At 60.5% G+C, this 187,895-nt stretch carries 148 protein-coding genes, 2 rRNA genes, 1 pseudogene and 1 riboswitch; of the genes and pseudogenes, 39 read left to right on the top strand and 112 right to left on the bottom strand.

Annotation, left to right across the window (positions count from 1 at the left end; translation table 11 throughout):
* Positions 1-620 (top strand): IS91 family transposase (locus tag E6C55_RS11695; protein ID WP_211093566.1); only part of this gene is annotated, 620 nt, incomplete at its 5' end.
* Positions 621-1,156: 536 nt separating this feature from the next.
* Here the strand turns inward: E6C55_RS11695 and E6C55_RS35070 are convergent.
* From E6C55_RS35070 to E6C55_RS11680, 3 genes are read right to left on the bottom strand one after another with little or no spacing between them, the layout of a single operon-like run.
* Positions 1,157-4,441: an AAA family ATPase gene (locus E6C55_RS35070; RefSeq protein ID WP_136369966.1), complete on the bottom strand. Its 3,285-nt coding sequence runs from the start codon at positions 4,439-4,441 to the stop codon at positions 1,157-1,159.
* A complete protein-coding gene (locus E6C55_RS11685; RefSeq protein WP_136369965.1) occupies positions 4,398-5,600 on the bottom strand; it encodes an exonuclease SbcCD subunit D in 1,203 nt (400 codons plus the stop codon). The genes E6C55_RS35070 and E6C55_RS11685 overlap by 44 nt, the downstream gene beginning before the upstream one ends.
* A 19-nt stretch (positions 5,601-5,619) precedes the next feature.
* Positions 5,620-6,393 (bottom strand): RQC-minor-1 family DNA-binding protein, encoded by a 774-nt coding sequence (locus tag E6C55_RS11680; protein ID WP_211093565.1) that lies wholly within the window; start codon positions 6,391-6,393, stop codon positions 5,620-5,622.
* A 240-nt stretch (positions 6,394-6,633) separates the two neighbouring features.
* On the opposite strand from E6C55_RS11680, the gene E6C55_RS11675 reads away from it, so the two are divergent.
* The 3 genes from E6C55_RS11675 (at position 6,634) to E6C55_RS11665 (ending at position 9,986) form a co-directional block, all read left to right on the top strand.
* A complete protein-coding gene (locus E6C55_RS11675; protein ID WP_136369963.1) occupies positions 6,634-7,368 on the top strand; it encodes a response regulator transcription factor in 735 nt (244 codons plus the stop codon).
* Positions 7,349-8,797, top strand: a complete 1,449-nt coding sequence (locus E6C55_RS11670) for a HAMP domain-containing sensor histidine kinase (RefSeq protein WP_136369962.1) — start codon at positions 7,349-7,351, stop codon at positions 8,795-8,797. Before E6C55_RS11675 ends, E6C55_RS11670 begins: the two co-directional genes overlap by 20 nt.
* Before the next feature lie 463 nt (positions 8,798-9,260).
* On the top strand, positions 9,261-9,986 hold the full coding sequence (locus tag E6C55_RS11665) for a hypothetical protein (RefSeq protein WP_136369961.1): 726 nt from the start codon (positions 9,261-9,263) through the stop codon (positions 9,984-9,986).
* A 77-nt stretch (positions 9,987-10,063) separates the two neighbouring features.
* On the opposite strand, the gene E6C55_RS11660 is transcribed toward E6C55_RS11665, so the two are convergent.
* The 4 genes from E6C55_RS11660 to E6C55_RS11650 form a co-directional block, all read right to left on the bottom strand.
* Positions 10,064-10,411, bottom strand: a complete 348-nt coding sequence (locus E6C55_RS11660) for a hypothetical protein (protein ID WP_136369960.1) — start codon at positions 10,409-10,411, stop codon at positions 10,064-10,066.
* A gap of 62 nt (positions 10,412-10,473) precedes the next feature.
* Positions 10,474-11,442: a glycosyltransferase gene (locus E6C55_RS11655; protein ID WP_168735592.1), complete on the bottom strand. Its 969-nt coding sequence runs from the start codon at positions 11,440-11,442 to the stop codon at positions 10,474-10,476.
* Positions 11,439-12,458: a hypothetical protein gene (locus E6C55_RS33785; protein WP_168735591.1), complete on the bottom strand. Its 1,020-nt coding sequence runs from the start codon at positions 12,456-12,458 to the stop codon at positions 11,439-11,441. Before E6C55_RS33785 ends, E6C55_RS11655 begins: the two co-directional genes overlap by 4 nt.
* Positions 12,455-13,879: a glycosyltransferase family protein gene (locus E6C55_RS11650; protein ID WP_136369958.1), complete on the bottom strand. Its 1,425-nt coding sequence runs from the start codon at positions 13,877-13,879 to the stop codon at positions 12,455-12,457. The genes E6C55_RS33785 and E6C55_RS11650 overlap by 4 nt, the downstream gene beginning before the upstream one ends.
* A 410-nt stretch (positions 13,880-14,289) precedes the next feature.
* Between E6C55_RS11650 and tyrS the strand changes: the two genes are divergently transcribed.
* The 3 genes from tyrS (at position 14,290) to ilvD (ending at position 18,234) form a co-directional block, all read left to right on the top strand.
* A complete protein-coding gene (gene tyrS / locus E6C55_RS11645; RefSeq protein ID WP_136369957.1) occupies positions 14,290-15,552 on the top strand; it encodes a tyrosine--tRNA ligase in 1,263 nt (420 codons plus the stop codon).
* Between the two features lie 166 nt (positions 15,553-15,718).
* Entirely contained in the window at positions 15,719-16,393 is a 675-nt protein-coding gene (locus E6C55_RS11640; protein ID WP_136369956.1) for a 3'-5' exonuclease, read from the top strand.
* A 152-nt stretch (positions 16,394-16,545) separates the two neighbouring features.
* Complete coding sequence (gene ilvD / locus E6C55_RS11635; protein ID WP_136369955.1) at positions 16,546-18,234, top strand: dihydroxy-acid dehydratase; 1,689 nt, start codon at positions 16,546-16,548, stop codon at positions 18,232-18,234.
* Between the two features lie 65 nt (positions 18,235-18,299).
* Here ilvD and E6C55_RS11630 read toward each other — a convergent pair whose 3' ends face one another.
* Positions 18,300-19,682, bottom strand: coding sequence for a polysaccharide deacetylase family protein (locus tag E6C55_RS11630; protein WP_136369954.1), 1,383 nt, complete (start codon positions 19,680-19,682; stop codon positions 18,300-18,302).
* A 150-nt stretch (positions 19,683-19,832) separates the two neighbouring features.
* Between E6C55_RS11630 and ytvI the strand changes: the two genes are divergently transcribed.
* Entirely contained in the window at positions 19,833-21,041 is a 1,209-nt protein-coding gene (gene ytvI, locus E6C55_RS11625; RefSeq protein ID WP_136369953.1) for a sporulation integral membrane protein YtvI, read from the top strand.
* Between the two features lie 113 nt (positions 21,042-21,154).
* On the opposite strand, the gene E6C55_RS11620 is transcribed toward ytvI, so the two are convergent.
* The 21 genes from E6C55_RS11620 to cymR all read right to left on the bottom strand — a co-directional run bounded on the left by E6C55_RS11620 (position 21,155) and on the right by cymR (position 49,657).
* The gene (locus E6C55_RS11620) at positions 21,155-22,966 is read right to left on the bottom strand and encodes a peptidoglycan D,D-transpeptidase FtsI family protein (RefSeq protein ID WP_136369952.1); all 1,812 of its coding nucleotides are present in this window, start codon (positions 22,964-22,966) and stop codon (positions 21,155-21,157) included.
* Between the two features lie 113 nt (positions 22,967-23,079).
* Positions 23,080-27,804: an S-layer homology domain-containing protein gene (locus E6C55_RS11615; RefSeq protein ID WP_136369951.1), complete on the bottom strand. Its 4,725-nt coding sequence runs from the start codon at positions 27,802-27,804 to the stop codon at positions 23,080-23,082.
* A 496-nt stretch (positions 27,805-28,300) separates the two neighbouring features.
* A complete protein-coding gene (locus E6C55_RS11610; protein WP_136369950.1) occupies positions 28,301-29,359 on the bottom strand; it encodes a LacI family DNA-binding transcriptional regulator in 1,059 nt (352 codons plus the stop codon).
* Between the two features lie 241 nt (positions 29,360-29,600).
* Positions 29,601-30,977 (bottom strand): ABC transporter substrate-binding protein, encoded by a 1,377-nt coding sequence (locus tag E6C55_RS11605; protein ID WP_136369949.1) that lies wholly within the window; start codon positions 30,975-30,977, stop codon positions 29,601-29,603.
* A 62-nt stretch (positions 30,978-31,039) separates the two neighbouring features.
* The gene (locus tag E6C55_RS11600; protein ID WP_136369948.1) at positions 31,040-31,879 is read right to left on the bottom strand and encodes a carbohydrate ABC transporter permease; all 840 of its coding nucleotides are present in this window, start codon (positions 31,877-31,879) and stop codon (positions 31,040-31,042) included.
* Between the two features lie 13 nt (positions 31,880-31,892).
* On the bottom strand, positions 31,893-32,786 hold the full coding sequence (locus tag E6C55_RS11595; protein WP_136369947.1) for a carbohydrate ABC transporter permease: 894 nt from the start codon (positions 32,784-32,786) through the stop codon (positions 31,893-31,895).
* Between the two features lie 19 nt (positions 32,787-32,805).
* On the bottom strand, positions 32,806-33,930 hold the full coding sequence (locus E6C55_RS11590; RefSeq protein ID WP_136369946.1) for a Gfo/Idh/MocA family protein: 1,125 nt from the start codon (positions 33,928-33,930) through the stop codon (positions 32,806-32,808).
* Between the two features lie 425 nt (positions 33,931-34,355).
* A complete protein-coding gene (locus E6C55_RS11585; RefSeq protein WP_230986656.1) occupies positions 34,356-36,491 on the bottom strand; it encodes a methyl-accepting chemotaxis protein in 2,136 nt (711 codons plus the stop codon).
* 212 nt (positions 36,492-36,703) lie between these two features.
* Complete coding sequence (locus tag E6C55_RS11580; protein ID WP_136369945.1) at positions 36,704-37,963, bottom strand: peptidase U32 family protein; 1,260 nt, start codon at positions 37,961-37,963, stop codon at positions 36,704-36,706.
* 45 nt (positions 37,964-38,008) lie between these two features.
* A complete protein-coding gene (locus tag E6C55_RS11575) occupies positions 38,009-38,935 on the bottom strand; it encodes a peptidase U32 family protein (RefSeq protein ID WP_330999620.1) in 927 nt (308 codons plus the stop codon).
* 108 nt (positions 38,936-39,043) lie between these two features.
* Positions 39,044-40,486, bottom strand: a complete 1,443-nt coding sequence (gene mltG, locus E6C55_RS11570; protein WP_136369943.1) for an endolytic transglycosylase MltG — start codon at positions 40,484-40,486, stop codon at positions 39,044-39,046.
* Between the two features lie 139 nt (positions 40,487-40,625).
* On the bottom strand, positions 40,626-40,937 hold the full coding sequence (locus E6C55_RS11565; protein ID WP_136369942.1) for a DUF1292 domain-containing protein: 312 nt from the start codon (positions 40,935-40,937) through the stop codon (positions 40,626-40,628).
* A gap of 39 nt (positions 40,938-40,976) precedes the next feature.
* On the bottom strand, positions 40,977-41,282 hold the full coding sequence (locus E6C55_RS11560) for a DUF1292 domain-containing protein (protein WP_136369941.1): 306 nt from the start codon (positions 41,280-41,282) through the stop codon (positions 40,977-40,979).
* Positions 41,283-41,289: 7 nt separating this feature from the next.
* A complete protein-coding gene (ruvX, locus tag E6C55_RS11555; RefSeq protein WP_136369940.1) occupies positions 41,290-41,706 on the bottom strand; it encodes a Holliday junction resolvase RuvX in 417 nt (138 codons plus the stop codon).
* Positions 41,706-41,981 (bottom strand): IreB family regulatory phosphoprotein, encoded by a 276-nt coding sequence (locus E6C55_RS11550; RefSeq protein WP_211093564.1) that lies wholly within the window; start codon positions 41,979-41,981, stop codon positions 41,706-41,708. Before E6C55_RS11550 ends, ruvX begins: the two co-directional genes overlap by 1 nt.
* A 971-nt stretch (positions 41,982-42,952) precedes the next feature.
* Positions 42,953-45,586, bottom strand: coding sequence for an alanine--tRNA ligase (alaS, locus tag E6C55_RS11545; RefSeq protein ID WP_136369980.1), 2,634 nt, complete (start codon positions 45,584-45,586; stop codon positions 42,953-42,955).
* 418 nt (positions 45,587-46,004) lie between these two features.
* A complete protein-coding gene (locus tag E6C55_RS11540) occupies positions 46,005-47,075 on the bottom strand; it encodes an AI-2E family transporter (protein WP_136369939.1) in 1,071 nt (356 codons plus the stop codon).
* A gap of 198 nt (positions 47,076-47,273) precedes the next feature.
* Entirely contained in the window at positions 47,274-47,486 is a 213-nt protein-coding gene (locus E6C55_RS11535) for a hypothetical protein (RefSeq protein ID WP_136369938.1), read from the bottom strand.
* A 24-nt stretch (positions 47,487-47,510) separates the two neighbouring features.
* Complete coding sequence (locus E6C55_RS11530; protein WP_230986655.1) at positions 47,511-48,017, bottom strand: PRC-barrel domain-containing protein; 507 nt, start codon at positions 48,015-48,017, stop codon at positions 47,511-47,513.
* A gap of 39 nt (positions 48,018-48,056) precedes the next feature.
* Positions 48,057-49,217: a cysteine desulfurase family protein gene (locus E6C55_RS11525; RefSeq protein WP_136369936.1), complete on the bottom strand. Its 1,161-nt coding sequence runs from the start codon at positions 49,215-49,217 to the stop codon at positions 48,057-48,059.
* Positions 49,218-49,237: 20 nt separating this feature from the next.
* A complete protein-coding gene (gene cymR, locus E6C55_RS11520) occupies positions 49,238-49,657 on the bottom strand; it encodes a cysteine metabolism transcriptional regulator CymR (protein WP_136369935.1) in 420 nt (139 codons plus the stop codon).
* Between the two features lie 354 nt (positions 49,658-50,011).
* On the opposite strand from cymR, the gene mnmA reads away from it, so the two are divergent.
* Positions 50,012-51,157, top strand: a complete 1,146-nt coding sequence (gene mnmA, locus E6C55_RS11515) for a tRNA 2-thiouridine(34) synthase MnmA (RefSeq protein WP_136369934.1) — start codon at positions 50,012-50,014, stop codon at positions 51,155-51,157.
* A gap of 204 nt (positions 51,158-51,361) precedes the next feature.
* Positions 51,362-51,625, top strand: a complete 264-nt coding sequence (locus E6C55_RS11510; RefSeq protein ID WP_136369933.1) for a hypothetical protein — start codon at positions 51,362-51,364, stop codon at positions 51,623-51,625.
* A gap of 20 nt (positions 51,626-51,645) precedes the next feature.
* Here E6C55_RS11510 and E6C55_RS11505 read toward each other — a convergent pair whose 3' ends face one another.
* Positions 51,646-51,843, bottom strand: coding sequence for a cold shock domain-containing protein (locus tag E6C55_RS11505; RefSeq protein ID WP_136369932.1), 198 nt, complete (start codon positions 51,841-51,843; stop codon positions 51,646-51,648).
* Between the two features lie 352 nt (positions 51,844-52,195).
* On the opposite strand from E6C55_RS11505, the gene E6C55_RS11500 reads away from it, so the two are divergent.
* The 5 genes from E6C55_RS11500 to E6C55_RS11480 all read left to right on the top strand — a co-directional run bounded on the left by E6C55_RS11500 (position 52,196) and on the right by E6C55_RS11480 (position 57,347).
* Positions 52,196-52,429 (top strand): hypothetical protein, encoded by a 234-nt coding sequence (locus E6C55_RS11500; RefSeq protein WP_136369931.1) that lies wholly within the window; start codon positions 52,196-52,198, stop codon positions 52,427-52,429.
* A gap of 37 nt (positions 52,430-52,466) precedes the next feature.
* On the top strand, positions 52,467-52,646 hold the full coding sequence (locus E6C55_RS11495; RefSeq protein WP_136369930.1) for a hypothetical protein: 180 nt from the start codon (positions 52,467-52,469) through the stop codon (positions 52,644-52,646).
* Positions 52,647-52,855: 209 nt separating this feature from the next.
* Entirely contained in the window at positions 52,856-54,658 is a 1,803-nt protein-coding gene (gene pepF, locus E6C55_RS11490; RefSeq protein ID WP_136369979.1) for an oligoendopeptidase F, read from the top strand.
* Between the two features lie 241 nt (positions 54,659-54,899).
* Positions 54,900-56,009 carry an HD-GYP domain-containing protein gene (locus tag E6C55_RS11485; RefSeq protein WP_230986654.1) on the top strand — a complete coding sequence of 370 codons (1,110 nt, stop codon included), beginning with the start codon at positions 54,900-54,902 and terminating at the stop codon, positions 56,007-56,009.
* A gap of 105 nt (positions 56,010-56,114) precedes the next feature.
* Positions 56,115-57,347 (top strand): aminopeptidase, encoded by a 1,233-nt coding sequence (locus tag E6C55_RS11480; protein WP_136369929.1) that lies wholly within the window; start codon positions 56,115-56,117, stop codon positions 57,345-57,347.
* Between the two features lie 34 nt (positions 57,348-57,381).
* On the opposite strand, the gene E6C55_RS11475 is transcribed toward E6C55_RS11480, so the two are convergent.
* The 10 genes from E6C55_RS11475 to E6C55_RS11430 form a co-directional block, all read right to left on the bottom strand.
* Positions 57,382-58,014: a DNA-deoxyinosine glycosylase gene (locus tag E6C55_RS11475; protein WP_230986653.1), complete on the bottom strand. Its 633-nt coding sequence runs from the start codon at positions 58,012-58,014 to the stop codon at positions 57,382-57,384.
* A 559-nt stretch (positions 58,015-58,573) separates the two neighbouring features.
* Positions 58,574-59,404 carry a carbohydrate ABC transporter permease gene (locus E6C55_RS11470; RefSeq protein WP_136369928.1) on the bottom strand — a complete coding sequence of 277 codons (831 nt, stop codon included), beginning with the start codon at positions 59,402-59,404 and terminating at the stop codon, positions 58,574-58,576.
* On the bottom strand, positions 59,404-60,285 hold the full coding sequence (locus tag E6C55_RS11465) for a carbohydrate ABC transporter permease (RefSeq protein ID WP_136369927.1): 882 nt from the start codon (positions 60,283-60,285) through the stop codon (positions 59,404-59,406). The genes E6C55_RS11470 and E6C55_RS11465 overlap by 1 nt, the downstream gene beginning before the upstream one ends.
* 125 nt (positions 60,286-60,410) lie before the next feature.
* A complete protein-coding gene (locus tag E6C55_RS11460) occupies positions 60,411-61,823 on the bottom strand; it encodes an extracellular solute-binding protein (RefSeq protein ID WP_211093562.1) in 1,413 nt (470 codons plus the stop codon).
* 235 nt (positions 61,824-62,058) lie between these two features.
* Positions 62,059-62,694, bottom strand: a complete 636-nt coding sequence (locus E6C55_RS11455; RefSeq protein WP_136369926.1) for a fumarylacetoacetate hydrolase family protein — start codon at positions 62,692-62,694, stop codon at positions 62,059-62,061.
* Positions 62,681-63,478, bottom strand: coding sequence for a glycerophosphodiester phosphodiesterase (locus tag E6C55_RS11450; protein ID WP_136369925.1), 798 nt, complete (start codon positions 63,476-63,478; stop codon positions 62,681-62,683). The genes E6C55_RS11455 and E6C55_RS11450 overlap by 14 nt, the downstream gene beginning before the upstream one ends.
* Before the next feature lie 23 nt (positions 63,479-63,501).
* Positions 63,502-64,752 (bottom strand): CapA family protein, encoded by a 1,251-nt coding sequence (locus E6C55_RS11445; protein WP_136369924.1) that lies wholly within the window; start codon positions 64,750-64,752, stop codon positions 63,502-63,504.
* 147 nt (positions 64,753-64,899) lie between these two features.
* Positions 64,900-66,861, bottom strand: coding sequence for a CotH kinase family protein (locus E6C55_RS11440; protein ID WP_211093561.1), 1,962 nt, complete (start codon positions 66,859-66,861; stop codon positions 64,900-64,902).
* A gap of 16 nt (positions 66,862-66,877) precedes the next feature.
* Entirely contained in the window at positions 66,878-67,588 is a 711-nt protein-coding gene (locus E6C55_RS11435; RefSeq protein ID WP_136369923.1) for a DUF4956 domain-containing protein, read from the bottom strand.
* 1 nt (position 67,589) lies between these two features.
* Positions 67,590-68,312 carry a polyphosphate polymerase domain-containing protein gene (locus tag E6C55_RS11430; RefSeq protein ID WP_211093560.1) on the bottom strand — a complete coding sequence of 241 codons (723 nt, stop codon included), beginning with the start codon at positions 68,310-68,312 and terminating at the stop codon, positions 67,590-67,592.
* 427 nt (positions 68,313-68,739) lie between these two features.
* Here E6C55_RS11430 and E6C55_RS11425 point away from each other — a divergent pair, with 427 nt between their 5' ends.
* Entirely contained in the window at positions 68,740-69,687 is a 948-nt protein-coding gene (locus tag E6C55_RS11425) for a transposase (RefSeq protein WP_136369922.1), read from the top strand.
* A 340-nt stretch (positions 69,688-70,027) separates the two neighbouring features.
* Here E6C55_RS11425 and nagZ read toward each other — a convergent pair.
* From nagZ to hemE, 7 genes and pseudogenes are all read right to left on the bottom strand, one after another.
* Positions 70,028-71,626 (bottom strand): annotated as a pseudogene (gene nagZ / locus E6C55_RS11420) (beta-N-acetylhexosaminidase).
* A 40-nt stretch (positions 71,627-71,666) separates the two neighbouring features.
* Positions 71,667-73,271 carry a response regulator gene (locus tag E6C55_RS11415; protein WP_136369921.1) on the bottom strand — a complete coding sequence of 535 codons (1,605 nt, stop codon included), beginning with the start codon at positions 73,269-73,271 and terminating at the stop codon, positions 71,667-71,669.
* Complete coding sequence (locus E6C55_RS11410) at positions 73,243-75,132, bottom strand: cache domain-containing sensor histidine kinase (RefSeq protein ID WP_136369920.1); 1,890 nt, start codon at positions 75,130-75,132, stop codon at positions 73,243-73,245. The genes E6C55_RS11415 and E6C55_RS11410 overlap by 29 nt, the downstream gene beginning before the upstream one ends.
* Positions 75,133-75,323: 191 nt before the next feature.
* Positions 75,324-76,520, bottom strand: coding sequence for a copper amine oxidase N-terminal domain-containing protein (locus E6C55_RS11405; RefSeq protein WP_136369919.1), 1,197 nt, complete (start codon positions 76,518-76,520; stop codon positions 75,324-75,326).
* 236 nt (positions 76,521-76,756) lie between these two features.
* Entirely contained in the window at positions 76,757-78,214 is a 1,458-nt protein-coding gene (gene hemG, locus E6C55_RS11400) for a protoporphyrinogen oxidase (protein ID WP_136369918.1), read from the bottom strand.
* A 19-nt stretch (positions 78,215-78,233) separates the two neighbouring features.
* Positions 78,234-79,151: a ferrochelatase gene (gene hemH / locus E6C55_RS11395; RefSeq protein ID WP_136369917.1), complete on the bottom strand. Its 918-nt coding sequence runs from the start codon at positions 79,149-79,151 to the stop codon at positions 78,234-78,236.
* Positions 79,148-80,197: a uroporphyrinogen decarboxylase gene (gene hemE / locus E6C55_RS11390; RefSeq protein WP_136369916.1), complete on the bottom strand. Its 1,050-nt coding sequence runs from the start codon at positions 80,195-80,197 to the stop codon at positions 79,148-79,150. Before hemE ends, hemH begins: the two co-directional genes overlap by 4 nt.
* A 188-nt stretch (positions 80,198-80,385) precedes the next feature.
* On the opposite strand from hemE, the gene E6C55_RS11385 reads away from it, so the two are divergent.
* On the top strand, positions 80,386-81,597 hold the full coding sequence (locus tag E6C55_RS11385; RefSeq protein ID WP_136369915.1) for an MFS transporter: 1,212 nt from the start codon (positions 80,386-80,388) through the stop codon (positions 81,595-81,597).
* Positions 81,598-82,183: 586 nt separating this feature from the next.
* Positions 82,184-83,125, top strand: coding sequence for an NAD(P)-dependent alcohol dehydrogenase (locus E6C55_RS11380; protein ID WP_136369914.1), 942 nt, complete (start codon positions 82,184-82,186; stop codon positions 83,123-83,125).
* A gap of 58 nt (positions 83,126-83,183) precedes the next feature.
* On the opposite strand, the gene E6C55_RS11375 is transcribed toward E6C55_RS11380, so the two are convergent.
* On the bottom strand, positions 83,184-83,855 hold the full coding sequence (locus tag E6C55_RS11375) for an O-methyltransferase (protein ID WP_230986652.1): 672 nt from the start codon (positions 83,853-83,855) through the stop codon (positions 83,184-83,186).
* A 210-nt stretch (positions 83,856-84,065) separates the two neighbouring features.
* Between E6C55_RS11375 and E6C55_RS11370 the strand changes: the two genes are divergently transcribed.
* From E6C55_RS11370 to E6C55_RS11360, 3 genes are all read left to right on the top strand, one after another.
* Positions 84,066-86,075 carry an LTA synthase family protein gene (locus E6C55_RS11370; RefSeq protein ID WP_136369912.1) on the top strand — a complete coding sequence of 670 codons (2,010 nt, stop codon included), beginning with the start codon at positions 84,066-84,068 and terminating at the stop codon, positions 86,073-86,075.
* Positions 86,076-86,225: 150 nt separating this feature from the next.
* Positions 86,226-87,614, top strand: a complete 1,389-nt coding sequence (locus E6C55_RS11365) for an MBOAT family O-acyltransferase (protein ID WP_136369911.1) — start codon at positions 86,226-86,228, stop codon at positions 87,612-87,614.
* An 18-nt stretch (positions 87,615-87,632) separates the two neighbouring features.
* Complete coding sequence (locus E6C55_RS11360; RefSeq protein ID WP_136369910.1) at positions 87,633-89,132, top strand: stalk domain-containing protein; 1,500 nt, start codon at positions 87,633-87,635, stop codon at positions 89,130-89,132.
* A 564-nt stretch (positions 89,133-89,696) separates the two neighbouring features.
* Here E6C55_RS11360 and E6C55_RS11355 read toward each other — a convergent pair.
* From E6C55_RS11355 to E6C55_RS11335, 5 genes are all read right to left on the bottom strand, one after another.
* Positions 89,697-90,743 (bottom strand): GNAT family N-acetyltransferase, encoded by a 1,047-nt coding sequence (locus E6C55_RS11355; protein WP_136369909.1) that lies wholly within the window; start codon positions 90,741-90,743, stop codon positions 89,697-89,699.
* 427 nt (positions 90,744-91,170) lie between these two features.
* Positions 91,171-91,434 (bottom strand): DUF1450 domain-containing protein, encoded by a 264-nt coding sequence (locus tag E6C55_RS11350; protein ID WP_136369908.1) that lies wholly within the window; start codon positions 91,432-91,434, stop codon positions 91,171-91,173.
* Positions 91,421-91,723 (bottom strand): iron-sulfur cluster assembly accessory protein, encoded by a 303-nt coding sequence (locus E6C55_RS11345; RefSeq protein WP_136369907.1) that lies wholly within the window; start codon positions 91,721-91,723, stop codon positions 91,421-91,423. Before E6C55_RS11345 ends, E6C55_RS11350 begins: the two co-directional genes overlap by 14 nt.
* Before the next feature lie 174 nt (positions 91,724-91,897).
* Entirely contained in the window at positions 91,898-92,143 is a 246-nt protein-coding gene (locus E6C55_RS11340) for a hypothetical protein (RefSeq protein ID WP_407923715.1), read from the bottom strand.
* Between the two features lie 563 nt (positions 92,144-92,706).
* Positions 92,707-94,254: a glycosyltransferase family 39 protein gene (locus E6C55_RS11335; RefSeq protein ID WP_136369906.1), complete on the bottom strand. Its 1,548-nt coding sequence runs from the start codon at positions 94,252-94,254 to the stop codon at positions 92,707-92,709.
* Between the two features lie 145 nt (positions 94,255-94,399).
* Between E6C55_RS11335 and E6C55_RS11330 the strand changes: the two genes are divergently transcribed.
* Positions 94,400-94,669, top strand: a complete 270-nt coding sequence (locus tag E6C55_RS11330) for a hypothetical protein (protein ID WP_136369905.1) — start codon at positions 94,400-94,402, stop codon at positions 94,667-94,669.
* A 176-nt stretch (positions 94,670-94,845) separates the two neighbouring features.
* On the opposite strand, the gene E6C55_RS11325 is transcribed toward E6C55_RS11330, so the two are convergent.
* From E6C55_RS11325 to E6C55_RS11295, 8 genes are all read right to left on the bottom strand, one after another.
* Positions 94,846-96,075 carry a M14 family metallopeptidase gene (locus E6C55_RS11325; RefSeq protein WP_136369904.1) on the bottom strand — a complete coding sequence of 410 codons (1,230 nt, stop codon included), beginning with the start codon at positions 96,073-96,075 and terminating at the stop codon, positions 94,846-94,848.
* A 138-nt stretch (positions 96,076-96,213) separates the two neighbouring features.
* Complete coding sequence (gene racE, locus E6C55_RS11320; protein ID WP_136369903.1) at positions 96,214-97,026, bottom strand: glutamate racemase; 813 nt, start codon at positions 97,024-97,026, stop codon at positions 96,214-96,216.
* A gap of 195 nt (positions 97,027-97,221) precedes the next feature.
* Entirely contained in the window at positions 97,222-97,524 is a 303-nt protein-coding gene (locus tag E6C55_RS11315; RefSeq protein WP_136369902.1) for a YtxH domain-containing protein, read from the bottom strand.
* Between the two features lie 90 nt (positions 97,525-97,614).
* Positions 97,615-98,103: a hypothetical protein gene (locus E6C55_RS11310; RefSeq protein WP_136369901.1), complete on the bottom strand. Its 489-nt coding sequence runs from the start codon at positions 98,101-98,103 to the stop codon at positions 97,615-97,617.
* 192 nt (positions 98,104-98,295) lie between these two features.
* Positions 98,296-98,952 (bottom strand): helix-turn-helix transcriptional regulator, encoded by a 657-nt coding sequence (locus E6C55_RS11305; RefSeq protein ID WP_136369900.1) that lies wholly within the window; start codon positions 98,950-98,952, stop codon positions 98,296-98,298.
* A 45-nt stretch (positions 98,953-98,997) separates the two neighbouring features.
* Positions 98,998-99,432, bottom strand: coding sequence for a DUF86 domain-containing protein (locus E6C55_RS11300; protein ID WP_136369899.1), 435 nt, complete (start codon positions 99,430-99,432; stop codon positions 98,998-99,000).
* A gap of 6 nt (positions 99,433-99,438) precedes the next feature.
* Positions 99,439-99,576 carry a hypothetical protein gene (locus tag E6C55_RS33780; protein ID WP_168735584.1) on the bottom strand — a complete coding sequence of 46 codons (138 nt, stop codon included), beginning with the start codon at positions 99,574-99,576 and terminating at the stop codon, positions 99,439-99,441.
* Between the two features lie 14 nt (positions 99,577-99,590).
* Positions 99,591-99,878, bottom strand: coding sequence for a Dabb family protein (locus E6C55_RS11295; protein ID WP_136369898.1), 288 nt, complete (start codon positions 99,876-99,878; stop codon positions 99,591-99,593).
* A gap of 128 nt (positions 99,879-100,006) precedes the next feature.
* Between E6C55_RS11295 and E6C55_RS11290 the strand changes: the two genes are divergently transcribed.
* The gene (locus E6C55_RS11290) at positions 100,007-100,261 is read left to right on the top strand and encodes a hypothetical protein (RefSeq protein WP_136369897.1); all 255 of its coding nucleotides are present in this window, start codon (positions 100,007-100,009) and stop codon (positions 100,259-100,261) included.
* Positions 100,262-100,409: 148 nt separating this feature from the next.
* Here the strand turns inward: E6C55_RS11290 and E6C55_RS11285 are convergent, their stop codons facing one another.
* Together E6C55_RS11285 and E6C55_RS11280 are read right to left on the bottom strand one after the other, a co-directional pair.
* Positions 100,410-100,784, bottom strand: a complete 375-nt coding sequence (locus E6C55_RS11285; RefSeq protein WP_136369896.1) for a cupredoxin domain-containing protein — start codon at positions 100,782-100,784, stop codon at positions 100,410-100,412.
* Between the two features lie 174 nt (positions 100,785-100,958).
* Complete coding sequence (locus E6C55_RS11280; RefSeq protein WP_136369895.1) at positions 100,959-101,381, bottom strand: phage holin family protein; 423 nt, start codon at positions 101,379-101,381, stop codon at positions 100,959-100,961.
* 177 nt (positions 101,382-101,558) lie between these two features.
* Here E6C55_RS11280 and E6C55_RS11275 point away from each other — a divergent pair, with 177 nt between their 5' ends.
* The 4 genes from E6C55_RS11275 to E6C55_RS11260 are packed head-to-tail and all read left to right on the top strand — an operon-like array spanning position 101,559 to position 105,303.
* Positions 101,559-101,834, top strand: a complete 276-nt coding sequence (locus E6C55_RS11275) for a hypothetical protein (RefSeq protein WP_136369894.1) — start codon at positions 101,559-101,561, stop codon at positions 101,832-101,834.
* Between the two features lie 60 nt (positions 101,835-101,894).
* The gene (locus E6C55_RS11270; protein WP_168735590.1) at positions 101,895-102,848 is read left to right on the top strand and encodes an FAD:protein FMN transferase; all 954 of its coding nucleotides are present in this window, start codon (positions 101,895-101,897) and stop codon (positions 102,846-102,848) included.
* Positions 102,832-103,452 (top strand): ferric reductase-like transmembrane domain-containing protein, encoded by a 621-nt coding sequence (locus tag E6C55_RS11265; protein ID WP_136369892.1) that lies wholly within the window; start codon positions 102,832-102,834, stop codon positions 103,450-103,452. Before E6C55_RS11270 ends, E6C55_RS11265 begins: the two co-directional genes overlap by 17 nt.
* Positions 103,453-103,488: 36 nt before the next feature.
* On the top strand, positions 103,489-105,303 hold the full coding sequence (locus tag E6C55_RS11260) for an adenine deaminase (protein ID WP_230986651.1): 1,815 nt from the start codon (positions 103,489-103,491) through the stop codon (positions 105,301-105,303).
* Between the two features lie 255 nt (positions 105,304-105,558).
* Here E6C55_RS11260 and phoU read toward each other — a convergent pair whose 3' ends face one another.
* From phoU to E6C55_RS11195, 13 genes are all read right to left on the bottom strand, one after another.
* On the bottom strand, positions 105,559-106,218 hold the full coding sequence (gene phoU / locus E6C55_RS11255; protein ID WP_136369890.1) for a phosphate signaling complex protein PhoU: 660 nt from the start codon (positions 106,216-106,218) through the stop codon (positions 105,559-105,561).
* 30 nt (positions 106,219-106,248) lie between these two features.
* Positions 106,249-107,064 carry a phosphate ABC transporter ATP-binding protein PstB gene (pstB, locus tag E6C55_RS11250; protein ID WP_136369889.1) on the bottom strand — a complete coding sequence of 272 codons (816 nt, stop codon included), beginning with the start codon at positions 107,062-107,064 and terminating at the stop codon, positions 106,249-106,251.
* Entirely contained in the window at positions 107,042-107,968 is a 927-nt protein-coding gene (gene pstA / locus E6C55_RS11245) for a phosphate ABC transporter permease PstA (protein WP_230986649.1), read from the bottom strand. Before pstA ends, pstB begins: the two co-directional genes overlap by 23 nt.
* The gene (pstC, locus tag E6C55_RS11240; RefSeq protein WP_136369888.1) at positions 107,968-108,924 is read right to left on the bottom strand and encodes a phosphate ABC transporter permease subunit PstC; all 957 of its coding nucleotides are present in this window, start codon (positions 108,922-108,924) and stop codon (positions 107,968-107,970) included. The genes pstA and pstC overlap by 1 nt, the downstream gene beginning before the upstream one ends.
* A 98-nt stretch (positions 108,925-109,022) precedes the next feature.
* Positions 109,023-109,886, bottom strand: a complete 864-nt coding sequence (locus tag E6C55_RS11235; protein WP_136369887.1) for a phosphate ABC transporter substrate-binding protein — start codon at positions 109,884-109,886, stop codon at positions 109,023-109,025.
* 79 nt (positions 109,887-109,965) lie between these two features.
* Positions 109,966-111,375, bottom strand: coding sequence for a stalk domain-containing protein (locus E6C55_RS11230; RefSeq protein ID WP_230986648.1), 1,410 nt, complete (start codon positions 111,373-111,375; stop codon positions 109,966-109,968).
* Between the two features lie 1,200 nt (positions 111,376-112,575).
* Positions 112,576-113,379, bottom strand: a complete 804-nt coding sequence (locus E6C55_RS11225) for an alpha/beta hydrolase (RefSeq protein WP_136369886.1) — start codon at positions 113,377-113,379, stop codon at positions 112,576-112,578.
* Between the two features lie 67 nt (positions 113,380-113,446).
* The gene (locus E6C55_RS11220; RefSeq protein WP_136369885.1) at positions 113,447-114,772 is read right to left on the bottom strand and encodes a uracil-xanthine permease family protein; all 1,326 of its coding nucleotides are present in this window, start codon (positions 114,770-114,772) and stop codon (positions 113,447-113,449) included.
* On the bottom strand, positions 114,762-115,496 hold the full coding sequence (thiE, locus tag E6C55_RS11215; RefSeq protein ID WP_136369884.1) for a thiamine phosphate synthase: 735 nt from the start codon (positions 115,494-115,496) through the stop codon (positions 114,762-114,764). The genes E6C55_RS11220 and thiE overlap by 11 nt, the downstream gene beginning before the upstream one ends.
* Entirely contained in the window at positions 115,493-116,320 is an 828-nt protein-coding gene (thiD, locus tag E6C55_RS11210; protein WP_136369883.1) for a bifunctional hydroxymethylpyrimidine kinase/phosphomethylpyrimidine kinase, read from the bottom strand. Before thiD ends, thiE begins: the two co-directional genes overlap by 4 nt.
* Positions 116,317-117,129 (bottom strand): hydroxyethylthiazole kinase, encoded by an 813-nt coding sequence (gene thiM, locus E6C55_RS11205; RefSeq protein WP_136369882.1) that lies wholly within the window; start codon positions 117,127-117,129, stop codon positions 116,317-116,319. The genes thiD and thiM overlap by 4 nt, the downstream gene beginning before the upstream one ends.
* A gap of 104 nt (positions 117,130-117,233) precedes the next feature.
* A riboswitch (TPP riboswitch) is annotated at positions 117,234-117,343 on the bottom strand.
* A gap of 45 nt (positions 117,344-117,388) precedes the next feature.
* Positions 117,389-119,830 (bottom strand): glycoside hydrolase family 2 protein, encoded by a 2,442-nt coding sequence (locus E6C55_RS11200; protein WP_136369881.1) that lies wholly within the window; start codon positions 119,828-119,830, stop codon positions 117,389-117,391.
* 420 nt (positions 119,831-120,250) lie between these two features.
* Positions 120,251-121,012: a glucose 1-dehydrogenase gene (locus E6C55_RS11195; RefSeq protein ID WP_136369880.1), complete on the bottom strand. Its 762-nt coding sequence runs from the start codon at positions 121,010-121,012 to the stop codon at positions 120,251-120,253.
* Between the two features lie 212 nt (positions 121,013-121,224).
* Between E6C55_RS11195 and E6C55_RS11190 the strand changes: the two genes are divergently transcribed.
* Positions 121,225-121,803 (top strand): TetR/AcrR family transcriptional regulator, encoded by a 579-nt coding sequence (locus E6C55_RS11190; RefSeq protein ID WP_168735589.1) that lies wholly within the window; start codon positions 121,225-121,227, stop codon positions 121,801-121,803.
* 622 nt (positions 121,804-122,425) lie between these two features.
* Here E6C55_RS11190 and E6C55_RS11185 read toward each other — a convergent pair.
* The 5 genes from E6C55_RS11185 to E6C55_RS11165 all read right to left on the bottom strand — a co-directional run bounded on the left by E6C55_RS11185 (position 122,426) and on the right by E6C55_RS11165 (position 129,506).
* Positions 122,426-123,781 carry an FAD-dependent oxidoreductase gene (locus tag E6C55_RS11185; RefSeq protein WP_136369878.1) on the bottom strand — a complete coding sequence of 452 codons (1,356 nt, stop codon included), beginning with the start codon at positions 123,779-123,781 and terminating at the stop codon, positions 122,426-122,428.
* Complete coding sequence (locus E6C55_RS11180) at positions 123,778-125,901, bottom strand: MGH1-like glycoside hydrolase domain-containing protein (RefSeq protein ID WP_136369877.1); 2,124 nt, start codon at positions 125,899-125,901, stop codon at positions 123,778-123,780. The genes E6C55_RS11185 and E6C55_RS11180 overlap by 4 nt, the downstream gene beginning before the upstream one ends.
* A gap of 168 nt (positions 125,902-126,069) precedes the next feature.
* Positions 126,070-127,617, bottom strand: coding sequence for an extracellular solute-binding protein (locus tag E6C55_RS11175; RefSeq protein WP_136369876.1), 1,548 nt, complete (start codon positions 127,615-127,617; stop codon positions 126,070-126,072).
* A gap of 84 nt (positions 127,618-127,701) precedes the next feature.
* On the bottom strand, positions 127,702-128,571 hold the full coding sequence (locus tag E6C55_RS11170) for a carbohydrate ABC transporter permease (protein ID WP_230986647.1): 870 nt from the start codon (positions 128,569-128,571) through the stop codon (positions 127,702-127,704).
* Positions 128,572-128,573: 2 nt separating this feature from the next.
* Positions 128,574-129,506 carry an ABC transporter permease gene (locus E6C55_RS11165; RefSeq protein WP_211093569.1) on the bottom strand — a complete coding sequence of 311 codons (933 nt, stop codon included), beginning with the start codon at positions 129,504-129,506 and terminating at the stop codon, positions 128,574-128,576.
* Positions 129,507-129,747: 241 nt separating this feature from the next.
* Here E6C55_RS11165 and E6C55_RS11160 point away from each other — a divergent pair, with 241 nt between their 5' ends.
* Complete coding sequence (locus tag E6C55_RS11160) at positions 129,748-130,197, top strand: hypothetical protein (RefSeq protein ID WP_136369874.1); 450 nt, start codon at positions 129,748-129,750, stop codon at positions 130,195-130,197.
* A 42-nt stretch (positions 130,198-130,239) separates the two neighbouring features.
* Here E6C55_RS11160 and E6C55_RS11155 read toward each other — a convergent pair whose 3' ends face one another.
* From E6C55_RS11155 to E6C55_RS11140, 4 genes are all read right to left on the bottom strand, one after another.
* Positions 130,240-132,501 (bottom strand): helix-turn-helix domain-containing protein, encoded by a 2,262-nt coding sequence (locus E6C55_RS11155; protein WP_168735588.1) that lies wholly within the window; start codon positions 132,499-132,501, stop codon positions 130,240-130,242.
* Positions 132,502-132,856: 355 nt separating this feature from the next.
* Positions 132,857-133,261: a hypothetical protein gene (locus E6C55_RS35375; protein WP_407923717.1), complete on the bottom strand. Its 405-nt coding sequence runs from the start codon at positions 133,259-133,261 to the stop codon at positions 132,857-132,859.
* Positions 133,262-133,284: 23 nt separating this feature from the next.
* Positions 133,285-134,418, bottom strand: coding sequence for a Gfo/Idh/MocA family protein (locus tag E6C55_RS11145; protein ID WP_136369872.1), 1,134 nt, complete (start codon positions 134,416-134,418; stop codon positions 133,285-133,287).
* Entirely contained in the window at positions 134,415-135,197 is a 783-nt protein-coding gene (locus E6C55_RS11140) for a sugar phosphate isomerase/epimerase family protein (RefSeq protein ID WP_136369871.1), read from the bottom strand. Before E6C55_RS11140 ends, E6C55_RS11145 begins: the two co-directional genes overlap by 4 nt.
* A 163-nt stretch (positions 135,198-135,360) precedes the next feature.
* Here E6C55_RS11140 and E6C55_RS11135 point away from each other — a divergent pair, with 163 nt between their 5' ends.
* On the top strand, positions 135,361-136,158 hold the full coding sequence (locus tag E6C55_RS11135) for an AraC family transcriptional regulator (RefSeq protein WP_136369870.1): 798 nt from the start codon (positions 135,361-135,363) through the stop codon (positions 136,156-136,158).
* Positions 136,159-136,187: 29 nt separating this feature from the next.
* Here the strand turns inward: E6C55_RS11135 and E6C55_RS11130 are convergent, their stop codons facing one another.
* The 4 genes from E6C55_RS11130 to E6C55_RS11115 all read right to left on the bottom strand — a co-directional run bounded on the left by E6C55_RS11130 (position 136,188) and on the right by E6C55_RS11115 (position 140,013).
* Positions 136,188-137,006: a phospholipase D-like domain-containing protein gene (locus E6C55_RS11130; protein ID WP_136369869.1), complete on the bottom strand. Its 819-nt coding sequence runs from the start codon at positions 137,004-137,006 to the stop codon at positions 136,188-136,190.
* Positions 137,007-137,112: 106 nt separating this feature from the next.
* Complete coding sequence (locus tag E6C55_RS11125; protein WP_136369868.1) at positions 137,113-138,213, bottom strand: Gfo/Idh/MocA family protein; 1,101 nt, start codon at positions 138,211-138,213, stop codon at positions 137,113-137,115.
* Between the two features lie 25 nt (positions 138,214-138,238).
* Positions 138,239-138,958 (bottom strand): ThuA domain-containing protein, encoded by a 720-nt coding sequence (locus E6C55_RS11120; protein ID WP_136369867.1) that lies wholly within the window; start codon positions 138,956-138,958, stop codon positions 138,239-138,241.
* Positions 138,955-140,013: a LacI family DNA-binding transcriptional regulator gene (locus E6C55_RS11115; RefSeq protein ID WP_136369866.1), complete on the bottom strand. Its 1,059-nt coding sequence runs from the start codon at positions 140,011-140,013 to the stop codon at positions 138,955-138,957. The genes E6C55_RS11120 and E6C55_RS11115 overlap by 4 nt, the downstream gene beginning before the upstream one ends.
* A 675-nt stretch (positions 140,014-140,688) precedes the next feature.
* Between E6C55_RS11115 and E6C55_RS11110 the strand changes: the two genes are divergently transcribed.
* Positions 140,689-142,527, top strand: coding sequence for a glycosyltransferase (locus E6C55_RS11110; RefSeq protein ID WP_136369865.1), 1,839 nt, complete (start codon positions 140,689-140,691; stop codon positions 142,525-142,527).
* Between the two features lie 89 nt (positions 142,528-142,616).
* Here E6C55_RS11110 and E6C55_RS11105 read toward each other — a convergent pair whose 3' ends face one another.
* The 6 genes from E6C55_RS11105 to E6C55_RS11080 form a co-directional block, all read right to left on the bottom strand.
* Positions 142,617-144,635, bottom strand: coding sequence for an LTA synthase family protein (locus E6C55_RS11105; RefSeq protein WP_136369864.1), 2,019 nt, complete (start codon positions 144,633-144,635; stop codon positions 142,617-142,619).
* A 422-nt stretch (positions 144,636-145,057) separates the two neighbouring features.
* Positions 145,058-146,047 (bottom strand): Gfo/Idh/MocA family protein, encoded by a 990-nt coding sequence (locus tag E6C55_RS11100; RefSeq protein ID WP_136369863.1) that lies wholly within the window; start codon positions 146,045-146,047, stop codon positions 145,058-145,060.
* A 94-nt stretch (positions 146,048-146,141) separates the two neighbouring features.
* A complete protein-coding gene (locus tag E6C55_RS11095; protein WP_136369862.1) occupies positions 146,142-147,245 on the bottom strand; it encodes a glycosyltransferase family 2 protein in 1,104 nt (367 codons plus the stop codon).
* 115 nt (positions 147,246-147,360) lie between these two features.
* A complete protein-coding gene (locus E6C55_RS11090; RefSeq protein WP_407923714.1) occupies positions 147,361-155,199 on the bottom strand; it encodes an NTTRR-F1 domain in 7,839 nt (2,612 codons plus the stop codon).
* 153 nt (positions 155,200-155,352) lie between these two features.
* Positions 155,353-156,687 carry an NTTRR-F1 domain gene (locus tag E6C55_RS11085; protein ID WP_136369861.1) on the bottom strand — a complete coding sequence of 445 codons (1,335 nt, stop codon included), beginning with the start codon at positions 156,685-156,687 and terminating at the stop codon, positions 155,353-155,355.
* 190 nt (positions 156,688-156,877) lie between these two features.
* A complete protein-coding gene (locus tag E6C55_RS11080) occupies positions 156,878-157,753 on the bottom strand; it encodes a helix-turn-helix transcriptional regulator (protein WP_136369860.1) in 876 nt (291 codons plus the stop codon).
* A gap of 141 nt (positions 157,754-157,894) precedes the next feature.
* Here E6C55_RS11080 and E6C55_RS11075 point away from each other — a divergent pair, with 141 nt between their 5' ends.
* The 4 genes from E6C55_RS11075 (at position 157,895) to E6C55_RS11060 (ending at position 161,061) form a co-directional block, all read left to right on the top strand.
* On the top strand, positions 157,895-159,274 hold the full coding sequence (locus E6C55_RS11075) for an MATE family efflux transporter (RefSeq protein WP_136369859.1): 1,380 nt from the start codon (positions 157,895-157,897) through the stop codon (positions 159,272-159,274).
* Between the two features lie 60 nt (positions 159,275-159,334).
* Positions 159,335-159,505: a DUF3185 family protein gene (locus E6C55_RS11070; RefSeq protein ID WP_136369858.1), complete on the top strand. Its 171-nt coding sequence runs from the start codon at positions 159,335-159,337 to the stop codon at positions 159,503-159,505.
* A gap of 159 nt (positions 159,506-159,664) precedes the next feature.
* A complete protein-coding gene (locus E6C55_RS11065; RefSeq protein ID WP_136369857.1) occupies positions 159,665-160,681 on the top strand; it encodes a M23 family metallopeptidase in 1,017 nt (338 codons plus the stop codon).
* Positions 160,678-161,061, top strand: coding sequence for a bactofilin family protein (locus tag E6C55_RS11060; RefSeq protein WP_136369856.1), 384 nt, complete (start codon positions 160,678-160,680; stop codon positions 161,059-161,061). The genes E6C55_RS11065 and E6C55_RS11060 overlap by 4 nt, the downstream gene beginning before the upstream one ends.
* Here the strand turns inward: E6C55_RS11060 and E6C55_RS11055 are convergent.
* Complete coding sequence (locus E6C55_RS11055; RefSeq protein ID WP_136369855.1) at positions 161,058-161,909, bottom strand: ATP-dependent DNA ligase; 852 nt, start codon at positions 161,907-161,909, stop codon at positions 161,058-161,060. The two genes, E6C55_RS11060 and E6C55_RS11055, sit on opposite strands and share 4 nt — an antisense overlap.
* Before the next feature lie 132 nt (positions 161,910-162,041).
* Here E6C55_RS11055 and E6C55_RS11050 point away from each other — a divergent pair, with 132 nt between their 5' ends.
* On the top strand, positions 162,042-162,251 hold the full coding sequence (locus E6C55_RS11050) for an alpha/beta-type small acid-soluble spore protein (protein ID WP_136369854.1): 210 nt from the start codon (positions 162,042-162,044) through the stop codon (positions 162,249-162,251).
* A 173-nt stretch (positions 162,252-162,424) separates the two neighbouring features.
* Positions 162,425-163,615: an enoyl-ACP reductase FabV gene (gene fabV, locus E6C55_RS11045; RefSeq protein ID WP_136369853.1), complete on the top strand. Its 1,191-nt coding sequence runs from the start codon at positions 162,425-162,427 to the stop codon at positions 163,613-163,615.
* A gap of 396 nt (positions 163,616-164,011) precedes the next feature.
* On the opposite strand, the gene E6C55_RS11040 is transcribed toward fabV, so the two are convergent.
* From E6C55_RS11040 to E6C55_RS10980, 13 genes are all read right to left on the bottom strand, one after another.
* Entirely contained in the window at positions 164,012-164,995 is a 984-nt protein-coding gene (locus E6C55_RS11040) for an aromatic ring-hydroxylating dioxygenase subunit alpha (RefSeq protein ID WP_211093559.1), read from the bottom strand.
* 21 nt (positions 164,996-165,016) lie between these two features.
* A complete protein-coding gene (locus E6C55_RS11035; RefSeq protein WP_136369852.1) occupies positions 165,017-166,141 on the bottom strand; it encodes a BMP family ABC transporter substrate-binding protein in 1,125 nt (374 codons plus the stop codon).
* Between the two features lie 153 nt (positions 166,142-166,294).
* Positions 166,295-169,444, bottom strand: a complete 3,150-nt coding sequence (locus E6C55_RS11030; protein ID WP_136369851.1) for a glycoside hydrolase family 2 TIM barrel-domain containing protein — start codon at positions 169,442-169,444, stop codon at positions 166,295-166,297.
* Positions 169,437-170,975: a four-carbon acid sugar kinase family protein gene (locus E6C55_RS11025; RefSeq protein ID WP_136369850.1), complete on the bottom strand. Its 1,539-nt coding sequence runs from the start codon at positions 170,973-170,975 to the stop codon at positions 169,437-169,439. The genes E6C55_RS11030 and E6C55_RS11025 overlap by 8 nt, the downstream gene beginning before the upstream one ends.
* Before the next feature lie 6 nt (positions 170,976-170,981).
* Complete coding sequence (locus E6C55_RS11020) at positions 170,982-172,280, bottom strand: ribulose-bisphosphate carboxylase large subunit family protein (protein ID WP_136369849.1); 1,299 nt, start codon at positions 172,278-172,280, stop codon at positions 170,982-170,984.
* Entirely contained in the window at positions 172,277-172,960 is a 684-nt protein-coding gene (locus tag E6C55_RS11015) for an aspartate/glutamate racemase family protein (protein WP_136369848.1), read from the bottom strand. Before E6C55_RS11015 ends, E6C55_RS11020 begins: the two co-directional genes overlap by 4 nt.
* Positions 172,961-172,976: 16 nt before the next feature.
* A complete protein-coding gene (locus E6C55_RS11010; RefSeq protein ID WP_136369847.1) occupies positions 172,977-174,701 on the bottom strand; it encodes a glycoside hydrolase family protein in 1,725 nt (574 codons plus the stop codon).
* Between the two features lie 15 nt (positions 174,702-174,716).
* Positions 174,717-176,321, bottom strand: coding sequence for a response regulator transcription factor (locus tag E6C55_RS11005; protein WP_168735587.1), 1,605 nt, complete (start codon positions 176,319-176,321; stop codon positions 174,717-174,719).
* 74 nt (positions 176,322-176,395) lie between these two features.
* Entirely contained in the window at positions 176,396-177,214 is an 819-nt protein-coding gene (locus E6C55_RS11000) for a carbohydrate ABC transporter permease (protein WP_136369845.1), read from the bottom strand.
* Positions 177,214-178,083: a carbohydrate ABC transporter permease gene (locus tag E6C55_RS10995; RefSeq protein ID WP_136369844.1), complete on the bottom strand. Its 870-nt coding sequence runs from the start codon at positions 178,081-178,083 to the stop codon at positions 177,214-177,216. Before E6C55_RS10995 ends, E6C55_RS11000 begins: the two co-directional genes overlap by 1 nt.
* A gap of 155 nt (positions 178,084-178,238) precedes the next feature.
* A complete protein-coding gene (locus E6C55_RS10990) occupies positions 178,239-179,588 on the bottom strand; it encodes an ABC transporter substrate-binding protein (RefSeq protein WP_136369843.1) in 1,350 nt (449 codons plus the stop codon).
* 84 nt (positions 179,589-179,672) lie between these two features.
* Positions 179,673-181,538: a cache domain-containing sensor histidine kinase gene (locus E6C55_RS10985; protein WP_168735586.1), complete on the bottom strand. Its 1,866-nt coding sequence runs from the start codon at positions 181,536-181,538 to the stop codon at positions 179,673-179,675.
* A gap of 112 nt (positions 181,539-181,650) precedes the next feature.
* Positions 181,651-184,296: a glycoside hydrolase family 78 protein gene (locus E6C55_RS10980; RefSeq protein ID WP_136369841.1), complete on the bottom strand. Its 2,646-nt coding sequence runs from the start codon at positions 184,294-184,296 to the stop codon at positions 181,651-181,653.
* A 247-nt stretch (positions 184,297-184,543) separates the two neighbouring features.
* Between E6C55_RS10980 and E6C55_RS10975 the strand changes: the two genes are divergently transcribed.
* Together E6C55_RS10975 and E6C55_RS34645 are read left to right on the top strand one after the other, a co-directional pair.
* Positions 184,544-185,617, top strand: a complete 1,074-nt coding sequence (locus tag E6C55_RS10975) for a LacI family DNA-binding transcriptional regulator (protein ID WP_136369840.1) — start codon at positions 184,544-184,546, stop codon at positions 185,615-185,617.
* 1,040 nt (positions 185,618-186,657) lie between these two features.
* Positions 186,658-187,248 carry an IS66 family transposase gene (locus E6C55_RS34645; RefSeq protein ID WP_269145547.1) on the top strand — a complete coding sequence of 197 codons (591 nt, stop codon included), beginning with the start codon at positions 186,658-186,660 and terminating at the stop codon, positions 187,246-187,248.
* A gap of 95 nt (positions 187,249-187,343) precedes the next feature.
* Here the strand turns inward: E6C55_RS34645 and E6C55_RS33770 are convergent, their stop codons facing one another.
* The 3 genes from E6C55_RS33770 to E6C55_RS10955 form a co-directional block, all read right to left on the bottom strand.
* Entirely contained in the window at positions 187,344-187,520 is a 177-nt protein-coding gene (locus tag E6C55_RS33770) for a hypothetical protein (RefSeq protein ID WP_168735585.1), read from the bottom strand.
* 2 nt (positions 187,521-187,522) lie between these two features.
* Positions 187,523-187,639 (bottom strand): 5S ribosomal RNA (rrf, locus tag E6C55_RS10960).
* A 157-nt stretch (positions 187,640-187,796) separates the two neighbouring features.
* Positions 187,797-187,895: ribosomal RNA gene (locus tag E6C55_RS10955) — 23S ribosomal RNA — on the bottom strand; the annotation flags it as partial.

Raw genomic sequence — 187,895 nt, 5'->3', positions numbered from 1 at the left:
TCCCTTCCAAGAAGAAGTTCTTTATCCCGGTGAAGGTGCTCTCCAGAAAGTTCAGAGGCAAGTTCCTGGCCTATCTCAAGCAAGCCGAGCTCCAATTCTTCGGTACCACGGCAGATCTGCAGCATCCCGCATCGTTCCAGCGGCTGCTCACTACGTTGTACCGGAAGGAATGGGTCGTATACAGCAAGCCGCCTTTCAAGAATGCGGGTTGTGTCGTCGAGTATCTGGGAAGATACACCCACCGCGTGGCCATCTCGAACGCTCGCATGATGAAGCTGGAAGAAGACCATGTCACCTTCAAATGGCGGGATTACAAGGACGACAATAAGCCAAAAGAGATGACCGTTACTGCGGATGAGTTTATTCGCCGTTTCCTGATTCACGTCCTGCCTCCAGGATTCACACGAATTCGGCATTACGGCTTCCTGAGTCCACGTGGCAAAGCGACTCGATTGAAGCTTTGCAAGAAGCTCACACGCACACCTGTACCGGCACTTCCGCAACCGAAACGTACGACGCTCGAGCTCTTGCAGCAGATACTGGGCCAAGACTTTGCCTGCTGCCCTTGTTGCAGAGTCGGTCATATGAGTCGAGCCTCCCCCGCGGAACAAACTGCATAAATGCGAACCAGCCGCTTCAGTGGGGAGGGGGGAGGTGTACCTACATTCTTTTTAAACCTTACATTCCCGGGACGCACGCCTCCCCGCGGGCGCACTCCTTCCGCTTTTGCGGCTTGCGAGGAGGGAGCGTACCGATTTGATTCCCCATAGCGTAGCAACGTGCGTAGCCCACCGCGGTTTCGTCCAAACGAATTATCTAAAGTCGTAGCTCCTGCTTGCAAGGAGCTATTTTTTCTGCTCGACTTCAGATAATTCGCTACTCATTATGTGAAAAACCGCATACAATCGCCGCCAACCGCCTCAAACGACCACTTTTATGCGAAAAACCGCATACAATCGCCCACCAACCGCCTCAAACGACCACTTTTATGTGAAAAACCGTATACAATCGCCTGCCGGCCGCCTCAAACGACCACTTTTATGCGAAAAATCGCATACAATTAGTGGCCCCTAGCAGGAGACGGGTAGTAACTCCCGACATCGTTGTTATGGTGTTGTTCCGATGCTGCTCTGGCGCTGCTTACGAGCCCTCGCCGTCAGCTCACTCGGAAGCTCGTATAGCTGTGTCCTTCCGCCGACTTCTTCACCTCGAGCACAGCCGGAATCGCCTGCTTCAGCTCCTGCACGTGCGAGATGATGCCGATCAGCCGCCCGGTCATCTGCAGCTCGACAAGCGTCTCGATCGCCTTGTTCAGAGAATCTTCGTCAAGCGAGCCGAATCCTTCGTCGATGAACATCGTCTCGAGCGAGATGCCGCCCTCGTACGTCTGGATGACGTCGGCCATGCCGAGCGCGAGGCAGAGCGAGGCGTTGAACTTCTCGCCGCCGGACAGCGTCTTCACATCGCGATATTGGCCCGTGTAGTTGTCGAACACGTCCAGACCGAGACCGCTCTGCTTGCCGTGCTTCTCGCGCCGGTCGCTGCGGGCCAGGTAGAACTGCCCGCCGGAGATCGTCGTCAGGCGCAGGTTCGCCGCATGCAGAATACGATCGAGGAACTCGATGAGCAGATACCGCTCGAACGAGATCTTGAGCGCATTCTCGCCGCGGACGACATCGTACAGGTCCTTCACGAGCCCGAACTCCGCCTCCGCGTCGCGAAGGGCCCGCTCCGCCCGGGCGATCTGCTCCTTGCCGGCCAGCGCCTTGGCCTCGTAATCCCGCACCCGCGCCAGCGTCTGGCGCGTCCGCTCGACCTGCCGCTCCAGCTCGTCGCTCGCCGCTCGCAGCGCGTCCAGATCGGCCCGCTCCTTGCCCGCTAGCCGCTCCTCCAGCTCCTGCGCCTGCCGGCGCGCCGACGCCAGCTCGGCGTCGAATCGCTCCAGCTCCCGCTTCAGCCGCTCGCGCTCCGCCTCCTCCAGCTTCGCGAGCCGATAGCGCTCCTCCGTCTCGAAGCCCGCAGCCCGCAGTCCGGCGGCGAACTCGGCGCTCGCCTGCGCATAGCGCTCGCGCGCCTCCGCCAACTGCGCCTCCGCTCCCGCAAGAGCCGCAACCGCGGCCGCCTGACGCTCCCGCGCCTGCTGGAACCGCTCCTGCGCCTCGCGCCACGCCGCTTCCAGCCTCGCCTTCTCCGCCTCCCGCTCCGCCAGCCGCGCCTCAAGCAGCGGCAGCGAGCGCAGCTCCTCCGCCACGCGGCCGAGCTCCTGCTCGTACAGCGCCTTCTCCGTCGCGCACGCGCTCCGGAGCCGCTGCTGCTCCGCCGCCTTGCTCTCCTTCTCGCGTTGCTCGGCCTCGAGCAGTCGCTCCGCCTTCTCGAGCTGCGGTCGCAGCTCGGCCGCAGCCGCCTGATCCTCCTTCAGCCGCGTCACCTCGGCGCTCACACCCTTGCCCGCTTCCACGACGACGGCGTATTGCCGCTCCCAAATCGCCGTCCCCGCGAGCCCGCTTTCGTTTTCTCCGCTTTCTTGACCGTCTCGGTTGCCTTTACCGCTGTCTCCGCTGACATCCTCACCGCCTCGGCCGCCTTCAACGCTGTCTCCGCTGACACCGTCCCCGCCTCGGCCGCCTTCAACGCTGTCTCCGCCGACACCGTCACCGCCGCCCCCTCCGGCACCGTCCCCGCTCGCGAAGCCAAGCTCGGCCGCCTCGCGCGCCTTCGGCTCAAGCTGCGCCGCCAGCAGCTCACGCTTCGCCTTCGCCGCTTCGTACGTCGCCGTCAAGCTCGCTCTACGGCGGCCCGTCTCCTCGAGCCGCTCGCGCGTCGGCGTCTCCTCCGACACCGCTGCCTTGCGCGGGTGCGCCGCGCTGCCGCACACCGGGCACGGCTGCCCGTCGTGCAGATGCGCCGCGAGCCAGCCGGCCTGCCCTTCAAGCCACGCCGCCTCGAGCGCGGCGTATTCCCGCTCGGCGGCTTCCGCCTGCTCCCGCCGGCTCCGCTCTTCGGCGGCGGCCTTGTCCCGCTCGCCCGCAAGCTGCCCGAGCTCCTTCAGCAGCCTCGCGTCCGAGCGCAGCTTGTCCAGCCGCTCGCTCTTCGCGGGCAGCGCCAGCAGGCTCTCGTCCAAGCCGCGAAGCCGCTCCGCCAGCCGCTTCCGCTCCTCCTGACGAGCGCTTGCCGCCGCCTCCAGCGCCCGCAGCTCCGCCTCCGCCTTGCCCGCTTCGCGTTCCATCCGCTCCACCCTCGCCCGGCGAGCGTCAAGCGAGCGAACGACCGGCAGATCCCGGTTCAGCCCTTCGAGCTCGCGAACGAGCTGTTCCCGGCGGACGCCCCGGCTCTCCTCGAGCCGATAAGCCTCGTCCCGCCGGCGGTACTCTTCCTCCGCCGCGAGCCGCGCGGCTTCCGCCTCGCGCTGCCGCGCCCGCTTCGCCTCCGCATCCGCAAGCGCCGCCGCGACGTGCTTCTCCTGCACCTGCAGCGGCAGCGTCTTCTCCGCCAACGCCAGCCGTTCGCGCCGTGCCGCCTCCTCCGGCAGCCGCAGCTCCAGTGCGTCCCGCTCCCGCCGCTTCCGGTCCAGCTCGTCGAACTGCGCGTTCAGCGCCGACGCCAGATGCAGATGCTCCAGCCGCTCCTTCTGCCGCTTCGTCTCCTCGCCCAGGCGAGCTTCGAGCGCTTCGCCCTCCTTCGCGTAGTGAGCAATCTCGCCCTCAAGCGCCTCCAGCACCTGATGGGCGTTGTAATGCTCCTCGGCGAGAACGCGATGCAGCTCCGACTCCTCCCGCTCCTCAAGCGCGAGCCTCAGATTCACCATATGCATGTCCAGGTCGCGGCGGACGAGCTCGACGACGTTCTGGGCGCTCCTGCGCTTCTCGTTCAGCGCCTCGGCCACATATTTGAACAGATGCGTCCGGAAGATGCGCCGCATAATCTCCTCTTTATTTTCCGTATCCGAAGTAAGCAGCTTGCGGAACTCGCCCTGGGGCAGCATAACGATCTGGCTGAACTGGTCCTTCGTCAGGCCGATCAGCGTCTGCAGCCGTTCGTTGATCGCCCGCACCATGTAGCGGTCGACCATCATCGTCTCCCGGCCGTCCGTCGTCTCCACGAACTCGTAGCGTTCTCCCGTCGCGTTCTTGTTGCCCGTCTTCACATGGGACAATTGCCGAAGAATGCGGTACGTGCGCCCCTTCAGCTCGAACTCGAATTCGACGGCGGTATGCGTGTCATCGGGGGCGAACTGGCTTCGCAGACTGCGCGAATCGCTGCGGTCCTCCCCGTTCGCTTCTCCGTACAGCGCGAAGCAGATCGCGTCGAAGATCGATGTTTTGCCGGCTCCGGTGTTGCCGGACACGAGGAACAGGCGGTGCCCGCCGAGCTCCGCGAAGTCGATCGTCTCCTTGTCCTTATACGGCCCGAATGCCGTCATCGTCAGCTTGATGGGCTTCATGACGTTCCCCCTCCTCCCGGTCGATCTCGCGCAGCACGTCCAGGAACAGCCCCTCCGTCTCCTCGGACGCTTCGGCTCCCCTGACCTCCTTATAGAAGCTGCGAAAAAGCGACAGTTTATCCATTCCCGCCTTGCCCCCGTCCGCCGCCATATCCGTTTGCCCGCCGAGGTGCCGCAGCACCGACGGCTGAGTCGCGTGCATCGCATTCGGATAGACGGCGCGCACCCGTTCCATCGGCGAGAGGACCGGAAGCTCGTCCAGCAGCCGGACGTACACGTAATCATCGCTGCGTTCCTGCCGCTCGATGTCCGCAATAACCCCTTCTACCGTCCTCATGTCGCGCCTTGGCTCCAGCAGTTTTTTCTCAACCGTTGCCCTTCCTTCCGCGTCCAGCTCGACCATCAGATATCCCTTGCGGTGATTCTCCTCCGAGATCGAATACTTCAGCGGCGAGCCGGAGTAGCGGACCGTCTCGTCTCCGACATGATGCGCCTGATGCAAGTGCCCAAGCGCCGTATAATGGAAGCAGGAGAAGTGTGTCGAGCTCACATGCTCCGCCCCGCCGATCGCCAGCGGCCGCTCCGAATCGCTCGTATTCGGCTCGGCCTGCCCGCCCTTCGTCACGAAGGCATGGCCGACGAACACATTGCGCGCGCCCGGCTTAAGACTCGGCTTGATCCTCTCCACGACAGCCTTCGCCGCATCGTCGTATGTACGAATATTGTCGTCCCCGAGCGCCAGGCGAACAACGGCCGGGTCCGCGAACGGAACGAGATAGACGTTCACCGGGCCGAACTCGTCTCGCAGCGTCACCGGCGCGAATTCCGTGTCCAGCTCGCCGACGATGTGCAGCCCCGCCGCCTTCATGATGCCGCTCCCGAAGTTCAGGCGGCTCGGGCTGTCATGATTGCCGGAGACGGCGAGCACCGGCGTCTGCAGGTCGATGACGATCCGCTTCAGCGTCCGGTCCAGCAGTTGAACCGCCTCGGTCGGCGGCACCGCCCGGTCGTACAGATCTCCGGCGATGATGACCGCATCCGGCTTCTCCGTCTCGATATCGCGCAAGAGCTGCTCCAGGACGTAAGCCTGGTCCTCTGTCATATACACGTTCTGCACCAGCTTGCCGAGGTGCCAATCCGCCGTGTGCAACAGCTTCATTCGCCGCTCTCTCCTTTTGTCAATTCGATTTGCCGCTGGCCTGCTTGCTCTCCGCTGCGCAACGTGCGCATTGCTTGGGGAAGAAGAAGCCGTCCCTGCCGTACAGGCCGGGGTCTCTCTCGTTCATCAGGAACAGATCCTCGCACCGTTCGCAGCTAAGAACAAGCGGCCGCTTGGAAGGAACGAGCAGACGTTCCAAGCTCTCGCCCTTCAGCCGCTCCCATGCCTCGTCGTCCATCCCGCTTCGCGCCTCAATCGCTTCGATCGCCTTGCGAATCTCGGCTTTGACTTTCTGATAGTCGACGCTTGCCCAGCGCTCCAGGAACGGAATGTACCTCGGGTCGCCCGTGCAGAGCACCTTGTACAGGAGAAGAAACGCCGTTCCCCGGTTGCGGTCCTTCAAATACTCCATGCTGGCCGGGGTAACGCCGTTGTCCGCCCAGCTCTCCCATTCTCGCAGGAGCTCTTCGGCGTAACGTTCCCTCTCGATCATCCAGCCATAGCGGGAGAAAATGATCGTCGGCAGCTTGCCGTTCATCTGCGTCTCCAGGTAGCCGTTGTCCAGCATCCAATCGACCTTCTCCAACACTTCCTCGTAAGGGACGCCGGCGTAGAAGCCGTAGGACGGATTGCGGTCCAGCTCCAGCTTCAGCAGGTTCTCCTCCTTCGAGCCGCGAAGCACCTTGGTCAGCAGCGTGCGGCCGCCTTCCCCGATCAAATCGTCCGCCGCTCTCAGGATGACGCGGATTTCCTCTGTGGACAGCGCAAGTCGAGAAGATTTCCTTTTGCTCATATCGGTTCGAACTCCCATTCATTCTCTCAAAATTTTATCGGCTAGTGCCATTATATCAATTTTGTCCTGCGGCTGCGCCTTCTATAACTTAATAGAGTTTGCTGCTTCTTCGACATCCGCCGGACACAATCGGACGATAGACTGTCGGCGGAAGCCATTCCGGCATCTGGCGAATCGAAGCCCGCGATCGTATAATTTATTCGAGAGAGAACAGCCGGGCGGAACGGAGCGGATCGAACGATGGAAGCTGGGAATAAGCACGATGGGAATAGCCTCAGCGGGCATAAAGGGACGATTCTGATCATCGAGGACGAGGACGCAATATCGCGGGTTCTGGCGGCTTATGTCCGCAAAGCGGGGTACGACAGCCGCATCTGCGCCAATGGCACCGAGGCGCTGGAAGCATTCGAGTCGGCGCGGCCGGCTCTGGTGCTTCTGGACGTGATGCTGCCGGGAATGAACGGCTGGGAGGTGCTGCGCCGCCTGCGGCAGCGGAGCTCCTGCCCCGTCATCATGCTGACCTCCAAGGGCGATGTCGGGGACCGGATTCAGGGCCTCAACGATGGAGCGGACGACTATATGACCAAGCCCTTCGAGCCGGGCGAGGTCGTCGCCCGCATTCAAGCGGTGCTTCGCAGGCCGGCCCAATCGCTCGTCGGTTCCGACCAGGTCACCTTCGGCAGCGTGCGAATCGACTTTAAATCCCGCAGCGTGTACCTGAATGGGGCGAGCTTGACGATTATGCCGCGGGACCTGTCCCTGCTTCTGTTTCTCGCAGAGCACCCGAACCGGATCTTCGAGCGGGAGCACCTGATCGAGAGAGTATGGGGCATCGATTACGATGGCAGCGACCGGGCCGTCGACCTTGCCGTCAAGCGATTGCGCAAGCTGCTGCTGCATTGGCCCGCGGAAGAAGGAGAGATTCGCACGCTCAGAGGGATGGGGTATCAGCTTTATGCCAATACGCGCTCCTAGACGCCGAACGTTGCTGCTTCTCTGGTCGTTCCGGTATGTTCTGACGCTGTTTCTCGGCTTGCTCCTGATCGGACTCGCCACCGTCGCCTGGATTCGCGCGGAGACGGTGCACGGGCGCAAGGAGGCGCTGAAGGAATTCTCCCTGGCTGCGGCCCAAAGAGTAATTCCGGCGATCCCCGACGACTTCTACGAGTGGATCGATACGAGGCAGCGGCTTTACCGAATTCCCGGGCAATTCGCCTTGTCCGTCTACGATAACGAGGGGACGGTCCTGTACGCCAAGAGCGGTCCCGGGGGCGAGTCCGTTCCCGCCGCGGCGAGCCTCTCGGACCCGGCGCGGTCCGCAGACCGTCTCCGGGCAGCGTCGGCGGACGGCTATTACGTGCTGACTGCACCGGTCATCGCCGGCGACAGGAGGATCGGATCGGTTGTCGTCGCCTACTCCAACGCGGAACTGGCGCGCGTGGAACAGAATTACGTCCTTATCGCTTCCCTGCTGCTGAGCTCCGGTCTGCTCGGCTGGTTGATCATCTACCTGCTGTCCCGGAATTTAAGGAAGCCGATCGCGAGGCTGGCGGATGCGCTGAACCAAGTCGAAGCCGGGGACTACGACGTTGCCGTTCCGGCCGATGTCAAGGAGCGGGAGGTTCACGAGCTTCTCGTCTCGTTCCGGTCGATGGCGGCGCGCCTGGGCGTTCTGGAGGAGCTGCGGACACAACTGCTGGCGGGCGTCACCCATGATTTGAAGACCCCTGTCGCTTCCATCCGGGGATTGATCGCCGCCGTCCGGGACGAAGTGGTGACGGGGCGCGAAGCGGCGGAATTCCTCGACATCTCCCTCGAGAACACGCGCAAGCTGCAGCGGATGATCGACGACCTGCTCGACTTCAACTCGTTCGCTTCCGGCAAGCCGCACGTCGATCGGGAGCCGATCGATCTGGGCAAGCTGCTCCCGGAGATCGTCTACCAGTGGGGGCTTCTCGACCAGGAGGACCGGATCTCGCTGCATGTTCAGATTCCGGAAGGCGAGCGCTCCCGGATCGCGGCGGGCGACGCGGCCCGCATCCAGCAGATTCTCGTGAATCTGCTCAACAACAGCAAGCAAGCGTTCGAGGGGAACGGCACCATCGTCGTCGCGCTCTCGGAGCCGGCCGGCCCGGGTCTCCCTTATATCGTCAGCATCGAGGACAACGGACCCGGCATCGCGGAGGCGGAGCAGCCGCATATTTTCGAGCGGTATTATCGGGGCGAGAACAAGAAGCTTGTCTCCTCCGGGCTCGGACTGGGCCTCACTTACGGCCGGATGCTGGCCTCGGCGATGGACGGACAACTGCTTCTGCACAGCAGCTCGCCCCAAGGAACGACGTTCCGGCTCCTTCTTCCCGCATGGCCGGACTCCCGCTTGCCAGCCAAGGCGCAAGTCCAGTAGTGCCGGTCGGCGAACCCGCCCCCGAAGTCGATGAATACCGAATTTTATGCGAAAAATCACATTGGCGCGGCTCCATAACAGGCAGGTTGGACGATTTTATGCGAAATTTCACACTCATAGAGGAAACTCCGGCTCGAAACGCTGGATATATGCGAAAAACCGCATAAAATACCTCGATCGCCCCCAATTCAAGCCGAATGAATGCGAAAAACCGCATAAAACACCGCGCTGCAGCTACGAAAAGCCTGCTGCGGAGAAGCGAAGCGAGAGGGTTAGCGGTGGAATCCGCACAGCGACGCTCCGAAGAGACGGTTGGAGGAGGAGATTTCGAGAGAGCGAGGACAAGCGAGGTAGGGGACAAAGCTCCAAAACAAACCGGAGTTTGGACGCATTCCCGACACAATCGGCCCCTATTCTAAAGCTAGCTTCTCATCCTCCCCCATTCGAAAGGAGATTCACCCCTATGATCAAAAGAAAAGTATGGTTCACTGTTATCGGCCTGTTGGCTGCCGGATCGATCGCCGTTCCCCTCGCGTTAGCCTGCGACGCTCCGGCCTCGGCGACGAATAAGCAGCCTGCCGCAGCAGCGAGCGCACAGCCTGCCGCCGCCAAGAAAGCCCCCGCGGGGCAAGGCCGCGCTCCCGCTTCCGCAGCTTCCGCCTCTTCCGCCGCCGCAACAGCCAGCTATACGGACAAGAACGGCTACACGATCACAATCGCCGGGGGGTACGACACCGATCCCGTCGACAATGGCCGTCCGGTCGTGCTGATCGCTTCCGCGCTCGGCGTGCCGACGGAGACGTTCCGCGAGGCCTTCAGCGGCGTAAGTCCCGCCAAGGACGGCGCCCCGACCACCGAGCGCGAGCAAGCGAACAAGGCGGTGCTCCTGAAGGTTCTCGCCCCTTACGGAATAACGAACGACCGCTTGGACGAGGTGTCCAACTACTATCGGTACATGGCTTCCAAAGGCGAGGTTTGGGCGAGAACGCCCGCCGTGCTGACGACGACGGTCAAGGACGGCCAAGTGACCGGGATCGAGATCGAGAATCCCGGCTCCGGCTACTCCTCCGCTCCGACCGTGACGATTACAAGCCCCCAAGGAGAGAAGCTGCTCGCGACGACGACCGTCGCCTACACCTCCGACTTCCAGACGAACGGCAGCCTCGAATCCGTTAAGTTGGCCGAATAGCGAGAAGGTCCGCCGCGCGCGGACCTTTTTCCCCCCCATTCGTCATCCTAAGCTCCTGTCGCACGCCGATGTTCCCGCTACTTCTTCTCCACCTGCACGAGCGTTACCGGCTGAACGGTGAACGTATCCTTGATCGAATCCTCCGTAATGACGTTCAGCTTGACGAGGCCGCCGATCTTCGACGGATCGGGCTTCGAGAGCAGCCGCCACACCTCCGGGTCCGGAAGCGCCTCGTACAGCTTGGCCCCGTCGAACTCCTTGCGCTCCTGCCGCACGAGCTTCGCCCGATAGCCGCCGGCCGCCACCTCGCTCAGCTCATGCTCCGCGCAGTAAGCGACAATGCTCTCCCGCAGCTCCGCGAGCTCTTGTTCGATCTCCTTGCTCTTCTGCTTCAATTGATAATATCGGCGCAGAACCTTATCCATCGCGCACGCCTCCCCTTCCGCTTCTTAAATATGTGTATGCCGGGAACGAGCGGCGAAGAAGTCTAGGACGGAGTCGGCGCTTCGATGCAATGGCGGTACAAGCGCAAGTACTCATCGACCATCTTCCGGCGATGGAAGTTCGCCTCGACGTACTTGCGGAGCTCCGACGGGGCCGCCCACGCGTCCAGAGAATGCAGCTTGCGAGCCATCTCGGGAATCGTCTCGCAGACGAAGCTCGGATAACCCTTCAGCACCTCGCGCACCGCACCCCGATCCAATGCCAGCACGGGAGTGCCGCACGCGAACGCCTCGATTATCGCAAGGCCGAACGGCTCTTGCCATTGGGACGGGAACAGGAGACACCTCGCATGCTTCAACAAGCTCTGCCGCTTCTGTCCCCCGACCGGACCGGCATACGAGATTCGCGGATTGCGCTTCAGCCTCGGTTCGATCAGCGCCTTGAAGTATGCTTCGTCATCCATCGGCCCGGCGATCACCAGGTTCATGTCCGCCTCCTCCGCGACGTCGATCGCCTGCGCCGCCCCTTTGTCCGGGATGATCCTGCCGACGAAGAGCAAATAATCCTGCTTCCGTTCGCCGAGCGGGTAGTGCTCCGTCGCGATGCCGTTATGGATGTAATGGCCTTGCCCCATGCCGATCGTCTTCAGCATCGTCTCGCTGACGTAGACCGGGTTGCGCGCCTGCGACAGGTAAGGCACGTGGCGGCTCGACACGAGCGGAACGTCCCATGAATACTGGCTGAGCACCGAACTGAACGTGTGGTCGTTAATGATGTCGATGCCCTTAGGCATCGAGTAATGGACAAACCTTCCGATCTCCAGCTCCGGGAATTGCCGGAACGGATAAGGAAGCTGAACGGCTCGGGCCCGGCTTCCGTGCGCCGCGTACTGATAGACCTCGTGCCCCAGCTCGACGAGGCCATCGCACAGATCGTGGATAACCCGCTCCGTTCCCCCGTCCCGCTCCGGCGGAATTGTGCCCGTCGAAGGGGTGACCAGAACGATCCTCATGTGGCCGCCGCCTCCTTCGCCAGATCGAGAATTCGCTGGTTGCCGAGCGCGAACGGATCGTCCGGCGAGCATTCGGCGGGCATGCTGCGGAACGCCTCCCTGGCTTCCCGGGAGATGAGCTCCCCGCTCTTGTAACGGCCGTAGCTCCAATAGAGACCGGCATGGAACCCGAGCTTCGCGTGCTCCCGAACGGAAGCTTCGTACCCTTCCTTCAGCGCCAGAATCCATTGGGCCGCGACCGGCTGAAGACCGCTGGCGAACAGCTCGATCGAACGATCGTCGTTCGCGAAGCACATGCAGCGAAGCGTGCCGGCCGACAGCTCCACCCGCTCGCCCTCGACATGGATGACCGTCCGCGACGCTTCGTGGAAGTTCCAGAATGCAAGCAGATAACCGGGATGCTGCATAATATGGACATCGAAGAATACCGGAGCGAAGCTCAGCCACTGCTGGTCGCAGAAGTCCCGCTCGCAGGGCCCGCAGGCATCGCGATCCAGCTTGTCGATCCACCAATCGAGGAACGTCCTCGCCTCCTCGCTTTTTCTCAGCCCGAGCACGGAGCCGTTGAACGTCCCGTTGTTGAGGACAAGCAGCTCTCGCGCACAAGCGTCGGACAGCTTCGATTCCGTCAGGTGCGGAACGAGGACGATCGGATGATCGTCGAGCGCCGCCGCAAGCTCCGGCACGTCCGCATAGAATCGAACGCGATGGTCCGCGAAGAGGAACCGGGTCTCGCCGGCCTCCGCGCCTTCCAGATAACGAAGGAATCTTGCCTTGAGCGCGTTCTGGATAAGCGGCGCCGTGTACTTGAACAGATAGGCGGACAGCTTCGGGATGCCTAATTCCTCTGCCATGACCACGCGGTCGATTCCCGGAAGCTCGATGCCAAGAGGCGGGCCCTGCCGCTCGATAAGGCAGAGGACGAATCTTGCGTCGGGCATGTGAACACGGATCGAACGCGCCAGTTCGAGAACATGGGGAAGCTGCGTCAGATTCGCCGTCGTGCCGATAATCATCGTGCCTTCACGCTCCTCTCTTCGCCGGCCCTTGAACGCGTTGCGGAGCTTGCGCCTGCGGCGAACCGCGGCATCCTTCGGCCTCCCGCTCGGCCGCCGCTTCGCGTCTTCCGCCGAACGGAACGGAGCCCGCGCCGCAGCCGGGTCGGGCCGAGCTTGCGGGCTCTCTTCCGGATTCTCCTGCCCCCGCTAATTCTCCTGATCCTCCCGATTCTTCCGCTTGTCCCGCCCCTCTCGTTCCTGCCGGTTGTTCCGCTCCTCCCCATTCTCGCGATTCCCTCAATCTCCTCAATCCTCCCGCTCCCGTTCCTCCCGCCCCTCTCATTCCTCCCGCTCCCGCTGCGACTCTCGGGAGGCTCGATCGGCAGAGGCGGAAGCGGCGAAGGGAGCGAAGACGGGTCGGCGGGAGCGACCGCTGCTTCCTCCATGACCGGATTGTTCGCGAACTCCTCGAAGAACGCGTTATGCAGAGCGAACGGATTCGGGTATCTCGTTCGCAGGTAGTGGCTCTCCCGGTAAATCCGCCGCGACTTCATCTTGATCAGCTCGCCGTTCGTGAAGAAGTTGTAGCTCCATGGAATTTGCGAAGCGTACCTCCTCCCGAAGCGGTCGAGGCGAGTCGCGTAGTCGCGGGTAAGCTCGCTGACAACGGGGAATTCCGCGCGGTGCTTCCCGTCCTCGATCTCCTTCTCCCGCTCGCCGATCGCATGGAAGTGCATGACGAACAAGGGCAAGCCGTTCGCCAGCAGCCTGCCGGTGTCCGACCTCGCCACCTTGCGCTCCGAATAGTTCCAGCGGGCGACGTTATAGCCCGGATGCTTGACGATCTCCACGCCCTTGAACAGGGACGGAACGAGATCCAACCACTTCCGCCCGGCGAACAGCGTGTTGTTCTCCCCGCAGTATGCGTGCCTCTCCAGCCGCTGCGACCACCAGTCGACGAACGCGATCCCGTCCGTCGTCCGGCTCGCCCCGATCATGCCCGCGTTATAAACCCCGCAACAGAAGTCGTCGTACTCCGCGCCGGGGGCCAGATGCTGCGGGATCAGCAGCACGGAGCTGCGGGCGAAGCGCTCCTCCAGATCGTCCAATGGCGCCATGATCTCCGTATCGCTGTCCAGGAACAGGAACGAGGTCTCGCTTGGATACCTGTTCATCGCATAACGAAGCAACGGCCCCTTGGCGAAGCAACTGGCCTCCCGCGGACCGTATTGGAAGAGAAGCCGATCGAAGTTGCCGACCCATGTGCTCCGGGCGAGCACGACCTCGTCGAACGCAGCGTATCGGTTCGAGGAGACGTCCAGCTCCCGTTCCACGAGGCTGACGATGAATTTCGCGGCCGGGCAATGCGCCCTTGCCGACTGAGCGAGCAGTTGCGCCCGCGGCAGATGGCTGCTCGTCACGACCGTGCCTATGATCATGAGCTTCTCTTCCCCCTCGTCTGTCCTGGTCTAATAACCAGCTTATGATCGCACGAACGATTGGGAAGGGCTGCTGTCAGGGCAGGCTTGCAATATCCGCACGTTCCGGCTATACTAGCTGTAATTTCACATCCATAGCGAAGATGGAGACCAGTAGCGGCGTTGTCCCTGTTCCAGAGAGTCAGGGGTCGATGCGACCTGACACACACAGCGGTCCGCGAAGTACGCCTCCGGAGCCCTTGGGTAACGCCAAGCGGAAGAAGCGAACGATATCTCGCTTGAAGCGGCGCGAACGGACCTTAACGTCCATTGGCGCAATGTGGGTGGTACCGCGGTTAACAATCGTCCCTACGTCTGATTCAGACGAGGGGCGTTTTTTTGTTTATTTTGGGCAAAAGGGGCTGTATCCATTGAACATTATCGACGAGCTCGAGTGGCGCGACGCCATTAACCAGCAATCCGACGCAGAAGGACTTCGCAAGCTGACCGGGAACAAGGCCGTGTCTCTCTATTGCGGAGTCGACCCGACCGGCGACAGCATGCACGTCGGCCATCTCATTCCGTTTATCGTGCTGAAGCGATTCCAGCTCGCGGGCCATCGCCCCGTCATTCTGATCGGCGGCGCGACCGGCACGATCGGCGACCCGAGCGGCCGCGCGTCCGAGCGCACCCTGCAGACGATGGAACAGATCGAGGCCAACGTGGACGCGCTCACGAAGCAGATGAAGAAGCTGTTCGTCACCGACAACGACGCCAGCCAGGTTCGCCTCGTCAACAACTACGACTGGACGCACCAGATCAATGTCATCGACTTCCTGCGCGACTACGGGAAGAACTTCAGCATCAACACGATGCTGGCCAAGGACGTCGTCGCAAGCCGCCTCGAGAGCGGCATCAGCTTCACCGAGTTCTCCTACCAGATCCTGCAGTCGCTCGACTACCTGCACCTGTTCCGTCACGAGGACGTGCAGCTTCAGATCGGCGGCTCCGACCAGTGGGGCAACATCACGAGCGGACTCGACCTGATTCGCAAGAAGGAAGGGCCGGAAGCGGAGGCGTACGCGCTGACGATTCCGCTTATGCTGAAGGCGGACGGCACGAAGTTCGGCAAGTCGGCGGGCGGCGCCGTCTGGCTCGACCCGGACAAGACAACCCCGTACGAGTTCTACCAGTTCTGGGCGAACACCGACGACCGCGACGTCGTGAAGTACCTCAAGTACTTCACCTTCCTCGGCAAGGAGGAGATCGAGGCTCTGGCGGCGAAGGTCGAAGCCGAGCCGCACAAGCGCGAAGCGCAGAAGGCGCTCGCCGAGGAGATGACCCGCTTCGTGCACGGCGAAGACGCGCTGGAGCAGGCGAAGCGAATTACCGCGGCGCTGTTCAGCGGCGACATCCGCTCGCTGACGGCGGATGAGATCGAGCAAGGCTTCAAGGAGATGCCGACGTTCGAAGCGTCCAAGGAGACGAAGAACATCGTGGATTGGCTCGTCGACGTCGGCATCGCGCCTTCGAAGCGCCAGGCGCGCGAAGACGTGTCCGCCGGGGCGATCTACCTGAACGGCGAACGGATCGCCGATCTGGCCTTCGATGTAACGGCAGAGCACGCGATCGGCGGGCGCTTCATTATTATCCGCAAGGGGAAGAAGAAGTACAGCCTCGTCAAGCTCGCCTAAGCACGAGCCGAATGGCCGCCGCAGAAGACAGCCTTCGCTTCAGGAAGGCTGTCTGTTTTTTTGTCCGCATCCCCCTCACTTGACCATGACAAAATCCGGGCGGAAGCTTATAATAACGGAAGCGCGTTAAAGCAGCTTGAATGGGTAATGACGAGGTGTGATCATCTTGACTTATATCGTCTATGACTTGGAAATGACGGTACGACGCAAAAAAGGCCAGGTGGCCGAGATTATCGAGATCGGGGCGGCCAAGGTGCTGCTTCGCGAAGGAGCCCCCGAGGTCGCAGATACATTCCAGACGTTCGTGCGGCCGGTCATCGCTCCGGTGCTGTCCGAAGATACGACCTCCTTCACGGGAATCCGGCAGGAGGACGTCGCCTCCGCGGAGACGCTCGGCGGCGCCGTTCGCGCCTTCCTCGAATGGATCGGGCCCGAGGAATACTACCTGGTCGCCTGGGGACCGGACGATCATCGCCAGCTCGTGCAGGAATGCCGCGAGCAGAAGATCGACACGAAGTGGATTCTGAACCACAACAACCTTCAGAAGATGCTGTCCAAGACGTTCAAGCTGGAGAAGCACCAGCAGATGGGCCTGAAGAACGCGCTCGAGATGCTGGAGATTCCGTTCGTCGGCTCCCATCATCGGGCCATGGACGACGCGGTCAACACCGCCGGCATTCTCGTGAAGCTGTTCGACCAGCTCCAGTTCCGCAAGAACAAGCTGGCGGACGATTCGCGGCTCGAATCGGAGATCGTCTACAAGACCGAGCATTACGAGAATCTGCCGTTCGCCGCCCTGTCCAAGCTGTTCCCGGACAAGGAAGAAGCCTCCAATCCGTAAGCGGGATCGGAGGTTTCTTGGCTCGATAGAGCCCGTTCCTTCAGATCCGCCGGTGCTCCCTGTTCATCCCATATAGCAACGACCTGTCCGAGTATGTTAGAATTATTCTTATCCAATATTTCGTCTTTATTATGAATGGAGGAACTCCCGATATGCCCGCACCGAAGAAAATGCGCTCCGATATGATCAAGAAAGGATTCGACCGCGCCCCTCACCGCAGCTTGCTCCGCGCGGCCGGCGTCAAGGAAGAAGACTTCGGCAAGCCGTTCATCGCAGTGTGCAACTCGTACCTGGACATCGTTCCCGGCCACGTCCACCTGCAAGAATTCGGGAAGATCGTTAAAGAAGCGATCCGCGAAGCGGGTGGCGTTCCGTTCGAATTCAACACGATCGGAGTCGACGACGGCATCGCGATGGGCCACATCGGCATGCGCTATTCCCTCGCGAGCCGCGAGATCATCGCCGACTCCGTCGAGACGATGGTGAATGCGCACTGGTTCGACGGCATGGTATGTATCCCGAACTGCGACAAGATCACGCCGGGAATGATGATGGCCGCTCTGCGCATCAACATTCCGACACTGTTTGTCAGCGGCGGCCCGATGAAGGCCGGACGCACGAGCGACGGCCGCGCGATCTCGCTGACGTCCGTCTTCGAAGGCGTCGGCGCCTACATGACCGGCAAGATCGACGAGAAGAGCCTGACCGAGCTTGAGCAATTCGGCTGTCCGACTTGCGGCTCCTGCTCCGGCATGTTCACCGCGAACTCAATGAACTGCCTCGCCGAAGTGCTCGGCCTCGCCCTTCCGGGCAACGGCACGATTCTGGCGGTTGCGCCGGAACGCCGCGACTTCGTCAGGCAATCGGCCAAGCAGCTCATGGAGCTGATCAAGGCCGACATCAAGCCGCGCGACATCGTCACGAAGGCTTCGATCGACAACGCGTTCGCGCTGGACATGGCGATGGGCGGCTCCACGAACACGGTTCTGCATACGCTGGCCCTGGCGCACGAAGCGGACATCGACTATCCGATCGAGCGCATCAACGAAGTGGCGAAGCGCGTGCCGTATCTGTCCAAGCTCGCTCCGGCATCCGACCATCATATCGAGGATCTGCACCTGGCCGGCGGCGTCAGCGCCATCATTAACGAGCTGTTCAAGAAGGAAGGCGCGTTGGACGGCAGCGTGCTCACCGTCAGCGGCAAGACGCTGCGCGAGAACGTTGCCGGCTGCGAGATCAAGGATCACAATGTCATCCGACCGATCGACAATCCGCACTCGAAGGAAGGCGGCCTGTCCGTGCTGTTCGGCAACCTGGCTCCGCGCGGCTCGATCATCAAGGTCGGCGCAGTCGACAAGTCCGTCGGCGGCTACCACCGCGGACCTGCGATCTGCTTCGACTCCCAGGACGAGGTGCTCCAAGGGCTCGCCGAAGGCAAGGTTAAGGAAGGCCATGTCGTCGTTATCCGCTACGAAGGGCCGAAGGGCGGCCCCGGCATGCCGGAGATGCTGGCTCCGACATCGCAGATCGTCGGCATGGGCCTCGGCACGAAGGTCGGCCTGATCACCGACGGACGCTTCTCCGGCGCATCCCGCGGCATCGCGATCGGCCACGTCTCTCCGGAAGCGGCCGAGGGCGGCCCGATCGCCTTCGTCGAGGACGGAGACATCATCGAGCTGGACATGAACAACCGCACGATCACGCTTGAAGTAAGCGACGAGGAGTTGGAGCGTCGCCGTGCGAACTGGTCGGGCTTCGAGCCGAAGATCAAGCGCGGCTACCTCGCCCGCTACTCGGCGATGGTCACGAACGCCTCCCAAGGCGGCGTCATGAAGCTGTAATTATCGCTTCGCCAATACGCAAGCAAGCGGCACGGGAGCTCGCTCCCGTGCCGCTTCTTGCGTATTTATAAGTTAGGCCGCTTCGCGCGGTACGCCTCGCTGATCTCCGCCGGCTTCTCTCCGCTCTCCCACGCCAGCGCCCGCTCCCGGCTCATGACGATGCAGCGCGGCTCGATCGTGTCGCTGTGCTTGCGCACCCGTCCCCCGCCTTCGGGATGAATGATGCTCATAAGCAGCTTGAGGTATCGCTGCGTCAGGAAGGAGAATATTCCCTTCGGCAGCGCGAACGTCTCGAAGCCGAGACCTTCCGCTCCCCGGTTGATCGTGGAGACGCCGTACAGCCCCTTGATGCGTCCCTCCTTGTCGATCCGCCGAATCTCCTTCGCGAGGCTGGGCAGCGCGTGCTGCACCTCGCGAATAACCCGGATCGCAACGTGGACCGACGACTTGGCGTTCATGCCGATCTCGTACATTTTCCCATTGTCGAAGTGCATCTCAAGCAGCCGATCCCCGCGCTTAAGCCGAACCCCGCCGTCCATCGCCAGCTCCGGTCCCGAATAGCGGATAATCCGATAATGCATAAATTGTCCGTTGTCGATCGGCTTCAGCCGGAACAGCACATGGAACAGCTTCTCCCACAGCATCCAGACAGCGACGACGAGCCGCTTGCCCGGCCCCGTCTTCCGCCTTGCAGCCGCCGCCTGGCCGCCCTGCGTCTTGCGCTCCTTCTCGTCCGCCTTCATCGTCTCCGTAATCTCCATCAGCTCCCCGATCCCGACATAACGCAGCCCCATCCTGTCGCCATCCTGCAGAATGCGCTCCAGCGCCAGCAGCATATGGGCCGGCGCCTCCTCGTCCGCTCCGAACGTCGTGCCGCAATCGTGCAGCACGAACACCTCTCCCGGGGCAAGCTGCTTCCTCATCTTCCGATACAGCGTCTCCGCTCCGGGCTTGACCTTCCAATCGCCGAACATGCCCGACCAGAGCACAATCTGATAATGGCGGAGCAAGGAGAAGTCAAACAGGTTCAGAATGCCCCACGGAGGGCGGTAATAGATCGGGCGCCGTCCCGTGATCGCGAAGATCGCGTCGCTTGTCCGCTGCACCTGCCGCTTCACCGTGCGCGGGCTCATGATCCAGTTGCTGCGATGAACGTAGTTGTGAATGCCGAGCGAATGGCCCTCGTCGTACATCCGCTTGATGATATCCGGATGCTTCTCCGCCTTGGCGCCGACAACGAAGAAGGTCGCCTTGGCGTCATGCTTCTTAAGCAGATCGAGCAACTGCGGAGTGTAGAGCGGATTCGGACCGTCGTCGAACGTAATCGCGATCTCCCGCTCGGCCCGCCCCCGGCGGAACACCCGGAAGCCGAAGACGCGGCTGATGAGTCCCGGAATGAAGTCGTAAAGCGTCACCAACGATAACAACCACCAAACAAGTCTGTCCATCTCATCTCACCGTTTCGCGTATGTGTAGAATAATGCCGCGCCCAAAATGATGTCGTGCGTGCAGTCTCTATTCTAACATACGCATTCCGGTATCGTGTACAATGGAAGATGGACTGGCTTCTATCTTACGTCAAGGGTGGTTGAATTCGGATGTTCTCCTTGTATCAGAAGTATTGGCGAACTGCGTTCGACATTGCGGTCGTCGCGTTCACCGTCTGGCTCGTCATGTTCATCTTCAGTTACCTGTACCACATCGCCACCCCCGTTTTTCTCTCGTTTGCCGTGTTTTTCTGCATTGAACCTCTCGCCAAACGCCTGCACCGGATCGGCATTCGCAAGGCGATCGCCTCCGGCATCAGCGTCCTGCTCTTCACTCTTGTCCTGCTCGGCGCGCTGGCCGGGCTCGGCTTCATCTTCTATTCCCAGATCAATCAACTGATCGACAAGCTGCCGCAGTACCAGCAGGAGATCGCTGCGCAGATCAACAACATCACGGCGGAACTGCAGAAGCATTCGGACAAGCTGCCCAGCGACATCACCGAGAAGGCCAACGAAGCGATCGACTGGATCACGAACTTCGGCACCGACCTCGCGGTGAACTTCCTTAATTGGCTTGTGTCGTTCCTCACCTCGTTCTCGTCGTTTATTGTCAACTTCGGCATCGCGATCATTCTCGCGTACTTCCTGAGCGTCGAGATCGACAGTTGGCGCAAATTCGCGAACGACCGCTTCCCGAGGACGCTGAAGACCGCCTTTGAATTTCTCCGCTTCAACGTATTCCGGGGCATCGGCGCCTACTTCTCCGCGCAGGCGAAGCTCATCTCGATTACGTTCATCGTCATCTTCATCGCGCTGCTCCTGCTGAACGTGAAGAATGCCTTCGCGATCTCGCTGCTCGCCGGCGTGTTCGACGTGCTGCCGCTGCTCGGCGTCAGCACGTTGTTTATCCCGTGGATCATCTACCTGCTGATCTTCGGCAACACGGCGCTCGCCATCTGGCTAAGCGCGCTGCTGCTCGTCGTTACGCTGACGCGGCAGTTCCTGGAACCGCGCATCACGGGCCAGACGATCGGCGTCTCGGCGTTCACGATGCTGGCGTTCATGATGGTCAGTCTGTCGTTCTTCGGAGTGATCGGCCTGATTCTCGCCCCGGTGCTGATGATTCTGCTGAAGGCGCTGTACGACCAAGGCTACCTGATGCGCTGGATTCGGCTGCCTCGCGAAGAGTTCGATATCTCCCCGCTTGAGCCCCAGCCCGCGACGGCAGGGAGCGGCGACGGCGAGAACGGCGCGCAGGGCGGGCAAGGCAATGGCCCCCGGAAGCGGTGGAGGTTCCCCGGCAGGCCGCCGCGGGACTGAATCTTGGACGGGGGACATGTGTGCGGACTGCTGACAGCGGCGCTATTCTAGCCCGCCGTCGGCAGCCCGCACGTTCGGCCGCTTGACCGCCCCGGCAGATGGCGCGAGCCGCTCTAACGGGGCTCTTCCCTCGCAAGCAGCCGATCCATGATCTCGCCGAACAACTGCGCGGCTCGGTTCCGGCTGCCGGTCGGCTGGTTCTCAATCAGCACCGCGACTGCGTAACGCGCCTCGCCCTCGGCCGGACCGTAACCGACGAACCAATGGTCGTTGCCGAGCGCGGAAGAGTCGCCGAGCTCCGCCGTGCCCGACTTGCCGGCAAGCGGCCACTTCCGGTCCCCGAGCGTATGCTCGGCCGTCCCTTCCAGGACGACGGCTCTCATCGCGTGCCGAAGAACGGCCGCCGTCTGCGGACGGATCGAACCGTAGGCGGACGGGGCCGACTGGGACGGCAGCTCCGCCAGCAGGCCGCCATCCGCGTAGCGCAGCTCGCTGACGATGCGGGGGGCGAGCACTTTGCCTTGGTGGATCAAAGTGACCGCCAGATTCGCCGCTTGCAGGGGAGTCATGCGAACATCGCGCTGGCCGATTCCCGTTCCGGTGCGCACGCCGCCGTCTTTGCCGTCCTCCACACGTTTGAACACCGTTCCGGCCTGCTCCTCCTGCAGCAAGCGCAGCGGGCCTCCGTTCAGGAACTCGTCCGCATGCCATCCCACCTGCCGGCCGATGCCGAGGCGGTCGGCGGTCTTCTGCAGCGCGCCCGGATGAAGCCTCTCCGCCAGCGCGGCGAACACGACATTGCACGACTCGGCGTACGCTTCCTCAAGCGTCAGCACGCCGTGCCCCTCCTCGCGCCAGCACTTCAGCCCATAGCGGCCATAATGGCCTTGGCAGCGGAATCGCTCCGAGAGAGTGGTGACGCCGGCCTCAAGCGCAGCCGCCAACGTCACCGTCTTGAATACCGAACCCGGAGGCACCGCGATGAGCGCGTGATTGCCCTCGTCGGTGCCCGTCTTCCCGATGCGGGTCGGGTCATAGGAAGGAAGCGAGAGCATCGCAAGCACGTCCGCGTTGCGGGCGTCGAGCACGACGACCGCCCCCTTCGCGATCCGATGCTTCGCCACCACCGACTGAACCGCCGATTGCACGGCCGAATCGATCGTTGTGCGCACATGCAGCGGGTAGTGGGGATTGTCCGGGGCCTGTAAACGTAGTCCGAGCCCTTCCAGAGGTCTTCTCGCCGCATCCGTCACCACGATTGCCTCCGTTCTCCCGACGCCGTGAATCCAGCGGTCCAGGCTCATCTCCAGCCCCGCTCCGCCGATGGAATCGGTCAAGCGCAGCTTGCGTTCGCGTACGGACTCGCCATAGAGACTTCGCAGTCTCTCCGGATTCTGCGAGACGTAGCCGATCGCGTGGAGAGCGTTGAGCGAGTCGGGAGACGGGTAGCGGTTCCGATATGGAAGCAGCGCGATGCCGGTCAGCCGCAGCTTGGCGATCTTCTGAGCCTGATCCTCCGTCAGGGCATACGCCCTTCTGCCGTCCGCCGCTCGCCACACGTCCGCTTCTCGCATCCCGTCCAGCCAGGCTCCCAATCTCATTTTGTCGATGTTCATAATGGAGGCCAACTGCGCAACGGCTGCTTCCGTCCCCCTCGGCATGCCCCCGGAAGGGAAAGCCGCCAGAGCGAGCACCGTCTCGCCGGTCAGATAGACGCCCCGGCGGTCAAGAAACTGCGCTCTTCCCGTATCGAGCTCCAGGCGATCGGACCGCTGGAGCGCGGCGCTCTGTGCCGACACCGATCCGGAGCGCTGCTCGCGGCTTGCCCTCCATCCGATCCAAGCCATTCGCAGGTCGATCGCCCCGAAGGCGATGACGAATAGAAGCAGAACGTGAACGAGTCGCGTTGCCAATCTCTTGTCCATGGAGAGAGCCCTCACTTCCGATGTCTGGTCCCTCCAAGTATTGCCAACGAATGGACGGGATAGGCAAGCTCATCGCACGATCGCACGCGCAACCTTCGAAGAAGCTTATCCCATCAATCGATCAACCCGGCGTTCACGAGGAAGCGCTCCGCCACAACTGCCGCTTCCGCTCGCGTTACGATTCGCTTGGGATCGAAGATGCCGCCGCCGGTTCCCTTCATCAGCCCCCGCTCCATCGCCACAGCGACGGCATCGCGAGCCCATCCGCTTATGCTCGATTCATCGCCAAGCTTAAGCAAGATGTCGTCAACGTCAACGGCAGCGCTTGTTCCCGGGGCGATGTAGTTCAGCGCGGATGCGAGAAGAACCGCCGCCTGCTCCCTTGTGATCCCCGCTTCCGGTTCGAAGGAGGCGTTGCCCGTCCCATGAACGAATCCCGCCATCGTTGCGGCTCCGACTTCGCCGGCGTACCAGGCATCGTCCTTCACATCGGCGAATGCAGTCGCGGCGTCGAGCTGCGGCGTCAAGCCCAGAGCGCGTGCCAGCATCGAAGCGAATTGCGCTCTCGTCAACGCCTTGTCCGCCTCGAACCTGTCGGCTGCAGTCCCGTTCAGAAGCCCCTTGGAGGCCAAGCGATCAATCGCGTTCTTCGCCCAGTGGCCATCCAGATCGGCGAAGGTTTTGCTCAAGCGCACGACCATATACAAGCTGTTGCCGTTGCGCTTAAGAGCAGCTTGCGTAAATTCGTCCCCCGCCACGAATCTCGCCGGGACGAACGAGAACGCTCCCGTGTCCGGATCGTACCGAAGCGCCGTCAGTCCGTCCGTATCGCGCACTCCTGCCAGCTTGATCGTGCGCTGTACGTAGACATTGCCGAACTCGGACAAGACAATTCTCTTGCCGCCGGCTTCTGCAGCGACCTCGAAGGCGATCGGTTCGCCGACCGGCTCCATGCCCCCCTTCTCCGCATCCTTCTTCGCCCGCTCCGCGATGGTGCCTGCCGCCATCGAGATGGAGACGCGAATCGCTACTTGTTCGACGGAGACGCCCAGTTGCTTCGCCAGAGAATCCAGGTTCAGCAGATTAACGGGAAGCAGGAAGCCGGCTCCGTCGGCCTCGATGGAGATGGCGCCGGTCGGCATCGCCAGAGCGGCCGCGCGCAGAGCCGATCCGGACAATACCGCATGAGCCTCTTCGGCTTCGCCGAGCCGGACCGGAAGCAACAGCCGGAGCACCGCGTTCGTCTGGGGCTCTCCCGCCAAGCCGATGGCGTCGATGGCCTTCTTCATCGCGAGTTCGTCCACCTTATACGCCGTTCTCTCCGCTCCGTCCGTGCCGACCTCGCGAACCGGCTCCGCTGCGATCTCCGGAACGGAAGCGGAGTTCGGGGTACTGTTGCCCGTATTCGCACCTGGATGCGAGCCGACGTCTATGTTCGTTCCCCCGTCCGCAGTCACCGTTACCTGGTCCAGAGCATAACGTCCCTCGGCCGTAACCCCGTCGTTCGCCAAGCGAATGCCGGGCTGCCCGGTCGACGGATCGAGCAACGATACTTGCAGCGTATAAGTGCCTGCATTCAATGTTGACGGGACGGACATCACCGCGTTCACCGTCGTCTTGCCCGGCAACCAATCGCGGATGTCCGTTCCTTCCTCTGTCGTCGAGTAAACGACTTGCCCTTGCGCGTCGGCGAGAGACAGCTCAAGCGGCCAATCATAGTAGAACGGCGCAACCCCCTTGTTGTTCAGAACGAACGAGACGGGGAGAGCGGTTCCGCGCTTTACGGCCGAAGGATGGGTGACCGCTTCGATAACGTACCGATACCCCATTATCTTCATCATGGCATCCAGATTAGGCTGCAAGGGAGAGTCCGTCGGCACGCTCGCCGGAGCGGAAGGCCCGAGCCAGGACGTGTGGCTGTCGCGAACTTGACGCAGCGATTCCATGATCGCGTCGTCCGTCAGCCACTTCTGCGGATTCCCTTCCGCGAACTCTCCTCCGGAGAAGGAATTCTGCCAGAAATCCGGCATCTTCGAAGCTTCCAGCTTCTCGTTCGGATTGTCGCCCGGATCGACGAACTCGCCGATTCCGCTCCAACCGTTCTTCGTCCAGCCGATCCATTCGTTCGTCGACGATTTGATGCCGAATACGTCGTTGAACAGGCCAAGCTTGTACTCGCTTGCGATCGGGAACGGCTTGCGCATGCCGATCTTCTTGTCCGGGAACGCCTCCATATACTGGCGGACGTACGAATCGGATACGCTCAGCAGCGGGAACGCTCCGGAGCCCGACGGCCACGTATGCCATTCGCCCCAATGACCGAGCGAGCCGAGTTGGACAAAGCCGATACGCGGGTCCTCGTTATAGCGGGCTGCGACCGCTTCAAGCATCCGGCCGTGCTCCGCAAGCAGCGTCGGACTGTCGTAATTAGGGCTAAACCCCGCGCCGATCTCCGTCGTATCGTACCAGGTGCCGGGTATCCCCTCTTCGCTCAGCTCGTCATAGAGCCAATCCGGGATATCCAGATGCGCCGGATCTTCCGTCGGCGTATCGAGCACGATCCGAATGTTGATCCGCTTGCCCTGCGAGCTCCAGAAGTCGAACTGGTACTTCTCCTCGATCCCTTCCCAATCGAAGACGCCGCGCTCGGGCTCCAGCTCTCGCCAAGAGATTCCCGCATAAACAAGCGAATGAGGCTGGGAATAGGCTTCGCCGGCCGGCTTGTCTTTGTCCTTCGCCCACGGCACCCATCCCATAAACGGGTTCTCCAACACATCGAACGATTCGCGAGGATAATACGTGTTCGGAGCGTCCGGAGCGGAGACCGTGCGAGCGGACGCCATCATCGGCTCGCCTCTGTTCGGCAACTGGAGAATAGAGCGGCTCTCGTAGCCGATCCGAATCTCGCCCGGCCCCGTACGGCCGATCTGATCCCAATACAGATACATCTCGGCCGTCTCCGAAGTGACGTTCGAATAGACCGAACCCGCTTCCGTCCATTCCTGCTCCGGCTCGGAATAGCGATAAAGCGTCCCGCGATCTACCTTGTAGTCCGCTCCGGCATCCTGCCAGTCCGGGCTCGCATACCCGGTTGTTCCGTCGTTATCGCTGTCGAGGTAATACACGTTGCGAAGGTCGAGATTCGTTCCCGTCACGAGCGTGTACAGCTTGCGGCTATCCTGCACGGCCTGAAGCTCCGTCAGCACCCCGGACGGCGACGCGCCAAGCTCGACCGAATTCCAATCGTCGTCCTGCCCGTCGATGACAATCGGGATGCTCCCCATGCCCAGAGTCAGCGTGGCAGGGTCCCCTGCCGCATCCGGCGCGGCCGCAATGTTCGACAGGAACCCGAGCCGAATCGACGAAGCTTCCTCCAGCCCAAGCTCCTCCAAGGGCAGCGACCATTCGATCGTCTTGTTCGCGCCGGTGCCCGCTCTGACGTAGGGGAAGGAGACGCCGAGGTCGCTCCAGGCCCAGCCTCCGTCTTCGCCGCTCCGGAATAACCCGCCGAACTGGACCAGATAATCCGAGCCGAGCGTATTCGCCCAGGCCCACGAACTGCTTCCCGTCGCAGGGTTCTTGTCCGCGTCGATCAGAACATGTTCCCATAAGCCGTCCGCGAACTCGTTCGCATCGATCTGTCCGGCGATCAGCACATTCAATCGTCCGTCTGCCGCGAACGCCTTGACCGTCGTCGTGCCATCGGTCGTCTGTGCCAAAGTGTCAATGGACGCCCAATCCGACGCATCCCCATCTACCGTGATTCGGGGAGACACCCTAACCGTCAGCGTAGCCGGGTCCGCTGTCGCCGCCGGAGCCGTCAGCGTATTGGATAAGAAGCCGATGTTGATCGACGTCGTCTCCGTAATGCCCAGGTCTTCAAGAGGAAGCGACCACTCGATCGCTTTGTGATTGCCCGTCCCGGATCGCGCGTAGGGGAACGTCGTTGAGGTGTCGTTCCATGTCCAGCCGCCGTCCGCGCCGCTCTCGTAGAGCAGGCCATATTGCACCAGGTATTCCGAGCCGAGCGTATTCGCCCAGGCCCATGAAGAGCTCCCCGTCGCCGGATTGCGGTCGACATCGATCAGCATATGCTCCCACAGGTCGGGGAATTCTCCCGAATCGATCTGCCCTTCGATGAGGACGTTTAACCGATTGCCGCTCGAGAATGCTCGGAGTGTCGTCGATCCGTCTGCCGAATGGGCAAGCTCGTTAATGGACGCCCAATCGGAGGAATCACCGTCCACCTCGATCGAGAGAGCATCGTCGACGTATGCGGCAGGCGGCGCCACGGACAGCATGAGGCCGCTGGTCTCCGGCAAGGCGTGGATGCCGTCGCGCTCGAACCCGACCTTGACGTTATGAGAGCCGACCACCTCCAGCGAAGCCAGATCGATCTCCGCTTCGAGGAACGTCTCCTCCGTCCTTACCGCGGCCGGACCGACAGATGTCCATCCGCTTTGGTCGTAGCGGAACAACTCGGCGCCGCGAAGTTCGTAATCGATCCCTGCAGAGTCGCTCCAGAGTCCGGATGCGCTTCCCGTCAACGGGTTGTTGTCGCTGTCGATGAAGAACGTTCCGCCTTCAGCAAGCCCATCTCCTCCGACGTACAGATACAGCTTGCCGTCCTGCTGAAGCGCTTTCAACTGTTGCAGCATGTTCCCGACGCCGACCGAATCGCTCTCGATCTCCTGCCATTCCCCGGGCGTGCCTCCGAACGAATCGTCTGCCGAAGGCGCGGCCTCGACAGGGCCGAATGGCGGACAAGCGATACCGAGCAGGAGCGAGCCGGCAAGCAAACAGCAGACAACCCAACGTTTTCCCCTTCTTCTGAGCATTCCTGTTCCTCCCTAAACAAATTTTGCCCAATTCGAAATAATATTTGGCGCAATTATAGACAAATTCAGTGTAGCCTTTTTCCTGATTTCTTGTCAATCATGGAATTTATTTTTGAACTTTCCAGCAGGAAAAACAAAGAAAAATCGATAAGCCTCTAAAAAACCTTGTTGTCATACACAATCTTCTCTACTATAATCACAATATGACTGCATTATTTTTCCTGAATCCCTTTTCTTTCTCCCGAATCCATCGACAAATTTGCGCCAAACAGCTTCTATCCCCATCTTTTCCCCCGATCATGCCCATAACAAAAAAACGCCCTCCCCAATCGGGAAGGAGCGTAAACAAGTTGCCAATCCATTGAATCCTCCGGTCTTCCGACAGGAAGAAGAAAAGAGAAAAGCAGCGGCGCGCCCCAGAGGGAGCTTAGCTTGGGGGACACCAATAACACCATTAACATCACCAACGGCAGCCGGAATGCCGCAGCCCGTCCGCTTAGCCTTCCGCTCGGCTCGTGCCGACGATCGCTTGAGCCGGGGCGTCCGACGACCTCCGGTAAACCATCCGGTACGGAATTGTCATGCGCACAGGCAGCGAGTAGCGGTGTTCCAAATAATCGAGAAGCAGGCGGACGGCGTAAATGCCCATCTCGATCTTGGGAACATGAATCGTCGTCAGCGGAGGCGACGTGAACTCGGAGATCTCGATATTATCGACGCCGACGATCGCAATGTCCTCCGGAATTCGGAGTCCCCGTTCCGTCGCCGCGCGCATTGCCGCAATGGCCATCATATCGCTCGCCGCGAAGATCGCAGTCGGCGCATCCCCCGGCTTCTCGAACGCTTGCTTCGTCAATTCGTAGCTGAGAGACACGTCCCACTTCACGTCGATGATCCAGTCGTCGCTCAACCCAAGCCCCGCCTCGCGCATCGCACTCTGATAGCCAAGGTATCGCTTCTCCTGCCGGAACGGATCGTTAAACTCCGGTCCCCCAATGTACGCAATTCGCTTATGCCCCTGATCGATCAGATGATTGACGGCTTCCTTGGCCGCCGCTTCCCGGTCGTAGCAGACAACGGGGATGCTCTTGTCCGAGAGGTCGACGCCGACGACTACCCTTACGTTCGATTTGATCCACTGATAGGCATCCGCATCGATGCGTTCGACAATGATCATGCCGTCGAGCCGATGCTCCTTCACAAGCACCTGAAGCTTCTGAATGTCGGACTGGTCCTCGATGCTGTAGACGAACTCGAGTCGCAGCCCGCAATCGGTCAGCCCCTTCTCAATGCCTTCGAGAATGACGGAGAAGTATGGATTGTTATATTTATTCTGAGGAATCGCAACAACGCAGCCGATGTGCGCGGCCGTCGTCGAGTCGGCTCTGCCGCCCTTATCCGCGCGGGACGGCTTGTAGCCGAGCCTCTCCGCAACTTCCCATATTCTCTTGCGGGTCTCTTCGCTCACCGAACGGGTCGAGTCGTTCTTCATGACCCTCGACACCGTCGAGATCGATACCCCGACCTGCTCTGCAATGTCCTTCAACTTGGCCATCGTACATTCCTCACTATTCCTAAATCAAGTAAAATGACATCCAGCCGACCATATCGCCATTAGGAACCGATAAAATTGCGGCAACTGACTAATGGTTGCGCCAAATTTATTGTAAGGCTCCGTTTGGCAATAGTCAACAAATCCCGTCACACCATGCCCCCTTCCTTACGCAAACAGAGAGAAAGGAAGCGCTCCCGCTTCCCTTCTCTCTGTCGAAACTCTCTTGCTTATGGCAATTTACTTATTGCAATTTAGACTCCAGATCCCGGATGGCCGCGTCCAGATCTCCATCGCCGGCAAGGGGATTCTTCAGCGATTGCTCCCCATAGGTCCACACCAGGTCGGTCTTCTTCGCCGTGAACGGAGAGATGATTCCGAACTGCTGCGCATCAAGGAAAATTTTGTTCGTGTCCCCCACTGTCGAGATATAAGCCTCCGATGCCGCCTTATTCGCCGGAATCGAATAGCCCTGCTTCGCCAGCTCCGTCTGTCCTTCCGGTCCGGCAAGCCAAGCCAGCAGCGTATAAGCCGCCGCCTCATGCTTCGTATTGCTCGCGATCGCCATGCCAGCCGGCTGAACGACCGTCTTGGCCTCCTTGAATTTGGGCAGGTAGGTTGTGCCGTAATCGACATTCGCTTCCTTGAAGTTCGTCGTGTTCCAGTTGCCGCCCGGGTTCATCGCAACCTTGCCCGTCGTAATTCCGAGGTTCACTTGACCGCCAAGGCCTTCGATCTGCGCCGGCGTCGTGTTGATCTTCTTCTTGGTGGCATCGATGAAGAAGTCGAGCACCTCGCGCGCCTCCGGCGTGTTCAGCGCAAGCGATCCGTCATCGTTCACCAGCTTCGCCCCGTTGGACCAGAGCTCCGGCTCGAGGAACCAATCCATTGTCGAGCCCGGGGAGACGGACATGCCCCACTGCACAATATTATTGCCGTCGAACCCGGCTTCGCCCGGGTTCTTGCCATTCTTGTCGAGCGTAAGCTTCGTCGCGATATCGATAATCTCATCCCAAGTCGGCTCAAGCGAAGGCACCGGCGCCCCCTTCGGGTTTTGCGCAGGGTCATTAAAGATGGCCTTGTTGTAATACCAGACGATGACGTTCGCATCGATCGGAAGGGACACTTGCTTATCTTGATATTTATGAAGTCCGAGCAAGCTCGCATCGATATTGTTCAGATCGAAGCCGTTCTCGGCGAGAAGGCCGTCCAGCTCCTTAAAGATGCCAAGCTCCGCGTATTTCTCGATGTAGGCGTAACTCGTCTTGAAGACGTCCGGAAGCGTTCCGCCGGCGGCATTCGCCGTAAGGCCGTCCCAATAGCTCCCCCAGTCCTTGCCTTCCAGCTTGACCGTAATATTCGGGTTGGCTTCCATGAATTTGTTCAGGAGCTCTTGGGTTCGCTGCAATTCCTCCGCCGTTCCCCATTGCGAATACGTAATCGTCGCCTTCTCGGCAGGCTTCTGCGATTCGGATGCAGAGTCGGCCCCGCCCGAAGGCGAGCTTGACGGCGAGCTCGAAGCCCCATTCGAATTGCCATTATTGCCGCAGCCGGAGACGACAACCCCTACCGAAATAACCAGCGCGAACAAACTCAACAACCGCTTCCCGTTTGTTTTCATACCCAGTTCCCCTTTGGATTTTTTAGCAAATCGGCAGTCATGGATCTTCTTACGCCTTGCCGTTACCCCTTCGAACCCGTGAGCACCACCCCCTCGACAATGTATCGTTGCGCGAACAGGAACAGAATTCCGATCGGCACGATGCTGATAAACGCTCCGGCGGCCAGCGCAGGGAAGTCCTGGCTCGTCTGCCCGATAAGAAGCTGGAGGCCGACGCTGAGCGTGAACATCTCGTTGTTCTTGATGTAGAGGAAGGGCCCGAGGAAGTCGAGCCAGGAATTGACGAAGGCGAAGATAACCGTCGTGACGACAATCGGCTTGGAGAGAGGGAGGATAACCCGGGCGAACACCGTCCAGCGATTGCCTCCGTCCAGGTAGGTCGCCTCGTCCAGCTCTTGCGGAATCGTAAGGAAGAATTGTCGGAAGAGGAAAATATAGTACGCACCTCCGAGCCACGCGGGAACGATAAGAGGCAGCCAGGTATCCACCCAGTGCAGCTTCGTGAACAGCACGTAGGAAGGAATCATCATGACGGAAGGAGGAATCATCATCGTCATGAGGACGATAGGGAACAGCCGATCCTTGAACTTGGTCGTGAAGCGGGAGAAGCCGTAAGCGACGACGGAGCTTGAGAGGATCACTCCGATTACGACTAGAATCGAGATGGCGAACGAGTTCTGAATCCACCTCCACATGAGAGGCTGAACGTCGAACAACCGGTTAAACGCTTCGAAATTGATGGAATCGGGCAGCAAGGACGGCGGCACTTCATACGTCTCCGCCTTGGTCTTAAGCATCGTCGACAGCATCCAGGCCAACGGCCCCGCGAAGAGAATCAAGGCCGCCGTCAGCAGTGCATACTTGCCCGTTCGGGATAGCCATGTACCGGCTGATCCATTCATGCCATAGTCCCCCTTATTTCTCCCCTTCGTAGTAGACGAAGCGGTTGGACAGCTTCATCAAGACGAAGGTCACGAGCGAGATGAGCGCGAACAGGAAGATCGATTGCGCCATAGCCATGCTGAACTGCAGATCGGTAAAGGCCGATTTGTAGATGTTGTAGACGAACGTATAAGCGGCGTAATTCGGCCCGCCCTTCGACAGCAGCAGCGCTTCCGTAAACATCTGGAAGTTGTACATCGTCTGGATGATGACAACGAACAGAATCGAAGGGCTGATCATCGGCAGCGTGATCTTGAAGAAGGCTTGCAGGCGATTGGCCCCGTCGATGCGGACTGCCTCGTACAGATGACGCGGAACGTTCTTGAGCGCAGCCAGGAAGATCAGCACCCCGCTCCCCGATATCCATACCTGCAGCAGGATGATGACCGGCTTGATCAACCCCTCGCTGCCCAACCAATCGATCTTGCCGATGCCGAACACGGACAACCCGGCATTCAGGATGCCGAATTCCGAGTTGAAGACGAGACGCCAGATGATGACAGTCGCAACGATCGGGACAAGCGTAGGCAAATAATAGAACGTTCGATACAAGGCAATGCCCTTGACGTTCAAATTAAGCAGCAGCGCCAGGATAAGCATGCCGGCCGTCACGACCGGAACCCCCACGACAACGAAATAAAGCGTATTCAGCAAACTTTTGCCGAAGATCGGATTGTCCAGCATATCCTTGAAGTTGGATAACCCGACGAAGCTGTAGTCGACGGAGCCCGGGAGCCGCGCATCGGTAAAGGCGTAGAACACGGACGTCCCGAACGGAACGAGAAAGAAAAGCGAGAACCCGATAATCCACGGGGCTATGAACAGGAAGAAGACAAACGTGTCGTATTTCCTCAATCGATTATTCATACGAGCACCACCTTCTCCCTTACTTGGCGATCTCAACAGCGGGATTTGCGGCGAATTCACGCAGATAAACGTAACGTTCTTCCAAGATTGACTTCTCTGCAGCCAGCGCGATCAGAAGCGCATCCCGCCCGACATAAGCGGAGGCGAACGGCTTCGCGCCCTCTCTCACGCCGCGGACGAATTCGATTCGCTGAGTCTGGCCGCCGGTATGGCCGCCCATGATCGAATCGGACGTGACATCGATATCCAGATGATCCCGGGTGAAGTCATTCCCTCCGACGATGTCGATCGTCTTGTCGTTCTTGGCGACCATCTGCGCCCCGTTCTGCCCGATCAAGCCGATCTCGAGGCCGTCTCCCGTCAGATTCCGCGGCTTCAGATACATGCACAGTCCCAGGTTCGCCTTGCTGCCGTTCTCGTATTCGATCGTCACCCAGGCATGATCCACAATCGAGACGTCCGAGATTGTTCTCTCCGGATAGTGGCTGTAGGAGTTCGTAATCAGATTCCGCTGCCCTTGCTTCATGACATGCTGGCCGCCGGTCGCGAACACCCTTACCGGCTTCGAACCGATCATCCAGTTGAAGATATCGAAGTGATGGCAATCCTTCTCCACCAGCGCTCCGCCCGACTTATTCTTGTCGTAGAACCATTCGGCCGGCGGGAACGGATCGCGGAACTCCTTGCACCACATCAGCTTCACTTCTCCGAGGCGCCCTCTCTCCAACTCCTCTGCCATCCGGCGATAGACGTTCGAATAGCGGTAGACGAGACCGATCTGCAACAGGCTCCCGCTCGCCTCCGCCGCTGCGATAATGGCATCGCAGTCCTCCAGCGTGTGAGCGACCGGCTTCTCCAGGAATACGTGCTTCCCTGCTTCAAGGAAGGCAACCGCCACCTCGCGATGGAGGTAGTTCGGAACGCTGACGACAACCGCATCGATATCGTCTCGCCGCACGAGCTCCTTGTAATCGGTCACGACAACCGGCTGTGCATGGCTCAGCTCCGCCAACGTGCGATCCACATTAGCTTGGTTCATGTCGCAGATGTACTTCACTTCGCAATCCGGCAGAAGATCGAATCCGATGCAATGATGCGAGCCCATATCCCCTACACCGACGAACGCCATTCTCAGTCTGTTCATGTTTGCACTCTCCACTCAAAAGTTGCGCCAACTATCCACATTCAGCCGCCAACAAACTTCATTCACACTCTGATAATAAACCAATAACCAAAAACCGTCAATATATTTGGGTAAATTTTTAATTATTTTGCGCCAACTTTATCTCGCTGAAAATAACGAAAAAATGGCCGGTTTACGGGCATAAAATTGAAATCACAGCCTTCAGGCAAATGAAAGTTAAGGGCTTACATCAGCGATATGTTGTTTATATTTGCGCCAAATTAACTCAAAAATCATTATTCTTTGGTGAAAGATTCACATCGAAGCAATTGGATTCCCGCAGGTATTCTCACAAAAAAAGGGCCGTCCTTCCGTCAACAACGACGGAGGGCGACCCTTCACTCCTGCAAGCTTCGCAGTTCTATTCGTTAAACTCGTTAACTTCGTTAAGCTACGGTGAATCGGGACAACGATTCCTTCAGCTCCTTCGACACTTGCTCCAGGCGGTTCGACAACTGGACAAGCCCTTCGCTGACGTTAAGCTGCTCGTTGCTGAGCGAAGCGACCTGCTCCGACGTCGCCGACGCCTCCTGCGCAACGGCACTTACATTCGTCATGGCGAGCGACAACGTCGACTGAGCCCCTTCGAGCTGATTGATCGATTCTGTCGTCGACTCGAGCTTCTGCACGAAGCCGCCCATCTGATTCTGCACACTTTGGAAAATCGCATTCGCATCGCGAACGGAATCGATCTGGGCTTGGAACAGCGGATACGCATCCGACAGCACGTGCACCGTCTCGTCGATCTCGCGCTGGATCGTCTGAACGACTTCGCCTACGACCCCGATCGAGTGCCGCGACTGATCCGCCAGCTTGCGAATCTCGTCGGCGACGACCATGAAGCCTTTGCCTGCCGCCCCCGCCCTCGCCGCTTCGATCGTCGCGTTCAGGGACAGAATATTTGTCTGCTTCGTCAAGTTGCCGAGCACCTCGAGAATCTTGCGGATCGACCCTGTGCTGTCCTTGAGCTTGTCGACCTTCTCGACCATCGAGCGCGTCATCTCTTCGGTCTGGCTCGTCTTGTCCATCAGGGCAGTCATATACCCGGTTCCCTTGCGGCTTGCTTCCTCGACCTCGGATGCAGAGCGGCCCATCTCGTCGTTCGCCGAGATAACCGTCTGAACCTGTTCGCCGATATGTCCCGTCATCTCGCTGCCCCGCTCGGATTCCACGGCCAGGTTCGTCGCGCCGGATGCGATCTCTTCGGTCGCAATCGCAATCTCCTTCGCGGAGCCCGCCGTCTTATGCGAGGCGTCGGACAGCGATGCCGATGTCGCCAGCACTTCGGCGGCGGAGGCGGTCGTCTGCATGACAAGTCCCGTAATCTGCTCCATCATCCGGTTGAAGCTGTCCGAGACTTGCCCGATCTCGTCCGCGCGCTTGATGCGGGAGCGAACCGTCAGATTGCCGCGCTCGCCCTCGTTCATGAGCGTACGAAGCTGGCCAAGCGGACGGCCGATCGTCCACAGAATCAGCAGACCGATCGTCGCCGCAATCAAGGCGGACACGATGCACATAACGATCGTAAGCGTGCGAATCGCTCCTGCCGCTTTGACAAGCGTACTCACCGGAATATCGCCGACAACCTTCCAAGGCGCCGTGGTCATGCCCGACATGACGGACAACGTATCCTTGCCGTTCACCTTGATCTTCGTGGAGCCGCTGTCGCCCGGAAGCTCATACTTGTACGGCTGCGCAAGCTCGTCCTCATTCGCGGAGAGCACGTTCGTGCCGTCGTCCGCGACTATGTACGTTTGGCTTCCGTCGCCGAACTTGACCGTATCCAGGACGGTGCGGAGAGTATTTAAGTTGATCTCCATCACGAGCAGGTAAGGAGTCGTACCGCTCCCGACATTCATCAGAGCCCGGCCGACCGCGATCGTCTGAACGCCAAGCTTCCCCGAGATGCCGCTTGTCATCGTCGGCACCCATACGACTCTGCCCGAAGCCTCCAGCATCTTCTGGGTGAACGAAGGCAAGCTCTCCGAGAAGTCCGGCATGCCGCCGGAAGGCGACGTTCCGATAACTTCTCCTCCCGCAACCGTCGGCAGCAAGTAGATTCCCGACAGCATGTTGTCCGACAGCATGATCGTGCTCAGCTTCGTCGCCAGCGTCCGCTGGCTGTCGAATCGCTCATAGTCGTCCGACGTCGACAGCGTCGTGCTCAGCAGAGACATGAACTCTTGGTCCGAGAGGAATTCCATCGTCTTGCGCTCGTAATTGGTGAGCAGCAGGTCGATCCGCCCAGCCGTCTGCGCAGCCGTCTCTTGGCTTGCCTCGGAGATCTTCGATTCGATGATGGACTTCGACTTATTGTACGAGAAGATGCCAAGCGATGCGACGCACAACAAGATTCCGCAGAAAATAAGAATAAACAGCTTCATGCCCACTGAGCGTATCGGGTTCGAGAATTTGGTGTCTTTAAGCTGTCCGTTAACCCGGTTTGCGAAGCCGCTTACAGCATGAGATCCTTTCTTCCAATCCACAACATTCATCCGCTCGCGCCATGTTGTTTTTTTCATCTGATGCAACCCCTCCGGCTCAATATGACGAATAGAAGCAATACACGAACAGAATTGCCCGTTGTCCCTCAATGCAAGATACAACTTCTGCCTAGTTCTGACAATGATTATTCTACATCAACTGGGAATTTCGACAAGTCCTTTTTGATATCCTGTTCGATTTGCACGGTTTTTGTTTTTTCAGATCATCCTACAATGCCATTTGGAGAAAATCACATAATGCGCTTGCGCATCAGATCCAATCGTTCAACGGGATGTTCGACGCGGAGCTTGATCGTCTGCAGAGGATGCCTCGCCGCATCAAGCTCGCCGCCGTTCTCGTCCGTGAGCGGGCCGAGCGTCATTGTGAAGCTGCGGCCGCCGGGACCGAAGAACTCGACCTCCATTCCCGGGCGAAACGGGCTTCTCTGCTGAACGATCGCCATGCCGCTCTCCTCGTCGTAATCGAGCACAACGGCGGCGAAGTCGTAGGGCGCCGGCTTCTCTTCCGCTTCGTAGATGTGCTCCTCCGCGCCCGGCGTCGAATAGAAGAAGCCGGTATTCAGCGGACGGTTCGCCGCCTTGCCGATCTCGTCCACCCAGCTCGTTTTGAGCTCATACGCATCCGGGTCGTTCATGTAGCTGTCGATCGCCTGGCGGTAGGCGTTCACAACGGAAGCGACGTAATGGATGCTCTTCATCCGCCCTTCGATCTTGAAGCTGTCCACGCCCGCCTCGATCAGGTCCGGCACATGCTTGATCATGCACAGATCCTTGCTGCCCATCGTGAAGAGGCTGTCCCCCTCCTCCATGACGGAGACGCCGTCCTCGTGCAGATCATACTTCCACCGGCACGATTGGCAGCAGCCGCCCCGGTTCGAATCCCGGTCCGTGAAGTGATTTGACAGCACGCAGCGGCCGGAGACGGACGAGCACATCGCCCCGTGGATAAACACCTCGAGCTCGATGTCGACGCGCTCCTTCATCTCGCGAATCTCTTCCATCGACGCTTCCCGGGCCAGAACGACGCGCGGCAGCCCCTCCTCCTTCCAATACCGGACGGCTTGCCAGTTCATGGTGGACTGCTGCGTGCTGAGGTGAACCTCCAGCTTCGGAGCGACCCGCATGGCAGTCTCCACGATGATCGGATCGGCCGCAATGATCGCGGAGATCCCGACCTCCTCAAGCCGGCGCAAGTACTCCTCGATTCCGCCCAGATCCTCCTGGTGCGCGTAGATATTCGTGGCGACGAACACCTTCGCTCCATACTTCTGCGCGAACTCGACACCCTCCCGCATCTCCTCGAAGCTGAAGTTATCGGCGTTCGAGCGAAGACCGTACTTCCGGCCACCAATATAGACGGCATCGGCCCCGTAGTGAACGGCGATCTTCAGCTTCTCCAGGCTGCCGGCGGGAGCAAGCAGCTCAGGCTTGTCCAGCCGGTGCCGCTTGCCCTTCCCGCCCGTCGCCTTCGCCGGCGCAATGCTACTCATGGCGTTCTCCTCCTTGTTGTCTTCCCGACAATCGAATCAATCGAATCAATACACCTGTTCCTTGTACAGGAAGCCGAAGCCGAGCTCGCGGCCCTCCGGCTGCTGCGCATGCAGGGCGTCCAGCCACTCCTCGTCGCACTCGTAGCCGTCCGGGTCCCGCTCCCACGCTTCCATCGCCTGCCGGTACAATCGAATGACCGCCTCGTTATACGCCTCCGGCTTCAGCAGCGTCTCGATATACAGGCTGTCCACCTGCGCGCGGAGCAGCTCCGGAAGCACCTCCAGCAGGGCGATATCGTCGGCGCTCATGACATGGGTACCGTTCTCGTCCTCATAGATCGGAAGCTTCTCCTCGGGCCTCTCCGCCTCGACCAGGTACCTCCCGTCGTTCGGACCTTGCTCCACGATTCGGGCTTCCTTCCCCAGATGGTCCATATAACTCTGCAGCAGATTGCGTTGCGAGAAATAAATATTGGTCATTCCGTGAGCTTGAACCTGAACCTGCATCGTCGTCTTGCTCTTCAGATCCGCAATCTCCTCTTCGTTCAGTTCCCTCGCCAGCACGGCGCGCGTCGCCCCCCTGCGGCCCCAATAGCCGGCCGTGGCGGAATTCGTCCCGGTCATCTCCGCGTTCCAGTGCAGCGGAAGGCCCGGGGCGTGCTCGCGGACGTTCAGGAGCACCGCAGGGTCGCCGAAGACGACGGCGTCCGCCTCCGCTTCCGCGAGCAGCTTCAAGTAACCCGGCAGCGCCGGAAGCTCATGGTTGCGGAACAGCTTGTTCATGGACACGTAAGCCTTCGCGCCAGCGCGGTGCGCCTTCGCAATCGCATCCGCGATCGCTTCCTGCGGGATCGCCCCCGGAAGCCTCATCGCGAAGCGCGGCTCGCCGATCAGCACGGCGGTCGCGCCCGCCTCGATATATCGCTCCATCTGACCGATCGAGCCTGCGGCCGCCAGAAGTTCCGTTCTCATTGCGTTCATCGCTCCCTCGTCAATCGTGACGACCCGGCGACCGCTTCCTCTCCTCCCGCATGAAGCGGGAGAGAAGGAAGAACGATAACCGGGCCGAATGGGCACATCTTATTTTTTCTCATTCTTCTCGCTTGTCTGGATATTCTTCTGGTGCTGCTTATAGGTCGAAGCGAATAAATGCTCGTTCGTTCCGTCCTTCTTCGTGACGTAATATAAATAATCCGTATCCGCCGGGTAGAGCACCGCTTCGATCGACTTGAGGCTCGGGCTCGCGATCGGCCCCGGCGGCAAGCCCGGATTAAGGTACGTATTGTACGGGCTGTCCACCTTCAGGTCGTCCGTGCTCAGCTTCTCCTTCTGCTTGTCGAGCAGATACTGGATCGTCGCATCGATCTGCAGCGGCATCTTCTTATCGAGGCGGTTCTTGATGACGCCCGCGACGATCGGCCGTTCTTCGTCGATCACGACTTCGCGCTCCACGAGAGAAGCCATCGTCAGCAGCTCGTGAACGGTCATTCCGCGCTCTTCGAGCACGTTCTGCCACTCCTCCGGCAGGCTGTCCAGCTTGCGGTCCAGCTCCGAAGCCATCCGATTGACGATGTCCGCGACCGTCGCTCCCTGCTTCATCTCGTACGTCTCCGGGAACAGGTATCCCTCGAGCGGATAACGAAGATTCGAATCGGCCGGAATCAGCTTCGTCCATGTCGATCCGCTCACCGCGGCCGGGTTCGCCATCGCTTCCAGGAACGCCGCCTTGTCCACGTACCCCGCGGCGGCGAGGCGATCGGCCATCTGCACGACAGTGAATCCTTCCGGAATCGTGAACTTGATCGTCGCCGCGGCGATCGTATCGCCGGCATTCAGCTTCCCGACGATCTGCTCGCGGGTCATGCCCGGCGTCATCTCGTATTCGCCCGCCTGGAACTGAGAGCCTTCGTTCTTGAATTTAAGCCAAATTCCGAAGAGGAATGAGTTCTTGATAAGGCCTTCCTCCGTCAATTCATCGGCGATCTCGTTGGCGCTCATTCCCCGCTCGATCGTCACCTTGACAGGAGTTGCGGACACGGCCGGCGTGCGCATTCCGTTCCACACATAGAACAGAACGGCGGCAACGACGGCCAGCACCAAACCAAGCGCAATGAAGAACGACCAGAACAGCGGCCTCGGCTTCCTGCGTCTCTTCTTGCCGCCGGTTCCCTTCCCCGAGCCGCCCTTCTCCGGACCCGGCTCCTTCCGTTCGGCCGAGGCGGCAGGAGACTTGCCTTGCCTGCCCTTGTTCTCTTCGGCCGCCGACGGGAATTCGCGCGGATAACCGACATCCGGACGGCCCGAATCCGCCCCCGTTCCCGCAGGGGAACCGGCGGCTTCCCGCCTCTGCGCGGAGAACGCCTCCGTCCTTCCTTGCGAGATCGCCGCCCCTCCTAGAACGTTCGCGCCATCCGATTCGATCCGAATCGGCTTCGTATCCTCATCGGATGCCGTATTCTCTTCTCTGCGATCAGAGTAGACCGATCTCCAGCCTTCCGGAGCTCCGTCGTGCTCTTTGCCCATTCCCGTCCCTCCTGCCGATTCTGTCAACCATTCTTCATGCAAAAGAGCGGTCGCCCGCTCTTCGTATGCCGACGCATCCGCCGGCGTTCCCGCTTCTTCGCGCTCGATCGCGATGGCCGCGGCCGCATTCAGCCTGCCGTCAAGGACGCTCTTCGCCCTCGAACTGGAGATCGTCGTACGCTTCGGAGACGCTCTCCCATTCCTCGTCGTCCTCCACGGATTCGAGCTGCGGAGCGTTGTCCTCGTCCAAGGCGATGCGCAGAATCTCGATATCGCCGTCCTTGCGCATCTGCTCGGACTGGATCACCGCATAGCTTCTCCCGCCCACGTCGAGCTGAGCCAGAAGCGTCCAAGCGACGGAAGCGCCGTCTTCGCCCGTCAGCTCGAGCTTGTTGCCGTACAATTCCTTAAGCGAGGGGATCTCTCCGCCCGTCTTCCCAGCTTCGTTCATTCCTTGCCCTCCAAGCCTGCGAGCCTTCGTTTGACGCTCTTATTTCTCGTCTTCGTCCGAACCGAATTCGGCCGTCAGCGTGTTGAACGTCTCTTCGACCATGTCCCATTCCGCTTCGTCTTCGATAGGGAACAGTTGGATTTCGTCGTTCTCTTCCTCATAACGGAACGCGAGCACCTCTTGCTCCTCGTCCTCGTCGTCCGCCGGAACGATCATCATATACTTGCGGCCCGTACCGTCGTCCGGCTCGAACTTCATAATCACCTCGAACGCTTCGTCGTTGCCTTCTTCGTCCGGGATATAAATAATTTCCGCTTCTTCCTCGCGGTTGTTCTCGTTTGTCATTCGTTCTTCACCTCGTCTTGAAGTCTAAATAATTTTGCAGCAGCAGCGCTGCCGCCATCTTGTCGACGACCTGCTTCCGCTTGGCGCGGCTGACGTCCGCTTCGAGCAGCGTCCGCTGGGCGGCCACCGTCGTAAGCCGTTCATCCCACATGTTCACGGCGATGTTCAGCTCTTGCTTCAGCTCTTCCGCGAATGCTTGGCAGATCTCGCCGCGCGGGCCGATGCTTCCGTTCATGTTCTTCGGCAGCCCGACGACGATCGTCTCGACTTCGTGCTCGCGAACGAGATCGCGAATCCGCGCCAAGTAATCGCCTTCCGTCTTCCTTACGATAACTTCGACGCCTTGCGCCGTCCAGCCGAACGCGTCGCTGACGGCAACCCCGATCCGCTTATCCCCGTAATCCAATCCCATGATTCTCGGCATTAGCGGTGCTGCTCCAGGTAGAACCGAACGAGTTCTTCGATCAGCTCGTCCCGCTCCTTCTTCCGAATCATACTGCGCGCGTTGTTGTGACGGGGGATGTAGGCCGGATCACCGGAGAGTAGGTAGCCTACGATCTGATTGATGGGATGGTACTCCTTCTCCACCAACGCATCGTACACAGACAGGAAGATGTCTTTGGAGGATACTTCCTCCGGGTCAGGAACGACGTCGAATTTCACCGTCTGATCCATGTAATTCTTGTCCGATGAGCTCATCTCCAGCACCTCGCTTTCTCGTTACAATCCATCATAACACATTCTCGAACGGACAGGAAATGGAAGCTCCCGGCCGAAGAGAGCGGACACAATCGCCGTCGCCGCGCATTCTGCCGCATGCCGCTCCGCTTCGCGCTGCTTCCAGTCGCTTCATGGCGGTCCATGCCGGTCCAAGCGGGAACACACATCGTCCAAACCCGCACTTTTATGCGCAAAATCACACTCTCGTCCTCCCCGACGAACAGGAAATTTGCAGCTTTAATGCGACTATTCGCATTCGATGGCCCGACGGGTCGCCAAACCCTCGAATGACTGCGAAAAACGCCCCCGCCCGCCGCACCGCCCGGAAGGCACATGCGAAAATTAGCATTCGCCGCGCCGCCCGCTTCTACTCCGCGCCACGCAAGCTGGCCATCGCTCTCCACACCGGGCGACCCGATTGCTCTCTCCTGGTTCGCTGACTTTTGCGAATTTATATGAAATTTCACATTCGTCGGCCTGGAGGGGAGGCGACCGAGCCGTTTTATGTGGTTTTTCACATTCATTGGCTTGAGCGGGAGGCAATCGCGGCGTTTTATGTGGTTTTTCGCATATATGGGGCAATTCGAGTTGGAATTTCCTCCATATATGCTATTTTTCGCATAAAATCGCCCAAAGTGCCCGTTGTCGGGCGACTCCAATGTGATTTTTCGCATAAAATTCGGCGGATCGTCGTCTTCGGCGAGGTTTGGCGGGGGTTGGCGGGGGTTGGCGGCTTTCGGCAGCTTTGCGGCGGCTTTTCGGCAGCTTTGCGGCGACTTGCCCGCAGCTTGCCGGTAGCTTACCGGCAGCTTTTCTGGCGACTTTACGCCGGCTTTGCGGCGACTTTCCGGCGGCTTATCGCTGGCCTTCACACAAAGACCCCTCCGGCGCCATCGGCGCCGAAGGAGCTAATTATCGAGCTATGCGAACCGCCGCAGCAGCGAGCCGTCTCAGCCGTTCAGTTGCTTCAGCACCAGCGCCGGAGCCGCTTCAAGCGCGTCCTTCAGCTTGGACGGGTCCTTGCCGCCCGCCTGCGCCAGCTCCGGCTTGCCGCCCCCGCCGCCGCCGCAGATGGCGGCCAGCTCCTTGATCAGCTTGCCGGCATGCAGGCCCTTCGCAAGCAGGTCCGGCGTCACGGCGACAACAAGCTGAACCTTGTCGCCGTCGACCGCGCCGAGCGCCAGCACCGCCGAGCCGAGCTTCGCCTTCAGCTCGTCGGCCACGCCGCGCAGCGCGTCCATGCCGGACGCGTTCACCTGCGCCGCCAGCAGCTTGACGCCGCCGACGTCCGTCGCGGAGCCCGCGAGGTCGGCCGCTTCGAGGCGGCTCAGCTTGCCCTGCAGCGATTCCGCGTCGCGCTGCGCCTGGCGCAGCTCCGCCTGAACCGCCTCGACGCGCTTCGGCACGTCGGCGACATTGCTCTTGAGCAGGGCGGCCGCGTTCTTCAGCAGGCCAAGCTGCTCTTCCAGGTACGCGTACGCATGGCGTCCCGTCACCGCTTCGATCCGGCGCACGCCGGAGCCGATGCCGCCTTCGCTGACGAGCTTGAACAGGCCGATCTGCGACGTGTTCGCCACGTGGCAGCCGCCGCACAGCTCAAGGCTGTAGTCGCCGACGCGCACAACGCGCACGATATCGCCGTACTTCTCGCCGAACAGCGCCATCGCGCCGAGCGCCTTCGCTTCCGCAATCGGCTTCAGGCTGATGTCCACATCCGTGCCGATCCAGATCTGCTCGTTGACGCGGCGCTCGACGTCCGCCAGCTCCTCCGGCGTAATCGCACCAAAGTGCGAGAAGTCGAAGCGCAGCCGCTCCGGCTCGACAAGCGAGCCCGCCTGGTTGACGTGCTGGCCGAGCACTTCCTTCAGCGCCTTGTGCAGAAGATGCGTCGCCGTATGGTTGCGCACGATGTCGCTGCGGTCCGCCGCGTTCACCGTCGCCGTGACGACGTCGCCGACCTTCAGCGCGCCGCTCGTCACCGTCACATGGTGAACCGGCTGGCCGAGCGGCGCCTTGCTCATGCCGCCGACGGTTGCCGTCGTGCCGTCCGCGCCGACCAGAACGCCGGTGTCGCTTACCTGGCCGCCGCTCTCGGCATAGAACGGCGTGCGGTCGAGGATAACCGCAACGGACTCGCCCGTGCCCGCCGCATCCGCGAACGACTCGCCGCTCACGATCGCCACGACCTTCGCTTCCGCAACGTGGCTGCCGTAGCCGACGAACTCGCTCTTCGCCGTCAGCTCGGACAGCGCCCCGCCCTGCACCTTCATGCTGTCCGTCTCCTGACGGGCGGCGCGGGCGCGCTCGCGCTGCTCCTCCATCGACGCGTCGAAGCCTTCGCGGTCGACCGTCATGCCCTGCTCGGCCGCATAGTCCTCCGTCAGGTCGAACGGGAAGCCGTACGTGTCGTACAGCTTGAACGCATCCGGTCCGGAGATTTGGCCGACGCCTTGCGCCCTCGCCTTGCCGACAAGGTCGGCGAGGATGGACAGGCCGTCGCTCAGCGTCTCGTGGAACCGCTCTTCCTCCGTACGAATGACCTTCTCGATGAATTCGCGCTTCTCCACGACTTCCGGATAGTGCGAGCCCATGATGGCGCCGACCGTAGGCAACAGCTCCCACAGGAACGGGCGGTCGATGCCGATCACCTTGCCGTAGCGAACCGCGCGGCGCAGCAGGCGGCGGATAATGTAGCCGCGGCCTTCGTTCGACGGCAGGACGCCGTCGCCGACGGCGAACGCGACCGTGCGGATGTGGTCGGCGATGACCTTCAGCGCCACGTCATGGTCGGCGTTGTCCTTGTAGTTGATGCCGGCGATGCGGGCCGCATGGCCGATGATCGGCTGGAACAGGTCGGTGTCGAAGTTGGAATCGACGTCCTGCACAATCGACGCGAAGCGCTCGAGGCCGGCGCCGGTATCGATGTTCTTGTTCGGCAGCGGCGTGTAGCTGCCGTCCTTGTTGTGGTTGAACTGCGAGAACACGAGGTTCCACACCTCGAGGAAGCGCTCGTTCTCGCCGCCCGGCGTGCACTCGGGATCGGACAGATCGCCGTACTTCTCGCCGCGGTCGTAGAAAATCTCGGTGCAAGGGCCGCAAGGACCTTCGCCGATATCCCAGAAGTTGTCCTCGAGCTTCACGATGCGCTCGGCCGGGATGCCGATCTTCTCGTTCCAGTAGCGGAACGCCTCCTCGTCCTCGGGGTGAATCGTCACCGACAGCTTCTCCGGGTCGAAGCCGATCCATTCCGGACCGGTCAGGAATTCCCACGCCCAGGTGATCGCTTCCTCCTTGAAGTAGTCGCCGATCGAGAAGTTGCCGAGCATCTCGAAGAACGTATGGTGGCGGCGCGTCTTGCCGACGTTCTCGATGTCGTTCGTGCGGATGCACTTCTGCGAGTTCGTGATGCGCGGATTCTCCGGCTTCACGCGTCCGTCGAAGTATGCTTTAAGCGGCGCCATGCCCGCATTGATCCAGAGCAGCGACGGGTCGTTGTGCGGCACGAGCGAGGCGCTCGGCTCGACGTGGTGGTTCTTGCTGGCGAAGAACGCCAGCCATTTCTCGCGGATCTCCGCGGCTTGCATCGGTTTCATGACGGAACAACCTCCAATTATAAGTGTACGCTCGGCACCCGGCCGCCCTTCCGCGCCCCGCAGCCAAATAAAAAACGCCCCTGCAAAATCAGGGACGAATTCATCGCGGTACCACCCTGGTTATCGCCTCGCCCGCGGGCGCGACAATCTCCTTAGAAGGGCGTTAACGGGCCCAACCGTCGAGGATTCGAGCTCCAAGACCGGCTTCCGTCGTTCTTCGCAACGAAGGCTCTCTCAGCAACGCCCCTTCCTCAAGGGATAGGAACGCCAAGCCTTCTCTCTGGCCGTGCGGGCTGCGACGTACTCTTGTCTTGTCGACGCTTTGATCAATATGCGCAATTACCCTGATTATAGACAAGCCGTTTCCCGAAAGTCAACGATTTTCCTCCATACAAGCCTTCTGTGCGCCTCAGGCGGTTTTTCTCCTTACATAATAAGCGAACAGATGCTGCACGACGACCTTCATCGCCGCGTAGAACGGCACCGCCAGCAGCAGGCCGACGATCCCCGCGAGCTCCCCTCCGACCAGCAGGACAAAGATGATCGTGAGCGGGTGAACGTGCATCGAACGGCCGACGACCTGCGGGCTGATTACGTTGCTCTCCAGGAACTGACACGCCATATTGACGATTGCGACCATCAGCGCCATTTTCCAAGAGATTGTCATCGCCATGGCCAAGGCCGGAAGCGCGCCGAAGTACGGCCCAAGGTAAGGAATGATATCGAACACCGCGACGAAAAAAGCCATCAGCAGAGGGTACGGCATGCCGATGATCAGATAGCCGGCGTAAGCCAGCGCCCCGATGCACACCGACACGAGCAACTGCCCGCGAATGTAGCTGCCGAGCGCTTCGTCGATCTCCTTCAGCAGCCTCGACATCCCCTGCCGCTTGTCCCTCGGCACATACTTGAACACGGTTCGTTCGATCACGCGCATGTCCTTCAGGATATAGAACGCGAGGAACGGCACGATCATCGCCAGGAACACGACGTTCACGACGGCTCCAATGTTGTTCATGAACGCGGCCAGACGGTCGGCAATCTGCTTCTCGACGCCCGCGATCGCCCGGTCGATTCCGGTCTGCACACTCTCCGGGAACGACTTGTTGTTGTTCAGATGATCGATCAAACTCTGCGCCTTCATCGTGAATTCCGGCATGTGCTCGCTCAGCTCCCGCACCTGTCCCGCGAACATCGGCGTCACGTTGACGGCGACCACCGCACAGCCGAACACGAAGAGCGCGTAGATGAGCAGCACGGCGGCCGTTCTCGGCACCTTGCGCTCGTGCAGCAGCCCGACGACCGGATTGAGCACGTAAGCGATGATCATGGCGATGAGGAACGGAGCGAGGACCGCCTTGAGAAAATCATACACGGAGACGAGCAGCGGACGGACGAGAATAAGCAGATAGAGAGCGAGCAGCGCCAGGATCGCGTAGACGAGCACGGCGAACAGCCGGCTGTGGGTGAACCGGTTCAACGTGTTACCCCCGAATCGTACGGCCGCCGCTGTCGGCCTTGATGCTACTCAGTATGCGTACTTGTTCGGAGTCGTAAACGTGCGCATGACAAAACAGGGGCGCCCGCCGCTTGTCCGGCCACGCCCCCGCTCTCGTTGTCTTATTCGCAGAGTAAATAAAATCACACACCGGATTAAAATCCGTAAACCAAATAAACGTTACGCTTGCAAGCCGTTCGCCTGAATGGCGGCCGGAAGCGATTCGCTGAAGAACAAGTCGTCCAGGGAGCTCAGCGTCCCGTCCTCTTCCACTTGGTAAACGGACATCTTGTCTCCGTTCACTGTCAATTCGATAAAGCAGCTCCAGCAATAGAATTGGTGGGAGCCGATCTTGCCGATATCCTTGGAGTTGCAGTTCGGGCATCTCATCATCGATTATCACCTAATCTTTCCGATTTAGGGATCCCTCTCCAGGACCCGTTCGCACGAAGCGGGAACCAGGATGGCGTCTTCGCCCAGAGTGACGCCCTCGGGCCCTTCGGGAAGCAGCAGCTTCCGCCGACCCTCGAACACATCCGCGAGAAATCCGTCCGTCAATTCGTATCCTATTATTTGTGTACCCTCGGTCTTCGGAAAATAAACATCCGATACGCGGCCGAGCTCTTGTCCATCCTCCGTAAATACGGGAAGCTCCCTCAGTTGGACAACACCGGTATGGAAGGAGCGCAACAGCTCGCGTGCCCTTATCGTCGCGATCGCTTGCCGGCTTGCAATGATGACGGCGTCGCCGCCGCACTTCATGACATCCGCCCAACGCACGATGCGAACGGCTCGCCGGAACCAAACCTGCGAGTCCAGGACGATGCAGGAGAGCTGCCAGAATTCGTCGAACCCGACGTCCCGGATGCGCCCGGCCTTCTTGCCGTTCTGCAGAAACACGGGAAGTCCGATCAATTGCTGCACGGTTCTTATGTGCGGCCACCTCGCGATTCGAGGCGCTTGTTATCTATTACGCAAACGCTTCGTAATGGTTGCAATGATTTTCGCGGTTTTTTCCGCTTCTTCTATATTATTGCCCATTCCGAAGCTGAAGCGGATCGCCGATTGGAGAAAATGAGTCTCAAGTCCCATAGCGATCAAAACGTGCGAAGGCTGCAGCGAGCCCGCCGTGCAGGCCGACCCGGCCGACGCCGCAACTCCCGACAGGTCGAGATTCATCAGCATCGTCTCGTTCGAGAGGCCGGGGAAGCTGACGTTCACGATGTGCGGCAGCCGCTTCTCCGCGTCTGTCGGACCGTTGAGCCGGTAAGCGTCCGCGCCGATTAGCGCGTCAAGCTCCGACAGCAGCTTCGCGCGGACGGCTTCCGCCTGCCCGCGGCGCCCGTCAAGCCCTGCGGCGGCCAGCTCCGCCGCCTTCGCGAAGGCGGCGATGCCGGCGACGTTCTCGGTGCCGGCGCGGCGGCTCTTCTCCTGCGAGCCGCCTCTGGCCGTGGACTCGAACGGCGTGCCCTTGCGCACGTAGAGAGCGCCGACGCCTTGCGGGCCGCCGATCTTGTGCGCGGACAGGCTGAGCAGGTCGACCGGCAGCGCGCCGAGGTCGAGCGGCTCGTAGCCGAGCGCCTGGACGGCGTCGACGTGCATCGCCGCCCCGCGTTCCTGCGCGAGCTTCCCGATCTCGCGGACCGGCTGCAGCGAGCCGACCTCGTTGTTGCCGTACATGACGCTGACGACGGCGACGTCGTCCTTGATCGCCTCTTCCGCGGCGGCAACGGGAACGATGCCCTCTCCGTCCACGGGCAGCACCGTAAGCTTGAAGCCTTCGGCCTCAAGCTTGCGGCAGGCGCCGAGCACGGCATGATGCTCGATCGCGGTCGTGACGATGCGATCCCTTCCGGTGCGGAGCCGCTGTGCGCGCGCCGCTCCGTACAAGGCGGCGTTGTCGCCCTCGGTGCCGCCTCCGGTGAAGACGAGTTCGCCCGGGTCGCAGCGCAGGATGTTCGCCAGGCAGTCCCGGGCCGCCGTGAGCATCGCCCGCGCCGCACGCCCTCCGGCGTGTTGGCTCGACGGGTTGCCCGGCCCCCTGGCCGCGGCGTCCGCATAAGCCCCGATTGCCTCCGGGCGCATCGGGGACGTCGCCGCATGATCGAAATAAATAATCGGCATAACGTTCGCTTCTCTCTTGCTTAGATGTAGAACATGTAGCTGTCCTGAGCGTCTTCTTCCTTATAATTGATCAGGTCGAAGAGCGTTGTCGAATCCATCACGTTCGCGATGCTGTCGCGAATGCGGAGCCACAGGTCGCGCTTCGCCGGATCGTCTTCCTCCGTGAAATCGACCGGGCTGATCGGCCCTTCGAGGATGCGGATAACGTCCCCTGCCGTGATGCTCTCCGGCTCCTTGGACAGGATGTAGCCGCCGTAGGCCCCGCGGATGCTCTTCACCAGGCCGGCGTTGCGCAGAGGCGCAATCAATTGCTCCAGATAGTGCTCGGAGAGCCCGTTCTTCTCCGCGATGCTCTTCAGGGAGATCGGGCCCTCGCCGAATTTGGCCGACAGCTCCATCATAATCGTCAAGCCGTAACGGCCTTTCGTCGAAATTTTCATCGAATGCACCTCGTCTCTCTCTTTAACTGCGTCAATCGTACGTACGTCAATCGTTGTCGTTCTATTTACGCGAATGCGGAATCAATAGTCGGGTGTTGCCGCGAATGGGAAAGTATCCCCATTACAGATCTATGTTATCATAACATTAAGCATTGTGGGCAAAAAAAGACAACGTATTCATGGCAATTGCATTACAAATCGCCCGCCAACCCGCGTTTGACCCGTCTTCAGATGCGAAAAAAAAGCGGGCGGATGAGAAAGAAGCGGGATTGTGCTCCAATTTGTGCTACAATGTTGGATGATCTTAAGACCGGCACTTGTCGGGTCGTTTCGCTCAAGGAGATGATTGAAATTATGGATGCCCGGGATACGCGCTTCCCCGATCCATCGCAAGTTCGCGTCGTCGTCGGCATGTCCGGCGGCGTCGATTCGTCCGTCACGGCGCTGCTGCTGAAGCGGCAGGGCTACGACGTCATCGGGGTGTTCATGAAGAATTGGGATGACACCGACGAGTTCGGCGTCTGCACCGCCGACCAGGACGCCGAGGACGTTCGCCGCGTCTGCGACCAGATCGGAATTCCTTATTATACGGTCAACTTCGAGACCGAATATTACGATAAAGTGTTCGAATACTTCCTTGAAGAGTACAGGCGCGGCCGCACCCCGAACCCGGACGTCATGTGCAACCGGGAGATCAAGTTCGGCGAGTTCCTGCAGAAGGCGCTCGACCTCGGCGCCGACGTCATCGCGACCGGCCATTACGCCCGGGTCGAGCTCGCGGGCGGCGAGTACCGGCTGCTGCGCGGCGTCGACGGCAACAAGGACCAGACGTACTTCCTGCATGCGCTGAACCAGTCCCAACTGTCGAAGGCGATGTTCCCGATCGGCCATCTGCCGAAGCCGGAAGTTCGCCGCATCGCGGAAGAGGCCGGCCTCTATACGGCGAAGAAGAAGGACAGCACCGGCATCTGCTTCATCGGCGAGCGCAACTTCAAGGAATTCCTGGGGGGCTACCTGCCGGCCAAGTCCGGCGACATGGTCGACATCCGCACCGGCGAAGCGAAGGGCCGGCACGACGGCCTCATGTATTACACGCTCGGCCAGCGCCAGGGACTCGGCATCGGCGGCTCCGGCACCGGCGAGCCTTGGTTCGTCGCGGAGAAGGACCTGGAGCGCAACGTGCTCTACGTCGTGCAGGGCGACGCTCACCCGAGCCTTTATTCGGAAGGCCTCGCGGCTTCCGAAGTCAACTGGATCGGCCTCGCCAAGCCGCAGCCCGGACAGCCGCTGCGCTGCACCGCGAAGTTCCGCTATCGCCAGCCGGACCAAGGCGTCACGCTCTGGCCGGAGGCGGACGGCCAGACGTACCGCGTCGTCTTCGACGCGCCGCAGAAGGCGATCACGCCCGGCCAGGCGGTCGTCTTCTACGACGGCGACGTCTGCCTAGGCGGCGGCACGATCGAGACGGTTCACCGCGCCGCGGCGGCCAAGGCGACCTGACCGCCACTCGACCTGATCGCCGCCGGGTCGAGTGGCCGGGCGGCCCTGCCCATCTCGCCGGCAGCTCCCCGCCCGCTCCTCTGGTCCGATGGTGATTGCGATTTTATATGATTTTTCACATTCGTCGGCTTGAATCGGGCGGCATTCGCGGCTTTTTATGTGGTTTTTAGCATATATGCGGCAACTCGCGCCGGAATTTTCTCCATGTATGCTATTTTTCACATAGAATCGCCCAACCTGCCCGTTATCGAGCGGCACGAATGTGAAATTTCACATAAATTCCTGCCGATCGGCGGCTTCGCTGCCTTTATTGGCGCGGCTCGGTCTGCGTCTCCAAGCTGCGGAGACGTGCCCGCAATGCAAGCAGCAATGCAGGCGGATATCTTACACCTGCCAAATATCAATAAAAAGACCTCCGACCCGAGTGCCGGAGGTCTTTCTTTAGCGCTCTTTCGTGATATGCGATAAGTCTTCGCGAGGCGCGAGACTTACAGTTTCACCACGTTCGATGCTTGGGCTCCGCGGTTGCCTTGCGTGATTTCGAACTCAACCGCTTGACCTTCATCCAAGGTCTTGAAGCCGTCGCCTTGGATCGCAGAGAAGTGAACGAAAATGTCGTTGCCGTCCTCTACGGAGATGAAGCCATAGCCCTTCTCTGCGTTAAACCACTTAACTGTTCCTCTCAAATGAAAAACCTCCTAAAATCTCGCCGTCAATCGGCGAATGAGATTATTATACCCGATTCGTTGTCAAGACGCAATATGTGAACGTTTTGTTCCATATTGTTTTGCCGCCTCTTCGGGAGAGCGGGAAAACGGCTCTGCGTCAGGAAAAACAGCGCTTTCGCGCATCCTCCCGCAGCCGCCCGAACGTCCCTAATTTATGTAAAATAAAGCCCTGATAATGGGAATATTCCCAAGGTATCGTGCATTTGATTTCTAGGCGCATCTCTTCTATGATAAAAGCATGCAATAATGCCCTTAGGGATACCAAGCATGTCATAATGCCCCTAGGCAGCCCACTGGAGGCCGATTCGCAATGTTCGCCAAACATGTGATCTACAAGCACGACAACTACAACATGCTCACCGTCGAGGTGCAAGGCAAGACGCTCGTCGTCCGCGAGATCTCCGATCAATGGGGAGAGGAATGCCATCGGTTCCTCAGCCGCCCGGAGCTGATGAACTGGGCCGAGAGGCGCTTCACGGCGCAGGATTTCCCCGACGGGGAAGAGCAGCTCAAGGCGACGCTTCAAGCTCTTCGCTCCATCTAATCGCCCGTAGCCCGTATTCGCAGGAGGTCGCAGCCGCTTGGAAGACAACCCGACACTCATCTTCGCGTTAGCCGCATTCGTGCTCGCAGCCGTGCTGATCTGGCAGCGGGACAACATTCCGCAGAAGCTGAAGCGGGGAATGGCGATCATCTCGCTCGTTCTCGTCGCCTTCGCTTTCTTCCTGATCGTCTACACCGTCTTCACGGCGGGTAGCTGATCGCTTGGCAGGACATACTAGAACGGCAACCGCTACCAGATTTGGGAGGTCCGTTCATGAAGCCGTATGTCCTGTCGTCCGCCGCCGTTCTGGCGGCTTTGTCTTTATGGTGCACCGCAGCGGAGCCGAGCGCGAAGGCGTTCCCGATCTCCGGACGGGAAGTCGCCGCGAAGTCCCGCGATTCCATTATTCCAAGGAGGTCATCTGATATGAATCAACTGCCCAAGCGCAGCGAGACGGACGCCGCCCATCATTGGCGCCTGGAGGACCTGTATGCCAGCCAGGCCGATTGGGACCAGGAATACGAGAAGGCCCGCAAGCAGGTCGCCGAGGTCGCAGCCTTCGAAGGCAAGCTTGCGGACGCCGCTTCGATCAACCGCTGCTTCGAGCTCGAGGACGAGGTGTCCTTGCTCGCGGAGCGACTGTACGTCTACGCGAACATGCACCATCACGAGGACATGGCCGAGGGCAAGTACCAGTCGCTCGCCGAGAAGACGAAGCGCCTCAGCGTCGAAGTGAACGAAGCACTCTCCTTCATCACTCCCGAGATTCTTGCGTTCAGCGAAGAAGATCTGAAGAAGCTCATCGCGGACCCTTCCCTGAAGCCTACATACAAGCGTACGCTCGAAGAGATGCTGCGCCAGAAGCCGCACGTCCTGTCCAAGAACGAGGAATCGCTGCTCGCGCAGGTCGGCAACGTCTCGCAAGCTCCGAGCACGATCTTCGGCATGCTCAACAACGCGGACCTGAAGTTCCCGAAGGTGAAGAACGACAAGGGCGAAGAGGTCGAGCTGACGCACGGCCGCTACATCCAATTCCTCGAGAGCCGCAATCCCGAAGTGCGGCGCGAAGCGTTCAAGGCGGTGTACGACACGTACGGCAAGCTCCGCAATACGCTCGCAGCCACTCTTAACGCCAATGTGAACAAGAATATTTTCTACGCGAATGCCCGCAGCTACCCGTCCGCTCTCGAGATGTCGCTGTTCGGCGACAACATCCCGCAGAGCGTCTACGACAACCTGATCTCCACCATCCACGAGCATCTGCCGCTCATGCACCGCTACATGGCGCTGCGCAAGAAGCTGCTGAAGCTCGACGAGCTGCACATGTACGACCTGTTCACGCCGCTCGTCGACGACTTCGACATGGACGTCACGTACGATCAGGCCAAGAAGACGGTGTACGACAGCCTCGCCCCTCTCGGCAACGACTACCGCACTGTCCTCCAAGGCGGATTCGAGGACGGCTGGATCGACGTCTACGAGAATGAAGGCAAGCGCAGCGGCGCCTACAGTTGGGGAGCGTTCGGCACCCACCCGTACGTGCTGCTCAACCACAAGGACAACCTGAACAGCATGTTCACGCTCACGCACGAGATGGGCCATGCGATGCATTCCTATTACTCGGACGGGAACAACGAATATCGCGACGCGCAGTACCCGATCTTCCTCGCCGAGGTCGCCTCGACGCTGAATGAAGCGCTCCTGATGGATTACCTGCTGAACAAGTCGACCGATCCGAAGGAGAAAATGTACCTGCTGACGTATTACGCGGATCAATTCCGGACGACGGTATTCCGTCAGACGATGTTCGCGGAGTTCGAGAAGATCGTTCACGCGCGAACCGAAGCCGGCGAGTCTCTCACCCCTGCGGACCTGTGCGAGATCTATTACGGTCTGAACACGAAGTATTACGGCGACGGCATGGTCGTCGACAAGGATATCGAGATGGAATGGGCCCGGATTCCCCACTTCTACACGAGCTTCTACGTCTACAAGTACGCGACCGGCTTCTCCGCGGCGACGAGCTTCGCCAAGCAGATTCTCGAAGAAGGGCAACCGGCGGTCGACCGCTACCTCGGCTTCCTGAAGAGCGGCGGCAGCGACTATCCGATCAACATCCTGAAGAAGGCCGGCGTCGACATGTCCACGCCGGAGCCGATCGCCCAGGCGATGAGCGTCTTCGAGGACCTGATCGAGCAGATGGAGAAGCTGACGGCAGACCGCGCATAACCTTTCGCAGCCTGCGCCCCACATTACTGGCACGCAGCCGCTTCGCTCCGCCCTCCCTGCATTCCGCAGGCGTCGGCGGAGTTTTTTCGTTTGGCGAATCGCCGAATGGGGCGCGGTATTACTAATGATACTTTTTTCCAAATAATCGTCATTGTTTGGCAGGATTCGACTTTGGGTAACGCGAATATACCTTATACACAGATAGGACAGATAGGCTATCGGAATAAGGGGGCGTTCTCGCTTGCACAGAACGGATCTGACCTCGGACCAGTTGCTTGCGATTATCTTCGACTATATGGCCAAAATCACGGGGGAAACGTCGCTTGATCGGGTGCTTGTGCTGATGGCGAACATGGGCAGGGAGATGATCGTCGCGGATCGCTGCACCGTCTGGCTGATCGACGAGATCCGGCAGGAGCTGTACACGACCGTCGCCCATGGCGTCAAGGAGATTCGCATCCCGGCCGGCAGCGGCGTCGTCGGCCATGCAATCGCGACCGGGGAGCCGGTCATCATCGAAGATGCCTATGCGGACCCGCGGCATAATGCCGACAACGACCGGAAGTCCGGCTACGTCACGAAGTCGATGATTACGATTCCGTTCCGCAACAACGACGGCAGCATTATCGGGGCTTACCAGGCGGTCAACAAGCTGACCGAATCCGAGACGTTCACGAAGCGCGATATGGAGCTTCTCTCGCTCGCCGCCTCTTACGCCGGCAAATCTCTCGAATCGGTTATGCTTCATCTGGAGATCGCCGATACGCAGCGGGAGATCATCTCGACGATGGGCGAGATCGGCGAGCTTCGCTCGAAGGAGACCGGCAACCATGTGCGCCGGGTCGCCGAGTATTCGTACGAGCTGGCGCTGACGCTCGGCCTGCCCGAACGGGAGGCGGACGTGCTCCGCACCGCCTCTCCCATGCACGATATCGGCAAGGTCGCCATCCCCGACGCCGTGCTGAACAAGCCCGGCAAGCTGACGGACGAAGAGTACGACACGATCAAGGCCCACACCAAGATCGGGCACCAACTGCTTCGCGGCTCGCGGCGCGAGCTGCTGCTCGCCGCCTCCATCGTCGCCGAGCAGCACCATGAGAAGTGGGACGGCAGCGGCTATCCGAACGGCCTTCGCGGCGAGGAGATCCACATCTACGGCCGCATCACCGCCGTCGCCGACGTGTTCGACGCGCTCAGCGCCGAGCGGGTATACAAAGCCGCCTGGCCGCTCGAGCGGATCGAGAAGCTGTTCCATGAGGAACGCGGACGGCACTTCGACCCCGAGATCGTAGACGCGTTCTTCGAATGCTTGCCGCGCCTCGTCCAAATTCGGGATCGGCTGTCGGACTGAACCGGGCTTTTTGGTTACCGATCCGGCTATGTTACAATAAATAGAGCCTGACGGCGTTCAGCGCGTTCAGGAACCTATTTATCGAAACAGTCGGAGGTTGGTACAATGAGCGTGACACAGCAACAGTTGGATCGATACGCAGACCTGATCGTTGGCATAGGGGTTAAGCTTCAGAAGGGGCAGAAGCTCGTCGTGAATGCGACGACCGAAGCGGCCGAGCTTGTACGCGCCGTTGTTCGCAAGGCGTATGAAGCGGGAGCGTTCTCGGTCAAGGTGAACTGGACCGACGACATCGTCACGCGCACGCGCTACGAGCTCGCTCCGGACGAAGCGTTCCTCGAGGAGCCGAAGTGGTATGCGGCGGAGATGGAAGAGCTGGCCGAGAACAACGTGGCCGTCGTCAGCGTCGTCTCTTCGGACCCCGACATGCTGAAGGGAATCCCGCATGAGCGCATCGTCAATAATCAGAAGACGTATGGCAAGACGCTTGCGAAGTACCGCCAGTACATGATGGCGAACAAGTTCAGTTGGTGCGTCGTCGCGGCGCCTTCGAAGGCATGGGCCGCGAAGGTGTTCCCGAACGTTCCCGAAGCGGAGCAAGTGGGCAAGCTGTGGGAAGCGATCCTCGCCACCGTTCGCGTGAATCTTGACGATCCGCTGGCCGCCTGGGAGGAACATATCCGCAAGCTGAACGAGAAGTCCGACTTCTTGAACAAGAAGCAATTCAAGAAGCTTCACTATGTCGCCCCGGGAACCGACCTGACGATTGAGCTGCCGGAAGGCCACTTATGGCTTGCCGCCGACAGCGACAACGAAGCCGGCGTGCCATTCGTCGCCAACCTGCCGACCGAAGAGGTGTTCACCGCGCCGCTCGCTTCGGGCGTGAACGGCTATGTCTCCAGCACGAAGCCGCTCAGCTACGGCGGCAACCTGATCGACGGCTTCAAGCTGACGTTCGAGAACGGACGCATCGTCGGAGTCGAAGCCGAGACCGGCGAGGAGACGCTGAAGAACCTCGTCGAGATGGACGAAGGCTCCCACTACCTCGGCGAAGTTGCGCTCGTGCCCCACTTCTCTCCGATCTCCCAGTCGGGCATCCTGTACTACAACACGCTGTTCGACGAGAACGCCTCGAACCATCTGGCGATCGGCAGCGCCTACGCCTTCAACCTGCAGGGCGGAACGAAGATGACGCAGGAGGAGCTCAAGGAACGCGGCCTCAACACAAGCATGACGCACGTCGACTTCATGATCGGTTCCGACAAGATGGACATCTTCGGCGTCACGTCTGACGGCGAAGAAATCCAGATTTTCCGCCATGGAGATTGGGCGATCTAAGCCTGCGTTGGGGCCGAACTCTGCAGGCTGCAGTCTAGTCGCGGCTGCCGCTGCGATTCGGCAGATGCGGGGCCAGAAGCTCTCTCCAGACGACCAGCCGGTCGTCCAGACCGCGGAATTGCGGAGTCGGCACCGGACTCGAAGAGGGCAACCGAAGCACCGTCCGGCTCCGAAGCTCCGGCGTATCCCCGTACTGCTTGAGCAGCTCCGAATGAGACTTGGTGCCGTTGCACGCAATGACCCGAATAGCTGGGCAGTGCCGCAGCAAGTCCGGTATCTCGTTCGGCACCGCGTTGCGGATGGCGCTGTCGAGGCTCCCCGGTCTCTCGCACGCTTCGATGACGTCCCATAATGCAATTCCGTTGCGCCTGGCGATAGCCAGGCGTTCTTCGTACTCGGCACTTGCCGCGCGTTCCGCTCCCTCCCCCAGAAGCTCGTATAGAATTCGCCAGAAGAAGTTGCGCGGATTGCCGTAGTATTGATTCATCTCCAATGAGCGCGTTCCGGGCATGCTGCCGAGAATAAGCAAGCGGGAGCTCTCGTCCGCTATCGGCGGAAACGAATGAACGAGAGGCGCTTCTCGTCCGTTATCGCGACTATCGCCTTCGGCTCCGGACAGCATGTCAGGCGGACAAACAGACGGGTTATCGATCGGGATATGTTTCATGGCTCAGCCCCTCCTCCATCCTCCCAAGGAATCGTTTTATTATTCTACACTATTTTTCCACGCCGAATGGTTTTACTCTCTCATCTTGCTTATATAGCATCTCATCCCGCTTAAAAATTATTTCACTCGACGTGTACATTATCTCACTTCCTCTTCGTTTGCATATTGTTTTATTCCACTTATATATTTTGCCAATTAATGGATAACCCTGAGCGAGCATCCCCTTTCTTCCAAAACAGTGCCTTATCCCATCTGCTCAGTGAGCATGTGCCATCCGGCCCAACGGTGCCTTATCCCCTTTGTTCAGGGAGGGGGCTGGGAGGCAAAACTGAACGGCGGGGATAAGGCCCCCTTTTCTGCGAACCCCTAGAGCACCCAGCAGCACCGAGCGCGCGCAATATTCCATTTTATACCATAAAATGCAAATAGAACAAAGCGAGTCCGCAGACCCGCGTTGTCCTTCGCCATTCGCTATTACCTTCACTATTTACCTTCATTATTTACCTTCGCCATCCACCTTCGCCATCCACCATGGCCATTACCGTTATCCGCGTGCCCCCTATCCTTTAACGCTGCCGGCCGTCAGCCCTTCGATGATCTTGCGCTGAAGGAACGCGTACATGACGAGAACCGGCACGACACTGAACACGATGCCCGTGCATACGAGCGCATAGTTCGTCTGGAACGCGTCGCGGAATTGGACCATTCCCGAAGGAAGCGTGCGGAGAGCGTCCTTGCTGATGAAGAAGAACGACAGCAGGTACTCGTTCCAGTTGCCCAGGAAGTTGACGATGAACACGGTGACGAGCGCCGGCACGGTGAGCGGCAGGATGATCTGGAAGAACATTCGGAACACGTTCATCCCGTCGACGACCGCCGCTTCCTCAAGCTCGTGCGGGATGGACTTCATGAAGGCCGAGACGAGCAGCACGCTGAACGGCAGAGCACCGGCGGTGTATGGCAGGAACAGCGACCAGTGCGTGTCGAGAATGCCGAGCTTCTGCACGAGCAGATACTGGGCGATAAACAGGACGTTGCCGGGAATGAGCATCCCGATGAGCACGAACTGGTAGATCCAGCCGCTCGTCCGCTTGAACTTCATCCGCGTGATCGCGAACGCGGTCGCGGCGGAGAACAGGACGCCGGTGGCGGCAGCCGTAAAGGCGAGGTAGAAGCTGTTGAAGAAGTAGACGTTGATCTTCGCCTTCACCCAGGCTTCCTTGTAGTTGCCGAACTCCCACGACTTCGGAAGGCCGAACGGATGCGTCGCAATCTCCGTGTTGTTCGCCTTGAACGACGAGAACAGGATGAAGATAAACGGCACGAGTATTATGATGACATAGGCAATCATGAATAGATGCGGGATTGTTCTGCGCAGTGGGATTGCCATCAGTATTCCACCTTCTCTTGTCTTCTGACGACCAAGGTCTGGTACAGTGCCGTCAGAACGAGTGCAAATATGAAAATAATGATGGAGAGCGCGGTGCCGTAGCCGTAATCTCCGTACTTGATCGCTTTGTTCACCATGTAGGAGGCCATGACGTCGGTCGCTCCGGCCGGCCCGCCTTCTGTCATGACGAGCACGATGTCGACAACGCGCAGAGCGCCGGCGATCGAGAGCATGATGACGACGTTGATGATCGGTTTGATCAGCGGAACGGTCAAGTACCAGGCCCGCTGAACGCCCGTCGCCCCATCGATCATCGCCGCTTCGTCGATATCCTTCGGGATGCCCAGAATGGCTGCCAGGATAAGAACGATATAGAAGCCCATCCACTGCCAAGCGTTCGTGATCAGAATGGACAAGAGCGCCCACTTCGTATCGGCGAGGAAATAAATCGGGTCCAGCCCGAATGTTTTCAAGATGTTGTTAATGAGACCGACGTCGGGATCGTAGATGTACCCCCACAGAATCCCGATGACCGAAGTCGACAGGATGGACGGCATGAAGACGGTTGTCTTGTAGAACCCCTGGAATCTCTTTACGCTGCTGATCAGCAGGGAGAAAACAATAATCAGAGGCACTTGCACACAGCAAGAGAACAGAAGGATGTACAGGTTGTTCCAGATGGAGTTGCGGAAGTCCTCGTCCTTGAACGCGTTCACGAAGTTATCGAAGCCGATGAAGTCCTTCGTGTCGAGCCCGTTCCAATTCGTGAATCCATAGAAGACGGAAGTCAGCATGGGGTAAATAAAGAAGAGGAAGTATAACGCGATTGTCGGGACGACGAATAGCAAGTAGACATAGGGATTTCTCAGTGTTGTTCTCATGGTTTCTCCCCCGCCGGCATCGGTAATGGGCGTATCCCTTCCTTATGCGGAAGGAAGCTTGGATGGAGGGAAGGGGCGCCGCCGCGCTCGAGCGGACGCCCCCTCTCATCCGGCAATCGAATTTTTTACTTCGCTGCGGCTGCGTTCTCCGCGTCTTGAACCTTCTGGATCGCGGTGCCGACTTCCTGCGCGGTCGCCTTGCCGGCGATCAGCTTCTGCAGTTGCGTCTCGGTCTCGGTGTACACCTTGGATTGAACGACCGAGTCGAAGTGCGGGAAGCTTGCCGTTGCGCCGTTCAGAACGTCAAGCACTTGCTTCACGATCGGGTCCGTCACTTGGGAGACGTCGGTCAGCTTCATCGAAGGAAGCACGCCGTCTTCAAGCAAGCCGCGAAGCTGCATCTCTTCGCTGTACATGTTCTTGATGAATGCCTTGACCGCCTTCAGCTCGTTGTCGTTCAGATCGGAGGAGAAGCCGTAGCCTTCGCCGTAGTTCGCGTTGACGGACGACTGATCGCCCTTGCCGTTCGGGACGGCCGGCAGGTTCACGAACGCCACCTTGCCGGCGATCTCGGCCCCTACGGCATCGTTCTTGAAGGCGGAAGAGCGCCACGAGCCGTCGAACATCATGCCCGCCTTGCCGGCGACGAAGTCGTTAAGCATGTCGCCGTACTCCTTGCCGAGCTCGCCCTTCGTGAAGTAGCCGGCCTTCTCCCAATCCGCGAACAGTTGGTACGCGGCGACGACGTCCGGGGAATTCCACTGCGATGCGCCGGTAATGAAGCCGGCGTTCGTGCCTTCGCCCGCGATGCGGCCGATGAACGTATTGACCAGCATGTTCGGCACCCATGCTCCCTTGGAGCCGACGGCGAACGGGGTGATGCCGTTCTGCTTCAGGGTGTCGGCGGCCTTGATCAAGTCGTCCCAAGTGGTCGGAGGATTCAGGTTATACTTCGCGAACAGCTCGGTGTTGTAGAAAATGCCTTCGGTGTTGCCGCCGATCGGCAGGCCGTATACCTTGCCGTCCACGGAGAACGGTTCGAGAACGCCGCTCAGGAATTTGTCCTTGAGGCCCAGTTCGTCGAGGATCGGCGTCAGGTCGAGCATGCGTCCGGCTCCGGCATACTTCTGCGTATCGCCCGACCCGCCGAACACGTCGAAGATCTTGGGAGGGTTGCCGGCCGCCATCTCGGCGGGAAGCTTCGTGAAGCGGTTGACGCTGTCTTCGACGCCGTCGAGCTCGATCTTCAGTCCCGGAACGTCGGCTTCGGTCTTCGTGACGACATCGTCGAGAATCGCCTTGCGGAACTTCTGGGCGTCGCCGATCTGGATATGGCGCAGTGACACGGTGAAGTTCTCTACCTTCTCCGGAGCGGTCGATTCCGAAGCCGGAGCGGATTCGGAAGGCGATGGGCTCGGGCTCGCGCTTTCGCTTGGGGACGGCGATGCCGTATTGTTGTTCTCATTGCTGCCGCAAGCGGCGAGGAACGCGGACATAGCGACCGATAAAGCCAGGACGGAAACCAGTTTCTTTTGCACTCGTAGGACCCTCCCATAGGTTCGTTGTTCGTTGCTTACACCCTTATTGTAAGGGGTAATCTCCTTCCCGTAAGGGCCTCATTCCCCTAATCCAGGGATACAATTGTCTTGATCTTCCACTACCTTGTAAAAAAAGGATGCCCCATTCCCGCGTGCGTGAAATGGAGCATCCTTTATGAGCATGAGCAACCTGCATAGGCTCATACGTATGCATATTCGTCCGTATGTACGGCGATCAATCGCCGCTGAGCACGACCTTCGCGCTTCCCACGTTCTCCTCGTTCCATGTCAGCGTCAGCACGTCCCCGTCATTCAGCGCTCCGACGCCGGCCGGAGTGCCCGTGAACAGCAGATCTCCGGCGCCGATGCCGTAATGGGTCGCGACGAAGTCCGCCAGCTTCTCAAGACCGTGCACCATATCGCGTACGTCGCCTCGCTGGACTTCCTTGCCGCCGATCGCCAGCGCGAACGGCTTCTCCTCGATCGTCCGGGTTCCCGGATACGCCCGCCACTCGCCAAGACCTGCGGAATTCCGGAAGCCCTTGGCCGGCAGCCACGGGTAGCCCTTCGCCTTGATGCCTTCCTGCACATCGCGCAGCGTGAAGTCCAGCCCTACCGTGAAGTGGGATACCGCATCATCCAGAGAGTCCCCCGGCTTGTACGGCTTGGAGAACAGAAGCACAAGCTCCGCTTCGTAATGCACGGCTCCCCGGTCAGCGGGGAGCCGGACTTCCTGCTCCCAAGCGACGGCCGCATGGGTCGGCTTGGTGAAGATCATCGGCTGCTCGGGCACGGCATTGCCGAGCTCGGCGGCATGCAAGCGATAGTTGCGGCCAACGCAATAAATATTGCGAATATCAAACGTCGTCATAGGGATTCTCTTCCTCTCCATTCTCTTCCGTTCCATCTTGCACGGCCATCAGCCAGCGATCAGGGTAGTTGGTGCATAGCAGAAGCGGCTGCCGGATCGCGGCGAGGCGCGCGAAGTCCCTCGGCTCGTTGACGGTCCACGCCATGACCTCGATTCCCGCCTCGACCGCTTCGCGAACTCCGGCTTCACTCAGCGAAGAATGCTCGACCGAGAGGAACGAGGCGCCGATCTCCCGCAGCCGCATGATCAGCTTCCGGTTCAATCGCTTCTTCGTAATCCAACCGATTCTAAGCTCCGGAGCCACTCGCTTCGACGTCTCCAGAATCGAGCGTTCGAAGGAAGTAATCGTCGTGTCCGCCTCCAGCCCGAGCCGGCGGACAAGCTCCGCCACCTTGAACGCCAGCAGCTCCACCCGCCGGGTCCCTTCTTTTAATTCGACGTTCAGCTTAAGCTTCCCGCCAAGCAGCCTCAGCACCTCTTCGAGAGTCGGCACGGACTCCCCGGCGAACGAAGGATGGAACCAACTGCCCGCATCCAGCCTGCCGAGCTCGTCCGCCGTATAATCCTGAACGCGCCCCCTTCCGTTCGTCGTGCGCTTCAGCTTCTCGTCGTGAATGACGACGGGAATCCCGTCCTTGCTCAGATGGACGTCCATCTCCACGCCGCGAACGGCGGGTTCGGCGAGCGCAAGGCGGAACGCCGCCAGCGTATTCTCCGGGGCGCCTCCGGACCATCCGCGATGGGCTACGCACGGATGAAGGCGCGCAAGTTCGCTCCTAGGCATAGTGCCCCTCTCTCTCTTGCTAATTATGGGGAGAGCGCTCCGGAAGACGGAACGATCTCTCCGTTCGAATGAACCGACACTCCGTACGGACTTGACAGCTCCGACAGCTTGGCGAGGAGAGTCGATCCCTCCTCTTCGCTCATCGGGCTCGGCTGCGCATAGGTCGACAGCATCGGCACGAACGTCAATCCGCACTCGCCCTGCTTGGTGCAAGCCGCCTGGAGCACTCCCGTCTCCTGCGTCAAGCGATCGCCCGCCGACGTAAAGACGAAGTTGCCGAGGCTGTAGGCGATCCACTTGCCCTTGTACGTCTCGAAGCCTTGCAGCACATGCGGGTGGCTTCCGATAACCAGATCCGCGCCCGCATCGATGAAGACATGCCCGACGCTCGTCTGCTTGTCGATCGGCTCCTGAACTTTCTCCTTGCCCCAGTGCACCATCACTACAACGATATCCGCCAGTTCCTTGGCGTTCTTGATCGCCTGAACGGCGCGGGTCGTGTCGTACGTCTCCGCAACTCCCGGGTGGTTCTTGTCCGCCTTCCACTCCGTTACCGGAACGACGTTCGTCACGCTGAGATAAGCGACGCGAATGCCGTTCACCTCATAATAGGCGGCGGTATAGGCTTCCGTATCGTCGCTGCCCGAGCCGACATGGTCGATGCCGATGTCGTCCAGATAATCCATCGTATCGCTTAGCCCTTCCCAACCTTGGTCCAAAGTATGATTGTTCGCCAGCGACACAATGTCGAAGCCGGCGTTCTTCAGCCCTTGCAGCGATTCCGGGCTGCCCTTGAACACATACGTCTTATCCTCGGCGGGAGTTCCTCGTTCCGTGATCGGATTCTCCAGATTGGCGGCGGCGATATCTGCGGCCTGCAGCAGATCGGAGGCGTTCCGGAACGGATAGTCGACGCCGTTCTTCGTTATGTATTCTTCCACTCGAGCGGCCAGAAGAATGTCTCCGACGAACGCAAGGTTCACCGTCGCTCCATCCTTATCCGCGGAAGGCTCGGCCGTCATTCCCTCGTCGTCGGAGACGTCGTTGTCCGGGCTCTGGACGGCGGTCGGAGACGGTTCCGAGGACGGCTCGGCGGGCGGCGGCGACTCGGCGGGCGACTCCGATACCGGATCGCTCTCTTGTCCGTACATCCAGTGGTAGGCGAGGACGGCCCCGGTTCCAAGCACGACAACAAGGAACAAGACATTCACGTAGAAAAGAATGCGGGCGCGTCTGCGGTGTTTGCGGCGGCTATGAGTACGGGAATAAGTCATGAAGCGCGATCCCTCCCTATCCAGTTCCTGCCCGTAAATTATAGCATATACAAGTCTCGGGCACATGCCGGAAATGTCGAAAGGCCGCCTCGCCGGATGCCAGCATCCGAGTCGAAACGGCCCATCTAACCTTTTTATTGTCTTTTATTATCTTTTTCTCTTGAAGGTAACCACGAATATGCACGCCGCGATCAGCACGCCGATCATAATAAGCGTCTCCGTCAGAGCCTTCTCGCTGCCCTGCGGAGTCGAACCGGCAGCGTTCTCTCCGGGGAATCCGCCGAAGCCTCCCATGCCTCCGGGTCCGCCTTGGCCGCCTCCGAAGCCACCGCCTCCGAAGCCTCCTCCGCCCTGACCGCCGCCGAAGTCCATGCCGCCGCCCTGGCCGCGTCCGCCCTGGCCGCCATTCTGACCGCCTTGACCATTCTGACCGTTCTGCGCGTTGCCGCCGTTCTGGCCGTTAGCATCGGCTCCGTTCTGGGCGCCGTCTCCGTTGGGAGTCGTCTGATCGGCCTGACCTCCCGCGTCCGGCTCTCCTCCCGCGTTCGCATCTCCTGCGGCCGCTTCAGCCGCCGCCTCGGCAAGCACGATTCCGGCATTCGCGGAAGTACGCTCCTTGCTTAAGGACGCCGACTGAGCCTGCGTGTCGGATGCAGCGGCTCCTTGGCCTCCTCCATTCATGCCGCCCATATCGGGCATATTCCCCATCTCAGGCATGTTGCCCATGCCGCCCATGTCGCCCATATTGCCGAAGTCGAAGTCCATACCGCCCCCCATGCCACCGCCGCTTCCGCTGCCGTCGCCGGAGGACGCGATCGTTCCGTCGAGCTGACCTTGAATATTTTCCACGCTGCTCGTATTGGTCGAGATCAGGCTCGTCACGCCGCTCTCGGATTCCGCGAACGTGTAGAACGGACGAGGGTCCTGCTCAACGTATGGCGCGATCATCTCCCACACTTCCTGCACCCGCTCGGAGAACGTATCCGCCGCCAGGTAGGTCGTAATCGCATCGCTGATAATCTGGTGGTAGAGCTCCTTGTACTCGTCCACGGCGAGCAGCTTTGAGATGAGCGGCCGCTCCGACACCGAGCCTTGGGTCGGCTCGTCGATCATCAGGGTCGAGGAGCTTCCGCCGCCATTGCCGCCTCCTCTGCCGCCGCCCATGCCGCCTAATCCTCCGAACGCCATGTTGTAGTCCCACGGGAGCACGGAGAATACTCCATCTTTCTCGTACAAATAATAATTTTGTTTGTTCTGCCCGATGTAGCTGTCCGAATTGTTCGTGATCACGTTGAGCGCGACATAGCCAAGAGCTTCCTCAACATCGAGCACACTCTCATAATCGTCTCCGTTATTCAGCTCGTCCAGCATGGCGATCAGCGCATCATCCGAAGCGTCCGACTTCTTCGTCAGCGCCGGATAGGAAGAGATATCATCCCCATACCACGCCAAGTCGCCGCCGTTGCCGTTCATCTCGGCTTTGTACAGCGCGCCGGTCGTATCATCGAAGTTGCGTTCCAGATACTCGTCCCCGATCTGCTCGATCGCGAGATAGAAGCCCCACAGCTCGCCGTTGACATATACATTCACGAACGAATACTTCGGCGTCGGCAGTCCCATCGTCTCCGCCAGCTCGTACGTCAGGAACTCCCTCATGTACGTGGCGTCGCTGTAGTTATTATTCAGGTTGATCTTGCTGATGCCGTACAGCGTCTGGCTCGACAGATACTCGTCGAAACTCAGCTTGAAGCTGTAGCGATCCGAATCCGAGTTGACGACACTTCGAAGGCTCAGGTTGCCTTTGGCCCGAATGCCGATATTGTCGAAGTGAATGCCGTTGTAATCGACCGAAGCCGTATGCATCTCCTCCGCCGACGCATTATCGATAATATCCTGGAACTCGTCCGGATCTATCGTTATTTTCACATCGACAACCTTATCCTTGGGAAAAACATACTCGTCGATCTTATCCGTGTTCTCATCCGTGTCGGAGCTGACCTTCGTGGCGGTACCGCTCGTCGGCGACTGTTCGGTATACCCGGACAAGCCGAACGTCAGCATCCCCGCGAAGACGCAGATGAGCAGGATAATCGCGGTTCTTACCTTCATTATCGCTCACCGCCCATTAGGAGACGTAGTCGCCGCTGTAGCTGATCAGGACGGCGTTCTTGACCCCGGAGATTTGCGTGATCTGGTTAACGAATGCCGGCTCGTTCTCGCCGAGGCGCACTTCGATCGTCATCTCGACGTTATTGCTCGTAACGGTCTTCTGCTTCACATTAAACCGCTTCACGAGCGTGTTCAGCCTGGCCATGATCGCCTTCTCGCTCTCGTCTCCTTCGCAGTTGACGACCATCAGGTAAGGCGTCTCGAACGAGGCCTTCTTGATAAAGATAAACAGGACGAGGCCGACGATGACCGAGCCGAAGATCGCGAGCGTGTAGAAGCCTGCGCCGGTCACGATGCCCGCGACGGCGGCCCAGAACAGGAAGATCAGGTCGGTCGGGTCCTTGATCGGCGTCCGGAACCGAACGATCGACAGCGCGCCGACCATCCCGAGCGACAGGACGAGATTCGAGTTGATCGCGATGATGACCATCGCCGTAATAAGCGTCATTCCGACGAGAGACACGTTGAAGCTCTTGGAGTAGAGCACCCCGCTGAAAACCCTTTTATACAAGAAATAAATGAACAATCCGAGCAGAAAAGCAATGCCGAGCGTAATCGCCATCTTGGTGATGCTGATGTCCGAGGAGAAATTCTCCAGAACGGAATCCTTGATCACATCTGTGAAGTTTGTTGTGTCTCCCGTGTTGGTCGTGGTTGCTGCTGCCATATTATTGGTCCTCCCAAGTGTTGAATTTAAGCAGTTTCCTGCAGATCACATACTTTGAATTCGATTGTCGGATCAGCCCTTCCATCTGAATCGCCTGCCGGATATATTCCGGGAAGTACTCGTCGTATTTAACCTCAAGCAGGAAGTATTCGTCGTCATAGGCCCGCACCGTCGGCAACTCCTCGCTGAACAGGTCCACGGAGTTCAGACCGGTTCTCAGGTTCTTGTCGAACGTAATTCGGACGTTCCCTTGCTGGCACACATAAGCCTCGCGGACGTAGTCGACGATGACCACGGGCTTCAGGAGATGATACTTCATCTCGTCGCGGACTTCCTTCTTCAGCGGATGCGTCGATCCCTCCAGCACCGAGTAGTCGCCGGCTATCAGCCGATCGCACTCCTCTCGGGTCAGGGACGCTTTTACTTTGCTGATGTAATCGTTGAACTTGATTTTTTTCTCGAGGTGGATCGTCTTGTCCGACTTGTTGTAGATTCGAATCCGGTATTTCTCCCGATCGCGGACACCTCCAAGCTTCTCGTGCAGTGCCTTGTTGTCGATGTCGTCGAAGTACAGGCTGCGAATGTGATATTCTCCCTGCTCGCTCGCGTTGGCATCTTGGCTGATCAGATTCCTGAGCCTCTGGCGGATCGTCAAGTATTGAGCGTAGTTCACATAATATTTCAACTCATGGCGGAACTTAAGATTGTACGGCGAATTCAGCATCTCGTCTTGTCGCACCTCGCTTTCCTATAACCTGTTTACATAAGCCATCTTATCCAGTTGGCATAAGGCGAACCTTAACCGAAGCTGAAAACAAGCTGAAATTGTTCAGTAAATTTTACACAGCGATAACAATTCTGTGATTTGTCGATTTTTTAATCGTTATAGGCGGTTTATATAATGGAATATAATAGGAGAGTTTGGAGGGTAGGGATCACTTTTTCGAAAAATAGTGTCTTATCCCTTCTGCTCAGTCCCCCCCTTCTCCACAGACAGTGTCTTATCCCCTCCGTTCAGGGGCCGATCACCCTCTTGCCATCTGTTCGGTCTCCAACCGGAAGGTGGATGTATTTCCCCAGAAAATGATTGATATACGAACGTTTGTTTGGTATGATGGAAGCACAATCCCTCTCCTGGCGGTGATCCTCTCATGATCGACGATCCGATCGCTTTCGAACAGTTCAAGGAACGCTTCGCCTCCAATCAAGCCTGCATCTCGGCTTTGTTCGATGCGCGCTGGCCCGATGGCTTCCGTTGCCCTTGCTGCGGCCAAACCCGTTACTTCCTTATTCGGAGCCGCAGGCTTCCCCTGTTCGAATGCGCCTCATGCCGCCGCCAGACGTCCCTGATCTCAGGGACCGTCATGGAAGGAAGCTCCACTTCGCTCCCCCGCTGGTTCCAAGCGATCTATCTGCTCTCGCAGCCTTCCGGCATTGCGGCGACGGAGCTGCGCGACATCCTCGGGGTTACCTATAAAACAGCCTGGCTCATCGCCCACAAAATCAGGCACGCCTTGTCCTTGGAGGTGGAGAGCCGCATTCTGAGCGGCAACGTCCATATCGAGCACGCCGATTATGGCCCCGCCCTCTATCTCGATGCGCGTCAGCCTTTGCTTCTTGCGGCCTCGTTGGACGAGCAGCAGCAGCCCGAGTTCTTTCGCTTCTGGCAGCCGTCGCCGGACCATGTTGAGGAGGGGTTCTTCAGGCGGATCGCCCGAGCCGGCATCGAGGCGTTCCGGACGACTTGCACGGACGGGAGTCCCGCGACGATTATTCCGCCTGCCGCCAACCGGAGGCATCCCGCTCTTCGGGACCATCGGCGCCATGTCGAGCGTTGGCTGAACGATACGTTCTGCGGCATTCGCCCCAAGCATCTTCAGGCTTACTTGAATGAATATGGCTATCGCGCCAACCATGCGGCGGACTTTCTTGGCTCCGACCTGTTGCTTGGCTCCGTTCTTCGTCTGAGCGCCATCACTCCCGCCATCACTTATCCCGAGCTCACGAAGGACCGGCCGGTCCTCCTGCCGCCTTGGCACAAGTTCGAGAGCAAGAAGAAGTGGCGGGGCAAGTGGCTTCGGTTGTATACCGCCGTTTAGCAGAAGGACTGTTTGAGCGAGAGCGCACAACGCCACTTTGAACTTGAACCGGCATCCCAACCCTAGTCCCCTTCATTCAGACGCACACACCCCGCAACCGATGGGAGCACTCCATAACCATAGTTTTCATGTCCACGACCTTAGTGCACAGCCTGCAATTGCTATCTGCCAAACATGTGACTGGCAACCTCCACCCACCATCCGCAAGCTGAATAGGCCGCAACCTGAACGGAGGGGATAAGACACCCTTTTTGGAAAAAGGGATGGGCGATTTGGAGATGCAATGGCAGACATACGGTAGGGGGTATGACAAAAACCGAACGCCGGAGCCGGACAAGCGTTACCGCGAGGAGGGATGACGGGCATGGGGGCCGATTGTGATCGGCTGACGGCCGAGAGCCGGAAGGCGGCCCGACAGGACGCCCGCGACCGCGTTCATCATGGTCGGCTTGTTCTCGTACGAACAAATATAAAGCGGAACATCGGGGGCCGACAGCAGGTCGTACGGGGTGCGAGTCGCGACGAGGCCGAACAGGCGATCGCGATCCGTCAGCCCGGACAGGCGGCGAATCAATTCGGACTGCGACGGGGAGAAGCCGGCGTCGTAGGAGGCGAACAGAATGACGTCCGCTTCCCGAGCGGCTGCGAGGGCGGATTCAGCCTCGGGGGCTTCCGGCTCCAGGCCGATGCGGAGTTCGGCGACGCGGTAGCCTTCGGAGCGGAGAGCCTCGCCGAGCGTGCGTTGCTGCTCGATGACTTCGACGACCTCGGTCCCGACTCTGGCTTCTGTCCAGACAGAGAGAATGCCCGCCGACTTCGGCAGCGGCAGAAGCTCGCCGCCTCTTACGACGGTTGCCGCGGATTCGCTGATACGAACGGCGACCTCCTGAGCAAGCAGCGAATTCGAAGCAGACGGAAGGACGCTGCCTAGCAAGCCTCTCTCCCGCTTCAGCTTCCAGATGCGCTGGGCAGCTTCGTCCACGCGGGATTCCGGAATCTCGCCGGCGAGAACGGCGTTGTAGACGGCTTCGAGGGCGGCGATCTGGCGATCCAGCCGATGGCTGACCAGAACGAGGTCGGCCCCGCCACGGATCGCTTCGACGGCGCCGCGGGCGACGCCGATCGTCTCGGAGATGGCATTCATCTCCAGGCAATCCGTCACGATCACGCCGTTATAGCCGAGCTGCTCTCGCAGCAAACCGGTCAGAATTCAGCGGGACAATGTGGCGGGCACGTTGTCCGGTTCGTAAGCCGGGAAGACGACGTGAGCGGTCATGATGGCATCGACTCCGCTGGCGATCGCGGCGCGGAACGGCACGAGCTCGACAGCATCCAGGCGATCGCGGCCGTGCGGGACGACGGGGAGCTCGTGATGCGAGTCGGCATCGGTATCGCCATGCCCGGGAAAATGCTTCGCGACCGAGGCAACGCCGCTCGCCTGATAGCCTTGAATCGCCGCGACTCCGAGTGCGGCGACGGTCTGCGGGTCCTCTCCGTAGGAACGGACGCCGATGACCGGATTGGCGGGATTGTTGTTCACGTCCAGGCAAGGGGCGAAGTTCATGTTGATGCCGATCTCGCGAAGCTCGGCGCCGGACAATGCTGCCGCTTCCCGTGCCCAATCCGCGTTCCCTGCCGCTCCGACGGCCATGGCGCCGGGCATAACCGTCACACCCTCCTCAAGCCGGACGACCATTCCTCCCTCCTGGTCGATGGAGATAAACAGCGGCACTTGCGCATTCTCCTGCAGCGCGCTCGACAACCTTCCGACCTGAGCCGCGTCCTTCAGGTTGCGTCGGAAGTAGACGACGCCTCCAATCGCATATTCTTCGATAAGTTGGCGAATGCCTGCTTCGGGCTCGCGGCCGGGGAAGCCGCAGATAAACATCTGCCCTACCTTTTCCTTTAAGCTGAGTGTATTCCAAGCGCTTGGCGTCATGCCTGGCCGACTCCCTTCGATGTGGTCATGTTCGATGTGGTCAAGATTGCTGGTGGGAACGTTCCCGGAATTCCGACGGCAGCATGCCCGTGTACTTGCTGAACACCCGGGTGAAGTAGCGGCGCTCCGCGTAGCCGACCATCTGACCGACCAGCGTGACGCTCTTGTCGCTTAGCGCAAGCAGCGACTTCGCCATCTCCATCCGTTGCCGGGTGACGTATTCGACGAAGGTCTCGCCGACGTGCTGCTTGAAGAGCAGGCTGAAGTAGCTTCCGCTAATGCCCAAGTAGTCCGCGAGCATGTCGATGCTTAGATCCGAAGACAGGTTGCGTTCGATATAGTCCTTGGCCGAGAGCATGAGCACGTCGCTCGTCTTCTTCTTCATCACGTTGTCGATGGATTGGTCGACGAGACGATTGATGACGGCAAGGGTGTCCCGAATGCCGGGGCTATGGTCGATCTGGTTCCAATAGTTCATCTCCTCTTCCCGGCCGATGACGTCCATCGCCCGCATCTCCCGAAGCAGATGCAGGCATACGTAATGAAGGATCGGCTCGACCCGCTCGAAGGACGATTCCGGAAGCCGCTTGAAGTCCTCGTTCAGCTCCTTCAGCGAGGCTTCCGTCTTCCGCCTGTCGCACCGCTTAAGGCCGGTGACCATCGCCTCGATGCGGTCCCACAGCCCGACGGTCTCGTCCGGCCGGCCGCCGTTCTTCTCCGGAAGCAGGACGGGCACCTCGCTCCTGCCGGTGCTTCCGAGGTGAAGAGAACGCTGAAGCGACTTGTAGGTGCGCGACAGCTTCTCGAGCTTGACCGGGGACGGATGGAGCACAACCCGGATGTTCAGCTTCAAGTAATTCCGCACCGCCTGGCTCAATTTGGCTCCCCAAGCCAGGCACTCGTCGCGATCGAACGATTCGGGCGGAATCCGTTCGATGAGCACGCACCACTCGCCGCTCCGTACTTGCAGAACCGAATGGGGCACCTGGAATCCGTCCAGATTTTCCAAAAGGATGTTATGGATCGCGAAATTCCACAACCTCCGCTCCTTCTCGTCCCAGACGCATTCCTTGCGGGAGTATTCCTCCACATCGACAAGCATCATGGCGAAGATCAGATGCTCTCCGGACAGCTCATGGAACTTGAGGAACGGCTTGGAGGGACCGGTTCCCCCGACGTCGTTGAGAAGATCGTAAAGCACCTTCTCGTAGGCAAGGCTGAACATCTGCCGCCATTCCGTCTGGATGACCTGCTGCTCGGCCTTGCGGTCGCGAATGGCGTCCGCCAGACGGCCGATCGTCTGAGCCAACTCCTCGTAATCGATCGGCTTCAGGACGTAGTCCCTGACTTCATAGCGAATGACCGAACGGACGTAGCTGAAGTCCTGATAGCCGGTCATCATGATGACTTCCGAGTCGGAATTGAATTCCCGAAGTGCGCTTAAGAACTCGATACCGTCCATCACCGGCATGCGGATGTCGCACAGGATCAGCTCCGGCGAGTGCTCCCGGACAAGCTCGAGGGCGATCTCTCCGTTCTTGGCCGTGCCGACGATCTCGACTCCGAGCTCTTCCCATGGAACGACCGCTTGCAGATTCTTGAGAATGTTGATCTCGTCATCCACCAATAGGGCCTTCAGCATCATGAGATTCTCCCTTCGCTGTCTTCGGTATGAGGCACTTGATGACGGTCCCCTGTCCCGGTGCGCTGCATAGAATCAATCCGTATCCCGTTCCGTAATGAATGCGCAGCCGGTCCGCCACGTTGCCGACGCCGAGCCCCCGCCGCTCTCCCGTCTCCGACGATTCCTCGTACAGCTCCTCGAGTGTCGTCACTCCGCTGGACGCGAACCGCGCAAGCTGCTCCTCGCCGATACCGATTCCGTTGTCCTCGACATAGAACGCGAGGCCCGCTTCTTCCTCTCTGGCCCAGACCCGAAGCCGGCCCAAGTAATCGATCCCCTCGAACCCATGCTGGATGCTGTTCTCGACGAGCGGCTGGAGCGTCAGCTTGAGAATGCTGTGGCCGCACAGTTCGGAAGGAACGTCGATCTCGTACTCGAACAGTTCCTCGAACCGGAACTTCTGAATCTCCAGGTAGCTGCGAAGATGCTCGAGCTCCTGATCGACGCGAATCTCCTCCTTCTGCTGAATGCTGATCCGGAAGATGTTCGCCAGTCTTTGCACCATTCTGCTAACCTTGCGTCCTTCGTTCTGCACGGCGAGAATGTTGATCGATTCCAGCGCATTAAACAGAAAGTGCGGCTTGATCTGGGCCTGCAGCAGCATCATCTCGGCCTTGCGCTTGCGCTTCTGCTCCCGGGTGACGTCCTCGAGCAGCTCGGACACCCGCTCCACCAGGCTGTTGAAGCCCTTGGCAAGAATGACGGTCTCGTCGTTGCCGGCCATGGACACCCGGGTCGTCAGATCCCCGCGTTCCACCTTGCGCATCGCCGAGACGACCTTGACGATAAAGCGCACGGTGCGGCGAACGAACAGAAGGTTAAAGAACAGCGCCAGCACGATGGAGGCGAGCGTGATGCCAAGCAACCAACTGAGAATCCGGGTCTGGCTGCCGGACAGGTACTTCCAATCCGTCACCGTAACAAGCGACCAGTCGCCGACGCCAAGCCGCTTGATATCCCCGAGGTTATGGACGGAGACAAGGCTCTGCTCCCCGAGAAACTTCATCTTGACGCTCTGGAACGAACTCGTCAGATCGAGCTTGCCGTCCGGGTCGGCGGTCCGCTCGAAGCTCTGCCCTTCCAGACTCGCCTCGCTGTCGTAGACGACTGTTCCGCCGCGGCCGACGATCAGATAACGCCGGTTGTCGCTGGCTGCCGTATTGTAGAAATCAAACGTATGGTTAAGCTCGTTCATCTGGAAACGAATAACGAGAATCCCTTTGCTCTTCAGCGTGTCGATGTCAAGCAGCACCCGGATCTGGGTGAACAGGTTGTTCTCTCCCGTCAGGTCCTTGTCTTCGTTGGGTCCGATCCATACCGGCGCACCGTTCTTCCGCAGCACTTCCTGGAAAATCGGCTTCGACGTAAGCACCTGGAAATCGGGCGGGGTATCCGGAATAAAACCGACTTTGACGACTCGGCCGTCATTCGGGTAGAGCGTCACCGACTTGATGCCGGGATACGTGAGAAGAACCCGCTGGCTCAGCTTCTGCCGCTCCTGCATCTCTTCCATATATTTGTCGTCGCTCAATTCGCTCGATTCGGCAGTCGCAGACGACGTCTCCGGCGTCATTCGGCCGATCGACTGCTCCACGCTCTGCACGCTGTCCTTCGTCGTCACCCAGAAGTCGGAGAAGTAATTCGCTTCCTTGATCATATTGCTGATGTTGCGGCCGATCGCGTTCATCGACAGCTCCATCTGTTCCGTGTACTTCTCTTCCGTAATGTGCTGGAAGACGAGATAGGATACGGTTCCAAGAACGAATAACGGGACGATGATAAAAACCATAAACGCGGTGAATACCCGTCTTCCAAGGCTCATCGGCTGAACGTCCTCCCTCTTGCGGACTCGATGCTCTGATTATAGCAGGAAGGCCACCGATTACACTTCTTATTATAAATCCGCGCCTCGGGCGTCATAAGAGCGTATTCTCATTATGGAGGGATAAAAATGGCCAATAAACAGAGAAACGACAGGAGGAAGTTCCCCCTGCCGCATCGGTCATATGGCGATTAAAGCTGCTCGCTCTTCAACTGGGCTGCCGCCGGATCGAGCAGCCACTTGCCGTCTCTCTTCTCCGCATCATTCGAGACGATGGAATGAATCTTGATCGTCTGCCCGGACACTTGAACCTCCGTGGTCATCTCCGCTACGATGGTCGCCTTATCGGTGCCGTAATAGTCGACGACCGTAAACTTGTCGATTGTGATGACGGAATCGGTCTGTTCAAACACTTGCTTGATCGTATCCCGAACATACTGCTTGGTCGATTCGTCATCGAAGAACATGGTCGCCATGTAGCCATCGATATCCTCGTCGGCGGTAGCCTTGAACTGCGCTTCCAGCACGCTTCTCAGCGCCGCTGCATCCGCGTCGGGCAGCGTAACCGCCTGGTCGAGCAGTTCTTCCGCATTCGTCACCTCGAATGCGATCATCTCCACATTGTTGATCTTCCACTCTCCCGCCCCGTCGAGCTTGAGCGTATAGTAGAAGGTTCCTTCGTAATCGGGGCTGAAGCCTTCTCCGCCGATCTTCTCGTTCTTCTCCTCCGTCTGCAGGACGGCCGTGTCGGCCGAATACGACACGATGGTCTTCTCAAGGATGGTCGTTCTCGTCTTCACCCGTTCCCATTGGTCCTTGTAATCGTCGCCGAGGGAGGCCAAGAACGGGGAATCGTCCGTGAACAAAGCGATATGCCCGAGATAGTCATGAGCCGCTTCGGTCAGTTGGAGCTTATTCAGCACCGCGAAGACGGCAGCCTCCTGCTCCGGAGTCGGCCCTTGATCGACGATCTCGACCGTTCTCGTCTCCGGCACCCACGTCACGTCCTTGCCGGACAGCGTCGCGATGAAGCGGACACCGACCAGTGTGCGGCTGTCGACGATCTTGAGCTGATCGTCGACCTGCACCTGCTCGTCGTTCACATAAGCGAGCTTGGAGCCGACGGTCATCTTGATGACGCGATCGGCGGATTCCGCGACAATCGTTTTGGTCGCCGACACGTAGTCCACTTCATAGCCGAGAGCCGAGAACAGGGAGCGGAATTCGACGAACGTCCTGCTGTCGATGGCGACCGGGTCTACCGCGAACGTGACGGGAGAGCCGTTCACGAACACTTGGATCGGCTTCTGGGGCGATGCCGCGCCAGCCATGCCGGAATAAGCGAAGAATAAGGAAGCCGTTACGAGAAGAAGCCAGAACTTGCGCAAAAGATCTCAACCTTTCTGTTATGGGATAAGAGTATGCATGAATTCGACAAGATCAAATCCGCACATTAATGAAGATTTTACCTTACTGGCTACAGGAAGTTTTGTCGTATCGTGTCGAATCAATTGTCGAAACACCTAAAGATCCGTTTAAAATTCAAAAGCCCGACCTCCGCGCGGCGGCGGGAGATCGGGATGACGCGGCGAGGCGGCGGGAGCAACGTCGGGCATCCTCGTTGCTATTCGCCGAACGCCAAGAGCTGTTCCGCCGCATCCTGGCCCATGCGAACGCAGTCGGGCAGGCCGACGGCGTCGAAGGAGGCGCCCGTCGCGAAGATGCCGGGAAGCGCAGCGGCGAGCCGCTTGCGGAACGCTGCGACGTGCTCGGCGTGACCGATGCCGTACTGCGGCATGCCGCGGCGAAGCCGGGTAATCTCGACGAACTGCGGTTCCGCGGCGAGGCCCATCAGAGTGCGCAGGTCGCTGCGGACGCGATCGGTCATCTCCTCGTCGCTCAGCTCCACGTCGGAGTCGTCCCCGGCATGTCCGACATAGCAGCGAATAAGCCGCTTGTCGGCGGGGGCGGTGTGGCCCCACTTGGCGGACGTCCACGTGCTGGCCGTAATCGTCAGCCCTTCCGAGTGCGGGACAAGGAAGCCGGCGCCGTCCAGCCGGTGGCCGAAGCCCTTCCCGTCGTAGGCGAACACGACGTTCGCGACGGAGACGTACTCCATGTCGCCGAGCGGGCCGAGTTCCATGTGCGGGGCGAGCAGCGGCAGCGATGCGTACCCCGGCATCGTCAGCAGCACGGCGTCGGCTTCGAGTGCGGAGCCGTCCTTCAGATGCAAGCGATAGGCGGCCGAGGCCTTCTCCAGCCGGACGACCTCGCCGCCGAGCCGGATCTCCGTGCCGTCCTCGCGCAGATGCTTCTCGAGCGCCTCGATGACGGTGGACAGCCCGTTGCGGAAGGTAAGGAACACCGTCGGCGGGATCGGATAGCCGCCGACCGCTTCGGCGCGCGCCTTGGCCGCCTGCGCGCCCGCCGTCGGCGCGAGCCGCTTCGCTTCCATCATGCCGCGAATGAGGCTGCCGTGCTTCTTCTCCATCTCGCGGAATTCCGGGAACGTCGCCGCAAGGCCCAGCTTGTACAGATCGCCGGAATGAATGCCCGCGAGCAGCGGCTCCGCGATCTTCTCGACCATCTCGCGGCCGAGCCGGCGCTCAAGGAACGCGCCGATGCTCTCGTCCCCGTCGCCCTCGCGCGGCGCGATCCGCATCTCGTCAAGCGCGCGCAGCTTGCCGTGCGGGGACACCAGGCTTGTTCTCGCGAACAAGCCGAGGTTGTTCGGGATGCCAAGGTTGATGCCCTTCGGCATCGGCTTGAGGCTCCCGCCGGACGCCAGGTACGTCTTCGTCGCCTGCGGGTTCGTGCCGACAAGCTCGTCCAGCAGACCGAGGTCCCGCGCCAGATGCAGCATCGGCAGCTTGCGGCCGAGGAACGAATCCGGTCCGCGCTCGATGACGAAGCCTTCCTTGCGCAGCGTGTTCACCTTGCCGCCGAGCCGGCCGGACGCCTCCAGCACGGTCACTTCCACATCCATGTTCCGTTCTCTCGCGTGCCGCTTCAAATAAAAAGCGGCGCTGAGGCCGGTAATGCCGCCCCCGAGTATCGCCACCCGTCTGACATTACGTCCCATATCGCCACTCTCCATCTTCTTAATCGACCGCCTTGACAATCGTGTCCGCCAGGGCGTTCATGTACTCGCCGTCGTCGTTGAGCATGTCGATCCGCTCCAGATGAATGCCGAGCTCGGCCGCCCGCTTCTTCGCCTCAAGGTCCAGGTCGTACAGAACCTCCAGATGGTCGGATACGAAGCCGACCGGCGCGACGAGCACCGCCTTCGTCCCTTCGCGGGAGAGCGACTCCAGCGTGTCCAGAATGTCCGGCCCGAGCCACGGCTGGCCGGTCTGGCCCGCGCTCTGCCAGGTGAACTGCCAGCGATCGACACCGGCCGCTTCCGCGATCGCCCTGGACGTCTCGAGCAGTTGCTCCGGATACGGATCGTTCATCTCCACGATCCTCGCCGGCAGGCTGTGCGCGCTGAACAGGACAAGCGCCCCGTCCCTGTCCGCGCCCAGCTTCTCGAGACCGCCCTTCACGCGCTTCTCCAGCGCGGAGATGAGCTCGGGATGAAGATGATAGCTCTCCACCTCGGCGAGAAGAATGCCGTGCCGCTCCGCTTCCTCGCGGGCCCGCTTCAGATACCCCCCGACGCTCATCGCCGAGAACTGCGGCGTGAGCACGATTGCGACCGCGGCCTTCACGCCGTCCGCGGCCATCGCCGCCACTCCGTCTTCGATGAACGGAGCCGCGTGCTTTAGGCCCTGGTAGCAACGGTAGCGTCCTTCTCCCGCGAGCTCGTCCAGCGTGCGCTGGAGCGCTTCGACCTGGCGGTTCGTGTTCTCCCGAAGCGGGAAAACCCCGCCCACGATCGCCTCGTAGCGCGATGTGAGATCCTCCAGTTGCTCCCGTGTCGGAGGGTGGCCGCGGCGAATGTGCGTGTAGTACGCCTCGACGCCTTCCAGACTGTCCGGAGTTCCGTACGACATGACCAATACGCCGACCGCGCTCATCCCGCCACCCCTTCTCTCAACTTTTTCTCCGAATATTCGTGTACGAACGCCGTCAACTCTCTCAGCTTCTCGAGGGAAGCTTCCGGGAACAGGCCATGACCGAGGTTGAAAATATACCCCGGCTCCCGAACGCCCTCGTCGATAAGCCTCGCGGCATGCTCGTGAATGACGTTCTGCGGCGCGGTCAGCACGTACGGATCGAGGTTGCCCTGCACCGCGAAGCGCCCGCCCAGGCGGCGGCGTCCCTCCGCAATCGGCACGCGCCAGTCGAGGCCGACGACATCCGTCTTCAGCTCCGCAAGAGACGGCAGCAGCTCGCCGGAGCTGACGCCCGGGAAGTAAATCTTCGGCACGTCAAGATCGGTCAGCTTGTCGAAGATCGCCTGCACATGCGGCAGCACGAATCTCTCAAAGTCGTGCGGGGCGAGCGAGCCTACCCAACTGTCGAACAATTGCACGGCCTGGGCCCCGGCCCCGATCTGCGCACGCAAATAAGCAGCCGCCATGTCGGCGAGCTTGCCCATCAGCTTATGCCAGACGTCCGGCTCCGAGTACATCATCGTCTTCGTGCGGATGTACGACTTCGAAGGCCGGCCTTCGATAATATAGCTGGCCAGCGTAAACGGCGCGCCGCCGAACGTAATGAGCGGAACGCTCAGCTCGCGGCGAAGGATGCGGATCGTCTCGAGCACATGCGGCAGATCGCCTTCCACGTCGATCGGGCGCAGCCTGTCGACCTCGGCGGCCGTGCGCACCGGATTCGCGATGACCGGGCCGACGTCCTTGACAATATCGAAGTCGATGCCGATCGATGCGACGGGATTCATAATATCGGAATACAGAATGGCAGCGTCGACACCGAGCTTGTTCACCGGCATCATCGTCACTTCGGCGGCAAGCTCGGGCTGGCGGCATATCTCAAGCAGGGAATAATTCTCTTTGATCTTGCGGTAATCGGGGTCGTACCTTCCCGCTTGGCGCATGTACCACACCGGCACCCGGTCGACGGGCTCGCCGCGGCACGCGCTCAAGAATCGGTCGTTCATTCGACTGGTCCCCTCTAGTCATGGAATGGGTTACTTTGACTCCATTATGCCCCTTTTGGCAAGCGGTCACAACCTTTGGCATTCATGATCTGTTGACAAATGTATGACAAAGCCCGCCCTTGTCCGGCAAAATGGACTATACTATACTGGTTGACGATATTATCTTACCGGTAAGAGAAGGTGCCTGCATGCAACGTTGGCAAATCAACCTCGCGGTTCTATGGCTGGGCTGCTTCTTCGTCTCCGCCGGGATGACGATGATTACGCCGTTCCTCTCGCTCTACCTGCAGGAGGATCTTGGCGTCGTGGGAGAACACAATATCGCCGTTTGGGCGGGGTTTATTTTCGCATCGAATTTTGTGACGTCGTTCTTCTTCCAGCCGTTGTGGGGCAAGCTGTCGGACCGCTACGGGAGGAAAATGATGCTGCTGCGCTCCGGCTTCGGCATGTCGGTGGTGATGGTGCTGATGGGCTTCGCGAACGCGCCTTGGCAGCTGCTGCTTCTGCGGATGGCGAACGGGGTGATCTCCGGCTACATCCCGGCGGCCGTGTCGCTCGTCTCGGCGTCGACGCCGAAGGAACGGCTCGGCTTCTCGATGGGAACCGTGCAGTCCGGCGGCATCGCCGGCACGATTCTCGGCCCGCTGCTCGGCGGCCTGCTGGCGGACGCGGTCGGGTTCCGCCCCATCTTCTACATTACGGGCGGTCTGCTGTTCCTTGCCTCGACGCTCTCCTGGCTTATGGTCAAGGAGACGTTCGACAAGGAGGCGGCCGCCGCCGCCCCGAAGACGAGCATGGCCGACAACCTGAAGAAGCTGATGCGCATTCCGCAGCTTCCGGCGCTGTTCTCGATCACGTTCCTGATCCAGTTCGCGATGCTGAGCCCGATGGCGCTTATCCCGCTGTTCGTCTCGCGGCTGCACGGCACGAGCGAAGACCTCGCCTTCTGGTCGGGCTTCGTCGGCGCGGTCACGGGGATGTCGAACATGGTCGCCGCCCCGTTGCTCGGCAAGCTGAGCGACAAGATCGGCTCGTTCCGCATCCTTGTCATCTGCCTGCTCGGCGCCGGCATCATCTTTATTCCCCAGGCGATCGCCGGCTCCGTGCCGGAGCTGCTCGCCTACCGATTCGTGCTCGGCATCTTCATCGGCGGTCTGACGCCGACCGTCAATGCGCTGATCCGGCGGCACACGCCCGACGGCAACGTCAGCCAGGCGTTCGGCTTCAACAGCAGCTCGCTCGCGCTGGGCAATATGATCGGGCCGATCACTGGCGGGGCGCTCGCCGGCCCGATCGGCATCGAGGGCATCTTCATCGTCTCGGGCGTCAGCCTGATGGCGACGTCGATCTGGGCGTACAGCTCGCTGAAGCGGGCTGGCGTGACGGTGGGGGGCGGCTGAGAGAGAGTGCATGTTTGCGCCTAGTCCCCGCTTGTTTGCGCCCAGCCCTCGCTTGTTTGCGCCCAGCCCCCGCTTGGCCGATGTCTTTTGCGCTCTGCCTCCTGCGGTTTGGCGTTTTTATATGAATTTTCACATTCGTCGGGCTTGAATGGGGGCAATCTCGGCGTTTTATGTGGTTTTTAGCATATATACGGAAAATCGATCCGAAATTTCCTCGATTTATGCTGTTTTTCACATTAATTCGCCCAATCGCCCCCCTATCGTGCCGCGCCAATGTGAAATTTCACATTCATTCCCGGCCTGCGCCGCGGGAGGTAGAGGCATCGTTACTCCACACCGCACATTCGTCCGTTGCCCGCCATTCCGCCGAGGTATGGCACCCCACGACACTCCGAACAACACACACATTCGCTCGCTGCCCCGCCATCCTGCCGATGTATGGCACCCCACTCCACACATCCGTCCGCTGCCCCGTCATCCCACCGTTTACGGATTAGGGTTCCTCTCTTTTTTTCCTGCTTGAATTTTGCGATGAAGCCGCTTACAGTAAAGTTGGAAATGGAAAATTAGGGGAGGAACCGATGCCATGAAGGCGGTTGTCTGTACGAAGTATGGCCCCCCGGAAGTGCTTCAGCTTCAAGAACGGCGCAAGCCCGTTCCCAAGCGGAAGGAAGTATGCATCAAGATCCGCGCCACGGCCGTCACCGCGAGCGACCTCTACATTCGCGGAGCGCAGTTGCCGCTTCGGTTCCAGTTGCCGATGCGGCTTGCGCTCGGCTGGAGCAGACCGAGAACAGCCATTATCGGCATGGTGCTGGCCGGAGAGATCGAATCGGTCGGAGCGGACATCAAGCGATTCAAGCCAGGAGATCGGGTATATGGGGTTACCGGGCTCGGAATGGGCGCATACGCACAGTACGCGTGTGTGCAAGAGACGGATTCCATGCGCGGCTGCCTGGCGCTGATGCCGTCGTCGATCGGCTATGAAGAAGCGACGGCCGCCGCTTACGGCGGGCTGTTGGCGCTCCAGCGGATCGAGGAAGGCGCCGTCCGGCGCGGGCAGAAGGTGCTCGTCTACGGAGCCTCGGGAACGTCAGGGACGCTGGCCGTCCAGCTCGCCAAGCACTGCGGCGCCGAGGTGACCGCGGTGTGCAGCGGCCGGAATGCGGCGTTCATCCAGGCGCTGGGCGCGGACCGGGTGATCGACTATGCCGCGGACGACGCGGCGCAGCGGCTCGAGCGCTACGACGTGATGCTCGATGCGGCGGGGAGGGCCAAGAGCTCGCCCGTCAAGGAACAGGCCAGGAGATCGCTTGTCCCGGGCGGGAAGTACGTCTCGATCGACGACGGCAAGCTGGAACTCAAGGCATCCCGCCTGGATAAGCTCCGCGAATTAATCGACGGCGGGCATCTGAAGCCGGTCGTGGACTGCGTCTACCCGCTGGAGCGAATCGCGGAAGCCCATCATTATGTCGAGCAAGGGCGCAAGCGGGGCGGAGTGGCCGTCACCGTCGAGCATGACGATTAAGCGATAGTCTCGCGACTCCGTCCTCGCCCTTACGCCTCGCCTTCGCCTCTCTCCCCCTTCATGCCTCGCCCTTCACCATCGCGAGCAGCAGGCCGTCGTAGGACGGCAGATGCGCCGTGACGAGGCGCGGGTCGGAGGCGACGGCCTTGTTGAACTCGCGGATCGCGAGCACGGCAGGCCCTTGCTTGCCGGGGTTCAGCGTCCGGCCCCGGAGCAGCGTGTTGTCCGCCGCGACGATCGCGCGCGGATTCGCGAGTCGGATCGCGAATTCCAGGTAGACCGGGTAATTCTCCTTGTCGGCGTCGATGAAGAAGAAGTCGAAGCGGCGGCCCTCCGCCTCCAGGGCGGCCAAGCTGTCCGCCGCCGGCCCGACGATCATCTCGCTGCGCTCGCCATAGCCGGCCTCCGCGAGGTTGCGCGACGCCAGCGCGGCGAACTCCGGCTTCAGCTCCAGCGACGTCAGCCGCCCTTCGCCCGGCGGCAAGCCGCGGGCAAGGCACAGGCCGCTGTAGCCGCCGAGCGCGCCGATCTCGAGCAGGCTCCGCGCTCCCGTCGCCGCAACGAGCAGCGTCAGCAGGCGGCCGTAGCCGGGCTCGACGGAGATCTCCGGCATGCCGTGCTCGCGGATCGACCGCTCGATTCGCGTCAGCTCCGGGTCGGTCTCGTACAAGGAGTCGAAGTAGCTCTCCGGGGTCGTCTCGGATGGGGAATTCCACGCGTTATCGTTCAACGGATTTATCTTCCTCTCTATAGCGATGCGCTTCGATGCGTTTCCTCGCATCGCGCAGTCTGCTGCTTTTTCCTCCCATTGTAGCTTCCTCCGATTCGGCGGGTCAAACCCCTTCATTGGATTTGCAAGTTTGAAAGACGGCCCCGTTAGAGATATACTTATTGAAGTTTTGTGTCTTATGTGTCTTATCGAAAGGAAGCGTATTTATTTATGATGACTATGCTGCAGACGGCGGCGCGCAAGGGCGTCCGGCTGTCTTGGGAAGGCATTCGCCTGTGGCCGTACTGGGGAGCGATGCTGCTTATCGCGTCCATGGCCTATAAACTGAACTGGCTCGATCGCCAGTTCGACGTCGGAGCGATGAACCATTGGAAGCGGACGGTCAACATCGGCGCCATGGTGCTCGCCACGTTCTGGACCGTCTGGCTCGGCCGGCGCGCGCGCGCAGTCGCGCTCACCGTTCTCGATCTTGTTCTGTCCTTCATTATGTTCGCGGACCTGATCTACTTCCGGACGTTCAAGGACTTCATCTCGGTTCCCGTCCTGACGCAAGCCGGGCAGGTCGGCGAGCTCGGCGACAGCATCAAGGACTTGATCAAACCGGGCGACTGGCTGCTGTTCGCGGATCTGCCCGTCGCCGTCCTGCTCACGGTCCTCGTCTTCTGGCTCGTCCACCGGGCGAAGAAGCGGGACCTCCCTTATGCGAGCCTGGAGCAGCGGCTGAAGCCGGCGTTCTTCAAGCGCAAGTCGGTCTATGCCCGCATCGCTCTCGGTGTCGTCCTGTTCTTCGCGGGCACCTATATGATCGCGAATCCGGTCAATGAGCAGAAGAACGGCTGGGCCAGCGGGCTGTTCGTCGGCAACTGGTGGAACATCCCGATCTACAATGTGACCGGACTATTCGGCTTCCATGGCTACGACGCCTATCGCTACGCCAAGGAGCATTGGATCGGCAGCGGGCCGAGCGAAGCCGAGATCGAGGATGCCGTCGATTGGTTCGCCGGCCGCGCCGACCTGCAGAAGACGGCGGAGAACGAGCCGCTGTTCGGAGCCTACAAGGGCAAGAACGTGCTCGTCATTCAAGCGGAAGCGTTCCAGTCGATGGTAATCGGACAATCGGTGGGCGGCGTCGAGATTACACCTAACTTGAACAAGCTGATCGGGCAGAGCCTCTATTTTCCCAACTTCTATCATATGACAGCCCAAGGCCGCACGTCGGACGCCGACTTCCTGACGAGCTGCTCCCTCCACCCGATGACGTCGGGCTCGGTGTTCAGCCGCTTCGCGGACCACGACTTCCGCTGTCTTCCGGAGATTCTGAACGGGGAAGGCTACGACACGACCGTTCACCATGCATACGACGGCAGCTTCTGGAATCGCACGAACATGTACCGCGGCATGGAATACAACGAGTTCTACACGATCAACGACTACGAGAACGACGAGCCGCTCGGCTGGTCGCTCGGAGACAAGTCGTTCTTCCGCCAGACGATCGACCAGCTTCTCGAGCGGGGGCAGCAGCCGTTCTACTCCTTGGCGATTACGCTCTCGGGCCACCACCCGTTCAACATCAGCTCGTCCGCGGTCGACTTCGATTCCGGCGAGTTCAAAGGCACCACGTTCGGCGACTACATGGAGGATATGCATTATGTCGACGAAGCGGTCGGCGAGCTCGTCGAGCGGATGAAGGACGAAGGGCTGTGGGACAACACGATCGTGCTGTTCTACGGGGACCACGACAACTCGCTGTATGACATGAGCGTCTACGAGCAATTTTACGGGCGGGCGCTGTCCGATCAGGAGAAGGACGCGATCGTCCGCCAGGTTCCGTTCTTCATCCACTTCCCGAACGACGAGAACGCGGGCGTCAGCGAGAAGGCGGTCGGCCAGATCGATACGGCTCCGACGATTCTGCAACTGCTCGGCATCTCCACGGAAGGCAATCCGCTCATGGGCGTCAGCATGGTGTCGGCTTCCGAGAGTCCCGTCGTGTTCCGCAACGGCGGCTTCGCGACCGCCAGCCTCTATTACCTCCCCTCCGGCGACGGGGTGACGGAGAACGGCTCCTGTTATTCGCTGCCGGACGGAGAGAAGACCGATATCGCCCTCTGCACGCCGGGAGCCGAAGCCGCGAAGGAAGAGCTTCGCGTATCGGATATGGTTGTCGAGCACGACCTTGTTCCGAAGCTGCTCGACCTCCCGAGGGAGAAGAACGAATAACCGCCCATGCAGCCGCGGCGTCGCAGCCATCCCGCTTCGACGCCGCTTCTTTTTTCGCATCTTAAGCAAAAATTGTATTTTAATATCGCTTAAAGTCGAAGATAATAGTCTCTGAGCAGCCAAACCATCGAAGGAAGAAAGAGGGACGTCATGCTATTCAATTCCTACCCATTCATCTTCATGTTTCTGCCCGTCACTCTGATTGTGTATTACGTGCTGAATCGGCTTCGCTGGACGATCGCGGCCAAGACGTCGCTTACGCTGGCTTCCCTGTTCTTCTACGGGTACTGGGACCCCAAATACTTGCCGCTGATGCTCGGCTCCATCGTCTTCAACTACCTGATCGGCTGGTGGCTTGCCAGATGGTCCGATCGCAGCACGGGCAGACGCCGCGCGGTGCTCATTCTCGGTCTCGTCGTCGATCTCGGGGTTCTCGGCTATTATAAATATGCGAACTTCTTCCTGGACAACCTCGGCGAACTGACCGGGCACAGCTTCTCGGCGCTGCAGATCATCCTGCCGCTCGGCATCAGCTTCTTCACGTTCACGCAGATCGCCTTCCTCGTCGACGCCTACAAGGGCAAGGCGAAGGAGTTCAACTTCATCAGCTACACGCTGTTCGTCACGTTCTTCCCTCACCTCATCGCCGGTCCGATCCTGCATCACGGCGAGATGATGCCGCAGTTCGACCGCAAGCGCAACAAGGTGTGGAACTGGGCGAACATCGCCAAGGGTACATATATCTTCTGCATCGGCTTGTTCAAGAAGGTCGTCATCGCCGACACGTTCGCCCTCTACGCGAACGACGGCTTCGCGAAGGCATCGTCCTTCGTCGACTCTTGGGTGGCCTCGCTCTCCTACACGTTCCAGTTGTACTTCGACTTCAGCGGCTACACCGACATGGCGATCGGCATCGCGCTGCTGTTCAACATCCGTCTGCCGCAGAACTTCAATTCGCCGTACAAGGCGGTCAGCATCACCGACTTCTGGAGACGCTGGCACATGACGCTGAGCCGCTGGCTGCGCGATTACATCTACATTCCGCTCGGCGGCAACCGCAAGGGCTTCGCCCGGGCGAATATCAACACAATCATTACGTTCCTGCTCGGAGGGCTGTGGCACGGAGCCGGCTGGACATTTATCCTGTGGGGCGCGATGCATGGCGTCGGGCAGGCGGTGCAGCGCATCTGGTCGCGCCGCGGGAAGCCGATGCCGACCTGGCTCGCCTGGTTCATCACGTTCATGTTCATTAATGCGACTTGGGTGTTTTTCCGGGCGGAAGACTTCCATGAGGCCATTCGCATCCTGAAGGGAATGATCGGGCTTGAAGGGCTCGGCCTCGGCACTGCCCGCTCGCTCTTGACGCCGATCGTGCTGATCGCCCTGTTCCTCCCGTTCGTCCTGCTGTTCAAGAACTCCTCGGAGAAGGAAGGGGCGCTCCGTCCGAGCCTTAAGGTCGCGCTCTGGATCGCCGTCCTGTTCGTCATCTCCCTGCTGTATCTGAACCGGATCAGCACATTCCTGTACTTTAATTTCTAGAAAGGCGGTCCTGTACCCATGTCTACCCACGTTAGCTCCGCTCCGCGTGCAGACCGCGGCAAGCCCGCGAGACGGAATTCCATCAGGCGGCGCTCCAGACGGATGGTCGGCGGCTTCCTTCTGTTCGCCTTGCTCGCGGCCGGGGCGGTCGTCTCGCTGACCGTGCTCATCGATCCGCTTCAGTTCTACCATAAAGTAACCTGGTACACGCCCCGCTTCTCCACCGAGGAGCGTTACCAGAACCCGGGTCTGGCCAAGAACTGGGATTACGATACCATCATCATCGGCACGTCCATGACCGAGAATTTCCTCCCCTCCATCGTCGGGAAGGAGCTCGGCGGCACCGCCATGAAGCTGTCCATGGAGGGCTCCACCGCCGACGAGCACAACAAGATGGCCAAGGTAGCCCTTCGCACCGGCAAGGTGAAGAAGGTGCTCTGGGGGCTCGATTACTTCTCGCTGAAGGCGAATTCGTACGACAACAGCTCCAAATTCCCGGCCTATATGTACGACGACAAGCTGTGGAACGACTATCCGTACCTGTTCAACTATTCGGTGTACGAGCAGTTCATTACGAGCATCAAGGCGAAGCTGGACGGCTACGGCCAGCAGAACCTCGAGTACATGTACAATTGGAACCGCATGGTTACTTACGGCAAGGATCGGGTGGCGAAAAATTACGCGACGGCCAACGAGGGAGAGGTGTACTTCGGCATTAACGAGGAGCCGCTCGATGTCGTGCAGAAGAGCTTCAACGACAACATCCTGTCGCTCGTCAAGGCTCACCCGGAAGTGGAGTTCACCTTCTACTATCCGCCTTACAGCGTGCTGAGACAGGTCGTCTGGTACAACACGAACCCCGGCCGGTTCGAGAGTCAGATCACGATGAGAAAATGGATGTATGAGCAATTCTCGAAGTATCCGAACGTTAAACTGTACGACTTCCAGGCGGCGGGCGAGTGGACGTACGATCTTGATCTGTACAAGGACCTGTCTCACCATAAGCAGGACGTCAATACGTGGATCGCCGAGGCGATTGGCCGCGATGACCCGGCTTACCGCGTCACGGACGCCAATGTCGACGAGCTGAACGACCGGCTGGAGGTCGACGCGGAGACGGCGATTCTGAACAAGGACAACAATGTCGTGAACGTGAAGGTGACGCTGGACGGCGAGTCGCTGGTGTTCACGAACCGCGTGCTTGCCGAAGGAGCCGAATCCGGCAACGAGCTGCTCGTGCCGGTCAAGCAGCTCGCTGGGGCGCTCGGCGCCGAGCTGAGCTGGGACCAGCCGACGAAGACGGTGGCGCTGCGCAAGGACGGCCGCGAGCTGCGCCTCATCGTCGACTCCGCCGTCGCGACGGTGGACGGCACCGGCAAGGTCGACATGGCCTACGCGCCGAAGCTCGTCGGCGGCACCGCGCTCGCCCCCGTCGGCTTCGTCTTCGAGCAGATGGGCTGGAAGGTGGACGTGAGCGCGACGGACGACCAAACGACGCTGATCGCGATTACGAAGTAGAGGGCAGAGGCGCCAGGGGACTCCCGGCGCCTCTTGTTGTGCGGAAGGCTCGGACGCGGGGCGACTTCCTCCGACTCTCTCTGACTTCCTCCGACTCTCGCTGCCCCCCCCCTGCTCCCTTGCCCCCTTGCCCGACTCGATTCGACTCGATCTGCCTCGATCCACCGTCCGGCTACCGAACGAATGCTATTTTTCACATACAATTGAGTCAAATATGGCGATAACGCGGTTTTTATGCGAAAAACCGCATTCATATCAAGGTTGGCCCCCGCCGCACCCGCTTTTTATACGAAAAATAGCATAAAACCTTCAAAATGGCCGCCCCAAAGCCGCCACGAATGTGAAAAATCACGTTCGTTCCGTCCATGAGCTGGCCCGTGCTCCTATCTGCCGTACTTGGGGATGGGCATTGGGCGGCGAGCATTGGGCAACCGAGCATTGGACCACCAAGTATTGGGCCACCGAGCACGACTACGCGCCATCGCTGCGCAACGAATTCCATTCCGATCCGCGGATGCATCTGGCTATTGTCGGGGATGGCTCGGATTGGCGCGACTTCTGTGATTACACTCCTTCCCCCGGCAACGACGCCAGAGCCTTCTTAACCGCTGCCAGATCGGCAACTACCCGGTAGGAGCCTCGCAGCGGAACGTAGCCCAAACTCTGATTGATTCGCAGAATCGGGCCATTGAGCGAGTCGTTGTCCGTCTTCAAGTAGGCGGCGCCTTGCTGCTTGGCCAATTGAACGGCGCGGATCTTGAGCGCGCGGGCGATCTTGCGGCCGCGATACTCCGGGCAAACTCCGGTGTACTCGTGGTATATGCCGTTGGTCGCTTCTTTGTACGGCAGATTCGACACAGCGACATAGTCGCCCCGCTCTCCATCCACAGCCAGCAGAACGCGCTCCGGATCGTAGCCTTCGACTTGCAGATGCCACTTGAGCCATTCGTAGAAGTCGGGCACTCCCCCCGTGAAGCCGGGAATGTCGACAAGCGAACGACGGTAAATCTCGTAAATCTTGCGCTTGTTCTCCTCCGTCTCGCCTGCCTCCGCCAAGGTCCGGAACCGAATTCCTTGGCCGGCAAGCTCCTCGAACAACGCCTTTTCTTCCACAATCGAAGGCTCCGCCCGCTCCAGCTCCAGCACCGATTGGAACATATGACGTTCGACCGCGAAGCCTCTCCGCTCGGCGAATCGTCGCGCTGCGGGATCGTCGTCCCACATCTCCGATACGAGCTTCGACGCGCCCAACCCTTCGCCCCACTGCAGCAGATGTTCGAGCAGACTCCCGCCGATTCCCCGGCCGCGATGCTCCCTCGAGACAACGACCGTATTGTTTAAGCAACCCGGCTCGGTCCATGGAGCCCGCCAAGACCAGACATAGCCGATAATCCGGTTCTCCTTCGTCACCGCGACGCAGCGCGTGCGATCGTAGCCGGCCAGCAGCCCGTCGTCATCCTTGTAGGTATGGCCGACCGTATACAGATTGGCATCGTCCTCCTGCAGGCGCCCCGCGGAGATCGGCTCCGAGAAGAAGGTGTTGAGCAGTTCCGCCAAGCTCTCGTAATCTTCCGGCACCTTTAACGGCCGCAACTCGTAATGGTTAGACATGCAGTTCCTCCATTCGATCGTCCAATGTGCGTCTCGCCCAGCTTCATCCCTTGCCAATTGGTTCTCGATGTGTGGGAGGAGCGGCCTAGATACCCCCACCCTGTATGTGCCGCCGCGCTGGGCGATATTGCCCCTATCCTTTTCGCAAAAGGGTGCCTTATCCCATCCGATCAGTGTCCTAATATCTGGGAATTCATAGCCTGAACAGTAGGGATAAGGCGCCCTTTGGGGACTATCAGATGATACATGTGTGATACATGTGACAGCTCATCTTGCCCCTGCGCCCGGCTCCAGCGGCGTCTCCGGCGCCTTCACCGACTTTAGCGGAGCCCCCTCCCTCATGCAAGCACTCGCCGCTGTCGTCCATTCAGCGAAAAGGGAGCCAGCGGCAGTTCGTCCCGCATAGCTCCCTCTTGATGCAAATGGCTTACTTGATAAACGGCTTCGCCTTCTCGACCAATTCGTCTTCCGTCTCGCCCTTCAAGTAACGGCCGTTGATGAAGACGAAGCCCGTGCGCTTGCACGGTCCGCAATAGGACTTGCACTCCACCTTGACTTCGGTGCCGGGCGCGGCAGCCTCCAGCTTGCTCTTCAGCGACTTGATCCGGACATTGCGGCACTTGTCGCAGATTCGGATGTCGTTCTTGGCCGCGCGGGGCCGGGGTTGAAGCTGCTGCTCAGTGCTCCCCATGATTGCCCTTGCTCGGATTCGTGATGACGAAGCCCTCCTGCGGAAGGTACAGATAGTCGATAATGATGCCGTCGAGGAAGTCGTCGCCTTCCTTCAGGAGCACGTCGATCCCCTTGTCCGTGGAGACGACGATGTGGCCCTCCTGCTCCTTGCCGAGATCCATGCCGTAGTGGGCATGATCGCCGTGGGCGTGGGTCACGAATACGCGAAGCTTCAATCCTTCGTTCTCCGGCTTCTCGATCTCTTTAAGCAGCACCTTGGCCGCGTTGCGCGTAATCTTGCACTTCATGTTAAGTTTCGCTCCCGTCTGCAATCGATTCGGCAGGCACGGCCGACGTCGCGGCTTGTCCTGCCCTGGCTCTCGTTCTATTGTAATGACTTCGCCTGCGGAACTCAAGACGGAATTGAGGCGGATAGAAGGCGTCGGATCATGTTCCGCAGAAGGTTATCTTCGTTCTCCTTCTCACGCTTTAAGCCCGTACTTGGTCTCCATCCGTCCCGCATACCAACCCGCGAGCGCAATCGTCACCGCGATATCGTCGATCGGCATAAAGGGCATGAGATCGGGCAGCACCCAATACAAGACAACAGGCACGACAAACAGCAGCTTGTCCCACAGAGACACCCGAGGCGAGCTGAGCACCTTCCACACCCGTCCGGGAAGCCGAACTCCTAGCCTTAACCACGATGCGCCGGAGCGTCTTGCCACAGGCCATCGTCTCCCTTCTGTCGACCGGCCGCGCCGCAATCCCCATTGCCGGAGCCTGTCCAAGTTTGTCCACAGTATAGCAGATGAAGGGTTGTACATTCAAAGGAGCTCAGCTCGTCGTCCCGATTGCCCGCCGGAGCCGAGCCGCCAATCAGCCGCCCATCTTGCCGTTCGCCCTTATCCCCCCTCTGTCCGGCTTCCGCTCCCGCCGCCCCGTCCGACGCCGCCTGCCCCGCCTTGCCGTCCGCGATTCGCGCCCGCGCCATACGTGCCGTCGAACGCGGCCCCGTCCCGCCCGCCGAACCCCGCTCCGCCCCGCCCGCCGTTCGACTGCCCCGCGCCCGACTCCGACCGCTCGATCGTCTGGGCCGCAATGGCGTCGCAGGACGAGAGGAGGAGTGCGCACAGGAGAACGACGGTTGCCCGACTCCACCTTGCTCTGCCTATCCCTCCAGCCTTGCCTGCCTTGCTAACCTTGCCTGCCTTGCTAACCTTGCCTATCCCGACTGCCTTGCTAACCTTGCCTGCCTCGCCTGCCCTGCCAACCTCACACGCTCTCTCCCTCATGCCGTCCCCTCCCTTCGCCCGAACAACCGTCGGTACGCATCGCCGAACCCGGCATACGCCAGCACGAGCAGCAGCGGATACACCGGGAAAACATATCGGGATTTAATCTCCCACAGCGCATAGAAGCCGATGAAGCCGAGGACGACAAGCGCCGGCAGAACGTCGTCCAGCCGATCCTTCCGCAGCGAGCCGATCAGCCGTACGAACGCGAAGGCAAACAGCAGCGCGTTCATTCCGTACGTTGCCCAGAGCAAGCCGGTCGTGGCCGGAGAGTCGCTCTTCATTCGCTCCGTGGCGAAGGTGGCGTAGCTGTAATCCGCGGCCAGCGGATGCCGCCCCGTCGTCCCGTCGTTGCCGATCCCGTACCTCTCAAGCTGATACGTTCCTTCCGTCCACGTCCACACGAGTTTTTTATAATAGGTCTCCGCCAGCTCCGCCGCCGTCGCTTCGGTCCACTTCCGTCCGATCTCCGCCTTGAACAGCTCTATGCTCTTCTCCTTGTCGTAGCCGGCCTGCCGCTGATAGATGCTGTAGCTCTCCCGTTCGTCCCAGAAGCCGAGCGTCTCGGTATTGAGCCCCATATTGAGCCACAGATAGACCGGAGCCGAGTTCGCGCTCGGAGACTCGTCCACGATGCCGGTCGCCTGCAGCAGCCCGTTCTGAGCCAGACCCGGAACGAAGAAGAGGCCCGCCAGCACGGCGACAGCCGCCCATCCCCGCCGAGCCCCAAGCCGCCCGAGGCTCAGCCATACATACAGGATCGCGGCGATCAGCACGATCGCGCCGATACTGCGGAAGTAGTTGCCGAGCGCCAGCAGCGCGGCCGAGACGAGCAGATGCTTCCAACCCCCGCCCCGGACGAAGCGCAGCAGGAAGTAGACGGACGAGGCGAGCAGCGCCGTCGCGAGCACGTCGTTGTAGATGTAATTAACCATGAACAGCGATGGCGGATAGAACGCGGCGAGCGCCAGCACCCCGTAGTCGCGACTATCCTTCCGGCCGCTGAGCTCCCGATGGATCAGGTACACCATCAGCGTCGTCACGAGCGTGAACAGCATGTTGAACAGCTTCAGAACCAAATAATTGTCGGGGAAAATCGCGAGTAAGGTGTTCAGGTACAGCGCAATCGAGAAATTAAACGGGAACATGTAGAGGTAGCCGCCGAGCTGGAAGGACGAGTAATCCCCGTCGTACAGCATGTCCTGGGCCAGCGACAGCACCGTCTTCGAATCCGCAGTCGGCTGCAGCGGGAACAGGAAGACGATGGCAGTCTGAACGGCGAACGATGCCGCGAGCACGGCGGGGATAACAAGCTGCGGGCGGAACCGGTACAGCTTCCGGCAGAGCCGGTACAGCGCCCAGCCTGACGCCAGCAGAACGGCCAGAACCGGCATGTATACGCCAAGCTTCTGGCCTGCGAGAAACGCCGTGTCGCCGTAGACCCCGTAATTATATTCCGCCCGGAGGAAAAAAGTAGAAACGACGAAAACAGCGGCAAATAGAGCAAGGAGGCCATACAGAGCCGTGCGAATCGTCCGTGTCATAGGGAAACTCCTTCTTCGCGGCATCCGGAATTGGACGCCGGGATTCCATAGCTTCCCTAATTATGGACAGCCAACCTTAAATCCAACTGAATTATTGGCCCCCCCTTGCGGATCATGCAACCTTCGTTAGAGTCGGCGAAGCCGGATGACTGCCGATTTTATACGAAAAATCACATTGGCGCAGCTTGATGATGGGGAGGTTGGGCGATTTTATACGAAAATTAGTATACATGGAGACAAATCCGGCTCAAGTTGGCGTATGTATGCTAAAAACCACATAAAACGCCGCGATTCCCCCTCCATTCAGGTCGATGAATGTGAAAAATCATATAAAATCGCAAAAGCTGCGGGCTCCGACCGCCGCCGGGTGTTCCCGGCCCATTCTTCTCCTGAACGAGCGGAAGAAGAGGCATAATGCCGGCAGACGGGAGGCGGGAGAGGGCAGAGGACGGAAGGCGGAGGACGGAGGGCGGAGGACGGAGGGCGGAGGACGGAGGGCGTGCGGCGCTGGAGGAAAGGATGTCGTCCCGGATGGCAAGCTGTGTGATGCCCTGCGCTCTTCTCCGCCCCGTCTATCGGCTCCCCTCCCGTCTACGAGCCGTCTTCCTCTTCCTTCATGCCGAGCTCCATCGCCGTCACCAAGAGAGCCGCCGTCTCCGGGTAGATGTCGCGGAGGCAATCGAGCGGCAGCGGGTTGCGCCCCCAGCCCAGCTCGATCGTGAAGCCCGGCCGCCGGAACTTCTGGATGAACCAGTCCTTGAATCCGGCGTCGCTTCCTTCGAGATGAACGGGCCGATACCCCGAAGCCTCGCCCAGCTTCTCGGCCCATGCCTTGGAACGCGGCGGCTCCAGCCCCCGATAGTTCCAATAGATCTCCTCGCCTTGCGTATGGAGCGAGAGCACCGCCTGGAAGTCCGTCTCCTCCGTGAACGCGGCGAGCGCCCGGGATTCGGGCTCCGACAGCGGCGAAGGGCCGGAATAGTCGCGCGGGCCGGGCCCGCCCGTTCCCCTCCGCTTCCGCTCTTCTTCCCAATGCGCGGGGAATTGATCGTTCAGATCGACTCCTCTGGCGTTCGCTTTCCACCGGGAGAACCGGCGAGACCCGCCGTTCCAGCGCAGCAGTTCCTTGTACATCGGATGCGACTCGCGCAGATCCTCCTGCGCAAGATCCGCCCCGTCGGGGTTCACCATCGGAACGAGCCACAGCGTGCAGCCGCCGAACAGCTCGGAGGCGGGCCGGCCCGCCACGAGGCCGCGCCGCTTGCACGCCCGCGCGTAATCCTCCGCGAACCGCATGAGGACAAGCGAGGTGATCCACTCGTTGGCGTGAACCGCGCCGTTCGCCTGAAGACGGAACGGGCCGTCGCCGAGCCGGAGCGCGTGGATCGGCTTGCCGAGCACGCTGCGGCCGATCGTCGCCGCCACGAGGAAGGGGTACTCGCGGCGCAGCTTCTCGATGTCCCGCGCCAACTGCGCCGAGCCGTATTCCGCATCCGAACGGACGATTCGTTCCGTCGCGGGAGGAAGCTCGAGCACACACATCCCGTCCGGGACGAGCTGCCGAACGCCGGCGTTAAGCTCCCTTAGCCGGGCGGACGAGCAGCCGATCTTAAGCGCGATGCTCTCCCAACTGTCCCCCTCTTGCACGACATACCGGCGCGGGGGAGCCTCGGGCACGGCGAGCAGCTCGCCGGGCAGCAGCCCCTCTTCGAGCGACAGATGCGGATTCGCCGCGGCCAGCGCGAAGAGGCTGATGCCGAAGCGGGAAGCGATCCGGCGAGGCGTATCGCCTTGCCGCACGACGTACGTACTCGGTTCCATAGGGGTTCCCTCCTTGGCCAAGATGACGAGAGCTTCAGTCACCTAACCCTATGTGGAGCCGGCAATCAAAATGCCACCCGAAGGCCGAAGCGGCCCAAGGGTGGCATAGATGGCATACAGGTTCGAATACGGGCCTCTTCAGGCGCCGATATGGGGGACGTGCCAGACGACCGGCGTCAATCGAATCTGCTCGCCGAGCCACTGCTGGGCGATATGCCGGAACTTCTTCGAGTCCCCGCTGCAGAAGAACTGGTGAATCGGCAATTCTTCGTTGCCCGCCAGTCGATTGTTCTCGTGCAGAATCGTGCTGATCTCCCTTGCCGTCTCCTCAGCGGAGCTGATCAGGGAGACGTTCGGTCCCATCACCTCGGAGATCGTCTCCGAGAGGAACGGGTAGTGGGTGCAGCCGAGAATAAGGCAATCGATGGGGGTGGCCCGCAGGCCGAGCAAGGAGGTGCTTACCGTCTCGAACGTCTCGACGGAGCGGAAGTTCCCGTCCTCCACAAGCGTGACGAAGTGGGGACAAGACTTGCTCACCACTTCAATGTGAGGCGACAACCGGCGCAACGCCTGCTCGTACGCCCCGCTCTTGATCGTTCCTTCGGTGCCGATGACGCCGATTCGGCCCGTCTTCGTCCGTCCGATCGCCGCCCGGGCTCCCGGATTGATGACGCCGACGACCGGGATGCGCACCCGGCTGCGAATGTCGTCAAGGGCGACCGCCGTTGCCGTGTTGCACGCGATCACAATCATCTTCGGTTGGTATTGGGTCAAATAATCGACGATCTCTCTTGTGAATCGAACGACTTCTTCTGCAGGCCTCGGCCCATAAGGAGTGCGGGCAGTATCGCCGAAGTAGAGAATCTTCTCTCGGGGCAACTGGCGCATGACTTCTCTGACGACAGTCAGTCCTCCCACGCCGGAGTCCAAGACTGCGATCGCTTGCTGCACGGGAACACCGCTTTCTGTAGGAATAAGGTGATGTCGGAACATGATAAATTATGAGGTCCTGCCGCAAAAGGTACCTGCATCTTAGCGGATCTTCGGACAAGGCCCAGCAAGCCCCGATCGCGCGCCGAGGCCGCCCTGCGGGAGAGGGCGGCCTCGCGTTCGCGTTCAAGCTGCGGTTCCGACAATCTCTTTATCCTACCTGGCGACGGACTCCGCTTCTTCGTCGGCAGAAGCTTCTTCCGCTCCCGCCCTCTTCCCGAACTTGGAGCGGATGTCGACCGCCCAATCCGTCGACTTCTTCACAAGCGATTGCGCCGAGGTGCCGGCCTTCTTGCTCAGCTCCACCGTCTTCTCGCCAACCGTCTGCGCCGTATCCGCAATGTCCTTGCGAAGCTCCTTGCCTGCCTTCGGCGCGAACAACAATGCGGTAACCGCTCCGGTTACGGCGCCTGCAAGCGCCCCGAACAAAAAGGATTTAACAACCTTCTTCTCCGCCATCTTCGATACGCTCCTCTCCGGCTTCACCGGCTTGCCGAAGCGACCGCCTTCTTGGCGCCCGCTCCGCCGACGGGCCTGTGCCCGCGCCGATCAACGCCGCTGCTCATCCGCACTCTCTCCCGACTTGCGGCCGTGTCCGTTCAGTGCGCTGCCGAAGTGCCCGCTCCAGGCGTTCCAGATGAAGACGCCCAGCTCCATCCAGTCGAGCGTCTCCCCGAGCCGCCGCGTCTGTCTCTCTTCCGACGCAGCGAGCCGGCCCTCGAGCCTCCGGGTCCAGCTCACGACCGCATCCGCCGCGGCCCCGGCGGCCGTGCGGGCGGCGTCTCCGATCGCCCGCCCCCCTTGCGCGAGCGATTCCAAGCCTTGCAGTCCTTCCCGGCACAGACGGGCGACCTCTGCCGCCTCGCTGCCGAGACGCCGGCATTCCGACATCGCGGCCGCCGCTTCGCGCATCGTCCGCGCGCTCTCCGCTTCCATTCGGCGAAGCGATTGCCGGACCGACACGCCGAGCAGCACAATCATCGCAGCCGCCACCACACACAACACGGACGCCGCCCAGCCGAACAGCTCCCAAGCCATGCAGCGCACCTCCCTTCCTTGTATCTTGAACGCATTCGGGACATTCGCCCATGCGGTTAATCCAGTATAAGAAGGCTGGGCTTGACTTGACACTGCGGACAGGCCAAAAAAAAGAGCGCCCCTCGGAAGCACCCTCCCGCGAACCGCTCTTGCATTCGAATTACTTGGCAATCCAATTCTAACTATCCAATTCTAACTATCCATCCGCCATTCATCCGCCCGCTCCCGAATCCGGTACGTGCAGCGGCCGCCTCCGTCCGCCAGACATTCCGTCCGCTCGACATCCGCGTCCAGCAGCTCGCCGAACAGCCTCTTCTCGCAGTGGCACGCCTCGCGGTAGCGGTTCGCGATCTGGGCGATCGGGCAGTTGAATTCGTGAAGCCGGTAGCTCCCGTCTTCCTCCCGCTCCCATTCCGCCATATAACCGCCCGCATTCTGAATGCCGGCCAGCTCGGCCACTCTCTCCCCGAGCTCCTTGCGTTCCATCCGCTCGCGATACTTCGCATGCAGCTTGCGCTTCCGGCCCTCGAACAGCTTGCCGATCATCTCGTCGCCGGCCGCTTGCTCCTCCAGCTCCCCCAGAAGCTCCAGCATCAGATGCGGGTAGTTCTTCGGGAACAGATCGTCGGCCCGCTCCGTCAACTGATACCGGCAGGAGGGTCTGCCCATCGCCTGCTTCAGCAGCGTGGACGACACGAGCCCCTCCTTCTCCATCGCGCGGATATGACGCCGGACCGCCATCTCCGTAATGCCGAGCGGCTTCGCCAGCTCCGAGACGGTGCTCCCACCGTGCGTGCGGAGAAGCTGCATCAACTGTCTTCGCGTCGTTCCTTCCTCCGCCTGCGGCATGAGCACCCCTCCCTTCGCTTCGCGGCCGGCAAGCCGTTGCTTCCCTTACTTCTCCCAAGGGTCCAGCTCGCGCCGGAGATAATCCCGAATATCGTCCGCGAACTGCGTCAGCAGCTTCGCAAGATTGCCGGTCAGCGGATGCAGCTCGCGCCGCGGCCAACTGTCGTACTCCTGCACGAGCGGACGGCGAAGCGCGACAAGCCCGCGGAACGTCTCCGCCTGCTCTGCGGAGAGAACGCCTTCCCCGGCAATCACATCGACGATATCCTCGTAGCTGCTCGCGTCCCTCATCATGAAGCCGTCAATCAGGAAGTTGCCGACGTCCGTCACGATCTCCAGCGCGAGGTGCAGCACCCGCTCCTGGGCAAGCCCTTCGTTCAAGGAGCCTGTCCAGGAAGCGGCCAGCCGGTCCATCGCCTCGGCAATCTCGGGGATGCAGCCGAGGCGGCGCTCGATCCCCTCGCGATTCACGTAATACATGGCTGCTTAACCCCCGTCGTTACGACGCTTGCGCTTCGCTCTTCGTTTTAACCACTTGACCATGACGACCATGCTGATCAGGATAAGAACGAGATAGAACATCATCTCGTACAGATCGCCGGCCCCCGTATCCGTTGAATTCACGCCGCTCCTCCTGTTCAGCTCTCGTAATCGACGCTAACCGACGCTTCCCGAACCTCGTTCATATGAGCGATAACCTTCTTGTGCTCCGGATGAACTTGGTACGCCTGAAGGCCGTCCATCGTCTCGAACGTCGTCGTCAAGGCGATGTCGTAGGAACGCTCGGAATGCAGCACGTCGATGCCGACCTCGATGGACAGCAGCTCGTCGATCTTGCCCTCCAGGTTGCGAAGCACCTGTGCGGTGCGCTCCACGCTCTCCGGGCTGCGGTCCTTCAGCTTGAACAGAACAATGTGGGTAATCATTTCGTTAGTCTCTCCTTCTTCTGCGGTCTGATGTGCGCCGCGGAACCGGCTCCGGCCCGCCGCATGAGCCCCTTCGGCCCTGCGCATACTACTCCTGAACGGGCAATGCAACCCGGGGAGGACTGCGCATGAGCTACAAAGTGACCTTGGTGTGCACGCTGCTGGCGGCGGCTTTGTGCTTGTTCAATGCCACCGGCTACGATCCGCACAACCTCTTCTTATTCATGTTAAGCGTTCCGATCTGGTTCGTCGAGCTTTTTGGCGATATTCATGCGGTAAATGTTTATTTTATGTACTTGCTGACCGTCGTCAGTTGGGCCGTCATCGGACTTTGCTGCGATATCGGGATCGCCCGATCTGCCCGGAACCGCAGCGAAGCGTAGAACCGGATGCGGGCCGGATGAGAATCGGACGAGGACCGAACGCGGACCGCTTGCGAAGCCGCAACGGGAAAAAGGAGCCTCATGGCTCCTTTTTCCCGTGTGCATTGGGGCAATCGCGAATAAGCCGGGACCGCGCCCGAACCGCCGATTACTCGACGATAATCTTCGCGATCATTCCCGAGTGGCCTTGTCCGCACAGAACCGAACAATGGATCTCGTATTCGCCCGGAGCGTCGAACGTGTATTCCGCCTTCGGATTGTCCTTCGTCAGGTTGATGTCCGTGCCGACGATCTCGGCGCCATGATTGCCCAGCTTGTTGGTGAGGCTGATGGCATACGTCGTGCCGGCCTTCACGTGATATTCGGTCTCATTAAACTCAAAGTTGGTTGCCGTAATCTTCAGAGCCTCTACGCCTTCGGCAAGCTTCTCTTCCTTCGGCTTCTCAGGCAGTCCGTCCGCGAGCAGGTAGACGCCGAACAAGCACGCGATGATAAGCAATACGGGCATGATCCACTTGTACATTGATGCTCCCCCTGATTCATTCAAAATGTCTAGTTCTTATTTTACCTAAAATACACAATTGAACTCAACTGTTCCGCGGGGAAGATCGTCAACTTTTTTTCACATATGACAAATTGATGAACAAGCGCGGGGACGCTCGTACGGCTCCCGCGACATTCTGCGGCCGCTCTCCGCTTACTTCGGCAGCTCCTCGTCCTTCCCTGCTGCCGTGCCCGCGCGGTTTCGCAGCACTTGAATGACGTCGCGAAGCCTGTCCGGCATCGGAAGTCCCAGCCTCCCGTAATTTTCCGTCACCGACAGCAGTTCGTTCACGATATAGAAATATATTGCCCCGCCCATGACGACTTCGGCGCCGAGCACCAGGTCGATGCGGTGGGCCACGATGACGACGATCAGCATGAGGCCCTTCTTCGCGAGCCCCCAGAAGCCGATATTGCTGTTCAAGCCCTTCCCGTCGCGCAGCGATGCGAGCGTCCCGCTCAAGTAGTCGGCGACCATCAGCACCAGCAGGAAGCTTAACGATTCCGTCCAATGGCCGAAGCAGAAGCCGATTATCGCTCCAAGCGTCACGCTTACTATACCCAAGTTCGGATGCATCCCCTCTCCTCCTCTATGACAAGCATCGGTTGTGATATCAATATATGAGAATGTGTCGAGAAAGGACTTGGTAATTGTCGGCTAGCGTTGGCGGAGAGGACTTTTAATCTTCTCTTCACCATTGGCTCAAGCTGGCCTAAGGTTCGTATGGCATCCTGGGAGCAAGGAGGAGAATTCATGGCGAATCGGAAATGGACCAAGTGGGCCGTCGGCCTGTCCGGCGTGGCGCTGTACTCCCTGTTCGTCGGGTATATCTCCGGAGAGAACACGGATACGGCGCAAGCGGCAACCGTTGCGGGCTCGTACGATTCCTCGGCGTCTTCGGATCAGGATCAACTGCGAAGGCAATGGCAGAATGAGGCCGGCGGAAGCGTCGGTACGGGAGAGCAGGGCGGCACAGGCTCGAATTCGGGCTCTTCCTCCGGCGGGAGATTAAGAACGAGAGGTTCGTAAGCAAGAGGCTCGCAAGCGAAAAAGGATACGAGAGGCGAAAATCCGAAAGGAGAGATGAACATGCATACTTTTCAAGCGATGAGCACGGAGTTCCGCACGATCGGGCTGTCGGCCCATTCGCAGCGCCAAGCCGAATCCTGGTTCTCGTTCATCGAGAAGAGCCTTAGCCGCTTCCGGGAATCGAGCGAATTGTCCGCGCTGAACCGGAGCGAAGGCCGGCCCTTCCTCGCCTCCGCCCTTCTCTATCAGGCGACAAGCGTGGCGGACCGCTACTTCCGGGAGACGGGAGGCCTGTTCAACCCGTATGTCGGCAGGGCGCTCGTCGCAAGCGGCTATTCCGACAGCCTGGAGAGCGCGAAGCGAACGGCCCATGTGGCAAATAACGCCGCAGCCGTCCCCGGAACGCCCGAGGAGCCGGCCGAACTGGATCGGCGCATGATGGGCATTCGGCTGCACCCGGACGTCTCGCTCGATCTCGGGGGCATCGCGAAGGGCTGGAGCGCCGAGCAGCTTGCCGGCATGCTCCAGCGGGAAGGCGTACGCGTCGGCGCCATCGACGCCGGCGGCGATCTCGCCCTCTGGGGCACGCCCGAAGGCGGCTGGGAGATCGCGATCGGCGACCCGTTCGCGGAGGAGAGGGAGCTTGCCCATCTGCGGCTGAAGCGATCCGCGGGCATCGCGACGAGCAGCGTCATGAAGCGGCGCTGGGGAGCGGCCGGCAGCGAGCGGCACCACCTGATCGACCCGCGCACGATGAAGCCGGCCGACACCGATCTGGCGCAGGTTACCGTGCTGGCGCCCACTCTGACCGAAGCGGAGGTATACGCCAAGTGCCTGCTGCTGCTCGGCGCGGAAGTCGGCATGGCGTGGCTGGAAGCCCGCAAGCCGGCATTCGGCTACGTTGCCGTAGGCAGAGATGGACAAGTATTCCGCGGCGGCGCCCTGGCGGATTACGAAGATGCGGACGAGCGAACAGGGCGGGGCGGGACGGTGAACCATGCAGCCGCTATATGAGACGTTTAACGTATGGACGACCACCCGGGCAGCCGGGCTGACCGCATATGTCCTGCTGTTCGTCTCCACGGCGGCGGGCCTGCTGATGAGCGGCAAGCTGAGCGGGCGGAAGAGCCAGGCGATTATCCTCGCCGTTCACCAATGGGCGGGCTGGTTCGGCTTCCTGTTCGGGGCGATGCACGGAGCGGTGCTGCTGTTCGACGACTACGTCGGCTACTCGGCCGCGGAATTGCTCATTCCGTTCGCCGCAAGCGACCATCGCTGGCTGACGGGACTCGGCACCTTGTCGCTGTACGTCTCCGTTGTTCTGATCGCCAGCTCCGACGCGATGAAGAAGCTCGGCAGGAAGCTGTGGCGCACGATTCACTTCCTGGCGTTCGCCGGATACGGCATGGCGCTGCTGCACGGCGCGCTGCTCGGAACCGATGCCGGGTCGAACGCGATCGGCGGCATGTATGCCGTCACCGGAATGACAGTCGCCGCGCTGCTGGCGTACCGGATTTATTCCGCGCGGCTGGCCTCCTCGGCCAAGGCGGCCGCGCGCCGCCAAGCGCCGGCCGGCAGCCGCGAATTTGCGCAGAAGCCGCCCAAGATGGGATACTAGGGATAACCGAATGGCGAATGGAGCGTGTTACTCTGTATGATTTTCCCCAGACCCCCTTTATCCGAATGCTTCGAGAGCCTTGTGTCGACCGCGAGAGGCGACGTCAAGGCTTCTCTTGTTGTCCAAGGCGGCACGCTTGTGAACGTCGTCTCCGGCGAGCTTCTTCCGAACATGTCCGTCGCCGTGCAGGGCTCGCGCATCGCCTATGTCGGCCGTGACGTCGCGCACCTCATCGGCCCCGAGACGGTCGTGATCGATGCCAAGGGCAAGTACATGGCGCCGGGGCTGCTCGACGGCCACGCCCATATCGAGAGCACGCAGCTCACCGTCACCGAGTTCGCCCGCGCGGTGCTGCCGCTCGGCACGACCGGCGGCTTCTTCGACCCGCACGAGATGGCGAACGTGTTCGGCCTCGAGGGCATCAAGCTCATGCGCGAGGAAGGGCTCGGCACTCCTCTCGCTTCGTACATGCAGGTCGCCTCCTGCGTGCCGGCCGCCGGCCCCGCCTTCGAGACGACCGGCGCCGCGATCGAGCCCGCCGACGTCGCGGAAGCCTACCGCTGGGGTCCGGACATGATCGGACTCGGCGAGGTGATGAACTTCCCCGGCGTCGTCTACGGCGACGCGAAGATGGCCGCGCTGCTCAAGGAGACGCTGAGCGCGGGGCGGATCGCCGACGGCCACTTCACCTGGCCGTCCTCCGACTGGCGCCTGCCGGTCTACGCGGCCAGCGGCATTACCGGCGACCACGAGTGCGTCACCCCGGAGGACGCCATCGAACGCATCCGCCTCGGCATGTACGCGAAGCTGCGCCGCGGCTCCGCCTGGCACGACGTCGCGAACACGATCAAGGCGCATACCGAGCGCGGCCTCGACACCCGGCGGATGCTGCTCGTCACCGACGACCGCAGCTCGGAATCGATCCGCGACGAAGGGCATATGAACTTCGTCGTCCGCGACGCGATCCGCCAGGGCGTGAAGCCGATCGCCGCCTTCCAGATGGCGACGCTCAACACCGCCGAGCGGTTCGGCGTCGCCCGCGACGTCGGCTCGATCGCGCCGGGAAGCTTCGCCGACATCCTGCTGCTGGACGGCCATCTCGCCGACGTGAACGTCTCCCTCACAATCGCCGCCGGTGTCGTCGTCGCCGAGAACGGGCGGATGGTCGTCGACCTGCCGGCTTACGAATACCCCGAGAAGGTGCGCAATTCCATCCGACTCACGCCCGACGTGGACGCATCCGCCTTCGAGATTGCCGCTCCGATTGCGCACGGCGATGCGCTCGTCCGCGTCATCCAGGTCATCGAGAATCACGTCGAGACTCCGGAGCTGAAGCTGCGCGTACCGGTCGCAGACTCGCGGGTCGTGCTCTCCCCGGACAGCGGCCTCTGCAAGATCGCCGTGCTGGAGCGCCACAAGCAGACCGGCAACCGCTCGGTCGGCCTTGTCGCGAACATCGGCTTCGCGAAGCCGGCCGCCATCGCCATGACCGTCGCGCACGACAGCCACAACCTGCTCGTCATCGGCAACTCCGACGAGCTGATGGCCCGCGCCGCGAACGAAGTCATCCGCATGCAGGGCGGCGCCTCCGTCGTCGCCGAGGCGGAGACGACGAGCTTCCCGCTCCGGATCGCCGGCCTCATGTCGGCCGAGCCGTTCGAGATCGCAGCCGAGCAGTCCGCGTCCATCAGCCGCGCCATCGTCTCCGCCGGCTGCACGCTCAACTACGCGTTCATGACGCTGTCGCTGCTCGCCCTTGTCGTCATCCCGACGCTGCGCCTCTCCGACAAGGGGCTCGTTCGCATCTCCGAGTCCGGCATCGAGTTCGTGCCGTTGTTCTGCGAGGAATAAAATAAAGGGGTGCCTTATCCCCTTCCTTCAGTTGCGCGCTTTGGCGGCGAGAACTGAACGGAAGGGATAAGGCACCCTTTTGCAAGATGGGGACTTGGGCCGGCGCGCCCCACAACGCCAACAAAAGGAGCCCTGCCCCAGGACGATGTTGCCGACCGGGGGAAGCTCCTTATGCGGTTTTCCACATTAATCCGCTGACGGCACGACGCCCTATGCATTTCCGCCCTGCGCGTTCCCGTCCTACGGTTCCCCGTCCTACGCGTTCAAGTCCGGGCGGGTGCCGGTGACCAGGTACACGGTGCTCTCGCCGATGTTCGTGGCGTGGTCGGCGATCCGCTCGTAGTAGCGGCCGACGAAGCTGAGCAGCGTTGCCTGCGGGATCGTCTTCGGGTCTTCGACCATGATCGTCAGCAGCTCGCGGATGATCTGGCTGTACAAGGCGTCAACCAGGTCGTCGTCCTTGCTCATCTTGTAAGCGAGGTCGACGTTCTCGTCCATGTACGATTGCACCGATTCGGCGATCATCATGCGAACCGTCTCGGACATCCTCGGCAGGTCGATCAGCGGCTTGATCAGCGTCTGGCCTTCGAGCCGCAGCACCACCTTCGCCACGTCGACCGACAGGTCGCCCATTCTCTCGAGGTCCGACGAGATTTTGAACGCGGCGAGAATGCGCCGCAAATCCTTGGCGACCGGCTGCTGGGTCGCGATCAGCTTGGAGCCGAGCTCTGTGATCCGCTCCTCGAGCTGGTTCAGCTCCAAGTCTTCCTTCACGATCCGCTGCGCCTTGATCGCATTCAGGCTGACCAGCGCATCCGTGGCATTCGCAAGCGCCTTCTCGACGCGCCCGCCCATCTCGCCAAGCAGCATCTGCATCTCCTGCAAACCTCGATCGAACTCTCTTCTTACCGTCACAACGGTTCCCCCTCTCCGTTCGGCTTCAGCTCAGCCGAACCTTCCGCTGATATAATCTTCCGTGCGTTGATCGGACGGATCGGAGAACAGCTTCTCGGTCTCCGAATACTCGACAACCTCGCCATTCAGGAAAAACACGGTCTGATGCGACACCCGAGCCGCCTGGTGCATGTTGTGGGTCACCATGACAATCGTGTACTTGTCCTTGAGCTCCTGGGCCAGCTCCTCGATCTTCAGCGTGGAGATCGGATCGAGCGCCGATGTCGCTTCGTCCATGAGCAGGATGTCCGGCTCGACGGCAAGCGCGCGGGCGATGCACAGCCGCTGCTGCTGACCGCCGGAGATGCTGAGCGCGGAGCGCTTCAGATGATCCTTGACCTCGCCCCAGAGCGCCGCCGCCTTGAGGCTCGACTCGACGATCTCGTCGAGCTGCTTCTTGCTGCGGACGCCGTGAAGCCTCGGACCGTACGCCACATTGTCATAGATCGACTTTGGAAAAGGATTCGGCTGCTGGAACACCATTCCTACTTTTTTCCGCAACGTCTCCACATGAACTTCGCCGGAGTAGATGTCCGTTCCTCCTACCGCGATCCTGCCTTCGATTCTCGTTCCCGGAATCATGTCGTTCATCCGGTTGAGCGTGCGCAGCAAGGTCGACTTGCCGCACCCCGAAGGACCGATAAAGGCGGTAATCGCGCGCTGGGGAATTTCCACCGATACATTCTTAAGCGCCTGGAACGTTCCGTAGAACAAATTCAGCTTGTCGATCTCGATAAGAGCCTTCAACAGAGTTTCCTCCCGTGAATACGAATACGAGCTGGCTTTAGCTTCTGGTCTTGCGGGCATTCAGCCACAGCGGAACGCGGAACACGAGGTTGATCAGCAGCACGATGAAGATCAGCACGGAAGTCGCCTTCTGCGCAATCTCCCCGGCATCCGGCACGATCGCCTCGGACTGGACGTACCAGAGGTGAACCGCAAGCGTCTCGCCCGGCGAGAACAGATTGAAGTCCCACATAACCCCGGAGGTCGTCACGCCCGCCGTCAGAATGATGACCGCGCTCTCGCCGAACGCGCGTCCGGCGGTAAGACAGATGCCGGTAACGAGGCCGCTGAGCGCAACCGGAACAAGAACCTTGCGAATCGTCTGCAGATGCGTGGAGCCGAGCGCGAATGAAGCGTTCTTCATCTCTACCGGCACGGACCGAATGGATTCCTCCGTGATGCGCGTGAGCATCGGGAGGTTCAGGAACGCCAGGCTGATCGCTCCGCCGAGAATCGTAAGGCCGATCTGGAACATCTCGACGAACAGGGCGATGCCGAACAAGCCGAAGATGATGGAAGGAACCGAGCTGAGCCCCTCCACGCAGATCCGCACGAAGCCGATCAGCTTGTTGTCCGGAGCGAATTCCGCCAGGTAAATTCCGGCGGCAAGCCCGATCGGAATCGAGATCACAAGCGAGATGGCGAGCAGATAGAACGAGTTGAACAGCGCAGGACCGATGCCCCCGCCCTCTTCGATCTCGCTCGGAATGCTGTACAGGAAGCTCCAGGTGAGCTTGGGCAGGCCGTTCTTCAGCAGCATGAACAAGAGGCCGCATATAAAGAGAATGACGAGAATACCGATTCCCCATACCACTGCGGTAAAAATTTTATCGAATACGGCGGACGAGCCGTTTCTCTTCCCGAACGAGTAAGGGGCTTCGGAACGCAGAGCTTCGTTGGTCGATCCGTTCATCGATCCGTTCATTATTCGCTGGCTCCTTTCTTCTGAAGGAACCGAACCGCCACGATCATCAGAAGCGAGATGACAAGCAGCAGGAAGCCCATCATGTACAAGGCGTAGTTCCAGGTGGAGTCGAATTCGACGCTGGAGATCTGCATCACGATGTTGCTCGTCAGCACGGCGGTCGGCTTGAACAAGCTGTCGGCGATCTGCGCCGTGTTGCCGATGACCATGACGACCGCCATCGTCTCGCCGATCGCGCGGGCCATGCCCAGAATGACCGCGTACACGATGCCTCTGCTCGAGGCGGGAAGGACGACGCGGAAGATCGTCTGGAAGCGGTTCGAGCCGAGCGCATACGAGGCGTCGCGATACTTCTTCGGGACGGCGGTGATCGCGTCGTCGCTGACGCGGCTGATGGTCGGAAGCACCATGATCGTCAGGACGATGGCTGCGGCGAGCAGCCCGTCGGCAAGAGGCTTGCCCGTCAGATCGCGAAGCCAAGGAATGAGCACGGTAAGTCCCAGGTAGCCGTAGACGACCGACGGAATGCCGACGAGAAGATCAAGCACGGGGCGAAGCGTATTGCGAAGCCACTTCGGCGTCATCTCGGCGAGGAAGACCGCGATCAGCACCGAGAAGGGAACGGAGATGATCAGCGTAAGAGCCGTAAGGGCAATCGTTCCGTAAATAAACAGCAGCGCGCCGTAGTGGCCGTTCTCCGGGTCCCAGTCGGTTGAGAAGAAAAATTCGGCGAAGCCGACCTCCTGGAAGGTCAGGATGCCGGTGCGGAACATCAGGAACAGGATGCCGAACAGCACCAGACAGACGAAGCCCGCGGCAGCGATACAGGCGATACGGAACGCGGAGTTCGCCCATCTCAGCCTCGTTCTTCGATCGAAGGATGGTCCCGAGCCGGTCCGGATGCTGTTGCCGAGCTCCGCCGGAGCGTTCTGTGCGGTAGAATTCATCTCGATCATGGAGAGATGATCTCCTCTCATAAGGAGAAGCCAGCTTGTCGCCGAAGCGCGGAAGCTGGCTGTCTCATCGAATAATGGCGGGGCTGGTTATTGGAAAATTACTTAAGGTTCTTCACGGACGCCAGCGGGATGAACTTCAGCTTCTTCAGGGAGCCGTTCTGGAACGTGTTGCTCTGGATGTACTCGATGAACGCCTTCGTAGCGCCCGTCGGCTTGCCCTTCGTCATGAAGTAGCCGATTCCCCATACCTTGTACGTGCCGTTCAGGACGTTCTTCTCCGTCGGAGCGACGCCGTTGATGCTGAGCGCCTTCATCTTCGTCGTGACATACGGAAGGTCGATGTAGCCGATCGAATTCGGGGTCGTCTCGATCGTCGTCTTCATATCGCCGCTCGAGCCGACTTCCTTGTAGTTGTCGCCCTTGCTCATGAATTCGGTGCCGCTCAGAGCCTTCATCTGGAAGTTGACGCGGGTGCCGGAGCCGAACTTGCGGTTGACGACAACGATGTCTTCGTCCGCTCCGCCGACGTCCTTCCAGTTCGTGATCTTGCCCGAGAAGATGTCTTGGAGCTGCTTCGTCGTCAGGCTGTTCACCTTAACGTCCTTGTGCACGATGGCGGCGAATACCGTAACGGCAACCGGATTCGCGACTTGGCCGTCGAACTTCTTGAAGCCCGGCACGTCGATGGAAGCGTCCCAGTCGACGGCGCCGATGTCGGCGATTCCCTTGCGGACCGCTTGCGGGCCCGTGATCGAGCCGGCGGCGGATGCGGAGATTTTGACCTTCGGATTCAGCTTCTTGAATTCGCTGGACGCTTGGAGCGTCAGCGGCAGAAGCGCGGAAGAACCGTTGATAACGATGCTGCCCTTCAGGGTGCTGGCCGCGGAGGCCGCCGACGTTGCGCCGCCGATCAAGCTCAGGGCGAGCGCTACCGCCGTAAGGGATTTGAACCATTTTCTCATGGGAAAATAAACTCCTCTCGGATACGATCAGATGATGGCTTCGTCTGCGGAAGCTTGGTGTATACAGGCTTGGCGCCGATTACTTCGTGATGGCCGTCCAGGCGTTGCCGCTGCGTACGAGAACTTGACCGTCGCGTACGACCGCGATGCCGAATTCGGAGACGACGATGGACGTCACTTCCGCCGACACGGCGTACAGTTGCTTGGCAGCTCCGGTGGACGTCACCTCGTAGATCCCGTTCTCGGAGTCGCTGTCCGCTGCCAGCACATACAGCTTGCCGCCGTATTGGACCGATTCCAGCACGTCGCGTTCGCTGTAAAGATTCAATGCCGTGCCGCTTGCTCCGACCGAGACCAGAACGGCATTCGAATTCTCGTTCGCGACGCTGACGTAAGTTGCCGTCTTGCCGTCTGCGGAAGCGATGAACACCTTGTCGTCCGTTCCCTTCGTCAGTTGCACCGGCTTGCCGTCCGTTACCGACGAATCGAAGGAGAAGATCTGGATCTGGTTCGTCGAGTAGTCGATCGCGACATTGTCTTCGTCCACGTTCGTCGAATCCGCCGTTACGCTGCCCAGCGTCGTCACGGCGTAGACGAACTTCGTTCCGTCCGCGGAGACGTTCAGGCTCGACTTGTAATCGACCTTGTCTTCCAGAATCTTCGTGATCTCGCCGCTCGCCACGTTGATCTTCGCGATGACCGAGCCCTTGTCGCCTTGCAGGAAGTAGACCGTGCTGCTGTCCGGGGACCAAACAAGCTCAGGCTTGATGTTGTTGTCCTCGGAGAGCTTGGAGACAGCCTTCGTCGAGAGATTGATCAGGTAGAGCAGCCCTTCGCTGTCGGAGAAGATCGCTTGCTTGCCGTCAGGGGAGACGACCAGGTCCGACTTGTCGGTCGAGGTGAGCAGAACGTCGCTCTTGCCGGATGCGGCATCGACCAGGTAATCCGTGCGGCCGGACTCTTGCACCGTCGAGACGAGCAGCTTGCTCGCGCTCACGAAGCGCGGGTTCTCCGCTCCTTCGACCAGCTTCACGGTGGAGATGACGACTTGCGTACCGTTAAGGGCAACCGTTCCGCCGAGCCCGTTCACGAGCGGGCGAACCGCCATATAGGTGGAGCCTTCCACGAGCTGGATCGGCTGCTTGAGGCTCACCGCAGCTCCGTCCGCCGTAATCTGATTCGCACTCAGCTTCGCTTCGACCGTATGCCCGTTCAGCGTTACCGTCAGAGCGCCGTTATGTACCGCGATGTTCGCCCCGATCGCCTTGGCCACGTCGCGAATCGATACGAGCGTCTCTCCGTTCTTCGTCACGACGCGGAATGAGGCGGAAGAACCATTCACCAGGAACGTCGCTTGCTTAGCCTGTACGCTTGCTGCCGTCTTCGCGGCCGGTGCCGCCGAAGCTGCGCCTACGATCGACGATGTTCCTACCACTGCGGCTAATACGGATGCTGCTAGAGCTTTTCTCATCACCATTGACTCGGTCACCCTTCTTTGTCTCCCATATTGGCCCTGCGCCTTGCTTGTTCAACCCTCTTCCAAGCCTCTTCAATTCGCTTTACATTCGTCATTATAAGAAGCATTTGTAAAGGAGATTTGCGCCTACTATTATGCCATTGTTAAAATTTTCTTCTGTTTGCAATTGTTATCCTCTATTTTCCGCTACCCCTCTCTCCCCTTCCCCATCTCCACTCCCCTTCCTGCTGCCTCTCTCTATCCCCCTCTAGCCAAATCCTCCTCGCACTCTCCTCCTGCCGCGCTATTCGTTACCGCCGGCCCGCCGGCTTTGCGATTTTATGCGGTTTTTCACATTCGTCGGCTTGAATTCGGATGAATCGCGATGTTTTATGTGGTTTTTAGCATACATACATCAACTTGAGCCGAATCGCCCAACCTGCCCCTTTTCGCGCAGCACGAATGCGATTTTTCACATAAAATCCGGCAATTGGCGGGAGCGACGGCTTCGGGAGGTCCGGTAGTTCCGGCGTGGTCAGCGGGGTCAGCAGATCCGGCGGATCGGCGGGGGCGGCGGGGGCGGCGGGTTCGGCGATTTTGTCGACGGGGTCCGAGATAGTCCCCCTTCCGGCCCGGTGCCGTTTGCGATTTAATACGAAAATTAATCCTCGCTAATGGCGGTCTGTACCGGATTTAGACAGGAAAGTCCTGCCATCGCCTAGCGCCGGCCCAGCGTGGTCGGCATGTCGGTGAAATATTCCATATTGTGGGCATTGTGGGAGCTTGATCCCCTTCTACACCCTTATGCCTCTTCTCCCCTTGGATCAGGAATCTCCGCTTGACGATCATGCCCTTTGCTCTTGGGTCAGCTTGTTCACCTTGCATCTCCTTATCCTGAACGAAAGGGAGAAGAGACCTAATGCCGCCAGAGGGAATAGACGCATGAGGGAGCTGGAAACGATGCCGGGCGGGATGGCAAGTGGAACGAACAGTCGTTAGGCGGGTTTCACGCTCATCTCCCTCTCCTACCGCCCCGTCGGAGCGTCGTTGTACGGGGTTCTCCACTAACTCCGCTCCTTATGCTTCTCCGCAGTTGGCTTTTCAGCACTGCGGATGGCCATGACTCATCTAAGTGCATCCGTAGGCATAGGGCGGCGAATAACGCAAAAAAAAGGATAGAGAAAAAGGACCGTTGTCCCGAATCTCTATCCTTCTGCGGTTGTGGAACGGCGTTTATCGCGCGGCAAACCCGTTCAGCTTCAGCCAGGAGGCGCAGGCCTCCGTCCACTCTCTCGTGTGCTCCTCATCCTCCGCAAGTCCCAGGCCGTGACGGCCGTGCTGATAGACGTGAAGGTCGAACGGAACCTTGTGGCGGCTAAGCGCGGCGGCGAACGCCAGCGAGTTCTCGACCGGAACGGCGGCATCGTCCGCGGTGTGCCACAGGAAACACGGAGGCGTGTCCGGCGTCACGCGTTCTTCGCTGCTGAAGTATTCGATGCGCTCCGGCGAGACGTCGGCCCCCAGCAGGTTCAAACGCGAGCCGCCGTGCGTATAAGGAGGCTTCAGCGTGATGACCGGGTAACACAGAATCGCGAGATCCGGTCTTGCGGAATAAGCCGCATCCAGCTCATCCTTCGGCGTTCCGGTCTCTTCGTTATACAAAGTCGCCGCCGCGGACGTCAGATGACCTCCCGCCGAGAAGCCGAGAATGCCGATCCGGCTTGGGTCGAGGTTGAAGCGTTCGGCGTTCGCCCTCACGGTGCGGATAGCCCTCTGCGCATCAAGCAGCGCGCACGGGTACTTGTACGGAGCGACGCGATAACGAAGCACGAACGCGGAGATGCCGAGCGAATTCAGCCATAAAGCGATCGGCTCTCCCTCGTGGTGGGCACGCGTCCCGTAGCCTCCGCCCGGGCAGACGACGACTGCCGCGCGGTTGTCCCCTTCCGCCAGATAAGGGAAGATCGCAGGGCGATCCTCATCGGTCGTTCCATGCGCAAGCGGCGCGCCTTCCGGCCATAACAACAGTTCTTCCATGTGAGTCCCTTCCTCTCGCCTGTCAGCGTCAATATCGTCTGATGCGCTTACATCCTAGCCCATCATATCATGGTTGTCCTTCTTCCGGTAGCGCATCCTCCTGTCTTCCGGCGAGGGGAGAGAGCCGACGGGGGAGCGAGACAAGCAAGAACTGGAGAAGCAGCACCAAGGTCGCGCCGATCAGAATCGAATTGGACAGCAGCGTGCCCCAGAATCCGGCGATTCCTTCCACATTGCCGGGAAGCGCGACGGCGAGCAGAAGGCTGACGCCGACGACCGTGAAGTTGGCTTCGGTCTTCTCCATTCTCGACAGCAGCGAGATGCCCGACGAGAACAGCCCGGCCGCAGCGGGCAGGAACAAGCCGCCGATGACGGCTCCCGGCGTCAGGGCGAGCAGGGCGCCCGCCTTCGGAACGAATCCGAGAACGAGCAGAATTCCTCCCGCCCAGACGATCGGGAACCGGGACCCCGACCGTGTCAGCCGAAGCAGGCCGACATTCTGCGCATACGCCGTCGTCGGCAGCCCTCCCAGGAAGGCCGACAACAAGGAGCCGCCCGCTTCTCCGGCGAAGCCGCGCCGCAGTTGCCCGTCGTCCAGCTTCGTGTCCGTCACCTCGGCGGCCGCCTGATAGACGCCCATCGCTTCCATCGTGGCGGCCAGGTATGCGCACAGGAACGCGGCAATGACCGCGCCGTGCCATTCGAAGGCCCCGTACGGCATGAGCTCGGGCCATCCGAACCAGGCAGCCTCGCGAACGCTTCGCCAATCCAGCCCGGCGGTGCCGGCGGCAATGGCATCGCCGACGAGCAGGCCGATCAGGAAGGCGAACCGTCTTGCCAAGCCGCGCCCGAACAGCGAGAGGGCAATGACGGCGACGGCCGTCGAGATGGACAAGAGAAGCGTCTCCGCCGTCAGGTACGTCTCGTCCCCCGGAGCTCCCCCGAGAAATTCCAGCAAGGTGAACTGTGCGAGCACAAGGCCGACGGTACAGATGACCGTTCCCGATACGGCGGGGGTGAACCAGCGGGCCAGCTTGCCGATCGCGCCCGTAACGGAGAGCAGGAAGGCGGCCGCCGCCGCGACCAGAATGCCCCCGGAGGCCGCGGCAAGCCCGTGCGTCTTGGCCGTCGAGATCATGAGGGCATCGAACGAAGCCGACGGGCCTTGCACGATCGGCAGACGGGCGAGCCGGGTCGCCTGCAGCAGGGTCACGAAGCCCGCCGCCACGAAGACGGCGTTGATCAGATTGGAAGCCGCGAGCGGAGCCATCCCGATCATGGCCGCGATAAACAGCGGGTCCAGCCAGACGTTGGAGACGAAGACGTGCTGCAGCCCGAGCAGAGCTCCCTGCATGCCGCCGACCTTCTGTTCCACTTGCAGCTTAGCGTCCATTCGCCGCGCCCCCCTTCACCTGAGCATCGCGGTCGCGGGAAGAGCCGGCGCCGTCCGCCGAGGACCGCACGGCTGCGGCGAGCCTCCGCGCCGCCTCGCGCGGCTCCTCCGCCAGCGAGATGGCGGAGATCGCGGACACCCCGTCGGCTCCGGCGCGGATAACCTCGGCCGCATTCGCCGCAGAGATGCCGCCGATCGCAACGATCGGCAGCGCGATGCAGCGAGCCCGGATCGCCTCGATCGCCCGAATTCCGGACGCCGTCTTCGCGTCCTCCTTCGTGCTCGTCGCATAGATCGGACCGACGCCCAGGTAGTCGGCGCCCGCCCGAACCGCCGCTTCGGCTTCCGCAGCGTCGTACGCGGACACGCCCAGCAGCCGCCCCGCTCCGATCCTCCTCCGGACGGAGGAGGCCCGCTCGTCGTCCTGCCCGACATGAACGCCGTCGGCTTCCACCTCCATGGCGAGCTCCGCGTCGTCGTTGACGACAAACGGGACGCCGTGCTCCCGGCACAGCAGCCGCAGCCGCCAAGCCAGCTCCGCGCGCTCCTTGCCCCGGAGCGCGTCCGTGCCCTTCTCGCGATATTGGAACAGCGTCGCGCCCCCTTGAAGCGCCTCGGCCAGCACGTGCTCGGGCCGGACGCCGGGCCGGCAGTTGTTGCTTCCCATAATGAAGTACGTGCGCAGCGCAGAGCGAATGGCCGCGTCCTGCCATGCCGCCGTCATCGCACCGCCCTCCTTAAGTCGCCGTAAGCCCAATGGTTCGTCGGCCCGTGTCCTTGGCCGAGCTCCAGGGGACACCCGACGGCCGCCTGGATAAACGCCTTGGCCTCTTGCGCGGCGCGCAGGGCGTCGCTCCCCTTGGCCAGCTCCGCAGTCAGTGCCGCCGCGAACGTGCAGCCGGTCCCGTGCGTATGGCGCGTGGGCACCCGCTCCCCTTCCAGCTCGAAGAAGTCCCGCCCGTCGTAGAGCAGATCGACGCAACGGCCTGCGACCGACTCGTCATGGCCTCCCTTGATGACGACATGGCGCGCCCCCATCGCGGCAAGAGCTCTTGCCGCTTCCTTCTTCGCCTCCCGTCCCGCCGCCTTGCCGCCGAGCGAGAGGCCGGTCAGCGCTTCGGCTTCCGGCACGTTCGGCGTAACCGCGAGCGCGAGGGGCAGCAGTTGCGCCTTCATCGCTTCAACCGCCCGCTTCTGCAGCAAGAGAGTTCCTCCCTTCGCGATCATGACCGGGTCCACGACGACCCGCGTCCAGCCTTGGCGTCGGATCTCCTCCGCAACTGCCGCGACGATCTCCGCGTCAACCAGCATGCCCGTCTTGAGCGCGTCGACGCCGAGATCGCAGCCGACCGCCGCAATCTGCGCCCGAACCGCCTCCGCTCCAAGCGGGTAGATGCCGCTTACGCCGAGCGTATTCTGCGCGGTAACGGCGGTGATCGCGGACATGCCGAACACCCGGAGCTCCTGGAATGTCTTCAGGTCGGCCTGGATGCCCGCGCCACCGCCGCTGTCGGAGCCCGCGATCGTGAGTGCCGTCGGCGTCCTCATCCTTCCACCACCTCAACCTTGCCGAGGCGCTCGACATCGGAGGGCGAGACGCTCCACAGAAGGTCCAGGAAGGCGATCTGGAAGCTGCCCGGCCCTTGCTTCCCCGCCCTGGCCGCCGCCAGCTCGGCGGCCGCGCTGTATGCCGCGAGCGCCGCGACCGCCGCCTCCAGCGGGTCCGGCACAACCGCCGCGTAAGCGCCGATGACCGACGAGAGCAGGCAGCCCGCTCCGGTGACGCGGGTCAGGAGGGCGTCTCCGCCCCGCACGGCCGCCGTCCGCCGGCCGTCCGAGACGTAATCGGTCTCGCCGGTAATGGCGACAACGCAGCCCAGCTTGAGCGCCGCCTGCCGCGCCAGCTCCGCAACGTCGCCTCCGCCCGCGCCGGCATCCACGCCGCGAATCGTCCAGTCGCGTCCGATCAGGTTCGCCGCCTCTGCGGCGTTGCCCCTCACGATCGCGATGTCGAGCTCGTCCAGCAGGCTTCGGGCCGTCTCAGTACGGTAGGCCGACGCTCCCGCGCCGACCGGATCGAGCACGACGGGAACGCCGCGTTCGTTCGCCGCCCGCCCCGCAAGCTTCATTGCTTCGACCTCGACTTCGTTCAGCGTGCCGATGTTAAGGACGAGCGCGCCGGCGATCCCGGCGATCTCCGCGACCTCTTGCCTGGCATACGCCATGACGGGCGACGCTCCCAGCGCCAGCAGCCCATTCGCGGTAAAATTCGTCACGACCACGTTCGTGATGTTGTGAACGAGAGGTTTGCGGTCCCGCACCTCCTGAAGATTGGCTCCCAATTGCCGAATGTCCATTTTTCTCGCCTTCCTTATCCCGTATTGAATTGAATATCCGAATTCGGGACGTCAAAAAAGCGCCTTCCCCGCCATATGGACAGGGGAAGACGCTTAAAAGCGCGCGCAAATAGACGCATTCTTCCTACGATGGCATTATCCAACAGGTTTAAACGGTCTACGACGGATCAGCCGTACTCTCAGCCTGCTTCTGCAAGCTCCCGCGAATATTCAATTGTTCTCAGTGTAATACACGGCCCAATGCAATTCAACCGTCTTTTTACACGTAGCCGATCGTCTTCACGCCGTTTAAGCTTGCCGCCTCTATCGCGAAGCCTTCCGGCAGCACGCCGCGCAGCACGATCTCGCGCGTCTCTCCGGCGACGAGATCGAAGTAGTTGTCCGACAGCGTGCCGACGACGTTAAGCAGTCCGGCATCCTTCGCGAAGACGTCCGTCCGGAGCGAGATCAGCGTGTCGCCGCTATCCAGCGCCTTCGTCGTCACGGTCAGTTGCGCCGGCTTCAGCTTGAGCTGATACGGCTTGCCGAGCGTATACGCTTGACGCGCCAGCCGCTCCCCTTCGCTCGACAGCAAGTTCACGAACACGATCGTCGCCGCCGCGTCGAAGCCGCCGACGTCAAGCTTGTCCAGTTCGGTCGATTGATGCCCGCGGCCCTTCACGCTGCGCTCTTCGGTCTTGACGACCTTGTCGGTCGCCAGATCGTAGTACTCAACCAGCACCTTGCCCGCAAAATCCCCATTATCATGGATCAGATACAGCGACGCTTCCGCCTGCCCCGGGGCGATCTTCGCCACAACGTTCGGAGCCTGGAACGTTCTCTTCATGTAATAGTACGACGGCTTCTTCACCTTGCCGTAGTCGACGAGCGCCCAACTGATCGACGGCCACAGGTCGCTCCATTGCCAGATCAGCGCGCCTGACGTATCCGGCATGCGGGATACCCAGTGCTCGACGCCGTAACGAAGCGCGTTCGCCTGCAGCAACTGGTTGACGTAGACGAACTGCTCCTTGGTCGCCGGCAGCCGGTAATCGCCGACCGTGTAGTAGAACAGCCGCTGGATGCCGTGCGGCGCCTTCTGCATCGCATCGAACTTCGGGTCGCGCAAGTCGGCCTCCGCATCGACGGCATTCATCACCTTCATCGAAGGATACGACTGCATCCCGAACTCGGACAGGAATCGCCCGTTGACCTCTCGGTACTCCTCGTACGGATGCGTCTGCCCCCAGACGTACCAGGAGTGCAGATCGCCGTAGTCGCCCTCGTAACGGGAATCGTCGAACGTAAGCATGTACGGGCTTGTCGGCCAGTAAGGGCGCAGCGTGTCCTTGCGGCACACCTCCTTCAGCACGTCGAAGTACAGCTTCTCGCCGAAGCCATGTTTGCGCTTCTTCCGGCTGCGCTCGATGAAGAACATGTTCTCGTTGTTGCCGCACCAGAGCACGATGCTTGGATGGGAGCCGAATTCGTCCAGCACAAATTCCGCTTCCTTGGCGACCAGCTCCGAGAACGCATCGTCGTCCGGATAGTCGCCGCACGCGAACATGAAGTCCTGCCATACCATGATGCCGAGCCGGTCGCACTCCGCGAAGAAGTCGTGGTTCTCGTACGTGCCGCCGCCCCAGACGCGGATCATGTTCATGTTGGCCGCCGCGATATCCTCGATCTCTTGGCGATACTCTTCGGCGGTGTCGAGGTTCGGCCACAGCTTCAGCGGAATCCAGTTGACGCCCTTGCACAGAATGGCGACGCCGTTCACTTCGATAAGGAACTTGCGGCCTTGCTCATCGTAAGGCATCTTGATCTTCACTTCGCGCAGCCCGACGGAACATTCCAGCGCGTAGGAGGCTTCCTTCGCGGCAACCTCCACGACCAGGCGATACAGATGCGCTTCCCCGTGGCCGAGCGGATACCAAAGCTTCGGATTCGCAATCTCGAGAGACGTCTCGTATGTCCTCTCTCCCGGCGCTATGCTGACAGTTTCTTTTTTAACCGCTGCCGCTTGTTCGCCGTCGTAGATCGTGTACGTCACTTCCGCTTCGAAGGCAGTGTCCCGAACGTTCACGATCTTGTGAGAAGCGTTTACGATTGCCTTGTCCGGGGCCAAACTCGTAAGGCGATAGCCAAGATGCTCGCCGCGCGCCTGCGCATATCCTTCCACGCGGACAGCCTTGTGAATGCCGACCGTTGCGACGCGAGCTCCCCAATCCCAGCCGTAGCCGTACTGCGCCTTGCGGCCGAACAGACGCGGGGAGATGCCGTTCCAGAGGAACAGGTCCTCGCCGAACGCCCGCTCCTTCTCCTTCAGCGTCTCCGTAGGAGAAGCGATGCGCACGACGAGCTCGTTGCGTGCTTGCGCGATGCCCTTCACATCGAAGCGATAGGACAGGAACATGTTCTCCGTGCTGCCGATCGCCTTGCCGTTCAGCTCGATCTCGGCGAACGTGTCGACGCCTTCGAACACGATCTCCAGCGCCTCGGAAGCGAGCAGCGCGTCGCTCAGCTCGAACGAGCGGCGGTACGTCCAGCCGTCGTGCTCGACCCATTCGATCTTCGGCTCGAACAGCGTATCGTATTCGTTAGGCAGCACGTCCTGCTCCATCAGATCCTTCTGGATGAAGCCCGGCACCTGCGCCGGATATTCCTGTCCCGTCCGTTCGTTCGTCGCATGCCATTTTCCATTCAGCAGCTTGTTCTCCATCAATAAGATCACCCGCTTCTTCCATCGTGTTGTCGATCTCGCTTGGCTAACTTATAAAATTGATAGGTTGTTAATATTACAGTTAGGCTAACGATAAGATACTACGAAACGAACAAAATTGCAAAGAAATTTCCCGCCAACAGCAAAAAGAGCGCCTAACGAGTAGACGCTCTTCCTAGGGGGGGGCCGCCGCATGTTGCATCTCTTATTCTCAAAAGGGTGCCTTATCCCTGCTGTTCAGGTGCTGCGTATTTTTTTCCAGAAATTAGGATACTGATTGGAAGGGATAAGGCACCCATTGGCGAAAAGGGATAGGGGCAGTGTCAGCCAGCGCGGCAAAAATACAGGGAGGGGGTATCCAGACCATTGCCGGCCGTTCTGCACCTTCTCCCCTCCTCCTATTCGATTTGGTATAATGAATTAACGTGCGGTCCAACCGCCGTCGGCCTTGATTACGTCGCCGTTGACAAAGCTGGAGTCGTCGGAGGCCAGGAACAGGGCGACCCGAGCGATCTCCATCGGATCGGCTATCTTGCCTGGTCCGGCATCGGCAAGCGCTGCGGCTCCGAGCGGGTGAGGCGCCGTAATGGTCGATTGAATATTCGTGTTCACGCCCCCCGGAGCAATGGCGTTGGCACGGATGTTCCCGCCTTCGCGTCCGTAAGTGGCGGCGATGTTCTTGGTCAAGCCGACCAAGCCGTGCTTCGAGGCAATATAAGCGGCGCCGCCGCGAGTGCCGAACAAGCCGCCGACGGAAGCGTTGTTGACGATGACGCCGCCGCCTGGTTGATCCTTCATGATGTTGATCGCCGCGCGGCAGGCCAGGAACGGTCCGGTCAGATTGATGCCGATCAGGCGCTCCCACAGCTCGTCCGACACGTCGCCGACCGGCGTGAAGTTGTCCATGACGCCCGCGTTGTTCACGAGGACGTCCAGGGAACCATAAGTGTCGGCCGCCGTGCGAATCATCGCTTCGACGTCGTCCTTCCTCGAGACGTTGACGGCCGCCGCCGTCGCTTCGCCGCCCTTCTCCCGAATCTCGGCAACGACGGCATCGACGCCCGCTTGATTGATGTCGGCCGCGACGACCTTGGCGCCTTCCTGCGCGAACAGCAGCGCAATCGCCTTGCCCATGCCGGAACCGGCTCCGGTAACAACGGCTGTTTTGCCTTGAAGCTTCATTATGCAAGACTCCTTTGCAATTAAGGATGGACGGCTTCGTTCCGCCCGCCACCCGTTCGTATTTGGGACACACCTTCATTATAGAATCGTGGCCGGAAGCTTCAATTGACAAGTCGGCGGCCTTTGTCAAAGTCCTTACATTCGCGGCGAATCTGTCTGGTTCCAGCTTAAATTCATACATTAACGGCGAAGATGCTCGGGGTGAACGGAGAATGAATAACGGCGTCATTCGAACGAGAAAAGCGCTCAAAAACGCGTTGGTCGAGCTGCTGAGGGAGAAGGAGCTGCGAGAGATCACCATCAGCGAGATCGTATCGCGGGCGGGCTATTCGCGAGCGACCTTCTACGCGCACTACCAATATAAAGAGGACTTGCTCGACGAGCTGGTCGAGGAAGTGATCGGCGGGTTCCTGTCGGCCTTCAAGGAGCCTTACGAGAACGACAGGAAGCGTTACGACCTCGGGCAGTTGACTCCCTCGACCGTGCGGATCTTCCAGTACATTGGCGAGAACGAGAGCGCATTCGCGCTGCTGCTCAAGCGGGACAATCTGGGGTTCCAGGAGAAGCTGCTGGAGGCGATTCGGACGATTTTCACCCAGGAGTACGACTTGCTGTTCCCCCGGGTCCCCGCCCACATCGACCGCGAGATCTACATCAATCAGAACGTGTACTCCATTCTCGGCTTGATCGCCTACTGGGTGAACTCCGGCTTCCGCTACTCGGCCAAGTACATGACGGACCAGATGCTCGAGATCGCCAGGCTGTCGATGCCGAGAATGGCGAAGCTCTGAGCGGTATCGGCGTGCCATAAGCTATGGAATCGCCTTCGGAATACCGTGGCCTTCGGCGCCACGACCAAGCGAACATGCCTTCGGGATGCCACGAGCCATACAGAACTGTCTTCGGCGCACCACGAAGAACCAAGCGAACACGCCTGCGGCGTCTCCATGACGCCGGGGAAGCTCCAAGAGAAGCTCCCGGAGATGCTCGTTTCTCCGCTAACCCCCGCCCCGGCCTGGTGATCCTGGTGATTTTTGCGATTTTATGTGAAATTTCACATTCGTAGGCTCGGATCGGCGGGAATCGCGGCGTTTTATGTGATTTTTAGCATATATGCGGAAAAACGGGACGGAATCTTCTCTGTGTATGCTGTTTTTCACATAAAATCACCCAAACTGCGCGCTATCGCGGTGCTCGAATGTGAATTTTCACATATATTTGTTGTGTCTGGGGGCTTGGGCGACTTGGGCGGATGTGACGGCGGCGGCGGTGCGAGATGGCGACGGTGGCGGCTGTCGTGGCTGCAGCGGCTATGGTGGTTGTGGTTGTGGTTGTGGTTGGTATCGGCAAGACCCGGCTCCCTTCATCGGGCAGCCGGGTCTTCTTGCGGTCGGATCGATGATTAGCGGCAGGCTAGACGGGAAGCTCGATGCGCTCCACGTCGCCCTCCGTGAATTGGCCTCGCAGTTGGAGAACAAATCGAATCTGCTTGGCCTCCACCTTGCGGACGTCGTCCAGCTTCCGGAATGAGGCGATGGCGGCCGCCGTGCCGGCGGCTTCCCCGATCGCGCTGACCGAAGCCATGATCCGGTAGGAGCTGTGCGCTTCGTGCGAGCCGCTGATGCAGCGGGAGCTCAGCAGCAGATTGGCGCAGCCTTGCGGAATGAGCGAACGGTAGGGGATATGATAATAGCCGGGGGCCGGAATGGGCTCCAGCCTTGACGCTCCCCCGTCCGGGTTGTGAATGTCGAGCGAATAAGCGCAGGCGGCGACCATGTCCTCGAACTTCCGGGCGCCGAGGCAATCGCCGGCCGTCAGCTCGTACTCGCCGACGATTCGCCGGCCCTCGCGAATGCCCAGCTTCGGCGCCGTATAGTCGAGCGTTGCGTTCCGGAATGCCGGATGCTGCCGGATCGCCGCGAACAGCTCCTGCGCCTGCTTGATTCCTTCCTCCATGCCCCGGGCCACGGTGTCCGGCCGAGTCGGATCGACATTCAGCACGGAGGTGGAGTTGAACAGCAACGCCTCGCCGTCGGGGTAAGGGAAGCAGGTGATGCCCGGACGCGGATTAAGCGTTCCTCCCGCTTCCTTAAGCGTCTGATAATAAGGAAGAAGCTCGCGGCGCAGCGAATGAATGGCCGACCAGCGCCGGATATCCGGCTGCTGGAGCAGGGAGCGGTCGATGCCGCTGACCTTGAACGTAACGGTGGCCGATTGCAGCTTGCCGTCGCTCTCCCGTCCCTTCTGGAAGCGCAGGCCGGCCAACGCGGCGAGATTGCCGTCCGCCGTCGCATCCAGGTACACGGCTGCGGTCGCCGTTCCCGTGCGGCTGCCTCCCAGATGGAGGCGGGCGATGCGCCCGTCCTCCAGATCCGCTCCGGCGACGAAGCAACCGGTCCATACGGTTAAGCCGGGTTCGGCGTCGATCAGCCTTCTGTACGCGGCCGCCAGGTCCCGCTCGTCGTACGTCGGCACGAGCTGTTCGTTGTAGTGCGTATAGGCCGCAGGGAACAGCTCGCGGTGAATGCCGTCATTGATCGGCCGCCCGGTGCTGTCCCGGAACTGGCAGATGAGCGAGACGCTGGAGAAGACTCCGGTCCCGCCCACCTGGTCCGCCTGCTCGATAAGCAGCACCCGGCGCGACAACCTGGCTGCGGCAAGGGCGGCGCTGATGCCGCCGACCCCCGCTCCGGCCACAATAACGTCGTAGTCGAAGTTCTCTGTGCTCGCTGAGTTCGCCCCGTCTTGTCCGCTTCGTGAGCCGTTCACTCTGCTCCCTCCTTCTCGCCCGCTTCCCGCTCCGCTGACGGAGGGAACCGGCCGACCTTCACTCTCGTCGGAATGCCTTCATAAACGCCGACACCGTCGCAGACGATCTCGCAGCGCCCCGGACTCATAACGATGTCCACGGTATGCCCGCGGAACCGGAAGCCTTCGATGCGAACGGTCCCTTCCTCGGGCGGGTGCGGATGAATCCACAGCGTTCCGTCCAGTTCCGGCTGAATACCCGCCATGCCGAAGAGCAGTGCCTCCGCTCCCGACAGACCGGCGATGACATTGGCCCGCTTGTGCGGAGGCACGGCCGGCCGATCGCAATAATGCTCTTGCGGGTAGTAGGGAAGATGGCGCCCCATCCACAGGAACCGCTTCAGCACGTCCCAGGCCTCTTCGCCCCGGCCCTGCTCCCACAGCGTCAGCGCAAGCATCGGTCCGTCTCCCGTATAGGAGCCGCCGCCGGACCAGTCCGGATCGTTCTGCTCATAGTGCAGCTCGTCTTCCGCCGAGACGCTGCTGACGCCGTACGGCCCCAGGAACGCGCCGTCCCTGACCTGCTTCAGCATGCTCTCCGTCATGCTCTCGTCGCACGCGCCGAAGCGCAGCGCATCGAAGTATTGGATCGAGTAGATCGTCTCCTCGTGACCGCCCGGGTACAGCGCCTTGAACCAGCCTTTCTCTTCATCCCAGAGGTGGCGGCGGATCGCTTCCCGAATCCGCAACGCCTTCTCGCTCCAATCGGAGGCCGGCTCTTCTGCGGCGCCCAGATGCTCCGCGAACTCGGACAGCCGTTCGTAGCTCCACGCCCGCTCGGCGTTGGGGCTGGCCACGATGTGCTCGTAGCCCGCTCCGCGCATCTCCAGCAGGTTCGGCTGCTCGCCGTAATCGAGCAGATCGTTCCATTCCGGCAAGCGGCGATCGTCCTGCAGCACCAACTCCTTCATGACCGGGTACAGGTCCTCGCCCCCTCCATGCAGCAGCACGGTCGACCAGACGAGGTGAACGAAGGACCACAGGCTGTAGGAATAAGGAACGTTGGCCCCCTTGCCGCTCGGAGCGAACCGCGAGTGGCGATCGACGCCGCTCGCCGCCATCAGCCGCGCCAGCTCCAGGCTCTTGTCCCTTCCGAGCAGCATTCCCGCCAGCTTGGCCGCATAGCCGCCGATATCCCACGGGTAACAGCAGATGCCGGCGCCTTCGATGCCGGACACGACGGGGAACGGCTGCATCGCGAACTCCGGATTGTCCCACAGACAGACAAGTCCGCTAAGCACGGAACGACGATAGTACTCCTCCAGTCCGGGAATATCCGAAGTCAAGGAAGGCAGGCGAAGACGGGCTTGCTCCGCCCTTCGCACCCAGATCTCCCGGGTCCGCCGATCCCATTGCGCCAGCGCGGCTTCCTCGCGGAACGGAACGCCGGAGCGGGTGAGCATGACGCCGAAGCGAACGGTCATCTGCTCGCCGTCCTTCAGCACCGCCTCGCTCGCGCCTTCCCGGATGAGCGTAACCCGCGCCTGCGAGTTCTCCCAAGCCGGGCGAGCCGGGCAGGCCGGATGACCGGCCGAATCGGCGTCTCCCTCCGCAGGAGGCAGCGGTCGTGCCGCCTCCGCCTTCGTCTCCGGCCAGCCGTAGTCCCACTCGTCGTAGCTCACCCAGGCGGGATGTCCCGCCGCCACCTGCGGGACAACGGCCACGGCCGCATCTCTCCCGCTGCGATTGCGGACGGTCGCTTGGAGCAGGAAGCCATGGTGCCCGTACAGCGGCACCAGCTCGCTCGTTACGCTCAGCGAGATCAGCCGGTCGCCCGCGAAGTGGTGGTAGGTTCCCCGGCGCAGGATGCGATCGGGCTGCCAGGTCTCCTCGGCATACAGCAAGCCGCAATCTCCCTTGCCCAAGTTGCCGGTATCCCCGATGCTGTGGCCGTCGGCCGTCAGCCGAATGTCCAATTGCAGGTCCTTCGCGGAGAAGGGAGGCGCGTAACAGCCGCGAACTCCCATCACCGTGTTGCGAAGAGGGGCGGTCGTGCTGTACCCGCTGCTCACCCAGATATGCTCCTTGGGCGCGAGGCTCCCGCGCAGATCAAATGCATATTGCTTCAAGATGTCCTTCATCGCACTGCCTCCGTCACTTGCTTCATGTTGCCCGTCATCGCACTGCCTCCGTCACTTGCTTCATGTTGCCCGTCATCGCACTGCCTCCATCAATTGCTTCATGCTGCCTGTCATCGTGCCAACTCCATTCATTCCCTCAGCCGCCCGTCATCGCACTGCCGCCGGCCATCAGTTGCCGGCCAGCTCGGCATAGAGCTGCGTGTACTCCTGAATGATCTGGTCGCCGCCTTGCGCTCTCCACTTCTCGACTTCCTTGTTGTACTCGGCCTCGTCGAGCGCTCCGGTAATAAACTTCACGCGGGCATCGGTAATGATCTTGTTCAGCTCGGTCCCCTTCTCCACCGCCGTCTGGGAGATCAGCGGCTCGACCGGATTGGAGACGGCGATCGCTTCGTTCTCCTGCATCATCGTGCGGAACTTGTTGTCGGCCTCGCCCTTGCCCTTCCAGATCATCAGCGCGCCGTCATAGCTCGGGAGCTGCTTAAGCGGAGAGACCTGGTTCGTGTAAGCCGTCTGGTCGCTGATCGCCGGTTCGCCGGAGGCGTCCTTCTCGAAGTGAATGCCTTCGATGCCCCATGTCCACGTATACATCATGTCGTCGTCGACGATCTTGTCGAAGTACGAGAGCAGCGCCTTCAGCTCGTCTTCGGTCTTCACAGTCGCCTTCGGGAAGACGAACATGCCGCTGTAGCCGGTCGTCGCGAAGACGCGCTCGCCCTCGGGTCCTTCGATGCGGCTGACGATATCGATCTTGGCGTCCGGGTTGGCCTTCCGCAATTCGTTGCCGCCCGTAATAACGAAGTCCAGCGTCGGGAACAGCATGCCGGCCTTGCCTTGATAGAACAGCTCCTGCTGCTTGCTCTGCTTCGTCGCCGCGAAGTCCTGGTTGATGAGCTTCTCGTCGTACAGCTTCTTGTAGAACTTCATCGCTTCCATGTTCTCCGGCGTCATGAATTCCGGAACGGCCTTGCCGTCTTGAATCTCCCATTGGTTCGGCGCGCCGAAGTACGCAGCGATGTTCTGGAAGCCGATGAGGCCGACTGCGCCCGCCCCGCTGCCCGAATCCTCCGCCTCGACCAGGCCGAACGTGTCCTGCTTGCCGTTGCCGTCCGGGTCGTTCAGCGCGAACGCCTTGATGACCTCGTACAGCTCGTCGATCGTCTTCGGCTGCGACAGGCCCAGGTTGTCCAGCCAATCCTGACGGAACGCGATCCCTTGACGCGCCAGCGCTCTCGCCCGGTACAGCCCGTACACCTTGCCGTCTACCGAGATATTGTTCAGCACCAGCTCGTTGGCGTTGTACTTGCTCAGGTTCGGATAATCCTTGAGATACGGGCCGATCTCCCAGAACATGCCGGAGCGTTCCGCGTTAATAATGGAAGACGACTTCGTATCCTGGATCAGGAGCACCTGCGGCAGGTCGTTGGACGCGATGGACACGTTCACCTTGTCGTTGTAGGCCGTGGCCGGCACCCACGTAATGTTCAGCTTCGTGCCCGTATACTCCTCGATCCTCTTGATGATCGGATTGTCCTCGCTTGGAGGCTCGGTGGAGGTGTACTGGTTCATCATGGTAATCTCCATGACGCCTTTGCCGCCCGAACCCGAGCTTGCCGTGTTCTCCTTCCCATTGTCGCTGCCGCAAGCGGTCAGCGCCGTTGCCGCCAGCAGGGCCGCAGCCCCGGTCATCACCATTTTTTTCGTCGATGCGATCATGTTGTTTTTTCCTCCCCCAATGATTGAGAATGATCTATTAAAAGACGGGCAGGCCCATCCTCTAACCGGAATTCGGATGTAAGGTTACCCCTTCACGGACCCGAGCAGAACGCCCTTGGCGAAATACTTCTGCAGGAACGGATAGAACACGAGAATCGGGGCCGTCGAGAACACGATAACCGCCATGTTGATGATCTTGGAAGGCGGCGGCGGCGAGTCGCTCATATCGGAGAGGCCGATCTCCGACAGAATTACGATCTGGCGCAACAGAACTTGAATCGGCCACTTGTCCGAATCGTTGATGTACAGAATGGCGCTGAGGAACGTATTCCAATGACCCACGGCGTAGAAAAGCGAGAACGTCGCGATAACCGGCATGGACAGAGGAATGACGATACGCATCAGAATGCCCGGGTCGCTGGCGCCGTCAATCTTCGCCGACTCCTCGAGACCGTCCGGAAGCTGCTGGAAGAAGTTCTTGACCACAATCAGATTAAATGCACTGATGGCGGAAGGAATAATAAGCGCTCCGAACGTATTCGTCAGATGAAGCGACTTGACGATCAGGAACGTAGGAACAATCCCCGCGTTGAAAATCATCGTAAACGTAATCAGCATCATAAGCGGCCGGCGAGCCATCAATTCCTTATGCGCCAGCGGGTAGGCCGTCAGCACCGTCATGAAGAGATTGACCAGCGTGCCGACGACGGTGACGCCGACCGTAACGCCCAGGCTGTGCAGCAGCACCGGGGTCGAGAAGATGTAGCGATACCCCTCGAGCGAGAAGCGGGTCGGCACCAGCAGGAAGCTGTTGGAGAGTACCTCCTTATCGGTTGCGAAGGAGATGAGCACCACGTAGAGGAAGGGAAGAACCATCGCCGCCGAGATGACGGCCAGCAGCGTCGCGTTGACGGTGTTGAACAGCCGATAACGCCAATTCCGTTCGTTCGCCACGATCAATACACCCCTTCCTCTCCGAATTTGCGGGCCAGCCGGTTGGCGCCGACGACGAGAATGCAGCCGATCACGGACTTGAACAGGCCGACCGCCGTGCTGAAGCTGAACTGCCCTTGCGTAATGCCCGCCGTATAGACGTAAGTATCGAACACTTCGCCCACCTCGCGGTTTAAGGAATTGATCATGAGGAAAATCTGCTCGAACCCCGTATCGAGAAACGTGCCGAGCCGGAGGATAAACAGAATCACGATGGTGGAGCGGATCGCCGGAAGCGTCACGTGCCACAATTGGCGCAGCCGGCTCGCGCCGTCCATCCGCGCCGCCTCGTACTGCTGGGGATCGACTCCAGCCAGCGCCGCGAGGAAGATGATCGTTCCCCAGCCCGTCTCCTTCCACATCACTTCGAGCGTAATGATCGACCGGAACCAATCGGCGCTTGTCAGGAAACCGATTTTCTCGCCGCCAATCGCTGCGATCGCCTCGTTCACCACGCCGCCGTCCGTCGTCAGGAATGTGTACGCGATGCCGACCACAACGACCCACGATACGAAGTGGGGCACGTAGATCATCGTCTGCATGGCCCGCTTGAAGCCTTCCTTGCGAATCTCGTTAAGCATCAGGGCCAGCAGGATCGGCGCCGGGAAGAAGAAGACGATATTGTAGAGCGCGAGAACAAGCGTATTCTTGAGCAATCTCCAGAACAGCGGGTCGTTAAACAACCGTTCGAAGTGTTTGAAGCCGACCCAGTCGCTGCCGCCGAACCCGAGATACGGCTGATAATCCTGGAAGGAGATCAACAGCCCCCACATCGGCGCGTATTTAAAGAGGACAAAATACAGGACGCCGGGGAGCAGCATGAGGTACAGCCATTTGTCCCTTGCCAGCCTTCGCAGCGTTCTTCGCCTGCGGGATGCCGGAATCGGAGCCTGCATGGATAAGCCGGATAAGCTCCCGTTCAGTTGATTCATGTTCGTACTCCACCTTTGCTTTGCTGTTTCATGGCTCTAACGATAAACGGCGGGCAAGGCCCCGTCTATAATCGAGCCATAATCATCAGCGCGTATTCTGCGCTCCGGGAAGCGCCGCGCCCGCTCCGTCAAGTGGCATAAGGGACCTATAATCATCGGCACTTGCCTCGCAATCATCAGGCAGGGGGGGCTTGATGCCGGTCGCTTGTTGGCTGTGGCTCGGTATCGGTGGCTCGATGTCGGTGGCTCGATGTCGGTGGCTCGATGTCAGGGCCATGCGCGAATTTATGCGTTTTTTCACATTCGTCGGCTTGGAATCGGGGCAATCGAGGCGTTTTATGCGATTTTTCGCATACATATGGGATTTCCCGGTGGAATTGCCGTAATGTATGTGGTTTTTCGCATAGAATCGTCCAATCTGCCCGTTATTGTGCTGCACGAATGTGAAATTTCACATAAATCCCGGTATGAGGCGGCATCCGGCGGTATCGGCGCGGCGGCATCTGGCGGCATCTGGCGGCATCCGGCGGGCGGTATCCGGCGGCATCCGGCGGGCGGTATCCGGCGGCGGCTCCGGCGACTTCATCGGCTTCGCAGCGAAGGAGGACGGAAAGCTTATGCTGCGGCATTCCAAACAAAAAGCGAGCCCGCATAGCGGCTCGCCATCCTTGTCCGATTCCATCCTTGCCGTATTCCCTCAGTCGCGCCGGTGCCGCTCCCGGTATTGTCCGGGCGTCATGTCCTCCGCCTTGCGGAAGAACCGGATGAAGTTCTGCGAATTGGTGTAGGTCAGCCTCTCGGCGATCTCGCCGACTCTCATGTCCGTCTCCACCAGCCATTGCTTCGCGATCTTCAGCCGATATTGCTGCAGATATTCGCTGAAGCTGATTCCCATCTCTCTGCCGAACAGCGGGCCAAGATGGTTGGGATGATAATTCAATTGCGCCGCGCAAGCCTCCAGCGTAATCTCCGTATCGTAGCCGGCGTGAATCATCGCGGCCAATTGACCGGCCACAAGCTGCGCATGCGACTTGCGCTGCTGCTCCAGCTTCGACAGAATCGGGTTCAGCACCGTCTCCTCGAACCATTGCCGGATCTCTTCCTGCGAATTCAGCTCGAGCAGCCTCTGGAACAATTGCTTCTCCGGGTCCGACGAGGCTTCGGCGGACGGAGCGGAGTCGGATTGCATGATCTCCGTCAGCATCGTGTACAGCCGAATCAGAGACAGATGATACTGCCGCCAGTCGGCCTGCTCGCGGAAAATCAGCTCGATGCTCTGTCCGAGCAGCTCGCGGCTCTGGGCTCCGTCCGTCAATCGGACGGCATCGCACAGCTCCTTGACCGTTCGGTGCGGGAATCCGCTTCTTGTTCCTTCTCCGGGGGCGACGTCCTCGATGAAGAGAACGGATTCGGGGCCGATCCGGATTCGGTAGCGGAGCGCCTCCAGCGCTTCCTCGGCCGATACCGGAGCGGCGAGGAGGCTCGGCCTCGACCGGCTGATCCCGATGCTGATCGGGATGTCCAAGTATCGCCTTACCGACTCTTGAATACGCTCGGCGGCATTCAGCAATCGGGCCCGGCGCTCCGGCTCCGTCCGCTCCGTCCCGCCGATTAGCGTGATCGAGGATTGATCCATAAGCACCGGATCGAGACGCTCCTCCGCCGGAATCAGTTCTCCGGCGATATTCGCGACGGCGAACAGCAGCAGATCGACATCGCGTTCGCTGTAGCGCGTCCCCTCCAGCGAATCGATCTGAACGGCAAGGGCGGCATGCCAGCGCCAATCCGCCGGGAAGCCGAACTCCTGCAGCTTCTGAGCAAGCTGCCCTTCCTCCTTCTCCTCGCCGCGCAGCAGCTTGAGCACGAGGAACGACTTCAGCTCCCTCGCCTGCCCGACCACCTGGGCCGACAGACGCGATTCCGTCTGAAGCATCGACTGCAGCCGGGATTCGATCAGCGCGAACTCGTCCCTCGCCGTATGATCGGAAGAGAGGCCGGACGGCCCTCCGATCGCCCGCACCAACCGGCGGACAGGCTGATAGAAGGAGCGGGAGCCGAACAGCGCGAGCGCCGCCGTAGCGAGCATCATCAGGAAGCAGACCGCCAGCGTCACCCAGCCGATGGAACGGGAATCCCGGGTCATCTCCTTAATCGGAATAATCGACAAGTAGGTCCAGCCGTTGTAGCTGGACTGACGCTTGATCACACTCAGTTTTGCTCCGTCAACGAGCATGTCGAATTGGCCTTCTCCGCCGGGACGTCCGGTCAGCCGCTCCAGCAGGTCCTCTTCGTTCGCCGGCTCGTTGCCGCCATACGTCAACAGACGGTTGTCGCCGTCGAGGATCAGAATGCTCCCCAGATGAAGATCCGAAGGCAGCAGCTTGGCCAGCTCAGCTTCCGAGACGGTCACCACCGCCAGCCCCCGAGCCTTCAGCGAATTGAGCGGAATCTTCTTGACCAGGCTGATGCTCGGCGGCTCGTTCTCTTCGTCGGTGACCCACGCGGAGAAGACCGGAATGCTCTCATAATGAAGAAGCCGATCCGGGTCGTTCAGGTCGGACATGGTGAAAATATTGTTGTTGTCCACGCCCCATCCGCCGATCAGATTGACGACCGTCATGTTGCTGACCGTCAATTCGAACGTCTGGCTGCGAATCATGCTCTGGTACAGCTCATTGTAAGTTCGATAGTAGTCGGCGGAATAAGGAAGCTCCATCGCGCTGACGACGATCGGGGAGCTGATCAATTGGGTAACCGAGTGGTCGATCGTCTTCAGCATCTGCTCCACGCGGAGCTGGGTCTGCTGCAGCGCCTCCATGCTGCTCTGATTCACTTTATCCTGAACGATGGAAGAGGACTTGAAGTAAGAGATCATGCCGACCAGCGCCACGGGAATCGTGCCCAGAAGCAGACTGAAGATAAGCAGTCGGGTAAAGTAGGTGCGGGAACGAAGTTTCATGGTATCTCCTTCTCGGGTTCTCGGGCGTGTGCTCTCGGGGCGTGCTAAGGCAGTTCTATTATAGGCATCGCCCCGGGGCAAGTCCATAATCAGGGGATAATCATGAGATAGCCTTCTCGCCTTCGGACCGCTTTCCCGCCGCGGCTGCTGGCTTTGGCGGTTTGTCTTTGGCGGTTTGTCTTTGGCGGTTTATATGGTTTTTCACATTCGTCGGTCTGGATCGGGGGCGACAGCGGCGTTTTATGTGGTTTTTAGCATATATGCGACATTTTGGGCCGGAATTTTCTCCATGTACGCTATTTTTCACATATAATCGGGCAAAGTGCCCGTTTTCGGAGAGTGCCAATGTGATTTTTCATATAAAATCCGGGGGACGGGGGGCTCGGAGAGGGTTCTGGCGCTCGGCGGAGGCGGCGGGTATGGTGAGTATGATGGATTTGGTGAGTATGATGGATTTGGTGAGTATGATGGATTTGGTTACTTCGGCGAGGCGAAAGGTTAGCAATTCGGCGGATTTAGCGGGGTTCGCTAGGTTCGCCGGGTTCGCTAGGTTCGCTAGGTTCGATGGGTTCAGTGGGTTCAGTGGGTTCAGTGGGTTCAGTGGGTTCAGTGGGTTCAGTGGGTTCAGTGGGTTCAGTGGGTTCAGTGGGTTCAGTGGGTTCAGTGGGTTCAGTGGGTTCGACGGGTCTGCTAGGGTTCCTGGGGTTGCAACACGTGAGAAAGCCGGGCCCGCTGCGGGCCTGGCTCGTCTTCCGTCTATCGCAACTATCTCGCGCTCGCCAGTTATCCGTCCAATTCGCCGTCTGCCAGCCCCGTCGGGAATGCCGCCGGCTTCGGGCAGGTGCTTCTCATCGAATAGTGGGCGCCGGCTGCGGATGAATCGAGAATGCCGTACATCGCGTCGAGCACGTGGTAAGCCAGCTCTCCGCTTGCGCGATGGGGGCGTCCCGTCCGAATCGCCTGCGCCATGTCCGCCGCTCCGATGCCGCGGGCGTTCTCCGTCTTGCCGTGGGTAAGCGGAACCTCCGACCACGCCTCTTCGCCGGCCCGCCGCAGCTTCACGGGACCATCGAACGTATTCGGGTCCGGCACGAGCAGCGTACCTTCGCTTCCGTACAGTTCGATACGGGGCAGAACGGAGCCGCCGTTAATATCGAAGCTGGTGAGCAGCGTCGCGATCGGGCCGGATTCGAAGTCCAGCACACTCGCGATATGCGTCGGGGTCTCGACCGGGATTTTTTTCCCATACAGCTTCTCGCTTGTGGCGATCCGCTCGGGGAACGTAATTCTCGCCGAACCCGCCGCTCTCTTGATAGGACCGAGCAGCGCGATAAGCGCCGTCAAGTAATAAGGCCCCATGTCGAACAGCGGCCCGCCGCCGTGCTGATAGAAGAAGTCCGGGTTCGGATGCCATGCCTCCGGTCCTCTGCCCATCATGAAGGCGGTTGCACCGATCGGCGTTCCGATGGCGCCGTCTTCGATCAGCTTAATGCAGGTCTGAATCCCGCCGCCCAGGAAGGTGTCCGGCGCACCGCCCACAAGAAGGCCTCTGCTGCGAGCCGCCTCGAGCACCTGAAGACCTTCCTCGCGCGTCGCGGCCAGCGGCTTCTCCGTATAGACGTGTTTGCCCGCTTCCAACGCTTGCAGGGCGACCGGCGCATGCGCTTGAGGGATGGTCAGATTGATGACCATCCGAATGTCCGGGTCCGCCAGCAATTCCTCGACCGAACATCCGCGAATGCCGAACTCCTCGCCCCTGGCCCGAGCGCGCTCCACGTCCAGATCCGCGCAGGCGACGACCTCCATCGAATCGAATCTTTGCCCATTCTGGAGGTAGATGCCGCTGATGTTCCCCGTTCCGATAATGCCGACTTTGACTTTATCCCCGGCCTTGCCTTCATTCCCGACTGTACTCAATGCGCTTCCTCCCCGTTCCCCTCGATCTTCTCCATCACTCGGACCAAGTTCTTATAGCTTGTCTTGACGCAGTCCAGCGGATTCGTCTTGCACGAGTCCTGCTCCACGACGTACCATTCGACGCCGGACGCTTCCCCCCAGCGAACAATCGATTCGAAGTCGATGATTCCCGTCCCGACCTCGGCATACGTCCGCTCCTCGTCATCCGTCATGTCCTTCATATGAAGGATAGGCACTCGGCCTTCTAACCCCGAGAGGAATTCGACCGGTTCCCGTCCTCCCTTCTTCAGCCAGTACACGTCCGGTTCGGCCAGGAGAAGGTTGTCCGCTTCCGGTGCGATCAAGTAAGAGAGACCGTCCTTCCCGTCTACCTCCGTCTCGAATTCGAACGCATGATTGTGGTAGCTGATTCGCAACCCTTCGCTGCTTACGCGCTCCGCCAGCTCGTTGAACCGACGCTTGATCGTGCGATATCCTTCTTCGTTGCGATATTCGGGACCGATCCCGGCACATACGATGTCCGGCGTTCCGAACAGCTTCGCTTCCCCGATCACGCGCTCCGGATCATCGAGCAATTCCGCTCCGCCGTAGTGAAGACCGGATACCTTCAGCCCCGTCTCCTCCAGCACGGACCGCAGAAGCTGCGGATCGTACCCGTGGAATCCGGCGAATTGAACGGCGCTGTAGCCGACGCTCGCAAGCTCGCGGAGCACACCGGGGAAATCAGCCGCGCACGCTTCCCGCAGCGTATACAATTGAACGGAAATCTTGTTTCTCATAGCATGTCCTCCCCCATTAGGCTTGGTATCAAGCTTACTCTCCGCAGACTTCCGATTGAATATCCGATCTGATGGGGATTGACTTATCTGGCAAAATAATATTACGTAGAAGGTGGAAAAAAGGAGAGGCAGCACCAGGCGCAGCAGGAGGTAGGTTGTTGAGATGACAGGGCATTCGTTAAACATTCACATGGTGGGGTATTCCGTTCATCATCAGCCTTTCTCTACTCTGGGCAAGCGGGAGCCCGAAATTATGCTGATTCGTCTGCAGGTCAAAGGGAGATGCAAGGCGACGGTCAACGACAAGCCGTTCGACCTCGAGCCGGGGGACTTGATCCTCTCGAGGCCGCAGGAGAGCTACCAGCTGTTCATCGACGCCGCGCCCGACCGGGAGAGCGCCGATTACTTCATGGCGTGCTCCGGAGAATGGGCCATTCGCTGGCTGGGACGCTGCGGCATCCCAAGCAAAATCAAAATTCCGCTAAGCGAAGACATTCTGCTCCTATGGAACCGCCTGGTCGAAGAGCAGCGCAATCTGCGCGAAGACAACGACGAGTTGAAGGAATACCTGTTCAAATCTCTCTGCCTCACCCTCGAACGAACCGTGAAACTTCTGGCGGAAGGCGCTGCGCCGAACGAGAAGTTCCTGCCCTATCGCATCAAGAGGTTCATCGAACAGCACGCGACGGAGCGGCTGACGCTGGGCGACATCGCAAGCCGCTTCGAGGTCAGCGTGTCCACCGCCGTGCATCTGTTCAAGACGACCTTCTCGGTATCCATCATTCGCTATGCGGTGGAGGTTCGGCTGGCGATTGCCGCCGAGCGGATTCTCCACACGAACTCTCCCCTGGAAGAGATCGCGGACGCTTGCGGGTTCCAGAGCTATCCTTACTTCTGCCGTACCTTCCGCTCCCGTTACAAGCTTCCGCCCAGCCAGTACCGTACGCACTTGCGGCCTTGACGGACCGCCGCCGGGAGGGCGCGGCATCATTATCGCAGCGCCTTCCGGAACCCCGCCGCTTCCGCCTCCTGCTCCGTGCAGAACATCTGCTCCGGATCGGTCTGCGTATAGCCGGCTCCTCCGGGGACGTGGTAGATTCGCTCCCCCTTGGCGTTGATGTTGCCCTTGATGTCCGGATTCGCGCAGGACGCCGGCGCCGCCGATTCGACCGCACCTTCGTCGTCCTCCTCCGCCTGCCCGGTGCTTCCCGTCGATTCGTCCATCGCGATGGTCGGGGTAATCGTCTCGAACCGCTTCTCGTCCGTCCACATCGCTTCGAATTGCTCCTCGAAGGAACGGGCGATGTCGGCATTGCGGAAAATAACAAAGATCTCGTCGTTCGTCGTGCTCGCGGATTTGGAGTAGTTGAACGAGCCCGACGTGGCGGCTTCCCCGTCCACAATCGTCATCTTCAGATGCATAAGTCCGCTGTGGCTGTTGATCTTCATCGGAACTCCCGCGCTGCCGAGCAGCTTGAGCGCTTCCTTCTGCGTCTTCCCGCCGGACTGAATCCGGTCCGTCAACAGCCTCACGCTGACGCCCCGCGCCTTCGCATCCTTGATCGCCTGCACGATCGCCGGGTACGTCAGGCTGTAGATCGCGATATCGAGCGTCTCCTTCGCTTCGCCGATCAGGGCGACCAGTTTCTCCTCCGGATGCTGATCGGCTTGGGTGAACGCCCACTCCACCTGATTATCGCCGAGGGCGACGGCGCTCGAATTCGCGCTTCCCGTCTTGATCCCGGCCGTGCACCCGCTGAGCAGCAGCACGGCGGCCAGCGCCAGCATTCCGATTCTCCATACTCTCATGTCGCTTCCAATCTCCTTCGCATCATTGCTCAAGCAAAAACGGAAAGCGCACGCCGGCTGCCGCCGCACGTACGCCTCCCGTCTTATGAGTGCTCCGCAGATTTAATTATGCCAGCACGAAGTCGTCCAGTCCAGCCGGCAGCGGCTCGGGACGCTCGCAACTGCTCTTCATCGCGTAATGCGAGCCGTTCTCCGAAGCGATATGGAAGCCTTCCATCGCCTCGAGCACGTGGTGCGCCAGCGCTCCGCTTGCCCGGTGCGGACGGCCTTCTACAATCGCCTTCGCCATATCCGCCGCGCCAATGCCGCGGGCGTTCTCCGCGCTCCCGTGCGTCAGCGGGAGATCGGTCCACTCCCGTTCGCCGGCACGGCGAAGCCGAATCTCGCCGCCGAAGTTGTTCGGATCGGGAACGAGCAAGGTGCCTTCGCTGCCGTACACCTCAATCCACGGAAGCGTCGAGCCTCCCTTCGTGTCGAAGCTGGTCAGAATCGTGCCGATCGGCCCGGCTGCGAAGTCCAGAATGCCCGCCACGTGGGTCGGCACCTCGACGGCGACCTTCTCTCCCGCCTTCGGCTGGCTCGTGATCGTCCGCTCCGGATAGGAGATCCGGGCGGAGCCGGTGACGCGGGACACCGGTCCGAGCATGGAGACAAGCGCCGTCAAGTAGTACGGCCCCATATCGAACATCGGACCGCCGCCGCGACGGTAATAGAACGCCGGGTCCGGATGCCAGCTCTCGTGGCCGCCGCTCATCATGAACGCCGTCGCCCCGATCGGTGTGCCGATCTTCCCTTCGTCGATCAGCTTGATGCACGACTGGATGCCGCCGCCGAGGAACGTGTCGGGCGCACAGCCGACCCGAAGCCCCTTCCGCTCGGCCGTATCCATGATGCGCTTCGCTTCCTCGCCCGTAACCGACAGCGGCTTCTCCACGTAGACGTGCTTGCCGGCTTCGAGCACTTGAATGCAGACGGCCGCGTGAGCTTGCGGAATCGTCAGGTTGATGACCATGCCGATATCGTCCATCGCCAGCAGCTCTTCGACCGAGCAGCCGCGGATGCCGTATTCGGCTGCTCGCACCTTGGCACGCTCCACGTCCAGGTCGGCACAGGCCACGATCTCCATCGAGCCGAACCGGCTTCCGTTCTTTAAGTAAATCCCGCTGATATTGCCCGTTCCGATGATTCCTACCTTCATTTTGTCCATGTGCTTGTCTCTCCTCATCCCGCGCTTAAAGTTGATTGTCCGCCATTCCCGTATACGCGCCCGCGCCTTGCGTTCCCGCTGCCGCCTTCTTGCCGTCCGCGCACCAGAGGAATCCCCGGCGCATCAGCTCGGTCACGACCGGCATATCGACGATGTTCGCCTGATGCCCGAGCGAATTGTAGTACACCCGGCCGACTCCCCACCGCTTCGTCCAGGCGACCGGCATATCGACCGCCTTGTTGAGCGAATGGGGCCCCGGAACCACCGGGAACCGCGTCGTCGCCAGCACCTCGACGGCCGGATCAACGTGCAGATAGTACTGCTCGCTCTTCACCTCGAAGTCCTCGATCCCGTCGGTCAAGGGACTCGACCCCGCCTTGACGTTGACCGTATACTCCACCCCGTCGTTGCCCGGATGAGCGACCCACTGGCCGCCGGTCATGAACTGCCAATCGACATTCTCGCGGAAGGAGTCGCACATCCCCCCGTGACAGCCCGCGAGACCGACTCCCGCCTGAACCGCTTCCGAGACGTTGTTCACCCACGCCTGCTCGATTCGTCCCATCGTCCAGACCGGAACGATCAGATCAAGCTCCTTCAGCTTCTCGCCGTCCGCGAATGCTTCAAGCGTATCCGACACTTCCACTTCGAAGTTCTCCCGCTCCAGCACATTTTTGAAAATCTCCGCCACTTCCTTCGGCTGGTGACCGTCCCATCCGCCCCATAAGATCAGTGCTCTTCTCATCTGTTCAGCTCTCCTTTGGTCGTTAAACTTGACTGGCGAATCGCAAGCGAGGTCGGCAGCATTCGCACGCGATCCCCGCCGCCGTCCGGCTCGCCCTCTGCGGATTCCCGGGCAAGCTCTTGCATGACCTGCTCCGCCGCAAGCCTGCCCATCTCATAGAACGGCACCCTAACCGTCGACAGGGGCGGATCGATAAACGCCGCCGCATCGGAATCGTCATACCCGATAACCGGCAAGCGCCCGGGCACCGCTATCCCTGCCTCCTTGATCCCCTGAATCAAGCCGATCGCCATCCGATCGTTCGAGCAGGCGACCGCATCCAGCCGATCCAGGCTCCGCAGCACCGCCGCCGCCGCTTCGATGCCGCTCTTGCGGCTATAATTGCCTTCGAACAGCAGCGTCTCGTCGAATGCGATTCCCGCTTCCTGAAGCGCTCTCCGGTAGCCCGACAAGCGGTCCCGGCTGTTCGAATAATAGTCGGTCCCGTTCAGGAAGCCGATGCGCCGGAGTCCCTGGTCCAGCAAGTGCTTCGCCGCCAGATAGCTTCCCAACTCGTGATCCGCGAGCACGGACGGAATTCTCCGGTCCTCGTACCGCTGGTCGACCACATAGAAGGGCACCTCCGCCTCCGCCATGCGAGTGATAGAACGCTCCTCCTGCGGCAGGGAAGTCGCCCCGAGCACCAGGCAGGCGTCGATTCGCGAAGTTCGGAACAAGCTCAAGTAATCGTATTCCATCCCCGGCTCCCGGTACAGAAGCAACAGCCCCATGCCCGCTTCCTGAACCGCCTCGCCGATGCCGCTCAGAATTTCCGAGAAGTAGAACGTCGAGAACAGCCGGACCTTCGGAACGTGCGGCAGAACGACCCCGACATTCCCGCTTCTCCCCTTCGCGAAGCTCGAAGCGATCGCATTGAGATGGTAGCCGAGCCGTTCCGCCGCCTCCAGCACCTTCCTTCGGGTCTGCTCCTTAATCGGGCCGACATTGTTCATCACCCGCGAGACGGTCGCCTCCGAGACGCCGGCCAGTGCGGCCACTTCTTTGCGCGATGCCATCGTTCGAATCCCTCACCTTTAATTATGTACACGCGTACATTATCGCATTTCCTTCTCCGCCGGTCAAGCGTCAACCTCTTTCTTCTACAAGCGATAGGCGGGTGAAGGCTCCCGCTGGATACCCCCTCCCTGTATATATCGCTCCGCCGTCCGATAGTGTCCCTATCCCTATTTCGAAAAGGGTGCCTTATCCCCTCCTATCAGTATCCTAATTCCTGGAAATACATAGCCTGAACAGATGGGATAAGGCACCCTTTTTTAGAAAAACAAATGGCCCGCTTCCCCCTCCTCCCTCCTCCTTGTTCGATGTCGAGCAGAATGAATGTGAAATTTGACATTCGTGCGCTTCGTCGGCGAAGAAACCGCTGGCATTGGATGCCGTAGAGGGGGAGAGTTAGCGGGCGATGGTTGGTGATGATTGCTGGTAGACGGTCGTTCGCGGATGGTGGTTGGTGGACGATAGTTCGCGGGCTCGCGGGCGGTGGTTCATGAGCATTAATTTGTTCGTGTTTGCGGTTGCGGTTGGCGGTTGGAGGTTAGATGGCGATGGTCCCGTCATGGCGATCGCCCGATACCGGTGCCTCCTTCCCCTGCTGTCCCTGACGCCGGGACGGCCTGCCGAATACAATGTCGGGTAACGGCACGTCCGCAACTTCAGATCCGGAAGGAGAGAACATGGGCACAATGGCGCCGCTAGTCTCCATCATTATTCTTACCTGCAACGAGTCCGACTTGACGCGCGAGTGCGTACGGAGCATCGCCGACCATACGCCGGAGGATTACGAGTTGGTCTTCGTCGACAACGGCTCGACGGACGGCACCGTCGCTTACCTCCGTACGATTCCGGATGCGAAGCTTATTCTCAATCGGTCGAACCGGGGCTTCGCCGCCGGATGCAACCAGGGCATCGTCGCCGCGAGCGGAACGTATATCTGCCTCCTGAACAACGACACGGTCGTCAGCGACGGCTGGCTGACCCGCATGCTCGCCTGGTTCGAGAAGAACCCACGGATCGGCATCGTCGGCCCCCGAACGAACTATGCGGCGGGCTCCCAACGAGTCGATGCGGTTCCTTACCGGACCATGGACGAGATGCGCGAATTTGCGAAGGAATGGGCAGGCGAGCACGCCGGAGACGGCTTCTACCCGTACCGGCTGATCGGCTTCTGCATGGTCATGCACCGAAGCCTGATCGACCGGGTCGGCGGCTTGGACGAGACGTTCTATCCCGGCACCTATGAAGACGACGATCTCTGCCTGCGAGCGAGGATCAACGGGAACATCCTCTGGGTGGCCCAAGACGTCTTTATCCACCATCACGGAAGCCGCACCTTCCGTTCGAAGCAATTCAGGGAGGACGCTGATTTCCCGGGGAATGCCGAACGATTCGCGAGAAAATGGGGGTTGAAGATAACCGGACCGGAGCTGTTCTCCCAAGGCTACGACTCGAGCGCGATCGTCGATCGCGAACTGCCGTTCCGAACGGAGCGGCATTATGCCCCTCTCCGGCCCGCCGGCTATCGCGACCGCGTCCGGGCAGCCTCCGCCCTGACCGTCGCGCTTGTTGCGCCGGATTACTTCCCGCTTCCTCCGCCGAAGTACGGCGGCATCGAGCGAGTCGTCTACACCTTGACCGAAGAGTTGGCGCGGCTCGGCCACGACGTCTATCTGTATGCGCCGAGAGGAAGCCGGGCGAACGCGACGGTTATTCCCTTCGAGCATAACGGCTACGACATGTCCCGCATCCCGGAGCTGATGAGTCGCACGCTTCCCGCCGAAGTGGAGGTTATTCACGATCATACCCAACTGTCCGTCGTCGGCAGAGAGAAGCCCGCCACACCGACCGTCAGCTCCATCCATAATCCGCTCTACAACCCGGTGCAGACTCCCGTCTATCTAAGCCGCAGACAGATGGATATATACGGGAAGGGCGAAGGCGAATTTGTCTACAACGGAATCGAACTCTCCGACTATCCTCTGCAGACGATGAAGCAGGATTATCTTCTCTATATGGGCGCGATTCTGCCTTACAAAGGAGTCCATTACGCGCTGGAAGTCGCGGAGCGAACCGGCCGCAAGCTCATTATGGCCGGGCCGACCTATAATATGGACTATTATCGCAGCGAGATTGTCCCTGCCATGCAGAGGAACCCGAATATTCAATTCGTCGGGGAAGTCGGGGGAAGCGAACGTCTGGAGCTGTTCCGCAATGCCGAATGCCTGCTCTTCCCCACGCTCTGCGAGGAGCCGTTCGGCCTCGTTATGATCGAAGCGATGGCATGCGGCACCCCGCCTCTCTGCTTCCCGAACGGGGCGGTGCCGGAAGTGATGGGGGGCTTCCCCGAGCTGGTCTGCCGGACGACGGGCGAAATGACCCGCAAGGTCGCCAAGGCCGCATATCCCCCTCCGGAGCAACTGCGGGCATACGTGGAGAATCACTTCTCCGCGGCCATCATGGCACAGCGATACTTGGCCATCTACCGAAGACTGTTGGCCCAATCCCGGCAGGGCTAAGCCGATCCGCTGTTCCGCTCCGCCACGAACGCAGCAACGGCGGCACCAGGGAGCTATTCCCGGTGCCGCCGTTGCTGTTGACTGCTTCTTTATTGCGCTGGAGATTCCGAAGCGGAGGCGGAGGAAGCTGGAGCATCCGTCTCTGCCGGCACTTCGGTCGTTGCCCCGGCTCCATCGTCCGTTGCCGTCTCCGAATCGGTTGCAGGTTCGGTGCTTGCATTGTCCGCCCCGCTCACCGGAGCGTCGGAGGGATCGGTATCCGGCAACTGCTTCACGAAGCTGTCCGACATCTGCAGCAGCTTCAGCGCGTTCAGATACTGCGACTCGTCCGATAGGCTCGTGGATTGGCTGTTATCCTCGATCGAGTAGTGGATGCCGTCTTTGTACTCGATTCCCGGAATAAACAACTGAGTATCGTTGATGAACGATCCCGTCGGCAGGAAGTGCCTCATCGGCAACAGGTTCGACGGCTGGTTTAACAGATCCTGTCCGAAGTGGATCTGATCGCCCATCGACACGCCGAGCAGGTTGGCCACCGTCGGCAGAATGTCGATTTGGGCGCCTGTCGTGTGAACAACACTCGGATACGTTACGTCAGGAGCGTGCATAATAAGCGGGATTTTCAGCACTTCGGTGTAGTCGTAATCCTTGCCTAGAAGACCCTTCAAGTACTCCTTCTCGCTCTCGTCGATCAGGAACTTGCTGATCCCTTGGTGATCGCCGTAGAAAACAATAACGCTGTCGTCCCACAGCCCGCTCTCCTTCAGTTCATCGATGAACTGACCGAGGGCGTAATCCGCGTAGTTCTGGGAGCGGATATAATCGCCGATCAGCGTTCCTTCAAGCTCTCCCGGCAGCTCCATCTTGGCCAGGCTGTCCGGCAGATGGAACGGATGGTGAGCCGTCATCGTCAGAATCTGCGCATAGAACGGCTGCTCGCTCTCGTCCATCTCCTTCAGGACGCCGATCGTCTTGTCGAACAGAACTTCGTCGTTGGCACCGAAGGCCACGTGCTCCTCTTCATTGTCTCCGTAGAAGCTCTTGTCGTAGTACTTCTGGAAGCCGATCGCCTTGTACAGCTCCGTGCGGTTCCAGAAGCTGACGTCGTTCGTGTGGAACGTAGAGGTCGCATATCCGTTGTCTCCCAGCAGCTTCGGCAAGCTCGGCAGAGCCTTCTTGACGTAGTTCTGGATGGCAGGCTCGTTCTTCGGAATATAGAGCGACGTATTGACCGTATACTCGGCATCGGAAGTCGTGCCCGCTCCGGCGCTCGTGAAGAACTGGTCGAAGTGGAAGTTGTCCGCCGCCAGCTTGTTGACGTTAGGCGTCACCTCTTGACCATCGATCGTAAGCCCGATCAGGAAGTTCTGGAACGACTCCATCTGGATGATGATCAGATTCTTGCCCTTGTCGGCTCCGAAGTATTGCGGATTGGCAGGTTGGACAATCCCCTTCAGCTCGTCGATCGCATCCTGGGTGATCTCTTCCTTCGGAATGATCTCCTCTTCCTTCGTCGTGTCGCTTACGATTGTGTACACCTCATAGTTGAGGATGCCCATCTCTTCGGCCTTCTTCGTCTCGTTCATGCTGGCGTGATTCGGCCAGATGTTGAAGACGCACAGGGCCAGCGACAGAACGAACGCTCCGAGCAGAACGCGGCGATTCGTGCGGTGCATGCCGATATTCTTCATCTTGGCGATGCTCTTGGGCCTGAACATGAAGAAAGCGAAGATGATGATATCGATAAAGATCAGAAGATAATAAGGGTCCATCAGGGAATAAGTGCTCTCTCCGACCTTCGTCACTTTATCCGCCTGACTGAGCGCATGATACGTAACGATAACGCCGTAATACTTGTAGTACATCAAGACCGCAAAGTAGAGCAACGTAATGAGAAAGTTGGCGATCATATAGTACAGGATCTTCCTCTTCGTCGCGAACCATTCGATAAAGCAGAAGATAATCCAGAAGAACGGGATCTCGGTCAGCAGTGTCGTCCAGGAGGGGCCGTCGTCGAACACGACGAACCAAGCCAGCGCTCCCTTGAGGAACAGAATAACGGTGAAGAAAATAAACAGCTTGCTCTTTAATTCTTTAAATAAGGCCATCTCTCGCAACTCCTTCCTTGAACGTGCACATCAAAAACAGGCTGAATCAATAATGAATTGGCAGCCTGAATCGACGACTTTTTCTAAGTTGAAATTCGTAGGCGAACATTTGATAGACACCATTATGCTACTGTTAAAATCATTTGTCAAAAAGAAACTTATCCCTCGGCAACGATTTTATTTACTCTTTAGAGTGGCCGATGGATTGTGTTCGGACAACAGACCTCCGTCTTAATTACCCTCTCGCTCCCGATTTGAATCGCACCTTGGTATCTAATGCGGAATTGAGGCGATGTGCGACAATGTTCTTGTCCGATTATCCCTCAATGTATGAGCCAAGCCGTGCGAATATGCCGGCCGCGCTGCGATAAGAAGAACGACGGCGTATCCTCATCAGCAGGACAGCCGTCGTCGTTCTACTATTAAGAAGGCATGTCGGCGGGGTAGCGAAGGCCCATCTGCCGCCTCGCCTCGTCCATGACTTCCATGACCGTCAGCGAATTCTCATGCGAGTTCGGCTTCGATTGCCGCTCCCCCGATTCGATGAGCCGAATAAATTCCTCCAGCTCATACTTCATATTGTCCTCATGCTGGGGCACCGTCACCTCTTCCGTCCTGCCGTCCCGGTACCGGATTTCCACCTTCTCGGGCGTGCTGATTTTGTCGATCAGGACACTGCCCTCTTCCCCCTGAATCTCGCTTGGCACGTACGAATTGGAGATTTTCGAATATTGAACGACCGCTTCCATCCCTTCGTACTTCAAGAGCAGGCTCCCTTCCCCGTCGACGCCGGAGCCGAGCAGAAGCCCGCTGGCCTTCACCTCTGAAGGCTTGCCGAACAGCACAATCGCCGGGTAGATGCAGTAGATCCCGAGATCCATCAGCGCCCCGTTCGAGAAGAGCGGATTGAAGGCGTTCAGCACCGTCCCCGCGCGATAAGCATCGTATCTGGAAGAATATTGACAATAGCTTGCGAAGTAACGCCTCACCTTGCCGATCTTCGGCAGGCTCTCCGCGATCGCCCGGAAGTTGGGAAGCAGCGTGGACTTCATCGCTTCCATCAGAAGCACTCCGTTCCGGTCGGCCGCTTCGGCCATCCGCCGAACCTCCGCCGCGTTCGAGGCCAGCGGCTTCTCGCACAGAACGTGCAGGCCGCGATTCATGCACAGCGTCGCATGCTCTTCGTGATAACTGTTCGGCGTGGCGATGTAGACCGCATCGATCTCTCCGCTCGCCGCCATCTCCTCCATATCCGTGAACGCGCGGGCCGCGCCGTGCTTCGCCGCGAACGCCTTCGCCTTCTCTTCCGTGCGCGAATAGACGGCCGTCAGCGTGAATCCTTCGACCTGCTTCGCTGCCTGCAGGAACGCATCTGTAATCCAATTGGTGCCGATAACGCCGAATCTGACCATGATCTCAACCTCTTTTACCGTGGAAAATGGGATGATGGCGGGGTAGCTTCATCTGCGTATAATGATACACCAGCGAAGAGGTCGAGCCAACTTGTCAGGATTCGGACTCCGGCTCTGATTCCGGCTTGATCCCCAGCCTCTCGCCGAGCCACTTGCGGTTATGCTTCACGCTGCCGTCGTCCGGACGATACTTGCGCGCTTCTTCATTGTGCTCGTAAGCGGTGCGCAGATCGCCGACTTTGAAGTAGCAGACGCACAGTTGAAGATGCGGGTACCACGTATAATAGGCCGGGTAGCTGAAGCTCCACTGGTCCGGGGCCGGCCTCGTGCGAAGCGCCAGTTCGTACCAGTAGATCGCCGTCTTGAATTGACCCGCGTGGTTGAAGTGGTCGCCGATCCGGCTTACCGCCTCTGCGCGAGGCGCGCCGTACTCGAACGACTTCAGCAGCATCGTCAGCTCGTTGCCCCTATCGTTCAAGTAACGATGGCAGTCTGCGCTGTTGATGCAGGAGTAGATTTTGTCGTCGACCCAGGCGTCTTGGCGGGACAGATGCGTCTTATAGGCCTCGATCGCTTCCGCATGATGGCCGTTCTCCCTCAATTCATTGCCATAGTAGAAGTAGTCCCTCGCATCGAACGTTTCTCCTCTTTGCTGCTTTTTGCGGAATAGATTCAAGGTTCGTCCGGTCGCATGCTTAATTCTGCGATGAGTGATGGCGATGTCCGCATTCAGCGTCTTGCCCGAGGCGGCAAGGTACTGGTGACAATCTCCGTGCCATTGAAAATTCCTCGACCGCTTCACGAGCCGATTGTACCGATACCGCAGACTGACGTTGCCGTACTCGTCGGTTCCGTAATCGTAGAACATGGAGACGACGTCGATGGACGAATCAAGCGTGCGCTTCAGCTCGAGGAAGGCATCCCGATCCTTCGGCAGCATCACGTCATCCGCGTCCATATACAGAATATAGTCCATCGTGGCATAGGAGAATGCTTTGTTAAGCGCCTTGGCGAAGCTGTCGGGCCATTCGTAATAGAACACCCGGTCGGTGAAGCGGCTTGCAATCTCAACCGTTCGATCGCTGGAGCCGGTATCGACAATATTGATCTCGTCGACAGCATCCCGCACCGACTCAAGGCACCTTCCAAGCGTCGTTTCTTCGTTCTTGACGATGATGCACAGGCTGACGGTTAGCACTATTTTTTGGCCTCCTAGCTAGGGATAAGAGCGGGCTGGAACGATGGCTTGTCATCGATAATTATCCATATGAAGCTTCCCGCCGCGTTGCGACCGCATTCGCCCCAGCCCTCGCTTAGAACTTGATCACATTGATATTGCGGTTGCTCACCGTCACCGTCGCCACTGTCGCGCCGGAGATCGAGTAAGTCACCTGGACGTCATACGTGCTTGTGCTGGCTCCCGTAATAGCATCGACGTACGTGTACCCGGTTGGCAAATTCACGACGGCCCCGAGAGCGAGCAATCCAGAAGGGAGAACGACGGTTACGGTCTGAATGGCGGTGCCGTCTCGCCGAAGGGCAATGGAAGCCGTGAAGTTGCCTCCGACGGATAACGTAACCGTAAGATTGATCTGAATGGAATAGTCGATCTTGACATTGTTGCCGCTGACGAGCGGCACGCCGGATACACTCGTTACCGTAGACGCCGTTCCCGAGGACAGCGTTGTCGCCCCCGCCGTTCCCGCGCTGTACAACAGTTGCGCCGGCCCCGTTGGTCCTGTTGGTCCTGTCGGTCCCGTGGAACCCGTGGCTCCGGTCGGACCGGTCTCTCCTTGCTCGCCTGTTGCTCCGGTCGGGCCTGTTACACCTTGGTCACCCGTGGCTCCGGTTGGACCTGTCAACCCCTGTTCGCCTGTTGCTCCGGTTGGTCCGGTCTCTCCTTGCTCGCCTGTCGCTCCAGTCGGGCCCGTGACTCCTTGCTCGCCTGTCGCTCCGGTTGGACCGGTCTCTCCTTGCTCGCCCGTCGCTCCGGTCGAGCCGGTTACTCCTTGCTCGCCTGTCGCTCCGGTTGGACCCGTGACCCCTTGCTCACCTGTCGCCCCAGTCGGGCCGGTTATTCCTTGCTCGCCCGTCGCTCCGGTCGGGCCGGTTACTCCTTGCTCGCCTGTCGCTCCGGTTGGACCCGTGACCCCTTGCTCACCTGTCGCCCCAGTCGGGCCGGTTATTCCTTGCTCGCCCGTTTCCCCGGTCGGGCCGGTTACTCCTTGCTCGCCTGTCGCTCCGGTCGGACCGGTTTCTCCTTGCTCGCCTGTCGCTCCAGTCGGGCCGGTTACCCCTTGTTCGCCTGTCACTCCAGTCGGGCCGGTGACTCCTTGCTCGCCGGTTGCCCCAGTTGGACCGGTCTCCCCTTGTTCTCCCGTTGCTCCAGTCGGACCCGTGACTCCTTGGTCTCCTGTTGCCCCGGTTGCTCCGGTTTCTCCTTGCTCTCCGGTTGCTCCAGTCGGGCCGGTAACCCCTTGTTCTCCCGTCGCTCCAGTTGGGCCGGTTTCTCCTTGCTCTCCGGTTGCCCCGGTTGGACCGGTCTCCCCTTGTTCTCCCGTTGCTCCAGTTGGACCGGTCTCTCCTTGTTCTCCCGTTGCTCCAGTCGGACCGGTGACCCCTTGTTCGCCTGTCGCTCCAGTTGGACCCGTGACTCCCTGGTCTCCTGTTGCCCCAGTTGGACCGGTCTCTCCTTGCTCGCCTGTTGCTCCGGCCGGACCGGTCTCTCCTTGCTCTCCTGTTGCCCCGGTTGGACCCGTGACTCCTTGTTCTCCTGTCGCTCCAGTCGGACCCGTGACTCCTTCCTCGCCCGTCGCTCCAGTCGGTCCGGTCTCCCCTTGTTCTCCCGTTGCTCCAGTCGGACCGGTGACCCCTTGTTCTCCCGTCGCTCCAGTTGGGCCGGTTTCTCCTTGCTCTCCGGTTGCCCCAGTCGGACCGGTTTCTCCTTGGTCTCCCGTGGCTCCAGTCGGACCCGTGACTCCTTGCTCGCCCGTTGCCCCAGTTGGACCGGTCTCTCCTTGCTCTCCCGTGGCTCCAGTTGGACCGGTTTCTCCTTGGTCTCCCGTGGCTCCAGTCGGACCCGTGACTCCTTGTTCGCCGGTTGCTCCGGTTGGACCGATCTCCCCTTGCTCTCCGGTTGCCCCAGTCGGACCCGTGACTCCTTGCTCGCCGATTGCTCCGGTTGGACCGGTAATCCCTTGTTCTCCTGTCGCTCCAGTTGGACCGGTGACTCCTTGTTCGCCGGTTGCCCCAGTTGGACCGGTCTCTCCTTGCTCTCCCGTGGCTCCAGTTGGACCGGTTTCTCCTTGCTCGCCGGTTGCCCCAGTTGGGCCGGTTTCTCCTTGCTCTCCGGTTGCCCCGGTTGGACCGGTCTCCCCTTGTTCTCCCGTTGCTCCAGTTGGACCGGTCTCCCCTTGTTCTCCCGTTGCTCCAGTCGGACCCGTGACTCCTTGGTCTCCTGTCGCTCCAGTCGGACCGGTCTCTCCTTGCTCTCCCGTCGCTCCAGTTGGGCCGGTTTCTCCTTGGTCTCCCGTCGCTCCAGTCGGACCCGTGACTCCTTGGTCTCCTGTCGCTCCAGTTGGACCGGTGACTCCCTGGTCTCCCGTCGCTCCAGTCGGACCCGTGACTCCTTGGTCTCCTGTCGCTCCGGTTGGACCTGTAACGCCTTGTTCTCCCGTTGCTCCAGTCGGACCTGTCTCTCCTTGCTCGCCGGTTGCCCCAGTCGGGCCGGTCTCCCCTTGGTCTCCTGTCGCTCCAGTCGGACCTGTCAACCCCTGTTCGCCTGTTGCTCCGGTTGGACCTGTGGCTCCTTGCTCACCTGTAGCGCCAGTCGGGCCGGTTTCTCCCTGCTCGCCCGTTGCTCCGGTTGGACCCGTGACTCCTTGTTCGCCGGTTGCCCCAGTTGGGCCAGTCTCTCCTTGCTCTCCCGTGGCTCCGGTCGGGCCTGTAACCCCTTGTTCGCCTGTTGCCCCAGTCGGACCGGTCTCTCCTTGCTCGCCTGTCGCTCCAGTTGGGCCGATAACTCCTTGCTCTCCTGTTGCCCCAGTTGGACCGGTTACCCCTTGCTCGCCGGTTGCTCCGGTTGGACCGGTCTCTCCTTGCTCTCCCGTCGCTCCAGTCGGGCCGGTGACTCCTTGGTCTCCCGTGGCTCCAGTTGGGCCGATCTCTCCTTGTTCTCCCGTGGCTCCAGTCGGACCGGTTACCCCTTGGTCTCCCGTTGCTCCAGTTGGACCGGTTACCCCTTGGTCTCCTGTCGCTCCGGTCGGGCCGGTTACCCCTTGGTCTCCTGTCGCTCCAGTTGGACCCGTGACTCCCTGGTCTCCTGTTGCCCCAGTTGGACCGGTCTCTCCTTGCTCGCCTGTCGCTCCAGTCGGACCGGTGACTCCTTGCTCGCCTGTTGCTCCAGTTGGGCCGATAACTCCTTGCTCTCCTGTTGCCCCAGTTGGACCAGTCTCTCCTTGCTCTCCCGTGGCTCCAGTTGGACCGGTCTCTCCTTGTTCGCCTGTTGCTCCGGTTGGACCGGTCTCTCCTTGCTCTCCCGTGGCTCCAGTCGGACCGGTCTCTCCTTGCTCTCCCGTGGCTCCGGTCGGGCCGGTAACCCCTTGTTCGCCTGTCGCTCCAGTCGGGCCGGTCTCTCCTTGTTCGCCTGTTGCTCCGGTCGGGCCGGTAACCCCTTGTTCGCCTGTCGCTCCGGTTGGACCTGTAACGCCTTGCTCGCCCGTCGCTCCAGTTGGACCGGTCTCTCCTTGCTCGCCCGTCGCTCCGGTTGGACCGGTCTCTCCTTGCTCGCCCGTCGCTCCGGTTGGACCGGTCTCTCCTTGCTCGCCCGTCGCTCCAGTCGGACCGGTAACGCCTTGCTCGCCCGTCGCTCCGGTTGGACCGATCTCTCCTTGCTCTCCTGTTGCTCCAGTTGAACCGGTAACGCCTTGCTCGCCCGTCGCCCCGGTCGGACCGGTCTCTCCTTGTTCTCCTGTCGCTCCGGTCGGGCCTGTAACCCCTTGTTCTCCTGTTGCCCCAGTTGAGCCGGTTTCTCCTTGCTCTCCCGTGGCTCCAGTTGGACCGGTTTCTCCTTGCTCGCCTGTTGCCCCAGTTGGGCCGGTTTCTCCTTGCTCGCCTGTCGCTCCAGTCGGGCCGGTTACCCCTTGGTCTCCTGTCACTCCAGTCGGGCCGGTTTCTCCTTGGTCTCCTGTCGCTCCAGTCGGACCGGTCTCTCCTTGCTCTCCCGTGGCTCCAGTCGGACCGGTCTCTCCTTGCTCTCCCGTTGCTCCAGTTGGGCCGGTTTCTCCTTGCTCGCCTGTTGCCCCGGTTGGACCGGTCTCCCCTTGTTCTCCCGTTGCTCCAGTCGGACCCGTGACTCCTTGGTCTCCTGTTGCCCCGGTTGGGCCGGTTTCTCCTTGCTCGCCTGTCGCTCCAGTTGGACCGGTTACCCCTTGTTCTCCTGTCGCTCCAGTTGGACCGGTTTCTCCTTGCTCGCCTGTTGCTCCGGTCGGGCCAGTCTCTCCTTGCTCGCCTGTTGCCCCAGTCGGTCCGGTCTCCCCCTGGTCGCCTGTCGCTCCAGTCGGACCGGTTTCTCCTTGCTCTCCCGTCGCTCCAGTTGGGCCGGTTTCTCCTTGCTCGCCTGTTGCCCCAGTCGGACCCGTGACTCCTTGCTCGCCTGTTGCTCCGGTTGGACCGGTCTCTCCTTGCTCGCCCGTCGCTCCAGTTGGGCCGGTTTCTCCTTGCTCTCCCGTGGCTCCGGTCGGGCCCGTTTCTCCTTGCTCGCCCGTTGCTCCGGTCGGGCCGGTCTCTCCTTGCTCTCCCGTGGCCCCGGTCGGGCCTGTGACTCCTTGCTCGCCGGTTGCCCCAGTTGGGCCGATAACTCCTTGCTCTCCTGTTGCCCCAGTTGGACCAGTCTCTCCTTGCTCTCCCGTTGCTCCAGTTGGACCGGTCTCTCCTTGTTCGCCTGTTGCTCCGGTTGGACCGGTCTCTCCTTGTTCTCCCGTCGCTCCAGTCGGACCGGTCTCTCCTTGCTCGCCCGTGGCTCCGGTCGGGCCGGTTACCCCTTGTTCGCCTGTAGCTCCAGTCGGGCCGGTCTCTCCTTGCTCGCCCGTTGCCCCAGTCGGACCCGTGACTCCTTGTTCGCCTGTTGCTCCAGTCGGGCCGGTAACCCCTTGTTCGCCTGTCGCTCCAGTCGGGCCGGTCTCTCCTTGTTCTCCCGTGGCTCCAGTCGGACCGGTTTCTCCTTGCTCGCCCGTTGCCCCAGTCGGGCCGGTCTCTCCTTGCTCTCCCGTCGCTCCAGTTGGACCGGTTTCTCCTTGTTCGCCTGTAGCTCCGGTTGGACCGGTTACCCCTTGGTCTCCCGTGGCTCCAGTTGGACCGGTTTCTCCTTGCTCGCCGGTTGCCCCAGTCGGACCCGTGACTCCTTGTTCGCCTGTTGCTCCAGTTGGTCCGGTTACTCCTTGCTCGCCTGTTGCTCCTCTTGGACCGGTCTCTCCTTGTTCTCCCGTCGCTCCAGTCGGACCGGTTTCTCCTTGCTCTCCTGTTGCCCCAGTTGGGCCGGTCTCTCCTTGCTCTCCCGTGGCTCCGGTCGGGCCGGTAACCCCTTGTTCGCCTGTCGTTCCAGTCGGGCCGGTTTCTCCTTGCTCGCCCGTTGCCCCAGTTGGGCCGGTCTCTCCTTGTTCGCCTGTCGCTCCAGTCGGACCGGTTTCTCCTTGTTCGCCTGTTGCCCCAGTTGGGCCGGTCTCTCCTTGCTCTCCCGTGGCTCCGGTCGGGCCCGTGACTCCTTGCTCTCCCGTGACTCCAGTTGGGCCGGTTTCTCCTTGCTCGCCTGTCGCTCCGGTTGGACCCGTGACCCCTTGCTCACCTGTTGCTCCAGTTGGACCCGTTTCGCCTTGCTCGCCTGTTGCTCCAGTCGGACCCGTGACTCCTTGCTCGCCCGTTGCTCCAGTTGGACCCGTGACCCCTTGCTCGCCTGTTGCTCCAGTCGGACCCGTGACTCCTTGCTCTCCTGTTGCTCCAGTTGGTCCGGTTTCTCCTTGCTCGCCTGTTGCTCCAGTCGGACCCGTGACTCCTTGCTCTCCTGTTGCTCCAGTTGGTCCGGTTTCTCCTTGCTCGCCTGTTGCTCCGGTCGGGCCAGTCTCTCCTTGCTCGCCCGTGGCCCCGGTCGGCCCCGTGACTCCTTGCTCCCCTGTAGCTCCAGTCGGGCCGGTCTCTCCTTGCTCGCCGGCTGCTCCGGTTGGACCTGTCTCTCCTTCGTCTCCTGTCGCTCCGGTCGGGCCGGTAATCCCTTGTTCACCAGTCGCTCCGGTTGGACCGGTCTCTCCTTGCTCGCCTGTTACCCCGGTCGGACCCGTTTCTCCTTGCACACCAGTGGCTCCAGTCGGACCCGTGACTCCTTGTTCTCCCGTTGCCCCAGTCGGACCGGTCTCTCCCTGCTCTCCCGTTGCCCCAGTCGGGCCTGTAACCCCTTGTTCGCCTGTTGCCCCAGTTGGGCCGGTTTCTCCTTGCTCTCCTGTTGCTCCGGTTGGACCGATAACCCCTTGTTCTCCTGTCGCTCCAGTCGGACCTGTTACTCCTTGCTCTCCTGTTGCTCCGGTTGGACCGATAACCCCTTGTTCTCCTGTCGCTCCAGTCGGACCTGTTACTCCTTGCTCGCCTGTCGCTCCGGTCGGGCCAGTCTCTCCTTGATCGCCTGTTGCCCCAGTCGGGCCAGTCACGCCTTGCTCGCCTGTCGCTCCGGTTGGACCGGTCTCTCCTTGCTCGCCTGTTGCTCCAGTTGGACCGGTTTCTCCTTGCTCTCCTGTTGCCCCAGTCGGACCCGTGACTCCTTGTTCGCCGGTTGCTCCGGTTGGACCGGTCTCTCCTTGTTCGCCTGTCGCTCCAGTTGGACCGGTTTCTCCTTGCTCACCGGCAGCTCCGGTTGGGCCTGTTACGCCTTGATCACCCGTTGCCCCTGTCGGACCCGTGACTCCGGTTGGACCGGTAACCCCCTGTTCTCCCGTCTCTCCAGTTGGGCCCGTCAGTCCCTGCTCACCCGTCGAACCGGTTGCCCCTTGCTCGCCCATTGCTCCGGTTGGACCGGTCAATCCCTGTTCCCCTGTCGCTCCGGTCGGACCCGGCAATCCCTGTTCGCCCGTTGCTCCAGTCGGACCGATTGCTCCCTGCTCACCAGTCGCTCCAGTTGGACCCGGCAATCCTTGCTCGCCTGTTGTTCCGGTCGGGCCGGTGACTCCCTGTTCCCCCGTTGCCCCAGTCGGACCGGTTACCCCTTGTTCGCCCGTGGCTCCAGTTGACCCCGTCAATCCCTGCTCGCCTGTCACTCCAGTCGGACCCGTGACTCCTTGGTCGCCCGTGGCTCCAGTTGGGCCGATCTCTCCTTGGTCTCCCGTTGCTCCGGTCGGACCAGTTACTCCTTGCTCTCCTGTCGCCCCGGTTGGCCCAGTCTCTCCCTGCTCTCCCGTTGCTCCTGTTGCTCCTGTTGGACCAGTCACACCTTGGCCACCCGTCGCCCCTGTCGAACCCGTGACTCCCTGCTCTCCCGTGGCTCCGGTTGGACCCGTGACTCCTTGCCCACCGGCCGCTCCAGTCGGTCCCGTCACTCCTTGTGCCCCCGTCGCCCCTGTCGGGCCCGCCCCGGTAGCCCCGGTAGCCCCGGTAGCCCCGGTCGGTCCTGCCGGGCCTGTCGGTCCCGTAGGCCCGATCGCACCGCCCGATGCCGCCAGCAGAGCGATATCGTCCACGTAGAGATTCCCTGCACCTGCAATATCCAGCCTCTGGATAAAGAGCAGAGCTTGGGTCGTGGACAGAGGCGCTTCGGCGACCGATTGATACAATTCCAGCCAACCGTTCCCGCTGACAATCGGCAAGCGAGTCGATATGCCAAGGGTTAGCCCTTGACCAAGGAGGTTAAAGCTCGAGTCGTAATAATTGACATAGACGACACACGATGGCCCAACGCTCCCCCCTGATTTGGATGCAGATATAAAAAGCTCGTACGATTGTCCGGCCGAAGCCGGCACCCATTGATAGAGATAAGAGGTCGGACCCGTCCCCATATCTGCGCAATATATCCCCGAATGGCTGTATACGTTGGTTACTGTCACATTGGATGCCACCCAGGAAGACAAATCCCCCGTCTCAAACCCGCCATTCAGGACGTTATTCGTCAGCGTCAACCTTAATTCACCTCCGTTAGAAAAAAAGAGCTGAGCAAGCCTCTCCTCCTGTAGCTCGAACAGGAACGGATGGAGAGGCTCGTCAGCGTAATTTGACTAGAGTTCAGCTAAATGGAATAGATCTCCGAAACGATCGCGACCGTTTAATTTTCGTTAATTCAACCTGATAATGTTCAGATAAGCTCCCGGGGAGTTCAACGTTGCCGCACCAAGCAGACCGAAGAGCTGAAGCTCAAGCGTATCGCCTGCCGCCAATGTTACAATAGCCTGAGCGCTCATCGAGGACAGCGACGCAATCGGCGTGTATTGCAGCTCGTCTATAGCGGAACCGTTGACCAATATTTGAGCAGATACAAGAACTGCAGCCGTCATGACGACGCTATAGGCGATAAAATAGGTTCCGGCCTCCGACACCGTAATTACGGTGTCGGCCCCGTTAATCGTGAACCCGGAACCGATATTCTGGTTCTCGCTCAACGGGATAGTTGTACCCCCGAGAACGACGGCAATGACAGCATCGGGATTCTGTCCATAGAAGTACGAGGACGTCACACTCGTGCCTGTAGGTCCGGTCGGACCCGTTGCTCCGTCAGCCCCCGTAAGCCCAGTCGCACCGGTCGCTCCTTCAGCCCCCGCAGGCCCGGTCGCACCTGTCGCCCCGTCAGCTCCCGTTGGCCCAGTCGCACCCGTCGCTCCTTCCGCCCCCGCAGGCCCAGTCGCACCTGTCGCTCCTTCCGCTCCCGCAGGGCCCATCGCTCCCGTCGCCCCGTCAGCTCCCGCAGGCCCGGTCGGACCCGTTGCTCCGTCAGCTCCCGCAGGGCCCATCGCTCCCGTTGCTCCGTCAGCTCCCGTTGGCCCAGTCGCACCCGTCGCTCCGTCAGCCCCCGCAGGCCCAGTCGCACCTGTCGCTCCTTCCGCCCCCGCAAGGCCGGTCGGGCCCGTTGCCCCTGTCGCGCCTGCGCCCGTGGGTCCGGTCGGACCCGTCGGACCCGTCGGACCCGTCGGTCCAGCGCCGTCCGCGCCGACCATCTCAAGCAGCGCCACATCGTCTACGTACAGAGTCGCCGAATTGGCCAGGGCCAGCTTGCTTATGAGCACAATGGCCTGTGTCGTGCCTACCGGAGCGGCGGTTGTCGTCTCGTAAACCTCCAGCCATGAATTGCTCGTCACAACCGGAATCCGCGTCGATACCCCTTGCTGCAGACCGATTCCCAATTGATTCAGCGAATCGTCGCAGAAGTAAACCGTCAGCAGCAACGCCGGGCCGATGTTGATGTCCGACTTGCTCAAGGACACGAAGAGTTCGTAAGCTTGTCCCGCTTCCGCCGGAACCACTTGATAAACATACGAACTTGTCAATCCGGAGCCCATGTCAATTGAATAAACTCCCGTATGGCAATAGCTTCCGCTAACCGTCACATTGGAACTCGTCCAATTCGTTAGCCCGGACTCGAAGCTGCCGTTCTGAATCAAATTCGTAACCGACATTCCTTCCTCACCGTCCAATCCGTTATTTCTTCCCTCAACTAAAGTCGCCAACGCTTGCGCAAGCCGATCCTGCCGCTTAACTGCAGCTTGTCAAAAATATCGATCGATGCTCCTATTCTATGGATTCCTTAGTTGCAAGGATTCTCTCATTCGCCCCTCTTTGCAATCATTCCGCTACTTCCCTCTTCCATTAGAAGTACTGCTTGCGATACGTCCGCGGAGACATCCCGACGATCTTGGTGAAGCACGAGCTGAAGTAAGCCGCCTGGTTGAAGCCCGTCTCTTCCGCGATCCGGGAGACCGTCAAGTCGGTCTGAAGGAGCAGCCGCTTGCTCTGCTCGATCCGATAGCGCAGCAGATATTCCATCGGCGAGCAGTTGTATTCCTGCTGCATGCAGCGAGCGATATAGACCGGGTGGAAGCTGAGGCTCTCCCCGATCTCCTTGGCCGTAATCTCCCGGCGATAATTCTCCCTCAGATAGGCCGCCGCTTGCTCGGCGCATCGTCTTCCCTGCGACGGGCGATGCGGCTCGACCGACTCCGCCAGATACCCGATAAGCTGCTGGAATGCCGCATGCTGCTCGAAGCGGGTCGCGCTGCGATGAGCGAGCGGCTCGAGGCCGATCAGCCGATCGATGACATCCTGCGCCTTGCCTGCGTGCGACACCTTCGCGAATTGCGGAAGCACTAGCGGGAACGTCTGCGTCTCATACGCGTCGAAGTTGTCCCAGTACGATGCCGGATCTCCGCTCTCCGGCGATTCGGACGAATCGAGCGGCCGCCAGCTTCCCGTCGTCTGGAAGTGAAGCCAGACATAGTTCGTCCGCACCTCGCAGCCCTTGCTTCCATAATGGGAGCAGTCCGGCCTCAGAATCAGGGCATGACCGGCCGACACCTCGTACTCGCGCTCCTCCTCGCCGACGAACAGACAGCCTTCCGTCACGAACAGCAGATCGAACACCCCGATGTTTTTGCGGCTGACGTGCCTGTCCCCGATCTCGCCCACCGTGTATCCGCTTCCAATATAATGAGGCAACGGAGGTATCGTGAATTGCAGAAGCTCCATCGCTGCACCTCCATCACTTAGGTTTGAATTTTACAACTTTCCGTTTGAAAAATGACACATCGAGTTCGCCATTCCATTTATAATCGCATTGATTCCTCTTATTTTATCACACAGCGCGCTGACAGTACGGAGGTTTAAATCATGCAATCGCTTGACCGCAAATTTTCCTTATGGACACTCGCTTGGCCGGTGTTTATCGAGGTTCTCCTGCAGACGATGCTGGGAACGGTCGACACCATCATGGTCAGCCGCATCTCCGACGATGCCGTCGCCGTCGTCGGCTTCTCGGGTCAACTGTTCGGCGCGCTGACGACCCTCTTCATGACGATAGCCGGCGGGGCCGGAATTCTGATCGCGCAGCGGATCGGCTCGCAGCGGCGGGAAGACGCGCGCACCCTCGCGGTCATGGCGATCACGACCAGCACGGCGATCGGGCTGCTGATCAGCTTCCTGCTCTTCTCCGAGGCGCGCTCCATCGCCAAGCTGCTGGGGCTGTCCGCCGAGCTCTTGCCGCTCGCGGATACGTACATCTCTTATGTCGGAGGCGGAATGTTCCTGGCGGCCATGACAGCGGCGCTCGGCACCGCGATCCGCAACACCGGCAATACGCGCGGCCCGATGTACACCGGCATTGTCATCAACGTCGTTCATATCTTCCTGAACTACGGGCTCATCTTCGGGAAGCTGGGCATGCCCGAATGGGGGCTCTTCGGAGTCACCGTGTCCGATAATTCATGCCGCCTGCTGTCCGTCGTCATTCTGCTCTACATGTTCCGCCATTCCTTCGAGCGAACGATCCGCTTGCGCGACTACCTGCGGTTCGACGTCAAGCTGTTTAAGGAGATTCTGCGGATCGGCTGGCCGATGGGCGTGAACATGAGCTGTTGGGTATTCTCGCAGCTCGCGATCTATTCGTTCATTGCGCTGCTCGGCTCCAAGGAGCTGGCGGCCCGCACCTATATGAACACGCTCGAGTCGTTCTGCTTCATGCTCGGCTATGCGTTCGCGCTTGCCGTGCAGATCCGGATCGCCTACCTGTACGGGGAAGGCCGAACGAGGGAGGCCTACTCGGCCGCCTATCGGGCGATGGGACTCGGCCTGCTGCTCGTCATGGCGAACGCCCTGCTGCTCTTCGCGCTGGGCAGACCGATGCTCGGCCTGTTCACGTCGGACCCGGAGATCGTGGCGATGGGCGTCTCCCTGCTTGGGCTCAACCTCATCCTGCAACCGGGCAAAATGCTCAATATGGCGCTGGGGAACGCGTTGAACGCGGTAGGCGATACCCGGTTTACGATGTTCGTCTCAATCGGCTCGCTCGGCATCATCGCCACTCTCTGCTCTTACGGGTTCGGCATCGGGCTCGGCTGGGGGCTCATCGGCATCTATGCCTGCATGATCGCCGACGAATACGTTCGCGGGGCGCTGTCCCTCTGGCGCTGGCGAGGAAGGAAGTATTTGAACAGGGCGGCAGCCCCGCACGCGGTGCCCCATTCCGGAAGCTCCGCTCTTAGCGCAGGATAATCTATCATTCCGAGGCATCCTTAAGGTAGAATAGGAAGAAAAGCCGAGGTGACTTCCTAAATGAAATCCAATCCATTGCAGCTTGCCGTCCTGGGACTAATGGTCCTGATCTTCGGCATCGTCGACCTCATCTTCCTTAACAAGACCGTCGGAGTCGTGCTGACCGTCGCGGGCGCCGTCCTCGCCTACAGCGGCTGGAACCGGCATCAGAAGAGCAAGAAGAACCCGTGAACGGCGGTTCGCGAGCGGAGAAAGCCTGCGCCAAGCGGGCTTTTCTTATTTATTTGCGCTTTTCGGAATATTTTTATCATTTGGAAAAAGGATTCTATCTTCTTCTGTCGAACCTTAATTGCGAATATGCGACTTTAGGCGGAGGAGGATCGACACGAGATGAGCCGCAAAAAGGTAACGTTCGTCGTCATTCCGGATGCAAGCAGTTCGGTTCGGCGGCTGACCGTCCCATCCTACCTCTTCGCGGTCGGACTGGCGCTCGTTCCCGTTCTGCTTCTTTTCCTCACCTTGGCGTGCCTTGTGCTCTATCGCCATTACGACACCAATGCAGATCAGTTGGTCTATCTGGAACGGAAGATGAACGATACGGCGTCTCGATACGAAGAGATTCTGGCCGACAAGAACACGAGCATCGACTATCTTCAGACGAAGCTGGTCGAATTGACCGAGCAGGCTTCCGCGATCCAGAGCCAATTGAACGAGATGGACGAGCTCGAAGACCAGGTGCGCGAGCTTATGGGAGTCTCTTCCGAAGCGAAGGACGAGCCCCAGGCGAGCGCGCTCAGCGCTTCGGCGTTCGGCGCGGGCGGAGAAGACATTCCGGCGTCGGACGAGGAATTCCAGGCGTATCTGGACACGGCCAGCCGGACACTGTCCGCCTTGGTCCCGACGCTGGGCGGCATCGAGAAGCGGCTGCAGGACATGAAGGCGGACGTCTCGGAGGTCCAGTCTAAGCTGGATGCGACTCCGAATATTTGGCCGACCGTCAGCCGGACGATCTCGTCCCCGTACGGCATCCGGCTCGATCCCTTCACCCGCAAGGCGCGATTCCATGCGGGAATCGACTTCTCGGGCAACGTCGGCGATCCCGTCTACGCGGCGGCGGACGGCGTCGTCACCTGGTCCCAGAAGGATTCCGCCGAGGGGAAGAACATCAAGATCGATCACGGCGACGGCATCGTCACCCGCTACATGCATCTGAGCAAGCTGATCGCGCAGGTCGGAGACCGCGTGGAGAAGGGAACGCTTATCGGGGAACTGGGCAATACCGGCCGAAGCACGGGACCGCACCTGCACTATGAAGTCGTGAAGGACGGAGTCCAGGTGAACCCGCTGTCCTATCTGCCGGCCGATTCTGAATCCGAATCCAATGAAGAGAGCGAGGAATCCCCATGATCGGGAGGAAGTCCAAGGTTGATCCCGGCAAGACCGATACGCTGATCGGTGAAGGAACCGTCTTTAATGGGAAAATCACTTCGCAAGCGAGCATCCGGCTCGAAGGAGAGGTTCGCGGAGACATTGAATGCGAGGGAGACGTCATTATCGGCGAGAGAGGGAGCGCCCATTCCGACATCGTCGCCCGCAACGTCATTCTGGCCGGCAAGGTGACGGGCAACGTCTCGGCGAAGGGCAAGCTGGTGCTCAAGACGACCGGCTTCCTGCTCGGGGATCTGCAAGCCCAGGAGCTTGAAGTCGAGCCGGGCGGCGTCTTCCAGGGAACAAGCCGAATGGAGCTGAAGGAGAGCCTGAAGGCCGTCCTTCCGCTTGAAGCTTAAACGACGAAGGAGACGAATTCCGGCTGCACCGGCGATCCGTCCGCGAGCTGCTTGACGTAGCGCAGCCGCGCTTCGATCTCCGGGCGGACGTAGACGAAGTCCTTGTCCTCGCCGGTGACGATCAGCTTCGCTACCCCGTAGAACGCCTGGCGGTACGGCAACGGGACCGATTCGGACACGACGTCCCGCCACTTCGCTCCATGCTCGACCAGCCATCCGAACTGGTTTTTCCGATAGCCCGCGATCTTGACATCCAAGTACCGATAATGAAGAATCGTCAGCCACCCCTCGCTCGTGCCGCTCCGGTACGGGCTTCGCTTGTCCTTGGCCACGAGCCCCTGGAGGCCGCTGCGCCCCATCGTCTCGAACAATGCCGCCCCTTCGCCCTCGAGATAAGGCATTCGGCTGTAATGGCGATTGTCCGTCAGCGCCTCATCCAACAGCGCCTTCCTGCGCTCAAGCGGCCAGTCGCGTATATCCTCGCCCTTATAGCGCAGAATATCGAAGACGAAGCAATGCACCGGACAACGAATGGACGCTTCGCGGATGTCCATTCTCTTCTTCAGCCGATAACGCCGCGCAAGCTGCTCGCGATCCAGCCTGCCCGTAGCCGGATCGACGACGGCGAGCACCGCATCCAGCACAACGTCCTCCCCGTCCGCAACAGGCATCAGGTGAAGCTCGGGATACAAGCTTGTCAGATCGAACCCATGCGCGGAGTAAAGACGGACGTGCCCAACCTCCATCGAGAGGATAAGGCGCTGTCCGTCCAATTGGGGTTCGAATATGTAATTATCGTTCTGCAGCGGAGCTTCCAAGCCTCCTGTCCTCATCGGCGCGACAAACATCGTCCCTTGCCCTCCCCCCTGATTGGGATTCCTCTATTGTAGCACTCGCGATCGGCGGCGGGACCCGGTAATTTTATGTATAAGAGGGAATGGCGATTCGCATAATACTGCCAGAAGGTGGAGGTGATTCAAGTGGCAGACAATCGCAATCAGCTCGTGGTTCCGCAAGCCCGCGCCGCACTGGAGCAACTGAAGTTCGAAGTCGCGCAGGAGCTCGGCATCGCCATTCCGCAAGACGGCTATTACGGCAATATGCTGACCCGCGACACCGGCAGAATCGGCGGCGAGATCACTCGCCGGCTCGTCCAGATGGCGGAGCAGCAGCTCGCCGGACGCCAATAACGACCGCATCTTCCCGAGCGCCCGCCGAGACTTCCCCGTCTGGGCGGGCGCTCCGCTTGTGCGCTCGGCTTCGAGATTAGACGTTTCCCAATCGGGCAAAAATTCGGTAATATAGAAGAAGGTTGCCACAGGCTGCCTCCATTCCCGAACGTCTGAGAAAGGAACTGTCTACTATGATCATTCAGCCCAAAACAAGAGGATTCATCTGCACGACGGCGCATCCGGAAGGCTGCGCGCGGCAAGTGGAGCGTCAAGTGGACTATGTGCGATCCCAGCCTTCCATCTCCGGCCCCAAGAACGTGCTCGTTGTCGGTGCCTCGACCGGCTACGGCCTTGCATCTAGAATCGTCTCCTCCTTCGGCGCCGGCGCGAACACGATTGGCGTCTACTTCGACAAAGCGGCGGAAGGCTCCCGCACCGCAAGCGCCGGCTGGTACAACTCGGCAGCCTTCGAGCGCTTGGCCGAGAACGCCGGCGTCAAGTCGTTCTCGATCGTTGGAGACGCTTTCTCCGAGGCGATCAAGCAGCAGACGATCGAGCTTATTCGCTCGGAGCTCGGACAAGTCGACCTCGTCGTCTACAGCGTCGCTTCGCCCCGCCGCACTCATCCGGTGACGGGAGAGACGTTCTCCTCCGTCATCAAGCCGATCGGTCCGTCGTATTCGAACAAGACGGTCAACTTCCATACGGCGGAAGTGTCCATCGCGACAATCGAGCCGGCGACGGAAGACGAGGTTCGCCAGACGGTCGCCGTCATGGGCGGCGAGGACTGGCAGATGTGGATCGACGCACTGAGCGAAGCCGGCGTCCTGAGCGAAGGAGCAACAACCGTCGCCTACTCGTACATAGGACCTGAGATTACCCACGCCGTGTATCGCGAAGGAACGATCGGCCGCGCGAAGGACGATCTGGAAGCGACCGCAATCCGCCTGAGAGAGCAGCTCGGCGCGACCGGCGGACGAGCCTTCGTCTCGGTCAACAAGGCGCTTGTCACCCAGTCGAGCTCGGCCATTCCGGTCGTTCCGCTCTACATCTCCGCGCTGTACAAGGTCATGAAGGAGAAGGGCAGCCACGAGGGCTGCATCGAGCAGATGTATCGCCTGTTCTCCACCCGCCTGTACGGAGAAGGCGACACCCCGGTCGATTCGCGCGGACGCATCCGCGTCGACGACCTCGAGATGCAGGAAGACGTCCAAGCGGAAGTTGCGGCCATCTGGGAGCAGCTGTCGACGGATAACATCAACGAGCTGACCGACATCGCCGGCTATCGCCGCGAGTTCTTCCAATTGTTCGGCTTCGAGACCGACGACATTGATTACGAAGCGGACACGGACCCGAACGTGGACATCCCGAACCTGCGCTAACATGAAGAAGCCCCGTCAAGGAAGATCGAGATCTTCTCTGACGGGGCTTTTGCGCTATGCGATTGGCTCCCTCGGACACGACGGCCTGGCCACGCACGGAACATTTTTATTGTAGAAGGCGACAGCGGCGGGAATCGAGGCGTTTTATGTGATTTTTAGCATTAGTTGGTGCGGATTCGGATGAATCGGCGCGTTTTATGCGATTTTTAGCATACATGCGGCAATTCGAGCCGGGTTTGCCGCCATGTATGTGGTTTTTCGCATAAAATCGTTCAACATACCCGTTATCGGGGCTGCGCGAATGCGGTTTTTCACATAAAATCCGGCGGCCATCGGTTTGGGCGGCTTCGGAGCTTAGCCGGCCTCCGTTCCTCTGCCGAACAGAGAGCTCTGCCATCAATCCGTTCCGAACGTGACGCCGAGCTCCTTCAGCCTGCGGCGGTACGCAATCGCCACCCGGTCGCACTTCAGGTGCAGCTCGGCTTGCAGGTCGAGCGGCAGCAGCTCCGGCTTCTGGTTCTCGACGATCAGCTTGTCCTGCGCGAGCAGCGTGTTCTGGAAGTCCACGAATACATGGTCCGGGATGTCCTGCCCGTAATTCCGCAGTTGCAGCATGTACGCCGTGCAGGTCGTCTCCGATTCCGGCAGCACGAAGAGGAACAGATGGAACAGCTCGTCGCTGCCGTCCGCCGTCTTGGTCAGGCGCACGCCAAGCGGGCTGAAAATCTCGTACGTGTAGCGGCTCGTCACGCCGTGCCCGCGTCCGTCGGGGTCCGGCTGGTACACGGCGATCTCGGTTGAGCGGAACACCCCATTCTCCTCGACCATCGTGTAGTCGTCGATCTCGGGGAATTCCCGATCGCCGAGCAGCCCTTCATGGACGAACATCAGATGGGAGACGTCCAGGAAGTTCTCCACCACCCGCGGCCCCGAGGCTTGCACCGGGTACGGGCCCATCCGGAGCGGAATCAGCTCCGAGGGGACGAAGTCCTCGTAGATCGGAGTCGGCCGGCTCGGCTCGCCGAGGCATACCCACACGAAGCCAAGGCTCTCGCAGCAGGCGAACGTCGGCGTCCTCGCCTTGGTCGGAATCGCCTGGTGCTTCGGAAGAGCGGGGATGCAGACGCAAGCTCCGCTCTGGTCATACTCCCACCCGTGATAAGCGCAGACGATCCGGTCGCCCTGCACCCTGCCGAGCGAGAGCGGCACCCCGCGATGGATGCACAGGTCGCGCATCGCGGTTATCCCTTTGGAGCTTCGGTACAGAACGATTTTCTCCCCCAGCACGCACACGCCCTTGGGAACCGTCCCGATCTCTTCCGCGAGAGCGACCGGATGCCATTCGTTCCAGAGCGCCGGATCGCGTATCGTCTTCTGCATGCCTGTCGCCTCCATTGTCGGTCAGCTCGGGATCGTGCCCTTGATGCCCTTCACGAACCAGTTCATGTTAAGAATCTCATCGTCCGACAGAGCCTCGCCCTCCGGCTTGACGACGCTGCCGTCTTGACCGTAGATCGGCCCGCCGAACACGTCGATCTGACCAGCGATCATATCCTGCTTCAGCTCTTCGACCAGCTCCTTCACGTCCTGCGGAACGCTCTTGCCGAGCGGAGCCAGATCGACGAGACCTTCCTTCAAGCTGCCCCAGTAGCTCTCGGACGCCCACGTGCCGTCCATGATCGCCTGAACGTTGCGATCATAGTAAGAGAACCAGTTGTACACCGTATTGGAGATGTAGTAATCCGGCGCGTACTTGTTCATGTCGGAGTCGTTGCCGATCGAGAACACGCCGCGCTCCGCCGCCGCCTGAATGCCTGCCGGGGAGTCCTGATAGTTGCCCAGAACGTCGACTCCGGCATCCAGCAGGCTCTCCGCCGCTTGGCGCTCGATCGTCGGATCGTACCACGTATTGGACCAGACAACGTCGACGCTCACATCCGGATTCACGCTTTGGGCGCCCAGCGTGAAGGCGTTGATCGTATAGATGACTTCCGGAATCGGATAGGCCCCTACATAGCCCAGATGATTGTTCTTCGTCATCTTGCCTGCCGCCACCCCGTAGAGGTAAGCCGTCTCGTAAGCCCGACCGGCATACGTGGACAAGTTCTCCGCCGTCTTGTAGCCGGATGCGTGAAGGAACTTCACCTTCGGATACTTGCTCGCCACGTTGACCATCGAATCCATGTAGCCGAAGCTCGTTCCGATGATCAGATCGTGGTCCTGCGCGAGCTCGGTGAAGACGCGCTCCGCGTCCGCGCCTTCCGGCACGTTCTCGACGACCGTCGCCGTGAAGCCGTACTTCTTCTCCAGCTCGATGCGCGCCAGATCGTGCTGGTACGTCCAGCCGCCGTCTCCCGGCTCTCCGATATACACGAACGCGACTCGCGGCAGCTTTTGCCCGGCGTCCGCAGTCGCCGAAGCTCCGGACGAAGCCGATTCCGACGCGTTGGAATTGCCGTTGGAGTTGCCGCATGCCGTCACAACAAGCACTAGCGCAAGTACGAGGAATAAGAATCCTTTTCTCAAAGTTGATCTCCCCTTCTCATCTATTGGCAACCAGGATTTAAGTCTAAATCCTAGCGAGAAGCGAAGGGTACGTCAACAACTCTAACATCACATTGGTCACATTCACGAATGCCTTGAGCTTCCATTGTGGAAGATGACAAAACCAGCGGCCAATCATGTCATGGAATGTGTTATATCGTTCCCGGACAGCATGACGGAGATCAGCCGCCGTTCCGACGCAGGCAGCAGGTACTTGTCGAGGGTCGGAGCGTAGCCGCAGCTATGGTTGCCGAGCCCGCTCTGCGCCGCGTCCAGCTTCAGAATCGTCTCGCCGCGGGCCGTCAGCTCGAAGTCGTGCTTCGCGTCCGCCAGATCGGCTGCCGAATAATGATGCGCACCGGCGTTCACCGGCGCTCCGACCGCCGTCGCCCGCAGCCCGAAGCCTTCCGCGTCCTCAAGACGGACCCAGCGCACATCCGCCTTGTTGCCGTTCTCCTGCGGCCTGATGTACGGGACGAATTGCTCCGATACCGTGCCGCCGTACACGCCGAGCTTGCCGCTCTCCTTCCGGTCCGCGTAGCATTCGTGAGGCCCCCGGCCGAACCAGGTCATCCGCTCAAGCTCGCGGGGCAAGCGAAGCTCCAGGCCGAATCGCGGCAGCGGCGGAAGCTCGGGGCGCAGCGCTTCGAGCTCCGCTTCCAGCAGCAGCTCCCCGGCTCCGTTCACCGTATAGTCGAGGCGGGTCCGGAATGCCACTCCTTCGCCCTTGGCGCCAAGCGCGAACTCCGCGCGGAACCGAACTGCCCCGTCCTCCTCCAGCCGGTCGAGCGAAGCGTGGCGAAGATCGGGAAGCAGCCGATCGTAGCCGGCCGCGATCCATTCCTTCGCCAGATGCACGTCGTTGTCCACCGGCGCGCGCCATAGGTTCACCGTCGGACCGGACAGCAGCAGCTCCCTGCCGCCGATCTGCCAGCTCGCCAGCGTCCCCTTCGCCTTATCGAAGACGAACGCGAAGATTTCCCCTTGAACGGTGACAAGGCGCGGCGAATTGTCGTTGTCGTACTTGAGCTGCAACGGCGACGGCGGGAGCGGGAGCGGCGATACGGAAGACGAACGCTCCTCCTCCGCGCCGACGATGCCGAGAGCCAAGTCCGCCCAAGCGATCTCGAAGCCTCGCTCGGCCCATGGAATCCGCTCGCGGAGAACAAACCGGACATGAAGCCAGTACTCGCCCACAGCCGCCGGAAGCTCCGCCGCCGAAGCGAGACGAATCGTCTCGCGCGCGCCGGGAAGCGTCCGAAGCGCCGGAAGCTTCCCGCTCTCCAGCGTCTCCCCGTCCCGAAGCAGCGTCCAATCGCCTTCCAGATGTTCCAGCGTCAAGAAGTCGTAACGATTCTCCAGAACGAGCTCCCCCGTCCCTTCGTTCCAGGAGACGACCTTGACCGGTTCGATTGCTTTCTTGTATTCCAGCAAGGAGGATTTGGGCGTCCGGTCCGGGAACAGCAGCCCGTCGAGACAGAACGCTCCGCTGTGCGGGGCATCCCCGAAGTCTCCTCCGTATAAGTAGATCTGTCCTCTCTTCGCGGCGTCTGCCGCTCCCCGAACCGAAGCCTCGACGGCCAAGTCCGCCCACTCCCAGATCAGCCCGCCGAGAAGGCGGGGATACTCGTAGATCGCATCCCAATATTCGCGCAGGTTGCCGGTGGAGTTGCCCATCGCATGCCCGAACTCGCACATGAGGTACGGCCGCGGGTCGTCCTTCAGCCCTTCCTCGATAATTGTCGCGACGGCCGGGTACATGCTGCTGACGATGTCCACGACCGGAGCGTCGTAGGCGCGCTCGTAGTGGATCGGCCTCGTTCCGTCCGCCTGCCGCACCCATTCCGCCATCGCGTCGTGGTTCGGGCCGTAGCCGGATTCGTTGCCGAGCGACCAGACGATGACGGACGGATGGTTCTTGTCCCGCTCGACCAGCCGCTTCGCCCGGTCGACGAACGCCTCCTGCCACTCCGGCCGCTTGGCCAGATAGCCCTCGTCGCCGACGAAGTGGAAGCCGTGCGTCTCCAGATCCGTCTCGTCGATAACGTACAGGCCGTACCGGTCGCACAGATCGAGCCATCTCGGATCGTTCGGGTAGTGCGACAGCCGAACCGCGTTCACATTATGCCGCTTCATCAGCTCGATGTCCCGGGCCATCGACTCCTTCGAGATCGCGAAGCCGGTGCGCGAGTCGAACTCGTTGCGGTTGACCCCCTTGACGACGACGGGCCGTCCGTTGACGAGCAGGCGTCCGTCCGCGATGCGAACGTCCCGGAAGCCGACCGCGATCCGCTTGACCTCCGCCGCGCGGCCGCTCTCGTCGTCGAGCACTGTGAGGAGGAGCGTGTACAGGTTAGGCGTCTCGGCCGTCCATGGCTTCGGGGACGAGACCGTTTCGCGAAGGCGAAGCTCGACCGATTGTCCGGGAGCTGGCGAGACAATCTCCGGCAGGCTGACGTCCAGCACGGCGTTCCCCTCCGCATCCAACAGGCTTGCGGCGATTCGGCAGCTCCCTGCCCGCTCTCCCGTCACGTTGGCGATCCGAAGAGCGACGTCCAGCTCGGCCGTTGCGCCGTCCGGCAGCCAGTTCGTCTTCGCGAACGCGTCGAGCACCGTGATCGGCGGCAGCGCGAGCAGGTACACATCGCGGAAAATCCCGCTAAGCCGCCACTTGTCCTGGCTCTCCAGATAGCTGCCGTCCGACCATTGATAGACGCGCACCGCGAGCCGGTTCGGGCCGGGGCGAAGCAAGTCCGTGACGGCGAATTCGGTCGTGAAGTGGCTGCCCTGCCCATAGCCCGCGAAGCTTCCGTTCACCCACACATGGAACGCCGAATCGACTCCTTCGAACAGCAACCGGACGCTTCGCCCCTCCCAATCGGCGGGAAGCTCGAACGTCGTGCGGTAGCAGCCGACGGGGTTGTTCGCGGGAACGTACGGGGGATCGATGGGAAAAGGGTACGGGCAGCTTGAGTAGTGAGGGGTACCGTAACCGTGCATCTGCCAGTTGGAGGGAACCGGAAGATGGGCCCAGCTCTCGTCCGCGTAATCGCTGCTCTCGCAATCATCCGGCACTTCGGCCGGCGATTCGGCGTAGAGGAACCTCCAGTCGCCGTTCAGCAGCATAAAGTAAGGCGAGCGCTCCCGCTCGCCCGCCATCGCGTCGTCCTTCCCGCCATACGGAATCAGATCGGCCCGCGGAGGCTCCGCGTTCCTCTGCAGAACGTCCAGGTTCGCCCAATCGGGCGGGATCGCCGCCGCGTTCTTCATCAGCTTCTCAGTCATCGGCCGTCTCGCCGCCTCTCTTCACAAGATCAAAGAATCGCTCTCCCCCGACCTGCCCGCCCTTGAGCACCAGTTCGAGCCCATCGAGCCCATCGTCGTCCGAATACGCGCGGCAGAGCGGCGCCCCCGGCGCCAGCGCCTGCACGCATTCAAGCGCGTAAATGCCGAGCGCGCGGGCGACGTAGCCCGATGTGTCGCCGCCCGCAATCAGAATGCGCGTCAGGCCCGCGGAAGCGGCAAGCGCGCGGGCGAGGCCGCCGAGCTCCGCTCCGAGCAGGCGGCTGCTCTCCTCCGGCCGCCGCCCCTGCTCCGCCAGCGCCTGCCGCAGCGAGCCGATGCCCGGATCGTCCGGTCCGCTGGCCGAGTACAGGATTACGCTGCGGCCCGTCTCCAGCAGCGCCTCCGCTTCCGCGAGCAGCCTCGCTCTCGCTTCCTCCGCCCGCTCGGGGCGGATCAGCTCGAGCGCCGGCACACGAATTGCCGCGAAGCCGTCTTCCTCCGCCTCGGCGATCTGCTTCGCCGTCGCGGGCGAGCAGCTTCCGGACACGACAAGCAGGCGGTCGACCGGCTTCGCCGTCCGCCGGGACGTTGCAGAGGCCGAGCCGGAGAATGTCGTCGGAAGCTCGCCCGAAGCCTGCCAAGCCGCTCCGAGCGCGTATTCCACGCCCGAGGAGCCGATGACGAACAGCCCGTCCTCGCGTTGCCCGGCCTCTCGCAGGAGCAACTGTCCCGCAACGGCCAGGCGCCGCTCGTCGAGCACGTCGATCAGCAGGAGATCCGGGTTCTCCTCGGAGAGAATTCGTTCCAGCCTGGCGTCGGCCACGGATGGGCCGCCGTCCAGCGCAACGATATCCAGCAGGGACGACTTCAGCGAGGTCTGTCTCTCCAGATGCTTGCGCAGGTCGGATTCGTCCATCGGCGTCACGGGATGGCGCGACATCGTCGGGTGGCGGTCCAAGCGATGAACCTCCCCGTCCGGCGCCGCCGCGAAGTGGTGGCCGAACACCGTATAGCGCCCGAGATAAGGAACTCCCGCGATGACCGGGATATAGCCGCCGCCGAAGCTCGCCCAGCCAAGCTCCGCCGCCTTGCCGATGCTTCCGATGTCCGGCGACGAGTCGAACGTCGAGCAGATTTTGTAATGGATGATCGCCGGACCGGCTTGCTTCAAGCGTTCGAAGATCGGAGGCAGTTCCCGCTCCATCTCCTCGGGAGAGAGGGAACGGCCGACCCCGGCGATGCCGAACGCGTCGAGTCCTTCAAGCCCGTTAAGCTCATCGCTTCTGCTAAGCCCGTCAAGCCCGTTTCCCCCATCAATTCCGTCACCCCCGCGCCCCCTGTTAAGCACCGACTTGCGACCGAATCCAGCCAGCCTCGCTTCGTCCGGCGCTTCCAGGAACAGCAGCGTCCGCAGCCCTTGCCGAAACAGCGCCTCGAGCACGTCCGTCGACCCGGTGAAGTCGTCTCCGTAATAACCGATCAGGGGCCGCTTGGCGCGGCCCCCTTCCTCGTTCCGATTCCGCATGGTCATGAGGTCTCAGCCCTTCTTTCCGTATTTCTCGATCGCGCGGGCCAGCTCCGGATGGTCCTCGGCATATCGCTCCAGCGCGATGCCCGCCGCGGCCGCTTCCCAGCCTTGGCGCATGGAGGCGAAGCCGGCGGCAGGGCCGTCCGGATGGGCGAGCATGCCTCCCCCGGCGAGGTGCATCACGTCCACGCTGCGGATCGCCTCGTACGTAGCCGGGGCCGAGCCGGCCCACTGCGCGGACGAGACGACCGGCACCGTCTCGTAGCCGCCGAACAGCGGACGCGCGCAAGCTTGGATCGACCGCACGACCGATTCGTTGCTCTCGTAGAACTTGCTGTTCAGCCCGTTCACGTGGAGCTGGTCCGCCCCGGCCAGCCGGCACAGCTTCTGGAAGGCTGTAAACTCCATGCCGAGCCCCGGGCTGCGGGTGAGCATGCCCCATTGATTGCGGTGCGCATGGATCGGCACCTCGCTGTAGCCGTTCAGGTGGGCGAGCCCCGCGAAGCCGATGCTGAGCACGCTCGCCATGACGCAATTGCCGCCCGCCTCGACGACGACGTCGTGATGGCGGCTCATCTCGTCGATGTCCCCGGTGATGTTGAACGCATACATCGTCTTCTTGCCGGTGACGTCCGCCGCCCGCTCGATTGCCGTCATGACCGCGCGCACCTTCTGCTCAAGCGGCAGGTACGGCGGATTCGCGTTCAGCTCGTCGTCCTTGATGAAGTCGAGCCCGGCGACGGCCAGCTCGTAGACGAGATCGCCAAGCTCCTCGGCCGACAGGCCGACGCTCGGCTTGACGATCGAGCCGAGAATCGGCCGGCCGGACACGCCGGTCAGGCGGCGGGTTCCCGCGAGGCCGAACTTCGGCCCCGGATACCGACTCGCGAAGGCGTCCGGCAGCTCGATATCGAGCAACCGCAGGCCGGACAGCTCCTGCAGCTCGAACAGATTGCCCGCGATCGCGCTCATCAGATTCGGAATCGAAGGCCCGAAGTTGGCGATCGGGTACGACACCTTAATCTTGCCGCGCCGGTAACGCCCATCATGGCCCGGCGGAAGCTTCGCTCCGGGAAGCAGCGGAGCCGCCGCATCCTCGAGCGGAACGATCTCCTCGATCCGCGCCCCGTGGCGCTCCTTCAGCGAAGCCGTCTCCCCCGGCACCGCGGTGAAGGTGCCGGTCGACTGCTCGCCCGCGATCACCTCGGCGGCGCGAGCGAGCGGCCATGGCGTCTCGACGAGATACTCCGCGACGACGCGCCCCGCTCCCGAAGCGCCGGCCGACTTATCGCTCCGGGCGCCGCTCATCGCGCGGCCTCCCCTTCGCGGGAGAGCCGCTCCAGCACCTCGCGCACCTGCTCGACGCCAAGCCGCGGGCTCGACAGCACCGGCTTGCCCGTCGCTGCGGCCAGCTTGCTCTCCATGCGGGCCATCGAGCCCTGGGCGAGCACAATCGCGTCCGCCTCGCCGGCGACCCGCTCCGCCGTCTCGAGGATCAGGCGGTCGTGCTCCTCCGGACGGCCGCCGTTCAGCGCCTCGAACGCGCCGGCGGCGAGACCGTTCACCAACGTCACTGCCCGGCCCGCCGCCGCGGCCTCCTTCTCGATGAGCCGCATCGTCGGCTCAAGCGTCGAAGGCAGCGTCGCCAGCACCGCGATCCGCTCGTACGAAGCGGCCGCTCTCGCCGCCATCGCCTGGTCGATCTTGACGATCGGGATGCCGATCAGCTTCCCCGCATCGTCCGCGACTTCGCCGACGGACGAGCACGTGTTCAGAATGACGTCCGCCCCCAGCTCTTCGCCGTTGCGGTAGTACTGGACCAATCTTCTCGCAACGCCGGGCGGAATGCGTCCCGCCTTCACGACGTCGCCGATCAGGCTGTCGTCGATGATATTGACGAGCCGGACGTCCGGCAGCAGCTCCTGGAATACCTTCTTCAGCGGATCGGCCAAGCCTTGGCCGGTATATACGGCAACGACCGTCTTCATCGTCCGTTCTCCTCTCTTACCATACGAATTCGTTCTCGACGCGGCGAAGCTCGCCTTCGCGCATCGGGGCGACGTCATGGACGCGCCGGCCTGAATAGAACGGATGCTTCGTGCCGCGCGGCGAGATGCCGACGACGTCGTCGCCGCGCCATTCGGTCACGAACGTCTGGCCGATGGCCGTCTCCACCGTCGTCCGCTCGGACAGCGGGAACGTGATCGTGATCGTCTCGCCCGCGTACGCCTCGTTTAATTGCAGGAACACTTCCTTCGCCCAGCGGCTCGGCTCCGAGCCGCGCCCTTCCTCGCTCCTCCCGTCCCGCTCGCGGACGATCCGTACCTTGGCGAAGCCGGCCCACTCCGGAATCCGCACCTGCAGGGACGGCAGGTCCTTGTTCACCCGAAGCACAACCTTGCCCTCGTGGGGCAGATACGATTCCACGTCCAGCCAGACCGAGCCGCGGTTAAGCAGGAAGTTGACGCTTACCTTGCCGTCCTTCTCCGTAATCGTGTTGCTCCACCCCATGTAGAGCCCTCGCGTGCCCGACCCCAGGCAGCAGATCTGCAGGTCGTTCGTATGCCCGCGGCCATGGTTCACGTCGCAGCAGAAGTCGTTCGGCGCGGAATACCCGGCGAACGCCCCGCGCGTGCTGGCGGCCACGTTCGTGTAGCTGATGCTCCCGGCCACATTGCGCGAACGGTCGTCCGTCTCCTTCACCCAATCGAGCTCAAGCAACTGCGATTCGGTCAGATGGTTGCGGATGAAGCGCTCGACCGTGCCCCAATACTTCGTATAGCCGCTCTTCGCCAGCGTGATGCCGGTGGCGATCAGGTCGACAAGCGAGCATGTCTCGTGCTCGTAGGCTTGCTCCTTCATGTCGCCCGGCGTCCAGCCGAAGGCGGTGCACTGCGTCAGCGCCCAGGCGTAGCTCTTCTCCACGAACGCGATCAGCGAAGCGTCCCCGGTGAAGGCGCCGAATCTTGCAATCGCGTCAAGGGTGCCGAGCCGGGTATGGAAGTGCCCGCTGCGGTAGGCAAGCGCGTCGTTGAAGCTGCCGTCCTTGTTGAACACGCCGCTGCGCTCGACGATCATCGCCGTGAAGAACTGGCACAGCTCGAACGCGTCGCGGCTTCCCGTCAGCTCGTGGTACTTCAGCAGCGGCATGACAAGCCGCCCGCAGAACGCCGCCGGATCGGGAGCGAGCCGCAGCAGCATCGCGTTCGCGGAAGGCCAGCCGCCCTCCTTGTATTCGGAAGCCGGGTAGTACCACACCTCCCGCTCCTTGATCGCGATCTTCTTCAGCGCGGCGACGTGGCGGTCGGCGACCTCCTTCACCTTCGCGTCTCCCGTCGCCATGTACCAGGTCGTCAGCGACAGGATGACCGCCCGCTGGTCGATCAGGTTGGCGTTCGGCTCCCAGCCGAAGTTCGGGTTCTCTTGGCGGTAGCTCAGCCCGTCCTCCTTGAAGAAGGTCATCAGGTTGTCGCGGTAGCGCTGCTCCGTCTCCTCCCCGAACGTCTCGCCGGACATGTGACGGGCCAGAATCATCCCGTCGATCATACGCCCGTGCGAGGAGCCGAAGTCCCAGTCCCCGTGCGTCAGGTTGGCGGGGTCGTTCATCAGGTTCGCCGCGAAGAACGGGATGCCTCCGTATTCCGGATCGGCCATGCCGGCCATCGCGTTCAGCGCGTGCCCGGCTCGCTCCTCCAGCGTCAGCGTGTCGGGAATCAGTCGTCGTGTCATCGCAGGTTCTCTCCTTTAGGATGGGCTCGCGCACTCCGCCCGGCTCCGGAACTCCCCGATCGTCTTGCCCGTCTTCTTCTTGAAAATCTGGCTGAAGTACCGGTAGTCGTCATAGCCGACGAGTTGCGCGATTTCGTAGTTTTTGTAAGCGGGATTCTTCATCAGCTCGATCGCTTTATGAATGCGGCAATCGGTCAGGTAATCGACGAATGTGCGGCCCGTCGTCTTCTTGAACAGCCGGCTCAGGTAGTCCGGGTTGACGAATCGCGTCTCGGCGATCTGCTGCAGCGACAGCGCCTGATCGTAGTGCGCCTCCACCAGCTTCTGAATCTCCCGGACAAGCCGCTCTCCTTGCTTGCTCCCCGTCTGGCCGCCTTGGGACAGGATGGCGGGAATGATCTCCCGTTCGAAAAGCACGCTGACGGAGCCTCGGTCGTTGCGCTGGCGGATCATCTCGGAATAGGCGAGCGGGGAGCGGCCGCAGACGTTCTCAAGACTGCCGCCCGACTGCTGAAGCTGTCTCTCGATCGAGTGGACAAGCATTGCGGCGCTTCGCTGCATCCCCTCGACCGTCGTTCCCGCCGTCGCGATAGCCGCGAACAGTTGCCGGAAGGCTTCGCTTGCCGCTTCCGCTCCTCCGATCTGGAGCGCGAGGAGGAACGCCTTCTCCCCCTCCTGCGGATAAGGCAGCAGCGCGGAGGCTTCCGGCCCGTCCTCTCTCGCCAATAGAATCGCTGCGGTGTCGCCCAGCTTCCGGCCGCCGAGCGCTTCCCTCGCCGCTCGCCACGCCTCTTGCAGCTGCAGCGGGCGCAGGCTCGCCGAGACGGCCGCGCCCAGGCTGAGCGTCGCCCCGCAGGCTTCGCTCAGAATGGCGCGAAGCTCCGCCAGCAGACGCTCCGGCTCGCCGCCGTGCGAACGCTTCCGGCCGATGGCGCCGACCAGCTCGGCCCGGCCGTCAGGCCCCGGCGTCAGCGCGAACGTCCAGTCGCCGCCCAGATGGAAGGAGCGCGCCTGCTTCAATCGCCCGCGAGCCGCCTCCGCCGCCCGCTCCGCGTCGGGCCGGCTCTCGCGGAAGGCATCCTCTTGGGCGACGAACACGATGCATTCCCCTTCCGCCCATCCCGGAGGCGTCTTCGGCTCCTCGCCTTCCGCCGCTTCGCCGCTCGCACGCCGCGTCAGAGCGGCGCGCAGCCAGCTTCCTTCCCGGTCGCCGGCTTCGGAAGCGGACGCCCGCTGCGCCTCTCTTCGTTCCAGCTCGGCGATCGCCTTCTCCAGCACCGAGGCCAGCTCTTCCTTCTTCACCGGCTTCAGCAAATAATCGAACGCCCGGTGCCGGATCGCTTCCTTCGTGTATTCGAAGTCGGAGTAGCCGCTGACGACGATCGTCAGCAGCTCCGGCAGCTCCTCCTGAAGCTTCCCGAGAAGCTGCCTGCCGTCGAGTCCCGGCATTCTCATATCGAGGAACATCAGGTCGGGCTTCTCCTCGAGCGCCAGCTCGTAGGCATCCTGGCCGTCCGCCGCCTCTCCCGCCAGCTCCAGACCGAGCCGTTCCCATGGAATGAGCTGTATGAGTCCTCGCCGGATCCATTTCTCGTCGTCGACTACGAGAACTTTGCGCATGCCGCCGAGCCTCCCTCGCATCCGAATGAATGTGCCTCTTGCCTCCGAAGCCTTTTTTTGAACCGACCAATGTCTTAGCCCTTGACCGAGCCCGCCGTCAATCCGTCGATAATGTAACGCTGCAGCAGCAGGTAAACGAGCAGAATCGGGGCGATCACGATGACCATGAAGGCGAAGACGATGCCCCAGTTCGTGTTGTACAGCGAGACGAAGTTGAAGATCTGCAGGACAATCGTCCACTTGGTGCTGTCCGTCATGAGGTAGAACGGCCCGAAGAAGTCGTTCCAGACCGACACCATGACGACGATTGTGACCGTGACGAGCACGGTGACAAGCAGCGGCAGAATGATTCGCCAGTACAGCCGGAAGTAGCCGCAGCCCTCCAGCAGCGCCGCTTCGTCCAGCTCCCGCGGAATCTGCTTCATGAAGCCGACGAGCAGGAACACGGCGAACGGCAGCAGCACGGCCGTGTAATACATGATGAGGCTGAGGTAGGTGCCGCGGATGTGCAGGTCGCCCATCAGCCGGATCGTCGGCACGATCGACACGGGCACGATCAGCCCCATGATGAAGAGGAGATACGCCGATCTCATGAAGCGGTCGTCCCGCCTCTGGATCACGAACGCCGCCATCGAAGCGAACAGCGTCACGCACACGACGACGAGGCCCGAGATGAGGAAGCTGTTCTTGAAGCCTCTCACGATGTTGCCCTTGTCGAATACTTCCTTGTAATTGTCGAAGCTCCACTCCGAAGGCAGTCCCATCCCGAACAGCGCGGACTCCCGGATTCCCTTGAAGGAGTTGACGAGGATCATGTAGAACGGCACCAGAATGACGAGGGCGCCGAGGAAGACGATGAGACTCACGAGCGTTCTGCGGCCCGGATGCTCCATTACATCTCCACCTCCCGCTTCTTCAAGGCCAGCAGCACCGGAACGCCGACAACCGTCACGAGGACGAACAGCACCAGGTTGATCGCCGTCGAATACCCCATCATTCCCATGCTGAACGTGCTGCGAATATACGTATAGAACACTTCCGTCGTGTAGCCGGGCCCGCCGTCGGTGAGCATCATGACCATCTCGAACACCTTCATCGAGCCGATGACGGACAGGAGCACGTTAACGGTGAACGAGGCGGCGAGCAAGGGGAACACAATGTGGCGGAACCGGCGCCAATAGCTGGCACCGTCGATCGACGCGCTCTCGGTCAGATCCTTGGGAATGAACTGCAGGCCCGCCAGATAGACGACCATCGCGAAGCCGGCCACGCGCCAGATGTCGGTCATAATAATGGAGAACAAGGCCCACTTCGGATCGTTCAGCCAGTCCTGGCCCAGCGAGCCGAGGCCGATCCAGCCGAGCGCCTCGTTCACGATTCCGTGCTCGGGGTGGTAGATCGCGCGGAAAACATAGCCGATGACGATAGGGGCGATCACGTAAGGCATGAAGAAGATCGTGCGGTACAGGTTGCGCATCCGAATCGCCTCGTTCATCAGCAGCGCGAGCCCGAGGCCGACCGCGTTCTGGAGCAGCGTCACCGCGGCGGCGAAGATCAATGTATTGGACAAGGCCTTCCCGAGTCGCGGTTCCCCGAACAGCGCCTTGTAGTTGTCGAATCCGATGAAGCGAATCGAATCGGCATTGACGTTCCAATCGGTGAAGCTATAGTACACTCCGATCAAGGTCGGAGCGATGAAGAACAGAAGAAATACGGCTAACGCGGGGTACGAAAAATAAAGCGGGTACTTGCGTCTCTCCATGTGCTCCCCTCCTTGCCTCCTTGGCTCCTTGGCTTGCGGCGGCGGCGGCTTCGGAGAAGCGGCCCGCCCCGGACCCTTCCGGGGCGGACTCCCTTCTCCCTCCTTCCAGACCCGCCCGGCGTTGCGACCGTGACGGCTTTGACGGTTTTGACGGCTTAGAAGCCCGCGAGCACCTTCGCCTTGCCGTCCTTCTGGTAGTTGTCGCTGAATTCGTTGATCGCCTTGTCGATGTTGCCGTCGAGGAAGAAGTTCTGCAGCGTCTTGGAGAAGTCCACGAACGAAGGAGTCAGGCGGTTCTGGATGTTGACCTTGGCCTTGCCGTCGTCGATGTACTTCTTGACGTCCTCCTGTACCGGATACAGCTCGCTTGTCGCGCCCTTGAAGATCGGAATGCCCGGCTTGTTGGCGTAGAACAGGTCGACGTTCTCCGGCTCAAGCATAAACTTCACGAGCTCGATCGCTTCCTCCGCATGCTTCGCCTTGTCCGGCACCATCAATTGGTTGGGAGGCGTGATCATCGCGGTGCCCGTATCGGTCTCGGACGGGAACGGGAAGAAGCCGAGGCTGCTGCTGACGAAGTCCTTGCCGAACTTCTTCTCGAGCTGGGAGATGACTCCGTCGAGCATAAACGTCATCGCCACCTTGCCTTCGCCGAATTCGTTCTGCAGCTCGTCATACGTGCCCGACATGTAGTTGTCCTGGTACAGGCCGAGCTCCTTCAGCTCCTTCTGCTTCGCGAACAGGTCCTTCAGCTCCGGGATGTCGGACAGCTTCAGCTCGTTGGAGTTGAGCTTCGCCACGCCCTCGTCGCCGATCGCCGGATCGACCTGCGTGACCCATCCGGTGTAATAGAATACCTGCGGCGGCCACGCGTCCTTGACTCCCTCGTAGAACGGCGTGATGCCCGCCGCCTTGATCGTCTTGGCGATCTCGATCAGATCCGCGTAATTCGTCGGCGGGTTGACTCCGACCTTGGCGAAGACGTCCTTGTTGTAGAACACGCCCATCATACCCGTCGAGCCGTACGGAACGCCGTAGATCTTGTCATCCTGCACCTGGGACTCCTTGATGGAGTCGATGACGTTGTCCCATACGCCGGTCTCGTTCGACCATTCGTGCAGCGTCTCGTCCGCTCTCAGCTTCACGTACTGCTTCGTTCCCGGCTGCATAAGGAACAGGTCCGGGAAGTCCCCCGTGGAGAAGCGCGTCTTGATCAGGTTGTCGTAATCGGCTCCCGGCAGCGCCTGAAGCTCCACCTTGTTGCCGGTCTTCTGCTGGTAAGATTCGAAGATCTTCGTGAACGCCGTCGTGTCTTCCGTGTTGGAGATAACGAATGTCAGCGTGACCGGGTCCTTCGCCGGCTTGGAGGCGGACGCTCCGCTTGCCGACGGAGATTGGGAGGATACGCTGCCTCCGTTATTATTGCCATTGCTCCCGCAAGCGGCCAGCGCCGCCGCGCCGACGGCCAGGACCAGGATCGATGATACCGCTCTGAACTTCCTCATTCGAGCAACCCCTTTGTGTCGTAATCGCTTACAACTTTATTATAAGGAAGCGCTTTCCCCGCTCCCATTCACGAAAACGACCGTTTATGTGGAAGATTCCGACCTCGCGGAAGGCAGCTCGGCCTCCTCCTCGTCCGGCAGCAGCAGCGTGATCCGGGTGCCGGCTCCCTTCCGGCTGTCGATCCTCAGCGACATGCGCTCTCCGTAGCGGATCGCGTAGCGCGTATAGACGTTGCGCACGCCGATGCCGCCCTCCGCCGCCGAATCCGGCCATTGCTCCCGATGGAGCCGCCAGTTCAGCGTTGATCTAAGCTCGTTTAATCGGGTCTCGGAGATGCCGACCCCGTCGTCCGCGACGGACAGATGCACGCCGTCCGCTTCCCGGCTGGCGGCAATGCGGATCGTTCCCTTCCCCCGCTTGCGCTCGATCCCGTGGAAGACGGCATTCTCGACGAGCGGCTGCAGCGTCATCTTGAGCACCGGGAAGGCATAAAGCTCCTCCTCGATGCTCGTCTCGAAGGCGATTTTGTCGTCGAAGCGGACCCGCTGGATCTTCATATAGGCTTCGATCTGCTCCAGCTCCTCCTGCAGCGTGACGACCTCGTCGCGGTTCCTCGTGTTGTAGCGGAACATGTCCGCGAGCGCCTGCGCCATCTCGCCGATGTCGCCGACCTTGTAGTAGTCCGCCATGGCGCGGATGCTGTCGAGCGTGTTGTACAGGAAGTGAGGATTGATCTGCGAATAGAGCATCTTGAGCTCGACCTCCTGCAGCTTGATCTGGTTGACGTACTTCGTCTCGATCAGCGTCTGCAGCTCGTCCTGCATGGCGTTGAAGTTCATGGCGATGCGCCCGATCTCGTTGTTCGGCCCAACCGCCACCCTCTCGGAGAAGTCGCCGCGCTTCAGTCGGTTCACCGTCTTGTACAGGTTAAGGATAGGCTTCGTGATGCTTCTTCCGAAAATCACCGACAGCAGGAACGTAACTGCGAACGCGACCAGGGCGGTGTAAAGAACGGTCGTCTTGATGCGGTCAAGCGGTCCGAAGATCTCGCTTCGCGGCATCACAAGCACGATCTTCCAATTGGAATAGTCCGACTTCGTATACGAGACGAGGCTGTCCTCGCCGTCGCTGCGGTACCAGAACTTGCCCTTCGCCCCGTTCGCCCGCGCCACAAGCTCGGATTCGGGCGCGTTGTCGGGCATGTCTCCGGTGGCGAACACCGGCTTGTCGTTCGAATCGAGGACGACGATTGAGCTGCCGGCCGACAGGTCGTCGCTCTGTCCGATCGTGCGAAACAGCTCGTCGCTGTACTCGACGCGGACAACGATAAATCGCTCGGGGTTGGAGAAGTCCCGAATCAGGATGGACGAGGAATAGGCCGTGTTGTCCGCGTCCACGACGCCGTCGCCGTCGTTGCGGCCCATGAAGGTCACCCCGCCGTCGGCGGCTATCGTGCGCAGGAACCAGTCGGAGAGGCGGACCTTCGCTTCGGACCACGGCTTGATGTCGTCGGACGCGCCGAGCAATTCGCCGGTGCTGTAATAGATCTGGAACCGGTTGAAGCCCCGGATCGGAGTGGCGTTGAAGCTCTTCAGGTAGAGGTTCTCGAGATCCTGGCGGAAGAGGAACTTCTGCTCCGCGCTCATCTCGGCATAGGCGTTGATGCCGTCGATGTATTCTTGGTCGTAATAGGGGGCGAGCAGCAGGTTGCGCTTGCTGCGGAAGTCGTTGTCCACGTTGTTGCGGATCTGGTCGACGATCTGCGAGCCGGCCGATTCGATCCGCTCCGCCATCGTCTCGTAGGAGATGTAGAAGGAAGCCGTGCCGACGAGCGCGATACACAGCAGAATAACAATAAAATAACTGAAGAGCAGAGTCGTCCGGATCTGCGAGAACCAGGAACGAACCCTCCCGACTATCCATCGACCGGCGTTCGTTCCCATTGGCATGGCTCCCTCTCCGTACGAATCTGCTCTCGGTTGTCTTGTAACCGCAATCATTCCTTATCTCTTTATATCATTCTCAAGGATTAAGCTTCAAGAGGCAGGGCGGACAAGGCTGTTATTCCCAGTTTGACGAGAACCTGCTCTCGAACTCGTACGAGCCCGAGCCGAGCTCGAAGCTCGTCGTCCCCTCCTGCGCGGGCCGCCCATCGAGGACAATGCGGCTGCCCGGAACGTGCACGGTTGCGGCCGCGTTCGCCGGCACCGTGACGCGAAGCTTAAACGTGCCGTCCGCCTCCAGCGTCCAGGACGATTCGTACCGGCCATGGAGCGATTCGTAGGAGGCGTCCGCCGACGTGATCCGGCCGCCCGGGCGGGGCTGAACAATCGCCCGGCGGAAGCCGGGAGCCTGCGGATCGGCTTCGATGCCTCCCAGATAGCGGTACATCCATTCGCCGACCGAACCGAGGGAATAATGGTTGAACGAGTTCATCGACGGCGTCTGGAAGCCGCCATGCTCGGTCCAGCCGTCCCACCGTTCCCAGATCGTCGTCGCTCCGTGTTTAATCGAGTACATCCACGAAGGGAACTCCTCTTGCGTAAGCAGGCCGTACGCAACGTCCAGCCTTCCGTTGTCGGTCAACGCCGGAAGCAGGTAGCCCACGCCGAGGAAGCCGGTCGACAAGCGGCCGCCGCGGGACTCGATATCGGCCGCAAGATGGCCGACCGCCAGCTTCCGCAGCTCGTCGGTCAGCAGGCCGAATTGCAAGGCGAGCACGTACACCGTCTGCGTGCCGCCTTGGATGCGTCCGTCCTCCGAGACGAACTCCCGGCGGAAGGCGGCCGCGATGTCCTCGTGCAGCCGCGAATACGCCGCTTCATCTTCGCGCTTGCCGAGCGCCCCTGCGATGCGGCTCAGCAATTGGGCGCTGTAAGCGAAGTAGGCCGTCGCCAGCACCTCGTTCGGCGTGTCCGCTTCGATCGACAGCCAGTCGCCGTAGTTCGCGTAAGCGGGACGGATCAGCCCTTCGCTGTTCGTGCGCAGATATTCGACCCAGCGGACCATCGCTCCGTAATGGGTGTCCAGAATGCGCGTATCCCCGTACATCAGGTACAGCGTCCACGGAATCACGACCCCCGCGTCGCCCCAGCCGGCGTTGTCCGGCGCGAACCAGTTCAGCCTTGTGTTCCACATTTTGTGCCGAATCCAGCCTGCGTCCGGAGCCACATCGGTGAACGCGCCCGACGGCTGCTGGCAGTCGATCATGTCCAACATGAACTTCGCGAAGAACCGCGAGACGTCCATGTTGTACGACGCCGTCCGGGCAAAAATCTGCGCGTCCCCCGTCCAGCCCAGCCGCTCGTCCCGCTGCGGGCAATCGGTCGGCACCGACAGGAAGTTGCCCCTCTGCCCCCAAGAGATGTTCGAGATCAATTGGTTCACCATCGGGTCGGACGTCCGCAGGCTTCCCGTCGGCTTCGTGTCGGAATGAACAACCTTGCCGACAATCGTGTCCAGATCCGGTTCGCCCGGATACCCGATCAGCTCGACGTAGCGGTAGCCGTGGAACGTGAAGCGCGGCTCGTACCGCTCTTCTCCGTCCCCCTTCAGAATGTAATGATCCTGCTGAACGGCGACGCGCAGGTTGTCCAGGTACAGCGAGCCGTCCGGATTCAGCATCTCGGCATGGCTTGCCGTCACCTTGGCCCCCCTCGCTCCTCTCACCTTGATCTCCGTCCACCCGACCATATTTTGCCCCATGTCATAAATAAAAGTGCCTTGCTCCGTCCGGCGGATCGAGATCGGCTTCAGCGTCTGGGTGACGCGAACGGGCGGCTCCATCATCGCCGTCAGCAGGCCGTTGTAGCCCGCTCGCACGTCCGGCTGCTCCCAGCCCGAGTCGTCATAGCCCGGCAGGTCCCACCCGGTCAGCTCCAGCCGGGCATCGTACGTCTCTCCCTTGATCATGTCGGAGTAGACGATCGGCCCCTTGGCGATGCGCCAGCTCGCGTCGGTCGCGATGGACTCGCGCGTTCCGTCCTCGTATTCGATATTTAATTGGAGGAGGAAAAAAGGTCGTTCCCCATACACGTGATTGCCCAGAAATCCGACCGTTCCCGAATACCATCCGTCGCCGAGGATGCCTCCGATGGCGTTGGCCCCTTCCGTTAGCCACGGCGTGACGTCATAGGCCTGCGTCTGCACGCGCTTATCGTAATCGGTGAAGCCCGGCGCGAACCGCTCGCCGACCGTGCGGCCGTTGACGTGCAGCTCATAGAGACCGAGCGCCGTCGCGTAAGCCGTCGCCCGGCGAATGCCGCTGCGCGCCTCGAACTCCTTGCGCACATACGGAGACGGCTGGAGCTCCGCGTTCGGCTCCGCTCGGCGTCCGATCCAGGAACCCTTCCATTCCTGACGGGAGAGAAGCCCCATCGTCCAGAAGTACGTGTCGCTCCAAGCGGATATGATGCCGCCGTTGTTCCGGGAGCGAACCTTCCAGAAGTATTGTCCTTCCGATTGAAGCGGCTTGCCCTCGTACACAATGTGAGTTGTCCGGTCGGACTCGACCTCGCCGCTGTCCCACATGTCGCCCTCGTCCCGGTCGAGCGCTTCCGGCGTCGAGGCGACCAGAATCCGGTAGGCGGATTGCGCGGCATTGCGTTCGTCCGAGCGCAGCTTCCAGAAGAAACGCGGAGCTCTCTCGTCCAATCCCAGCGGGTTGGTCATGTATTCCGTTCGTCCGTCGATGACTTGCCATTCCATGCGGGTTCCCTCCAATGAATATCTCATCTGAACAACTTTCGTTTAGTTTTGTTTAGTTAATTCCAGTTCTCCATTTAGCTTCTCAGCTCAAAATCATCCTATCATCGCTCGTAAGAAGCGTCAATAGTTGTTTTGAAGCGGTTTCTTTTGCTTGGCAACTAAACTTAACTAAAATTCCGTGTGAACTCTTGCGGCAAACTATTTCATTTTGTAAACTAAACTTAACAATTGTTGAGGAGCAACCGTCATGAAGATGGAAGATATCGCGAGGTTGGCCGGCGTGTCCAAGTCGGCCGTATCTCTGGCCTTCAGCGGCAAGCCGGGCATCGGGGACGAGACGCGGGAGCGAATTCTGAGCATCGCCGCTCAAGCGGGCTACAAGCCGAGGACGAGAGCTCAAGCGCAGGATTCGGTTGCGGAGGCGGTTGCCGAACGTGCAGCGACGACATTGCTTTTTCTGGTTATCGCCAACTCCGGCATCGTGACTTCCCATTATGATCGACAGCCTTTTTTCCGCGAATTGATTCACTTCCTGGAGCAGGGCTCCCGGTCCGGCGGCTTCTCCCTGCTCATCTCGTCCATCGACATGGAGCGCTTCGAAGACAATCTCCGGACCATCGCGGAGGCTCATGCGGAGCGGCCGGTTATTCTGCTTGGGACGAATCTCGATAGACGGACGTTGTCCCGCATCGCGGAGCGGCTGCCCAGGCTTACCGTCCTGGACACTTGCTTCGAGACGCTGCCGATTCCGTTCGTGCATACGAACAACGTGCTCGGGGGGTACCAAGCCGGAACTTGGCTGCGCCGCTCCGGCCATACCTCCATCGGCTATGTAGCGTCCAACGTTCGCATTCCCAACTTCGACGCGCGCCGCCGAGGCTTGGACGAAGCCATGCGCGAAGGAGGAATAACGATCGCGAGCGGGCACGAGTTCTCCGTCGATCCGATGGTCCCCGCCGTGCAGGAATCGTTCCGCGCCCGGATCGAAGAGCTTCTGGCCGAAGGGACGCCGCTCCCTTCGGCTCTGTTCTGCGAGAGCGATTTTATCGCGATCTGCGCCATGAAGACGCTGGCAACGCTCGGAATCCGCGTCCCCGAACAAGTATCCGTCATCGGCTTCGACGACATCGCCGAAGCGGTGATCGTCTCCCCCGAGCTGACGACCGTCCGCGTGGACAAGGAGAAGCTGGTCCGTGCCGCCATCCGCCTCGCGACCTCGATGAACGATTCGCCACCGGGCACCGGCTTCAAAGTCGCCATCGATACCGCCCTCGTCGAGCGCCGCTCCAGCTTGGCAATCGCTCCGACTCGCCCCACTTGATCCGGGAGGTCCGCACCGATCCGAGCAACTCGTGCAGGATTTGCTCCGAACTCTCCCCCTCCCGCACTACTCGCCTCCCGCCGCGCCTTCCGCCCCCGGGTCCGAGGAAATTTTCGATTTTATATGATTTTTCACATTCGTTGGCGTGGATTCGAGGCAATCGCGGCGTTTTATGTGATTTTTCGCATAGATCCAGCACCTCGGCCCGGAATTTTCTCTATGTATGCTATTTTTCACATATAATCGCCCATACTGCCCGTTTTCGAACAATGCGAATGTGATTTTTCACATAAAATCGGCAGCCATCGGGTTGGGCAGCTTCGGCGAGCGCCACCTGCCGCGCTATCCGCCCGCCATCACACGATCCTCCTCCCGCCACGCCATTCGCCCGCCATCACACTATCCGTCTTCCTCCGCGCCTTCCGCCCCCGGGTCCGAGGAAATTTTCGATTTTATATGATTTTTCACATTCGTTGGCGTGGATTCGAGGCAATCGCGACGTTTTATGTGATTTTTCGTTACTACTCCCCCTATTGGAATGTTGGGATCAACTGGTACATTTCCCCTTCCAACAGCCGACAAAGTAGAAGGAAGTTATGACGGAACTTCGTCGCGAACCCCGATCACATCGTGGTGCACAAGCTGACGACATGCGCCGATTGCGGACATTCGCTGGCGGATGCGACGCATAAAGGGGTCGAACGACGTCAGGAAGTTGACATTCCCCTTCCTCGGACATGGACCACCGAGCACCGCGCGGAGACGGGCTGTTGCGCTCACTGCGGACGCAAGCAAGTCGCTGCTTTTCCACCGCCTATCAAAGCCCCTACGCAATACGGCCTTGGCTTCGCCGCGTGGACAGCCTATTTTCATGCGTATCACATGTTGCCGGTCAGCCGGATGGCGGATCTCTTTGAAGACCTGACGACGTATCGGCCGAGCGAAGCCACCTTGCTCTCCTTTCTGCAAACCTCCTATGAGGTGCTCGAACCGGTCGAGACCGCCATTGCGAAGAAGTTGCGCCGGCAAGAGGTGGTTTGGTGCATGCGGATGAGACCGGGTGCCGCGTGGACAGCAAACTCAACTGGGTTCACGTCTGCTCCGACCGTGGCTACACCTACCTTCGCGTGCACGGCAAGCGCGGCGAAGAGGCGTTTAAGGCGATTGGGTTCTTGCCGAAGTACGAAGGAACGGTCGTGCACGATTGCATGAAATCCTACTTCAAAGCGTTGCGTGCGGCCAGGCATGCCCTTTGCAATGCGCATCTGCTGCGGGAGTGTCTGGGCATTGTGAAGCATGGCGGCCACCGGTGGGCCGAGCGGATGGCGGAGTTGCTTCGTGAAGGCTGGAAGACCGCCCTCGCCGCTCGCGAGAAGGAGGAGAACGTCGAGCCGGAAGTCATCCAAGCCTTCAAAGACCGCTACGATGCCATCCTCCGAGAGGGAGAACAGGAATGGGCCTTGGAGGAGGAGAGCGCGCCGATCCCAACGAGAGGGAAGCGAAAGAAGGGCACGGCAGGGAGTCTGGGCGAACGCTTCACGCTTCACAAAGAGGCGATTCTCTCGTTTCTTTGGCGACTGGCGAGGGCAGCCAGCAAAGTGTTGCGGATTAGCAACATTTTTACGAAATAGCACCCTCCAACGTACAAAATGATGCGGATAGTCAACATTTTGGGCCGGATTCCCTCTTTTTTTGGAGAAATCGTTGGTAATGTTGACTTTTTGCATCATTTCGCCAGAATGGAGCTGTTTGGCGGGCAAAATGTTGTTGTATCGCAACATTCTGCCTCTTCGTGGTCCAGCACGCGCAGATCAGGCACAGGGGGCATCACGCGCAACATAACGCAAAAAGCACCCTCGCGGATGCTCTTCGGCTTCTTGCTATTCGAAACAGTCTTGCTCATCGGCTTGGCAACTTCCTACTCTCCCAGGACCCTGCGGTCCAAGTACCATCGGCGTTAGAGGACTTAACGGTCGTGTTCGAGATGGGTACGCGTGGAACCCCTCTGCCATCATCACCAAACCGCCGCGACGAAGTCGTCGGCACGCTAGGTTGCAGGCAGCATGACGAAGTCGTGCGGTGCAGCCGTAGCGATTTGTTCAAAGCTTGCGCCTTGATAACCGGATACGAAACGAGTTAGCGTGTATTCAGCATCTTCTTCCTGCCTTGCGTCTGCTCTTAGGATAAGCCCTCGACCGATTAGTACTCGTCAGCTCCACACGTTGCCGCGCTTCCACCCCGAGCCTATCTACCTGGTGTTCTTCCAGGGGTCTTACGT

This window comes from Cohnella fermenti (assembly GCF_004801405.1).
Lineage (GTDB): Bacteria > Bacillota > Bacilli > Paenibacillales > Paenibacillaceae > Cohnella > Cohnella fermenti.
This window is presented reverse-complemented; position numbering and strand designations above follow the sequence as displayed.

What these genes read in the sequence shown, in the direction of transcription:
- E6C55_RS35070 (WP_136369966.1), bottom strand. Translation starts at nt 4,441, where the DNA reads ATGAAGCCCATCAAGCTGACGATGACGGCATTCGGGCCGTATAAGGAC.
- E6C55_RS11685 (WP_136369965.1), bottom strand. Translation starts at nt 5,600, where the DNA reads ATGAAGCTGTTGCACACGGCGGATTGGCACCTCGGCAAGCTGGTGCAG.
- E6C55_RS11680 (WP_211093565.1), bottom strand. Translation starts at nt 6,393, where the DNA reads ATGAGCAAAAGGAAATCTTCTCGACTTGCGCTGTCCACAGAGGAAATC.
- E6C55_RS11675 (WP_136369963.1), top strand. Translation starts at nt 6,634, where the DNA reads ATGGAAGCTGGGAATAAGCACGATGGGAATAGCCTCAGCGGGCATAAA.
- E6C55_RS11670 (WP_136369962.1), top strand. Translation starts at nt 7,349, where the DNA reads ATGCCAATACGCGCTCCTAGACGCCGAACGTTGCTGCTTCTCTGGTCG.
- E6C55_RS11665 (WP_136369961.1), top strand. Translation starts at nt 9,261, where the DNA reads ATGATCAAAAGAAAAGTATGGTTCACTGTTATCGGCCTGTTGGCTGCC.
- E6C55_RS11660 (WP_136369960.1), bottom strand. Translation starts at nt 10,411, where the DNA reads ATGGATAAGGTTCTGCGCCGATATTATCAATTGAAGCAGAAGAGCAAG.
- E6C55_RS11655 (WP_168735592.1), bottom strand. Translation starts at nt 11,442, where the DNA reads ATGAGGATCGTTCTGGTCACCCCTTCGACGGGCACAATTCCGCCGGAG.
- E6C55_RS33785 (WP_168735591.1), bottom strand. Translation starts at nt 12,458, where the DNA reads ATGATTATCGGCACGACGGCGAATCTGACGCAGCTTCCCCATGTTCTC.
- E6C55_RS11650 (WP_136369958.1), bottom strand. Translation starts at nt 13,879, where the DNA reads ATGATCATAGGCACGGTCGTGACGAGCAGCCATCTGCCGCGGGCGCAA.
- ilvD (WP_136369955.1), top strand. Translation starts at nt 16,546, where the DNA reads ATGCCCGCACCGAAGAAAATGCGCTCCGATATGATCAAGAAAGGATTC.
- E6C55_RS11630 (WP_136369954.1), bottom strand. Translation starts at nt 19,682, where the DNA reads ATGGACAGACTTGTTTGGTGGTTGTTATCGTTGGTGACGCTTTACGAC.
- ytvI (WP_136369953.1), top strand. Translation starts at nt 19,833, where the DNA reads ATGTTCTCCTTGTATCAGAAGTATTGGCGAACTGCGTTCGACATTGCG.
- E6C55_RS11620 (WP_136369952.1), bottom strand. Translation starts at nt 22,966, where the DNA reads ATGGACAAGAGATTGGCAACGCGACTCGTTCACGTTCTGCTTCTATTC.
- E6C55_RS11615 (WP_136369951.1), bottom strand. Translation starts at nt 27,804, where the DNA reads ATGCTCAGAAGAAGGGGAAAACGTTGGGTTGTCTGCTGTTTGCTTGCC.
- E6C55_RS11610 (WP_136369950.1), bottom strand. Translation starts at nt 29,359, where the DNA reads ATGGCCAAGTTGAAGGACATTGCAGAGCAGGTCGGGGTATCGATCTCG.
- E6C55_RS11605 (WP_136369949.1), bottom strand. Translation starts at nt 30,977, where the DNA reads ATGAAAACAAACGGGAAGCGGTTGTTGAGTTTGTTCGCGCTGGTTATT.
- E6C55_RS11600 (WP_136369948.1), bottom strand. Translation starts at nt 31,879, where the DNA reads ATGAATGGATCAGCCGGTACATGGCTATCCCGAACGGGCAAGTATGCA.
- E6C55_RS11595 (WP_136369947.1), bottom strand. Translation starts at nt 32,786, where the DNA reads ATGAATAATCGATTGAGGAAATACGACACGTTTGTCTTCTTCCTGTTC.
- E6C55_RS11590 (WP_136369946.1), bottom strand. Translation starts at nt 33,930, where the DNA reads ATGAACAGACTGAGAATGGCGTTCGTCGGTGTAGGGGATATGGGCTCG.
- E6C55_RS11585 (WP_230986656.1), bottom strand. Translation starts at nt 36,491, where the DNA reads ATGAAAAAAACAACATGGCGCGAGCGGATGAATGTTGTGGATTGGAAG.
- E6C55_RS11580 (WP_136369945.1), bottom strand. Translation starts at nt 37,963, where the DNA reads ATGAGTAGCATTGCGCCGGCGAAGGCGACGGGCGGGAAGGGCAAGCGG.
- E6C55_RS11575 (WP_330999620.1), bottom strand. Translation starts at nt 38,935, where the DNA reads ATGAGAACGGAACTTCTGGCGGCCGCAGGCTCGATCGGTCAGATGGAG.
- mltG (WP_136369943.1), bottom strand. Translation starts at nt 40,486, where the DNA reads ATGGGCAAAGAGCACGACGGAGCTCCGGAAGGCTGGAGATCGGTCTAC.
- E6C55_RS11565 (WP_136369942.1), bottom strand. Translation starts at nt 40,937, where the DNA reads ATGAACGAAGCTGGGAAGACGGGCGGAGAGATCCCCTCGCTTAAGGAA.
- E6C55_RS11560 (WP_136369941.1), bottom strand. Translation starts at nt 41,282, where the DNA reads ATGACAAACGAGAACAACCGCGAGGAAGAAGCGGAAATTATTTATATC.
- ruvX (WP_136369940.1), bottom strand. Translation starts at nt 41,706, where the DNA reads ATGCCGAGAATCATGGGATTGGATTACGGGGATAAGCGGATCGGGGTT.
- E6C55_RS11550 (WP_211093564.1), bottom strand. Translation starts at nt 41,981, where the DNA reads ATGAGCTCATCGGACAAGAATTACATGGATCAGACGGTGAAATTCGAC.
- alaS (WP_136369980.1), bottom strand. Translation starts at nt 45,586, where the DNA reads ATGCAAGCCGCGGAGATCCGCGAGAAATGGCTGGCGTTCTTCGCCAGC.
- E6C55_RS11535 (WP_136369938.1), bottom strand. Translation starts at nt 47,486, where the DNA reads ATGATGAGATGCCCGAACTGCAACTCCAAGGATATCGGCAAGATCGGC.
- E6C55_RS11525 (WP_136369936.1), bottom strand. Translation starts at nt 49,217, where the DNA reads ATGCCGATTATTTATTTCGATCATGCGGCGACGTCCCCGATGCGCCCG.
- cymR (WP_136369935.1), bottom strand. Translation starts at nt 49,657, where the DNA reads ATGAAAATTTCGACGAAAGGCCGTTACGGCTTGACGATTATGATGGAG.
- mnmA (WP_136369934.1), top strand. Translation starts at nt 50,012, where the DNA reads ATGGATGCCCGGGATACGCGCTTCCCCGATCCATCGCAAGTTCGCGTC.
- E6C55_RS11510 (WP_136369933.1), top strand. Translation starts at nt 51,362, where the DNA reads ATGTATGCTATTTTTCACATAGAATCGCCCAACCTGCCCGTTATCGAG.
- E6C55_RS11500 (WP_136369931.1), top strand. Translation starts at nt 52,196, where the DNA reads ATGTTCGCCAAACATGTGATCTACAAGCACGACAACTACAACATGCTC.
- pepF (WP_136369979.1), top strand. Translation starts at nt 52,856, where the DNA reads ATGAATCAACTGCCCAAGCGCAGCGAGACGGACGCCGCCCATCATTGG.
- E6C55_RS11480 (WP_136369929.1), top strand. Translation starts at nt 56,115, where the DNA reads ATGAGCGTGACACAGCAACAGTTGGATCGATACGCAGACCTGATCGTT.
- E6C55_RS11475 (WP_230986653.1), bottom strand. Translation starts at nt 58,014, where the DNA reads ATGAAACATATCCCGATCGATAACCCGTCTGTTTGTCCGCCTGACATG.
- E6C55_RS11470 (WP_136369928.1), bottom strand. Translation starts at nt 59,404, where the DNA reads ATGGCAATCCCACTGCGCAGAACAATCCCGCATCTATTCATGATTGCC.
- E6C55_RS11465 (WP_136369927.1), bottom strand. Translation starts at nt 60,285, where the DNA reads ATGAGAACAACACTGAGAAATCCCTATGTCTACTTGCTATTCGTCGTC.
- E6C55_RS11455 (WP_136369926.1), bottom strand. Translation starts at nt 62,694, where the DNA reads ATGACGACGTTTGATATTCGCAATATTTATTGCGTTGGCCGCAACTAT.
- E6C55_RS11450 (WP_136369925.1), bottom strand. Translation starts at nt 63,478, where the DNA reads ATGCCTAGGAGCGAACTTGCGCGCCTTCATCCGTGCGTAGCCCATCGC.
- E6C55_RS11445 (WP_136369924.1), bottom strand. Translation starts at nt 64,752, where the DNA reads ATGACTTATTCCCGTACTCATAGCCGCCGCAAACACCGCAGACGCGCC.
- E6C55_RS11440 (WP_211093561.1), bottom strand. Translation starts at nt 66,861, where the DNA reads ATGAAGGTAAGAACCGCGATTATCCTGCTCATCTGCGTCTTCGCGGGG.
- E6C55_RS11435 (WP_136369923.1), bottom strand. Translation starts at nt 67,588, where the DNA reads ATGGCAGCAGCAACCACGACCAACACGGGAGACACAACAAACTTCACA.
- E6C55_RS11430 (WP_211093560.1), bottom strand. Translation starts at nt 68,312, where the DNA reads ATGCTGAATTCGCCGTACAATCTTAAGTTCCGCCATGAGTTGAAATAT.
- E6C55_RS11425 (WP_136369922.1), top strand. Translation starts at nt 68,740, where the DNA reads ATGATCGACGATCCGATCGCTTTCGAACAGTTCAAGGAACGCTTCGCC.
- E6C55_RS11415 (WP_136369921.1), bottom strand. Translation starts at nt 73,271, where the DNA reads ATGATGCTGAAGGCCCTATTGGTGGATGACGAGATCAACATTCTCAAG.
- E6C55_RS11410 (WP_136369920.1), bottom strand. Translation starts at nt 75,132, where the DNA reads ATGAGCCTTGGAAGACGGGTATTCACCGCGTTTATGGTTTTTATCATC.
- hemG (WP_136369918.1), bottom strand. Translation starts at nt 78,214, where the DNA reads ATGGGACGTAATGTCAGACGGGTGGCGATACTCGGGGGCGGCATTACC.
- hemH (WP_136369917.1), bottom strand. Translation starts at nt 79,151, where the DNA reads ATGAGCGCGGTCGGCGTATTGGTCATGTCGTACGGAACTCCGGACAGT.
- hemE (WP_136369916.1), bottom strand. Translation starts at nt 80,197, where the DNA reads ATGAACGACCGATTCTTGAGCGCGTGCCGCGGCGAGCCCGTCGACCGG.
- E6C55_RS11385 (WP_136369915.1), top strand. Translation starts at nt 80,386, where the DNA reads ATGCAACGTTGGCAAATCAACCTCGCGGTTCTATGGCTGGGCTGCTTC.
- E6C55_RS11380 (WP_136369914.1), top strand. Translation starts at nt 82,184, where the DNA reads ATGAAGGCGGTTGTCTGTACGAAGTATGGCCCCCCGGAAGTGCTTCAG.
- E6C55_RS11370 (WP_136369912.1), top strand. Translation starts at nt 84,066, where the DNA reads ATGATGACTATGCTGCAGACGGCGGCGCGCAAGGGCGTCCGGCTGTCT.
- E6C55_RS11365 (WP_136369911.1), top strand. Translation starts at nt 86,226, where the DNA reads ATGCTATTCAATTCCTACCCATTCATCTTCATGTTTCTGCCCGTCACT.
- E6C55_RS11360 (WP_136369910.1), top strand. Translation starts at nt 87,633, where the DNA reads ATGTCTACCCACGTTAGCTCCGCTCCGCGTGCAGACCGCGGCAAGCCC.
- E6C55_RS11355 (WP_136369909.1), bottom strand. Translation starts at nt 90,743, where the DNA reads ATGTCTAACCATTACGAGTTGCGGCCGTTAAAGGTGCCGGAAGATTAC.
- E6C55_RS11350 (WP_136369908.1), bottom strand. Translation starts at nt 91,434, where the DNA reads ATGGGGAGCACTGAGCAGCAGCTTCAACCCCGGCCCCGCGCGGCCAAG.
- E6C55_RS11345 (WP_136369907.1), bottom strand. Translation starts at nt 91,723, where the DNA reads ATGAAGTGCAAGATTACGCGCAACGCGGCCAAGGTGCTGCTTAAAGAG.
- E6C55_RS11335 (WP_136369906.1), bottom strand. Translation starts at nt 94,254, where the DNA reads ATGACACGGACGATTCGCACGGCTCTGTATGGCCTCCTTGCTCTATTT.
- E6C55_RS11330 (WP_136369905.1), top strand. Translation starts at nt 94,400, where the DNA reads ATGACTGCCGATTTTATACGAAAAATCACATTGGCGCAGCTTGATGAT.
- E6C55_RS11325 (WP_136369904.1), bottom strand. Translation starts at nt 96,075, where the DNA reads ATGGAACCGAGTACGTACGTCGTGCGGCAAGGCGATACGCCTCGCCGG.
- E6C55_RS11315 (WP_136369902.1), bottom strand. Translation starts at nt 97,524, where the DNA reads ATGGCGGAGAAGAAGGTTGTTAAATCCTTTTTGTTCGGGGCGCTTGCA.
- E6C55_RS11310 (WP_136369901.1), bottom strand. Translation starts at nt 98,103, where the DNA reads ATGGCTTGGGAGCTGTTCGGCTGGGCGGCGTCCGTGTTGTGTGTGGTG.
- E6C55_RS11305 (WP_136369900.1), bottom strand. Translation starts at nt 98,952, where the DNA reads ATGCCGCAGGCGGAGGAAGGAACGACGCGAAGACAGTTGATGCAGCTT.
- E6C55_RS11300 (WP_136369899.1), bottom strand. Translation starts at nt 99,432, where the DNA reads ATGTATTACGTGAATCGCGAGGGGATCGAGCGCCGCCTCGGCTGCATC.
- E6C55_RS11295 (WP_136369898.1), bottom strand. Translation starts at nt 99,878, where the DNA reads ATGATTACCCACATTGTTCTGTTCAAGCTGAAGGACCGCAGCCCGGAG.
- E6C55_RS11290 (WP_136369897.1), top strand. Translation starts at nt 100,007, where the DNA reads ATGAGCTACAAAGTGACCTTGGTGTGCACGCTGCTGGCGGCGGCTTTG.
- E6C55_RS11285 (WP_136369896.1), bottom strand. Translation starts at nt 100,784, where the DNA reads ATGTACAAGTGGATCATGCCCGTATTGCTTATCATCGCGTGCTTGTTC.
- E6C55_RS11280 (WP_136369895.1), bottom strand. Translation starts at nt 101,381, where the DNA reads ATGCATCCGAACTTGGGTATAGTAAGCGTGACGCTTGGAGCGATAATC.
- E6C55_RS11275 (WP_136369894.1), top strand. Translation starts at nt 101,559, where the DNA reads ATGGCGAATCGGAAATGGACCAAGTGGGCCGTCGGCCTGTCCGGCGTG.
- E6C55_RS11270 (WP_168735590.1), top strand. Translation starts at nt 101,895, where the DNA reads ATGCATACTTTTCAAGCGATGAGCACGGAGTTCCGCACGATCGGGCTG.
- E6C55_RS11265 (WP_136369892.1), top strand. Translation starts at nt 102,832, where the DNA reads ATGCAGCCGCTATATGAGACGTTTAACGTATGGACGACCACCCGGGCA.
- E6C55_RS11260 (WP_230986651.1), top strand. Translation starts at nt 103,489, where the DNA reads ATGATTTTCCCCAGACCCCCTTTATCCGAATGCTTCGAGAGCCTTGTG.
- pstB (WP_136369889.1), bottom strand. Translation starts at nt 107,064, where the DNA reads ATGCCCGCAAGACCAGAAGCTAAAGCCAGCTCGTATTCGTATTCACGG.
- pstA (WP_230986649.1), bottom strand. Translation starts at nt 107,968, where the DNA reads ATGAACGGATCGATGAACGGATCGACCAACGAAGCTCTGCGTTCCGAA.
- pstC (WP_136369888.1), bottom strand. Translation starts at nt 108,924, where the DNA reads ATGATCGAGATGAATTCTACCGCACAGAACGCTCCGGCGGAGCTCGGC.
- E6C55_RS11235 (WP_136369887.1), bottom strand. Translation starts at nt 109,886, where the DNA reads ATGAGAAAATGGTTCAAATCCCTTACGGCGGTAGCGCTCGCCCTGAGC.
- E6C55_RS11225 (WP_136369886.1), bottom strand. Translation starts at nt 113,379, where the DNA reads ATGGAAGAACTGTTGTTATGGCCGGAAGGCGCGCCGCTTGCGCATGGA.
- E6C55_RS11220 (WP_136369885.1), bottom strand. Translation starts at nt 114,772, where the DNA reads ATGGACGCTAAGCTGCAAGTGGAACAGAAGGTCGGCGGCATGCAGGGA.
- thiE (WP_136369884.1), bottom strand. Translation starts at nt 115,496, where the DNA reads ATGACGGCGGCATGGCAGGACGCGGCCATTCGCTCTGCGCTGCGCACG.
- thiD (WP_136369883.1), bottom strand. Translation starts at nt 116,320, where the DNA reads ATGAGGACGCCGACGGCACTCACGATCGCGGGCTCCGACAGCGGCGGT.
- thiM (WP_136369882.1), bottom strand. Translation starts at nt 117,129, where the DNA reads ATGGACATTCGGCAATTGGGAGCCAATCTTCAGGAGGTGCGGGACCGC.
- E6C55_RS11200 (WP_136369881.1), bottom strand. Translation starts at nt 119,830, where the DNA reads ATGGAGAACAAGCTGCTGAATGGAAAATGGCATGCGACGAACGAACGG.
- E6C55_RS11195 (WP_136369880.1), bottom strand. Translation starts at nt 121,012, where the DNA reads ATGAAGCTTCAAGGCAAAACAGCCGTTGTTACCGGAGCCGGTTCCGGC.
- E6C55_RS11190 (WP_168735589.1), top strand. Translation starts at nt 121,225, where the DNA reads ATGAATAACGGCGTCATTCGAACGAGAAAAGCGCTCAAAAACGCGTTG.
- E6C55_RS11180 (WP_136369877.1), bottom strand. Translation starts at nt 125,901, where the DNA reads ATGAAGGACATCTTGAAGCAATATGCATTTGATCTGCGCGGGAGCCTC.
- E6C55_RS11175 (WP_136369876.1), bottom strand. Translation starts at nt 127,617, where the DNA reads ATGATCGCATCGACGAAAAAAATGGTGATGACCGGGGCTGCGGCCCTG.
- E6C55_RS11165 (WP_211093569.1), bottom strand. Translation starts at nt 129,506, where the DNA reads ATGCAGGCTCCGATTCCGGCATCCCGCAGGCGAAGAACGCTGCGAAGG.
- E6C55_RS11155 (WP_168735588.1), bottom strand. Translation starts at nt 132,501, where the DNA reads ATGAAACTTCGTTCCCGCACCTACTTTACCCGACTGCTTATCTTCAGT.
- E6C55_RS11140 (WP_136369871.1), bottom strand. Translation starts at nt 135,197, where the DNA reads ATGAGAAACAAGATTTCCGTTCAATTGTATACGCTGCGGGAAGCGTGC.
- E6C55_RS11135 (WP_136369870.1), top strand. Translation starts at nt 135,361, where the DNA reads ATGACAGGGCATTCGTTAAACATTCACATGGTGGGGTATTCCGTTCAT.
- E6C55_RS11130 (WP_136369869.1), bottom strand. Translation starts at nt 137,006, where the DNA reads ATGAGAGTATGGAGAATCGGAATGCTGGCGCTGGCCGCCGTGCTGCTG.
- E6C55_RS11125 (WP_136369868.1), bottom strand. Translation starts at nt 138,213, where the DNA reads ATGGACAAAATGAAGGTAGGAATCATCGGAACGGGCAATATCAGCGGG.
- E6C55_RS11120 (WP_136369867.1), bottom strand. Translation starts at nt 138,958, where the DNA reads ATGAGAAGAGCACTGATCTTATGGGGCGGATGGGACGGTCACCAGCCG.
- E6C55_RS11115 (WP_136369866.1), bottom strand. Translation starts at nt 140,013, where the DNA reads ATGGCATCGCGCAAAGAAGTGGCCGCACTGGCCGGCGTCTCGGAGGCG.
- E6C55_RS11110 (WP_136369865.1), top strand. Translation starts at nt 140,689, where the DNA reads ATGGGCACAATGGCGCCGCTAGTCTCCATCATTATTCTTACCTGCAAC.
- E6C55_RS11105 (WP_136369864.1), bottom strand. Translation starts at nt 144,635, where the DNA reads ATGGCCTTATTTAAAGAATTAAAGAGCAAGCTGTTTATTTTCTTCACC.
- E6C55_RS11100 (WP_136369863.1), bottom strand. Translation starts at nt 146,047, where the DNA reads ATGGTCAGATTCGGCGTTATCGGCACCAATTGGATTACAGATGCGTTC.
- E6C55_RS11085 (WP_136369861.1), bottom strand. Translation starts at nt 156,687, where the DNA reads ATGTCGGTTACGAATTTGATTCAGAACGGCAGCTTCGAGTCCGGGCTA.
- E6C55_RS11080 (WP_136369860.1), bottom strand. Translation starts at nt 157,753, where the DNA reads ATGGAGCTTCTGCAATTCACGATACCTCCGTTGCCTCATTATATTGGA.
- E6C55_RS11075 (WP_136369859.1), top strand. Translation starts at nt 157,895, where the DNA reads ATGCAATCGCTTGACCGCAAATTTTCCTTATGGACACTCGCTTGGCCG.
- E6C55_RS11070 (WP_136369858.1), top strand. Translation starts at nt 159,335, where the DNA reads ATGAAATCCAATCCATTGCAGCTTGCCGTCCTGGGACTAATGGTCCTG.
- E6C55_RS11065 (WP_136369857.1), top strand. Translation starts at nt 159,665, where the DNA reads ATGAGCCGCAAAAAGGTAACGTTCGTCGTCATTCCGGATGCAAGCAGT.
- E6C55_RS11060 (WP_136369856.1), top strand. Translation starts at nt 160,678, where the DNA reads ATGATCGGGAGGAAGTCCAAGGTTGATCCCGGCAAGACCGATACGCTG.
- E6C55_RS11055 (WP_136369855.1), bottom strand. Translation starts at nt 161,909, where the DNA reads ATGTTTGTCGCGCCGATGAGGACAGGAGGCTTGGAAGCTCCGCTGCAG.
- fabV (WP_136369853.1), top strand. Translation starts at nt 162,425, where the DNA reads ATGATCATTCAGCCCAAAACAAGAGGATTCATCTGCACGACGGCGCAT.
- E6C55_RS11040 (WP_211093559.1), bottom strand. Translation starts at nt 164,995, where the DNA reads ATGCAGAAGACGATACGCGATCCGGCGCTCTGGAACGAATGGCATCCG.
- E6C55_RS11030 (WP_136369851.1), bottom strand. Translation starts at nt 169,444, where the DNA reads ATGACTGAGAAGCTGATGAAGAACGCGGCGGCGATCCCGCCCGATTGG.
- E6C55_RS11025 (WP_136369850.1), bottom strand. Translation starts at nt 170,975, where the DNA reads ATGACCATGCGGAATCGGAACGAGGAAGGGGGCCGCGCCAAGCGGCCC.
- E6C55_RS11020 (WP_136369849.1), bottom strand. Translation starts at nt 172,280, where the DNA reads ATGAGCGGCGCCCGGAGCGATAAGTCGGCCGGCGCTTCGGGAGCGGGG.
- E6C55_RS11015 (WP_136369848.1), bottom strand. Translation starts at nt 172,960, where the DNA reads ATGAAGACGGTCGTTGCCGTATATACCGGCCAAGGCTTGGCCGATCCG.
- E6C55_RS11010 (WP_136369847.1), bottom strand. Translation starts at nt 174,701, where the DNA reads ATGACACGACGACTGATTCCCGACACGCTGACGCTGGAGGAGCGAGCC.
- E6C55_RS11005 (WP_168735587.1), bottom strand. Translation starts at nt 176,321, where the DNA reads ATGCGCAAAGTTCTCGTAGTCGACGACGAGAAATGGATCCGGCGAGGA.
- E6C55_RS11000 (WP_136369845.1), bottom strand. Translation starts at nt 177,214, where the DNA reads ATGGAGCATCCGGGCCGCAGAACGCTCGTGAGTCTCATCGTCTTCCTC.
- E6C55_RS10995 (WP_136369844.1), bottom strand. Translation starts at nt 178,083, where the DNA reads ATGGAGAGACGCAAGTACCCGCTTTATTTTTCGTACCCCGCGTTAGCC.
- E6C55_RS10990 (WP_136369843.1), bottom strand. Translation starts at nt 179,588, where the DNA reads ATGAGGAAGTTCAGAGCGGTATCATCGATCCTGGTCCTGGCCGTCGGC.
- E6C55_RS10985 (WP_168735586.1), bottom strand. Translation starts at nt 181,538, where the DNA reads ATGCCAATGGGAACGAACGCCGGTCGATGGATAGTCGGGAGGGTTCGT.
- E6C55_RS10980 (WP_136369841.1), bottom strand. Translation starts at nt 184,296, where the DNA reads ATGGAATGGCAAGTCATCGACGGACGAACGGAATACATGACCAACCCG.
- E6C55_RS10975 (WP_136369840.1), top strand. Translation starts at nt 184,544, where the DNA reads ATGAAGATGGAAGATATCGCGAGGTTGGCCGGCGTGTCCAAGTCGGCC.
- E6C55_RS33770 (WP_168735585.1), bottom strand. Translation starts at nt 187,520, where the DNA reads ATGAGCAAGACTGTTTCGAATAGCAAGAAGCCGAAGAGCATCCGCGAG.